This is a genomic window from Ruegeria sp. BG3, from assembly GCF_056538485.1.
On sequence record NZ_JBQFTE010000003.1, the window covers coordinates 1 to 230,686 of the forward strand.

194 protein-coding genes and 2 pseudogenes (1 of these 196 cut by a window edge) are annotated in these 230,686 nt (G+C 59.0%); 116 read left to right on the top strand and 80 right to left on the bottom strand.

Going from position 1 to position 230,686, the window contains the following annotated elements:
* From ACR0AI_RS06035 to pedF, 4 genes and pseudogenes are all read right to left on the bottom strand, one after another.
* A pseudogene (locus ACR0AI_RS06035) lies at positions 1–97 on the bottom strand ((2Fe-2S)-binding protein); the annotation flags it as partial.
* 27 nt (positions 98–124) lie between these two features.
* Entirely contained in the window at positions 125–664 is a 540-nt protein-coding gene (locus ACR0AI_RS06040) for an SRPBCC family protein (RefSeq protein WP_480672393.1), read from the bottom strand.
* A 69-nt stretch (positions 665–733) separates the two neighbouring features.
* On the bottom strand, positions 734–1,630 hold the full coding sequence (locus ACR0AI_RS06045; RefSeq protein WP_480672395.1) for a substrate-binding periplasmic protein: 897 nt from the start codon (positions 1,628–1,630) through the stop codon (positions 734–736).
* 18 nt (positions 1,631–1,648) lie between these two features.
* Positions 1,649–2,329 (bottom strand): cytochrome c-550 PedF, encoded by a 681-nt coding sequence (pedF, locus tag ACR0AI_RS06050; protein WP_170549083.1) that lies wholly within the window; start codon positions 2,327–2,329, stop codon positions 1,649–1,651.
* Between the two features lie 157 nt (positions 2,330–2,486).
* Here pedF and ACR0AI_RS06055 point away from each other — a divergent pair, with 157 nt between their 5' ends.
* The 7 genes from ACR0AI_RS06055 (at position 2,487) to ACR0AI_RS06085 (ending at position 7,730) form a co-directional block, all read left to right on the top strand.
* The gene (locus ACR0AI_RS06055) at positions 2,487–3,653 is read left to right on the top strand and encodes an ABC transporter substrate-binding protein (RefSeq protein ID WP_480672397.1); all 1,167 of its coding nucleotides are present in this window, start codon (positions 2,487–2,489) and stop codon (positions 3,651–3,653) included.
* Between the two features lie 5 nt (positions 3,654–3,658).
* A complete protein-coding gene (locus ACR0AI_RS06060) occupies positions 3,659–4,621 on the top strand; it encodes a YVTN family beta-propeller repeat protein (protein WP_152460706.1) in 963 nt (320 codons plus the stop codon).
* Between the two features lie 22 nt (positions 4,622–4,643).
* Positions 4,644–5,093 (top strand): cupredoxin domain-containing protein, encoded by a 450-nt coding sequence (locus ACR0AI_RS06065; protein WP_480672399.1) that lies wholly within the window; start codon positions 4,644–4,646, stop codon positions 5,091–5,093.
* Complete coding sequence (locus tag ACR0AI_RS06070) at positions 5,090–5,809, top strand: ABC transporter ATP-binding protein (RefSeq protein WP_480672401.1); 720 nt, start codon at positions 5,090–5,092, stop codon at positions 5,807–5,809. The genes ACR0AI_RS06065 and ACR0AI_RS06070 overlap by 4 nt, the downstream gene beginning before the upstream one ends.
* Positions 5,806–6,597: an ABC transporter permease gene (locus tag ACR0AI_RS06075; protein WP_480672403.1), complete on the top strand. Its 792-nt coding sequence runs from the start codon at positions 5,806–5,808 to the stop codon at positions 6,595–6,597. The genes ACR0AI_RS06070 and ACR0AI_RS06075 overlap by 4 nt, the downstream gene beginning before the upstream one ends.
* Positions 6,598–6,672: 75 nt before the next feature.
* Entirely contained in the window at positions 6,673–7,212 is a 540-nt protein-coding gene (locus ACR0AI_RS06080) for an SEL1-like repeat protein (RefSeq protein WP_480672405.1), read from the top strand.
* A gap of 122 nt (positions 7,213–7,334) precedes the next feature.
* Positions 7,335–7,730, top strand: a complete 396-nt coding sequence (locus tag ACR0AI_RS06085; RefSeq protein WP_480672407.1) for a c-type cytochrome — start codon at positions 7,335–7,337, stop codon at positions 7,728–7,730.
* On the opposite strand, the gene ACR0AI_RS06090 is transcribed toward ACR0AI_RS06085, so the two are convergent.
* Positions 7,731–8,285: a hypothetical protein gene (locus ACR0AI_RS06090; protein ID WP_480672409.1), complete on the bottom strand. Its 555-nt coding sequence runs from the start codon at positions 8,283–8,285 to the stop codon at positions 7,731–7,733.
* A gap of 176 nt (positions 8,286–8,461) precedes the next feature.
* Between ACR0AI_RS06090 and ACR0AI_RS06095 the strand changes: the two genes are divergently transcribed.
* The 6 genes from ACR0AI_RS06095 to ACR0AI_RS06120 all read left to right on the top strand — a co-directional run bounded on the left by ACR0AI_RS06095 (position 8,462) and on the right by ACR0AI_RS06120 (position 17,302).
* Entirely contained in the window at positions 8,462–10,228 is a 1,767-nt protein-coding gene (locus ACR0AI_RS06095) for a PQQ-dependent methanol/ethanol family dehydrogenase (protein WP_480672411.1), read from the top strand.
* Between the two features lie 140 nt (positions 10,229–10,368).
* Entirely contained in the window at positions 10,369–11,046 is a 678-nt protein-coding gene (locus tag ACR0AI_RS06100) for a response regulator (protein WP_170378656.1), read from the top strand.
* A gap of 52 nt (positions 11,047–11,098) precedes the next feature.
* On the top strand, positions 11,099–12,268 hold the full coding sequence (locus tag ACR0AI_RS06105; protein WP_480672413.1) for an FIST N-terminal domain-containing protein: 1,170 nt from the start codon (positions 11,099–11,101) through the stop codon (positions 12,266–12,268).
* A gap of 3 nt (positions 12,269–12,271) precedes the next feature.
* Positions 12,272–14,479, top strand: coding sequence for a hybrid sensor histidine kinase/response regulator (locus ACR0AI_RS06110; protein ID WP_480672415.1), 2,208 nt, complete (start codon positions 12,272–12,274; stop codon positions 14,477–14,479).
* 267 nt (positions 14,480–14,746) lie between these two features.
* Positions 14,747–16,342, top strand: a complete 1,596-nt coding sequence (locus tag ACR0AI_RS06115; protein WP_480672417.1) for a FumA C-terminus/TtdB family hydratase beta subunit — start codon at positions 14,747–14,749, stop codon at positions 16,340–16,342.
* A gap of 15 nt (positions 16,343–16,357) precedes the next feature.
* Positions 16,358–17,302 carry a LysR family transcriptional regulator gene (locus tag ACR0AI_RS06120; RefSeq protein WP_480672419.1) on the top strand — a complete coding sequence of 315 codons (945 nt, stop codon included), beginning with the start codon at positions 16,358–16,360 and terminating at the stop codon, positions 17,300–17,302.
* On the opposite strand, the gene ACR0AI_RS06125 is transcribed toward ACR0AI_RS06120, so the two are convergent.
* From ACR0AI_RS06125 to glmS, 5 genes are read right to left on the bottom strand one after another with little or no spacing between them, the layout of a single operon-like run.
* Positions 17,277–18,128, bottom strand: a complete 852-nt coding sequence (locus tag ACR0AI_RS06125) for an HpcH/HpaI aldolase/citrate lyase family protein (protein ID WP_480672421.1) — start codon at positions 18,126–18,128, stop codon at positions 17,277–17,279. The two genes, ACR0AI_RS06120 and ACR0AI_RS06125, sit on opposite strands and share 26 nt — an antisense overlap.
* Positions 18,125–19,282, bottom strand: a complete 1,158-nt coding sequence (locus ACR0AI_RS06130) for a CaiB/BaiF CoA transferase family protein (protein ID WP_480672423.1) — start codon at positions 19,280–19,282, stop codon at positions 18,125–18,127. The genes ACR0AI_RS06125 and ACR0AI_RS06130 overlap by 4 nt, the downstream gene beginning before the upstream one ends.
* Positions 19,279–20,526, bottom strand: a complete 1,248-nt coding sequence (locus ACR0AI_RS06135; RefSeq protein WP_480672425.1) for a methylaspartate ammonia-lyase — start codon at positions 20,524–20,526, stop codon at positions 19,279–19,281. The genes ACR0AI_RS06130 and ACR0AI_RS06135 overlap by 4 nt, the downstream gene beginning before the upstream one ends.
* 15 nt (positions 20,527–20,541) lie before the next feature.
* Positions 20,542–22,008 (bottom strand): methylaspartate mutase subunit E, encoded by a 1,467-nt coding sequence (locus ACR0AI_RS06140; protein WP_480672427.1) that lies wholly within the window; start codon positions 22,006–22,008, stop codon positions 20,542–20,544.
* Between the two features lie 17 nt (positions 22,009–22,025).
* Entirely contained in the window at positions 22,026–22,517 is a 492-nt protein-coding gene (gene glmS, locus ACR0AI_RS06145) for a methylaspartate mutase subunit S (protein WP_480672429.1), read from the bottom strand.
* A gap of 256 nt (positions 22,518–22,773) precedes the next feature.
* On the opposite strand from glmS, the gene ACR0AI_RS06150 reads away from it, so the two are divergent.
* The 5 genes from ACR0AI_RS06150 to ACR0AI_RS06170 are packed head-to-tail and all read left to right on the top strand — an operon-like array spanning position 22,774 to position 28,312.
* On the top strand, positions 22,774–24,024 hold the full coding sequence (locus ACR0AI_RS06150; protein ID WP_480672431.1) for a sarcosine oxidase subunit beta family protein: 1,251 nt from the start codon (positions 22,774–22,776) through the stop codon (positions 24,022–24,024).
* Positions 24,025–24,035: 11 nt separating this feature from the next.
* Complete coding sequence (locus ACR0AI_RS06155) at positions 24,036–24,521, top strand: pyridoxamine 5'-phosphate oxidase family protein (protein ID WP_170378636.1); 486 nt, start codon at positions 24,036–24,038, stop codon at positions 24,519–24,521.
* Positions 24,515–24,805 (top strand): sarcosine oxidase subunit delta, encoded by a 291-nt coding sequence (locus tag ACR0AI_RS06160; protein WP_480672433.1) that lies wholly within the window; start codon positions 24,515–24,517, stop codon positions 24,803–24,805. The genes ACR0AI_RS06155 and ACR0AI_RS06160 overlap by 7 nt, the downstream gene beginning before the upstream one ends.
* The gene (locus ACR0AI_RS06165; protein WP_480672435.1) at positions 24,802–27,756 is read left to right on the top strand and encodes a sarcosine oxidase subunit alpha family protein; all 2,955 of its coding nucleotides are present in this window, start codon (positions 24,802–24,804) and stop codon (positions 27,754–27,756) included. The genes ACR0AI_RS06160 and ACR0AI_RS06165 overlap by 4 nt, the downstream gene beginning before the upstream one ends.
* Complete coding sequence (locus ACR0AI_RS06170) at positions 27,749–28,312, top strand: sarcosine oxidase subunit gamma (protein ID WP_480672437.1); 564 nt, start codon at positions 27,749–27,751, stop codon at positions 28,310–28,312. Before ACR0AI_RS06165 ends, ACR0AI_RS06170 begins: the two co-directional genes overlap by 8 nt.
* Before the next feature lie 2 nt (positions 28,313–28,314).
* Here ACR0AI_RS06170 and ACR0AI_RS06175 read toward each other — a convergent pair whose 3' ends face one another.
* Positions 28,315–29,322, bottom strand: coding sequence for a GlxA family transcriptional regulator (locus ACR0AI_RS06175; protein WP_480672439.1), 1,008 nt, complete (start codon positions 29,320–29,322; stop codon positions 28,315–28,317).
* The gene (locus ACR0AI_RS06180) at positions 29,319–30,215 is read right to left on the bottom strand and encodes a LysR family transcriptional regulator (RefSeq protein WP_480672441.1); all 897 of its coding nucleotides are present in this window, start codon (positions 30,213–30,215) and stop codon (positions 29,319–29,321) included. Before ACR0AI_RS06180 ends, ACR0AI_RS06175 begins: the two co-directional genes overlap by 4 nt.
* A gap of 107 nt (positions 30,216–30,322) precedes the next feature.
* Here ACR0AI_RS06180 and ACR0AI_RS06185 point away from each other — a divergent pair, with 107 nt between their 5' ends.
* From ACR0AI_RS06185 to ACR0AI_RS06210, 6 genes are all read left to right on the top strand, one after another.
* The gene (locus tag ACR0AI_RS06185) at positions 30,323–31,771 is read left to right on the top strand and encodes an aldehyde dehydrogenase family protein (RefSeq protein ID WP_480672443.1); all 1,449 of its coding nucleotides are present in this window, start codon (positions 30,323–30,325) and stop codon (positions 31,769–31,771) included.
* Complete coding sequence (locus tag ACR0AI_RS06190; protein ID WP_480672445.1) at positions 31,771–32,745, top strand: membrane dipeptidase; 975 nt, start codon at positions 31,771–31,773, stop codon at positions 32,743–32,745. Before ACR0AI_RS06185 ends, ACR0AI_RS06190 begins: the two co-directional genes overlap by 1 nt.
* Before the next feature lie 75 nt (positions 32,746–32,820).
* The gene (locus ACR0AI_RS06195; protein WP_480672447.1) at positions 32,821–34,368 is read left to right on the top strand and encodes a BCCT family transporter; all 1,548 of its coding nucleotides are present in this window, start codon (positions 32,821–32,823) and stop codon (positions 34,366–34,368) included.
* 95 nt (positions 34,369–34,463) lie between these two features.
* Positions 34,464–36,155: a hypothetical protein gene (locus ACR0AI_RS06200; RefSeq protein ID WP_480672449.1), complete on the top strand. Its 1,692-nt coding sequence runs from the start codon at positions 34,464–34,466 to the stop codon at positions 36,153–36,155.
* Positions 36,152–36,802, top strand: coding sequence for a DUF3726 domain-containing protein (locus ACR0AI_RS06205; protein ID WP_480672451.1), 651 nt, complete (start codon positions 36,152–36,154; stop codon positions 36,800–36,802). Before ACR0AI_RS06200 ends, ACR0AI_RS06205 begins: the two co-directional genes overlap by 4 nt.
* Positions 36,803–36,852: 50 nt before the next feature.
* Entirely contained in the window at positions 36,853–37,860 is a 1,008-nt protein-coding gene (locus ACR0AI_RS06210; RefSeq protein ID WP_480672453.1) for an Ldh family oxidoreductase, read from the top strand.
* Positions 37,861–38,015: 155 nt separating this feature from the next.
* Here ACR0AI_RS06210 and ACR0AI_RS06215 read toward each other — a convergent pair whose 3' ends face one another.
* The 8 genes from ACR0AI_RS06215 to ACR0AI_RS06250 form a co-directional block, all read right to left on the bottom strand.
* A complete protein-coding gene (locus ACR0AI_RS06215) occupies positions 38,016–40,058 on the bottom strand; it encodes an oxidoreductase (protein WP_480672455.1) in 2,043 nt (680 codons plus the stop codon).
* An 88-nt stretch (positions 40,059–40,146) separates the two neighbouring features.
* On the bottom strand, positions 40,147–40,986 hold the full coding sequence (locus ACR0AI_RS06220) for an NAD-dependent epimerase/dehydratase family protein (protein WP_480672457.1): 840 nt from the start codon (positions 40,984–40,986) through the stop codon (positions 40,147–40,149).
* Positions 40,983–42,197: a pyridoxal phosphate-dependent aminotransferase gene (locus tag ACR0AI_RS06225; protein ID WP_480672459.1), complete on the bottom strand. Its 1,215-nt coding sequence runs from the start codon at positions 42,195–42,197 to the stop codon at positions 40,983–40,985. Before ACR0AI_RS06225 ends, ACR0AI_RS06220 begins: the two co-directional genes overlap by 4 nt.
* Complete coding sequence (locus tag ACR0AI_RS06230; RefSeq protein ID WP_480672461.1) at positions 42,194–42,967, bottom strand: HpcH/HpaI aldolase family protein; 774 nt, start codon at positions 42,965–42,967, stop codon at positions 42,194–42,196. Before ACR0AI_RS06230 ends, ACR0AI_RS06225 begins: the two co-directional genes overlap by 4 nt.
* Positions 42,967–44,178, bottom strand: a complete 1,212-nt coding sequence (locus tag ACR0AI_RS06235; protein ID WP_480672463.1) for an NAD(P)/FAD-dependent oxidoreductase — start codon at positions 44,176–44,178, stop codon at positions 42,967–42,969. Before ACR0AI_RS06235 ends, ACR0AI_RS06230 begins: the two co-directional genes overlap by 1 nt.
* A complete protein-coding gene (locus ACR0AI_RS06240) occupies positions 44,175–45,884 on the bottom strand; it encodes a hydantoinase B/oxoprolinase family protein (RefSeq protein WP_480672465.1) in 1,710 nt (569 codons plus the stop codon). Before ACR0AI_RS06240 ends, ACR0AI_RS06235 begins: the two co-directional genes overlap by 4 nt.
* Positions 45,884–47,968 carry a hydantoinase/oxoprolinase family protein gene (locus tag ACR0AI_RS06245; RefSeq protein WP_480672467.1) on the bottom strand — a complete coding sequence of 695 codons (2,085 nt, stop codon included), beginning with the start codon at positions 47,966–47,968 and terminating at the stop codon, positions 45,884–45,886. Before ACR0AI_RS06245 ends, ACR0AI_RS06240 begins: the two co-directional genes overlap by 1 nt.
* A 99-nt stretch (positions 47,969–48,067) precedes the next feature.
* A complete protein-coding gene (locus ACR0AI_RS06250) occupies positions 48,068–48,970 on the bottom strand; it encodes a LysR family transcriptional regulator (RefSeq protein ID WP_480672469.1) in 903 nt (300 codons plus the stop codon).
* Positions 48,971–49,135: 165 nt separating this feature from the next.
* Here ACR0AI_RS06250 and ACR0AI_RS06255 point away from each other — a divergent pair, with 165 nt between their 5' ends.
* The 12 genes from ACR0AI_RS06255 (at position 49,136) to glnT (ending at position 61,805) form a co-directional block, all read left to right on the top strand.
* The gene (locus ACR0AI_RS06255; protein ID WP_480672471.1) at positions 49,136–49,894 is read left to right on the top strand and encodes an NAD(P)-binding domain-containing protein; all 759 of its coding nucleotides are present in this window, start codon (positions 49,136–49,138) and stop codon (positions 49,892–49,894) included.
* Between the two features lie 182 nt (positions 49,895–50,076).
* Positions 50,077–51,111, top strand: a complete 1,035-nt coding sequence (locus tag ACR0AI_RS06260; protein WP_480672473.1) for a hydroxymethylglutaryl-CoA reductase — start codon at positions 50,077–50,079, stop codon at positions 51,109–51,111.
* The gene (gene fni, locus ACR0AI_RS06265; RefSeq protein WP_480672475.1) at positions 51,108–52,178 is read left to right on the top strand and encodes a type 2 isopentenyl-diphosphate Delta-isomerase; all 1,071 of its coding nucleotides are present in this window, start codon (positions 51,108–51,110) and stop codon (positions 52,176–52,178) included. Before ACR0AI_RS06260 ends, fni begins: the two co-directional genes overlap by 4 nt.
* Entirely contained in the window at positions 52,172–53,338 is a 1,167-nt protein-coding gene (locus tag ACR0AI_RS06270) for a hydroxymethylglutaryl-CoA synthase (protein WP_480672477.1), read from the top strand. Before fni ends, ACR0AI_RS06270 begins: the two co-directional genes overlap by 7 nt.
* Positions 53,322–54,452 carry a mevalonate kinase family protein gene (locus tag ACR0AI_RS06275; RefSeq protein WP_480672479.1) on the top strand — a complete coding sequence of 377 codons (1,131 nt, stop codon included), beginning with the start codon at positions 53,322–53,324 and terminating at the stop codon, positions 54,450–54,452. The genes ACR0AI_RS06270 and ACR0AI_RS06275 overlap by 17 nt, the downstream gene beginning before the upstream one ends.
* Positions 54,449–55,351 carry a mevalonate kinase family protein gene (locus ACR0AI_RS06280; RefSeq protein WP_480672481.1) on the top strand — a complete coding sequence of 301 codons (903 nt, stop codon included), beginning with the start codon at positions 54,449–54,451 and terminating at the stop codon, positions 55,349–55,351. Before ACR0AI_RS06275 ends, ACR0AI_RS06280 begins: the two co-directional genes overlap by 4 nt.
* Positions 55,344–56,348 (top strand): diphosphomevalonate decarboxylase, encoded by a 1,005-nt coding sequence (gene mvaD / locus ACR0AI_RS06285; protein WP_480672483.1) that lies wholly within the window; start codon positions 55,344–55,346, stop codon positions 56,346–56,348. The genes ACR0AI_RS06280 and mvaD overlap by 8 nt, the downstream gene beginning before the upstream one ends.
* Positions 56,349–56,605: 257 nt before the next feature.
* Positions 56,606–57,232, top strand: a complete 627-nt coding sequence (locus ACR0AI_RS06290) for a helix-turn-helix domain-containing protein (protein WP_170639778.1) — start codon at positions 56,606–56,608, stop codon at positions 57,230–57,232.
* Between the two features lie 206 nt (positions 57,233–57,438).
* Positions 57,439–58,362 carry a class II glutamine amidotransferase gene (locus ACR0AI_RS06295; protein ID WP_480672485.1) on the top strand — a complete coding sequence of 308 codons (924 nt, stop codon included), beginning with the start codon at positions 57,439–57,441 and terminating at the stop codon, positions 58,360–58,362.
* 1 nt (position 58,363) lies between these two features.
* The gene (locus tag ACR0AI_RS06300; protein ID WP_480672487.1) at positions 58,364–59,047 is read left to right on the top strand and encodes a protein GlxC; all 684 of its coding nucleotides are present in this window, start codon (positions 58,364–58,366) and stop codon (positions 59,045–59,047) included.
* Between the two features lie 20 nt (positions 59,048–59,067).
* A complete protein-coding gene (locus tag ACR0AI_RS06305; RefSeq protein WP_480672868.1) occupies positions 59,068–60,396 on the top strand; it encodes an FMN-binding glutamate synthase family protein in 1,329 nt (442 codons plus the stop codon).
* An 80-nt stretch (positions 60,397–60,476) separates the two neighbouring features.
* Positions 60,477–61,805 (top strand): type III glutamate--ammonia ligase, encoded by a 1,329-nt coding sequence (gene glnT / locus ACR0AI_RS06310; protein ID WP_480672489.1) that lies wholly within the window; start codon positions 60,477–60,479, stop codon positions 61,803–61,805.
* 140 nt (positions 61,806–61,945) lie between these two features.
* Here glnT and ACR0AI_RS06315 read toward each other — a convergent pair whose 3' ends face one another.
* The 14 genes from ACR0AI_RS06315 to ACR0AI_RS06380 form a co-directional block, all read right to left on the bottom strand.
* A complete protein-coding gene (locus tag ACR0AI_RS06315) occupies positions 61,946–64,585 on the bottom strand; it encodes a molybdopterin-dependent oxidoreductase (RefSeq protein ID WP_480672491.1) in 2,640 nt (879 codons plus the stop codon).
* Positions 64,585–64,917: a nitrite reductase small subunit NirD gene (gene nirD / locus ACR0AI_RS06320; protein WP_480672493.1), complete on the bottom strand. Its 333-nt coding sequence runs from the start codon at positions 64,915–64,917 to the stop codon at positions 64,585–64,587. Before nirD ends, ACR0AI_RS06315 begins: the two co-directional genes overlap by 1 nt.
* A complete protein-coding gene (gene nirB, locus ACR0AI_RS06325) occupies positions 64,914–67,349 on the bottom strand; it encodes a nitrite reductase large subunit NirB (RefSeq protein ID WP_480672495.1) in 2,436 nt (811 codons plus the stop codon). The genes nirD and nirB overlap by 4 nt, the downstream gene beginning before the upstream one ends.
* Before the next feature lie 4 nt (positions 67,350–67,353).
* A complete protein-coding gene (locus ACR0AI_RS06330; RefSeq protein WP_480672497.1) occupies positions 67,354–69,033 on the bottom strand; it encodes an ABC transporter ATP-binding protein in 1,680 nt (559 codons plus the stop codon).
* A gap of 5 nt (positions 69,034–69,038) precedes the next feature.
* Entirely contained in the window at positions 69,039–70,121 is a 1,083-nt protein-coding gene (locus tag ACR0AI_RS06335; RefSeq protein ID WP_480672499.1) for an ABC transporter permease, read from the bottom strand.
* A gap of 72 nt (positions 70,122–70,193) precedes the next feature.
* Positions 70,194–71,558 (bottom strand): CmpA/NrtA family ABC transporter substrate-binding protein, encoded by a 1,365-nt coding sequence (locus ACR0AI_RS06340; protein WP_480672870.1) that lies wholly within the window; start codon positions 71,556–71,558, stop codon positions 70,194–70,196.
* A 270-nt stretch (positions 71,559–71,828) separates the two neighbouring features.
* Positions 71,829–72,998 (bottom strand): ABC transporter substrate-binding protein, encoded by a 1,170-nt coding sequence (locus ACR0AI_RS06345; protein WP_480672501.1) that lies wholly within the window; start codon positions 72,996–72,998, stop codon positions 71,829–71,831.
* Positions 72,995–73,579 carry an ANTAR domain-containing response regulator gene (locus ACR0AI_RS06350; RefSeq protein WP_480672503.1) on the bottom strand — a complete coding sequence of 195 codons (585 nt, stop codon included), beginning with the start codon at positions 73,577–73,579 and terminating at the stop codon, positions 72,995–72,997. Before ACR0AI_RS06350 ends, ACR0AI_RS06345 begins: the two co-directional genes overlap by 4 nt.
* A gap of 148 nt (positions 73,580–73,727) precedes the next feature.
* Positions 73,728–74,660 (bottom strand): hypothetical protein, encoded by a 933-nt coding sequence (locus ACR0AI_RS06355; protein ID WP_480672505.1) that lies wholly within the window; start codon positions 74,658–74,660, stop codon positions 73,728–73,730.
* A gap of 6 nt (positions 74,661–74,666) precedes the next feature.
* Positions 74,667–75,980: a TRAP transporter large permease gene (locus ACR0AI_RS06360; RefSeq protein ID WP_480672507.1), complete on the bottom strand. Its 1,314-nt coding sequence runs from the start codon at positions 75,978–75,980 to the stop codon at positions 74,667–74,669.
* 4 nt (positions 75,981–75,984) lie between these two features.
* Positions 75,985–76,509: a TRAP transporter small permease gene (locus ACR0AI_RS06365; RefSeq protein ID WP_419738744.1), complete on the bottom strand. Its 525-nt coding sequence runs from the start codon at positions 76,507–76,509 to the stop codon at positions 75,985–75,987.
* A gap of 79 nt (positions 76,510–76,588) precedes the next feature.
* Positions 76,589–77,569 (bottom strand): TRAP transporter substrate-binding protein, encoded by a 981-nt coding sequence (locus ACR0AI_RS06370; RefSeq protein WP_480672509.1) that lies wholly within the window; start codon positions 77,567–77,569, stop codon positions 76,589–76,591.
* A 50-nt stretch (positions 77,570–77,619) separates the two neighbouring features.
* Positions 77,620–78,870, bottom strand: coding sequence for an NAD(P)/FAD-dependent oxidoreductase (locus ACR0AI_RS06375; RefSeq protein WP_480672511.1), 1,251 nt, complete (start codon positions 78,868–78,870; stop codon positions 77,620–77,622).
* Positions 78,867–80,000: an enolase C-terminal domain-like protein gene (locus tag ACR0AI_RS06380; RefSeq protein ID WP_480672513.1), complete on the bottom strand. Its 1,134-nt coding sequence runs from the start codon at positions 79,998–80,000 to the stop codon at positions 78,867–78,869. Before ACR0AI_RS06380 ends, ACR0AI_RS06375 begins: the two co-directional genes overlap by 4 nt.
* A 91-nt stretch (positions 80,001–80,091) precedes the next feature.
* Between ACR0AI_RS06380 and ACR0AI_RS06385 the strand changes: the two genes are divergently transcribed.
* The 10 genes from ACR0AI_RS06385 to ACR0AI_RS06430 all read left to right on the top strand — a co-directional run bounded on the left by ACR0AI_RS06385 (position 80,092) and on the right by ACR0AI_RS06430 (position 89,537).
* Complete coding sequence (locus tag ACR0AI_RS06385) at positions 80,092–81,018, top strand: LysR family transcriptional regulator (protein WP_480672515.1); 927 nt, start codon at positions 80,092–80,094, stop codon at positions 81,016–81,018.
* A gap of 73 nt (positions 81,019–81,091) precedes the next feature.
* Positions 81,092–81,802 carry an aspartate/glutamate racemase family protein gene (locus ACR0AI_RS06390; protein WP_480672872.1) on the top strand — a complete coding sequence of 237 codons (711 nt, stop codon included), beginning with the start codon at positions 81,092–81,094 and terminating at the stop codon, positions 81,800–81,802.
* A 172-nt stretch (positions 81,803–81,974) separates the two neighbouring features.
* Positions 81,975–83,714, top strand: coding sequence for an ABC transporter substrate-binding protein (locus ACR0AI_RS06395; RefSeq protein ID WP_170378557.1), 1,740 nt, complete (start codon positions 81,975–81,977; stop codon positions 83,712–83,714).
* A gap of 86 nt (positions 83,715–83,800) precedes the next feature.
* On the top strand, positions 83,801–84,850 hold the full coding sequence (locus tag ACR0AI_RS06400) for an ABC transporter ATP-binding protein (RefSeq protein WP_480672517.1): 1,050 nt from the start codon (positions 83,801–83,803) through the stop codon (positions 84,848–84,850).
* Between the two features lies 1 nt (position 84,851).
* Positions 84,852–85,925, top strand: coding sequence for an ABC transporter ATP-binding protein (locus tag ACR0AI_RS06405; protein ID WP_480538876.1), 1,074 nt, complete (start codon positions 84,852–84,854; stop codon positions 85,923–85,925).
* A complete protein-coding gene (locus tag ACR0AI_RS06410; RefSeq protein WP_085807799.1) occupies positions 85,925–86,788 on the top strand; it encodes a carbohydrate ABC transporter permease in 864 nt (287 codons plus the stop codon). Before ACR0AI_RS06405 ends, ACR0AI_RS06410 begins: the two co-directional genes overlap by 1 nt.
* Positions 86,785–87,582 (top strand): carbohydrate ABC transporter permease, encoded by a 798-nt coding sequence (locus ACR0AI_RS06415; protein ID WP_170378551.1) that lies wholly within the window; start codon positions 86,785–86,787, stop codon positions 87,580–87,582. The genes ACR0AI_RS06410 and ACR0AI_RS06415 overlap by 4 nt, the downstream gene beginning before the upstream one ends.
* 8 nt (positions 87,583–87,590) lie before the next feature.
* Positions 87,591–87,992, top strand: a complete 402-nt coding sequence (locus tag ACR0AI_RS06420; RefSeq protein ID WP_480672519.1) for a DUF2160 domain-containing protein — start codon at positions 87,591–87,593, stop codon at positions 87,990–87,992.
* Between the two features lie 65 nt (positions 87,993–88,057).
* Entirely contained in the window at positions 88,058–88,453 is a 396-nt protein-coding gene (locus ACR0AI_RS06425; protein WP_170378547.1) for a BlaI/MecI/CopY family transcriptional regulator, read from the top strand.
* Positions 88,440–89,537, top strand: a complete 1,098-nt coding sequence (locus tag ACR0AI_RS06430; RefSeq protein ID WP_480672521.1) for a M56 family metallopeptidase — start codon at positions 88,440–88,442, stop codon at positions 89,535–89,537. Before ACR0AI_RS06425 ends, ACR0AI_RS06430 begins: the two co-directional genes overlap by 14 nt.
* A gap of 15 nt (positions 89,538–89,552) precedes the next feature.
* Here the strand turns inward: ACR0AI_RS06430 and urtE are convergent, their stop codons facing one another.
* The 5 genes from urtE to urtA form a co-directional block, all read right to left on the bottom strand.
* Entirely contained in the window at positions 89,553–90,248 is a 696-nt protein-coding gene (gene urtE / locus ACR0AI_RS06435; RefSeq protein ID WP_480672523.1) for an urea ABC transporter ATP-binding subunit UrtE, read from the bottom strand.
* Positions 90,249–90,251: 3 nt separating this feature from the next.
* Positions 90,252–90,992, bottom strand: a complete 741-nt coding sequence (gene urtD / locus ACR0AI_RS06440) for an urea ABC transporter ATP-binding protein UrtD (protein ID WP_480672525.1) — start codon at positions 90,990–90,992, stop codon at positions 90,252–90,254.
* Positions 90,989–92,218: an urea ABC transporter permease subunit UrtC gene (urtC, locus tag ACR0AI_RS06445; protein WP_480672527.1), complete on the bottom strand. Its 1,230-nt coding sequence runs from the start codon at positions 92,216–92,218 to the stop codon at positions 90,989–90,991. Before urtC ends, urtD begins: the two co-directional genes overlap by 4 nt.
* Positions 92,219–92,221: 3 nt before the next feature.
* A complete protein-coding gene (gene urtB, locus ACR0AI_RS06450) occupies positions 92,222–94,174 on the bottom strand; it encodes an urea ABC transporter permease subunit UrtB (RefSeq protein WP_480672529.1) in 1,953 nt (650 codons plus the stop codon).
* 61 nt (positions 94,175–94,235) lie between these two features.
* Positions 94,236–95,516 (bottom strand): urea ABC transporter substrate-binding protein, encoded by a 1,281-nt coding sequence (urtA, locus tag ACR0AI_RS06455; protein WP_480672531.1) that lies wholly within the window; start codon positions 95,514–95,516, stop codon positions 94,236–94,238.
* A 443-nt stretch (positions 95,517–95,959) separates the two neighbouring features.
* Here urtA and ACR0AI_RS06460 point away from each other — a divergent pair, with 443 nt between their 5' ends.
* The 8 genes from ACR0AI_RS06460 to ureG are packed head-to-tail and all read left to right on the top strand — an operon-like array spanning position 95,960 to position 101,001.
* Positions 95,960–96,733 carry an urease accessory protein UreD gene (locus tag ACR0AI_RS06460; RefSeq protein WP_480672533.1) on the top strand — a complete coding sequence of 258 codons (774 nt, stop codon included), beginning with the start codon at positions 95,960–95,962 and terminating at the stop codon, positions 96,731–96,733.
* A 1-nt stretch (position 96,734) separates the two neighbouring features.
* Positions 96,735–97,037, top strand: coding sequence for an urease subunit gamma (locus tag ACR0AI_RS06465; RefSeq protein ID WP_170378531.1), 303 nt, complete (start codon positions 96,735–96,737; stop codon positions 97,035–97,037).
* A 15-nt stretch (positions 97,038–97,052) separates the two neighbouring features.
* Positions 97,053–97,214, top strand: a complete 162-nt coding sequence (locus ACR0AI_RS06470; RefSeq protein ID WP_480672535.1) for a peptidase M23 — start codon at positions 97,053–97,055, stop codon at positions 97,212–97,214.
* Positions 97,211–97,516 (top strand): urease subunit beta, encoded by a 306-nt coding sequence (locus tag ACR0AI_RS06475; RefSeq protein WP_425084511.1) that lies wholly within the window; start codon positions 97,211–97,213, stop codon positions 97,514–97,516. Before ACR0AI_RS06470 ends, ACR0AI_RS06475 begins: the two co-directional genes overlap by 4 nt.
* Positions 97,516–99,276 carry an urease subunit alpha gene (gene ureC / locus ACR0AI_RS06480; RefSeq protein ID WP_480672537.1) on the top strand — a complete coding sequence of 587 codons (1,761 nt, stop codon included), beginning with the start codon at positions 97,516–97,518 and terminating at the stop codon, positions 99,274–99,276. Before ACR0AI_RS06475 ends, ureC begins: the two co-directional genes overlap by 1 nt.
* Before the next feature lie 18 nt (positions 99,277–99,294).
* Positions 99,295–99,747, top strand: coding sequence for an urease accessory protein UreE (gene ureE / locus ACR0AI_RS06485; RefSeq protein WP_170378524.1), 453 nt, complete (start codon positions 99,295–99,297; stop codon positions 99,745–99,747).
* The gene (locus ACR0AI_RS06490; RefSeq protein WP_480672539.1) at positions 99,731–100,384 is read left to right on the top strand and encodes an urease accessory protein UreF; all 654 of its coding nucleotides are present in this window, start codon (positions 99,731–99,733) and stop codon (positions 100,382–100,384) included. The genes ureE and ACR0AI_RS06490 overlap by 17 nt, the downstream gene beginning before the upstream one ends.
* On the top strand, positions 100,381–101,001 hold the full coding sequence (gene ureG, locus ACR0AI_RS06495; RefSeq protein WP_480672541.1) for an urease accessory protein UreG: 621 nt from the start codon (positions 100,381–100,383) through the stop codon (positions 100,999–101,001). The genes ACR0AI_RS06490 and ureG overlap by 4 nt, the downstream gene beginning before the upstream one ends.
* A gap of 83 nt (positions 101,002–101,084) precedes the next feature.
* On the opposite strand, the gene ACR0AI_RS06500 is transcribed toward ureG, so the two are convergent.
* Positions 101,085–102,119, bottom strand: coding sequence for an NADP-dependent oxidoreductase (locus ACR0AI_RS06500; RefSeq protein WP_480672543.1), 1,035 nt, complete (start codon positions 102,117–102,119; stop codon positions 101,085–101,087).
* 473 nt (positions 102,120–102,592) lie between these two features.
* On the opposite strand from ACR0AI_RS06500, the gene ACR0AI_RS06505 reads away from it, so the two are divergent.
* Entirely contained in the window at positions 102,593–103,642 is a 1,050-nt protein-coding gene (locus tag ACR0AI_RS06505; protein WP_480672874.1) for a TauD/TfdA family dioxygenase, read from the top strand.
* A 45-nt stretch (positions 103,643–103,687) separates the two neighbouring features.
* Here the strand turns inward: ACR0AI_RS06505 and ACR0AI_RS06510 are convergent, their stop codons facing one another.
* A complete protein-coding gene (locus ACR0AI_RS06510; protein WP_480672546.1) occupies positions 103,688–104,605 on the bottom strand; it encodes a GlxA family transcriptional regulator in 918 nt (305 codons plus the stop codon).
* Between the two features lie 99 nt (positions 104,606–104,704).
* Between ACR0AI_RS06510 and ACR0AI_RS06515 the strand changes: the two genes are divergently transcribed.
* The 7 genes from ACR0AI_RS06515 to ACR0AI_RS06545 all read left to right on the top strand — a co-directional run bounded on the left by ACR0AI_RS06515 (position 104,705) and on the right by ACR0AI_RS06545 (position 113,362).
* A complete protein-coding gene (locus tag ACR0AI_RS06515) occupies positions 104,705–105,865 on the top strand; it encodes an acyl-CoA dehydrogenase family protein (RefSeq protein WP_480672548.1) in 1,161 nt (386 codons plus the stop codon).
* A gap of 2 nt (positions 105,866–105,867) precedes the next feature.
* Entirely contained in the window at positions 105,868–107,883 is a 2,016-nt protein-coding gene (locus ACR0AI_RS06520) for an acetate--CoA ligase family protein (RefSeq protein WP_480672550.1), read from the top strand.
* Positions 107,884–107,886: 3 nt separating this feature from the next.
* The gene (locus ACR0AI_RS06525; protein ID WP_170689069.1) at positions 107,887–108,666 is read left to right on the top strand and encodes a carnitinyl-CoA dehydratase; all 780 of its coding nucleotides are present in this window, start codon (positions 107,887–107,889) and stop codon (positions 108,664–108,666) included.
* 340 nt (positions 108,667–109,006) lie between these two features.
* A complete protein-coding gene (locus tag ACR0AI_RS06530; RefSeq protein WP_480672552.1) occupies positions 109,007–109,933 on the top strand; it encodes a choline ABC transporter substrate-binding protein in 927 nt (308 codons plus the stop codon).
* 86 nt (positions 109,934–110,019) lie between these two features.
* Positions 110,020–110,850 carry a choline ABC transporter permease subunit gene (gene choW, locus ACR0AI_RS06535; protein WP_170378502.1) on the top strand — a complete coding sequence of 277 codons (831 nt, stop codon included), beginning with the start codon at positions 110,020–110,022 and terminating at the stop codon, positions 110,848–110,850.
* A 3-nt stretch (positions 110,851–110,853) separates the two neighbouring features.
* Positions 110,854–111,879, top strand: a complete 1,026-nt coding sequence (gene choV, locus ACR0AI_RS06540; RefSeq protein WP_170639741.1) for a choline ABC transporter ATP-binding protein — start codon at positions 110,854–110,856, stop codon at positions 111,877–111,879.
* A gap of 127 nt (positions 111,880–112,006) precedes the next feature.
* On the top strand, positions 112,007–113,362 hold the full coding sequence (locus tag ACR0AI_RS06545; RefSeq protein WP_480672554.1) for an MmgE/PrpD family protein: 1,356 nt from the start codon (positions 112,007–112,009) through the stop codon (positions 113,360–113,362).
* 4 nt (positions 113,363–113,366) lie between these two features.
* On the opposite strand, the gene ACR0AI_RS06550 is transcribed toward ACR0AI_RS06545, so the two are convergent.
* The 9 genes from ACR0AI_RS06550 to ACR0AI_RS06590 all read right to left on the bottom strand — a co-directional run bounded on the left by ACR0AI_RS06550 (position 113,367) and on the right by ACR0AI_RS06590 (position 122,672).
* The gene (locus ACR0AI_RS06550) at positions 113,367–114,104 is read right to left on the bottom strand and encodes a maleate cis-trans isomerase family protein (protein ID WP_480672556.1); all 738 of its coding nucleotides are present in this window, start codon (positions 114,102–114,104) and stop codon (positions 113,367–113,369) included.
* Complete coding sequence (locus ACR0AI_RS06555; protein ID WP_480672558.1) at positions 114,101–115,168, bottom strand: pyridoxal phosphate-dependent aminotransferase; 1,068 nt, start codon at positions 115,166–115,168, stop codon at positions 114,101–114,103. The genes ACR0AI_RS06550 and ACR0AI_RS06555 overlap by 4 nt, the downstream gene beginning before the upstream one ends.
* Positions 115,165–116,805, bottom strand: a complete 1,641-nt coding sequence (locus ACR0AI_RS06560; RefSeq protein WP_480672560.1) for a hydantoinase B/oxoprolinase family protein — start codon at positions 116,803–116,805, stop codon at positions 115,165–115,167. Before ACR0AI_RS06560 ends, ACR0AI_RS06555 begins: the two co-directional genes overlap by 4 nt.
* On the bottom strand, positions 116,802–118,898 hold the full coding sequence (locus tag ACR0AI_RS06565; protein ID WP_480672562.1) for a hydantoinase/oxoprolinase family protein: 2,097 nt from the start codon (positions 118,896–118,898) through the stop codon (positions 116,802–116,804). Before ACR0AI_RS06565 ends, ACR0AI_RS06560 begins: the two co-directional genes overlap by 4 nt.
* Before the next feature lie 221 nt (positions 118,899–119,119).
* Positions 119,120–119,524 carry a hypothetical protein gene (locus tag ACR0AI_RS06570; protein ID WP_480672564.1) on the bottom strand — a complete coding sequence of 135 codons (405 nt, stop codon included), beginning with the start codon at positions 119,522–119,524 and terminating at the stop codon, positions 119,120–119,122.
* Between the two features lie 11 nt (positions 119,525–119,535).
* Positions 119,536–120,237: a hypothetical protein gene (locus tag ACR0AI_RS06575; protein ID WP_480672566.1), complete on the bottom strand. Its 702-nt coding sequence runs from the start codon at positions 120,235–120,237 to the stop codon at positions 119,536–119,538.
* Complete coding sequence (locus tag ACR0AI_RS06580; protein ID WP_480672569.1) at positions 120,207–121,760, bottom strand: caspase family protein; 1,554 nt, start codon at positions 121,758–121,760, stop codon at positions 120,207–120,209. The genes ACR0AI_RS06575 and ACR0AI_RS06580 overlap by 31 nt, the downstream gene beginning before the upstream one ends.
* Positions 121,761–121,809: 49 nt before the next feature.
* Complete coding sequence (locus tag ACR0AI_RS06585; RefSeq protein ID WP_480672571.1) at positions 121,810–122,322, bottom strand: RES family NAD+ phosphorylase; 513 nt, start codon at positions 122,320–122,322, stop codon at positions 121,810–121,812.
* Positions 122,322–122,672 (bottom strand): MbcA/ParS/Xre antitoxin family protein, encoded by a 351-nt coding sequence (locus ACR0AI_RS06590; protein WP_480672573.1) that lies wholly within the window; start codon positions 122,670–122,672, stop codon positions 122,322–122,324. Before ACR0AI_RS06590 ends, ACR0AI_RS06585 begins: the two co-directional genes overlap by 1 nt.
* A gap of 230 nt (positions 122,673–122,902) precedes the next feature.
* Between ACR0AI_RS06590 and ACR0AI_RS06595 the strand changes: the two genes are divergently transcribed.
* From ACR0AI_RS06595 to ACR0AI_RS06615, 5 genes are read left to right on the top strand one after another with little or no spacing between them, the layout of a single operon-like run.
* Positions 122,903–123,337: a hypothetical protein gene (locus tag ACR0AI_RS06595; RefSeq protein WP_480672575.1), complete on the top strand. Its 435-nt coding sequence runs from the start codon at positions 122,903–122,905 to the stop codon at positions 123,335–123,337.
* Positions 123,334–123,999 (top strand): MotA/TolQ/ExbB proton channel family protein, encoded by a 666-nt coding sequence (locus ACR0AI_RS06600; protein WP_480672577.1) that lies wholly within the window; start codon positions 123,334–123,336, stop codon positions 123,997–123,999. Before ACR0AI_RS06595 ends, ACR0AI_RS06600 begins: the two co-directional genes overlap by 4 nt.
* Before the next feature lie 31 nt (positions 124,000–124,030).
* Complete coding sequence (locus ACR0AI_RS06605; protein WP_480672579.1) at positions 124,031–124,357, top strand: biopolymer transporter ExbD; 327 nt, start codon at positions 124,031–124,033, stop codon at positions 124,355–124,357.
* A 4-nt stretch (positions 124,358–124,361) separates the two neighbouring features.
* The gene (locus tag ACR0AI_RS06610) at positions 124,362–124,739 is read left to right on the top strand and encodes an ExbD/TolR family protein (RefSeq protein ID WP_170639730.1); all 378 of its coding nucleotides are present in this window, start codon (positions 124,362–124,364) and stop codon (positions 124,737–124,739) included.
* Positions 124,736–125,848, top strand: a complete 1,113-nt coding sequence (locus ACR0AI_RS06615; protein WP_480672581.1) for an energy transducer TonB — start codon at positions 124,736–124,738, stop codon at positions 125,846–125,848. Before ACR0AI_RS06610 ends, ACR0AI_RS06615 begins: the two co-directional genes overlap by 4 nt.
* 2 nt (positions 125,849–125,850) lie before the next feature.
* On the opposite strand, the gene ACR0AI_RS06620 is transcribed toward ACR0AI_RS06615, so the two are convergent.
* Entirely contained in the window at positions 125,851–128,034 is a 2,184-nt protein-coding gene (locus ACR0AI_RS06620) for a Tex family protein (RefSeq protein ID WP_480672584.1), read from the bottom strand.
* A gap of 155 nt (positions 128,035–128,189) precedes the next feature.
* Complete coding sequence (locus ACR0AI_RS06625; protein ID WP_480672586.1) at positions 128,190–129,362, bottom strand: zinc ABC transporter substrate-binding protein; 1,173 nt, start codon at positions 129,360–129,362, stop codon at positions 128,190–128,192.
* Between the two features lie 57 nt (positions 129,363–129,419).
* Between ACR0AI_RS06625 and ACR0AI_RS06630 the strand changes: the two genes are divergently transcribed.
* From ACR0AI_RS06630 to ACR0AI_RS06640, 3 genes are read left to right on the top strand one after another with little or no spacing between them, the layout of a single operon-like run.
* The gene (locus tag ACR0AI_RS06630) at positions 129,420–129,932 is read left to right on the top strand and encodes a transcriptional repressor (protein WP_480672588.1); all 513 of its coding nucleotides are present in this window, start codon (positions 129,420–129,422) and stop codon (positions 129,930–129,932) included.
* A 2-nt stretch (positions 129,933–129,934) separates the two neighbouring features.
* Entirely contained in the window at positions 129,935–130,675 is a 741-nt protein-coding gene (locus ACR0AI_RS06635; protein ID WP_480672590.1) for a metal ABC transporter ATP-binding protein, read from the top strand.
* Complete coding sequence (locus ACR0AI_RS06640; RefSeq protein WP_170643304.1) at positions 130,675–131,469, top strand: iron chelate uptake ABC transporter family permease subunit; 795 nt, start codon at positions 130,675–130,677, stop codon at positions 131,467–131,469. Before ACR0AI_RS06635 ends, ACR0AI_RS06640 begins: the two co-directional genes overlap by 1 nt.
* A 6-nt stretch (positions 131,470–131,475) precedes the next feature.
* Here ACR0AI_RS06640 and ACR0AI_RS06645 read toward each other — a convergent pair whose 3' ends face one another.
* From ACR0AI_RS06645 to ACR0AI_RS06655, 3 genes are read right to left on the bottom strand one after another with little or no spacing between them, the layout of a single operon-like run.
* Complete coding sequence (locus ACR0AI_RS06645) at positions 131,476–132,804, bottom strand: HlyD family type I secretion periplasmic adaptor subunit (protein ID WP_480672592.1); 1,329 nt, start codon at positions 132,802–132,804, stop codon at positions 131,476–131,478.
* Positions 132,805–132,806: 2 nt separating this feature from the next.
* Positions 132,807–134,897 carry an ABC transporter transmembrane domain-containing protein gene (locus ACR0AI_RS06650; protein ID WP_480672594.1) on the bottom strand — a complete coding sequence of 697 codons (2,091 nt, stop codon included), beginning with the start codon at positions 134,895–134,897 and terminating at the stop codon, positions 132,807–132,809.
* On the bottom strand, positions 134,894–136,600 hold the full coding sequence (locus ACR0AI_RS06655; RefSeq protein ID WP_480672596.1) for an ABC transporter transmembrane domain-containing protein: 1,707 nt from the start codon (positions 136,598–136,600) through the stop codon (positions 134,894–134,896). Before ACR0AI_RS06655 ends, ACR0AI_RS06650 begins: the two co-directional genes overlap by 4 nt.
* Before the next feature lie 243 nt (positions 136,601–136,843).
* Here ACR0AI_RS06655 and ACR0AI_RS06660 point away from each other — a divergent pair, with 243 nt between their 5' ends.
* Positions 136,844–140,332 carry a PA14 domain-containing protein gene (locus tag ACR0AI_RS06660; RefSeq protein ID WP_480672598.1) on the top strand — a complete coding sequence of 1,163 codons (3,489 nt, stop codon included), beginning with the start codon at positions 136,844–136,846 and terminating at the stop codon, positions 140,330–140,332.
* Between the two features lie 12 nt (positions 140,333–140,344).
* On the opposite strand, the gene ACR0AI_RS06665 is transcribed toward ACR0AI_RS06660, so the two are convergent.
* From ACR0AI_RS06665 to ACR0AI_RS06685, 5 genes are read right to left on the bottom strand one after another with little or no spacing between them, the layout of a single operon-like run.
* Complete coding sequence (locus ACR0AI_RS06665; RefSeq protein WP_480672600.1) at positions 140,345–141,697, bottom strand: DUF4384 domain-containing protein; 1,353 nt, start codon at positions 141,695–141,697, stop codon at positions 140,345–140,347.
* Positions 141,694–142,104 carry an ExbD/TolR family protein gene (locus ACR0AI_RS06670; RefSeq protein WP_480672602.1) on the bottom strand — a complete coding sequence of 137 codons (411 nt, stop codon included), beginning with the start codon at positions 142,102–142,104 and terminating at the stop codon, positions 141,694–141,696. The genes ACR0AI_RS06665 and ACR0AI_RS06670 overlap by 4 nt, the downstream gene beginning before the upstream one ends.
* Complete coding sequence (locus ACR0AI_RS06675; protein WP_480701279.1) at positions 142,101–142,529, bottom strand: ExbD/TolR family protein; 429 nt, start codon at positions 142,527–142,529, stop codon at positions 142,101–142,103. The genes ACR0AI_RS06670 and ACR0AI_RS06675 overlap by 4 nt, the downstream gene beginning before the upstream one ends.
* A gap of 10 nt (positions 142,530–142,539) precedes the next feature.
* On the bottom strand, positions 142,540–143,160 hold the full coding sequence (locus ACR0AI_RS06680) for a MotA/TolQ/ExbB proton channel family protein (RefSeq protein ID WP_480672606.1): 621 nt from the start codon (positions 143,158–143,160) through the stop codon (positions 142,540–142,542).
* Between the two features lie 3 nt (positions 143,161–143,163).
* Positions 143,164–143,580 carry a hypothetical protein gene (locus ACR0AI_RS06685; protein WP_480672608.1) on the bottom strand — a complete coding sequence of 139 codons (417 nt, stop codon included), beginning with the start codon at positions 143,578–143,580 and terminating at the stop codon, positions 143,164–143,166.
* Between the two features lie 367 nt (positions 143,581–143,947).
* Between ACR0AI_RS06685 and tssA the strand changes: the two genes are divergently transcribed.
* The 23 genes and pseudogenes from tssA (at position 143,948) to ACR0AI_RS06800 (ending at position 175,327) form a co-directional block, all read left to right on the top strand.
* Positions 143,948–144,994 (top strand): type VI secretion system protein TssA, encoded by a 1,047-nt coding sequence (gene tssA, locus ACR0AI_RS06690; protein WP_480672610.1) that lies wholly within the window; start codon positions 143,948–143,950, stop codon positions 144,992–144,994.
* Positions 144,995–145,061: 67 nt separating this feature from the next.
* Entirely contained in the window at positions 145,062–145,577 is a 516-nt protein-coding gene (gene tssB, locus ACR0AI_RS06695) for a type VI secretion system contractile sheath small subunit (protein WP_170378441.1), read from the top strand.
* Positions 145,578–145,580: 3 nt separating this feature from the next.
* Entirely contained in the window at positions 145,581–147,077 is a 1,497-nt protein-coding gene (gene tssC, locus ACR0AI_RS06700; protein WP_480566653.1) for a type VI secretion system contractile sheath large subunit, read from the top strand.
* A 96-nt stretch (positions 147,078–147,173) separates the two neighbouring features.
* The gene (locus ACR0AI_RS06705) at positions 147,174–147,668 is read left to right on the top strand and encodes an Hcp family type VI secretion system effector (protein ID WP_170378430.1); all 495 of its coding nucleotides are present in this window, start codon (positions 147,174–147,176) and stop codon (positions 147,666–147,668) included.
* Between the two features lie 81 nt (positions 147,669–147,749).
* Positions 147,750–148,571, top strand: a complete 822-nt coding sequence (locus tag ACR0AI_RS06710) for a type VI secretion system accessory protein TagJ (protein ID WP_480672613.1) — start codon at positions 147,750–147,752, stop codon at positions 148,569–148,571.
* Entirely contained in the window at positions 148,564–149,058 is a 495-nt protein-coding gene (tssE, locus tag ACR0AI_RS06715) for a type VI secretion system baseplate subunit TssE (protein WP_170378426.1), read from the top strand. The genes ACR0AI_RS06710 and tssE overlap by 8 nt, the downstream gene beginning before the upstream one ends.
* A 5-nt stretch (positions 149,059–149,063) precedes the next feature.
* Positions 149,064–150,941, top strand: coding sequence for a type VI secretion system baseplate subunit TssF (tssF, locus tag ACR0AI_RS06720; RefSeq protein WP_480672615.1), 1,878 nt, complete (start codon positions 149,064–149,066; stop codon positions 150,939–150,941).
* Positions 150,905–151,975 (top strand): type VI secretion system baseplate subunit TssG, encoded by a 1,071-nt coding sequence (gene tssG / locus ACR0AI_RS06725; RefSeq protein WP_480672617.1) that lies wholly within the window; start codon positions 150,905–150,907, stop codon positions 151,973–151,975. The genes tssF and tssG overlap by 37 nt, the downstream gene beginning before the upstream one ends.
* Before the next feature lie 2 nt (positions 151,976–151,977).
* Positions 151,978–154,695 carry a type VI secretion system ATPase TssH gene (tssH, locus tag ACR0AI_RS06730; RefSeq protein ID WP_480672619.1) on the top strand — a complete coding sequence of 906 codons (2,718 nt, stop codon included), beginning with the start codon at positions 151,978–151,980 and terminating at the stop codon, positions 154,693–154,695.
* A gap of 41 nt (positions 154,696–154,736) precedes the next feature.
* Positions 154,737–156,293, top strand: a complete 1,557-nt coding sequence (locus ACR0AI_RS06735; RefSeq protein WP_480672621.1) for a hypothetical protein — start codon at positions 154,737–154,739, stop codon at positions 156,291–156,293.
* 87 nt (positions 156,294–156,380) lie between these two features.
* Positions 156,381–157,598, top strand: coding sequence for a hypothetical protein (locus ACR0AI_RS06740; protein ID WP_480672623.1), 1,218 nt, complete (start codon positions 156,381–156,383; stop codon positions 157,596–157,598).
* A gap of 57 nt (positions 157,599–157,655) precedes the next feature.
* Positions 157,656–158,513, top strand: coding sequence for an ion transporter (locus ACR0AI_RS06745; protein WP_480672876.1), 858 nt, complete (start codon positions 157,656–157,658; stop codon positions 158,511–158,513).
* Positions 158,506–159,006, top strand: a pseudogene (gene tssB / locus ACR0AI_RS06750) (type VI secretion system contractile sheath small subunit); the annotation flags it as partial. The gene ACR0AI_RS06745 and the pseudogene tssB (ACR0AI_RS06750), both read left to right, overlap by 8 nt.
* A 30-nt stretch (positions 159,007–159,036) precedes the next feature.
* Positions 159,037–162,927, top strand: coding sequence for a type VI secretion system contractile sheath domain-containing protein (locus ACR0AI_RS06755; protein ID WP_480672878.1), 3,891 nt, complete (start codon positions 159,037–159,039; stop codon positions 162,925–162,927).
* 34 nt (positions 162,928–162,961) lie between these two features.
* Complete coding sequence (locus ACR0AI_RS06760; RefSeq protein ID WP_480672625.1) at positions 162,962–165,064, top strand: type VI secretion system Vgr family protein; 2,103 nt, start codon at positions 162,962–162,964, stop codon at positions 165,062–165,064.
* Positions 165,065–165,076: 12 nt separating this feature from the next.
* Positions 165,077–165,688, top strand: a complete 612-nt coding sequence (locus ACR0AI_RS06765) for a DUF6931 family protein (protein ID WP_480672627.1) — start codon at positions 165,077–165,079, stop codon at positions 165,686–165,688.
* Positions 165,689–165,790: 102 nt separating this feature from the next.
* Positions 165,791–166,000, top strand: a complete 210-nt coding sequence (locus ACR0AI_RS06770; protein WP_480672880.1) for a PAAR domain-containing protein — start codon at positions 165,791–165,793, stop codon at positions 165,998–166,000.
* 10 nt (positions 166,001–166,010) lie between these two features.
* Positions 166,011–167,438: a type VI secretion system-associated FHA domain protein TagH gene (tagH, locus tag ACR0AI_RS06775; protein WP_480672629.1), complete on the top strand. Its 1,428-nt coding sequence runs from the start codon at positions 166,011–166,013 to the stop codon at positions 167,436–167,438.
* Between the two features lie 39 nt (positions 167,439–167,477).
* Positions 167,478–168,818, top strand: a complete 1,341-nt coding sequence (tssK, locus tag ACR0AI_RS06780) for a type VI secretion system baseplate subunit TssK (protein WP_170378397.1) — start codon at positions 167,478–167,480, stop codon at positions 168,816–168,818.
* A gap of 98 nt (positions 168,819–168,916) precedes the next feature.
* Entirely contained in the window at positions 168,917–170,353 is a 1,437-nt protein-coding gene (icmH, locus tag ACR0AI_RS06785) for a type IVB secretion system protein IcmH/DotU (protein WP_480672631.1), read from the top strand.
* Complete coding sequence (tssM, locus tag ACR0AI_RS06790) at positions 170,353–173,922, top strand: type VI secretion system membrane subunit TssM (protein ID WP_480672633.1); 3,570 nt, start codon at positions 170,353–170,355, stop codon at positions 173,920–173,922. Before icmH ends, tssM begins: the two co-directional genes overlap by 1 nt.
* Positions 173,922–174,608 (top strand): type VI secretion system-associated protein TagF, encoded by a 687-nt coding sequence (gene tagF / locus ACR0AI_RS06795; RefSeq protein WP_480672635.1) that lies wholly within the window; start codon positions 173,922–173,924, stop codon positions 174,606–174,608. Before tssM ends, tagF begins: the two co-directional genes overlap by 1 nt.
* Positions 174,605–175,327, top strand: a complete 723-nt coding sequence (locus ACR0AI_RS06800) for a PP2C family protein-serine/threonine phosphatase (RefSeq protein ID WP_480672637.1) — start codon at positions 174,605–174,607, stop codon at positions 175,325–175,327. Before tagF ends, ACR0AI_RS06800 begins: the two co-directional genes overlap by 4 nt.
* Before the next feature lie 2 nt (positions 175,328–175,329).
* On the opposite strand, the gene ACR0AI_RS06805 is transcribed toward ACR0AI_RS06800, so the two are convergent.
* The 3 genes from ACR0AI_RS06805 to ACR0AI_RS06815 all read right to left on the bottom strand — a co-directional run bounded on the left by ACR0AI_RS06805 (position 175,330) and on the right by ACR0AI_RS06815 (position 179,384).
* Positions 175,330–176,478 carry a hypothetical protein gene (locus tag ACR0AI_RS06805; protein WP_480672639.1) on the bottom strand — a complete coding sequence of 383 codons (1,149 nt, stop codon included), beginning with the start codon at positions 176,476–176,478 and terminating at the stop codon, positions 175,330–175,332.
* A 107-nt stretch (positions 176,479–176,585) separates the two neighbouring features.
* On the bottom strand, positions 176,586–178,778 hold the full coding sequence (locus ACR0AI_RS06810) for a serine/threonine protein kinase (protein ID WP_480672641.1): 2,193 nt from the start codon (positions 178,776–178,778) through the stop codon (positions 176,586–176,588).
* A 33-nt stretch (positions 178,779–178,811) separates the two neighbouring features.
* Positions 178,812–179,384: an OmpA family protein gene (locus tag ACR0AI_RS06815; RefSeq protein WP_170549474.1), complete on the bottom strand. Its 573-nt coding sequence runs from the start codon at positions 179,382–179,384 to the stop codon at positions 178,812–178,814.
* 168 nt (positions 179,385–179,552) lie between these two features.
* On the opposite strand from ACR0AI_RS06815, the gene ACR0AI_RS06820 reads away from it, so the two are divergent.
* From ACR0AI_RS06820 to ACR0AI_RS06835, 4 genes are all read left to right on the top strand, one after another.
* Positions 179,553–180,392: a M15 family metallopeptidase gene (locus ACR0AI_RS06820; protein WP_480672644.1), complete on the top strand. Its 840-nt coding sequence runs from the start codon at positions 179,553–179,555 to the stop codon at positions 180,390–180,392.
* 192 nt (positions 180,393–180,584) lie between these two features.
* On the top strand, positions 180,585–182,300 hold the full coding sequence (locus ACR0AI_RS06825; protein WP_480672646.1) for a ShlB/FhaC/HecB family hemolysin secretion/activation protein: 1,716 nt from the start codon (positions 180,585–180,587) through the stop codon (positions 182,298–182,300).
* Complete coding sequence (locus tag ACR0AI_RS06830; RefSeq protein WP_480672648.1) at positions 182,245–185,886, top strand: two-partner secretion domain-containing protein; 3,642 nt, start codon at positions 182,245–182,247, stop codon at positions 185,884–185,886. Before ACR0AI_RS06825 ends, ACR0AI_RS06830 begins: the two co-directional genes overlap by 56 nt.
* A gap of 21 nt (positions 185,887–185,907) precedes the next feature.
* Complete coding sequence (locus ACR0AI_RS06835) at positions 185,908–187,839, top strand: caspase family protein (protein ID WP_480672650.1); 1,932 nt, start codon at positions 185,908–185,910, stop codon at positions 187,837–187,839.
* Between the two features lie 2 nt (positions 187,840–187,841).
* Here ACR0AI_RS06835 and ACR0AI_RS06840 read toward each other — a convergent pair whose 3' ends face one another.
* Positions 187,842–188,897, bottom strand: coding sequence for an OmpA family protein (locus ACR0AI_RS06840; protein WP_170666634.1), 1,056 nt, complete (start codon positions 188,895–188,897; stop codon positions 187,842–187,844).
* A gap of 121 nt (positions 188,898–189,018) precedes the next feature.
* On the opposite strand from ACR0AI_RS06840, the gene ACR0AI_RS06845 reads away from it, so the two are divergent.
* Entirely contained in the window at positions 189,019–190,524 is a 1,506-nt protein-coding gene (locus ACR0AI_RS06845; RefSeq protein ID WP_480672653.1) for a caspase family protein, read from the top strand.
* 139 nt (positions 190,525–190,663) lie between these two features.
* Entirely contained in the window at positions 190,664–191,743 is a 1,080-nt protein-coding gene (locus ACR0AI_RS06850) for a helix-turn-helix domain-containing protein (RefSeq protein ID WP_480672655.1), read from the top strand.
* Here the strand turns inward: ACR0AI_RS06850 and ACR0AI_RS06855 are convergent.
* Positions 191,707–192,606, bottom strand: a complete 900-nt coding sequence (locus ACR0AI_RS06855; RefSeq protein ID WP_480672657.1) for a LysR family transcriptional regulator — start codon at positions 192,604–192,606, stop codon at positions 191,707–191,709. The genes ACR0AI_RS06850 and ACR0AI_RS06855 overlap by 37 nt on opposite strands.
* A 103-nt stretch (positions 192,607–192,709) precedes the next feature.
* Between ACR0AI_RS06855 and ACR0AI_RS06860 the strand changes: the two genes are divergently transcribed.
* On the top strand, positions 192,710–193,570 hold the full coding sequence (locus tag ACR0AI_RS06860; RefSeq protein ID WP_480672659.1) for a phytanoyl-CoA dioxygenase family protein: 861 nt from the start codon (positions 192,710–192,712) through the stop codon (positions 193,568–193,570).
* Positions 193,571–193,579: 9 nt separating this feature from the next.
* On the opposite strand, the gene ACR0AI_RS06865 is transcribed toward ACR0AI_RS06860, so the two are convergent.
* Positions 193,580–194,884 carry a UDP-glucose dehydrogenase family protein gene (locus tag ACR0AI_RS06865; protein ID WP_480672661.1) on the bottom strand — a complete coding sequence of 435 codons (1,305 nt, stop codon included), beginning with the start codon at positions 194,882–194,884 and terminating at the stop codon, positions 193,580–193,582.
* Positions 194,885–195,042: 158 nt separating this feature from the next.
* On the opposite strand from ACR0AI_RS06865, the gene gmd reads away from it, so the two are divergent.
* Both gmd and fcl read left to right on the top strand, forming a co-directional pair.
* Positions 195,043–196,167: a GDP-mannose 4,6-dehydratase gene (gmd, locus tag ACR0AI_RS06870; protein WP_480672663.1), complete on the top strand. Its 1,125-nt coding sequence runs from the start codon at positions 195,043–195,045 to the stop codon at positions 196,165–196,167.
* A 10-nt stretch (positions 196,168–196,177) separates the two neighbouring features.
* Positions 196,178–197,155, top strand: coding sequence for a GDP-L-fucose synthase (gene fcl / locus ACR0AI_RS06875; RefSeq protein WP_480672665.1), 978 nt, complete (start codon positions 196,178–196,180; stop codon positions 197,153–197,155).
* Between the two features lie 35 nt (positions 197,156–197,190).
* On the opposite strand, the gene ACR0AI_RS06880 is transcribed toward fcl, so the two are convergent.
* The 4 genes from ACR0AI_RS06880 to ACR0AI_RS06895 form a co-directional block, all read right to left on the bottom strand.
* Complete coding sequence (locus ACR0AI_RS06880) at positions 197,191–198,261, bottom strand: DUF2793 domain-containing protein (protein ID WP_480672667.1); 1,071 nt, start codon at positions 198,259–198,261, stop codon at positions 197,191–197,193.
* Positions 198,262–198,412: 151 nt separating this feature from the next.
* Positions 198,413–199,843, bottom strand: coding sequence for a mannose-1-phosphate guanylyltransferase/mannose-6-phosphate isomerase (locus ACR0AI_RS06885; protein WP_480672669.1), 1,431 nt, complete (start codon positions 199,841–199,843; stop codon positions 198,413–198,415).
* Positions 199,844–199,883: 40 nt separating this feature from the next.
* A complete protein-coding gene (gene galU, locus ACR0AI_RS06890) occupies positions 199,884–200,777 on the bottom strand; it encodes a UTP--glucose-1-phosphate uridylyltransferase GalU (RefSeq protein ID WP_480672671.1) in 894 nt (297 codons plus the stop codon).
* A gap of 404 nt (positions 200,778–201,181) precedes the next feature.
* On the bottom strand, positions 201,182–202,417 hold the full coding sequence (locus ACR0AI_RS06895) for a lytic murein transglycosylase (RefSeq protein ID WP_480672673.1): 1,236 nt from the start codon (positions 202,415–202,417) through the stop codon (positions 201,182–201,184).
* A gap of 153 nt (positions 202,418–202,570) precedes the next feature.
* Here ACR0AI_RS06895 and ACR0AI_RS06900 point away from each other — a divergent pair, with 153 nt between their 5' ends.
* From ACR0AI_RS06900 to ACR0AI_RS06915, 4 genes are read left to right on the top strand one after another with little or no spacing between them, the layout of a single operon-like run.
* Positions 202,571–203,530 carry a cytochrome ubiquinol oxidase subunit II family protein gene (locus ACR0AI_RS06900; protein WP_480672675.1) on the top strand — a complete coding sequence of 320 codons (960 nt, stop codon included), beginning with the start codon at positions 202,571–202,573 and terminating at the stop codon, positions 203,528–203,530.
* Positions 203,527–205,614 (top strand): cbb3-type cytochrome c oxidase subunit I, encoded by a 2,088-nt coding sequence (locus tag ACR0AI_RS06905; protein WP_480672677.1) that lies wholly within the window; start codon positions 203,527–203,529, stop codon positions 205,612–205,614. The genes ACR0AI_RS06900 and ACR0AI_RS06905 overlap by 4 nt, the downstream gene beginning before the upstream one ends.
* Positions 205,611–206,243, top strand: a complete 633-nt coding sequence (locus ACR0AI_RS06910) for a cytochrome c oxidase subunit 3 (protein ID WP_480672679.1) — start codon at positions 205,611–205,613, stop codon at positions 206,241–206,243. The genes ACR0AI_RS06905 and ACR0AI_RS06910 overlap by 4 nt, the downstream gene beginning before the upstream one ends.
* Positions 206,236–206,562 (top strand): cytochrome o ubiquinol oxidase subunit IV, encoded by a 327-nt coding sequence (locus ACR0AI_RS06915; RefSeq protein ID WP_480672681.1) that lies wholly within the window; start codon positions 206,236–206,238, stop codon positions 206,560–206,562. Before ACR0AI_RS06910 ends, ACR0AI_RS06915 begins: the two co-directional genes overlap by 8 nt.
* An 8-nt stretch (positions 206,563–206,570) precedes the next feature.
* Here the strand turns inward: ACR0AI_RS06915 and ACR0AI_RS06920 are convergent, their stop codons facing one another.
* A complete protein-coding gene (locus ACR0AI_RS06920; RefSeq protein WP_480672683.1) occupies positions 206,571–206,933 on the bottom strand; it encodes a fluoride efflux transporter FluC in 363 nt (120 codons plus the stop codon).
* The gene (locus ACR0AI_RS06925) at positions 206,930–207,343 is read right to left on the bottom strand and encodes a fluoride efflux transporter FluC (protein ID WP_480672685.1); all 414 of its coding nucleotides are present in this window, start codon (positions 207,341–207,343) and stop codon (positions 206,930–206,932) included. Before ACR0AI_RS06925 ends, ACR0AI_RS06920 begins: the two co-directional genes overlap by 4 nt.
* Positions 207,344–207,564: 221 nt before the next feature.
* Between ACR0AI_RS06925 and ACR0AI_RS06930 the strand changes: the two genes are divergently transcribed.
* Positions 207,565–209,145: an FMN-binding glutamate synthase family protein gene (locus tag ACR0AI_RS06930; protein ID WP_480672687.1), complete on the top strand. Its 1,581-nt coding sequence runs from the start codon at positions 207,565–207,567 to the stop codon at positions 209,143–209,145.
* A 3-nt stretch (positions 209,146–209,148) separates the two neighbouring features.
* Here ACR0AI_RS06930 and ACR0AI_RS06935 read toward each other — a convergent pair whose 3' ends face one another.
* The 4 genes from ACR0AI_RS06935 to ACR0AI_RS06950 are packed head-to-tail and all read right to left on the bottom strand — an operon-like array spanning position 209,149 to position 213,064.
* The gene (locus tag ACR0AI_RS06935) at positions 209,149–209,805 is read right to left on the bottom strand and encodes an ABC-type transport auxiliary lipoprotein family protein (RefSeq protein ID WP_170378328.1); all 657 of its coding nucleotides are present in this window, start codon (positions 209,803–209,805) and stop codon (positions 209,149–209,151) included.
* Complete coding sequence (locus tag ACR0AI_RS06940; RefSeq protein WP_480672689.1) at positions 209,802–211,118, bottom strand: MlaD family protein; 1,317 nt, start codon at positions 211,116–211,118, stop codon at positions 209,802–209,804. The genes ACR0AI_RS06935 and ACR0AI_RS06940 overlap by 4 nt, the downstream gene beginning before the upstream one ends.
* A 13-nt stretch (positions 211,119–211,131) precedes the next feature.
* Positions 211,132–211,938: an ABC transporter ATP-binding protein gene (locus ACR0AI_RS06945; protein WP_170639677.1), complete on the bottom strand. Its 807-nt coding sequence runs from the start codon at positions 211,936–211,938 to the stop codon at positions 211,132–211,134.
* Between the two features lies 1 nt (position 211,939).
* Positions 211,940–213,064, bottom strand: coding sequence for an ABC transporter permease (locus ACR0AI_RS06950; protein WP_480672691.1), 1,125 nt, complete (start codon positions 213,062–213,064; stop codon positions 211,940–211,942).
* Between the two features lie 253 nt (positions 213,065–213,317).
* On the opposite strand from ACR0AI_RS06950, the gene ACR0AI_RS06955 reads away from it, so the two are divergent.
* From ACR0AI_RS06955 to ACR0AI_RS06965, 3 genes are all read left to right on the top strand, one after another.
* Positions 213,318–215,183 carry a PAS-domain containing protein gene (locus ACR0AI_RS06955; RefSeq protein WP_480672882.1) on the top strand — a complete coding sequence of 622 codons (1,866 nt, stop codon included), beginning with the start codon at positions 213,318–213,320 and terminating at the stop codon, positions 215,181–215,183.
* The gene (locus ACR0AI_RS06960; protein WP_480672693.1) at positions 215,183–215,884 is read left to right on the top strand and encodes a response regulator transcription factor; all 702 of its coding nucleotides are present in this window, start codon (positions 215,183–215,185) and stop codon (positions 215,882–215,884) included. Before ACR0AI_RS06955 ends, ACR0AI_RS06960 begins: the two co-directional genes overlap by 1 nt.
* Positions 215,885–216,017: 133 nt before the next feature.
* A complete protein-coding gene (locus ACR0AI_RS06965) occupies positions 216,018–217,832 on the top strand; it encodes an ABC transporter ATP-binding protein (RefSeq protein WP_480672695.1) in 1,815 nt (604 codons plus the stop codon).
* Positions 217,833–217,892: 60 nt separating this feature from the next.
* Here the strand turns inward: ACR0AI_RS06965 and ACR0AI_RS06970 are convergent, their stop codons facing one another.
* The 4 genes from ACR0AI_RS06970 to ACR0AI_RS06985 form a co-directional block, all read right to left on the bottom strand.
* Positions 217,893–219,203, bottom strand: a complete 1,311-nt coding sequence (locus ACR0AI_RS06970; protein WP_480672697.1) for an HlyD family type I secretion periplasmic adaptor subunit — start codon at positions 219,201–219,203, stop codon at positions 217,893–217,895.
* A complete protein-coding gene (locus tag ACR0AI_RS06975; protein WP_480701281.1) occupies positions 219,187–221,334 on the bottom strand; it encodes a type I secretion system permease/ATPase in 2,148 nt (715 codons plus the stop codon). The genes ACR0AI_RS06970 and ACR0AI_RS06975 overlap by 17 nt, the downstream gene beginning before the upstream one ends.
* Before the next feature lie 104 nt (positions 221,335–221,438).
* On the bottom strand, positions 221,439–222,275 hold the full coding sequence (locus ACR0AI_RS06980) for a SapC family protein (protein ID WP_480672701.1): 837 nt from the start codon (positions 222,273–222,275) through the stop codon (positions 221,439–221,441).
* A gap of 38 nt (positions 222,276–222,313) precedes the next feature.
* Positions 222,314–226,123 carry a beta strand repeat-containing protein gene (locus ACR0AI_RS06985; RefSeq protein WP_480672703.1) on the bottom strand — a complete coding sequence of 1,270 codons (3,810 nt, stop codon included), beginning with the start codon at positions 226,121–226,123 and terminating at the stop codon, positions 222,314–222,316.
* Between the two features lie 228 nt (positions 226,124–226,351).
* On the opposite strand from ACR0AI_RS06985, the gene ACR0AI_RS06990 reads away from it, so the two are divergent.
* The 5 genes from ACR0AI_RS06990 to ACR0AI_RS07010 form a co-directional block, all read left to right on the top strand.
* Positions 226,352–228,400, top strand: a complete 2,049-nt coding sequence (locus ACR0AI_RS06990; protein ID WP_480672705.1) for a dockerin type I domain-containing protein — start codon at positions 226,352–226,354, stop codon at positions 228,398–228,400.
* Positions 228,401–228,641: 241 nt separating this feature from the next.
* Positions 228,642–229,232 (top strand): TetR/AcrR family transcriptional regulator, encoded by a 591-nt coding sequence (locus ACR0AI_RS06995; RefSeq protein ID WP_480701283.1) that lies wholly within the window; start codon positions 228,642–228,644, stop codon positions 229,230–229,232.
* Positions 229,229–229,492: a hypothetical protein gene (locus ACR0AI_RS07000; protein ID WP_480672709.1), complete on the top strand. Its 264-nt coding sequence runs from the start codon at positions 229,229–229,231 to the stop codon at positions 229,490–229,492. The genes ACR0AI_RS06995 and ACR0AI_RS07000 overlap by 4 nt, the downstream gene beginning before the upstream one ends.
* A gap of 9 nt (positions 229,493–229,501) precedes the next feature.
* Positions 229,502–230,653 (top strand): aromatic ring-hydroxylating oxygenase subunit alpha, encoded by a 1,152-nt coding sequence (locus ACR0AI_RS07005; protein ID WP_480672711.1) that lies wholly within the window; start codon positions 229,502–229,504, stop codon positions 230,651–230,653.
* 18 nt (positions 230,654–230,671) lie between these two features.
* Positions 230,672–230,686, top strand: the 5' end (the start) of a protein-coding gene (locus ACR0AI_RS07010) for a hypothetical protein (RefSeq protein WP_480672713.1). The gene runs 459 nt beyond the window's last position; the window shows 15 of its 474 coding nt (coding positions 1–15); its start codon is at positions 230,672–230,674; the stop codon falls past the right edge of the window.

The following is a 230,686-nucleotide window of genomic DNA, read 5'->3' on the forward strand; positions in this document are numbered from 1 at the left end:
TCAAAGACAAATGATCCCGCAAAAAACCAGACAATAACGTCCGACCCTCAACTTCACCGCTCACAGACATGCCATTCACAGTCAGCGATATTTTCATCACATTTTCCTCCCTTATATCCGTAGCTCAACCGCCCAATACGCGCTTGAGCCAGCCTTTCTTTTCGGTTGCCTCTTCCGCTTGTTGTTCGGGTTCAGCTGCCGCTTCGCTGGTGGGGGCCTCTGGCTCGACCTCGACCGCACTTTGGAAATTCTGAAAGAACTGATCCGCCATTTTCTTGGCGAAACCGTCCACGACGCGACCACCCAGTTGGGCCAGCTTGCCGCCCACGCGCGCGTCCACGTTGTAGGTCAGCAAGGTGCCTTCGGGGGCGTCGGACAGCGTGACATCTGCTGCGCCCTTGGCAAAACCGGCAGCGCCGCCCTTGCCTTCGCCCGACAGTTTCAGGCTTTCCCCGGACACCATGTCGGACAGGGTCACTTTCCCTTTGAACGTGGCTTTGACGGGGCCGACTTTCTGCACCACGGTGGCGTCGAACCCGTCCTCGGCGGTGCCGGTCATCTCCTGGCAGCCGGGGACGCATTCGCGCAGGACATCTGCCGACAGCAAGGCATTCCAGACCTCGGATCGTGGCGCGGCTATTGTGCGGCTGTCATGTAACTCCATGTCACTCCTCCAGAGTTTTTTCCAACCTAGGGCGTCGGGGCCGCAAAGCATATGCGACCTTGGGCGTAGTCAGCGCAGTTCGGGAGGGGTGTGCGTCAGCCCATAATCCTCGAAGATTTTGGCGATGCGGCCATCCTGAAGAGCTGCATAGATCGCATCATCGACCGCATAGCTGAGGCCGCGATAGGCAAAATGAACGGCCACGCCGCTGGTCCAGGTGCTGACGGCAAAGCCGGGCAGCGGAGGGGTGTGGATATCCAGATCCGGGGTCAGCCCGGCCTCTAGCTGGGCGCGGGGACCCATTGCGGCCATCGTTTCTCCTGCGGCCAGCGCCTCCATCGCTTGATCTGCGGTTGGGAACCGGCTGACATTCTGCGACAGTTGTCCGCCGGGAAAAGACGACAGGTAGAAATCGGCAATCGAATCGTTTTCGACCGCGACGGTGTCAAAACGGAAATAGGCCGGAACTGGGGGGTCTTCGGGATAGGCATCGCGGCGAAAGGCGATGGCGATTTCCTCGTCGTGATACTGACCGGTGAACACCACCTGTTCAACGCGGCAGGCGAATTCGCTGTCATAGGGAATGTGCAGCATGACATTGGCCACGCGCCCGTTGATCAGCGGGCCCTTCCAAATCCAGTTTCGCAGATCGGCCTCTAGGTTTTCTCCCGCCGCGACCAGATTGAACCGGGGCTCGACCCCCAGATCCTGTGCGATCAACTTGCCGATTTCGATGTCCACGCCCTGAATCTTGCCGTCTTTCTCAAAAGACCAGGGCGCGAAATCTTCGTAGGCCGCGAACTCGATGTAGCCGCGCTCCACAATGGTATCGAGGTCAGCGCCCACGATGTCGCGGCTGGCATTCTGGGGTTTGGGTTGGGGCACATGGTCTTCACACCTGGCCAGAGCCGACCCGGCGGACAGGGCGGTGACCAACAGGGAGAAAATGAAATGGCGTCCGATCATGTGCCCCAGTCTGCCGTTCTATTGCGCGGCAGACAATCCGATAGTCAGCTGCTCCGCCGCTTGTGCGAAATCCGGGGCCTCGCCCGAGATCAGCACCGCAGCCCGCAGCGCCACCGAGTCAGCCACAGGCGCGCCCGAGCCGGTTTCGATTGTGCCCGCGATCTCGGTCAGTTCGGATTGCAGGGCGGCAGTGTCTCCATCCGCGCCCTCGGCCATGGCAGCAAGCTCGTCGCGGATTTCCTTCAACCGGTCCGAGTGATCGTCCAACGCGCCGTCATCGGGGCGGGTCTCGATGTAGGTACGAATGGCCCAAGCGGCCTTTTGGCCCAACAGATCACCAAAGGCAGGCATCTTGGTGATACCGTTCTGGGTATAGCCCTCGCGGAAGCGTTCGATATACCACTCATCGCCGTATTCTTCGGCCTCGAGATAGCGCAGGTCAGGGGCCAGGCCGCCCGATACGACGCCCAGACCGTGGCAGCGTGCGCAGTTCTGGTTATAGCCGGAATCGCCGATTTCAATTGCAGCCTGCCAGACCTCTTCGCCCTGATCGCGATAGGGGTTCTCGATCAGCCATTCCTCGCTCACGTCGGGAAGGGCATCCGTATTTACCGGCTGGGGCGCGACATCTCCATGTGCCAGCGCCATTCCCGCTGTCACCGTAGCCGCAAGCGCCGCGCTGTAAAAACCAAGACGCATCTCATCCTCCTATTGAAGCTTTCCTCGGTCATAGCGCAGGCAAAATCATCGCGACATTCGACCTTGGTTGCAGATGGGCAAAATCTGCGACTAAGGTCGAATGGCTTTCCCATTTTCGACCGGCTTTTACTTTTAGGGCCGGGGAGGAGGCGCAGACATGTTCAGATTTTCTTTTGTTCTTGCAGCCTTGGCGCTGGCATCTGGCGCTGCGCAGGCCGAGGTCGCGATTTCAGTGACCTATCTGCAGCAAGAGGTCGAGCGTCCTCCGGTGCTGTCCAACCTCGACCCGATTCCTGAAGACCTGGGCATGGCAGGGGCTGAGCTGGGTTTGGCCGACAACCTGACAACGGCCAAGTTTCTGGGGCACAAATATGATTTGACGGTGACCACGGTCCCCGAGGGCGGAGACTGGGCGCAAGCCGCGCGGCAGGCCTTGGCAAATAGCCCCTTCGTCATTCTGGACGCGCCTGCGCAAGCGCAGCTTGAGGTCGCCGATCTGCCCGAGGCGGCGGGTGCGGTGCTGTTTAACGCCTCGGCTCCTGATCTGTCGCTGCGCGAAGCCGAGTGCCGTGCCAACCTGTTGCACACCTTGCCGTCAGACGTGATGCGCACTGACGCTCTGGCGCAGTTCCTCGTCAAACGCCGGTGGGACGAGATCGTGCTGATCGCGGGCGAGCATCCGGGGGATCAGGCCTTTGCCGAGGCGCTGAAACGGTCGCTGCAAAAGTTCCGGTTGGAGTTGCAAGCAGAAAAGACATGGGTGTTCGATGCCGACCTGCGGCGCAACGCAGCGCAAGAGGTGCCGCTGTTTACTCAGGACTTCGGCGACTATGACGTGTTGCTTGTCGCCGATGAGCTGGACGATTTCGGCCGCTATATCCCCTTCAACACGTGGGAACCGCGCCCCGTTTCCGGGTCAGAGGGGTTGCAGCCCGTCACTTGGTCGCGCGTGGTTGAACAATGGGGCGCCGTGCAGATGCAGAACCGTTTTGCCGATCAGGCAGGGCGGGCGATGCGCCCCAAGGATTACGCCGCCTGGGCGGCCTATCGGGCCTTGGGCGAGGCGGTGACGCGTACACAATCAGATGATCCGGCGGTTCTGCGCGACTATATCCTGTCGGATGATTTTGAACTGGCGGGCTTCAAAGGCCGCGCGATGAATTTCCGCGCTTGGAACGGCCAATTGCGGCAGCCCATCCCTCTGGTCACGGACCGCGCCGTGGTGGCGATGGCCCCGCTCGAGGGGTTTCTGCATCAACGCACCGAACTTGACACGCTGGGCATTGATGAAGCCGAAAGCCAGTGTCAGGCATTTAAGGAGTAACAGCGATGAGACTAGCAGCACTTTTGGCAGCGACCGCGCTCTGCGCTCCGGCCACTGCGGATGAAATCTGGATCAGCAATGAAAAGGACGACACGCTCAGCGTGATCGACATCGAAACGCTTGAGGTGATCCGCACGATCGAGACCGGCGAACGCCCACGCGGGATCACGTTTTCCAAGGATTACTCGGTTCTCTATATCTGCGCGTCCGACAGTGACTCGGTTCAGGTGATGGACCCCGAAACGGGCGAGATTTTGCACGACCTGCCCTCGGGCGAGGACCCGGAGCAGTTCGTGCTGCACCCCAATGACAAGCACCTCTACATCGCCAACGAGGATGACGCGATCACCACAGTGGTGGATACGGAATCGCGCACGGTGATTGCTCAGATCGACGTGGGGATCGAACCCGAAGGGATGGCCGTGTCGCCCGATGGCAAGATCGCCATCACCACGTCCGAGACCACCAATATGGCCCATTGGATCGACACCGAGACGCAAGAGCTGTTCGCCAACACTCTCGTCGATTCCCGCCCGCGCCATGCCGAATTCCTGAAGGACGGGACCGAGCTGTGGGTCAGCTCGGAAATCGGCGGCACCATCACCGTGTTCGACGTGGAAACCCAGACCGAAAAGGCCAAGATCGAGTTCGAGGTCGAAGGCGTCCACCCCGACCGGGTGCAACCCGTGGGGTTTGAGTTGTCCAACGGGGATGAGACCGCCTTTGTCGCGCTGGGACCGTCGAACCATGTGGCGGCTGTGAATGCCGAAACCTATGAGGTTGAGGATTACATCCTCGTGGGCCGTCGCGTCTGGCACATGGATTTCAACGCCGACAAGTCGCTGCTGTTCACCACCAACGGCGTGTCTGGCGATGTGACCGTGATTGATGTGGCCAAGCGCGAACCGATCAAGACGATCAAGGTTGGGCGTTTCCCCTGGGGCGCGGCCTTCCGTCCGACCAACTGACACGATTGAGGAGACCCAAGAGATGAAGCGACTGATATGCGTGGCCGTGATGTTGGCTATGGCTTTGCCTGCTGCGGCTTTGGCCGACGATGATGATGACGACGGCTTTGGTCTGGCCGGAATTCTGTCGGCCAAGAACAAGGAAGACCTGCCTCCGATCACGCTCTCTGCTGGTGTGCCCTTGGCCGAGGCCCCATGGGAGCTGAAATCCGGCACCTACTATGAGTTCGAAATTCAAGGCGACGGCAGTCAGGAACTGGCTTTGGTCGGGCCTGAGTTCTTCCGCGCGATCTGGGTGGATGAAATCGTGGTTGAGGGGTTGGAAATCCGGCCTTTGGGCGTCGATTCCGTTGAGTTCGACGAGGCGGGCGAGATGGAAATAGGCTTTGTCGCGATCAAGCCGGGCAGCTACTATCTGAAAGTGCCGGGCAGCACCGGCGAAACGCAGCGGCTGGAGATTACCATTAAGTGACAGGGCTTTCGGTCCGCAATGTCAGCTACGCCTATGGCGACAAACGCGCCCTTGATGACGTGAGCTTTCACGTCCCGCAGGGCGCGTTTTGCGCGTTGCTGGGGCCTAATGGCGCGGGGAAATCGACGCTGTTTTCCTTGTTGACCCGCCTGTTCACCACCGCGCAGGGGGTGATTGAGGTGGCGGGGTTCGATATCTCGAAACAGCCCCGCCAGGCCTTGGCGCAGATCGGGGTCGTGTTTCAGCAGCCGACGCTGGATCTGGACCTCACTGTTCATCGCAACCTCAGCTACTTCGCCGCTTTGCATGGCCTGTCAGGTCGCACAGCCGAGAGCCGCATCGCCGCCGCTTTGGAACGTCTGGATATGGCCGAGCGCGCAGGCGAACGCACCCGCGATCTGAATGGCGGCCATCGCAGACGGCTGGAGATCGCGCGTTGCCTGATCCATGCGCCCTCGGTCCTGTTGCTGGACGAACCGACAGTGGGGCTGGACGCAGCAGCCCGCAGCGCCATCACCCAACATGTGCATGATCTGTCGGCACAGGATGGGCTGACCGTGTTGTGGGCCACCCATCTGACCGATGAGATCACCCCCGACGATCAGCTTGCCATTCTGCATCGAGGCAAGATGCTGAAACAAGGCACCTGCCGCGACATCACCGGCGACCAACCCCTGCAACAGGTGTTTCTGTCGATGACCGGAGCCTCCGCATGACGGGCGCGCTGATCGCCCTGCGCGCGATCCTGATCCGCGAGGCGCTGCGCTTTGTCCGACAGCGCAGCCGGTTCATCGCCGCTTTGGTACGCCCACTGGTCTGGCTGATCGTCTTCGCCGCCGGGTTCCGCGCGGCCTTGGGCCTGTCAATCACGCCGCCCTATCAGACCTATATCACCTATGAGATCTACATCGTGCCGGGCCTGTGCGGCATGATCATGCTGTTCAACGGCATGCAAAGCTCCCTCAGCCTTGTCTATGACCGCGAGATGGGGTCGATGCGGTTGCTGCTGACCAGCCCTCTGCCGCGATGGTGGTTGTTGTTCTGCCGCCTGCTGGCCAGCACCACGATCTCGATCCTGCAGGTCTATACGTTTCTGGCGGTGGCGGCGATCTACGGGATTGATATGCCTTTGTACGGATATCTATACGTCTTTCCCGCGCTGATCATTGCCGGGCTAATGCTGGGGGCGCTGGGTCTGGCTTTGTCCTCGGCCATCAAACAGCTTGAGAATTTTGCGGGGGTGATGAACTTTGTCATCTTCCCGATGTTCTTCCTATCCTCGGCGCTCTATCCGCTTTGGAAGATGGCCGAAAGCTCAGCCCTGTTGCGCGATATCTGCGCGCTCAACCCCTTTACCCATGCGGTCGAACTGATCCGCTTTGCGCTCTATGGTCAGTTCAACGGCCCGGCCCTTGGCTGGACCATCCTTGCCGGACTGGCCTTTCTGGGCCTTGCGCTGTGGGGCTATGACCCGGCCCGCGGGATCAAACGCCCCGGTCGCTAAGCCATCTACGACCATGGCAGAGGTGAAATGTGCCCCCCGATACGCTAAGATACCTTTCAAACGGAGGGTTCTTTCATGATCCGTATCGCAATTGCATTACTGTTTCTAGGCACAGCTGCCTCGGCCCAGACGATCGAGGATGAGTACGGCACGCTCAACCCGCAGGACACGGGATTTGGTCGCGTCATGAGCAATATTGACAATGGCGTCACCGATATGACGACCTGCGCGACCGGCTATTATATCACCAAGTCCGGCCGGCACGAGATGGCGCGCAAGCTGTTCGAAAGCTGCGCCAATGCCGGGTATACCGGCGCGATGACATGGATGGGGCAGTTGGACAATAACGGGCTGGGCGGAGACTACGATCCCGATGCCGCCGCCGCTTGGGACAAACGCGCCGCTGATCTGGGCGATCCGGTGGGCAAGTTCAACTACGGCCTCAACCTGCTGCGCGGCCATGGGGTGGCGCAAGACCCCGAACTGGGCCGCGCCTATGTGGATGAAGCCGCAAGTGACGGCTTGAAGATCGCCAAACGTCTGCAAGACTCTGGCTATGATCCGAATGAGGTCACACCGGACGCGGATGAGTGGAAATACGCGCCGATGTTCTGAAAAAACCTGATTTTCTGCGTTTTCTACGACCAAAGGATGAGGCCGCGCCTGGTTTCTTGATATGCGTCAAGCTTGGGGTCCCAGGTGCGGGCTTATACTCCGACAAACGTTCGGAGGATCAAATGAAACACATCATCTTGTCCCTTGGCCTTGCTGCCAGTGCTGTTTCAGCCGCACCTGCATATGCCCAATCCACCTTTGACCGCGTCAAGGTCGAGGCGGGGGAAACACTTTTCCTATCGGAATGCCGCCGCTGTCACGCGCCGGGCGCGACCGACCCCAGCTATGGCCCTCAGCTGGACGGTGTCGTCGGGCGTAGGGCGGGCAAGGTCGATGGCTATGAGTATTCTGAGGCTCTGGCTGGATCAGGCATCGTCTGGACACCCGCCGCATTGCGCGCATGGATGGAAGACAATGACGGGTTCATGCCCGGCACAAAAATGCGTCATGTCGGGATCGAGGACCGGACGGTGCAGGACTTCATTCTGGCCTATCTGAGCAGCATCTCAGACCAGTGATTAGTCGATCACGACCTGCGGTAGCCAGTGACTGTCGGGATCGGCCTCGTGGATGTCTGCCTCAGATACGGGCCTCAGATCTCCGTCTTCGGGTGGGGCCGATAAGATGCCCATGTCCATTTCATGCAACTGTCCGATCAGGCGGTCGCCATCGCGCTGCAGGCGGTAGTAGACCCCGTTCCACATATCAATGCCATATTCGGTGGCGCCCTTGTGGATAAACAGCAGGTCGTATTCCAGATCGGTCAGATCATCGTCCGAGACCTCGCGCCGCAGAGCATAAGGGTAGGGGACATGGCACCAGTGTTTGTCCGCCCCCTCAAGACAGCGAAACGGGCGCATGGACAGGAAATGGTCTGCAAAGGGGCCCGCGCTCAGGTCGATTTGATAGGCTGTGGCGTCGCCCTTGGGTTCGAAAGTCACGTTTCCGATCAACAGCTTGTTGCCTTTTCCGTCGACCAGAGAAATTGTCTTTTGCCCGGACAGCGGATCGGCCAGCGCTGGCTGCGCGTAGATCAAAACCGCAGGGATAAACCAAGTGAAAAGCCGCCGCATCATCGCCTCGCGCATCAAAAAAGATGGCTCAAACTAGTTGAAATCGGGTGATAGCGCCCTACGACCAATGTGCAATTCCAACACCGGTGCCTGCCTGCGAATAATACTCTCGCCAACAATCCCGACGCGTCGGAGATTCGGCGTGGAGGAAAGACATAAGTCTAGGGAGGATACCGATGAACCGGTTTATCATGGCCGCCGCTGCGAGCATTGTCGCAACCGGCGCAGCCTATGCAGAAGTTACCGAAGACGATCTGGCCAATGACCAAACGATCACCACTCAGGTTGTGACCAATGGTATGGGGCGGCATTTGCAGCGCTACAGCCCGCTGGACATGCTGAATAAGGACAACGTCAAAAACCTGCTTCCGGCCTGGGCCTTCAGTCTTGGTGGAGAAAAGCAGCGCGGGCAGGAAACTCAGCCGCTGATCTATGACGGGATGATGTATATCACCGGGTCTTATTCACGCCTCTATGCGATTGATCTGGAGACCGGCAAAGAGGTCTGGCAATACGATGCCCGCCTTCCCGAAGGCATTCTGCCCTGCTGTGACGTGGTCAACCGGGGTGCTGCCATCTATGGCGACAAGGTCATTTTCGGCACGCTGGACGCACGGATCGTAGCGCTGAACAAAGACACGGGCGACGTGGTCTGGCGCGACAAGATTGCTGACTACAAGGCGGGCTATTCCTACACGGCGGCGCCGTTGATTGTTGATGGCCTGGTCATCACCGGCAACTCGGGCGGTGAGTTCGGTATCGTCGGCGCGGTTCAGGCCCGGGACGTCAATACCGGCGATCTGGTTTGGGAACGCCCCGTGATCGAAGGCCACATGGGCACGCTGAACGGCGAAGAAAGCACCATGACTGGTGAGCTGAACGCGACCTGGCCCGGTGACATGTGGAAAACCGGCGGCGGCGCGACCTGGCTGGGCGGCTCTTACGATGCTGACACCGATACGCTGGTCTTCGGCGCAGGCAATCCGGCCCCGTGGAACAGCTGGCTGCGCAATGCGGGCACCCCCACCGAAGGCAACAAGGGCGACAACCTTTATGCCGCCAGCCGCATCGGGATCGACCCCAAGACCGGCGAGATCAAGTGGCATTTCCAGACCACCCCGCGTGAAGGCTGGGACTATGACGGTGTGAACGAAGTGGTCGCTTATACCGACCGCGAGGGCAACCCGCGCTACGCCACTGCCGACCGGAACGGGTACTTCTATGTTCTGAACCGTGAGGATGGTGGGTTCGTCTCGGCGACACCTTTCGTCAAGGATATCACATGGGCCGACGGAATTGATGAGACCGGCCGTCCGATCTTTGTCGAAAACAACCGTCCCGGTGATCCGGCCGCTGCGGCCGATGGCAACAAGGGAGAGGTCATCTTTGCCTCGCCGTCCTTCCTGGGCGGCAAGAACTGGATGCCAATGTCGTTCTCGCAGAACACCGGCAATTTCTATGTGCCTTCGAACGAATGGGGCATGGATATCTGGAACGAGCCGATCACCTACAAGAAAGGTGCCGCCTATCTGGGCGCGGGCTTTACCATCAAGCCGAACTACGAAGATCACATCGGCTCGCTCAAGGCCATAGACCCCGATACCGGTGAGTGGAAGTGGGAATATAAGAACGACGCCCCGCTGTGGTCGGGCGTGATGACCACGGCTGGCGGCTTGGTGTTCTTTGGCACCCCCGAGGGCGAGTTCATCGCGCTCGATGACGAAACCGGAGAAAAACTGTGGTCGTTCCAGACCGGCTCCGGTATCGTCGGTCAGCCTGTGACCTGGGAACAGGATGGCGAGCAATATGTCTCGATCATCTCCGGCTGGGGCGGTGCGGTTCCGCTGTGGGGCGGTGAAGTGGCCAAGAAGGTCAACTACCTGAACCAGGGCGGTACCTTGTGGACATTCCGCCTGCCGAAAGAATTGGCCTCGGCGAACTGAGGCGGGTTCTGATCCCAAAGATCGCGCGTTCGGCATCCGGGCGCGCGTTTTCTTTGGTCTACGACCTTCCGCCAGTAGGCGTTTGCCAAAGGTGTTGCTAGACTCAGAGCAAAGAGAGTTTCAATGCAAAGGCGACCTTGATGCTTGCAGAACCCGCCAGACAGACCGACTTTGAGAATGTTCTGATTGTCGACGATCATCCGTTGTTCTGCGACGCCTTGTCGATGACCCTGCGCAGCGTGGCCGAGATCGGCGAAATTCACACCGCAGACCGTTTGGAAAACGCTATGGAACTGGTGGCCAAAGGGCTGAAACCGGATGCGGTGATGCTGGACCTGAACCTGCCGGATGTGGATGGCCTGGATGGTCTGGTGCGCTTGAAATCCGCGGCGGATGCGCCGGTGATTGTTGTGTCCTCGCTGACCGACAACCGTGTGATCAGCCAGGTGATCAAGGCAGGAGCATCGGGATATGTGCCCAAGCACAGCCAGCGCGATGTGTTCCGCACCGCGTTCGAGACGGTGCATGCGGGGGGAATCTTTGTCCCCGATGGCTGCGTTCTGATCGAAGATGAGGAAGAGGATGAACATAGCGATGCGGTCAATCGGCTTGCCGCGTTGACCAATCAACAGGGCCGCATCCTGCAACTGATCTGCGAGGGCAAGTTGAACAAGCAGATCGCTTATGACCTGTCGATTGCCGAAACCACGGTTAAGGCGCATGTCACTGCAATCATGCGGAAACTTGGCGTTCAAAGCCGCACTCAGGCGGTTCTGATTGCCAAGAAAGCATCCTTTGCCAGCGTATTGCAAGAATAGGGTCAGATACTCTAACCTCTCAACAATCGTCGGGCTTTAGGGAGGAGTCGCGATGAACCAAGCATTCGGATGGGCCAGCGCCCCGTCCGTCAGGCCAGGCATCGTAAAGACGGCATTTGCGGAACGCAGCGCCGACAACGCAGTCAGGGATCTGTCCAGGTCGTTGGGGGATGACCCCATGGCGCTGATCATTCTGTTTGTCAGCCCCAATGCCGATGCCGCGGCGGTGATCGCCGACGGTGAACAGGAATTTGCGCCCACGATGGTGGTCGGATGCACCACCGCGGGAGAGCTTGCCGAAGGTGGCTATAACGAGGATCAGATCGTCGCGCTTGCCTTGCCGCGCTCACATTTTGAAACGCGTACAATATTGGTGCCGGATCTGGATGATTTCTGTGCGCAAGACATCATTGCCGAAATGATCCATAACCGAACGGCAATGACGCGCAGCTTTCCCGCTTGGGAAAACGAATTCACATTCCTGATGATCGACGGGCTGTCCACGAAAGAAGACGAACTGACATCCGAGTTGGCGATGGGGTTGGGGCCGGTGCCTTTGTTCGGTGGGTCAGCTGGCGACGGGACTGAGTTCGGCCACACCTATGTTCTGCATGGATCACAGGCGCTGGAGAACGCAGCCATTTTGGTGCAAGTGCGAACCTCTTGCCCGATCAAGGTGTTCAAGACCGATCACCTTGTTCCGGCCGCGCAGCGTATGGTCGTGACAAAAGCCGACCCGGCCAACCGTATCGTTCAGGAAATAAACGCGGAACCCGCAGCGCGGGAATATGCGCGCATCCTTGGCAAAGACCCCGAACAGCTGACCCCCTTTACCTTCGCGGCTCATCCGGTCGTCGTCCAGATCGGAGGTCAACATCATGTACGGGCCATTCAACAGGTTGCGGGTAATGGCGATCTGGTGTTCTTTTCGGCCATTGATGAGGGGCTGGTTCTGACCCTAGCCGAACCGCGCGACATGACGGTGCATCTGCAGGAAGAGATCGCGGCGCTGAACGAAAAGCAAAAGCCCGACACGATCCTGGCCTGCGACTGTATCCTGCGGAGGCTCGAGGCGCAGGAGAAACAGAAAACGCACGAAATCTCGCGCATTCTGTCGGACAATCATGTGGTCGGATTCTCGACCTATGGTGAGCAGTTCAACTCGATCCACGTCAATCAGACGATGACCGGGGTGGCGATCTACCCGCCCAGGGACGACTAGCGGATGATCGAGCATCTGACCGACCCGCTGGATCCGATCGAACGCCAGAATGAAAAACTGCTGAAGATCGTCGAGGCGCTGATGCGTCGGGTCGAGGAATCTACCGATGCCTCGGGTGCTGCTTATGCGCAATTCCAGCGCGCCGCCGTGTTGGAACAAGAGATCCGCACCCGCACGGATGATCTGGAGCGCGCTCTGGACCTTCTGAACGCGTCCAACGCGCAATTGGCCAAGGCCAATGAGGAAACCGAAGCTGCTCGGTCCGATTTGGCGAACGCGATCGAGGCGGTGCAGGATGGCTTTGCCTTGTTTGGGCGCGATGAAAAACTGGTGCTTTGCAACAGTCGCTTTGGGTTGCATATGCCCGATATCCAAGGTCGGCTGAAGCCAGGTCTGCGCTTTACAGAATATGTCGATCTCGTGAGCCGGTCGAGCTCTCTGCTGCTGCCGGAAGGGGTTGCACCTGTGGACTGGGCCGAGCTTCGATTGACGCGTCATGCGGATGACCATGTGGTGTTCAATGTGGGCCTGAGCGGCAATCGCTGGATGCAGGTCTCGGAGCATCGCACGAAGGACGCAGGCACAGTTATCCTGCAGACGGATGTGACCGATATCATGCGGGTCGAGCGGCTAGAACGCGACCGCATTCTGGATGACAAATCTCGCCTGATCCGCGCCACACTGGAACATATCGATCAGGGCGTTTGTATCTTCGACAACAAGCACCGTTTAATTGGTTGGAACAACCGGGCCAGTGAGCTGCTGGCGATCCCGGTTGGGCAATTCCAAATGGGCACGCAATTTGAAACGCTCTATGATCGGCTAGGTTCGAACATGAGTTTCCAACCGGGGATGAGCTGGGGTGATTTGTCCGACTGGACCAAGCGGGCCACCTCTCGGCGGCCCTTGCGGTTTCAGTTACATCGGGGGCGGTCGAAAATCCTGTCTGTCTTTGCGCAGGAAATGCCCGACAAGGGCTATGTGATTTCTTTTACCGATGTAACGGCGGAACGAAAATCGGCGCAAGCGCTTCAGGACGCCAAGGAATTGCTGGAAAAGCGGGTTGAAGCGCGCACCGTTGAACTGGCCGACGCGCTGGGCGAGGCGGAACGGGCCAATGCGTCAAAGTCCCGCTTTGTTGCCGCTGCAAGTCATGATCTGTTGCAACCTTTGTCCGCCGCCAAGCTTTATGTGGCTTCGCTGAAAAACGGGTTGGATCAGTCGGAAACGCATGATGTGGCCACAAAGGCGGAAAGTGCGCTCAATAGCGTGGAGCATATCCTTGAGGCTCTACTGGATATTTCGAAATTGGATTCCGGCAGCGCGACAGTCCACCTCTCGACCGTGTCGGTTGGCGATATGTTCAAGCAGATGGAGGACGCTTTCCGCCCGGTTGCACATGCCAAAGGATTGGAGTTGCGCGTGGTGCCGACCAGCGCCCTTGTAGCCAGTGATGCCAGCTACTTGCGCCGCATCCTTCAGAACCTGCTTTCCAACGCAATCCGCTATACCGATACTGGCAAGGTTCTGGTCGGGGTGAAGCGGCGTAAAACTCGCGTGTCGATCGAGGTTCTGGATACCGGAATAGGCATCGCCGCCGATCAGCGCGACATGGTTTTTCAGGAATTCAAGCGGGTGCAATCCGACGCGAGCGCCGCCGAAGGCATGGGCCTTGGTCTCGCCATCGTCGAGCGCGCCTGCGGGTTGCTCAACCACCCGATTCATCTGCGCTCCGAGTTGGGAAAAGGTACGGTGTTTTCCGTCGAAATTCCTGTGGTGCAGGACCAAGGGCAGTTCAGCGAAGGCCGTCCCGCTGCCGCCGACAGGAAAACGGGTCAACTGGCTGACATGATCGTTCTGCTGATTGAAAATGATGCAAATCTCAGAAATGCGCTGACGCTGACGCTCGAGTCCTGGGGCGTTCACGTGCTGGAGTGTGGCAGTGAGGATCAGGCCGTGGACCTGCTGCGCGAGATCGGTATCACACCCGATGCGATCGTCGCGGACTACCAGCTGGATAATGGAAAAACCGGGACTGAGGCAGTGCGTCGGATCAAAGCGGAATTCAGCGATGTGCCCGCCTGCATCATCTCGGCCAACCGGTCTCCTGAAACAGCGGAAGAGTGCCAGTCGAATGGGCTGGAGTTAATCCACAAGCCCATTGATGCCAAAGAGCTTAGACACCAATTGGTCAGCTTGATTTCGCGTTGATCCTTGCACGGGTCCGCGGGCGGACCGTGGCCGCTGGATCCTGGCGTTGATGTTGCTCAAGATCGACCCGCGCGGAACGCAGACAGTTGAGTCACCGAATGCTGAGCCGGTTCGAATATGGGGAGTGATGCGTTGCGTGGTGTGAATTGGCGGCTGTTGAAATCGAGTACTATGGTGCGATTCTCTTTTGGTAATTTTTGGTGAATAAAATGGCATTTACATTAAGAACTATTGATTGTTTTTGTGGACCTGACTAGGGTGCGCGCCATGACCCAGACAACGAAAACATTCGGCACAACGTGCTATCGCAATCTCGGCAATGAAGGGTTGGAAACCGCCCGGTTCGATGGTGAAACGTTCCTGCGGGTCTCGTCCGAGGCGGTCAGCAATTTGACCTCAACCGCCTTTGCAGATGTCTCGCATCTGTTGCGCCCCAGCCATCTTGCCCAGCTACGCGAGATACTCGATGACACGGATGCTTCGGCCAACGATCACTACGTGGCGCTGGAACTGCTGAAGAACGCAGTGATCTCGGCCGAGCGAGAATTCCCGAGCTGTCAGGACACTGGAACGGCGATCATTCACGGTAAGAAAGGCCAGAACGTTCTGGTCCAGGGCGATCTGCATGCGGCGGTCGAGCAGGGGGTCAAGGACACCTGGGAAACGCGCAACCTGCGCTTCTCGCAAATGGCCCCGCTCAGCATGTTTCGCGAACGGAATACTGGCACCAACCTGCCTGCGCAGATCGACATTGAGGCGCTCAGCGGGGAGGCTCTGGAGTTTCTGTTCATGGCCAAAGGGGGCGGCTCAGCCAACAAGACCTTTTTGTATCAGGAAACAAGGCGACTGCTGGAGCCCGAGCGGATACTGGCGTTTTTTGATCAGAAGATACGGACCTTGGGCACAACGGCTTGCCCGCCATACCATCTGGCGATTGTCATTGGGGGGCTGTCGGCTGAACACTGTCTGACAACGGTCAAGAAAGCCTCGGCCAAGGAATTGGATGATCTACCCACAACCGGTAGCCCCGATGGGCGTGCCTTTCGCGATCTGGAGCTTGAGGCGCAGATATTGGAGCTGACCCGCAACATGTCGCTGGGTGCCCAGTTCGGTGGGAAATACTTCTGTCATGACGTGCGCGTCATTCGCCTGCCACGCCACGGAGGAAGCCTGCCGGTTGGCATGGGTGTTAGCTGCTCGGCGGATCGCCAGATCAAGGGGCGGATCGACCGGGATGGGATCTGGGTCGAGCAGTTGGAACACGATCCGGCTCGGTTTCTGCCCGCGCAGGATGTCGCGGCGCAATCCGCAACTCGGATCAACCTGGACCAGCCGATGGATGATATCTGTGCTGAATTGTCCAAGCTGTCCGTCTCCAGCCCGGTTTTGCTGTCCGGCACCATGATTGTCGCGCGCGATCTGGTGCATGCCGAATTGGCCCGGATGATCCGAAAGGGTCAGGAGCTGCCGGACTACATCCGCGATCACCCGGTCTACTACGCGGGCCCGGCCAAGACGCCCGAAGGGTATACCTCAGGCTCGTTCGGGCCAACCACAGCCGCGCGGATGGACCCCTATGTGCCGGAACTGCAGGCGCTGGGCGCGTCCCGCGTGATGATTGCCAAAGGCAATCGTGCGCCCTCGGTCGTGCAAAGCTGCAAGGAGCATGGTGGGTTCTTCCTGGGCTCGGTCGGTGGGGCGGCGGCAGTTTTGGGCAAGGACGTCATCAAGAACATCGAAACGCTGGATTTTCCCAACTTCGGGATGGAGGCCGTCTTTCGCATAAAAGTCGTGGATTTCCCGGCGTTTGTGATTATTGACGATAAGGGAGGAGACTTCTTTACCCGCAAACCCGCCTTCTAGCGCACAGGAGCCGCAATGCCGCCGACCTCGGACAAGATTACCCTGCGCCAGTTGCAGATATTTCTGGTGGCGATCGAGACGCGCAGCTTTGTGCGCGCGGCTGAGCGCCTGTCGCTGACCCCGCCTGCGGTGTCGATGCAGATGAGCCGGTTGAGCGAGGAATTCGGCGCGCCGCTGTTCGAGAAATCCGGCCGTTCGGTGATCCCGACTGAGGTTGCCACCGCTTTGGTGCCCTATGCCGAACGCATGACCGAAACGCTGGCCGAGGCGGTAGATGTTGTGCAGATCATGCAGGGCAAGCTAGACCACCGGGTTCGGGTGGCCATGGTGACCACTGCGCGCAATTTCGGCCCACATCTGCTAGCGCAGTTTCAGCAGGAACACCCGGAATGCGATCTACAGTTCAAAATCGCCAACCGGCGCAGTGTGATCGAGATGCTGGATACAGATCAAATCGACCTTGCGCTCATGGGTCGCCCGCCGCGCCGGATAGAGACAACGGCGCATCAATTCGCGAAACATCCCTATGTTTTGATCGGCCACCCGGATCATCCGCTGGTGCGCACCAGACGCATCCGACGCTCGGACTTGCCGCACCATCAGTTCATCGTCCGCGAACGGGGGTCGGGCACGCGCATGGTGCATGAGTTCTTTTTCTCGGACTCTGGCCTGCCGCAGCCCAAGGCGCAGGAAATGGACAGTAATGCCAATATCAAACAGGCGGTCATGGCGAATATGGGGCTGGCCTTCATCTCGGCTCATACGATCGCGCTGGAGGCGATGGCCGGAAAGCTCAAGATCCTGAATGTCGAAGGCATGCCGGAATATCGCGATTGGTTCGTTCTGCATATGCGCAACAAACCGCTGCGTCCGGCGGCGCGGTCCTTTCGGGATTTCGTGGATCAGAAAGGCCCGGCCTTCATGGAGGATTTCTTCAAAGACGCCGGGATTGCAACATAGAGTGCGCCCGCGCCACGATGGGCGGGTCGATCATTTTGCCATCCAGCATGACGGCACCCAGCCCCTGCTGAGTGGCCCGATCAAACGCCTCGACCACGCGGGTCGCCTGTTCGATCTCGGAGACGCTGGGGGTGAAGACCGCGTTGACGATTTCGACCTGTCGCGGATGGATGCACAGGACAGCGTCGAAACCAATCGCGCGCCCAAGGTCGACGCAGGCGCGGAAACTGTCCATATCGTGGATCTCGGCAATGCTGCCCGGTAGGCCGATGGCCTGCAGGCCACCCGCTTTGGCCGCATGGATCAAGGACTGGGCCGGGCCCTTCAGCGCCTCGACCGAGGGCGCATGACCGCAATCGGTCGAGAAATCCTCGGTCCCGAATGCAAGCGCGGTCAGCCGAGGGGTTGCTTTTGCGATGCTCGCGGCGTTCATCAGCCCTTGGGCTGTTTCGATCAACGCAATCAGCTTGATCTGGCTCTCGGGAAGTTTGGCCTGCCGCTCCAGCATCGACAGATGGTCCGCCACCAGGTGCAGGTGATCCGCTCCGATGACCTTGGGCAGCATGATAGCGTCGACGCCGGGCAGGATGGCTGCCTCAAGATCGCGGACGCATTCGCCCAGATCGGCATTGACCCGTATCACAACCGGCACGGCGCGGGCGCTCAGCGAGGAAACCGCCTCTGCCAACCCGTCCCGCGCGGCCTGTTTGCGGTCGCGCGGCACGCTGTCCTCAAGGTCCAGCAGGATCGCATCCGCGCCCCGTTCATGCGCGCGTGCAATAAGCTCGGGCCGGTGCGTCGGAGTGAACAGGTAGGACCGGATCATGCGGCAGCGGTTTCGGCGAATTCGGACCGGATGGTATCGGTATGTTCGCCAAGCGCTGGCACACGGCCGAAGCGCGGTGTTTCCGGGTCAAAGCTGTGGCGCACGGGGGCGGCGACCAGATGCGCCTCATCCCCGTTTTCCAGCGTGACCGGCGTACGGCGCAGCTGCGGGTGTTCGGCAAAGGTGCTGACCGAGTTTACGGCACCATAGGCGATGGCTGCCGCGAACAACTTGCCTTCCAGCTCGGCGCGGCTGTGAAGGGCAAAGAACCCGGCGACGATGGCGTCCAGTTCGGCACGGTTGGCAACCCGTTGGGCGGCGTCACAGAACCGGGGATCGGTGGCCAACTCGGGCTGCCCGATCACGTCGGCACAGAGGCGTTTCCACTCGCGTTCGTTCTGGATCGAGATCGCCAGAACCTCATCGTCTTTGGTGGTGAACCCACCATAAGGCGCGATGGACGGGTGATGCAGACCAACCGGCTGAGGCGCTTTGCCTGCATAAACCGTATGCATCAAAGGCACGGTCATCCAATCCGCTGCAGTGTCGAACAGGGACAGCTTCACCGCGCTGCCTTTGCCGCTGGTGCTGCGCGCGATCAGAGCCTTCTGTATGCCGATGATCGCGTTCATGCTGGCACCGATATCGCAGACCGAAACGCCAATCCGACCGGGATGTCCGGGCGCTCCGTTGACCGAGACCAGCCCGCTTTCGCATTGCACCAGAAAGTCATAGGCCTTCATGTCGCTATACCGTCCATCCTCGCCATATCCGCTGATATCGCAGGTGATCAGGCGCGGGTTGCGTTTGCGCAGGACATCCTCACCAAACCCGGCGCGGGCAATGGCACCGGGGGCGAGGTTCTGGATGAAAACATCCGCCTCGTCCAGAATACGGTGCAGCAGAGCGGCGTCCTCGGGGTTCTTGATGTCCAGACACAGGCTTTCCTTACCATGATTGGCCCAGACGAAATAGGACGCCGAGCCTTTGACTGCGCCGTCGTACTTGCGGGCGAAATCGCCGGTGTCACGCTCAATCTTGATGACGCGCGCGCCGCCCTGGGCAAAGTGGCACGACGCGAGGGGGGCAGCGACGGCCTGTTCCAGAGATACGACCAGCAGGCCTTCGTAGGGTTTGAGGAGGGTATCGGTCATGCGGCAGCTCGTGTGTTCAAAAGCGCAAGGGTGCGGTGCATTTCGTTGGCGACGATGGTCATGCCTTCGTCAAAGCCCATGCCGGGTTTGACCAGTACGCGGTCGGGTCTTGTGGCCATGGCGGCGTGCAGACAGGCGCGGGCCGAGATATCGGTCTCATTACAGGTGCCGCCCTGATACGCCGCGACACCATTGGCTTTGCAGTAGAGCACCGCGTCGACCGTATTGTGCAGCGATCCCAGATCGGGGGTCTTGATCTGAACCATGTCACAGCAATCGGCATCGACGAAATCGACCACGTCCTGATAGGTGTTGCACCATTCGTCGGCCACAATTCTGACGTTGCTGCCGAGGGCCTGTAGCGAGGTGCGAATATCGCGCAGCAAGGTGATCTGCCCGTGTTTGGACCCTGCATCGGCAGGCCCTTCGATATACAGATCGAATGGGGCGGCGCGTTGTTCCAGCGTTGCCAGATAGTTGGCAATCTTCGCCGTGTCGTTGTCAAAGATCATGCCCACCGTGCCGTAGACATCGATATGCAGCACTGGATGATAGCTCTCATCCGTGCGCAGAGCTTGAATGCGACGCGACAGCCATGTGACGTATTCAGCTAGTTTCCCGCCTGTCTGGCCCAGTTTCTGGGGGATGTTGTTGATCAGGCCATGGGGCAGGGCGTCGACCTGTTTCAGCACCATCTTGTCCACAGCCTCATAGCGGTTGTCGCCGCTTTGCCCGAACAGGCGCAGAGGGGCTGCGATGGCCTCAAGCCCCCATTCGTCGCAGATCACCTCAAACTTCATCTTGCCCGAGGCAATCGAGGCCGCAGACAACAGCGCCTGCGACAGGCCATAGCGCACGGCAGTGTGCAGAGGCTGGCCGTCGACGACAAGCTTGTCGAAGAATTCCGCGCTTTTACGGAAGCTACGTACGTCATGGCCGATCAACTGCGGCGTCAGATGTTCCTGTAGGAACGGAATGACGGAGGAGGCCAGAAACAGCGGATCGCGCCCGGCGGCACCGGAGTACTGCACGGCCGCGCAGTCGCCCTCAGCGATCTGGCCGTTTTCCAGCTCCAGCAGGATCGAGACGCTTTCCCCATATTGCCGGACGCGGGCAAAGCCGTCGGTCAGGGCCTGCCCGTAATAGACGAACCCGTCCTGCTTGGCCCCCTGTTTGATCGCTGCCTGATCGTCGAAATAGTACGAGGCCAGCCCTGGCGCGAAAACAACGTTCTTGATCTTCATGACAGTCTCTGTGCGTTAGGCGGCAACTGAAGGCCGACCGATGAGTTTACTGGCCGAGATGGCGCGGACGTCGTCGACGACCATGTCAAAGGACACCTCGCGCCCCTCAGACCGGGCGCGTTCTGCGATGCGGTCCCGGTGGAATGCCATGACGTCCTTGGGCAGCGGTACATTTCCGGTTTCGAAAATCCGCAGCGCGCCGTGGTTGTCTCGTACCGGAGTCAGTTTGCCCGCGTTTCCGATGGCGGGGGCGAAGGGGATATCCATGACGCCGCTCTCAAAGGCCAGAACGGCTCCGCGAGCGATGTCGCCCTTGCCCAGTTTCAGAACGGCGCGCATGACGGCGTGAACCTCGGCCTCGATCACCTCGACCTCGGTCAGGACTTCGTTGCCGTCATTGCGGTTCTGATCGGCGATCATGTTGACCATCTGACGGGTCGCCTTGAGCCCGGCCTGGTTCGCCTCAAGCGAGGGGATGCCGCTGGCCTCATGCGGGGTCTTCACGATGATCTTGGTGGCCCGCGCCTGTTTCGCGGCCAGCGCACCCAGACAGATCACGGCGGTGGCCTTGGCCTCATCCTCGGGGAAGCCGCCCATCCACTGATGGAACACGGTGGTGAGATGGTAATCGTCATAGCCCGCGTTCTGGAAATAGTGGTGCCCCAGCCGCCGCAGCGACCGCAGCGCGGCGACGTCCTGCACCAGATTGCCCGCCTGACCATAGCCCAGCGTGATACAGCGCACGCCCTGCTCCAGCGCCAGAAGGCCCTCGATGATGGCGACCACATGAGACACGAAAGGCGGTACCAGCGTCCCGGTCAGAGGGCCAAATGGTTCTCGGTTAATACGGATGCCATGTTCTTCGAACCGGCCCACCAGGCGGTCGCAATATTGCCAATGGCGGATCGACTGCTCTAGCGGAATGTTCTTTGCATAGGGGATGTTATAGGAAATCCCGCCACCCTCGTAGGACGAAAAGCCCGAGCTGAGCGTGACCTCAGCCAGCAGGCGTGCATCCGGTGTGCCGTGCCGCACCTGAATGGGTTTTGAGACTGCGTCGACCAGCCGTGTACAGCCGTCCACACCGTGATTGACCGCTGGGAACCCGTTCAGCAGCGAAGTGCCCGCCGCGCGGGACCGGTCGATGCCATTCTGCGCCTCATCATAGCGGTTGTGACGGGTGTAGGCGTCGATGGTTGTAGGCAACACGTCGCAATAGGGGGCCAGCCCCTCCATCAGTGCGGTGTGTTCGCGCAACAGCGCAACGCCCGCACGGGGTTGCAGCAGAGTCTTGCCGGTTTCATCCGCATCCGCCAAGGCGACTGAGAACCGCTTCTCCGAGGGCAGCGCGTGCTGACGGGCAATGCCTGCCTCAAAATCCACCTCGGCACCGGTGTGCCAGGATTGAAGAACGTCCTCACGTTCGGCGTCGAAAACGGAATCGGGTAGCTTGGAATTCGTTATTTCTGGCGCGCCGGTCATGTCACCATCTGTCTTTGCTAAATTGCGGCCCAATCGGCGAACCCAGATGCGAAAGCGCCCGAGTTGTGGCCGATGTTCGGAAGGCGGTTCATGTCGATGTCGTCTTTCAGCAGCGCCACGACCTCGTCGATATTGGCGGAGGCCGGGAAGACGCGGTCATAGCCCATCTCTTTGAAACGGGTGACGACGGTCGAGAAATCCTGTTTGCCGATCACGAGGTTGCCACCGACATAGAGCAGGATGTTGCCGATCCCTGCAGCCTCGCACCGGTCGCGTAGGCCCTTGCAGTCGATCTCACCGTGCCCGTAGATGGATGAGACCAGGATCGCATCGGCTTTTTCAGCAAGGGCCGCAGCAACGAACTCAGCTTGGCTGACCATGACGCCGAGGTTTACGACCTCGATCCCGGCCCGGGTCAGCAGGCTGTCGAGGATCTTGTTGCCTACGGCGTGGCAATCCGCACCGATCACTCCCAAAGCAACTTTATGCGTGGTGCTGGCGTCGAACATGTCTCGCTCCTCCTGTGTCGCGCTTTGGGGTGTCGTAGCCGTGATTCTCAAAACGGTAAAGAATAATGACGAACAATGAAAAAAAGATAAGGAGAACTTACTTAAAGCACTTCGGGCCGCTGGTAGAGCTTGAAACGCCAAAACGGCGGCTCTCTGATGGCATCTGTCGCATCTGAGATAGCTTCTGTCCGAAATCGACACTGAAAATGTGGGCAACCCGGGTGCATAAAGTAAGCTGCAACGAATAGGAGCCTACATGCGATTCTCGGCGCTGCGACTTTTCAAAGAGGCCCTAACCGGCCACAAGGGCTGGGGTCCGCAATGGCGCGACCCAGAGCCTGCGGATGCTTATGACTATGTGATCGTGGGCGGTGGTGGCCACGGATTGGCCACAGCCTACTATCTGGCCAAGGAATTCGGTGCCGCGCGTATCGCGGTACTGGAAAAGGGCTGGATCGGTGGCGGCAATGTGGGCCGGAACACGACGATCATCCGCTCAAACTACCTGCTGGACGGGAATGAGCCATTCTACGAGTTCTCGCTGAAGCTGTGGGAAAACCTCGAACAGGACTTCAACTATAACGCCATGGTCAGCCAGCGCGGTATTCTGAACCTGGTCCACACCGATGCACAACGGGATGCGGCGCGGCGGCGGGGCAATGCGATGATCCTGAACGGATCAGACGCCGAGCTGCTGGATACCGAAGGCGTCCGCGCCATGTACCCGTTCCTGAATTTTGATGACGCCCGGTTCCCGATCAAAGGTGGCCTGCTACACCGTCGCGGCGGCACCGTGCGCCACGACGCGGTGGCGTGGGGATACGCACGCGGCGCGGACATGCGCGGCGTGGATATCATTCAGAATTGTGAAGTGACGGGTTTCCGCATTGAAAACGGCAAGGTTCTTGGTGTCGAGACCACCCGTGGCTTCATTGGGGCCAAAAAGGTGGGTGTTTCTGTCGCGGGCAGTTCCAGCCGCGTGATGGAGATGGCAGGGATGCGCCTGCCGATCGAAAGCCACGTGTTGCAGGCCTTCGTCTCCGAGGGTCTGAAGCCATTCATCGACGGTGTCATCACCTATGGTGCAGGGCACTTCTACTGCAGCCAGTCCGACAAGGGCGGTCTGGTCTTCGGTGGCGACATCGACATGTACAACACTTACGCCCAACGCGGGAACCTGCCCGTGGTTGAGGACGTGATCGAAAGCGGTATGGCGCTGATCCCGGCACTTGGGCGTGCGCGCCTGCTACGCAGTTGGGGCGGGATCATGGATATGTCGATGGACGGCTCACCGTTTATCGACAAGACGCATATAGACGGGCTCTATTTCAATGGCGGATGGTGTTACGGGGGGTTCAAGGCAACGCCGGCCTCTGGCTATTGCTTTGCGCATCTTCTGAAAACCGACCGTCCGCATGAAACCGCTACGGCCTACCGGCTGGATCGGTTCATGACCGGTCACATGATCGACGAAAAAGGGCAGGGCGCCCAGCCGAACCTGCACTGAGGACCATCGCTATGATCAACAAGTTTGCACGCGATCTGATCGAAAACTGGCATCTTGGCTTTGTCGCCACAGCGGATGCCGAAGGGAACCCGAATGTCTCGCCCAAGGGTGCGTTTGTGACCCATGATGATACCAAGATCAGCTTTGCAGAAATGCGGTCTCCGGACACTCTGGCCAATATTGCGGTGCGTCCGCAGGTTGAGGTTAACTTCATCGACATCCTGACCCGTCGGGGCGTCCTGATCCAGGGTGAGGCCAGCTATGTACCGCGCGACGATACGCGCTACCCGTCGTTGCGCCCAGCCTATACCAACCGCTGGCCCGAGCTTGAGCCGATGTTTTCGGGTTTCGTGGTCATCAAGGTAACGGCGTGCAAGCCTCTGGCCACGCCCGCTTATGACATGGGCGTCACCAGCGAAGAGCTGCGCGCCAAGTGGATGCAGCGCGTTCGCGACATCAATATCATTCACAAAGGGTCGGAGGTCGAAGCATGCTGATCAATCACCCCCTGCTTGGCCCGCGCGACGCGCAGGAGTTCACCTATCTGGGCGATGCATCGCTGATCAATCGTCCTGACTGGCAGGCCGAGGACGCGGTGCAAGCGTTTCACGACTACCTCTACCTGCGTGACAACCCGGCGGGCGAGCATCGCGAGCTTTGGTATCACGAACAGGGCGACCGGTCGTGGCTGGTGGTCACGCGCAACACGCTGACCCACGAAATCCTGAAGGTCGAACTGGCCCGTGACGCGGCCAAAGCGGCAGGGAAGGCTGCACAATGACACAGAGCAATCGACTGAATGGCGGGCTGATCAACCGCGACACCAGCCTCAGCTTCACCTTCGATGGCAAGTCCTATCGGGGCTATGAGGGCGACACGCTGGCTTCGGCCTTGTTGGCCAATGGCGTGCGCCTGATGGGCCGGTCGTTCAAATACCATCGCCCGCGCGGCCCCCTAACCGCGGGCAGCGAAGAGCCGAACGCCCTCGTCGAACTACGCTCTGGTGGGCGGCAGGAGCCGAACACCCGCGCCACCGTGGCCGAGTTGTACGACGGGCTGAGCGCCAATTCCCAGAACCGCTGGCCGTCGCTGGAACGCGATTTCATGGCGATCAATGACCGGTTCTCGAACTTCCTGACCGCGGGGTTTTACTACAAGACCTTCATGTGGCCCAAGGCGTTCTGGGAAAAGCTGTATGAGCCGATCATTCGCAAGGCCGCCGGTCTGGGTAGCCTGACGGGTGAGGATGATCCCGATCTTTACGACAAGGGCTTCCTACATTGCGATCTGCTGATCATCGGCGCGGGTCCGACTGGTCTGGCGGCGGCGCTGACCGCAGGACGTGCGGGCGCTCAGGTCATTTTGGCGGATGAAGACTTCCGCATGGGTGGGCGTCTGATTGCTGAGGCTGGCGCTTTGGCCGATATCTCTGGCGCGGACTGGGTCGATCAGGCTCTGGCCGAGCTGGCGTCGATGAACAACGTACGGGTGATGCCGCGTACAACCGTCTTCGGGGCCTACGACCACGGTATTTATGGTGCGGTCGAACGCAACGCGGATCACCAGATCGCGCCCGAAGCAGACAAACCCCGCCAGACCCTGTGGCGCATCTACTCCAAGCGCGCGCTGATCGCGACCGGGGCCATCGAACGTCCCATCGCGTTTGAAAATAACGACCGGCCCGGCATCCTTCTGGCCGGAGCGGTTCGGTCCTACGCCAACCGCTGGGCCGCGACGCCTGCGCAATCGGTTGTGGTTTTTGCCAACAATGACGACGCGCACCAGACAGCACGCGATCTGATGGCGCAGGGTATTAAGGTCCCGGCCATTGTTGATACACGCGCGGATGCTGCGGATGTGGAGGGCACCGAGGTTCTGAAAGGGGCCGAGATCATCAATACCTCGGGTCGCTTGGGTCTGACCTCGGTGCAGGTGCGCACCGAGAAAGGCTATACAACGGATCTCTACTGCGAGGCGTTGGCGATGTCCGGCGGCTGGAACCCCAACCTGGGCCTGACCTGCCATCAGCGCGGTCGCCCGGTCTGGAACGCGGATATCCACGCCTTTGTTCCAGGCGAAGGCCTACCCGTCGGTCAGATCGTGGCAGGCGCGGCCAAGGGAGAGATGACCACCGACGCGGCGCTGCAAGGTGGCGCGGCGGCAGCGGTATCCGCTCTGGGCGATCTCGGCATCACGGCATCCCCCGCTGATCTGCCCGCTGCAGCCGATGCGCCGGTCTCGATCAGCCCGTTCTGGCACGTCAAAGGCGCAAAGCGCGCATGGCTGGATTACCAGAACGACGTGACCGTCAAAGACGTCAAGCTGGCACACCAAGAGAACTTCACCTCGGTCGAGCATCTCAAGCGCTATACCACGCTGGGCATGGCAACCGATCAGGGCAAGACCTCGAACGTGGGTGCCTTGGCGGCTATGGCCGAGCTGACCGGCAAGTCCATTCAGGACACCGGCACAACCATCTTCCGCCCGCCTTATACGCCGGTGGCGATGGGTGCTTTCGGTGGCCGTGCGGTGGGCAAAGATTTCCACCCGACCCGCCTGACGCCCAGCCACAAATGGGCCGAGGAACAGGGTGCTGTGTTTGTCGAGGTTGGCAATTGGCTGCGCGCCCAATGGTTCCCGCGCAAGGGTGAAACCCATTGGCGCCAATCGGTGGACCGCGAGGTGCTGCAGACAAGAAACTCGGTCGGTGTGTGCGATGTGACGACACTGGGCAAGATCGACGTGCAGGGCGCGGATGCTGCGGCTTTCCTGAACATGGTCTACTCTAACGCGTTCGCCAAACTGCCCGTGGGCAAGGTGCGCTATGGCCTGATGCTGCGCGAGGATGGCATTGCCTATGACGACGGTACCGCCGCGCGGTTTGCCGAGGACCATTTCGTCGTGACCACCACCACCGCCAACGCGGTTCTGGTCTATCGCAATATGGAATTCGTCCGCCAATGCCTGTGCCCGGATATGGACGTGCAGCTGATCTCGACCACCGAGGCCTGGGCGCAATATGCCGTGGCCGGTCCCAACAGCCGTAAACTTCTGCAAAAGATCGTGGACCCTGAGTTTGACATCTCGAACGAGGCGTTCCCCTTCATGGGCTGCGGTGAGATCACCGTCTGCGGTGGCCTGCGGGCCCGGCTGTTCCGGATCTCGTTCTCGGGCGAGTTGGCCTATGAAATCGCGGTGCCCACGCGCTATGGCGACGGGCTGATGCGCGCGCTGATGGAGGCGGGCGAAGAGTTCGACGTGGTGCCCTACGGCACTGAGGCTTTGGGCGTCATGCGGATCGAAAAGGGTCATTCAACCGGCAACGAGCTGAACGGCACGACCACAGCACTGAACCTTGGCATGGCGCGCATGGTCAGCGCTAAAAAGGACTGCATCGGCAACGTTCTAAGCCGTCGGGAGGGGCTGAACACTCCGGACGCATTGGCTCTGGTGGGGCTGAAACCAGTGGACGCGAACGAGACCGTTACGGCGGGCGGACATCTGATGAACGCCACTGGCCCGGTCGATGCGGCCCATGATCAGGGCTATGTCACCTCGGCTGCTTATTCGCCAATTCTGGAAAGTTCTATCGGGCTCGGTTTTGTCAAAGGTGGCTTTGACCGGATGGGTGAAAAACTGCGTCTGGTGAACCCGCTGGAAGGCCAAGAGGTCCTGGTAGAAATCGTCAGCGCTCATTTCGTGGACCCGGAAGGGGAGAAGCTTCGTGCATAAACTGAAACCCATCACTCCGCTGGGCGGCGACACGCCGCGTATCGATACGATCGGTTCGATCACTATCACAGAGGTCGTGGATCAGGCGCTGGCGTCCGTCGCGGCCCGCAACGATCAGGCCGGTGCCGTGCAAAAGGCACTAGCCGACAAGATCGGCCTAAACTTGCCCGAGGTTGGGCAATCCGCACAGGCCGCCCCTTATGCCGCGCTCTGGATGGGGCCCGAGCAATGGATGGTCATGGCGCCCCATGACAGTCACGAATTGCTTGCCGCGGAGTTGAAGCAGATCGTCGGTGACACCGCATCGGTATCCGAGCAAACGGATGGCTGGTGCCGTTTCGACGTACAGGGCGCGGCCCTATGCGATCTGTTCGAACGGCTCAGCAACGCGCCGGTCCGCACGATGGGGTCGGGCGCAGCGATCCGTACAACGGCGGAGCATCTAGGTGTCTTCCTGTGGCGCGTGGCCGAGGATCACATGGCTGTTCTTGGCCCGCGCTCTTCGGCGGCATCGCTGCATCACGGCCTGTTGGCCGCCGCGAAATCCATCGCTTGACCCTAGCCCGAGGGCAGCACATCGTCGCTGCCCACCCGCATTGAGTTCTTGGCACGCCGGTCACTGATCGGCGTGACTCCAAACGTCTCACGATAGTGCCGCATGAAGGCACCCGGCGTGGAATAGCCCACCATATAGGCGACCTCGGCAATCGGGTCGTTCGTATAAAGTACCAATTGCCGCGCCTGATTCATCCGCATCCGCCGGTAGTAGGTCAACGGGCTGTGCCCCGTGGCCTTTTTAAAGCTCCGCTCCAGTGATCGCGCAGAAAGGCCCACGGCATCGGCAACTTCGCTGATCTGGATGGGGTTTTCGATATGTTCCGCAAAATGCTGAATGGCCTTTGCAACCTGTTTTGGCAAAAGGTCCTGACTTTGCGCGGTTGAGATTGCGGGCACCTTTTGCGTAACGGTCCCGCTGCGAATGAAGGGATGCTGGAACCAGCAGGCGACCTCGGCCATGACATCACCGCCCAAGCGTTTTTCGATCAAGGCCAGCATGTGATCGAACACGGCAGACGCGCCAGAGATTGTGCTAAAGGCGCCTTCTTCGCAGATCACCGTGCCGTGGATGGGGATTTCGGGAAATTCGGCCTGAAACGCGGCCTCGTAACACCAATGCACCGACAGAGGGTTGTCACCGGTCAGCCGTGTGCGGGCAAGGGGAAAGATACCGCCGCTGATTGCGCCGATACGGGTCTTGTTCCGCATCAGACGCTGAAGCGCTGCATTCGCCTTGGAGGGGGTGTCGAACACACTGTTCGGGCTTGAGGCAAACAGCAGATGCGTCAGGGATTGGGCGTCGGCCAGGGTGTAGTCGGGGAAAAAGGTGACCCCAGCTGAGGATTGGATCGGTTGGTCTTGCTCCGCAATGACATGCCAGCTGAACGCCTCCTGCCCCGAGATCTCATTCGCCGCGCGCAGCGGTTCGATACAGGATGTCAGACATGCCATCGGGAACCCTGGAAAGATCAGGATGCCCAGCGAAATTTTCTCGACCTGATCTTTCATGAGCGTTGCTCTTTCACTAGGTCCTCGACAGTTTCGAGGATGTCATTTTCCAGTCTCCGGGCAGCGGGCGACAGCGCAGAATCAGCCTTGCGTATCAGGTGAATTTGCCGTTTAGCGGTCCTATCCGCCAGAGGGCGGAACACCAGATCGGATTGCCCGGCCGAAATTGCCGCCATCTCAGGCAGAAGTGTGACCCCGATCCCGGCCCGGACCATGCCCAGAATAGAGGTGATGTTATGTGCCGAAAACCGAGAGCCCGCGTGCAGTTTTTCCGCCTCGGGCCCGGGGATGCTTTCGGACAGGCTGTTGGCGATCAGCTGCTCATTCTCAAGCGCGTCCCAGTCGATGGGGCCCATTTCACTGGCTAGTGGGTGGTCCGGGGTCAGCAGCACGCCGAACCTGTCGGTCAGCAAAAGCTGACTGTGCAGGCCCGACCCGTTCCCGCGCAGTGTCGCGATGCCGATATCAATGCGCCCCCGCGACAGCTCGTGCAGGACGGACTTGGAATCCATGTCGCGCAGTTCTACCCTCACTTTCTCGTAAGCCTTGGTATTTCTGGAAAAAACGCGTGGTATGATCGTGCCTGCCACCGATGGAACCGTGGCAATTCTGACATGTCCCATACTGGCATCGGCAAAGTTTTCGATGGCCCGAACCGTATTGTCGAAGTGCTGCAATTCCAGCTGCGATTGCTCGAACACGAACTCACCCAACGCTGTCAGCTTGTTCTTGCGGTCCGTCTCAAACAGAGGTTCGCCCAGATGTGTCTCAAACTGCTTGAGCATCATCGACACCGCCGACGGGGTGCGTTTCAGGACAACGGCCGCGTCCGTCAGGTTACCGGTGCGAGCGACCGCGACAAAGCCGCGAAGCATTTCGATCTTGAGTGTCATGTTGGAAGCTTCAATCTTGCTGAAGTAAACTTCAATAATTTTAGTTTGATTGATTGTCAAAAAAGAGTCCATACCCGCTCAGCAAATTCTCTATGGGGCAAACGGCTATGGCTGACATTCAAAAGAACCTGATCGCTGGTGAGTGGGTCACCGGTGAAGGTGAGATCGAAAACCGCAACCCATCGGACCTGAGCGATCTGGTCGGCATGTTTGCACAGGCCAGCGCGGATCAGCTTGAGGCAACATTGGATCAGGCGCGTGCCGCTCAGCGTGAGTGGGCCGCCTATGGGCTGGAGCGCAAGCAGGCTGTTCTTAACGCGATCGGCAATGAGCTGATGGCCCGCGCCGAGGAACTGGGCACGCTGCTGAGCCGCGAAGAAGGCAAGCCGCTGGCCGAAGGCAAAGGCGAAGTGTTCCGCGCCGGTCAGTTCTTTACCTACTACGCCGCCGAATGCCTGCGTCAAATCGGTGAGAACGCCGATTCCGTGCGCCCCGACATCGAGGTGGACGTTCGCCGTGAGGCCGTTGGCGTTGTGGCCATCATCAGCCCGTGGAACTTCCCCACCGCAACCGCGTCGTGGAAGATCGCTCCGGCTCTGTGCTATGGCAACGCGGTTGTTTGGAAGCCCGCCAACATCACCCCGGCCTCTGCTGTGGCACTGACCGAGATCATCAACCGCCAGGACGTCCCCAAAGGTCTTTTCAGCCTGGTCATGGGCTCGGGCCGCTCCATTGGTCAACGTCTGGTGGAAAGCCCCAAGGTCAACGCGATTTCCTTTACCGGGTCGGTTCCGGTCGGTAAAGGTATCGCCGCTGCCGCCATCCAGAACCTGACCAAGGTCCAGATGGAAATGGGCTCGAAGAACGCTCTGGCCGTTATGGACGATGCCGATCTGGATCTGGCGGTAACGCTGGCTCTGGGCGGTGCGTTCGGTGGCACAGGTCAGAAATGCACGGCGTCCTCGCGTCTCGTGGTCCACTCTGCCATTCATGACGCCTTTGTCGAAAAGCTCGTTGCGGGTGCGCAAGCGATGAAAGTGGGCCACGCGCTGGAAGAGGGCGTTCAGATGGGCCCCGTCGTCAGCCAGCAGCAGTTGAGCGAAAACCTGGCCTATGTCGATCTGGGCAAGTCCGAGGGCGCGGAACTGGCCTGTGGCGGTGCGCGTCTCGAGATGCCGCATGACGGGTACTACATGTCGCCCGGCGTGTTCCTGAACACCACCAACGACATGCGCATCAACCGCGAGGAAATGTTCGCGCCGCTGACCAGCGTCATCAAGGTTGGCAGCTATGACGAAGCGCTGAGCGTGGTCAACGACACCAACTTTGGCCTGACTTCGGGCATCGTGACCAAGTCGCTGGCCCGCGCCACGCACTTCCGCCGCAACGCGCGCACCGGTGTTGTCACCGTGAACCTGCCCACCGCAGGCACCGACTATCACGTGCCCTTCGGTGGTCGTGGTGACAGCTCGTACGGTCCGCGTGAGCAGGGCAAGGCCGCGGCCGAATTCTACACCACGGTCAAAACCGCCTATATCAGCGCAGGCCCCGTCTGATGCTGATCGATTGCCTGCAATATGTGAACTGGTCGGAAAAGGTTTTCCGCCAGTTGCGCGAGGGGGGCGTGGACGCGATCCACGTCACCATCGCCTATCATGAGAACTTTCGTGAAACGGTTTTGAACTTCGAACAGTGGAACCGCTGGTTCGAACAATACCCGGACTTGATCATTAAAGGGCAGTGGGCCAGCGACATCGACAAAGCGCGGGAAACCGGCCGGACAGCGGTGTTCTTCGGGTTCCAGAACCCAAGCCCGATGGAAGACGATATCGGCCTGATCGAGATCCTGCACACGCTGGGCGCGCGGTTCATGCAGCTGACCTATAACAACCAGTCGTTGCTGGCGACCGGCTGCTATGAGGCCGAGGATTCAGGCATCACCCGCATGGGCAAACAGGTCATCAAAGAGATGAACCGTGTGGGCCTTGTTGTCGACATGAGCCACTCGGCCGACCGCTCGACCATTGAGGCGGCTGAGATCTCGGAACGTCCCATCGCCATCACCCACGCGAACCCCTATGACTGGTCGCCCGCCCTGCGCAACAAGCGAGACGCGGTGATCCGAGCGGTGACGGAAAACGGCGGCATGCTGGGTTTCTCGGTCTACCCGCACCACCTGAAAGACAAGTCCGACTGCACGCTGGAAAGCTTTTGCGAGATGATCGCACGCACGGCGGACAAATACGGAGCGCAGCATCTGGGTATCGGCACCGACCTGTGTCAGGACCAGCCCGACAGTATCGTGGAATGGATGCGCGTCGGTCGCTGGACCAAGGAAATCGACTATGGCGAAGGCTCAGCCTCGGCCCCCGGTTTCCCGCCCATGCCGGGTTGGTTCAATGACAACCGTGACTTCGGCAACATCCGGGCAGGCCTACATGCCACCGGCATGAATGACGATGAGGTTGACGGGATCATGGGAGGCAACTGGTACCGCTTTTTTGACGAGAACTTCAAACCGCTCGCCTGATGCAGGTCAGCTAAACGACGAAGCTATGGCCGCATTCCTGATAGAAACGGCCTGACTAATGTTAACGGAGGAGAGATGTCTGAGGCATCTTTGAACACTGCCCCTGTACAGGAAAACCGCGTGAACAAACCGCTGTTCCTGATCTCTGGCGGTTTTATCGCGCTGTTCTGCATCGCGGCACTGGTCGATCTGGACGCCCTTTCTGGCGCCGTGGATTGGGGTTTCAATGTCGCGGCCACCTATTTTGGCCTTTACTGGCAGGTGCTGCTGCTCGCCACCTTCCTGATCGGCCTGCTGCTGTGCGTACTGCCCGGTGGGCGCGCCATCATGGGCGGCCTGGCCGCGCCCGAGTTCACCACCTTCCAGTGGGGCTCAATGGTCATGTGTACACTGCTGGCCGGTGGCGGCGTGTTCTGGGCGGCGGGTGAGCCGATTGCCCATTTCCTGTACCCCGCGCCGCTTTACGGTGGTGAAGGGGCAACGGCCGAGGCCGTCAACCCGGCCATTGCCCAGAGCTTCATGCATTGGGGTTTCCTCGCATGGGCCATTCTGGGGTCGCTGACCACGGTCATGCTGATGCACTACCACTATGAAAATGGCCTGCCGCTGGCGCCGCGCACGCTGTTGTACCCGGTCTTCGGGGACAAGGCGATCAACGGGCCGATTGGCCTGATTGCGGATGCGTCCTCGATCATCGCCGTGGTTGCGGGCACGGTTGGTCCGATCGGCTTCCTGGGTCTTCAGGTCAGCTATGGTCTGGCTGATTTGTTCGGCTTTTCAGATACGTTTGCTCTGCAAGCGACCGTGATTGCCGGGCTGGCAGCGATCTACACGATCTCGGCTATGACGGGTCTGTCGCGTGGTATTCAGGTTCTGTCCAAGGTCAACGTGATCCTGGCGGCCTTCCTGCTGTTGTTTGTTCTGATCGCAGGGCCGACCGGGTTCATCTTTGGCTCGTTCTTCTCGGGCTTTGGCACCTACGTGAGCAACTTCTTCCAGATGGCACTCTATCGGGGTGAGGCCGGTCTGTTCGGCGAACCTGGCTGGCTGGGCTGGTGGACCGTGTTCTTCTGGGGCTGGTTCATGGGCTATGGCCCACTGATGGCCATGTTCATCGCTCGGGTGTCGCGTGGTCGTTCGATCCGCTCGATCATCATCATGCTGTCGATCATCGCGCCGATCGTGACCAACTTTTGGTTCACCATCATCGGTGGCACCGGCGTCGCCATGGAGCTTGAGAACCCCGGCACAATCGCCACCGCGTTCGAAGGATTCAACCTGCCTGCCGCCCTGCTGGCGATCACCAACAACCTGCCGATGGGCTTCGTGATCTCGATCCTGTTCCTGATCCTGACGACCATTTTTGTTGCTACCACCGGCGACTCGATGAGCTATGTCATTTCTGCGACCATGAGCAACGAGAACAACCCACCCGCAGCGCTGCGCGTGTTCTGGGGCATCGCGATGGGCCTTATGGCCATCATCCTGATCTCCGTTGGATCGGGCGGTGTGTCCAAGCTGCAGAGCTTTATCGTGGTGACCGCTGTTCCGGTGTCTCTGATCTTGCTACCGTCGCTTTGGGATGCGCTGCGCATCACGCTGGCGAAGGGCAAAGAGAGCTAAGCGATCCATGGCTGGGCCGGACCATCCGGCCTGCCAAAACGCCTGAAGGTTTCAGGAGAAGACCAGATTAGTACCACCTGAGGAGGCACAACCGAATGACAGACGTTTCCCGTCGTGATCCGAATATGGTGATGCGCCTTGCCCGTCTTGGCTCCATGCATCAGTCGCGCCTTTCGTTCATGCGTATCCTGACGCGACGACTGGCTCGGGAAAACTGGCGGTTTGAAAAAACTGCGTTCGAGATTGACAGCATCGGCGTTGGCCATGCCGTCTATACCGCGCATGGGCCTGAGCGGTCCTACTCCCTGATCGCGTATGCCCATGATCTGCCGCCCGAAAAACGCTCGGACCGGGTGATCGCCGAGGCCTGGGATGCCACCTTCACCCTGTTTGACGGTGTGCCCTCCGACGCCGATATCGAGCGTCTTTCGCACAATATTCCCGTTCAGGAAGCTGGGCGCGTGACCGGGTCTGAACTGTCAGTTTCCCGCGCCAACCGCTCCGTGCGTTTGTGGGAGCATGTGGTGAGCGAATTGGCCGAAGGCCGCCAGCCCTCGACCGATAAGATTGACGCCGTGGGCTACCTGATGCGGACCACTGCGGTTTACGGATCCGGCAAGCTGGGCGCTGCGGATCGCGAAATGATTGCCGACCGTCCGGAATTCCGTGCTCCGTTCCAGGTTGAGATGCTGTCGGTCTACCTGACCCGCTGGTTCGTGACCGATCTGGTGCAATATATGGCTGATACTCGCGCCGCAGCCAACGGTGCGCAGGCCGCGAAGCTGGATGCCGGGATCGCGCGTTCGATGGGGATTGGAAACTCAACCGGTCTGGGGATGGCGCCGTTTTTGCTGAACCACCCGGTGCTGTTCAACAACTGGATGGCGGCACGGGAAGGCGCAATTCAGGTCGTGCGTGGTGTTGAAAAGGCCAGCGATGCGGAAATTACGATGTTCCGTGATGTGCTGCTGCGCAATATGCAGATCGTCGAGACCTGGCAGTCCGAACACCCGATCCAGATCGAGAAACTCGCCGCCCTGCGGGCCGATATCGCTAAGCTGCAGGACTATCTCTCCAGTGCGGATCTTGGCGCGGATCACCCATGGGATGCGCTTTATACCTGGGCCGAGCAGTCGCTGACCCTTGAGGGTCAAGAGTGGATTGCCTCGCTGATGCTGGAACCCTATGGGGCATTGGTTGATGCCTTTGCCGAAGGTATGGCGGCGGATAACACCGCCACGTTCCGCATCGCCGGAGCGATGAAGATTGGCGACCTGCGGGCGCTTCTCAAGGATATATACGGCTGGGCCATTGAGACCGATTGGGCCACCCCCGCCAGCAAGGCGCGCGCCTGGTATGTCTCGGAAGAAAAGCTGGAGCCGCGTCTGGGCGAACGCTTCGAAGAGCCGATCGAAGAATACGAGCAACCTTTGGCCCCCGGTCGGGATGCAGCGCAGCTTTTTCAAGCGCTGGCCCATTGGTCGGATGATGCACAGGTCGCCGATTTCCTGTTGCGCCACCCCGAACACCGCCACGTGCTGCGCCGTGTTCAGATCGTGGGGCGCGCGCCCTATGCCGAGATCCGCGATAACACGATCTCGGACCGGGTGCTGCCCATCGACATGCTGCGCTGCAAACTGTCCTTCTTCGGGGCGACCAAGTTCGATCCCCGTTCGGATCGCTGGGTGCGGATCTGCATGTATGGCAACGCGCCCCTGCCGCATGAACTGACATCTGAGAACGCCGATTTTTGGGTCTTCCCGGAACGTGAAGGGGCCGCTGCATGAGCCACTCTCTGAACGAAATTGAGGCTATGAGCAAACGCGCCGCGCGCGGTGCGGGCCTGTCCTGGGGTCTGGCCGAAGAGGCCGCCAAGGGAACGCGCTGGCTGGCTGCGTTTGGGTTTTCAGGCGCCGAATTGCTGGCCGACTTGTTGGAGATGAACGACCGCATCCCGTCGATTGACGTCTCACCTGTCTCGCTGAGCGCAGAGATCTGGCATGCTCCTACCCGTCGGATGAGCCCGCTGATCGCCGGGGCCTCGCTCAGCGACTGCGCGGTGCGTTTGATGGATCGCGGCTCGATCACCATGGAGAATGTCAGCCTGCCCTTGCTGGCCGTTCCTTTCATGGGAGGGGCTGCGCTGCGTTTGGGTGTACCGGTTGCGGCCGAATGGCAGGGCGCGCGTCTGGCAACGGATGGGCGGCAGATCTGTGTGCAAGCCACGCCCGAGGCGCTTGAGGCCCGCCACGCGGACAAGATGGTCTTCAGCGCGCCGGCCGAGATGACAGGCCGCCGCGAGCCGGTCCTGCGCGCCGAGGTGTCCGACGTTGACTGGAACAGGCTCGGCGCCTTTGCCCACCGCACATTCGCACCCGCGACCGAAGAAAGCCGCTTGCGCGGTGCTGGCGCGGGCCTCAGCGACAACGACTGAAACTTCGCCCCTTGCGAAAAGGGGTACATTGATACGAACGGAAAAGAAGAATGACCGCCACCGAAACCCTGAGTCTGGCCGAGATCGAAGATCTGGCCTTCCGCGCTCTTGTCAAAGCCGGGACATCCGAGGAAAATGCGCGCCCTCTTGCCGTTGCGACAGCAATGACCGAAGCGGATGGCGTCGCCTCGCACGGGTTGGCCTATATCCCGATCTATGCGCAGCACGTGGAATGCGGCAAGGTTGACGGAGCCGCCAAGCCTATCGTTGCCCAGCCGCGCCCTGCAGTCGTCACAGTGGACGCGGTCACCGGGTTCGCCCACAGCGCGATTGATCTGGGGTTCGAAAAGCTGATCCCGCTGGCGCGCGAGCAAGGTGTTGCGGTTCTGGCCATCAACAACTCGTATAACTGCGGTGTTCTGGGGGTGCATACCCAGCGTCTGGCGCAGGCAGGCCTGATGGGGATCGGGTTCACCAACGCGCCGGCCTCGATCGCGCCGTCGGGTGGGGCAAAGCCGGTTATCGGTACCAACCCGTTCTCGATTTCGGCCCCTGATGCGGATGGAAACGCAGCGCTTCTGATCGACCAGTCCGCCAGCACCATTGCCAAAAGCGAAGTCATGAAACACGCCCGCGAAGGTAAACCCGTGCCCGAAGGTTGGGTTTTGGACGCCGACGGCCAGCCCACCACAGACCCTGAGGCCGGTCTGAAAGGCTCCATGGTGCCATCGGGCGGCTACAAAGGCGTGGGCATCGCCCTGACGGTCGAGCTGATGGCCGCTGCGATGACCGGCGCAACGCTGGGTTCTGTCGCCAGCCCGTTCTCGGGCACCGCGGGTGGCCCGCCGAAAACTGGACAGTTCTTCATCGCGATTGACCCGCAGGCGACCTCGGGCGGGGCATTCCACGAGAAGCTGGGCGAGCTGATTGCCTCGTTCCGCGACCAACATGGCGCGCGCCTGCCGGGCGACGGCCGCCGCACCTGCCGCGAGCGGGCAGCAACCGAAGGTGTTGCCGTAAACGCAGCGCTGCTGGAAAAAGTGCGCGCGCTTCTGTGAAGTGACATCGCATCAGAAGTAGGCTTAAGGTGCCAATCCTTGAGGGACTGGAAGACGTCATCGCTCACCGAGAAATGGAATTTGATCCGAGCGTGCTGTGAAAGAAGCATGCTCGAAGATCGACTGTTTACGTCATTGGTCCAGAAAGCCCCCTGTCAAAGGTCTTTCAACAGACGAAGGGCATCGTAAATCGCCGCGTGCGTGTTGCGCGCGGCGACGGCGTCTCCGATGCGGAACAGCTGGAACCGGCCCTCGGGGTTGGCAACACGGTTTTGCGGCTGGCCGGTGATCAGCGCCTCGTGGTCGACCTGTCCCAGATTCGACGACAGGGGCTTGAGGTCGAAATACAGATCGGCATTCGGCAATGTGCCATAGTTTAGAATGATCTGGTCATAGGGCCGGTCCTGCACTTTCGCGCTGTAATCCGATCCAATCTCGGCGATCAGGCGGTTTCCATCCCGCCGCACGCCTTTAAGGCGGCGCGCCACGGTTACGGTCACGTCCTTGTCTTGCAGGTTGGTCAGATACGGCGTGAGGTTCAGCCCCATCACATCGGGGGCAAAGCTGCGGTCAGGGGTCATGATTTCGACCTGCGCGGTGTCTGCCGCAATATCGGCGGCCTGCAGCCCAGCGTGATCGCCAGCCTCGTCAAAGATCAACACATCGCCCGAGGCTTTCACGTCACCCGACAGAATGTCCCACGAGGTGATGACATGGGGCAGATCCTCCATCCGCTCATACAGCCGCATCTGAGGCAGCCCGCCGGTCGCCACGATGACCAGATCCGGGTTCAGCGCGGTGACGTCCTCGGCCTCGGCCCAGGTGTTGAAGTGAAAACTCACATCCCGCGCGGCGCATTGAGCCATGCGCCAGTCGATAATCCCGATCATCTCGCGCCGCCTTTGGGACTGCGCGGTCAGACGTATCTGCCCACCGGGGTCCGAGGCGGCCTCGAACACCGTCACGTCATGACCGCGGGCGGCAGCAACCCGCGCGGCCTCCAGCCCGCCGGGGCCAGTGCCGATGACCACAACCTTGCGCGGGGTCTCGGCCACGGGGATCAGATGCGGCATCGTCAGCTCGCGCCCGGTTGCGGCATTGTGGATGCACAGCGCCTCGCCACCTTCGTAAATACGATCGAGGCAGTAGGTGGCACCGACGCAGGGCCGGATATCATCCTCGCGCCCTTCAATGATCTTTTGCACCAGATGCGGGTCGGCCATATGGGCGCGCGTCATGCCCACCATGTCCAGACGTCCTTCGGCCACGGCGTGGCGGGCGGTGGCAACATCCGGAATGCGGGCGGCGTGGAAGGTGGGCAGGCCGATCTCGGCCCGCATCCGGCCCGCGAAATCCAGGTGCGGCGCAGAGGGCGACCCCTGCAGCGGGATCACTTTTGACAGTGCGGCATCACTGTCAATCCGACCGCGCGTCACGTTGAGGAAATCGACCAGCCCTTCATCCCTGAGAAGACGCGCGATGCGGAAACCTTCTTCCTCACTCACGCCGCCAGGGGTGGTTTCGTCCATCGAGAACCGAACGCCCAGAAGGAACTCATCACCCACCTTTTCGCGCATGCGGGCCAGAACCTCTCGCGCGAAACGCGTGCGGCTTTCCAGCGTTTGCGGACCAAATGGCCCCTCAAGTTCGTTCGTTAGTGGTGACCAGAACTGGTCGGGCAGGTGGCCGTAGCACTCGATTTCCAGTCCATCCATGCCGCCTGCCTTCATGCGTTCGGCCGCATCGGCATATTCCTGAATGACCCGCGCGATGTCCCAATCCTCCATGAGTTTGGGATTGTAGCGATGCGCGGTTTCGTGATGATGCGTCGGTGCGACCGAGGGCAGCCAATCCCCTTTGCTCCAACCGGTACGGCGGCCCAGATGGGTCAGCTGGATCATCACTGCGCAGCCGTGATCGTGTAGCTCGTCCGTGAGGTTTTTGATCCAAGGCACCACCTCGTCACGATAAGCCAAAACGTTGTTGAACGCCGGAGGGCTGTCTTTAGACACACAGGCCGATCCGGCCGTCATCGCCAGCGCAACACCGGCCTTGGCGCGTTCCGCATGATATGCGCGGTAGCGATCCTTGGGCATACCGTCTTCGGGATAGGCGGGTTCATGACTTGTGGTCATGATCCGGTTGCGCAGGGTGAGGTGTTTCAACTGGTATGGGTGCAGAAGTGGATCGTTGCTCATTGCGATGCTCCCACGGCAACTGGTGTATTCAGAGAAAAAGGACCGGTTCGATTAGGACATAAAGAGACTTGGAAGACGGCACTAATGGTTACTCCTTCGCCGTATCGTCTGCGTTCAGGTTCAGATGCGCCATACCACTGCTGCCCAGATCAACGGCTGCAAATGGGCCACCGTGGTGGATGTTGGCGGGATCAAGTGGGTCAAGCGGGCCGTCTTTGGCAAAGATCTCATCGGCGAATTGCTCGGCATTGTCCCTGGGCCGGAAACCCAGATGCCGCGCCTTGGAGTTGTCGACGGGCGCGCGGTCATTGTCGGACACGCCATAGACGATGCTTAAACCGGTGACCGGGGTCTTGATCGCCTGTTCCACCATATGGATCAGATCATCATAGCTGAGCCACGTTCCCACCGCGCGACTGTTCGTGACCTGCGCGCAGGACAGAATGCGCAGGCAAACAGCCTCGAGCCCGCGCTTGTCCCAGTAAAGCGATGCGAGGTCTTCGGCGAAGCATTTGGCAAGCCCATAGAACGTGTCTGGTCTGTGTGGCGCGTCGATGCTGATGAAATCGGTCTTTTTGTGCATGCCGACTGCATGGATCGACGAGGCATAGACCACCCGCCGCAGGTTGTTGCGATGGGCGGCCTCCCACACGGTATAGGCGCCGTAGAAATTCGGGCCCCACAGCACATCCATCGGGGCCTCATCCGCGATGGCGCCGAAATGAACCACCATATCCGCGCCTTCCAGCAGCTCTGTCATGGCTGCAAGATCGGCAAGGTCGGCCTTCACGTAGCTTTCGTTCTGCGCGAGCTTGGGCACGCTGTCGGCGATGTCCGAGGAGACCAGTTCGTCGCATAGTTTCGACAGCGGTCCACGCAAGTATGATCCAAGCCGCCCCGCTGCGCCGGTGAGGACTAGTTTCTTCATGGGCGAACTCCTTTCAGATTGGCAACGGCATCGGAGATGCGGTTCAGGGCCGTGTTCAGAACGTCTTCGGACGCGGCAGTCGAGATGCGGAAAAAGGGCGACAGCTCGTAGGCGCTGCCCGGAACAGCCGCCACACCAGCCGCGCTGAGAAGATAGGCGGTCACATCTGCATCCGAGGTCAGGGTTGCGCCGTCGGGCGTCGTGGCCCCGATCAGGCCATCGCAGCCGATCAGACCGTAGAACGCTCCGCCCGGCGGGTCGAGCGTCAGGCCGGGAATGTCGCGGATGCGTTCGACCACAAGGTCGCGACGAGCCTCGAACGCGGCACAGAAACGGCGCACCTCATCCTGCGGTCCGTTCAAAGCAGCCGCCGCTGCGGCCTGTGCGATCGAGCAAGCGCCTGAGGAAATCTGGCTTTGTACCTTGGTCATTGCTGCGATCAGCTCTTTCGGGCCTGCGCCATAGCCGATGCGCCACCCGGTCATTGCATAGGCCTTGGAGACCCCGTTTACCGTCAGCGTTCGATCTTTTAGCGTCGGGCACAGGGCGGCGAAAGACCGGAAGACGCGATTGTCGAACAGAATGTGTTCGTAGATCTCATCAGACAGGATCAGGATACGGTCGTATTGTTCCAGTACCGCGCATAGGGCCGCAATCTCAGCGTCCGAATAGACTGCGCCCGAGGGGTTCGACGGTTGGTTCAGCAGCAGCCAGCGAGTTTTGGGTGTGATCGCGTCGGCCAGCCTGTCGGGGGTCAGGCGGAAACCGTCCTCAGTCGGGCATTCGATGGTCACAGGCGTACCGCCGAGGATCAGCACAATGTCCTTGTACTGCCCAAAGTAAGGCGCGCAGAGGACAACTTCGTCGCCCGGCTCCAGCGTCGCCATGAAGGCGTTGAACAGCACCTGCTTGGCCCCGTTCGACACGATAACTTCATCGGGGGCGTAAGTCAGATCGTTCTCGCGCTGCAACTTTTCGACAACAGCCTGCCGCATGGTCAGGGTGCCGTTCGTGGGTGGGTATTTGGTCTCGCCCGCCAGAGCAGCCTGATGCGCGGCTTCCTTGATGTGGTCGGGTGTGTCGAAATCGGGCTCTCCGAGGCCCAGATCAATGACATCCTCACCCCGCGTGCGGGCCTCTTTCGCGGCCTGGCTGACCCAAGCCGAGGCCGAGGGTTTCACGGATGCAAGGCGCGAGGCGGCAAAGCTCATTTCAGGTGATCTTTCGTCTGGGCCAGAGTCGCGTCTGCCGCGCGCGCCAGAAGGCCGGTATCAATGGCATTGGCAACGAAGGTGAACCCTTCATTCAACAGCTCGGCCGCAAAGGCCGGGTCGGTGACCAGGGTGCCAACGGGAACCCCGCGTGCGATCAGTTTCTGCGCGGCTTTTCTGATCTCGGACCAGACCTCGGGATGCATGGTATTGCCGACATGCCCAAGATCGGCGGCGATATCCGCCGGACCGAAGAAGATGCCGCTGACACCATCGACAGTGCCGATGGCTTCGACCTGTTCCAAGGCGGCGCGGGATTCCACTTGCAGCAGAACCGTCAGCTCGTCTTCGCAGCGCGTCACATAGTCCTTGATCCGCCCAAAACCCGTTGCGCGGCTTGCGCCTGCCATCCCACGAACCCCGCGCGGGGGATAGCGCGTGGCCGCGACCGCGCGTTCTGCTTCTTCCACGGATTGGATCATTGGAAACAGAAGCCCCGGTGCGCCGAGGTCAAGCAGGCGTTTGACCACCACCGCGTCATTCCATTCGACGCGGACAAGTGCGGTGGTCTGATACGCCTCAAAGGCCTGCAGCTGCGACAACACGCTGTGATAGTCGTTCGCGCTGTGCTCCATGTCGATCAGCGCCCAGTCATAGCCTGCTGTGGCTATGACTTCGGCTGCAGTGTTACTGCACAGGCTGACCCACACACCAACTTGTATGTCGCCATTTGCGATTGCATGGGTGAAACGGTTGGGTGTTAGCTCCATCAGATCACTGCCTTTTCGATGATTGGTTGTCCTGCCGGGATACGTTCGTAGTTGAAGGGCGTCAGATCAAGCGCGCGGTATTCGCCATAGGTCAGCCACTCGGCCGTGCCACGCCCCATCGCCGGAGATTGCTGCAACCCGTGGCCCGAGAAACCGTTCAGGAAGATGAAGTTCGACAGCTCGGTATGCGGACCCATGATTGCATTGTGATCGAAGGTGTTCATCGCATAGTGACCTGCCCATTCGCTTTGAAGCTTGATTGCTTCAAATTGCGGGATACGGGTGGCGAGGACGGGCCAGACGTGGTTTTCCCAGAAGGCGTGGTCCATGTTGAAATCATCGAAATCCACCGCCGGGTCGATGTCGGAATGCCCACCGCATTGATACGTGCCGCCTCCGACCTCGCGCACATGAACGCCCGAAGGGTCAATGGTCAGCGGAAGGTCGCGGTCCAGTGGCTGTTCGGCCTTGAAAATCCAGGAATAGCGTTTGCGAGGTTCAACCGGCACGTCTATCCCAGCCATCTGCGCGGTTCTGGCCGCCCGAGGGCCGGATGCGTTGACCACCTGTCCGCACGCAATAACTTCGCCCGAGGCGAGTGTGACGCTTTTGACCTTGGTGCCTGAGGCGTTTCGGGTGATCTCGACGACTTCGTTCTGGATCCATTCGACTCCACGCTCGCGGCTTTGCCGCCGCCACCAGTGATCGAGGGCCGCGCCGTCGAAATAGCCTTCGTCAACCAGATTGATCGAGCCCAGAACGATGTCATCGACATTGTAGAACGGATAGGCCGCCTTGATCTCATCCGCGTTCATCAGCTGCGTTGCCGCACCTGCCGCCAACTGCACCTTCTGGTTCTCGCGCAGCACGTCGGCAAAGCCTTCGTTGTCGGCCAGATACATGTAGCCAAAGGAATGGATCGAAAGCTCCGGTACCCGGTCGTCTCCGCCCATATAGCCGCGCAGTTTCTTCACGAAGTCGGCGGCAAACTGGCTGATCTGCACGTTCAGCTCGGCTGAGAATTGCTGCCGGATACAGGAATTCGTATGCCCGGTCGAACATGAGGCGAAGGTCATGTCGCGTTCGATCACCAGAACCGAGCCATTGAAATCGGTATTGTCCGACAGGAACCAAGCGGTCGAGGCCCCCATGATCGCACCGCCTATGATCACCACGTCATAGCTTTGCCGGGCCGGGCTTTGGTTGCTCATTCGTATTCTCCTTTTGCAACGGCACGGTGGATCTGAGAGATCTCGGATGCCGTCAAGCCATAGTCGCGCGATGCTGTTTCGTCTGAAATATAGCCGAGCGCCAGATCACGCTTCACCATCCGTTTTGACCGTTCCGACGGGTCACCGTAGCCAGCACCGCCGGGGAACGCCATCACGACTTTGCGCCCGTGTGGTACAAACTGTTTACCTTTGACCCGCATGTCGGATCCGTCGTCCTGGGCAATGGTTGTTGGTGCCCCATTTCCTCCGCCACGGCGACCGCGCGCAGGGTGCTGGCTGCGGTCGAACATGGCCTGAATGTCGAACTCGTGCCCCTCTTGCGCGCCGACCTCCATATACTGACCCAGCCCGCCGCGCGTTTTCCCGGCACCTCCGCTGTCGGGTCGCAGTTCTTTGCGCCAGATGATGACGGGGCCTGCGTGTTCGGTGGCTTCAATCGGCATGGTCATGACGCCCGAAGGGAAGGCGGTGGCGTTCATCCCATCATGTTCCGGCCGCGCGCCGGACCCGCCCGAGTTGAAGGTCAGCACTTCGGACCGGCGGGCGCCTTTAGGGGCCGGAGCATCGGTCCGGGGGCGCAGGCTAACCTGAAAGTTGCACAGACAGCCCGCACCTTCGGCGGGGACAAGGCCGGGAACAATCTTGTCGAACGCGTCATAGACCGCATCGGGCACGAAATGGCCCACGATATGGCGCAGCGCGACCGGAGCCGGGTGCAGTGCATTCACGATGGTGTTCTCAGGTGCGGTGACCTCAAACGGGGCCAATGATGCCGCGTTATTAGGGATCTCGGGCGCAATCGCGACCTTGAGCGCGTAGCAGGCATAGGCCTTGGTATAGACCAGCGGGCAATTGATCCCCTTCTTGTCCACCCCCGAAGTGCCGGAGAAATCGGTCACGATCCTGTCGCCTTCGACGCTGATCCTGACCTTCAACGTGATCGGAGTATCAAACCCGTCCATCGTCATTTCACCCTCAGCGGTTTTCTGAGGTAGGGCAGCGATACGCTCCAGCGTCGCTCGGCGGGAGTTGTCGAGGATGAACGCGGCGATCCCATCGAGGGTTTCGAGGTCGAACTCCTCCATCATGTCGATCAGGCGGCGATGGCCGATCTCGTTACAGGTGGTCAGAGCGTAGATGTCTCCGATAAGCTGATCCGGCTCGCGCACATTGCCGCGAATGAGGCGCACCAGCGTTTCATCCACATCGCCACGGTCGGCAAACTTCATGATCGGGATGTACAGCCCTTCCTCATAGACGCTTTGAGCATCCGCCCCGAAGCCGCGCCCGCCGATATCCACGATATGCGCGGTACAGGCAAAGAACCCGACCAATGCGCCCTTGCGAAAGGATGGGGTGACCATAGTGATGTCATGTAGGTGGCCTGTACCCTCCCACGGGTCATTGGTGATGTAGACGTCGCCTTCATGCATGTTCTGCCGGCCAATTCGGCGAATGAAATGTGCAACCGCATCTGCCATCGCGTTCACATGGCCCGGCGTACCGGTCACAGCCTGCGCCAGCATGTTCCCGTGCGTGTCGTAGACCCCCGCCGACAGGTCCCCGGCCTCGCGGACCGAGGTTGAGAACGCCGTCCGAACCAACGCCTGCGCCTGTTCCTCAACAACCGAGATCAGACGGTTCCACATGACCTGATAGGTGACTTTGGACTGCTCGTTGCTCATCACGCGGCTCCTTTTGTCACAACGTCGATACAGCCATCGGGCTGGCGGATGGCGTCCCGACTGGCGGGGACAACGATGGTTGTTTCATCCTCGGTTACGATTGCGGGCCCTTGGGCGCGCTGCCCCGTCTGCATGCTTGCGCGGTCGACAGTATCAGCGTCTAGATAGCGACCGGATGCAGCGTCAAAGACCTGTCGCGTGCCGTCGGACATGGCCGGGCCTGTTGCGCCCGTGACGGCAATCGGCGCGACCTCTTCGGGCGGGGTGCTTGCGTTTACGGACCAGACGGTGATCTCGATATCCATGCCCGCGACCGGGCGGCCAAAAAGCTTGGTATAGCCTTCCTCGAACCGGGCCTGATAGGCGGCCGCGTCGGGGTTCATCGCCTGATCTTCGGTCAGCTCGATCGGGATTTCCCAGCCCTGACCGGAATAGCGCATATAGGCTTTGAAATCGGTCCGGATCGGGCTGGTCGCATCGCAGGTTCGCACAAAGCCCGTTGTTTCGTCCCTCAGATCGGACAAGAGCTGCCTGATCCGTCCCGCGTCGAAATCGCTGAGCTTCATATAGACCGAGCGGTTGGCCTCGAAACTGAAAGGCGCGCGCAGGAAGCCGATGGCCGAGCCGACCCCGGCCCCCGGCGGGACCAGCAGGCGTTCGACCCCAAGCTTTTCGCAAAGACGCCCAGCGTGCAGAGGGGCCGCGCCCCCAAAAGCGATCATGGTGTATTCGCTCAGGTCCTCGCCATTCTCGACGGCGTGAACACGTGCGGCGTTGGCCATGTTTTCGTCCACCACCTCAGCCACGCCAAAGGCGGATTCAATCGGGTCCATGTCCAGCGTACTGCCAACGTACTCGGTCAGCGCGGATCTGGAGTCGTCCGGGTGCAAAACGATCGAGCCACCGGCGAAATTGCTCGGGTCCAGCTTGCCGAGAACCAGATCAGCGTCCGTCACACCGGGGCGCGTGCCACCGCGTCCGTAGCAGGCCGGGCCGGGCTCGGACCCCGCGCTTTCCGGACCCACGCGGATCTGGCGCATCCCGTCCACATGAGCCAGGCTGCCGCCGCCCGCGCCGATCTCTACCATGTCGATCACCGGGATCGAAATCGGCATGCCCGAGCCTTTCTTGAACCGATAGGTCCGCGCGACCTCAAACACGCGGCTGGTTTTGGGGGTCTGGTTCTTGATCAGGCAGATCTTGGCCGTGGTGCCACCCATGTCAAAGCTTAGCACTTTGTCCAACCCGTAGCGTGCCGCGATATGGGCCGCGAAAACCGCACCTCCAGCGGGGCCGCTTTCGACCAGCCGCACCGGGAAATCGGCCGCATTCTGGATTGAGATGATGCCGCCACCCGAATGCATCAGGAAGATCCGGCATTTGACGCCTTGCGCGCGCAATTGATCCTCGAGCCTGCCCAGGTATGAGGCCATCAGTGGCTTGATATAGGCGTTGGCAACCACCGTGTTGAACCGTTCATACTCGCGCATCTGAGGCGAAACCTCGGACGAGATCGAGACCGAAACGTCAGGCAGTTTCTCGGCCAGAACCTCACGCACCAGATGCTCATGGGCCGGGTTGAGGTAGGAGTGGATCAACCCTACCGCCACCGATTCAAACCCAGCTTGCGCAATCTTGTCCACCACCGCTTCGACATCGGCGCGGGTCAGATCGACCAGAACCTCGCCGCGCGCATCGACGCGGCCGGGAACGGTAAAGCGCATGTGGCGTGGCAGCAGCGGGTCAGGCAGTTTGAGGTTCAGGTCGTACTGCTCAAACCGGCTTTCGGTGCGCATTTCGATCACATCGCGGAACCCTTCCGTTGTGATCAGCGCCGTTTTCGCCCCCCGGCGTTCGATCAGAGCGTTGGTCGCAAGCGTGGTGCCGTGGATGATCTGGTCAATCTGACCCGGAGTGATCCCGGCCTTAGCGCAAACCTGCTGCATCCCGTCGATGATTGCGTTTTCCGGTGCGGCATAGGTTGTCAGCACTTTGGTTGAAAACGTCTGTCCATCCTTTTCCAGAACGACATCGGTAAAGGTGCCGCCGATATCAACGCCCAATCGGATAGAGTGTGAGGTCATGCCCGTGCCCGTTTGAAAGAGTACCCATCAAACGCGACTAAAACCCAGCTCGGGACGAAAAATCAAATTGCTTTAATTTCTACTCCTGATCAAATTTATTTATCGTTCGTGTGGCCTGAGCTGCGCGGCGATTTCCGCCGCATGTTCCACAAAACGTGCGGCCCGCGCCCGGTCGTAGCGGGCGAAAAACCGCAGCGGTTCGGCTGTCCAGTCGGAGTCGAGTTCCAACAACGCACCTGAGACGATCTCGCGCTGGACCAGAGGGCGCGGCAGCAACGCGATCCCGAGACCCTCTGAGACCATCGGAACGCAGGCTGACAAAGCGTTCGAATGCACGATTTTCTGCGCGTCTAGCCCGCGGTCCTGCGCCATCGCGTGCAAGCTGTGCCCTGCAATTGTGTGGCGAGCATGGGTCAGAACGGAGAATGCAAAAAACCGGTCGACGCTGCGCCCGTCGGGTAAGGCTGAGGCGAGTGTCGCGTTGGCCACCCACACATAGTCTTCGCCGGTCAGTTCCCTTGTCCCGTCCAAGTCTGTTTTGAACGGGCCGTTCTGCACCGCAAGATCAAGCTGCCCCTCCAGCAGCTTTTCATCGATCGTGCCGGACAGGTCCACCACAAGCTCGACGCTCAGATTGGGATAGTGTCGTTTGAGGCTCCGCAGAAAGTCCTGCAGCCATGTGCAGGCGACCAATTCGGTGACGCCAAGACGCAACCGCTCCTGAATCAGATCTTGTCGGTCGGCCTCTTCCAGCAAAGCTTCGGTCGCGCGGAGAACCGTTCTGGTTTTTTCCAACAGCGCCTCTCCCTTCGCTGTCAGACGCACGGAGCCTGCATCGCGATACAATAGCTTTGTGCCCAACGCCTCTTCCAGCGTGGCGATGCGTGACGAGATATTGGGCTGTGTCGTCGCAAGCGCGTTGGCCGCGGCGCGGAAGGTTCCCATATCGACTACGAAGGTGAAGGCTTCGAGCTGTTTGAGAGTGATTTGGTTCTTTATCATTCAAGCTTTTGAGCATCAGGGAAACTGATCGTCAATCGTTCAGGGCAAGAACCCGTCCGTTCCGTCCGTTTGATGTCTGGTCGGTGGAGAATTGGTTTGCGTGCGGTGGCGAATAGAGCGATCAACGGGGCGACTCGACCACTTGCCGGAAAACAGGAGGCAAACATGAGGCTTGGCTATCTTGGGTTTGGAACCATTGCGCGGGCCTGCGCCGAAGGTTTGGTCAGCGATGGGTATGACATTGTTATCAGCGAAAGAAGCCGGGCCAACTCATCCGAGCTGTCGGCTCGCTTCGACAATGTGACCGTGGCTAACAATCAGGGTGTCTTGGATGCCAGTGACGTGGTCTTTGTCGGATCGACCGCCGAACAGGCCGAGGCGATGCTGTCAGAGCTGCAGTTTCGCGAAGGCCAGCGGGTGATCTCGTTCATGGTTGGTATCTCGCCGCAACAAGTTCAGGCCCTCGTTGCACCGGCCACGTTCGAGACGCTGATGATCCCGTTCCCGTCCATTGCCTCGGGCGGATCTCCGGTTCTGGTCTTTCCTGCGTCGCCAACGATTGAGGCCCTCTATGGTGGTTCGAACACCGTTATCACCATGAAGTCCGAGAGTGATTTCAACGAGTTTCTGGCCGCTCAGGCCCTGCTATCGGTTGTAGCGAAATCGCTGGCTGTCGGGATTGACTGGCTGGGCCGCAAAACCGGCAGTGCCCGTGAGGCTGAGAAATTCCTGCGTCTGTTGATCGGAGGGTCGATCATGGCCGCGCCGATGGAGACCGAGAACGCGATGGCCGATCTTGTCGAATCCCTAAACACGCCGGGCGGGCTGAACCAGCAATTGCGAGAGTACATGGCCGATCGCAACACCTATGACGATTTGGTCCAAGGGATCGAGGTCCTGTCGTCCCGCCTGTCCGAGGGCTGATTGTAGCTACTGTAAGCGAGCGCGACGACATCATGTCGCCGATGCGGGATGAGTTTACCCGTTGGGATTGCCGCGATGGCCGTTATGTTTGGCTTTCGCGGTTTGACATTGGCCCTTTGGTCTGGTGATACCCCTCATCGGATCAGATGCTTTTGTCGACCGAAACTGAAAAGGGTAACCAGGTGCGCGCCAAATCTACGTTCGTGACCCCGCTTCCAACCCAATGGGTCGGGCCGATTCTGTTCAGGGGGGATCTGGTGTCCGGTGAGGTCAGCGTCCCACTGGCGACATTCGAGACGCCCTTATGGCCCTCCACCGCGCGCGGTGCGGGTGTTTCAAGGCACGCAGGCGGCATTCAGGTCACCCTGGTTGATGAGCGGATGACGCGCTCCATCGCCGTGCGTGCGCAGGACGCGGCCTCGGCGCATCAAGCCTGGCAACGGATCGAGGCGCAGACGGACAAGGTGGCTGAGATCATCTACTCGACCAGCCGCTTTGCCCGCCTGATCAAGCTGAATCGCCAGATCGCTGGGAACTTGCTGTTTATTCGTATTGAGTGTTCCACCGGGGATGCCTCGGGTCACAATATGGTGACCAAGGCGGCCGAGGCGGTGCTGAATTGGGTCTTGGATGACCAGCCGCATTTGGCCTACGCGTCGATCTCGGGCAACTTGTGTACCGACAAAAAGGCATCCGCTGCGAACGGGCTTTTGGGGCGGGGCAAATACGTCATTGCCGAAGTGGAAATTCCGGGTCGACTGCTGCGGCGCATGTTGCGCACCACGCCCGAGCAGATAGTCACGCTCAATCTCGAAAAGAACCTGATTGGCGGCAATCTTGCGGGATCTCTGCGCAGCGCCAATGCGCATTTCGCAAACATTCTGCTGGCCTTCTATCTGGCAACGGGACAGGACGCCGCGAATATCATTGAGGGCAGCCAAGGTATCGTTCATTGCGAGGCGCGCGGTGAAGACCTGTATTTCTCATGCACCTTGCCGAACCTGATCGTCGGTTCGGTCGGGGCGGGAAAAGGCAATGAACAGGTCGAAGAAAGCCTGCGCGTGATGGGGTGCAAAGAGGAACGCGAGGCGGGTGAAAACGCCCGTCGGCTGGCTGGCATCTGTGCCGGTGCTGTGCTGTGCGGTGAGCTGTCTTTGATGGCCGCGCAAACCAATCCCGGAGAGCTGGTGCGCACCCATATGGAACTGGAACGATGACCAAGCCCAAACCAGCCGACCGCAGTGTGGCCGGGCGAAAGCTGGACCATCTGCGCGCCGTTCTGGAGGACCCCGATGTCGAACGCGGGCGCAGCGGGTTTGACGCGATCTCTTTGACCCATCGCGCCCTGCCTGAGCTGGATCTGGATGCGGTCGACACCGGTGCCCAATTCCTAGGCAAGCCGCTCAGCTTTCCGCTGCTGATTTCGTCGATGACGGGCGGAACCGGGGACGAGATCGCAAGGATCAATCGCAACCTTGCTGAGGCGGCCGAGGCGACCGGGGTGGCGATGTCCGTCGGCTCGCAGCGTGTGTTATTCGCGGATCCTACCTCGAGGGGTAGTTTTCAACTGCGTGATGCCGCGCCAAGAATACCGTTGATCGGCAATATCGGCGCTGTGCAGTTGAACGCAGGGCTAGATACAGACCACTGCCTTCAGGCCGTTCAGGCGCTTGAAGCCGACGGGCTGTATCTGCACCTCAATCCGTTGCAAGAGGCCGTGCAGGTCGAAGGGGATCGCGACTTTTCCAACCTGTCTGGCAAGATCTCTGATCTCGTTTCGAACATGCCGGTGCCCGTGCTGATCAAAGAGGTTGGTGCCGGGCTGTCCGGCCCTGATGTCGAGCTGGCCTATGACGCCGGTATACGCCATTTCGACGTGGCTGGTCGTGGGGGTACGTCCTGGAGCAGGATCGAATATCACCGCCGTGCGGACGAGAAGGACGATCTGGGGTTGGTTTTTCAGGATTGGGGCCTGACGACGGTCGAAAGTCTGCTTGAAACTCGGGACGTCTTGGTCAAAAAGACCGATCCAACAACACTCATCGCCAGCGGCGGTTTACGAGACGGTGTGGACATGGCCAAATCTATCATTCTGGGCGCAGATCTGTGCGGAATGGCCGCGCCGTTTTTGGCCGCAGCGCAGGAGTCCCGCGAGCAGGTCATCCGGCAAATCGAAAAGTTACGTCGCGAATTTCAGACGGCGATGTTTCTTTTGGGCTGCGCCGATGTATCTCAGCTGAAGGCAAATGTCTCACTGATCCGATCAAGGTCAAAGTTTTGGTAATCTCTACTGGTATCAGCGCGATGAGCTTTTTTACGCCTCATCGCTATATTTCGCTGGACACTCTGGCCCAGCATCACGGCATCGATCCTGCCAAGTTCTCACGCGGGATCGGACAGGAAAAGATCGCCATGCCGGGGCATGACGAAGACGTTGTGACCATGGCCGCCGAGGCCGCGAAGCCGATCATTGATCAATTCGGAGCAGACGGGATCGACACCATCCTGTTTGCGACGGAAACAGGGATCGACCAGTCGAAATCGGCGGGTATCTATGTGCAGCGGCTTCTGGGGCTGCCTACGAACCTGCGCAATGTGGAACTGAAGCAGGCCTGCTATTCTGCCACCGCCGCCCTGCAAATGGCCTGTGCCCATGTGGCACGCAAGCCGGATCGAAAAGTGCTCGTGATCGCCTCGGATATCGCGCGCTATGATTTGGACAGCTCGGGGGAGGCGACGCAAGGGGCCTCAGCCGTTGCGATGCTGGTCACGGCTGACCCGACGCTGTTGGAGATCGGAACAGTCTCGGGCCTGTTTACCGAAGACATCATGGATTTCTGGCGCCCCAACCACCGGCGCACACCCTTGGTTGACGGTAAATACTCGGCGCTGCGCTATCTCGGGGCGCTGGTGGAGTCCTGGCGTGACTATCAGGCAAATGGCGGCTTGCCGTACGATGGGTTTGCGCAGTTCTGCTATCATCTGCCATTCTCGCGTATGGGCGAGAAGGCGCATCTGCGTCTGGCGAAAGAGGCAAAAGCCGAGGCCAATATGCAGGCCGCCCTGCCGGGGATGATCTACAACCGTCAGGTCGGGAACAGCTATACCGCGTCGATGTACCTTTCGATCCTGTCCACGCTGGAGAACAGTGAAAGCGATCTGACGGGTAAGTCCTTAGGGCTGTTTTCCTATGGGTCCGGCGCATCGGGCGAGTTCTTTGACGCCAAGGTGGTTGAAGGCTACCAAGACCATCTGTTTGCCCCTCGCCACCGGAAAATTCTGGAGGACCGGACCGCCGTCTCATATGATGAATATGTTGCCCTCTGGCACGCGAGGAATGGCGAGGACGGGACAGATACGCCCATGCCCGACGAGGCTAAAGGGCGCTACAGACTGGCAAGCATTGACGACAACAAGCGCATCTACGTTGACCGCACCGCATGAAAAAGTCTGGGCCCACGCGCCCGGAAAGCTGATCCTGTCCGGGGAGCATTCGGTTCTGTACGGCATGCCCGCGCTGGCAATGGCCGTGGCCCGCTATACCGAAGTGTCGTTTCAGCCTCTAGGTTTGGGTGAAGGCTTGAAGACCGCGTTCGAGAACCTGTCTTCGGGCGAATACTACCCTCTGAAATTGTTGTCTCAGTTCAAATCGTCACTGGATCAACGCTTTGATAAATTCGCGCGCGGTGAGTTGGATGTCCACAAGATCCTCACACGTCCCGATGATCTGGCGGTCTATACTCTGGCCTCACTGTTACATGACAACCTCGCAACGCCCGGGTCCACGATCCCCGGCATTGGTGCGATGAACAGCAAACTGGCGCCCGGACAGCTGGCCAGTCGGTCAGAGCTGCCGATTGGTGCGGGTATGGGCTCGTCTGCGGCCATCGTCGCGGCAACAACGGTGTTGTTTGAAAACCTGTTGGAGCGGCCCAAAACGCTTGAAGAAAGATATGAACGGGTCCGGTTTTGCGAGCGTCTCAAACATGGGCGCGCGGGGCCTATTGATGCCGCGTCAGTCGTCCGAGGTGGCCTTGTTCGTGCAGGCGAAACCGGTATCGCGGCGCCGGAATTATCTACGGATCATGGTTTGCTGACGGGTAAGGGGTGGTATTGGATCCAGCACGGCCGGCCCGAAAGCAGCACAGGCGAATGTGTTAGTGCGGTTAAAGCCGAACACGCGCAGAACGACGCTCTCTGGCAGCGCTTTGGCGATTGTACGACCGCTTTTTTGACTGCGATTGCCTCGGGGAATGACCCGGACGATGCGATTTCCGAAAACCAGCGATTGCTGGAGATGATCGGTGTCGTGCCTGACCTCTGCCAAGCGTTCATAAGAGAGATCGAAGGCATTGGCGGCGCGGCCAAAATCTGCGGTGCGGGGTCTGTGCGCGGTGATTCCGGTGGGGTGGTTCTGGTGCATATGGAGGACCACGGCAAAATGGCCGATTTCATGTCGGACTATCCTCAGATGCAATGGTCCGCGTTGCGTCTGGCCTCGACAGGTGCAGCGTTGGGCAAGGCCCCTGGAGACAGCACAGACGGGGCCAACTCGTGATACGGGCCAGCGCACCGGGATCGGTCATGATGACCGGAGAACATGCAGTCGTTTATGGCTCTAGAGCCATCGTGGCCGCCATTGAACAAAGACTAACGGTGACGCTGCGACGACGTACCGATCAATTGGTGCGTCTTTCCTCTGACATTGCCGAAACGCAAACGGTAGACTTGGATCAGGTTCAAGCTGCAGGGCCCTACAAGTTTGTCCTTGCTGCAATCGCAATGCACAGGGATGCGATTGACGCAGGGATGGATATCTCGATCTCGTCGGAGATTGACCCGACGCTTGGGATGGGGTCGTCCGCCGCCGTGACCATCGTCGCTCTGGGGGTCGTTCTGACCGTCACGGGTCAGCCGCTGCACGGTATTCACTCCAAGGCCTACCAGATCATTCAGGACATTCAGGGCCGCGGCAGTGGCGCCGATTTGGCCGCCAGTTTGCAAGGCGGTATGTTGGCCTATCGCGCCCCGCCAAATCCAGAGATGGTGGCACTGCCTCACCCTCCGACGATCAGCCTGCGATACTGCGGCTACAAGACCCCCACTTCGGTTGTCTTGCAAAAGGTTGCGGAGCGGATGATCGGAAGAGAAGCCAAGTTCAAATCACTCTATGCGGATATGGGCGGCTTGGCCGATCACGCCATCAGCGCCGCGAAGGACTGCGATTGGGGGGCGTTTGCAGACGCCCTGACACGCTATCAAACCCGGATGGAGAATTTGGGTGTGAGCGACGAAACTTTGGAGCGGATCATCAATTCGGCCCGACAGGCCGAAGGTGTCATGGCGGCCAAGATATCAGGCTCCGGCTTGGGCGATTGCGTTCTGGCCCTAGGAGCGCCGCCTGACGGGTTCACTCCGGTGAAACTGGCCAGCGAAGGACTGATCATACATGACTGACGCCGTTCAGACCCTCATTGACCAAGCGATGCGAGACGCGGACGAGGCTCGAAGCTTCAGCGCCTATGCCCCAAGCAACATCGCGTTGTCGAAATACTGGGGCAAACGGGACAGAGCGTTGAATCTGCCGCTCAACAGTTCCTTGTCGATCTCGTTGGCGGAGTGGGGGTCCCACACAACTGTCGAGCCATCCCAGAGCGGGTCGGATCAGGTCTTGCTGGACGGTCAGCCTCTGCCGCCGACCTCGGAGTTCGCGTGCAAGGCGCTTGCGTTTGCGGATTTGTTTCGCGGCGGCCGCGATGTTCCGCTGATGATCTCGACCAGAAACACAATCCCGACGGCGGCCGGGCTGGCATCTTCCGCCTCAGGCTTTGCTGCGTTGACCCGCGCGCTATGCGGCAGTTTCGGGTTGGACCTGCAAACACAGGACATGAGTCTGATCGCCCGATTGGGCAGTGGTAGCGCAACCCGTTCGCTCTGGCACGGCTTTGTGCGCTGGAACAAGGGCGAGCGCGATGACGGCGGCGATAGCCACGGCGTGCCGCTTGACCTTGTATGGCCGGATTTCCGCATTGCGATCGTCGAGGTGGACACAGGCCCGAAACTGCACTCGTCCCGCGATGGAATGAACCACACGGTCGATACCAGCCCTCTATTTTCCAGCTGGCCCGAGATGGCCGAGCGGGACTGCAAGACCATCGAGCAAGCGGTCATTGAGAGAGACTTTGAAACCCTGGGCCAAACGGCCGAGGCGAATGCGTTGGCCATGCACGCGACCATGCAAGCCGCGCGTCCCGCGCTGACCTACCTTTCACATCAAAGCTGGGTGATCCTGCATCGTTTGTGGCAGGCCCGCAAAGATGGACTTGCCGCCTATGCGACGATGGATGCGGGGGCAAATATCAAACTGGTTTTCCTGAAAGAAGCCGAGGCAGATGTTCTTAAGGCATTTCCTGGCGCCCGCGTGATCTCCCCGTTCGATTGGCTAAACGCATAGAAGCCACGACACAAGATTGAGCGGTCGCCGCTGCCGAACGTGTCACGTTTTTGGAGGTGACTGCGCGCGATCCAATGCACGCTCATCAGGCGTTGGAGGTTGGCAATGCCCTCAACTCTTCCTGCCCTTTGGCGGGCAATAGACTTTCGCCAAAGGCTTCGCTATCCAACTTGCAGGCTCAGCGCCTTGCCGAACAGGCTCAAACACTTGTAGCAAGGGCAGTGGATATGACGGCCAACCCAAACGACAGAGCCTCTATGATGAAACTCACGCAGGATCCTCATTCGATCCGGTCTGGTGACCGGGAAAAGGTTCTGGAAGTGGCCATCGGTCGCGAGGTTCGGGCCTTTCGCAAGCAACAGAACACAACTGTTGCCGAGCTGGCGCAGGTAACCGGCCTTTCGATCGGGATGTTATCCAAGATCGAAAACGGAAACACGTCGCCTTCGCTGACCACGCTGCAACTGCTGGCCGATGCGCTGTCAGTTCCGCTGACCAGCTTTTTTCGCCGGTTTGAAGAGCGTCGCGACGCTGTCCACACCAAGGCCGGTGAAGGCGTCGAGTTAGAGCGCGAAGGCACACGGGCGCATCACCAATACAACCTTCTCGGCCATCTAGGCGCCAATGGTTCGGGCGTGATTGTTGAGCCTTATCTGATCACTCTGACCGCGGAGTCGGATGTTTTTCCAACATTTCAGCATGGCGGGATTGAAACGATCTATATGCTGGAGGGTGAGGTGGACTATCGCCATGGTGATCAGGTTTATCCGTTGAAACCCGGTGATACTCTGTTCTTCGACGCGGATGCGCCGCATGGACCGGAGCGACTGGTCAGCCTGCCGGCACGGTATCTGTCGGTGATAAGCTACCCTCAGACAAGCTGATCCGCCTTTTGTCAGAGTGCTGATAATCAATTGGCTAGGCCTACAGCTATGTTGGCCGGGCTCTCTTGCCGTGGCTTGTAAGGGAGCGCTCAGAAATTGGGCAAAATTTGCCTGTAAGGAAAAAACATTTCCTATAGTTATTGAGGACCCGATGTTTTGTTGCTAGCGTAGACGCGCAACGAAACACGCAAGGAGAGCTGTCTGCCATGTGCGGAATTGTCGGACTATTCCTTAAAGACCAGTCACTGTCGCCCAAGCTGGGTGAGATGCTGACGGATATGCTGATCACCATGACCGACCGTGGACCAGACAGCGCTGGTATCGCGATCTATGGCGAACCATCTCAGGGCACTACAAAAGTCACCGTTCAGTCTGCAAACCCCGAACAGGACTTCGCCGGTCTGGCGGATGAGCTGGGTCAACGCCTGAACACGTCCGTGACCCAGACGATCAACGACACACATGCGGTGCTGGATATCCCCGGCGATCAGTTCGAGGCCGCGCGCGCTGCGCTTGCCGAAATCCGCCCCTCGGTCCGGATCATGAGCCGCGGAGAAAGCCTTGAGATCTACAAGGAGGTCGGTCTGCCCAAAGATGTTGCCGCTCGTTTTGAGCTGAGCGGCATGACCGGAACGCATGGGATCGGCCACACGCGAATGGCCACTGAATCAGCGGTGACCACGATGGGTGCGCACCCGTTCAACACCGGGGATGATCAGTGTCTGGTGCACAACGGATCGCTGTCCAATCATAACTCATTGCGGCGCAAGCTGCGCCGTGAGGGCGTGCACATCCAAACCGAGAACGACACCGAGGTCGGCGCCGCCTATCTGACGTGGAAAATGATGAATGGCGCGTCTCTGGGCGAGGCGCTGGAAAGCAGCCTTGAGGATCTGGACGGGTTCTTCACCTTTGTCGTTGGCACCAAGGACGGGTTCGGCGTTGTCCGTGACCCGATAGCCTGCAAACCGGCGGTCATGGCGGAAACCGATCAATATGTGGCCTTCGGCAGCGAATACCGCGCCTTGGTGAACCTGCCCGGCATTGAAGATGCCCGCGTGTGGGAGCCGGAGCCGGCGACGGTCTACTTCTGGTCCCACACAGACACTCCCAACAAAAGGGCCGCGTAAGATGCAGACCTATGATCTTGAGGCCGACGGCCTGCGCGGGTTGAACGCCGCCCTGCAGGACCAGAGCAAAGAGACCAACCAGACCAACTGGCAGGTGGTGAACCCCAAGGGCAGCCACGCCATCGCGGTCGGGCTGGACGCGCCGATCGAGGTGACGGTGAAGGGCTCGACCGGCTACTACTGTGCGGGCATGAACCAACAGGCCACTGTGCGGGTCGAAGGCTCGGTGGGGCCGGGCGTGGCCGAGAACATGATGTCGGGTCAGGTGATCGTCGACGGCGATGCCAGCCAGTACGCTGGGGCCACGGGTCATGGTGGATTGTTGGTGATCAAGGGCAATGCCAGCTCGCGCTGCGGGATCTCGATGAAGGGGATCGACATCGTGGTGCATGGCAATATCGGCCATATGTCGGCCTTCATGGCGCAGGCGGGTAATCTGGTGGTCTGCGGCGATGCGGGCGATGCGCTGGGGGATTCCCTCTACGAGGCGCGTCTGTTCGTGCGCGGCTCGGTCAAGAGCCTTGGCGCGGACTGTGTCGAGAAAGAGATGCGCCCCGAACATCTTGAGATCCTGAAGGACCTGCTGGACCGCGCAGGCAGCGACGCCAAACCGGAAGAGTTCAAACGCTATGGCTCGGCGCGTAAGCTGTATAACTTCGACGTCGATAACTCGGCCGCTTACTAAGGATGAAGGGTATGAAAGATATGGACGATCAGACCCCGCGCACCGTGCCGATCCAGTCGGCGAACTTTTCCAACCCGATCAACGCCGAGATACGCCGCGCGGCGGCCACCGGTATCTACGACATCCGAGGCGGTGGGGCCAAACGCAAGGTGCCGCATTTCGATGACCTGCTGTTTCTGGGGGCGAGCGTTAGCCGCTATCCGCTGGAGGGGTATCGCGAGCGCTGTGACACCTCGGTGACGCTGGGCACGCGTTTTGCCAAGAACCCGATCCAGCTGGATATCCCGATCACCATCGCAGGGATGAGCTTTGGTGCGCTCTCCGGCCCCGCGAAAGAGGCCTTGGGCCGCGGCGCATCAGCGGCGGGTACTTCGACCACGACTGGCGATGGCGGCATGACGCCTGAAGAACGCGGTCATTCCAGCAAACTTGTCTATCAGTATCTGCCCTCGCGCTATGGCATGAACCCCAACGACCTGCGCAAGGCTGACGCGATCGAGATCGTGGTGGGGCAGGGGGCCAAACCCGGCGGAGGCGGCATGCTTCTGGGTCAGAAGATCAGCGACCGCGTGGCCGAAATGCGGACCTTGCCCAAGGGGATCGACCAGCGCTCGGCCTGCCGACATCCGGACTGGACCGGGCCGGATGATCTTGAGATCAAGATCCTCGAACTGCGTGAAATCACCAACTGGCAGGTGCCAATCTACGTCAAGGTCGGCGCGACGCGGCCTTACTATGACACCGCACTGGCGGTAAAAGCCGGAGCCGATGTGGTTGTCATGGACGGCATGCAGGGCGGCACGGCGGCCACACAGGATGTGTTCATCGAACATGTGGGCATTCCGACGCTGGCCTGTATCCGACCCGCAGTGCAGGCGTTGCAGGATCTGGGTGTGCATCGCGAGGTGCAGCTGGTGATCTCGGGCGGCATTCGCACCGGGGCGGATGTGGCCAAGGCGATGGCACTCGGCGCGGATGCGGTGGCAATTGGCACGGCGGCTCTGGTTGCGCTTGGCGATAACGACCCGAAATGGGAAGCTGAGTATCAGAAGCTGGGCACCACAACCGGGGCCTATGACGACTGGCACGAGGGGAAAGACCCCGCGGGTATCACCACTCAGGACCCCGAGCTTGCCGCGCGTCTTGACCCGGTCGATGCCGGGCGACGGCTGCGCAACTACCTGAAGGTCATGACGCTTGAGGCGCAGACCATCGCGCGGGCCTGCGGCCACAATCACTTGCACAATCTCGAACCCGAGGACTTGTGTGCCCTGACGATGGAGGCGGCTGCGATGGCAAAAGTGCCCCTGGCAGGCACCGACTGGTATCCGGGCAAGGCCGGGTTCTGATCTGACATTCGAAAGGCGCGGCCCACGGGGCTGCGCCTTTCTTCTATTGGGATTGATAAACAGGGAAAGGAAGGCCGACCATGACGACAGATCTGGCAGCTTTCGCCAAGGAAAAAGGCGTCAAATATTTCATGATTTCGTTCACCGACCTGTTCGGTGGACAGCGGGCCAAATTGGTTCCTGCACAAGCCATTGCCGACATGCAGGAAGAGGGCGCCGGTTTTGCCGGCTTCGCCACGTGGCTGGATATGACCCCCGCGCATCCCGACATGCTGGCCGTACCGGACCCGTCCTCGGTGATCCAGCTGCCCTGGAAGCCCGAGGTCGCCTGGGTCGCAGGCAATTGTGTGATGGAGGGGCAGGATGTGGCCCAGGCCCCACGCAACGTGCTACGCCGCCTGATCGACGAAGCCGCCGAGATGGGCCTGCATGTCAAAACCGGCATCGAGGCCGAATTCTTCCTGCTGACCCCCGATGGCGAACAGATCAGCGATCCGTTCGATACCGCCGAAAAGCCCTGTTATGACCAGCAGGCCGTGATGCGCCGCTATGACGTGGTGCGCGAGATATGCGATTACATGTTGGAACTAGGTTGGGGCCCGTATCAGAACGATCACGAGGACGCCAATGGCCAGTTCGAGATGAACTGGGAATTCGATGATGTTCTCAGAACTGCCGACAAGCATTCCTTCTTCAAGTTCATGACCAAATCCGTGGCCGAGAAGCACGGGCTGCGCGCGACTTTTATGCCCAAGCCGGTCGAGGGCCTGACGGGCAATGGCTGCCATGCCCATATCTCGGTCTGGGACGCGCCGGGCGCGGATGCGAAGACCAATGTTTTTGCTGGCGAAGGCGACGGCCCGACCGGAGAGGTTGGTCTGGGCGAGCAGGGCAAATACTTCCTCGGCGGCATCATGAAACATGCCAGCGCGCTGGCGGCGATCACCAACCCGACGGTGAACAGCTACAAGCGTATCAACGCACCGCGCACCATGTCAGGGGCCACATGGGCGCCCAACACCGTTACATGGACCGGTAACAACCGCACCCATATGGTGCGCGTCCCCGGCCCGGGTCGGTTCGAACTGCGCCTGCCCGATGGGGCGGCGAACCCATATCTGCTGCAGGCGGTGATCATCGCCGCCGGATTGTCGGGCATTCGCAACAAGGCAGATCCGGGGCCGCGCTATGACATCGACATGTATGCCGAAGGTCACACGGTCACCGACGCGCCCAAATTGCCGCTGAACATGCTCGACGGCCTGCGCGAATATGACAAGGACGCCGAACTGAAAGAGATGATGGGGCAGGAGTTCTCCAGCGCTTTCCTGAAGATGAAGCATCAGGAGTGGAACTCGTTTGTGTCACACTTCTCGAACTGGGAAAAACAGCATACTCTCGATATCTGAGAGCGAAAAAGAGGCCGCAGCGAGTGCTGCGGCCTCGGTCTTTTCGGCCATGGCGTAAGCGCGAAGGACCATGCGCCAAACATGCCGACCTGCGTGCCCGGAATTGGGCGGCATCTGAGGACCCAGAATAGATCCCGCGCCTAAAGTTCGACGTTCTGCAATACCGGAACCGAATGCTTGGCAAGCAATCCTGACAGTTCCGGGCGGCATGAACCACAGTTAGTACCCGCCTGCAAGAGCCTGCCGATTTCATCGACGTCACCGATGTTCTGGGAACCGATGGCCCGGACGATCGTATTAAGTCCGACCCCGAAACAAGAGCAGACGATCGGCCCGCCATCCTCAACACCGTTTGCGGATCGTCCGGACAGGAGTAGATGAGGTTCGGCATCGGGCAGGGTTGCAAGATACTCCCTCATCAAGGTCACAGGTTCCCGAGAGACATAGAGAACGGCAAGAACGCGCGGACCGTCTGACAGTGCTATCCTGAACGACCCCCGCTTGGGATCTTCGACCGATGTGGACAGGGCATCTGGTAGTTGGAACCAGTCTCGGGCCGTTTTCTCCCAGTCGGAGGGCATCTCATAGCCCGCCAGCTCTGTTCTGTAGCCGTTTACGGTTTTCGCCGTTGCCCGATACTCTGCCGCCGGTGACGGAGGTGTCGCGGAGACTGCAAAACCGTACCAGCCGGCCTTCATGGGTTGCAGGGACACGGCAGCGGCTTTGCTTTCGGGTTGGCCTGACACAGGATCTGTGACGCCGGGTATCAATGCATCGACACGGGCCGAGGGGGCCGTTTCGCCTGTCCAGTGGATCGGCGCGAACACCTGTCCGGGCGCGACGGCATCGGATGTATTTAGTCGGAAGATACACGCGCCCACCGCGCTTTTGACCTCGACCAAGCTGTCGGGCTCTAGCCCGAGACGATCGGCATCCTTGGGGTGAACCTTAATAAAGGGCTCAGCAAGATGCGACGACAGGCGTGGTGACAGGCCAGTGCGGGTCATGGTGTGCCATTGGTCCCGCGTACGCCCGGTGTTCAGAAGGAACGGGTAGCGGTCCGAGGCCTTCGCCTCGGGCGGTATGTGGCTGACCGGGATCAGGCGGGCTTTGCCGTCAGGGTGGAAGAACTGCCCGTCGCCAAAGAACCTCCCTCCAGTGCCGTCAGGCGTCACCGGCCAGCGGGTTGGTTGCAGCTCGGCATAGTCGTCGTCCGACAAGTCAGCATATCCAGAGATGTCGAAATCGCGCCCAAAGGGTTTGGCCACCAATGACAGGGCAGCGTATTCGCGGAAAATCTGCGCAGGCGAGGTATAATTGAACGCCTCTTGCCACCCCATACGGCGGCCCACCTCCGCGAGGATGTCCCAATCGGCCCGCGCATTGCCCGGAGGAGTCAGGACGGCGCGCTGGCGGCTGATCGTGCGGTCCGAGTTGGTAACGGTGCCGCTTTTCTCGGCCCATCCAGCTGCGGGCAACACCACATCTGCGACGCGGGCGGTGTCTGTGTATTCGGTCAGGTCGCTGACAACCGTGAAGGGGCAGACTTTGATGGCGGCCTGCACCCGGTCGGCCTCGGGCATGGTGACGGCGGGGTTGGTATGGATCACCCAAAGGGCTTTGATCTGCCCCTTCTCAATCTCTCGAAACAGGTCGACGGCTTTCAGCCCCGGTTTCTTGGGCATATTTGGTGCGGCCCAGAACTTCTGAACCGCCGTGCGGTGGCTTTCGTTTTCGATGTCCAGATGACAGGCGAGCATGTTGGCTAGCCCGCCGACCTCTCTCCCGCCCATGGCGTTCGGCTGCCCGGTGACAGAAAACGGCCCCATGCCGGGTCGACCGATCCGGCCCGCGGCCAGATGGCAATTCAGGATCGCGTTGACCTTGTCCGTCCCGCTTGACGACTGATTGACACCCTGGCTGAAGATCGTGACCACGCGCTCGGTCCCGATCCACATGTCAAAGAAGGCGTCGAGGTCTTGCTGGTCCAGACCAGTCGCCGCCGGGTTTTCCTTTTGCGCGGCAGCCAATGCGTCCGTGAACCCTGTCGTATGGCTCAGAAAACCCGCGTCGACCTGTCCGATTTCGTGAATGCGGCCAAGCAGATGGTTGAACACAGCCACGTCGCTGCCCGGTGCCAGAGGCAGGTGCAGATCCGCCTGATCGCAACTTGCCGTTCTGAGCGGGTCGATCACGACGATCCGGGTCCCCCGCGCCTGACGTGCCGCCATGAGCCGTTGATAGAGAACCGGATGGCACCACGCGAGGTTTGAGCCGACCAAAACGACCAGATCGGCCTGATCCAGATCCTCATAGGTTCCGGGCACGGTATCTGTGCCAAAAGCGCGTTTGTGCCCGGCCACGGTGGATGCCATGCAGAGCCGCGAATTGGTGTCGATATTCGCCGATCCGATGAACCCCTTCATCAGCTTGTTGGCGACGTAATAATCCTCGGTCAGTAACTGCCCCGAGACGTAGAAGGCAACACTGTCCGGCCCGTGCGCCTTGATCGCCGCCGAGAACCGATCCGCGACCAGTTGAAGGGCGTCATCCCACCCGACATCCTGACCAAATGCGCGCGGGTTTCGCAGCCGGTGGTCGAGGCCGACGGTCTCACCCAAAGCCAAACCCTTGGAACAGAGCCGACCATAATTGGCCGGGTGGTCCGGGTCACCGCGTACGGCCAGCCCTCCGGCCCCGTCGGGTCGCAGCAGGACGCCACAGCCGACCCCACAATAGGCGCAGGTCGAGCGGACCTCGGGCAGGCCAGTGCCGTCCATCAGGCGGCGCTCCGGTGAGAGACTGTGCTGGCATCCAACAAGATACGCCCGCCTTCGAGACGCACCGGATAGGTGGCGATCTGCCCCTCGTCAGCGCCCTGCGCCTGGCCCGTGTTCAGGTCGAAGACCCAGTTGTGCAGAGGGCATGTAACCGATTGCCCATGCACGATCCCCTCGGACAGCGGCCCGCCTTTGTGGGGGCAGGTGTTGGTGGCGGCGAAGACCTCGGCCTCGGCGGTGCGGAAGACCGCGATACAGCCGATATGCGTTTTCACCAAACGCGCGCCGCGCAGTGGGATGTCGTCGATATGTCCGATGTCGATCCAGCTCATTCCGCGGCCTCCAGTGTGAAATCTGCAATCGGCGCGTAGGTTTGCGCTTTTTCTTTGACGTGTTCCGCCCAGGGGTCCTTGCGGTAGATGCTTTGGGACAGTTCGAACCGTTCGACCAGAGCGGCACGGTTCTCCCGGTCGTCCACGACCTGAGCCTTGACCCAGTCCATGCCCACCTTGCCCAGCCATTTATACAAGCGGTCCAGATACTTGCCGCCTTCGCGATAGGCCTGAGTGACGGCCATCACGACTTGAATCGCTTCGTCTTCGGTGGGAACCTGACAGAGCAATTCGGTCTCTTTGACGTCCATACCTGCGGCCCCGCCGATGCTGATCTGGTACCCTGAGTCCACGCAGACAACACCGATATCCTTGCAAGTCGCCTCGGCGCAGTTGCGCGGGCACCCCGACACCGCCAATTTCAACTTGTGCGGGGTCCACGACCCCCACAGGATTTTCTCAAGCTTGATACCCAGACCTGTGCTGTCTTGCGTGCCGAACCGGCAATGATCAGTGCCGACACAGGTTTTGACGGTACGCAGCCCTTTGGAATAGGCATGCCCCGAGACCAGACCGGCCTGATTCAGATCCGACCAGATGGCTGGCAGATCCTCACCCTTTACGCCCAGAAGGTCGATACGCTGGCCGCCAGTAACCTTGACCGTTGGTACATCGTATTTGTCGGCTGCATCGGCGATGGCGCGCAATTCGTCGGGGGTGGTGATGCCTCCCCACATACGCGGGACTACGCTGAAAGTGCCGTCCTTTTGGATGTTGGCGTGCTTACGTTCGTTGACGAAGCGGCTTTGCGGGTCGTCTTGATATTCCAGAGGCCAGTCGGCCAGCAGGTAATAATTGATCGCCGGACGGCAGACATGGCAGCCATTTGGCGTTGTCCAGCTTAGTTCTTGCCAAACGGCGGCCTGGCTTTTTAGTTCCTGCCCCTTGATAAGACGGCGCACATCTTCATGGGTCAGATCGGTGCAACCGCAGATCGGTTGCGCCGTTGGCATTTGGAACTCATCGCCCAGAGTGACTTGCAACACCTGTTCGACCAGTCCTGTGCATGTCCCGCAGGATGCGCTGGCCTTGGTGCTTGCACGCACGGCCCCCAGATCGCTGGCACCTGCGTTGATCGCCTCAACAATTTTACCTTTGCATACGCCGTTGCAGCCGCAAATTTCCGCCTCAGGCGGCAATGCTGCAACGGCTGAAAGAGGGTCCGCGGTGTCGCCCCCCTGATAGGCAGGCCCAAAGATCAGCGTCTCTCGCATCTCTTCGATGCTGGTGCCATCCTTGATCAGGCCAAAGAACCAGCTGCCATCGGCGGTGTCGCCATACATGACCGCGCCGACCAGACGATCCGCTTCGATCACCAGCCGCTTGTAGACCCCGCGCGAGGGGTCGCGGAACACGATGTCCTCGCGCCCCGGCCCATCCGCAAAATCCCCCGCGCTGAACAGATCGCAGCCAGTGACCTTCAACTTGGTCGAGAGGGTTTTCTGAACAAACGCAGCTTCTTCACCCAGCAGAGCCTGAGCGGCGACTTTCGCCTGATCATAGAGCGGCGCGACGAGGCCAAAGACCGCCCCGTCATGTTCTACGCATTCACCCACGGCGTAGACATCCGGGTCTGAGGTCAGCATCTGGTCGTCCACATGGATACCGCGCCCTGTGGCCAGACCAGCCTCATGCGCCAGCGCCGTGTTCGGGCGGATCCCCACGGCCATGACCAGCAGGTCACATGGCAATTCGGTCCCGTCGTCCAGAAGCAGCGCGCGGACGTTGCCATCTTGTCCGAGGATTTCCTTGGAGTTCGCCTGCAGGCAGATCTTAATGCCTTTGTCTTCCAGCGATTTCTTCAGCAGATAGCCTGCGGCTTCGTCAAGTTGCCGTTCCATCAGGTGGCCCATGATGTGAACGACGGTCACGTCGACCCCATGCGCGGCCATACCCGCGGCGGCCTCAAGCCCCAGCAGACCTCCGCCGATGATGACAACCTTGTTGCCCGAGCCCATGCCCATCATCCGCTGGGTGTCTTCGAGGTCGCGATAGGCGATCACGCCGTCCAGATCATGACCGGGTAGCGGGATGATGAACGGATTTGACCCTGTCGCAATCACCAGCTTGTCGTAGGGCACATGTCCGTTGACGCCCTCGACCACCTTCATTTCACGGTCGATCTTGGCCACCTGCTCGCCAAAGCGGCAGGAGATGCCGCGCTCGGCATACCAAGCGTCGTCATGGGTGACGATCTCTTCATAGGTTTTCTCGCCCGACAGAACCGGGCTGAGCATGATGCGGTTGTAGTTCCCGCGCGGCTCGGCGTTGAACAGGGTGATGTCGAACGCATCCGGCGCGGCATCGGTCAGGTGTTCCAGCACCCGACCCGAGGCCATCCCTGCGCCAATGACAACAAGTCTTTGCTTCATAGTTTCACTCCGCTGCAATCGCCTTGGGGGCGGGTGTTTTGGGCTTGGCGCCGTGTTCGTATTCTTCGAGGAAATCGAGGACCTCCTGCCGGTAGGCGTAGTAATCCGGGTGCTCCAAGAGGGCCTTGCGCGTGCGCGGGCGCGGCAGATCGACCTTGGTGATCTTGCCGATGGTCGCTTGCGGGCCGTTGGTCATCATCACAACGCGGTCGGCCAACAGGATCGCTTCATCCACGTCGTGGGTCACACAGATTGCGGTGACTTTGGTGCGGGACCAGACCTCCATCAGGACTTCCTGCAATTCCCAGCGTGTGAGGCTGTCGAGCATCCCGAAGGGTTCGTCCAGCAGCAGCAGCTTGGGGGACAGGGCGAAGGCGCGGGCGATGCCGACGCGTTGCTTCATACCGTTCGAGAGATCCGAGGCAGATTTGTCCATCGCGTCGGCCAGTCCGACACGTTCCAGATAGTACTCCACCACGTCCTGCCGCTCGGCCATGCTGGCCTTGGGATAGACCTTGTCGACGCCGATCGCGACGTTTTCTCTGGCGCTGAGCCATGGGAACAGGTTGGGCGATTGGAACACTACGGCGCGTTCGGGATCGGCGCCTTCGACGTGACGGCCGTCCAGCTTAATCGCACCTTTCGAGATGTCGTTTAGCCCTGCCGCCATGGTTAAAACCGTGGACTTGCCACAACCCGAATGGCCGATCAGAGAGATGAACTCACCCTTGTCGATCTTCAGGTCGAAATCCTCAACGACTGTCAGGGGGCCTTTGGGCGTCGGATACACCTTGTGCAGCTGCGAGAAGTCGAGGAAACGGTTTTCGATCATCCCCTTTTGCGCCTCGGCCACTGCCGTTGGAACGCCGTGGATCGGGGTGACATCCGGCAGGATGCGCGAGCCTTCGACCTTGGCCTCGATCCCCACATCCATCAGGTACTTGGTGACGTCGGCGCGGAGGCGTTTGAAGGTCTCATCGTTGTTCATCGCCCCGCGTTCGCGTGGACGTGGGATCGACACGCGGAATTCCTGCCCCAGCGTGCCATCTGGGTTCAGGGCAATGATGCGGTCGGCTAGAATGATCGCCTCATCCACGTCATTGGTGATCAGCACACAGGTCTTCTTGTCGGCCTCCCAGATGTGTTCGATCTCATCCGCCAGATTGGCGCGGGTCAGCGCATCCAGCGCCGACAAAGGCTCATCCAGCAGCAAAACCTCGGGGTTCATCGACAAAGCGCGCGCCACGTTGACTCGCTGGCGCATACCGCCCGATAACTCCGCCGGGCGACGCGTCGCGGCATGGCTGAGACCCACCATCTTCACATAATGCGCGACTTTCTCTGCTTTCTCGGCCTTGCTGAGTCCAGGAAAGACCGTATCCACCGCCAGCCCCACATTGCCGCTGACCGTCAGCCAGGGCATCAGAGAGTAGTTCTGGAAGATCACGCCACGCTCAGGACCCGGCCCCTTGATCGGGGTACCTTTGAACGTAACCTCACCCTTGGTTGGCGTATCCAGACCGGCCATCAGGTTGATCAGGGTCGTCTTGCCGGTGCCCGAGAAGCCGAGGATCACCAGAAACTCACCCTCTTGCACGTCAAGGTCGATGCCTTTCAGCACATCGGTGCGTGCGGTGCCTTCACCGAAGGATTTCGAGGCGTTCTTGAAGCTCAGAATGCTCATCTCGATCACCGGTTATTCGTGAAGGTAAACAGGGATTGCAGCGCGTACATCACCCGGTCCAGCAGGAAACCGATGATGCCGATGGTGAAGACCGCAACCATGATCTTGGCGAGCGAGCTGGACGACCCGTTCTGGAACTCATCCCAGACGAACTTGCCCAAACCGGGGTTCTGCGCCAGCATTTCCGCGGCGATCAGAACCATCCAGCCGACGCCCAGCGACAGGCGCAGGCCTGTGAAGATCAGCGGCAGGGCAGAGGGCAGCACCAGTTTGGTGATCTTGGTATAGGTGTTCATTTTCAACACCTTGGAGACATTCACCAGGTCCTTGTCGATCGAGGCTACACCCAGCGATGTATTGATCAGCGTGGGCCACAGCGAACAGAGTGTCACGGTGATGGCCGAGATCAGGAAAGACTTGGCGAACCAGCCATCATTTGTGACATAAACAGCCGAGACGATCATTGTGACGATCGGCAGCCAGGCTAGCGGAGACACCGGTTTGAAAATCTGGATCAGCGGGTTGAGCGCGGCATTGGCTGTCGGAGACAGGCCAGCGGCAATGCCAAGCGGAACGGCGACCACTGTGGCGATCAGAAAGCCGAAGAACACCGTTTTGATTGAGGTCCAGATTTGCTGGTAGTAGGATGGCGCCCCGGTAAAGGCGACTTCCTTCACCTTTTCGGGCTGTCCGGCATCAATGAACTTCTGATTGCGCTTCTCGACCATGGCTTCGAATTTGGCGCGCTTGGCGGCCTTGGCCTGTGCGTCTTCGTTCAGGCTGACCATCTCGCTCCAGACTTGCGCGGGTCCGGGGACCGCACCAAGCGAGGTCTGTACCTTGGGGGCCAGTGTGGCCCAGAGCAGCAGGAAGGCACAGATCGACAGCAGGGGAACGATCAACAACCGCCAAATCTCGGTCATCTGGGCGCGTGGGTTGTCTCCGGCGGCAGCCTTCAGGACGGGCGTGGCCCAACTGAGGCCCAACACTTGGAACCACTTGTCGGCTGCGTTGATGCGGGTGAAAAGGCGGGCGCGACGTTCCTCTCGGGCGGCGTCTGCCTTGAATTCGGGATCGACCGTTGTCATCTGATGTGTCCTTGCGATGGCGGGGCACTTTGGGGCCGCGCCCGACGAGGGCCGGGCGCGGTGTTTGGGGAATTAGCCTTGTACGTCGGAACCGACGATCTTCTGCTCGCCCTTCAGACCGATGGAGAGGCTTTCGAGATAGGCGTTGGGGGTGCGGCCGTCATAGGCGATACCGTCGATGATATCCTCGGCCGGCGTCGGTGCTTTGTAACCGTCGCTGTCCCACGGGAAATCAGCCTCGTTCGCCAGCCCTTCGTCGACCAGCAAGCGCGCGGCCTCAAGGTAGATCTCGGGCTTGTAGACCGACTTGGCGACTTCGTCATACCAGCTGTCGGGCTTGGCCTCGGCGATCTGACCCCAGCGGCGCATCTGGGTCAGGTACCAAACCGCGTCCGAGTAGAACGGGTAGGTCGCATTGTAGCGGAAGAACACGTTGAAATCGGGAACTTCGCGTTTGTCGCCTTTTTCATATTCGAACGTTCCGGTCATCGAGTTGGCAATGACGTCATAGTCCGCGCCGACATATTCCGGACGGCTTAGGATCTCGACCGCCTCGGGGCGGTTGGCGTTGTCGTTCTCATCCAGCCACTGTGCCGCGCGGATCAGCGCTTTGGTCACGGCCAGAGTGGTGTTTGGATACTCTTCGGCGAATTCGGCTGTGATGCCGAAGACCTTTTCTGGGTTGTTCTTCCAAAGTTCATAGTCGGTGATAACCGGAACACCGATGCCCTTGAACACGGCCTGTTGGTTCCAAGGCTCGCCCACGCAATAGCCGTAGATAGTGCCGGCCTCCAACGTGGCGGGCATTTGCGGCGGAGGCGTCACGGACAGGAAGACATCCGCGCCAATCTGACCAGTCACGTTTTCGGGGCTGTAATACCCCGGATGCAGACCACCAGCGGCTAGCCAGTAGCGTAGCTCGTAGTTATGGGTCGAAACTGGGAAGACCATGCCCATGTTGAACGGCTTGCCTTCGGACTTGTATTTCTCAACGACCGGTGCCAAGGCCTCAGCACTGATCGGGTGCTGCGGGCGACCGTCATCCATCTTTGGGATATTGGGCTTCATTTCTTCCCAAATCTCGTTCGAGACGGTGATGCCATTGCCGTTCAGGTCCATCGAGAAAGGCGTGATGATATGGGCTTCGGTCCCGTATCCGATGGTCGCCGCCAAAGGCTGACCCGCCAGCATATGCGCGCCGTCCAGCTGCCCGCCGATCACGCCGTCCAGCAGCACTTTCCAGTTGGCTTGCGCTTCCAACGTCACGAACAGACCCTCTTCGAGGAAGTAGCCCTGTTCGTAGGCGACGGCCAACGGGGCCATATCCGTCAGTTTGATAAAGCCAAAGGTCAGCTCGTCTTTTTCCAGTTCCAGCTCGGCCAATGCCGGAGAGACAAGCGCGGTAGACGCAATAAGGCCCAGAAGTAGCTTTTTCATCTCGATCCCTTTCGGTTCAGCCCAATCGCTTTGGGCAAACAAAAAAGCCGCCGACACACACCGCCGGGAGGATTGGCGGGTGGTCGAGCGGCTCTGCTCTTGGTGGATGCCCATTTCGGCGGGCGAATTCTTACGGTGGGCGTCGTTGCCTGCCGTTGACCCGATTAAGCCTTGTCGGGTTTGGGTCGTCATCCTTTTTTGGCATTTCAGAGGTACTTTTTCTGCAATGCAGCACTGTCGAATGCTGCGCTGCAAAAAAATTAGGCAATCTTAACCGGTCGGCTCGAAAATGCGCCGGTCGAAAAAGACATTAGGGGGTAGAATCAGGCTGCCATGAGTTGAGGCCACAGCAGTCGAGGTAGGCAGCGCGCCCTCCAGCTTTTCCGAGGCGCCTGGTGATTCCACGCCCAGCCCTTGCAGTTCACGACGATAAAGATCGCTGCGAAAGACCTTGGCGGCCTGACGCTCAGCGGTTGTGACATCCAGCCCGTTTCGCAGAGCCAATTGATGCGCAATCCATTTCGCCTGGCTGCGCCATGGGAAGGTGGCGGCCCCATCAAAGAACTCGACGAACCCCTCAAGATGGCGCTGTTCGCCGCGGGCAGAGATCGTAAACTCTCCCATCAGGGCGCGGTCGATCAGTTCGGGCGAGACGTTGAGATAGGATTTGCGGGACAGCATCTCGGACGCGGTTGTGCGGCTGTCTTCACTTGATAGCCAACGCCCGGCGCGCCAGACGGCCCGCATCAGACTGCCGAGCAGATGCGGCTCGGTCTCGGCCCAGTCGTTGCGCACGGCCAGCACCTTTTCCGGCGCGCAGGTCCAGATCGCCTGGCCCGGTAGAAGTAGGGTACCGACATTGTCGTCGACCGCGAAGGATCCCCAGGGCTCACCCACGCAGAAGGCGTCGATTTCTCCTCCTGCGAGCGCCTGCGCCATCAATGGCGGTGGTACAGTGCGGATTTCCACCTTTTTCGAGGCCAGCGGTGTTCCCGCCACCCAGTAGCGAAGCAGTTCGACATGCATCGAGAAAGGGAATGGGACGCCAAAGACAAGAACGTCTCCGGCGGCTTTGGCCAATGCCGCGCCGGCTTTGGCGGCATCGGCAAAGTCAAAGCCATATCCCTGATGTGCCAACCGTCCGGCCAATTGCGTTCCAACACCAATCACGGTTCCGTTCATCGACAACACCGACACGGCCGATAAGGGGGTTGCGATACCGCCAAGTCCCAATGCCATCGCCACGGGGACCGGAGACAGCAGATGCGCAGCATCGACATGTCCAAAGGCCAGCATGTCGCGCAGGGACGACCAGGATGGGGCAGGGCGCAGATCCAGCGAAACGCCCTCGGCATGGTCGAACCCCATTTCGCGCGCGACAATTAATGGGGCGGCATCGACCAGCGGCATGTAGGCCACGGGAAGGGTGACGGTCCTCATGACAACAACCCCGAGGCCGTAACCAGCGCCTCGGCAACCTCGGCCACCCTGCGGTTCTGGTTCATCGCGGTTTTGCGGAGCAGGGCATAGGCCTCATCCTCGGGCACGCCTTTGGCTTTCATCAACAAGCCTTTGGCGCGGTCGATCACCTTGCGTTCTTCCAATGCGCGGCGAGTTTCAGCCAGTTCCGTCCGCATCTGGCGCAGGACCTGAAACCGAGCGATGGCCGTGTCTATCACCGGCTTGATACGCTCGGCCTGAAGGCCGTCGACCACATAGGCCGAGACACCCGCCTCAACAGCGGCTTTCGCCAACCCTCCGGCTGCGCCGGACACAAACATGGCGACGGGACGCTCCAAGGGACCTGAAGCAACGGTCAATTCCTCGAGCATGTCGCGCGACGGATTGTCGATATCAATCAGAACGATATCGGGGCTGTGGGTGGCAATCTTCCGCGCCAGTCCCGAGGCGTTTCCGATCACGAACACATCGACATTGCCGGACTCCTTCAGCGCATCCACGATGGCAAAGGCCCGGTCTTGGTTTTGTTCTACGACAACAATTGTCAGGTTCTGGCTCATACGGAGTCAGTTGGGCGCGCCGCATGGGGTTGGCAACAGATCGATTGCTGCGCTTGCAAAGGGACCACAAGTGTAGATCAATTTTTGGGCGAACAACGTCTGAGTGCGTATTCTTCAGGCAATCACAGGGCGCAGCTATTGGGATTGTCTAGGGGTCAGATGCATTCGTTCGATACAGTCGCCGCATCAGAGTTGGGGTCAGGTACATCGGAATCTGGTAGGCCCCGATAAAGACCATGATTGGGGCGATGACCTCGGGCGGCAACGCGACAAAGAACAGGGCAATATTGCGATTGCCTGCGATCAAGGAAACGGCCGTCGCTTGTGCTGGTGGGCTCCGCCTGCGCAATAGGCTGGACATCACGGCCTGAGCGCCAAAGTTGATCACGCAGGCAAAAGCGACCCAGAACAGCGCGATGCCGGGGGCCTCCAGGGCTGTTGCGCTGAGCGACGGCATCAGGCCAATCACAAAGACCGCCAGGGTGATCGCGCCCAACCCTTCAAGATTGCTGAGCGTGGACGCGGACGGGTTTCGAAGGACAGTCAGGCGCAGGACGATCGCAGCGGAGGCCGCAACGGCGATGGACAAGAACAAGCGGGCCGAAGCACCGGTGACGGCGCGAATATCCTCCAGCTCTGGCATGAGCCAGAAGACGGGCAGAGCCGTCAGGGGCAAAAGCGCGGTTCCCACCACCACAAGCCGCACTGCGTGTTCTGCCGGGTGTCCCATCATCAGGCACATGTTCGGGCTGCCGGAAATCGAGGGCGCTGCGGCGACGATGAGCAGCGACAGGAAGATCGGCGAACTCATCCAGCCGGCCGTGTATCCAATGGCCAGAAGCGTCAGCGGCACCGCAAGTTGCAGTGCTGCAATCGTGCGGATCACGCTGCGCAGGTCTGACAGCGAGCCAATGAGTGTTTTTGGCTCCATCCTTAGGACGGTCACGAACAGAAGCACCATGACGAGCGGCGGCAACAGCGGGCGCATCGGCTCGGCGAGGCTGGGCAAGAGCAGACCGGCAACCAGCCCCGCGACCAGTACAATGGGGCCGTTGCGGGCCGCCAGATGTAGCGGGTTCAAGTGGCGCTACCCGCCGGGGCTCTGACGTAGGTTATCAGGCAACCAGGTGGCCAGCTCAGGGAACCAGATCAGAACAAATACCATCAGCACCATGATCAGGAACATCGGAATGGCGGCGCGGGCGATATAGCTCATCTCGTGGTTGGTCATGCCCTGCATCACGAAAAGGTTAAACCCGATGGGCGGCGTGATCTGGGCCATCTCTACGACAACGACGATGAAGATGCCGAACCAGATCAGATCAATCCCCGCATCGCGGATCATCGGTTCGACCACGGCCATGGTCAGTACGACCGACGAGATGCCGTCCAGAAAACACCCCAGTATGATGTAGAAGACCAGCAGCACCATCAGCAGCTCGAACCGTGTCAGTTCCCACCCGGCAATGAGGTCGGCGAGGCCTCGAGGCAGGCCGGTGAAGCCCATCGACAACGACAGGAAGGCCGCGCCTGAAAGGATCAAGGCAATCATCGCGCTGGTGCGCGTTGCGCCCATCAAGCTTTCGGTGAAGGTCTTCCAGTTGAGCGAGCCTTGACCGGCGGCCAACAACAGCCCTCCGATCACGCCAAAGGCGGCGGCTTCGGTTGCAGTGGCATAGCCCAGATACATCGAGCCAATCACCACCGTGATCAACAGGATCACCGGCAACAGGAAGCGAGAGTTGTGGATTTTCTCGCGAAAGCTCAGCTTGGCTTCGACATTGGGCTGCCAGTCCTTACCCAGTTTCGAATAGATCGCGACATAGCCCATGAACATCGCGGCCAGAACGAGGCCGGGCAGGATGCCGGCAAAGAACAGTTTGGTGATGGATTCATTGATGGTGACACCATAGACGATCAGCGTCAGCGAGGGTGGGATCATCAGGCCCAATGTTGCGGCTCCGGTCAGGGTGCCGATGATCATACGCTCTGGGTAGTTGCGCTTGCGCAGTTCCGGGATCGACATCTTGCCCACAGTGGTCAGTGTGGCCGCAGATGAGCCGGACACTGCAGCGAAGACCGTGCAGCCGACGATATTGGTATGCACCAACCCGCCGGGCAGAGGGGCCATCCACGGCGAAAGCCCTTTGAACATATCCTCGGATAATCGCGTTCGGTACAGGATTTCCCCCATCCAGATGAACATCGGCAGCGCGGTCAGGGTCCAGGACGAGGACGCGGACCAGATCGTGGTGATCATGACGTCGCCGACGGGGCGGGTTGTGAACAACTCCATCCCGACCCAGGCGACGCCCATCAGGGCAAGGCCGACCCAAACGCCAGTGCCCAGCAGGGTGAAGAGGACGAAGATGAACAGGATGATGATCGAAAGGTTTTCCATACGCTCATTCCCCCTGGCTTTGGTCGGCCAGATCGGGGGTGATGCGGTGATCCCCCTTGAACAGCACGTGGAGCAGGTGGTCGGTTAGTGCGATAGCGAGGATCACGGCGCCGATCAGCATGGCGGATTGCGGAATCCACAGGGCGGTTCTGTCCTGCCCCTGACTGACATCGTTGAATTTCCAGCTCCAATAGACAAAGCGGTAGGCGTACCAGCAGAAATACCACATGACCGCTGTGCCGATGGCGAAACACCAGATTTCCAGAACACGCCTGAATCCGTCCGGCACGGCGTTCAACAGAATGGAAACGCGGATATGACTGCCTCGGTTCAGCGCGTTGGCAAAGGCCAGAAAGGACGCGGCCGCCATGGCGTAGCCAGCATAGTCGGGCGCGCCGGGAAAGACCTCTCCGGTCCAGCGGGCCAGCATCTGCACCACGATCAGCAGCAAAATGGCGATCAGGCTCAGCGCAGCCAGAACGCCTGCGGCCTGATAAATGAAATCCAGAACGGACCGAAGCCCACGCATAACCGCCATACTGTCCCCGCTTGGTTTGCTTTTTTTGAGATGGTGCGGGCGGCAGAAGGACCTGCCGCCCTTTTTGGCGCTATTGCTGCGCGGCGTTGAACGCATCGACGATGGCTTTGCCCTCGTCGCCTGCCGCCTCAAGCCATTCGTTGGTCATGGTGACGCCGATTTCTTTCAGCTCGCCCACCATCTGGTCAGAGGCCGGGCCAACGGTCATGCCACCATCGCGCAGACCCTGCAGAGTAAAGCCGGTGTATTCCTTGGCACGCCAATTACCGGCATATTCGGCCAGTTCCGCGCAGGCTTTGATGACGTTCTTGTTGGCGTCAGACACGCCTGACCAGACGTCCGAATTGACCATCACGTAGTTGCGCGGAAGCCAGGCGTCAACTTCGTAGAAATAGTTCAGGCTTTCCCAGACCTTGCGGTCATAGCCGGTCGACCCGGAGGACACCATCGAGTCCGCCACGCCCGTTGCAAAGGCCTGGCTGATCTCTGCGGCTTCAATCGTCACGGGCAGCATGCCCGTCAGCTCGGCCAGACGCGAGGTAGCGTTGTTGTAGGACCGGAACTTGATGCCTTTCATATCGGCGACCGAGTTCACCTCATCCTTGAAGTACAGCCCTTGCGGCGGCCAAGGCACGGCATAGAGCAGCGTCAGGTTTTGCTCGGCCAGCAGGTTCTCGATCGAGGGCTTGGCCGCTTCCCACAGTTTGGTGCTGTCGTCGAAGGACGTGGCAAGGAAGGGGATCGAATCGAAGCCGAACAGCGCGTTTTCATTCTGGTGGCCAGACAACAGGCGCTCGCCAATCGGGGCCTGCCCGGTTTGGATTGCGCGCTTGATATCGGCACCTTTGAACAGCGAACCCGAGGGGTGGGTCACGATCTCGATCTCGCCGCCGGTTCCGGTTGTTACACATTTGGCGAATTCAGCACCCGTGGCCGAGTGGAAGTTCGAGGCCGAATAGGCCATCGGCATGTCCCATTTCTCGGCCATGGCGGGGGCGGCCGCGGCGGCGGTCAATGCGGTTGCCGCGAGAAGGCTAGTGAGTTTCTTCATGATAGTCTCCCTATTGTTATGCGTTGGATTGGCTTTTTGAGCCGAATTATTCATGTTGCGAACCGTGCTGGCGCGTAGACGCTGGTATCTGTGTTTGGCGTGCGCCCTGCGATCATCTGAGCCAGCAAACGGCCGGTTTTTGGGCCGCCGGTCAGGCCGATATGGTGGTGGCCGAAGCCCATATAGGCTCCGGAGATACCGGGAACCTCACCGATGATCGGGATCGAGTCCGCAGGGGCCGGTCGGTGCCCCATCCATTCAATTTCCTCCTTCCATGTCACGCCAGGCAAGGCTGCGCGGGCGTTCTTGCGTAGCAATTCAAATGGCGCGCGTGAGGGCGGAGCGTCCAGCCCGCCAAATTCGACAATACCCGCCAACCGTATGCGCCCATCCATCGGTGTGGCAACAAATTTACCAGAGGCCACCATGACCGGGCTGCGGGGCATGGCCGATGGCGCGACCAGTTCAAGATGGTAGCCACGTTCACTTTCCAGCGGGACCGAGATGCCCAGCCGTTTGGCCACAGGCCCGGACCAGACGCCCGCGCTGACGATGGCCGTGTCGCAGGAGATGGTCTCGCCGCCCGCGCGCACGCCGGTGACTTTGCCTGCGTCTCGGATGACATCCTCAACCTCGGCGCGCAGAATGCGCCCGCCATTGGCCTCGACATGGGCGGCAAGGTCTTTCACATAGCGGCCCGGATCTCTGATATGGCCGTGATCCGCCAGCCGGGTCGCAAATGAGATGTCGCGACTGAAGACCGGATCATAGTCATGAAAGGCCTGCCCTTCGAGCTCATCCCAGTGAAACCCATGCTTGCGCCGGATGCCCCACCCAAAGGCGTCCCCTTCGAAATGAGCCCGGTCGCGGTAAAGGAACAGATAGTCCGACGGGACCAGCCATTTCTCCGCCCCGGTCCCTTCAGCCAAGGCCTTGTGGTCGTTCAAACTGTCGCCAATGATCGGGTTCAGGGCGGCGGCGATCCGGTCTACCTCGTCGGCTTTTGCGTGGCTCAGGTAGCGGGTCAGCCAAGGCACAAGCTTTGGGAAATATCCCCATTTCATGAACAGCGGCTCGGATGGGCTGAACAGCATACGGGGGGCTTTGCGCAGCAGGCCTGGCACTGTCACCGGAACGATTGAGCAGGAGGCAAGCACCCCGCCATTGCCATGAGATGTCCCCTCGGCAGGCCCCGCTTTATCAATCAGGATAACATCATGCCCATCCCGCTGTAGCCAGACAGCGGCCGAGACGCCGACAATCCCGGCACCAATGATGGCAATGGTCTTCTTGTCGCTCATGCTGCCCCCGATTTCGCAACCGCATAGTGGTTGAGCTTGGCCAGATCCGGCATCCCGCCAAGTCCGGGGGCGTCTGGCACGATGACTTGACCGTCCCGCACCTCGAAAGGGAATTCCAGGATATCTTCTGTCAGAAAATAGCTGGCCTGATAGAACTCACAGCCCAATGTGATCTCGGGCGTTGCGGCGATCATGTGGGTTCCAGCGAGATGGGCCAGGCCTGCTTCGAACATGTCGCCGCCATAGGCGCTCAGCCCATGGGTGGCGGCAATGCGGGCGACCGTCTGGCCTCGTGTCAGACCGCCAGACTTCATGATCTTGACCGAGACGCCATCGCAAATCCCCTCACGTGCGGCGCGCTCCATGTCCTCGGGGCCAAAAACACTTTCATCGGCCAGCAGTGGGACGTCGATCATCTGCTTCAGCTGCGCCATCATGCCAAAGTGCTGCGCCCGAACGGGTTGTTCGATGAAGTCGGTTTGAAACTGGGCCACGTCGCGCACCTGCGCCGGGGCGTCCTCGATGCTCAGCCCCTGATTGTAGTCGACGCGGACGGCCATTTCGGGGTGGTTCTGAGCCAGATATTCAAGCCGCATAATATCGAACGCATGATCCTTGAACCCTGTCTTGAGTTTCACGATCCGAACGCCGTCATCGCGCAACCGCGCCAACAGGTCGATATCCTGCGCGAAGTCAGGATTGGCGATGGAGCAACTCAGCGGGATCGCGTCACGGCACTTGCCGCCCAACAAGGCCCAAACCGGTAGGGCGGAGACGCGGCCAGTCAGGTCCAGCAGTGCGGCCTCCAAAGCGGCCTTGGCCTCGGTACAATGGGCGACGGCGTGGGCGGCATGGGCCATGATCGCGGCCCGGTCGGACAGGCGCGCGCCTAAAACCAGCGGGCGCAGATAGCGGTCCAGCGCTGCAAACGTGGCCTCGGGCGTGCCGGTAAACACCGACCAGGGCGAGGCCTCACCAAACCCTTGCGTGCCGTCCTCAGCGGTCAGTCTGAGGATGACGACCTCGCACGCGCCCTCGACCGAGCCGATGCCGTGATCCCGACGGGATGTCACCGGCAGCGCAAGGTGCCACAGATCATAGCCCGTAATTTTCTGTTGTAGATCAGACATCCCACCTCCGGTCAGGACGCAGCCTGCCTTGACCAGAATATCATTTCAAATACTATATATTGCTTATACTATCAGAAAAAATGATGAACCAATGTCTCTCAGATTTCGTCAGTTGCAGGCTTTTCACGCGATCATGGAGACAGGGACGGTCACCGGCGCCGCGTCAGTGCTTGGCATTTCACAGCCGGGCATCAGCAACCTTCTGTCTCAGCTAGAGCGCGAGGCGCGTTTGCCCTTGTTCGAACGCACCAAAGGACGCTTGCTGCCCACGCCCGAGGCCGAGCTTCTCTATCGTGAGGTCGATACCGTGGTGCGCGGGTTGGATCACGTGGCGCAGGCCGTAACGGATTTGCAGAACAAACACCCCGGTCAGTTGCAAGTCGCCGCCCCGCATATGCTGTCATTCGGCTTCATGCCCCGCGAGATTGCGCGCTTCTCGCAATCCCGTCCCAATCTGTCGGTCAGCTTTCAATCGCAATACTCGTCGAAAATTCAGGAATGGGTGACGTCAGGCCTGTTCGAGATCGGCATCGTCGAGATGCCCATTCTGCATGACACCCTGAACGCCAAGGTTTTTCGGTTTGAAACGCTGGCGACGTTTCCCGAAAACAGCCCTCTGGCCGCGCATGAGGTCTTGACCCCTGAACTGCTTGAAAAGGAGCCGTTCATTGTGATGGGGCCGGAGCATCAGACCCATCGTAGGACCCGCGAGGTGTTCCAAAATGCCGGGTGCGACTGGCGGACCAAGATCCACACGCATTTGTCGGAAAACCTGCTCAGCTTCGTCAAGGAGGGCATGGGCGTAGCCCTAATCGACCCGTTTACCGTGTCGTTCGATGGCGAGGACGGCTATCAAACCCGGCCGTTTCAACCGCCCGTGATGCTGGATCTTGCGGTCATCACCGCCAAAGGCCGCCCGCTCTCCGCCATCGGGCAGGCGTTTCTGGCGCAGTTGATGACCTCGATTGAGACCTTCGCCGAGGGCGTGGTACCAGACGAACGGCAGGCGATTGGATAACGCGGTTGGCAACCAGCATGAGGATGTGAAACTGTCGGGCGGAATCGACGCTCTGAACGCAGGAGGAGGGCAGATGATCGCACAGGGAGGGAAATCCATCTACGGGGCGTCGGTGGGTATCTTGATGCTCGATGCGCGGTTTCCACGCATTCCGGGCGACATGGGGAATGCGACGACCTGGCCGTTCCCCGTGCTCTATCGGATCGTGCGCGATGCCTCGCCTGACCTTGTTGTGCGGCGCGGCGCCGAGGGCATGTTGAGCGCGTTTATCGATGCGGCCCGTGACCTTGTTTGCGATGGCGCGGACGGCATCACCACGAATTGCGGTTTTCTGTCCCTGTTCCAGCAAGAATTGTCCGAGGCCGTTCCGGTTCCGGTCGTAACCTCCTCGTTGATGCAGGTTGAGATGGTCAATCGCACCCTGCCGGCCGGAAAGCGTGCTGGGGCCCTGACCATCTCGGCCTCGACCCTGACGGATGACCACTTGCGGAAAGCGCAGGTGCCCGAAGGAACGCCGATCGGAACGACGGAAGGGGGGCAGGAATTCACGCGCGCGATTCTGGGAAACGAGGAAGCGCTGGATGTCGAGAAGGCGCGCGCTGACAATGTCGAGGCGGCTCTGCGGCTGCAAAAAAACCATCCTGAGCTGGGCGCAATCGTTCTGGAATGCACCAATATGTGCCCCTATGCTGCCGATATCCAAAGCGCCACGGGGTTGCCTGTTTTCTCGATTGTCAGCTTTGTGACCTGGTTCCAATCCGGTCTTTTGCCGCAAAGGTTCTGAAAAAGCGGTGCGGCGCTCAATTGGAAAAATTAAATAATAACAATGCATAAGGCGGAATTTTTCTGCCCTCACATCAATTACTAAAAATTTAGTTTGACAGATGCGCGGTAAATCGCTGATGTTGGTTGCCATCCGGTTCGCGCCGGAATCCATAGTTTTTGGGAGGAAACAGATGCGGAGACATCTACTTTCCGCAGTGGCGGCGGCTGCCGTCATTGCGGGGCACGGTCCCGTTTGGGCCGACGAAGCCGCAGCACAACGTTGGATCGACGACGAATTCCAGCCATCGACTCTGTCGAAAGACGAACAGATGGGCGAGATGAAGTGGTTCATCGAAGCTGCACAGCCTTATGCGGGCATGGAAATCAACGTTCTGTCAGAAGGCATTCCAACGCACTCGTATGAATCCGAGGTGCTGACCAAGGCGTTCGAAGAGATCACCGGGATCAAGGTCAACCACCAGATCCTTGGCGAGGGCGAAGTGGTTCAGGCGGTTCAGACCCAGCTGCAGACGGGCCGGAACCTCTATGACGGCTACGTTAACGACAGCGACCTGATCGGGACGCACTCTCGCCTGCAATTGGCCTATCCGCTGACCGACATGATGGCGGGCGACTGGGCGGCGACGACCTCGCCGACGCTGGATCTGGATGACTTTATGGGCATTCAATTCACCACCGGTCCGGATGGCAAGCTGTATCAGCTGCCTGACCAGCAGTTCGCGAACCTCTACTGGTTCCGCAAAGACTGGTTCGACGACGAGGCCAACAAGGCCGCCTTCAAAGAGAAGTATGGCTATGACCTTGGCGTTCCGGTCAATTGGTCCGCTTACGAAGACATTGCCGAATTCTTCACCAACGACGTGAAAGAGATCGACGGTGTGACAATCTACGGTCACATGGACTACGGCAAACGCGCGCCTGACCTTGGCTGGCGTATGACCGACGCGTGGCTGTCGATGGCCGGTGCCGGTGACGTAGGTGAGCCGAACGGTATCCCCGTTGACGAATGGGGCATCCGCATGGAAGCGGGCACCTGTAACCCTGTCGGGGCCTCCGTCTCGCGCGGTGGTGCGGCCAACGGTCCGGCTGCGGTCTACGCGATCCGCAAGTGGGATGAGTGGCTGCGGGCATACGCTCCTCCGGGTGCGGCGTCCTATGACTTCTACCAGTCGCTGCCAGCGCTTAGCCAAGGCAATGTAGCCCAGCAGATCTTCTGGTACACCGCCTTTACCGCTGACATGGTGAAGCCGAAGTCCGAAGGCAACAACACCGTGGACGACGAAGGCACGCCGCTGTGGCGGATGGCGCCCAGCCCGCACGGCCCCTATTGGGAAGAAGGCCAGAAGGTCGGCTACCAAGACGTGGGCTCCTGGACGTTCCTTAAATCGACCCCCGAGGATCGTGCCCAGGCGGCTTGGCTCTATGCTCAGTTCGTGACGTCGAAGACTGTTGACGTGAAGAAGTCCCATGTGGGTCTGACCTTCATCCGCGACAGCTCGGTCAACCACGAGTCGTTCACCGAACGCGCACCCAAGCTGGGTGGTCTGGTCGAGTTCTACCGCTCGCCTGACCGCGTGGCATGGTCGCCAACTGGCATCAACGTGCCGGACTATCCGAAGCTGGCCCAGATCTGGTGGCAGCAGATCGGTGACGTGAACTCGGGCGCCTTCACCCCGCAAGAGGCGATGGATCGCCTGGCTGAGGAAATGGACATCACCATGGCCCGTATGCAGGCCGCGGATGAAAGTGCCGGTGTCTACGGTGGCTGCGGCCCACGTCTGAACGAGCCGCAGGATCCTGCCTTCTGGCTGGAGAAAGAGGGCTCGCCCAAGGCCAAGCTTGAGAACGAAAAGCCGCAAGGCCAGACCGTCAACTATGACGAACTGGTTCAGCGCTGGCAGTCTCAGTAAGCGATTGAAACCGGGGGTGCCGATTGCGGCATCCCCATCCCAAGACCAAGACAGCGCATCGCGCTGCGGGATCGGAATTCACGGACATGATCGAACTTAAAGACGCGACCAAACGGGTCGGGAACGTCATCCATATCAAACCCACATCCCTGACGCTGCAGACCGGCCATTTCAATGTGTTGCTGGGCGCGACGGGATCGGGCAAGACCTCTCTGATCAAGATGATGGCCGGGCTGGACCCGATCGCATCGGGCAAGGTCTTCATGGATGGGCAGGATGTGACAAAGCTGAACACGCAGAAGCGGCAGATCAGCCTGGTCCACCAGTTCTTCGTGAACTACCCGCATATGACCGTTTTCGACAACATCGCCTCGCCCCTGCGCGTGGCAGGCATGGCGAAATCCGAAATCCAAGGCCGCGTGGAAGAGGCTGCCGATCTGCTTCAACTGCGCCCGATGCTACATCGCCGCCCGCACGAACTGTCTGGTGGTCAGCAACAACGCACCGCCTTGGCCCGCGCGATTGCGAAAGAAAGCCGCGCCGTGTTCCTGGATGAGCCGCTGGCCAACCTCGACTACAAGCTGCGCGAAGAACTGCGTGAGCAGTTGCCGGATTTGTTCGCCGGGCGCGGCGCGGTGGTGGTTTATGCCACCTCAGAACCCGAAGAGGCGCTGTTGCTAGGTGGTCATACCGCGCTGATGGAAGACGGGTATGTGACGCAGTTCGGCCCAACGGCTGATATCTACCGAAATCCCGAAAATCTGGCTGCAGCACGCGTATTCTCGGACCCGCCGATCAACGTCGCCCGCATCACGGTTTCCGGCGCACAAGCGCAGCTTGCCGGAGGAGGTGGCTGGGCGGTACAGAACATGGCCGATGGCGAATACATGGTGGCTGTGCGCCCTCATCGCGTCACACCGATCCGGACATCTGAGGCTGACGTTGAACTGACAGGCCGCGTGATCGTGACCGAACTGTCGGGATCGGACTCCAGCGCGCATTTCCGGCATGGCGCGGACGACTGGGTGTCTTTGGCGGCAGGGGTTCACCCCTATCAGGTCGGTGAGGATCACAGTTTCTACATGAACCCGGCGCATTGCCGGTATTTCGGCCAAGACGGCCAAAGGGTGGCCTGACATGGCACAGATCAAGCTTTCCAATCTGCGACACAGCTACATGCCCACGCCGAAAGGCCCCGAGGACTATGCGCTGAAAGAAGTCGATGTCACGTGGCGCGACGGCGGAGCTTATGCGCTGCTGGGGCCGTCTGGCTGCGGCAAGTCCACTCTGCTGAATATCATCTCGGGACTGCTGACACCGTCTGAGGGTCAGATTCTGTTTGACGGTCAAGATGTTACGGCCCTGCCACCCGATCAGCGCAACATTGCGCAGGTGTTCCAGTTTCCGGTGATCTACGACACGATGACCGTGGGCGAAAACCTGGCCTTTCCCCTGAAAAACCGAGGCGTCGACCCCGCCAAAATCAAGCGGCGCGTCGATGAGATCGCCGAGATGCTGGACGTCACGGACATGCTGAACACCCGCGCCAGCGGCCTCAGCCCGGACAACAAGCAGAAGATCTCGATGGGGCGCGGGCTGGTGCGCGATGATGTGAACGCAGTGATGTTTGACGAACCGCTCACTGTGATTGACCCGCATCTGAAATGGAAGCTGCGCTCGAAGCTGAAAGAGCTGCACCAGAAAGTGCAGGCAACAATGATCTACGTGACCCACGACCAGACCGAGGCGCTGACCTTCGCGGATGAGGTGGTCGTGATGCAAGACGGCGAGGTCGTTCAGATCGGTACCCCTGTTGAGCTGTTCGAGCGCCCGCAGCACACCTTCGTTGGCCACTTCATCGGCTCCCCCGGCATGAATGTTCTGCCCTGCGAGGCCAAAGGCGACCGGGCCGTATTCGAGGGACATGAAGTGGTGCTAGAAGGCCCTACTCATGGCGACGGAGGACGCACCGATCTGGGTATCCGCCCGGAATATGTGGGCTTCGGCGATACCGGCATTCCGGCGCATGTCACCAAAGTGTCCGATATCGGCCGCCACTATGTGGTCAGTGCGATGGTCGGCAACACGGCCCTCAAGGCCGTGACCGAACACTCTGTGCCTGAACCGGGCTCACAGGTCTTCCTTCAATTCAAACCAGAACAATCCCGCGTTTACCGCGACGGCTGGATCGCAACCGAGGAGCGCAGCTGATGAGAACAGAAAACCAAAAAGCCTGGTTCTTTGTCCTGCCGGTGTTGGCACTGGTCGCGTTCAACGCGCTGGTGCCGATGATGACGGTGGTCAACTACTCGGTGCAGGAAACCTTCGGCAACAACCAGTTCTTCTGGGAGGGGCTTGGCTGGTTCGAGCAAATCCTGCGCTCAGATCGCTTCCAGGCCGCGCTGGGACGGCAGTTCCTGTTTACCTTCCTGATCCTTCTTATCGAAGTGCCTTTGGGCATCATCGTCGCCCTGTCGATGCCGCGCAAAGGGTTCTGGGTGCCGGTTTGTCTGGTCCTGATGGCCCTGCCGATGCTGATTCCGTGGAACGTGGTTGGTTCGATGTGGAACATCTTCACGCTGCCCAAGATCGGCCTGCTGGGCTACTTCCTGAATGATGTTCTGGGCATCAACTATGATATGACGCAACAGCCCCTTTCGGCTTGGATCACCGTCGTTGTCATGGATGTCTGGCACTGGACATCGCTGGTTGTGCTGCTGTGCTATGCGGGCCTCGTGTCGATCCCGGACGCGTACTATCAGGCCGCGAAGATCGACGGTGCCAGCCCTTGGTCGGTGTTCCGCTATATCCAACTGCCCAAGATGAAAACCGTTCTGACCATCGCCGTTCTGCTGCGCTTCATGGACAGTTTCAACATCTATACCGAGCCCTTCGTTCTGACCGGGGGTGGCCCGGGCAACTCAACAACCTTGCTATCGATCGACCTTGTGAAGATCGCGCTGGGACAGTTCGACCTTGGCCCTGCAGCTGCGATGAGCCTGATCTACTTCGCCATCACGTTGCTGGTCAGCTGGGTCTTCTACACTCTGATGACAAAGGATGACGCGCAATGAAGAAGCGGTCTCTTATCCCGATCCTCTATATCGCGTTTCTGATGCTGCCGATCTATTGGCTGGTGGCGATGTCCTTCAAGACCACGAACGAGATCCTGTCGGGCTTTTCTCTGTTCCCTCAGACCTTCACGCTGGAGAACTACACCACCATCCTCACCGATCCGACGTGGTACTGGGGTTACATAAACTCGATCATCTATGTGACGATCAACACGGTGCTGTCGGTCTGTGTGGCCTTGCCGGCGGCCTATGCGTTCTCGCGTTACCGCTTTCTGGGCGATAAGCAGCTGTTCTTCTGGTTGCTGACCAACCGGATGGCTCCGGCGGCGGTGTTCGCGCTGCCGTTCTTCCAGCTCTATTCCTCGATCGGGCTGTTTGACACCCATTTGGCCGTGGCTTTGGCGCATACGCTGTTCAACGTGCCGCTGGCGGTATGGATTTTGGAAGGGTTCATGCGGGGTATCCCGAAAGAGCTGGACGAGACAGCCTATGTCGACGGCTATTCCTTCCCGCGTTTCTTCGTGACGATCTTCCTGCCCAACATCAAAGCAGGCGTGGGCGTGGCGGCGTTCTTCTGCTTCATGTTCTCGTGGGTCGAGATGCTGCTGGCCAAGACGCTTACGGCGGTTGAGGCCAAGCCCATCGCCGCCGTGATGACCCGCACTGCATCCAGCGCGGGGTATGAGTTGGGCCTGCTGGCCGCCGCCGGAACCCTGACCATCATTCCCGGCGCCATCGTCATCTGGTTTGTCCGCAACTACATCGCGCGTGGTTTCGCGATGGGACGTGTATGAGGTTCGATATGCGCAAACTTCTTATCATCCTTCCCTTCTGGCCCACTTCGGTATTTGCCCAGCAGGCGGGTTGGGGCAGCGTTGGCCAGCAAGAGGAAAAAGGCTTTTCATGGACCGATCCGCTTTGGCCGGATTTCTGGATGGCATGGACGCCGGCTACGCTGGCTTTGTTCATCGGCATCTTCTCGGCCATTGCACTGATCGGTGTGCTGGAAGGATTCAAATTCCGCGATGGCATTGAACGCAAGGGCGTGCTGGGTCTGACCACAACGCTGGGTGACCGCTTGTTCATCACGCTGCTTGGCTCGGCCTATATATTTCTGGCCTGGCTCGGTTTCGTGGGCCAACCGGTCTGGACACCGCTGTTTCTGTCCATCGGTTGGGGTTTCTTCGTTTTCTGGAAAGTTTAGGCTTTGACAAAACACGAAAGGATGCTTGTCTGACAGGCACACCAAACATGACGACACCAAGAGCGATGCGAAAGAAAAAGACGACAAATCTGCTGACCGAGGTTGAACTGGAGTTCATGAACGAGCTTTGGGCCCTAGGGGAAGGCTCGGTGCGTGATGTATTGGACCGCCTGCCACCGGAACGGAATCTGGCCTATACTTCAGGTGCAACGATCCTGCGTATTCTCGACGAAAAAGGTTTTGTCGAAAGCCGCAAGGACGGAAAAACCCTGATCTACAGCCCGCTTCTGGACAAGGATCGGTACCAGGCCCGCTCGCTTCAGAACCTCTCGCGGACGTTGTTTGACAACACACCAGCCTCGCTGGTTGCGCGCTTGGTGGATGATGCGGGTCTGAGCGAGGCGGATCTTGAGGATATTCGGGCATTGGTAGAAAGGAGACTGCAAAATGACAGCGGTTAAGCCGGTTCTCGATGCCTATCTCGAACTGAATTTTGTTCTGATCCTATCGGTCGTGTTGTGGTTCGTAGCCCGATTTGTCCTGTCGCGAACCTCGATGCGACTGTCCTTTTCCGATCAGTTTCGCCTGCTCAGGGCGCTGGTGCTTTGCCTGATGCTCAGCCCGGTGTTGGCCTTTGGGGTGACGCATCTGTTCGAACTTGTCTGGCCAGGTCAACCGATGGCCATCGGCGACGTGGCTGTTGCGGCCTATCTGAGGGGTGAGATCGCGCTGCCTGCAACCCAGTTTGAGACGCTGCTGAACACGCGCCAACGCTGGGTCGAGGCGGCATTGGATGGTAGCTCAGTCTGGGCCATTGCCGCACTTGCGGCTTTGGCATTGGTCTCGGCCACGCTGGTTATCCGCGTGATCTGGGCTGCGTTGCAAATTCGTCAGACGGTCTTGGACAGTTTCCTGTGGAAACGTTCAGCCAAAGTGGATGTCCGTCTGTCGGATCACATCAAAGTTCCCTTTGCCGTGCGGGGCCTGCGCCGTCGTCACGTAATCCTGCCCAGCAATCTGCTGAACGATCGCCACGAATTGCGGTTCGCGATTGCCCATGAGTTCCAGCATGTCCGCAGCGGCGACGTTGAATGGGAACTGGTGCTGGAGTTTCTGCGCCCGCTGTTCTTCTGGAATCCGGCCTATCACATCCTGCGCTATCAGTTTGAGCGGCTGCGCGAGCTTGGCTGCGATCAGGCCATTGTTGCCAGACGTAGACTGGATACGGTGGACTATGCAAAATGCCTGCTGGACTATTGCGCCCGCACAGTCTCGCACGAGCGTCCGCAGGTCCTGAATGTTGCGCTGGTCAATGGGAACAAGGCCAAGCGGGTGCTGAGACAGCGCGTGATCGCTTTGGCGGATGGACCCAAAGGGGGGCATCCGCTGCATGCCATGGTCCTGTCTTTCAGCCTGATCTTTGCGATCGTCCTGGCTTGGGGCTCGGCCAGTTTGCGCGAGACCGACGGTTGGAGCCAAGACCGGCTTATGCTTTCGACCGTGGTCAACCTTGAGCGGCTGGAACGTCGCAACAGCGGTAACTGACAAGCGACGTCTCGGTCAGACCGAGACGCCTTGAAGAACTTGATCCCGTGACACATCCTGCTTGTGGCCTTCCAGCAGGATTTCACCCCGACGCAGGACGACAAACCGGTCGGCGAGGTCGTAGGCAAAGTCGAAATACTGCTCGACCAGCAGGATCGCCATCTGGCCCTGATCGCGCAGGTGGCGGATCACTTCGCCGATCTGCTGGATGATGTTGGGCTGAATGCCCTCGGTAGGTTCGTCCAGCAGCAAGAGCCGGGGTTTCGTGATCAACGCTCGGGCAATGGCTAGCTGTTGTTGCTGGCCGCCGGACAGATCTCCTCCGCGCCGATGCTGCATCTGGGCCAGAACCGGGAACAGATCAAAGATCTCATCCGGCACGAAATGTTCAGCCGCGGGAAGGCAGGCGAACCCGGTTTCAAGATTCTCGCGCACGGTCAGAAGCGGAAAAATCTCGCGCCCTTGCGGGACATAGGCGACACCTTTCCAGGCCATCTGATGCGCGGGCAGCGGGCCAAGATCTTCGCCATCCAGTGTCAGCGACCCGCCAGAGCGGGGATGGGTGCCCGAGATCGCCTTGATCAGGCTTGTCTTGCCGACCCCATTGGTGCCCATCACGCAGGTCACCTCACCCCTCTCGGCCTCCATCGAGATACCGTTAAGGATTTGTGAATGGCCGTAATGCAGGGTCAGATCGTTCAGTTTCAGCATCGCTCAACGCCCCAGATAGACGTCGATGACGTCCTGATTTGATGTCACATGGTCCAGAGACCCTTCGGCCAGAACCGATCCTTCATGCAGGACGGTGACCTTGCAGTTCAGGCGGCGGACGAACTCCATATCATGTTCGACGACCACCACGGCGCGGGTCTTGGCGGCTTGAACTAGAAGGTCGGTCGTGTGCTCGCGCTCCTGCGGGGTCATCCCGGCGGCAGGCTCGTCAACCAGCAGAAGGCGCGGTTCCTGCGCCAGCAACATCCCTATCTCGAGCCATTGCTTCTGCCCGTGGCTCAGCTCACCGGATTTGCGGTCAAGCTCGTCCTTCAGGCCGATCTCATCGGCCAGTTCTATGACTTTTTCCAGATCGTCTGATGAGGGCCGATAAAATAGGACACCCAGCCAACCGCGCTTGTTTTTGAGGGCCATCAGCAGGTTTTCTCTGACGCTTTGGTCCTCGAACACGGTGGGTTTCTGGAATTTCCGGCCAACCCCGGCTTGCGCGATTTTCGCCTCGCTCATCCGCAGTAGTGAGACGGATTTCTCGCCCCAGATCACGCGACCTTCGTCTGGTCGTGTCTTGCCAGTGACGATGTCCATGAAGGTCGTCTTTCCAGCCCCGTTCGGGCCGATCACGGCACGCAGTTCGGCCTCGCCGATCTGGAAAGAGAGATTGTTGATGGCGCGGAACCCGTCGAAGGTAACCGAAACGCCGCTGACCTCTAGCAGAGTGCTCATTCCGTTGCCTCCTTTTCGCGCAGGGCGCTGTCGTCGGGTCCAAGCGGCGCACCATGGCGCTGCGGTGCACGGCGGTTGGTCCAGAGGTCGAACAGCCCTCCGATACCCTTTGGTGCCAACAGGGTTACCAGCACGAAGGAGACGCCCAGCAGCACCTGCCACCAGTCAACCCATTTGATAGTGTAGAACCCCAGCGGGATATCCGGGGCCTGTCCGCCGGTGAACCATGTGCTGAGCAGGCTGACGAAAGCCGCCCCGATGACTGCGCCATACAGACGACCCCGCCCACCAATGGCGACCCAAACGGCCAGATAGATCGAAGCGATCGGGGCCATCTCTTCGGGGTTGATGATCCCAGCTTGAGGGTAGTAGAGCGCGCCCGCGATGGCGGCGATACAGGCGGTCAGGGTGAAGACGGCCAGTTTGTAGACCTCGACAGAATAGCCAAGGAACCGCACTCGCGCCTCGTTGTCGCGAATGCCACGGATGACGGAGCCGAACTTGCCCGACACGACCCACGCCGCGAGAATATAGCCCAAGCCAAGTGCCAGCGCCGAGGCCCAAAGGAACCAGATCGACACCACGTCCTGCGAGGCTGTGACACCGGGCAGGTTCTGCAAGCCGGACAGGCCGTTATTGCCGCGCAATCCGCTGTCGTTCTGGAACAGGTAGAGGGCCAACGCCAGCGTCATGGCTTGGGTCAGGATCGACAGGTAAACACCCGTCACCCGGCTGCGGAAGGCCAGCCAGCCGAAGATCAGCGCCAGAAGTCCGGGCACCAAAACGACCAGTATCAGTTGCAAGGTCAGGCTATGTGAAAAGGCCCAAATTAGCGGGAAGTCCGAAGATCCGACCACGCCAAAAATCTGCGTTCCGATAGCGTCCACGACCTCGGACGGGGTAGGGGGGATTTCGGCTTGCGACAGGGACTCGACCACGATCAGGCGGGTGCGTTCGTACATCAGCCACATGCCGATCATGTAGCCTCCTAGTCCGAAGAAGGCGAAATGCCCCAGCGAGAGGATGCCGGTAAAGCCCCAGACCAGATCCATTGCCACGGCGATCAGGCACAGGCAAAGGGTCTTGCCCAGCGTCTTGACGAAACTGGTTGAGATCGCGCCGATCCCGAATCCTTCGGACAGGACGGTCACGCCCAATGTGAACAGGGACAGGATGGCCAGAAAGACCAGTACGGAGGGGTTCTTGGCGACAAAGCTGTGTTCCATGGCTCAATCCCCCGCCGCGCGGCCTTTGAGGGCGATGATGCCCCTGGGCCGGAACTGGATGAAAATGATGATGAAGATGATCATGTAGGTTTGTGCCGCGAGGGTGTTCGACGGGTTCATCCACTCGATCCCCTTCTGCAAAAAGCCGATCATGCCCGCGCCCGCGAGCGCGCCCCAAATGTTGCCAACACCGCCGACAACCACGGTCATGAAGCTCTGTACGATATAGTCGCTGCCCAGATCCGAGGTCACCTTGGCGAACAGACCAATCGCAACCCCGGCGATTCCTGCGATGCCGGAACCAAGACCGAAAGTCAGCATATTCACGCGCCCCGGATTGATTCCCATCGACCCCGCCATGCGTGGGTTCTGTGTCACCGCGCGCATCTCAAGCCCCAGTCGAGTGCGCTTCATGATGTAGAGAAACAGTCCCAGAAAGATCATCGCCAGCACGAAGATCGCGATGCGGATATAGCTGATCGAGACCACATCGTTCAGCACCCACGCCCCGTCCAGCCAGCCGGGCGCGGTTAGCGGTCGGGCCTGCGTGCCGAAGATGTTCTTGGCCAGCTGTTGCAGCGCAATCGAGATGCCGAAAGTCGCCAGCAGCGTTTCCAGCGGGCGGGCGTAGAGCCAGCGGATCACCAGCCGCTCCATCGCGACGCCCATGGCGAAGGTGACGGCAAAGGCCATCGGGATGGCGACGATGATTGAGAGCGTATGGTCGGGGATGAACTGCTGCACCACGTAGCCGGTATAGGCGCCCATCATGATGAACTCACCATGGGCCATGTTGATCACACCCATCACGCCGAAGGTGATGGCCAGTCCGATGGCGGCGAGGAAATAGATCGACGCCAGTGAGATCGCATCCAGCGTCAGGTCGAGGGTCTGGTTCAAACCGACCTTCAGCTCGATCTGTTCCAGCGCCTTTTCGGCTGCGGATGTGATTTCGGGTGAGGGTTCGGCATAGGTCTCAAAGAAGACATGCGTTTCCAACGCAGAATCGATGTCGGCCTCGGTGATCAAAGCCGGAACGAGGCCGGCTTCTGCCAGAGCAGTGTAAGCCTGAGCGCGCGAGGTGTCCGAGTTCAATTGCGCAACAGGTATGTCCCCCACACGTCCACCGTCGATATTGGCGGCCAGTGCTGCGCGTATGTCATCGGGCGACGTGCGCGGTGCGGCAAGGTCATTGGCGACCAACAGATCATATGCCTCATCCCGCGACAGGGTTTCTGATCCAGGGTCTAGAATAGTGGCGATATTCGCATCAGAAGGCAGATCAGTGCCCGCATGTCGCTTCGTCACGACCAAAGGATTCAGGGCCGCGCGGACGTCCACACCCAGATCGTCGGACATCTCTTCAATCGCAGCAACACGCGCTGCGGTATCCTCATCGTAGCCGATGGTCAGCAATCGCTCGAGGCGTTTCTTCTGCGCTTTCAGATCGGCATCGGGCTCGTCCTCAATCGAGGCGCGCAGCGGCTCCAGCAGAGCGCCTTCGGGATCGCGTTGGATCGACGTCAAAGCGGCCAGACGTTTCGCACGATCCGGGTCGGTCAGTTGGAACTGGACCAGAGCCGTTCCAATCATCGCGCGGATGCCGCTGTTGGGTTTCAACTGTTTCAGATCGGATTTTTGATACGTGCCAACGACTTCTCCGGTGTCGAAATCGGTCAGCTCATACGTCCGCCCCTCAGCCTTTTTCCCGGCAAAGAACAGACCGTCCGACTTGCGCATCCACACGTCTTTGGCGGCCCATGTCTCAAGCATCACCTGCGCTTGCGGTAGGCCGCTGCTAGCAATCGCATCAATTGCAGGCCCAATCGTTTTGCGTGAGCTTTTGGCGATGATCTCCTGATGTTCTTGCAGGATCGGTTGCAAACCGGTCTCTTGCGCATTGGCCGTCAGGCAGGCGCACAGAATTGCGAGGCCCGCAAGGAATAGTCTTAACATGTGGTGAAACCCGAGGCGTCGTTAGGGCAAGGCGGGCGATGAAACCCGCCTTGCGAGAAGTTTAGTAGTTCGACAGGGTCTGAACGCAGGTCTTGGTCTCGGTGTTGTACATACCGCAACCCAGCTCTTTCCAATCCGAGATCAGAACTGCCGATTCTGGCAGGAAGTCAGTCCATGCATCACCTGGAACGACGTCTGTTTCGCTGATGATATCGAACTGACCGTCTTCCTGAATCTCACCGATCAGAACCGGCTTAGCCAGGTGGTGGTTGGGCAGCATCACGGCAGTGCCACCGGTCAGGTTCGGGAACTCCTGCCCGTACATCGCGGCGCGCACGGCGTCGACCTCGGTCGAGCCCGCCTCGGTCGCGGCGTTTACCCACATGTTGAAGCCAATGTAATGCGCCTCCATCGGGTCATTGGTCACGCGGTCTTCACCCATGGTTGCTTTCCACGTATCAACGAATTCGGCGTTCACGTCGGTATCTGCCGACTGGAAATAGTTCCACGCGGCCAGGTGACCGACCAGGTTGGTGGTATCCAGACCCGAGAGTTCTTCCTCACCGACCGAGAAGGCTACGACCGGGATGTCATCCGCCGAAACGCCCGCAGCCGCCAGCTCTTTGTAGAAGCCAATATTTGCGTCTCCATTGATGGTCGAGATCACGCCGACTTTCTTACCATCTGCACCCAGCGCGACAACGTCCGCCACGATCTTGGACCAGTCAGAATGACCAAAGGGGGTGTAGTTGACGAAGATATCTTCGTCTGCGATGCCTTTACCCTTCAGGTAGCTTTCCAGAATATTGTTGGTGGTCCTGGGGTAGACATAGTCTGTGCCGAGCAGAGCGAATTTCTCGACCCCCAGTTCCTCCAGAAAATAGTCGGTCGCAGGGATTGCCTGCTGGTTTGGTGCGGCACCGGTGTAGAATACGTTTTTCGAGGATTCTTCGCCCTCATACTGAACCGGATAGAACAGCAGGCCGTTCAGTTCTTCGATGACCGGCAGAACCGATTTCCGGCTGACCGAGGTCCAGTTGCCGAAGATCACGTCCACCTCATGCACGGTCAGAAGCTCGCGCGCTTTTTCAGCAAATAGCGGCCAGTCCGAGGCCGGGTCGACTACAACCGCCTCAAGCTGCTTGCCCAGCAGGCCGCCCTTGGCGTTTTGCTGGTCGATCAGCATCAGCATCGTGTCTTTCAGCGTGGTTTCCGAGATTGCCATCGTGCCGGACAGCGAATGCAGCACGCCAACCTTGATCGTGTCTTCAGCCGACAATGCAGCGGTGGCCATGGCAGCAAATACCAGTGATCCGGCGAGCGTGGATTTGAGCGATTTCATGTAATCCTCCTGGGCGGGGCCGGGAGAGAGGGCTTGCACAAAGGCGCGTTTCTCTTCTACCTGATCCCCGCAACTGTTGTTGCGTTATCGTGTGGCGGTTGTGTCCGAGGTCCAATTCGCGCAGCCGTCACACACCCTTCGAGGCGTTTCCCCCGACGAGCACCCATACGGTTTCTGCATCGCGGCAATCTTGGCAACCTGTCGGTCAGGTAAATGCAAAAATCAGCCGCATCTGATTAATTTTTAATCCATTGCCCGACTGTGTGCACAAAATTTGGTCACCTGCATCGGTTTTGTGTTCGATTGCGACGCCCAAGAATGGTTTTCCGCCATCCGAGACCCGAAACACGGGGCATGAACTGACGCCTCGGGGGTGCCCAATTACGAAACTTGCCCAAATAACACCCATTGCGGACAAAACCCCGCCTCGCGCCAAGGGGGCCGTGTCGATCAGCACCAAACCGTTGGGCATGCGGTCGGTTCTGGACGTATTCCGTCAATCCGGTTCTTTTAAATGCTTGTTTCCGCGCGCAGAATCGCACGCGTTGGATGCGGTTCTGCTGAACACAGCCGGTGGCGTCACCGGTGGGGATGCGTTTCGGTTCACCGGAACAGCGGATGAAGGCACCACGCTGACGATGACGACGCAGGCGTGTGAGCGTGCCTACAAAGCGCAGCCTGGCCCCTATGGACAGGTCGTCAATCACCTAACCGTCGCGCCCGGTGCTCGCATGAACTGGCTGCCGCAAGAGACAATCCTGTTCAACGGCAGTGCTCTGGATCGTCGACTATTGGTCGAAATGGAGCCGGACGCGACTTTGCTGATGGTCGAGCCTTTAGTCTTTGGGCGCGCGGCGATGGGCGAAACCCTGACGGATATCCGTTTGCGGGACCGGATCGAAATTCGGCGCGGTGGAGCTCCTCTGTTCTTGGATACAATGCGATTTTCCGGCGACCTGCACGCCCATCTCGCGAAGCCCCATATCGCAGACGGGGCGGGTGCAATGGCGCTGGTCGTCTTTGCCTGCAGTTCGGCCGAAGGGCAGTTGGACACGGTGCGCCAGATGTTGCCCGAAACGGCAGGTGCAACGCTGATACATGGTGATCTGCTGGTGATCCGGATGCTGGCCGAAAACAGCTTTGCCATGCGCCGTGCGCTGATGCCGGTTCTGCGGCAGCTCAACAACAACACTCTTCCCCGATGCTGGATGATCTGAGATGAACCTGACCCCCCGCGAAAAAGACAAACTGATGGTCGCCATGGCCGCCGAAGTTGCCCGCAAACGCCTTGCCCGAGGGGTCAGGCTGAACCATCCCGAGGCCATCGCTCTGATCACCGACGCTGTGGTCGAAGGTGCGCGCGACGGTCGCTCGGTGGCCGACATGATGCAGGCCGGAGCCGAAGTGATCACCCGGGATCAATGCATGGAGGGCGTGCCCGAGATGATCCACGAGGTTCAGGTCGAAGCTACCTTTCCCGACGGCACCAAGCTTGTGACCGTCCACAACCCCATTCGCTAACAAAGGAACCAAGACATGACCCGTATGCTTTTCCCCGCCCTGATCGTTGCTGGCCCTGCCGCCGCCCACACCGATACGCATATCCATGCGCACGGCACTGACTATGCGACCCTTGGCCTTGGTCTGGCGGTAGTCGCACTGGCCGCGATTGCACTGATGGTAAAGTTGAACAAATGATCCCCGGAGAGCTGTTCCCGGCCGAGGGTGAAATCACCCTGAACGCAAGCGCAGAGGCGATCACCCTGATGGTCGCCAATACTGGTGACCGCCCGGTTCAGGTCGGCTCGCACTATCATTTCGCCGAAACCAACCCGGCGCTCGACTTCGACCGCGCTGCGGCACACGGGTTGCGGCTGGATATTGCGCCGGGCACCGCTGTTCGGTTCGAGCCCGGTCAAGCGCGAGAGGTTTCGCTGATCCCGATCGGAGGCGCGCGCAAAGTCTATGGGTTCAATCAAAAGGTCATGGGGTCGCTCTGATGCCAGTAACAATCAAACGTTCTGCCTATGCCGCCATGTTCGGCCCCACCACCGGCGACAAGCTGCGGTTGGCCGATACCGATCTGGTAGTCGAGGTCGAACGCGACCTAACTGCCGAACGTGCAGGCGCTGCCGCGACTGGGGGAACCGGCGACAATGCGCTGCTCTACGGCGAAGAGGTCAAGTTCGGCGGCGGCAAGGTGATCCGCGATGGGATGGGGCAGTCTCAGGCCACGCGGGCCGAGGGGGCCGTGGACACGGTCATCACCAATGCGCTGATCGTAGACCACTCGGGCATCTACAAGGCGGATGTGGGTCTGAAAGACGGGCGTATCGCCAAGATCGGCAAGGCCGGGAACCCCGATACCCAACCTGGCGTAGACATCATCATCGGTCCCGGCACCGAGGCCATTGCGGGCGAGGGGCGAATCCTGACTGCAGGGGGCTTCGACAGCCATATCCACTTTATCTGCCCTCAGCAGATCGAAGATGCGCTGCATTCCGGCCTGACCACTATGTTGGGAGGCGGGACGGGCCCTGCGCATGGCACTCTGGCCACCACCTGCACACCGGGCCCATGGCACATAGGACGGATGTTGCAAGCCGCCGACGCGTTTCCAATGAACTTGGCCTTTGCGGGTAAAGGCAATGCCTCTCTGCCTGCGGCGCTGGAGGAGCAGGTCAACGCAGGTGCCTGCGCTCTGAAATTGCATGAGGATTGGGGCACGACCCCCGCCGCCATCGATTGCTGCCTCTCGGTGGCCGACGCGATGGATGTGCAAGTCATGATCCATACCGACACGCTGAACGAATCCGGTTTTGTCGAGAACACCGTGGGCGCAATGAAAGGCCGCACGATCCACGCCTTTCACACCGAAGGCGCAGGCGGTGGCCACGCCCCCGATATCATCAAGATCTGCGGCGAAAACCACGTTTTGCCGTCTTCGACCAACCCCACGCGCCCCTTCACCGTGAACACGGTCGAAGAGCATCTGGATATGCTGATGGTGTGCCACCACCTCGACAAATCCATCCCCGAGGACGTGGCCTTTGCCGAAAGCCGCATCCGGCGTGAGACGATCGCGGCCGAGGACATCCTCCACGACATGGGCGCGTTCAGCATCATTGCCTCGGACAGTCAGGCCATGGGCCGGGTCGGAGAAGTTCTGATCCGTACATGGCAGACCGCCGACAAGATGAAGAAGCAACGCGGCCGCCTGCCCGAGGAAACAGGTGACAATGACAACTTGCGCGTACGTCGCTACATCGCGAAATACACCATCAACCCGGCGATTGCGCATGGCCTGAGCCATCAGATCGGCAGTATTGAGGAAGGCAAACGCGCCGATCTGGTCCTGTGGAACCCGGCTTTCTTCGGGGTGAAGCCCGAGATGGTCTTGTTGGGTGGCACCATCGCCTGTGCGCAGATGGGCGACCCGAATGCCTCGATCCCTACGCCGCAACCGGTCTATAGCCGCCCCATGTTCGGAGCTTACGGCCGGTCGGTTGAAAACTCGGCGATCACATTTGTCTCGGAGGCCGCGCAAGCGAGCGGGATCGGTGATACACTGGGACTGGCGAAACAAACCGTCGCCGTGCGCAACACGCGCGATATCGGCAAGCAGGATTTGCTGCTGAATGATGCAACGCCCCAGATCGAGGTTGACCCGGAAACCTATGAGGTCCGAGCGGATGGGGAGCTGCTCACCTGTCAACCCGCCGAAGTGTTGCCGATGGCGCAGCGCTATTTCATGTTCTGATTTGAAAAGGAGGCCACGATGACCACTGCGATCAAAACCGCCCGTATCTATCACGATCACCACCACGATCCGGCGCATGCTCAGGTCTCGCTGGACTATGACGGGCGTTTCCTGCGCCGCAAAATGCTAGCCACCGATGATGGTGAGTCCTTTTTGGTCGATCTGGCGCACACGAAATCCCTCGACCATGGTGGGGTTCTGGTGCTGGAGGATGGGCGCGAGATTGAAATCATCGCCGCACCGGAAGAGTTGCTGGAAATCAGCGGGGACAATCTGCTGCACCTTGCGTGGCATATCGGCAATCGCCACACGCCCTGTCAGATCGAAGCCGACCGGCTCCTGATACAACGCGATCATGTCATTCGCGATATGCTTTTGAAACTGGGCGCAGAAATCCAAGAGGTCGTTGAACCCTTCACCCCCGAAGGTGGCGCATATGGTCATGGCAGGACACATGGCCACGCCCACTAATTCCGATATCCTGACCTTGGTGCAGTGGTTGTCTCCGGCCTATCCGGTTGGCGGCTTCGCATATTCTCATGGGTTGGAGGCCGCGATTGAACTTGGTTCGGTTACCTGCCCTCAGGATGCGGGCGCCTGGGTGTCGGACGTATTAGAGCATGGCTCTGGCTGGAACGACGCGCTTTTTCTGGGGGCGGCTTACGCCGCCGAAACCCCGGTCGACGTGACCGACATCGACGCCACAGCCCGCGCGTTCAGCGCCTCAACCGAGCGGCTAATGGAAACCAGTTTGCTCGGGCAGGCGTTTGGAGCCGTGACCGGGGATGTCTGGGGCTTGGACTTGCAGCGCCTGACCTATCCGGTGGCTGTAGGGCGTGCGGCACGATTGCAGAATTTGCCGTTGCCATTGGTTTCTGAGATGTTCCTGCAGGCATTCCTGAGCAATCTGGTCGCCTGCGCAACGCGCCTTGTGCCCTTGGGGCAGACCGATGCGCAGCGGCTGATACGGGACCTGACGCCCCTCTGCACAACGATTGCCGCAAAAGCGCAGGACGCAGGTCTGGAGGATCTGAGTTCGACGGCGTTCCTCGCGGATATCGCGGCAATGAAGCATGAAACACAGTATTCAAGGATTTTCCGAACATGAGCAGTACGAACGGCCCCCTCCGTGTCGGCATCGGAGGCCCCGTCGGCGCGGGCAAAACCACCCTGACCGCCGCGCTTTCTGAAGCGCTACGTGATTTCTGCTCGGTGGGCGTGATCACCAACGACATCTACACGCAGGAGGACGCCGAGGCGCTGATGCGGATGCAGATCCTGCCTCAGGACCGGATCATCGGCGTTGAAACCGGCGGTTGCCCGCATACCGCGATCCGAGAGGACGCCTCGATCAACCTTGCGGCCGTGGCCGAGATGCAGTCGCGCCACCCCGAGATTGACATCGTGCTGATCGAAAGCGGTGGCGACAACCTGTCGGCGACGTTCAGCCCGGAATTGGCGGATGTGACGCTCTATGTGATTGATGTGGCTGCGGGTGAGGAAATCCCGCGCAAGGGGGGGCCCGCGATCACGAAATCGGATCTGTTGATCATCAATAAAACCGACCTCGCCCCGCATGTGGGCGCGTCGCTAGAGGTGATGCAGGCAGACGCCACGCGTATGCGCAAAGGTCGGCCGTTCTTGTTCGCCTCACTGCGTCAACGGCAGGGCGTGCCCGAAATCGTCAGCGCATTGGCTGCAATTGGTGGGCTTGAGACGCCTTGAAGGAGAACAGTCGCCGCTGCTCGGTGCGGCGACTGTCGTTTCTAATTCGGAATGGGGTGCCAACTAGAGGTTGACCAGGGCCATCACGCCCCGACATTCACCACCATCTTGCCGAAATTCTCACCGCGCAGCAGCTGGTTGAGTGCTTCGGGCGCGGCCTCTAGCCCCTCGACCATGTGCTCGCGATATTTGACCGATCCGTCCTGAATCCAACCGGTCATATCCCGGACGAACTCCTTGTAGAGCGAGGCCGGGAAGCTGTCGAAGATGATGAACCCCTGAGCCTTCACCTTCATCCGTAGCAGCGTGCCCATGATCGCAGGCCCCATATCCGGGCCGTCCGGCAAGCCAGGCAGGTTGTACCACGAGACGACGCCGCAGATCGGGATGCGCGCAAAAGCGTTCAACAGGGGCAGGACGCCGTAAAGCACCTTGCCGCCAACATTTTCGAAGTAGACATCAATCCCATCCGGGCAGGCGGCCCGTAGCTGATCAGCAAAGTCGGCGGCTTTGTGGTCGATACAGGCGTCGAAGCCCAGATTTTCGACGACATGCGCGCATTTCTCGGCCCCGCCCGCAACGCCCACGACCCGGCACCCTTTGATCTTGGCGATCTGCCCCACGGTTGCTCCGACCGGGCCGGATGCGGCGGCAACGACCACAGTTTCTCCGGGCTTGGGCTCGCCGATCTGTAGCAACCCGGCATAAGCGGTGTAGCCGGGCATACCCAGAATACCCAACGCCCAGGACGGGTTTTGTGGCGCTTTGCCCATGTTTATGACTTCGGTCCCGTCCGAGATCGCGTAGTCCTGCCAGCCACTGCCCGACAGCACGTAGTCACCCGCTTCGAACCCGTCGAGGTTCGAGGTCACAACCTGTCCCACAACCTGTCCGGTCATGACCCCGCCAATCGCCACTGGCTCGGCGTAGGACTTTGCGTCATTCATCCGCCCGCGCATATACGGGTCCAGCGACAGGTAGCAGGTACGGATCAGCATCTCTCCTGCACCAGCAGTAGGGATATCCGTTGTCTCAAGCCGCAGCGTATTGTCATCGGGTTCCCCCTTGGGGCGTTCGTTCAGAACGATGCGGCGGTTTGTGTCTGCGGTTTGGGGCATGGTCTTGTCTCTCTGCTGAGTCTGGTTTGTCGCGCCGGCACGTCACAAGCGTCCGGGCGTCGAATTTTGTCACACCGTTCTGTATTTCGGGCGGCGCGTCAATCTTTTCACACCTTTGTGCCGCAGGGTTTGCTCAGCAAAACAGCAGGGTTGAAGATTGCCGTAGGTTCTACATTTTCCGGCGCGTTTTCCGTTTGACTGCGACGCAAAACAATTTAAGCCTTCGCAAAGAGATAGCCCCCCAAAGCAGACCTTCGCATGCCATCCAGCTTAGAAATACCAGCGACGTTGGGCCGCCGACCCGGGCATCCCTACAGGAAGGCCTATGATTGGTGGCCGCCCCCATCCCAGCGCTGAGATTGAACCCGAATTTCAACTCAACGCGAAAGACTAACATGACAACTCAAACTCTCTCGAAACCGGTTCAGGTTGAACTGGCCGAAACACATGTGCGTATCACTTGGCCCGACCATATGACCGGGGATTTTCCATTCATCTGGCTACGCGAAAATGACCCCGCTGGGTTCCACCCACAGACGCAGGAGCGCCTGACCGACCTCACCGCCATCGCGCTGGATATCAAACCCGAGCAGGCCTTCCGGTCCGACAACAATCTGCATGTTGTCTGGGCCGAGGATCAGGCGCCCACAATCTTTGATCTGGACTGGCTGCGCGATCGTCGTCCGGGCCAGCCGGCTTTTGATCCGGCCGATACCGGTTTTGTCACATGGCGGGCCGAACTTTCGCCCGCCGGTATCCCGCGTGCGAACGTCGATGGAGTGCTGACACAGGACAGCGCTTTGAAGGACTGGCTGATCGCCGCGCGTCAATACGGGCTGAGCATCGTGGACCATCTGGCCGATACCACCGAAGCTGGCATGGACGTCGCGCGCCGGATCGGCTTTTTGCGCGAGACCAATTTTGGACTGACCTTCGAGGTCAAATCCAAACCCAACCCGAATAACCTAGCCTACACGCCGGTTGCGCTGCCGCTGCACACCGATCTCACCAATCAGGAACTGCCCCCGGGATTCCAATTCCTGCACTGTCTCGCCAATGAGGCCGAGGGCGGTGAGTCGCTGTTCTGCGATGGCTATGCGGTGGCAGAGGATCTGAAACTGGAAGATCCCGATGCCTTTGACGCCCTGTGCGACATCTCGATCCCGTTCCGGTTCCATGATGGTGAAACGGACATCCGCTCGCGTAAACGGGTCATCACCTGCGATGAAAACGGCGACGTGATCGAGATCTGCTTCAACGCGCATCTGGCGGATTTCCTTGATATCGAGCCCGCTCTCATGGCGCGCTACTACCGCGCCTATCAGAAGTTCATGGCGATGACGCGCGACCCCAAATACCTGCTTCAGCTCAAGCTGAAGGGGGGCGAAATGGTGGTCTTTGATAACCGCCGCGTGCTGCATGGGCGTTCGGCCTTCGATCCCAATACAGGCCACCGTCACCTGCACGGCTGCTACGTGGACCGTGGTGAATTCGAAAGTCGTCTGCGCGTTCTGTCGCGTTAAGCGACTGACATAAGAGCAGCGCCGTCTTGGGGCGGCGCTGTCCCTCTACACCCTGTTGCGGAAAGCCGAGGGGGTCTGCCCGAACTCGGCCTTGAAAGCACGGGTCATCGCGCTGGCGTTCTCGTAGCCCGACCGGCTGGCGATTTCGGCGATGGATTGCTCGGTCTCTTCGGTTAGCCTGCGCGCAAGGTTCAGACGCAACCGACGATAGAGCGCTTGCGGTGTGGTTTTCAGGTCCGCTTGAACGCGCATTTCCAGCCGTTTCTGAGTGCACCCCGTTTTGCGTGCAACCTGTGTGATCGAAAGCGGTGTTTCCAGGTTTGCCTGCATGATGGCCAACGCACGGTTGACCAACGTGTCTTCGGTTTGCATCGGTAAGGCATAGTGGTCGCTTCGACCGCGGCTCATAAACAGATGGGCGACCTCCATCGACAACAGTGGGCCGTGATCCTTGCGGATAAGTGCCAGGGCAAGATCAAACGCCGCCATTGCTCCGGAACAGGTCAGACGAGGGCCGTCAACGACGTAGCGCTCTTGCACGACGTCCACGGCGGGAAAGGCTTCTTCAAATCGGGAAAGCTCATCCCAGTGAATCGTCGCGCGGTGCCCATCCAGTAACCCGGCCTGCGCCATCAACCAGCTGCCGGTATCCAGCCCGGCCACCTGTGCGTGCCTTTTTGCAGCCGCCAACAGGGCGCGCAGGGTTTTGGGCGTGCCTAATTGCAAGAACCCGTAGGAGGGCATCACGACGAGAACATCCCCTCGCTGGTCGGTCAGGGCGGCATCCGGCGTCACCGCGAGCCCGCTGGAGCTGTGGACGGGGTCTCCGTCAACGGAACAGAACCGCCACTCGTACAATGACTGCCGGGACAGAGTGTTGGCCGCCCGCAGAGGCTCGACCATGTTGGCGAGGCAGTGGTTCGAGAACCCATCGAACAGCAGAATGTTAAATCTGTGACTCAAAATACTACCAACTTTGCATGATATGCGGCGAAAATTGCATGCCGTGACCATGAGGAATCTCGTTTCCTGCGTCAATCACCTATCCAAGGATATCGCGCCATGCAGTTTGGTCTGACCGAAGAACAGGACATGATCGTCTCGACAGTCCGTAGCTTTGTCGAAAACGAAATCTACCCGCATGAGGCCGAGGTCGAACGCACTGGTCAGGTGCCGCATGAGCTGGGCGAAGAGATCAAACAGAAATGCATCGATCTGGGATTTTATGCATGCAACTTCCCAGAAGAGGTCGGCGGCGCAGGCCTTTCGCATCTCGACTTTACGCTGGTCGAGCGCGAGCTGGGTCGTGGATCGATGGCTCTGACCCATTTCTTCGGTCGTCCGCAGAACATTCTGATGGCCTGCAATGACGAACAACGTGAACGTTATTTGCTGCCTGCTGTGCGCGGCGAAAGGATGGATGCGCTTGCGATGACCGAACCCGATGCGGGGTCGGACGTGCGCGGGATGAAGTGTCAGGCTGTGAAGGATGGCGGCGATTGGTTCATCAACGGCTCCAAACACTTTATTTCGGGCGCGGAACACGCGGATTTCTTCATCGTCTTCATTGCGACCGGTTTGGATGAAACACCAAAAGGGCCCAAGAAGCGGATCACAACCTTCCTGGTGGATCGCGGAACGCCCGGGTTTGAGGTGCGCGAGGGGTATAACTCGGTCAGTCACAAGGGCTACAAGAACTACATCCTCTACTTCGACAATTGCCGCCTGCCGGACGCGCAGGTTCTGGGCGAGGTCGATGGTGGTTTCGCAGTCATGAACGAGTGGCTCTATGCGACCCGTCTGACGGTTGCGGCCTTCTCGGTTGGTCGGGCGCGGCGATGTTTCAACTATGCACTGAACTACGCCGCCGAGCGCAAACAGTTCGGTCAGCCCATCGGCAAATTCCAGGGCATTGGGTTCCAGATCGCCGACATGATCACCGAGATTGATGCCGCAGACTGGCTGACCTTGTCGGCTGCGTGGCGCTTGGACGAAAACCTGCCTTCGAACCGCGAAATCGCCTCGGCCAAGCTATATGCTTCGGAAATGCTGGCGCGGGTCACCGACGCGACTTTGCAAATCTATGGCGGTATGGGTCTGATGGATGACTTCCCGATCGAGCGTTTCTGGCGCGACGCGCGGGTTGAGCGGATCTGGGATGGCACCAGCGAAATCCAGCGCCACATCATCAGCCGCGATCTTCTGCGTCCGTTGGGCGCCTGAAGATGACGAAAGACCTCACCCGGCTTTTGCGCCCGAACTCCATCGCCGTGATCGGCGGTGGTGCTTGGTGTCAGCAGGTCATTCTGCAATCTGAACGAATGGGCTATGCGGGTCAGATCTGGCCTGTTCATCCCAAAGCGACCGAGATCGCTGGCCATAGGGCCTATGCCAGTCTCGAAGATCTGCCGGCATCGCCTGATGCCGTTTTCATCGGCATCAACCGCCATGCCACGATTGAGGCGGTTCGCACCCTTTCCGCCACTGGTGCAGGCGGTGCAGTGTGTTTTGCGTCAGGCTTTTCCGAGGCCGTGGCCGAGGATGACACAGGGGGCGATCTGCAGGCACAACTGGTCTCAGCTGCAGGCGACATGCCCATTTTGGGACCCAATTGCTATGGTTTCATCAACGCGTTGGACGGGGCTTTGCTGTGGCCCGACCAGCACGGGGCCAAGCCGGTCGACTCTGGCGTTGCGATCCTGACGCAAAGTTCGAATATCTCGATCAACCTGACCATGCAGAAACGTGCGTTGCCCATCGCCTATATGGTGACCTGTGGGAACATGGCGCAGACCAGCCAGGCGCAGATCGCCTCGGCCTTGCTGGACGATCCGCGTGTGACTGCCGTTGGCTTGCATATCGAAGGTTTCAAAGACATCCGCGAATGGGAAGCGTTGGCCCAGAAGGCCCACTCCAAAGGTATCCCTCTTGTGGCGCTCAAGGTCGGCGCGTCCGAGCAGGCTCAGGCCGCAACGGTGTCGCATACCGCCTCTCTGGCCGGAAGCGACGCGGGTGCGCAGGCCCTGTTGGAGCGTCTCGGCATTCCACGCTTGTCGGCCTTGCCCGATTTTCTGGAAACATTGAAGCTGCTGCATTGCTATGGCCCGCTTTCGGGCAGCAACATAGCCTCGATCAGCTGTTCCGGGGGTGAGGCGAGCCTGATCGCAGACATGGCCGTTGGGACCGGGTTGACCTTCCCGCGCCTAAGCGGCGGTCAGGAAGCCCACCTGCGCGAAGCACTCGGACCGATGGTGGCGCTGAATAACCCGCTGGACTACCACACTTATATCTGGCGCGATGAAGCGGCGATGGCACAGGCTTGGGCTGGGATGACGGGCGACGACATCGATCTGACGTTCTCGATCCTCGACTATCCGACCACGGATGCGAGCGACTGGGTCTACGCCTCTCGTGCGGCGATGAAAGTGCGCGCGGAAACTGGCGCGCGATTTGCCGTTGCCGCGACATTGCCCGAGTTGATACCCGAAGATGTAGCGCAAGAGCTTATGGACGGCGGCGTGGTGCCCTTCATGGGGCTGCGCGAAGCTCTTGCCGCAACCGAAGCGGCAGGCCAGATCACAGCCCCTTCGGACAAACCGGTCACATTGCCCGGAACGGCTGAGGCCAAAAGGACACTCACCGAAGGCGAGTCCAAACGCGTTCTGGCCGAGTTTGGATTGCGTATCCCGCAGAACCGCACAGTCACAGGTGCCGACCAGGCGCGCGCTGCCAGTCAGGACATGGACGCGCCCTTTGCGGTCAAGGGCGTGGGGCTGGCACATAAGTCGGAACACGCGGCCGTGCGATTGGGTGTTCTTGCCGAAGACGTGGCCGATGTCGCCGCAGATATCGGCACCCCTGAAATCCTGATCGAAGAGATGATCACCGGAACAGTGGCCGAGCTACTTGTGGGCGTGGTGCGCGATCCAGCGCATGGGTTTGTCCTGACTCTGGGCGCGGGCGGTGTGCTGACCGAAGTGCTGCGCGATACCGCATCCCTGCTGGTGCCCAGTTCTGCTGATGACATCCGCAACGCCTTGGGTAAATTGAAGATTGCACCGCTTCTGACGGGCTATCGCGGTCAACCAGCGGCTGATATGGATGCCATCGTGGCCGCTGTTGAGGCCGTTCAGGCCTATGTCATGCAAAACGCCGACACGCTTGGCGAGGTCGAAATTAACCCGCTCCTCTGCGCGCCCGACAAGGCGGTGGCCGTGGATGCCCTCATCAGAAAGGCCTGAGATATGGACCCGATCAAAACCCGCCGTGATGGCGCGATTCTTGAGGTCACATTGGACCGGCCCAAAGCCAATGCCATTGATCTGGCGACCAGCCGCATCATGGGCGACGTCTTTGCCGAGTTCCGCGACGACCCGGACCTGCGCGTTGCGATCCTGACAGGTGCGGGAGAGAAGTTCTTTTGCCCCGGATGGGACTTGAAAGCCGCAGCTGATGGCGATGCGGTCGACGGGGACTATGGCGTTGGCGGCTTTGGTGGCTTGCAGGAATTGCGCGACATGAACAAACCCGTCATCGCAGCTGTAAACGGCATTGCCTGCGGGGGAGGGCTGGAGCTTGCGCTGTCCGCCGACATGATCCTCGCCGCAGACCATGCGAGTTTTGCCCTGCCGGAAATCCGCTCGGGCACCGTGGCGGATGCGGCCAGCGTCAAACTGCCCAAGCGCATCCCGTATCACATCGCGATGGAGCTGCTGCTCACGGGCCGTTGGTTCGACGCTGAAGAGGCCAATCGTTGGGGATTGGTGAATGAGATCGTGGCCGCGGATCAGCTAATGGACCGCGCGTGGGAACTCGCCCGCTTGTTGGCTTCTGGCCCGCCGCTGGTCTATGCCGCGATCAAAGAGGTCGTGCGTGATGCCGAAGACAGCAAGTTCCAGGACGCCATGAACCGTATTACCAAACGGCAGCTGCGTACCGTCGATACTCTCTATGCCAGTGAGGACCAGCTGGAAGGCGCGCGCGCGTTTGCGGAAAAGCGTGATCCTGTGTGGAAAGGCAAGTAAGCAAATTTGGGGTCTGAACCCTCTCGGCGGCTCCTTCTTTCGATGGGGCCGTAACACTTTATCAGCTGCGCCCAAGGGTTCCTTGGGCCGCCTGCTAACGGATTGCATTCGCGTGTCATATTAAACTAGGACATGCCAGCCCAACGGGGCAACAGCACTTCAAACCTGCGCCACAACCCGAACGCAGCCAAACCGAAATCCATGCCACGCAATCCGTGAATTGTTCAGCGCGCGACAGAAACTGTTGCCTGAATCTGGCTGCATGTGAACAATTAGACTTGACTATGTGTCATTTATTTTTCCTAACTAACCAGTCAATCAAAAAAACAGGGAGGCTCCAGTGAAAGCCCTAACAACCATTTCAACCCTTGCCATTCTGGCATCTGCCGGGGCGGCATTGGCCAATTGCGACGAGGTCGTATTCTCGGATGTCGGCTGGACCGATATCACGGCGACCACTGCCGCAACGAAAACGATTCTTGACGCTCTGGGCTATGATACCGAGATCAAGATCCTTTCCGTTCCAGTGACTTACACTTCGATGGCTGAAGGCGATATCGACGTGTTCCTGGGCAACTGGATGCCGACCATGGAAGGCGATATCGCGCCGTATCGCGAGGCGGGAACGGTTGAAACAGTGCGCGCGAACCTGGAAGGCGCCAAGTACACGCTGGCCGTCAACGCTGCAGCCGCCGAGCTGGGCATCAAGGATTTCGCTGATATTTCAACACACTCCGATGCTCTGGACGGCAAAATCTTCGGAATCGAGCCGGGCAATGACGGCAACCGTCTGATTCAATCCATGATCGATGGCGATTCGTTTGGCCTCTCTGGTTTCGAAGTCGCTGAAAGCTCCGAGCAAGGCATGCTGGCGCAGGTGGACCGCGCCTCGCGCAAGGGCGATCCGATCGTGTTCCTGGGTTGGGAACCCCATCCAATGAACGCCAATTTCGAGATGTCCTACCTGACGGGTGGCGATGAGTTCTTTGGCCCCAACTTCGGCGGCGCGACCGTGTTCACCAACACCCGCAAAGGCTATGCAGAAGAATGCCCGAATGTTGGCGCGCTGCTGAACAACCTGGAATTCTCGCTGGCGATGGAAAACGAGATCATGGCCGCGATTCTGGATGGTGGCGAAGACCCGGCAGATGCAGCCAGCGCATGGCTGAAAGCCAACCCGGATGCCTATACCCCATGGCTGGACGGTGTCACGACCCGTGACGGTGGTGACGCAGTCGCCGCAGTAAGCGCAGCACTGGGTCAATAACCTTAAACGCCCTTCGCCGCGTGTCTGTGGCGGAGGGCTTTTTTGTGGCCTGATCTCAGGCCCGGAATACTCTGAAAGGCAGACAGATGGATTGGCTGACCGACAACAAGATACCCGTCGGCAAGACGGCCCGAGCGGTTTTTGAATGGCTCCAAGAGATAGGGGAGCCATTTTTCGATTGGTTGTCCTGGGTTCTAGAGGCGCTGATTGATGGCATATTGTGGGTGTTGCAAACGCCGCATCCTTTGATCGTTGTGGGCGTCTTCGTGGGCATCACGTGGCTGTTGCAGCGCAATTGGAAGGTTTGCCTGTTTGTGGCGCTGGGGTTTCTGTTCATTCTCAATCAGGGATATTGGGAAGAAACGACGGAAAGCCTGACTCTGGTTCTATCCTCCTGTCTGGTCTGTATGGCGATTGGCGTGCCTATTGGCATCGCGGCGGCGCATAGGCCCAAGCTTTACGTGGCGATGCGGCCGGTGCTGGACCTGATGCAAACCCTGCCGACCTTCGTCTACCTGATCCCCGCGATCGTATTCTTTGGTATTGGCATGGTGCCGGGCCTGATCGCAACCGTGATCTTCGTGTTGCCCGCTCCGATCCGCCTGACCCATCTGGGTGTGTCCTCGACTCCGACCCCGCTACTTGAAGCGGCCGAGGCCTTTGGCGCGACCAAATCCCAGACCCTGTGGAAGGTCGAACTGCCTTACGCGCTGCCGCAGATTATGACCGGCCTAAACCAGACCATCATGCTGTCGCTGTCGATGGTTGTTATCGCCGCTCTGGTCGGTGCTGATGGCTTGGGTGTTCCAGTCGTACGGGCGCTCAATCAGGTGAACACGGCCCTTGGTTTCGAGTCTGGCTTTGTCATCGTTGTTGTGGCGATCATCCTCGATCGCGTCCTTAGAGTGGAGCATTGATCCATGACCGCAGTTGAATTTGACAATGTTTCAATCGCGTTCGGCAACGACCCCAAGAGCGCGTTGCCCTTCATGGACGAAGGCAAAGACCGTGCGACGGTCAAAGAAGCCTGTGGTCAGGTGCTGGGCGTCCACAATTGCTCGCTGACCGTGCATGAGGGTGAAACGCTGGTGCTGATGGGGCTTTCCGGTTCCGGCAAATCCACGTTGCTGCGGGCGGTGAACGGGTTGAACCCGGTGATCCGCGGTGCGGTTCGGGTCTCGGACGGGTCGGAGATGGTGGATGTCACCAACGCCGACGCCCGTACCCTGCGCCGGATGCGGCAGAACCACATTGCGATGGTGTTCCAGCAGTTCGGACTGCTGCCGTGGCGCACAGTGCGCGAAAACGTCTGGCTGGGGCTGGAGCTGTCGGGCATGTCCCGTACTGAGAGGTTGCAGCGCACCGATGAGCAGCTTGCTCTGGTTGGTCTGTCCGACTGGGCGGATCGTAAGGTCGGAGAGCTGTCGGGCGGTATGCAACAACGCGTCGGTCTGGCCCGCGCCTTTTCCACCCAGGCGCCGATCCTGTTGATGGATGAGCCGTTCTCGGCCCTCGATCCGCTGATCCGGACCAAGCTGCAGGATGAACTGCTGCGGCTTCAGGAAAAGCTGAAACGCACGATCATCTTCGTGTCCCATGACCTTGATGAGGCCTTCAAGATCGGCAACCGTATCGCCATCATGGAGGGCGGTCGCATCGTACAATGCGGCACCCCGTCCGAGATCTACTCAAAACCGGAGGACGAGTATGTGGCCGATTTCGTTGCGCATATGAACCCACTGGGCGTTCTGCGCGCGCGGGACGTGATGGAGCCTGCAACCGGTACGCCGGACCGTTCTATCGACGCGGATACGGATATTCGCGATGTCATTCAGGGCTTCGACCAGAACAACGCACCGGTTGGCGTGACCGAGAACGGGGCGATCATCGGTCAGGTCACAAAAGACCGCGTGTTGAACAAGCTGGTTGATCCGATGGGGCAGTAGCCCTCTGACCTTCAACATGGGGCGGTCCGGCACTGCGGCGCCGGACCGCCCGTTCTCAATTGTTTTCGTGCCATCCCAATCGAAACCTCCTAACCTGCCTCGAGAGGTGTTGAGCTAGGAGTAGGCCGTGACAGATACCCTCCAAAGAGTTGCTGATTTCACCCTTGGTATAACACCCGAGGATATCCCCGATGCGACGCTGAACGCCGCAGCATTGATGCTGCTCGACACGCTGGGCATTACGATAGCGTCGGGTCCTATGGCGGCAGGGTCAATCGCCCGAGAAACCGCTTTTGCGCTCTACGGCGCAGGTGATCCGGCGCTCAGCGCGCGGATGTTGTTTGATGGCCGCCGGGTCAGTGCCGCCGGTTGCGCCTATGCCGCCGCAACACAGACCGACAATCTGGATGGGCATGACGGCTACAACCCGACCAAAGGGCATATCGGTGTCGCTGTCGTGCCGACGCTATGCGCGCTGGCGGAAACGGTTCCGGATTTCTCGGGCCCCGAAGCTCTGACCGCTGTCACCATCGGATATGAGGTCGCCGGGCGCGCGGGGATTTCTCTGCATGATACGGTCAGCGACTATCACACTTCGGGGGCGTGGAACGCCTTGGGTGTCGTCGCTGTCGCTGCTCGGATGCGTGGGTTGGGAGTGGACCAATTGCGGCAGGCTATGGGCATCGCCGAATATCACGGCCCTCGCAGCCAAATGATGCGCGAGATCGCCAACCCCACTATGCTGCATGATGGATCGGGCTGGGGGGCTTTGGTTGGTGTGTCTTCGGCCGTTTTGGCCGAGAAAGGCTTTACCGGCGCGCCCGCAATAACAATCGAAGCCGAAGAGGTCACGAGCCACTGGCAGGACCTTGGCCAGTTTTGGCAGATGCAGCATCAATATGTGAAACCCTACCCAATCTGCCGTTGGGCGCACGCCGCGATCGACGCTGTCCGGCAGCTAGTGCGCGACCACGGCCTGAGCCATGAAGACATCGCCTCGGTCCAGGTTAATACGTTCCGCGAGAGCGCTTGTTTGTTTCAGGGCATGCCCGACGACACCTCAAAGGCGCAGTATTCGCTGCCATTCGCGGTGGCAGTGATGATGGCCTATGGGCGGATCGGGGTCGAGCATATCTTGGGTGCGGGTCTGTCTGATCCTTTGGTGGCGTCTTTGTTGGAACGTATTTCCGTTGATGAAGACGAGCGCCATTCGGCTCGGTTCCCAGAGTGTCGCATCGCCGATGTTACGATCCGCTTGCACGACGGGCGGGTGCTGGAAACTGGCGACGTCCATGCGCGCGGCGGCCCCGAAGCCCCTATGGATCAAGCCGAAGTGGTCGCAAAATTCATGGAGTTCGCGATGCCGTCGCTCGGCGAAACAAGGGCCTCCGCCATACGTGACGCCGTCCTGGGATTGAGAGATTCGGTATCGGCTTTCTCGGATCTTGGCGCGGTGATCTATGACGCCCCGTCCGGGGCCTAGTCCCTCAAATACAGTTGAACAATCGCCCCGGGAGCCCCTTATGCTGTGGTAGCCCGAGCTCGCGCAGCAAGCAGAACATCATCGCCTGATTGGATGTGATAACGGGTTTGCCCAGCGCGGATTCAACCCGCTCGATGGCCTCGACGGACCGCATATCGGTGCAACTTAGAACGATCGCCTCGGCCTGCGGATCGTCGGCCTGGCAGGCGAGGTCGAAAACTTCGTTCGGGGTCAATTCTCCCTGACCGTAATTACCCAGTTCCCGGCCCACATCGGCGCATTTGACCGTTTCGATCTCATTTTGGGCCATGAACGCGATGGCCTGCGTATTGATCTCGCCCAGATAGGGCGACGAAAAGCCGACTTTGCGGGCCCCCAACGCCTGAATGCCTGCGATCAGAGCACTGGCCGCTGTGACTGATTTGGCATTGGCACCGGATTTGATCTGTTCGGCCAACTCGGCGTCGAAGGATGGGCCATGAGTCAGCGTGGCCGAAGTGCAGCCGTAGAGAACGATGTCGGGCCGCACGCCGGAGATCATCCGCAAATCATGGCTGATATCCGATGCGCCTAAACCGGCCATCTGATCTGAGCCGGGGATTTCGTCCACGTCATATCCACCCATGCGCTGGAAATGCAGCGTGGTATTGGGCGGGCGCATCAACGCCAGATCCGGCTCTAGGTTTGTGTTGGTGAACGGCACCAGAACGCCGATCTTGGCGGCGGTTCGGGTCTCGGTCATGTTAGCACTCCTTTTAGCACGTCGCGGGCGCGGTTCATCACGTCTGGTTTGCAAATCGTGGCGCGGAGGCAATCGCCTAGGCCATAGCCGCCCATCCCGCGCATCAAAAGGTTTTCGGCGCGCAAGGCAGCATCGACCCGTTGCGCTTGGTTGACTGACGCAAAACGCAGCAAGGCGAAATTTGTGTGGCTTTGCGGGACGGTTAACCCCATAGCACGACAATCTTCGATGAACGCATCACGGATTTCGGCAGTTTTTGCCACAACCTTTCGCATATGCGCCTGATCTCGCATCGCCGCAGCGGCGGCTGTCTGCGAGGGGATCGAGACATTGTTTGGGTTCAAAAGCTTGCGCAGTTCTGCTCCAATCTCGGGCGGAGCATAGGCCCAGCCGACCCGAGCGCCCGCCAGCCCATAGGCTTTGGAAAACGTCCGGGTGACGACCGTATCGCCGCGCTGAATCATAGCGAATATCTCTGCCGGATCATGTTCGGCATCCGAGAACTCGGCGTAGGCTTGATCGACGACCAGCAGAACGTTCTTGGGAAGGTTGATCCGCAGGCGCAGAATTTCCGTGTTCGGGATCACCGTCCCGGTCGGATTGCCGGGATTGCAGACGAAGACGATGCGCGTTTCTGGAGTGACTGCGCTCAGAATGTCATCCACCGAAACAGTTAGGTCGACCTCGCGCGCTTTGACATAATCCGCCTGCACCTGCGCGGCTGCCGAGGCGACAAACGCGTAACCGTAGTCTGTACCCAGCACGCGGTCCCCTTGCTCGGCATAGGCGCGGATCAGGCAACCGATCAGCTCCATTGACCCTGCCCCGCATAGGATATTGACGGGGTCCAACTTGTGGACTTCGGCTATCGCTGCGCGGAGGTCCGGCCATTCCGGATCAGGATAGAGCGGCATATCTGCCATCGCGACCTGTCCGGCGGCAATGGCGGCAGGGCTGGCGGGAAAGGCGCTTTCGTTCTGGGCCAGTGAAATCGTCTGAGGACCGCCAAGATCGGCCAGCGCATAGGCGGCCAGGGCACCAACATGAGGGACGGGCCGGATCATGAGCCACCTCCGTATGCTTTGGCCCCTTCGGCGCTGACCAAGCCGCGCTTGAGATCCAGTGCCAGCGCATCCGGTTCTCTGTCTGTCGGATCGCCGAAGCCACCGCCTCCAGGGGTTTCAAAGATAAGGTAATCGCCGTCTTCCACCCTCAGCTCGCCCTTGCCGGGGATGTCAGTGTCGTTGTCGCTGAACCGGATGCGCCCGAGCGCTCCGGGTTGGCCGCCCATCCGGCCAAGCGCGGGGAATTTTAGCCGCTCGACCGAGAGGAAAACGATGAAGGGCGCGCCGTTGGCAGAGGTCATCTCGATCCGTTGCCCCAACCCGCCACGGAATTTTCCCGCACCGCCCGAGTCAGGCCGAAGCTCGCGCCGCCAGATCGTGACGGGGGCGACGCTTTCGGTGATCTCCACCTGACTGCCAAACACGCCCGAAGGGTAGGCCGTTGCCGACAACCCGTCCGCATGAGGCCGCGCGCCCGTGCCGCCGTTATGCACAGGCTCCACCGCGAATTCGCGTCCTCCGTCACGGGCCACCTCAGGAGCGTGGCGCATGGGCAGGTCGAACATGCAGGATGCGCCCTCGGCCGGGACCTGATCAGGCAGGGCTTGATGCAGGCAGCCCAGAACCAAATCAGGGGTCACCTGACCCAATGTGTGCCGCATCGCGACGGGCACGGGGCGCTGCGCATTCAGGATGCAGCCCTTGGGACCATCGACGGTAAACGGCTCCAGTGAGCCTGCATTGTTGGGAATGTCCGACCCGACAATGCAGCGCAGGGCAAAAACGGTATAGGCGGTGGCATAGTTCAGGGGCACGTTGATGCCCTTGCGCGAACATCCGGATGTGCCGGTGAAATCCACATGCATCCCATCGGCGCTGACGGTCAGGGTGGCGTGCAGTTCCAGTTCATTCTCATAGCCATCCATCTGCAGGACGTTCTTATAGATGCCAGCAGGCACAGCGGCGATGGCGGACAGAGTGCCCCGGCGCGAGGTCTCGATGATGTAGGCCCCCAGTGCGTCCAGATCGTCTATGTCGAATTCCTCCATCATCGACACCAACCGGTTCACCCCAGCCTCGCAGCAGGCGATCAGGGCGTAGATATCGCCCTCATTCGCCACCGGTTCACGACTGTTGGCGCGGATGATGTCCAGCAGCAGGGCGTTCGGCGTGCCTTCCTCGACCAGTTTGCAGGGCGGGATCAGCAGGCCCTCGTCGTATATGTCCGAGCCCTCAGGCCCCATTCCAAGCCCGCCCAGGTCAACCAGATGCGAGGTGCAGGAGGTGAAGCCGACGACCTTGCCATCCTTGAACGCAGGCATCATCAGCAGGAAGTCGTTCAAGTGACCCGAGGCGAGCCATGGATCGTTCGTCATATAGATGTCGCCGGGTTTCATCGTTTGAACCGGGAAGGCGGCGCGCAGATGCTGAACGGCTTCGGCCATGGTGTTGATATGGCCCGGCGTCCCGGTCACGGCCTGCGCCAGCATCCGGCCGTTTGCGTCGAAAATCCCGGCAGAAATGTCGCCGCATTCGCGCACGATCGGGCTAAAGGCGGCGCGGATCAGGGTTTGGCCCTGTTCCTCGACAACCGCCAGCAGCCGGTTCCACATCACTTGTAGTCGGGCAGGGGTCATTGCGTGCCTCCTTTCTGGTTCCGGATCAGGACGAGGTTTCCGATGGCATCCACATGGGCCGAAAAATCGGCTGAGACGAGCGTCGTCGTCTGTGGTTCATGGATCAGCGCGGGGCCGCAGATGTGGTCGCCGGGCTTGAGACTAGCGCGGGCCACAAAACCAGCCTGTTTCATCTGCCCGTCTACATCACAAATGATTGGTCGGTTTTCTGAAGGTGTCATCGTGGTCAGCGCCGGGGTGGAAAGCAGTTCGGGAACGGCAGCGTCCGGTGTCGCAACCTGCACAGCCCAGTTCAAAATCTCGATCTGCATGCCCGGCACGGGGCGCGAGAATTGCTTGCGGTATTCCGTTTCAAACGCCTCGGTCAGCGGGGCGAGGTCTTCGATAGTAAGTGTTCGATTGGGCAGCGAAATCTCAATCTCGTGCCCTTGACCGTTATAGCGCATGAAGGCCGATCGTCGGATTTCGGTTGGTGAATCTCCCGCACCTTGGGCGACGACGGCGCTGGCCTCGGCGATCATATCGTCAAAAAGGCCGTTGATCGCCGTAAAATCCAACGTACCCAGTAGAGAATAGTACGAGCGTACGATCTCAAACGACACGGGTGCAAACAGGAAACCCACCGCCGAGCCAACACCGGGATTTGGAGGCACCACGATCCGGCTTACACCCGCAGATCGGGCCACACGGCTGGCATGGAGAGGGCCGTTGCCGCCAAAAGCGATCATGGCGCGTGGTCCGAGGTCTTTGCCTGATTCCACCGCATGCATCCGCCCAGCGCTCGCCATGCTTTCATCCACGATGCGACTAACCCCGTCAGCGGCCCCTGTCGCGTCGGTTTCAAGCGCCGTGCCGATTACGCTTTGCAACGCGCCGTTTGACGCCTCAGGGTCAATCTTGATGAACCCTTCGGCAAATGTGTCGGGCACGATGTAGCCCAGAGTGATGTCACTGTCGGTCACAGTCGGCTCGGTTCCGCCGCGCCCAAAAGCCACCGGGCCGGGCTCCGAGCCTGCCGATTTTGGCCCCACCGTCAGACGGCCCAGCCGGTCCACCCCGGCGATGGAACCTCCGCCGGCGCCGATTTCGATCATCTCGATCACGGGGATACGTACCGGCATACCAGAGCCTTTGATGAAGCGCGCGGCCCGCGCGATCTCGAACTGGCGCGAGGTTTGGGGTCGGGCATGGTCGATGAGGCAGAGCTTGGCGGTCGTGCCACCCATGTCGAAGGACAAAACCTGATCCAACCCGGCCCGAGCAGCGATACGCGCGGCTAGAACAGCCCCTCCGGCAGGGCCACTTTCGACCAGCCGGATCGGGAAACGCATGGCCGTTTGGACAGTACACATGCCCCCACCTGCGGTCATCATAAGGATCGGGCAGGTGACCCCTTCTGTTTCGAACTTTTCGACGAAGCGGGTCAGATAGGTCTCCATCAGCGGTTGGATATAGGCGTTGGCAACCGTGGTGCAGAGCCGGTCAAACTCGCGCGCCTCGGGGCTGACTTCGGATGAGATCGATACGGTCAGATCGGGGCGTCGTTCGGCAAGAGCATCGCGCAGCCGACATTCATTCATGGAGTTCGCGTAGGAATGCATGAGGCAGATCGCAACCGCATCCGCCCCGCTGGCGTCGATTTCAGCCACAAGCGCGTCAATAGCGCCTTCTTCCAGTTCGATCAGAACCTCACCGGTCGCGGACATTCGCTCGCGAACGGTCAGAGAGCGTTCACGCGGGACAAGAAGATCGGGCTTTTCTAGGTTGATATCGTATTGCGCATAGCGCCGTTCGTAGGCGATTTCGAGGATATCGCGGAAGCCTTCAGTCGCGACGGTTGCCACGGTGGCCCCGCGCCGCTCGATCAGAGCGTTGGTGGCCAGTGTGGTGCCGTGGATGAAGCCGGTCACTTCGGCCAGTGACCGCCCCGCGCTTTCCATGACGCGCAGCGCCCCTTCCATCGCGCCTTCGGCCGGATTTTGGTGCGTGGTCAGGGTTTTGGTCGAGGCTAATATCGTCTCATCGCCTGAAACGAGGACGGTATCGGTAAACGTGCCGCCAATATCTATGGCGAGGCGCAGAGCAGTTGTCATGGAGGGGTCCGTTGTCGTCTGTAACAGTTAGGGCATGGTGCCCGTTCGGCTTGTTACCGACGCGGTGTCACCAAGTTGCAGCCGGTGGCCCGGCGATCCATACGAGTTGGGATGCACTGACAAGTCATGAGGAAGTGTCGGGCGGTTTTTACGTCACTGCTAGCGCATTTGCGACATCCCGGCATTCCAACGACTTAAAAACCTGAACTTAGCTGCAGGGCTTATCCCGACAGCCGCGCCAAATCTGCACTTAGCACGCGGGCCTCGGAGATACTGCGCTGCAAGGCCTGCAATTGCGCTTCGGCTGTTGTGCCCTGGGGCTTTGCGTTCAGCACCCTGTCGATTCTGGCCGCTGTGGCGGGATCTCCGCCGCCGATGGCATCGCGCTGTTGCAGGATTTTCAGCTTCAGCTGTGCCAATTCCGATTCCGAGGACCTGATCTGCGCCGCCAATGCGTCGTTGCGGGCCTGAGCGGTTGCCACATCGCCCTCGGCGGCTTCGATCCGATCATCATAGGCTCCGGTCGCAATGCCGGATACACCGGCGAAGAACCCTCCGTCCGCCGGGTCAGTCGTGGTCTGGCAAGCGGCCAACAGAAGGCAAGGCAGAGCGATACGTGTGATCATGGTCTGCCCTGTCACAGTGACGACGCCAGATCGCTAGCGATCCCGCGCATCTGCGAAATCTGGTTGGACAGCGCTTGCAGATCACCGTCAATGGGCGAGGTGGTTTGGCGGCGCTTGATCGTCAGGCTGCGCGCCTCAGCAAATTCCGCCTGCCGTTTGGTTGCCCCGTCAATGGCCAGTTCCATCTGTTTAAGATTGCCATTGGCCTCGGTCAGTTCTCGTTGCAACTCGGCCTGATCAACGGTTCCCGCTGCGGCGCGAGCGTTCAGTGCGTCCAACTCAGCCTTTTGAGCCACCAGAACTTCGTTCATCACGTTCAACGTGGTCTGCATTTCGGCGGCGTTCCGGTCCAGATCGGATTTGATCTGACGCAGCCGTCTTTCGCGCCCGGCATAGCTGCGCTGCACATAGGCCACATAGGTGCCTGCCAGAGCGCCAGCACCCAGTCCGAGGGCGACACCTGTGCCTACGTCGTCAGAACCGCCCAGCCCAAAGCCGATCGCGCCCCCCGCTACACCACCTGCAATCGCCCCTTGCAGGATCGTCTTTTGCAGGGCTGCCGCCTGCTTTGCCAGATCGGCCTCGGCCTGGCTCGATCCAGCACCTACGGATCTCAGCGTTTCAGGCTCGCTGCTGCCGCCGCAGGCGGACAGAGCCAACGATGCCACTAACACGGCGGCGATCAGCCGGGTGGAATTAGATCTGCCAGCCATTGATAACTCCCTTTTTTACTATCTTCTGCCTGCGCCACATGGCGCAGAAACAATGCGGCATCCTCGCTCAAGCGCGCATGTGCTTGCCCGAGGTTACGCGAAGTCACCGCAGCGTCAAAGAAATCTGCGCCTGGCTCGGATGGAAAGAACACCACGGCGCGGGTCAAAAGTTCATCATAATAACTGCGGCTTTGATCCAGCCGCCTTAGAATGACACCGCGTGAGCGATAGATGTCGTAGATATCATTGCGGGCCTGTTGCAGTACCGGCAGCGCGGCAGGGTCCGAGCGGGCGATCTCTTCGATCTGACCCAAGGCATTTTCAGCAACGGCCAGAGTGCGTTCGACACTGCGCAGTGCAACAATATCGGTACGCAAGCTCTGCAATGTCGTGGCGGCCAGAAAGACCGAGACTTCGGCGGCGTCTTCAAACAGACGCTCTGGTGTTGCGGTTTCCTGCAGCGGCAAGCGACGGCGATACTGATCGAGGGCCGGTTCCAGGTTGCGGCTTGGCCCATCTGGCATCAGCCCAAGGGTGGAAAGGGCCGCGGCCAGCTTATCGGGTTCCGCGGCAGCCAGCGTTGCACTGATCGGCGCGGCTGGGGCGGTTGCGGTGTTCCTCAACAGCTCAATCCGGTCGCGCGCGAAAGCGGCGAACAGGCCATCGGGATAGGTCTGCAGATAGTCCTTGAAGTCGGCTTGATCGCTGCTTGCCGAAATGCTCCGCCAATGGGTCATATCGGCCTCAAAAGCGTCCGTGGGACTGGCCGAGGGCAAACCCGGCGCAAAACTATGTTCATCCAGCACGGATTCTTCGACCCATGGGATCTGACGACCTTCAGTGTCCAGAACCACTTGTTGACGCACCCGACCGAGCATTAGCCGCACATCCAGATCAGGCGTTGCAATATGATCCAGCAGGCTCGAGGTGAAGACACTGTTGTCGCCCAGCCCGTCATACGCCACGTTACCCGGGTCAGTGGCATAAGCGATCAGCAAACCTGCACCGCCTCGGATGCGGACGAGGCCCTGTTCGACCATCCCTCTCTCCGAGAACGGGTTGTTGCGGCAGGCGTCCAGCAGAAGGATGCCGACATCCGGCCCCGCCTTGGCAAGCACATCGCGCACGCGGTCGATGGTGATCGAACTTCGGCTGAGGGCGGTTAGGTCATTCCCTGAAAACTCGGTGCCGATCAGGTGGTTCTGACCGCCGATCTGAACCCCGTGACCGGCGTAAAAGAAGACAGCCATTTCAGCGCCTTGCGCCGCTTGCCCAAAGGCATGGACGGCCCGATCCATCGAGGCTGCGTTCTGGTCGGTAGCCTCGGTCACGGCAAAGCCAAGCTCTCGCAGCGCTGCGCCTAAGGCCTCAACATCGTTGACTGGGTTGCGCAAGGCCATATCCGGGGCGCGGTAGTCGGAATTGCCGATCAACAAGGCCACACGATCAGCCGCCCGGGCCGAGCCTGTCGCCAGAACCAGACAGGACATTATGCAAACCAGCAAAAATCGGAACCGACTCATACCGTCACCTTAGCGCATGGGTTTTGGACTGCACAGACAGATTGGAGCTCTATAGCCTACCCAGTCGATCCTCATCGTCCACAACGGTCAGCCGCGTATCCGGCCCGCTCCACCGCCAGAGGACGAGGTTGAGGTTTGTCGGAGTTGTCCCTGGTGCGAAGCTGCGCACCAGCAAACCGACAAAACTGTCCTTGATCAATTGCGCGGCCAGATCTTGCGTCGGGACGGCGCGACGATCCAGCATGGCCGATCGCCAACCGGGATCGGCCAGTACGGGCGCGGTCATTCCGTATTGGGCCAAGGCGGCTGCGTCTCTTGCGTCGAAGATTGGGCCCAGATCCGCGTGGTAAGAAACCAGTATCGTCGGCTGCAAATCCCCGACCTGATTGGCCTCACGCAGGGCCGTGGCCGGATCCAGCGCCGTGTAGAGCGCAGGTGCTCCCTTAGCGTTAAACCGACCACCATATTTCTCGGCCCCGCGACCCGACAGGGGCTCGCGCGCGTAGACCGGGTTTAATGCGCGAAAAAGCGGCCCGCAATACCGGCCCCCGTCAAGCGGCATCAGGCATAGACGCCGGCATCGACGGCATCAATGTATTCCAACACCTGCTGGGCCTTGCCCTCCTGGACCAGCTGCATGGCTGTTCGTCCGTCAAAGCCGGGCAGGGGTTCCGAGCGATACCAGGCATAGGCGATCAGATTCGAGCCAAAGCGCGGTTGCACTTTGTTGAGAACTTCGACCAGTTCGCGCAGGCGACGTTGGGTCTTGTCGGATTGAATGCGCGTGCGGCGTTGCAGGGCATCCTTGCCCAACCCCACGGTCAAGGCGACCTCTTCGGCGGATGTACGCAGAGCCGCCGCGATTTTCCGAGGCTCAAACAGCCCGCCTTCGGCGAATTGAGCGATCTGCATGCTACCCTCCAATTCTGTCAATTTGACAGTATATAGCGTCACTATCGCTGATTTTCAAGGATGTATGCCTTGTCACTGCCTCTCAAACCTCACCAACCCCTTGGCAGACGACATGATCCTCACCAACTTGGGACCACCCGTTGATTGACGACAGCCCGAGCGGCCCTTTTACCTGTTAGCAGCCTCGGGTATGAGGTCTCAAATGGCAAGAAAACAGCAGGAGCCCATCCATGTCGTTTCATCGCACCGCTTTTGCGGCATTGTTCGCGGCCGTGTTGCCAGCCGTCAGTTGGGCGCAATCAGAAAGCGCACCGTCTGAGGCGCTGTCCGTCGAATTGAACACAGCGCAGAATGTGGGTAATGCCTGCCGTCTGACGTTTTTGGTGCAGAACGGAACTGGAGTGTCAATCGACAAGGCAGTGTTCGAGACAGTGATTTTTGACACTGAAGGCGGCGTTGTCAGCCTGTCCCTGTTCGATTTCCGAGATCTTCCGGCGGATCGCCCGCGCGTGCGGCAGTTTGATCTGCCGGGAAGGGATTGCGCGCAGGTGGGCCGCGCCTTGATCAACGGTGCAAATACCTGCGTGGTCGACGGTGCGGATAGCACTATCTGTCGCGATACGCTCAGCCTCAACAGCCGGGTCAAAGTGGAGCTTTTGGGATGAACTTCTTGGGCACTTTGCGTGAAATTCTGGCGCTTGGCGGGCCGGTTGTTGGCATCTTGATCGTGATGTCGGTTCTGACTCTCTCGGTCACGCTGTATAAATTGTGGCAGTTCGCGGCTTGTGGTGTTGGTCGCCACAAGGTCCTGTCCGAAGCTCTGGCTGCCTGGGATGCAGGAGATCGCGCAGCGGCGCGCGCGCGGCTGAACGACAGCAGCAGCTATCTGGCGCCGATCGTCGGGGCCGCGATGGATGGGGTGGACGTCCCCGGCGTGGATGACCGTCTAGATGCCGAGGCGGGTCTGGCCCTTGCCGGGTTGGAGCGCGGCTTTCGCCTGTTGGATACGGTGGCGCAGCTTGCCCCGCTGCTTGGCTTGTTCGGAACAGTGCTCGGCATGATCAACGCGTTTCAAAGCCTGCAAACCGCCGGATCGTCGGTCGACCCGTCCTTGCTGGCCGGTGGGATCTGGGTGGCCCTTGTGACAACCGCTGTGGGCCTGGCGGTGGCGATGCCGACCTCGATGGTTCTGTCCTGGTTGGAAAGCCGCACATCGCGTGAGCGGGTGTTTGCAGACAAAGCGCTGCGGACCATTCTGGTGCCCGGTCACGCGCTGCAGACAACGGCCGGGGCACAGACCCCGCGCGCCGCCCCAGAACATGCGTAACACGGCGCCCTTCGTCAGACGCCCCTTGTCGATGACGCCGTTGATCGACGTCATATTCCTGTTGCTGCTGTTTTTCATGCTCTCTTCCACCTTCTCGCGATTTGCCGAGATTGAGTTGACCCAAGCCGCTGCCGGCAGTGGCGGGGGCACGGCACCGACGGACAGAGTGTTCTTGCAGCTTGGTCCGGACCGGTTGGTTCTGAACGGGGCCTCGATCACGTTGGCTGATCTGCTGACGCAAGTTGAAACCGGGCAGGTTCTGATCAGCCTCGACGCTGATACCTCGGCCCAACGTCTTGTCGATGTATTGGTCCCTCTGCGAGGTCGGGACGGGTTGACCGTCACGGTGTTGGAGTAGGCCGATGATCCGCCAGACATCCCAGCGCCGCAGACGCGACTCCACGATCCCGCTGATCAATGTGGTGTTCCTGATGCTGGTCTTCTTCCTGATCGCCGGCACCGTGGCCCCCCCTTTGGACCCTGATCTTGAGCTGGTCGACACCGCAGAACTGGAGGGGCGTGAGCCGCCGGACGCGCTGGTCCTGCATGCAGACGGATCGCTCAGCTTTCGCGGGCAGGCCACGGATGCGGAAACCTACATGGCGGATCATGAAGGCGAAGAGGTCCGCATCGTGCCAGACCGCGCGGCCTCGGGCCCGCGTCTGATCGAGGTGACAGGCGCGTTGCGGCGAGCAGGGGCGAAATCGGTCTTTCTGGTCACCCAGCAGGCGATCGAATGATCCGAACCTCGGCCATCATCGCCGCTGTGGCCGTTCTGGTTTCGCTCTTGGTGCATATTCTGGGGCTGAGCATGACGACAGCCAGCCTGACCCATTCGCCAAGTGTTGTGGGCGATGAGGAAGATGCGGTTACCCTCGGCACGGCCTTTGAGGATTTGGCCGAGCAGGTGCCCGAACCGATTGAGCCAGAAGAAGCGGAGGTGCCCGAACCGCCGGTCGAAACCTCGCCCGAGCCTGAAGAGGCGGAGATTCCCACAAGCGAAGCTCTGGTTGCTTCGCCCGATCCGCAAGAGCAGACTTTCGCGCCCGACACCGGCGCCTCCAATGGCGGTCAGGCCGAGGTGCCAGAGCCGGAGGTGACCGAATCCGTTGACCAGTCCGAGACGCAAACGGCAGCAAGTGATGAGGTCGACGCAACGCCCTTGGCCGAGCCATCTGATGTCGTCGAAATCCCGCAAGCCAGTGCCGCAGAGCCGGTTGAGCCGGTCGAAACGCCAGAGGCCGAGCAACTGGCCGCGTTGCCGCCCGTCGAGGTTGCGCCTGTGCCGCTGGAACAAGAGGCTGTTGAGCCAGAAATCGCGGTGGAGCCTTTACCGGAAGAAGCCGAACCTGTGGAGGACAGCGAAGGCACCGAGCAGGCGGTGGCAACTTCTCTTCGACCGCGTTTGCCCAATCGGACGCCCTCGGACGAGGTTCAACCTGCGCTGCCTGGTGCGCGCAATTTCGACAACCTGAAATTCCCAGAACAAACCATTGAATCCCCACTGGCGGCTTATCAGCGCGAAGGGATTGACGCATTCACCCGCAATGACCGTGGCAACCAGTCCGGCGGGCGAGGGCCGGGCAATTCCACCACGACCAACTATGCCGGACAAGTTCTGGTGCATCTTAACCGCGCGCCTCAGGTCTACGCACCGGTTCGCGGCTATGCGCAGGTGTTCTTTCAGATCGACCCGGATGGCTCATTGGCCTGGGTCGAGGTCATCACCAGCTCGGGCTCAGACCAGGTGGATCGGGCTGCGAAGGAGCAGGTCAGGGGGGCCGCACCGTTCCCGCCGCCGCCCGGTGGTGTCAGTCGCAAACTATCCTTTTACTACCAGAATGGCTGAGCCTAGCGCTGTCCGCGCCGTTGCTGCGTCCCGCCATCTTTGCGCATGGTCAGGCCAATCCGTTTGCGGGGGACGTCAACCTCGACAACGCGCACCTTCACAACCTGGCCGGTTTTGACCACCTCATGCGGGTCTTTGACAAACCGATCCGCCAATTGACTGACATGGACCAACCCGTCCTGGTGAACGCCGATATCCACGAAGGCCCCGAAGGCGGCCACATTGGTCACCGTCCCCTCCAGCAGCATGCCGGGTTTGAGGTCGGTGATCTCCTCAATGCCGTCCCGGAACGACGCTGTGACAAAACTGGGTCGCGGGTCACGACCCGGTTTTTCAAGCTCGGCAAAGATATCGCGCACGGTGGGCAGGCCAAAGGTCTCATTGGCGAATTGTTCAGCCCGCAAGCCCTTCAGCGCCCCGTCATGTCCCATGATCTGCCGGATATCCCGGCCGCAGGCAGCGACCACGCGGCGGGCGACGTCATAAGCTTCGGGGTGAACCGATGAGGCATCCAGCGGCTCCTCTCCTTCCCGGATGCGTAGAAATCCTGCGCATTGTTCAAAGGCGCGTGGGCCAAGGCGGTCGACCTTCAGCAAGTCTTTGCGAGACTGGAACGCGCCATTGTGATCGCGGTGCTGCACGATGGCCTCGGCCAAACCGGGGCCAAGGCCCGACACATGCGACAGCAGCGGGGCCGAGGCGGTGTTCAGGTCGACACCGACGGCGTTCACCACATCCTCGATCACCGAAGCCAGCGATTGCGACAAGCGATGCTGGTCCACGTCATGCTGGTATTGCCCAACGCCGATGGATTTCGGTTCGATCTTCACCAACTCGGCCAATGGGTCTTGCAAACGGCGCGCGATTGAGACCGCGCCGCGCAGGGATACGTCCAGATCCGGGAACTCTCGCGCCGCCAGTTCCGACGCGGAATAGACCGAGGCCCCGGCCTCAGATACGACTGTTTTGGTGGGGGTTTTGACCGACTTGGGCAGCAGGCTGAGTGTGTCGGCGACCATTCGTTCGGTTTCACGGCTAGCAGTTCCGTTGCCGATGGCGATCAGCTCGATCTGATGGGCCGAGATCAGGTTCAAGATCGCCGCCTGCGCCCCACCCAGATCGTTTTTCGGCTGAAACGGATAGAGCGTGTCTGTCGCAACGACTTTCCCGGTTGCATCCACCACGGCGGCCTTGACGCCGGTTCGAATGCCGGGATCCAGACCCAACGTGGGACGTGCGCCCGCCGGGGCCGCAAACAGAACATCCTTGAGGTTGCGCGAGAACACCTGAATCGCCTCATCCTGCGCCCGGCTGCGCAGGTCGGCCATCAGCTCAACCATCATCGACAGGGACAGCTTGACCCTCCAGGTCCAGCCCGCAACCTTGCGCAACCAATTGTCGCCAAGGCCATCGCCGCGAGTTTGTAGATGCGAGGCAACAATCGCCTCAGCCCGCGCCGCGCCCGCCTCGGGCTCAGGGGCGATATCCAGCGTGACGATCCCCTCTTTCGAAGCCCGCAGCATGGCCAGCGCCCGGTGTGAGGGGGCAGTCGCCCAAAGCTCGGAATGGTCAAAGTAGTCGCTGAACTTCGCGCCTTCCTTTTCTTTGCCCTCAACGAGTTTCGAAGACAAAAGCGCCTCTTGCTGCATGAAATTGCGAAGCTCACCCAGCAGAAGGGCGTTTTCCGTCAGCCGCTCGGTCACGATGTCACGGGCGCCGTTCAAGGCGTCCTTGGTCGTTTCGACAGCCTCGGACAGATAGCCCTGAGCAAGGACTTCGGGGTCGGCATTGCGGTCGGCCAGAATAGCGTCAGCCAGTGGCTCCAGCCCGTTTTCGCGGGCGATCATCGCCTTGGTGCGTCGCTTGGGTTTGTAGGGCAGGTAGATATCTTCCAGCTGCGCCTTGGTCTCGGCCCCGGCGATGGATTTTGCCAGATCGTCCGACAATTTGCCCTGATCCTTGATCGACGTCAGGATCGTCTGCCGCCGCGCCTCCAGCTCTCGCAGATAGGTCAGCCGGTCCGAGAGGGTTCGTAGCTGTGTATCGTCCAGCCCGCCTGTCGCCTCTTTGCGATAGCGGGCCACGAAGGGCACGGTCGCGCCTTCGTCCAGTAACCGAACGGCGGCTGAAACCTGATCCGTGCGCGCGTTGATTTCGGTGGCGATTGTGCGGGCGATACGGTCCAAGGGGGCCTCCTGATACTGGGTCGGAAGGACTTCTTAGACAGCGTTTCGGAAGAGGGGAAGAGGGTCAGCGCATTGGGGCAAGATTTCCTGAAACTGTCTGCCCCTTTGCTTGAGTTCGATGCCCGGCCGTTGATCCGGCCGGGCGTTGACTTGCCCTAGAGGCACTCTGCCAATGTGTTCGCCATATTGCGCAGAAGCTGAGGATAGAGCGCCGCGCCGGGCTCAAGTTCGGCGCCAAGCGGGTCGATCACGGCGGTTTTGGCCTCGGACCCTTCCATCACGGTTGCGATCAGGCCGGGGTTGAACTGCGGCTCGGACAGAACGCAATCAATCCCTTCCTCTTTGATGCGTCCCTGAATTTCCGCAATGCGTGCAGGGCTTGGATCGGATGCATCGCCGATCGAGATTGCACCCGACGCCGGGAAGTCGAAGTCATTTTCAAAATACTGATAGGCGTCGTGGAACACAATGAAGTTGCCTTCTTTGACAGGTGCCAGCGTTTCTGCGATCTCGGCTGACAGGGCTTCCATTTCGGCGCGCGCAGCGGCTGCGTTTTCAAAGTACTTGCCCGCATTTTCAGGGTCAGCAGCCGAGAGTTGAGCAGCAATCACATTCAGCCATGTGCTGGCATTTGCAGGCGACAACCAGGCATGCGGGTCGTGGTCGCCATGCGCGTGACCTTCGTGGTCGTCATGATCATCATGGTCTGCGTGCTCTTCATGGCCATGGTCGTCATGCGCGTGCTCATCTTCTTTGTCATGGTCGTGATCATCGTGACCATGTTCATCCTTGTGATCGTCGTGATCATCATGGGCGTGTTCGTCTTTGTGGTCGTCGTGATCGTCATGCGCGTGTTCGTCTTTGTGATCGTCATGATCATCATGCGCATGTTCGTCTTTGTGATCATCGCCATGATCTTCATGACCGTGATCGTCATGATCCTCGTCATCGCCGTGATCATGCGCTTCGAACAGCGCGTCCTCACGGAAGTCCAGCAGAGTGGTTCCGTCCGCCTCCAGCAACGATGTAACAGTCGCGCCGCCAGCGAGCGTTTCGACAGCGTTTTCCATCCACGGCGTCAGATCTTCGCCAATCCAGAAGACCAAATCCGCCTCTTGCAGAGCTGCCGCCTCGGACGGGCGCAGGTTGTATTCATGCGGCGAGGCGCCCGGCTGAACGATCAGGCTGGGTTCGCCCACGCCGTCCATCACACGGGCCACAAGCGAATGCACTGGGGCAATGTCAACGGCAACATTCGGGACGTCGGCCATGGCTGTTCCGCCCAGCAATGTTGCGGTGATCGAAATGGAAAGGAGGTTTCTGGACATCGGACCCTCTGTGTGATTTTATAACATTTAGACGTGGCATATAAGATATAAGATAACATGACAAGTCAGAGGCAACAGAACTCGACCAGCGAAGCTGCGCCGGTGGGTTTTCACGATCATGACCACGTGTCCTGCGTGGAAACCGGCCTTGCCATAGCCGAGGCAAAGTGCAGCGCCGAGGGGCTGCGCCTGACGCCTGTGCGCCACAAGGTGCTGGAAATGCTGTTGCAGGAACACCGGGCACTTGGCGCCTATGCCATCCTTGATCGCCTGAGGGACGAGGGCTTTGGCTCACAGCCGCCCGTGGCCTATCGCGCTTTGGATTTTCTGGTCGAAAACGGGTTTGTCCATAAGATCGAACGCCTGAACGCTTTTGTAGCCTGCGCCCATCCGGGGGCGACGCATTCACCTGTCTTCATGATCTGCCGTGGCTGTGACGCGGTGGCTGAGGCATCCTCGGCCGTCGATAGCGGGGCCCTTGGCGATGCCGCCCGCGCCGTGGGTTTTGAAATCGAACGTACTGTAGTAGAAGCCGAAGGTCTCTGCTCTGACTGCACCGAAAAGGCCTAGCAATGTCCCTTGTCACCGTTGAAGACCTGAGCGTGAGCTACGGGGCCAATACCGTGCTGCGCCATGTCCATATGATCATCGAACCCGGTGAGATCGTGACAATTGTCGGGCCGAACGGGTCCGGCAAAACAAGCCTGTTGCGCGCCATTATCGGGGCGACCAAACCTGCCAAAGGGCACATTACGCGCAAAAAGGGCCTGCGGATCGGATACGTGCCGCAGAAGTTGCATATCGATCCGACGCTGCCCATTTCAGTCGAGCGCTTCATGCGCCTGACCAATCACGTCAGCCGCGCCCGCTGTGCCGAGGCGCTTGAAGAAGCCGGCGTTCCAGATCTGTTGAAGCGGCAGATGACACAATTGTCCGGTGGGCAGTTTCAGCGCGTGCTGTTGGCGCGTGCCTTGATCAACCACCCGGACATCCTTTTGCTGGACGAAGCGACACAGGGTTTGGATCAACCGGGTTCAGCGGCCTTTTACCGGCAGATTGAAACCGTGCGCCGCGAGACCGGCTGCGCCATTTTGATGATCAGCCACGAGTTGCATGTGGTCATGAGTGCCTCGGACAGGGTGATCTGCCTAAACGGTCATGTCTGCTGCGAAGGCTCGCCGGCTGTTGTGGCTTCAGCCCCTGAATATCGCGCCTTGTTTGGGACAGGGACCGGAGGAGCGCTGGCGCTGTACCGACATGACCACGATCATCATCACGACCACGATCATAGCTCTCAGGACGCTGCAGAATAATGCTGGATGACTTTATGACCCGCGCGACATTGGCCGGGATTGGTGTGGCTTTTGCGGCGGCTCCGCTGGGATGTTTCGTGGTCTGGCGCCGAATGGCCTATTTCGGCGATGCAACCGCGCATGCGGCCATTCTGGGCGTTGCGCTGTCGCTGACCTTCCAGATGTCTATTTTCGCGGGCGCATTGGCCGTAGCTCTGCTGATGGCGTTGACGGTTACTTTGCTGTCCGGGCGGGGATACGCGATGGACACACTATTGGGCGTTCTGGCCCATTCTGCACTGGCCTTTGGCCTCGTCGCAGTGTCATTCCTTTCAGGTGTTCGCATTGACCTGATGGCCTATCTTTTCGGCGATATTCTGGCCGTTTCGCGCACGGACCTCGCCGTGATCTGGGGCGGTGCGGCATTGGTCGTTGCCCTCATCGGCTGGCGTTGGTCGCAGCTATTGACCGCGACCCTGAACGAAGAGCTGGCCTATGCCAGCGGCTACGATCCCAAGCGCGAGCAGTTGATCCTGACCCTGTCTCTGGCGGTGACCGTCGCGGTGGCAATCAAGGTCGTGGGCGTTCTTCTGATCGCAGCCTTGCTGATCATTCCGGCCGCTGCTGCGCGCAGCCTCGCCCGGTCGCCCGAATCCATGGCCTTGATCGCAGCGGCCATCGGAGCGGTTTCCGCCGTAGCCGGTTTGCGGGCGGCTTACGTGTTCGACACGCCTGCAGGGCCGTCAATTGTATGCGTCGCGGCGATACTGTTTGCCTGTTTCAGCCTGTTGGGATGGAAAGGTCACAAGCGCTAGAGCGCCTTACCTTTCATTGAAGGCCCGCTCCAGCGTCAGTTGGACCGGTTTCAATAGATAGCTGAGAAGTGTCTGCTCACCCGTTGTCATCTCGGCCACAACGGTCATACCCGCTTGCAGCGGACGGTTGAGCGCACCTATGCCGATTGTCGAGCCGGCTAGGATGAAGGAGGCCCGGAAATAGGTCTCGCCCGTTTGTTCGTCTGTCATGGGCAGGGGGTGTACCGATTGCAACCGCGCCTCGACCTTGCCAAAGCGGCGTGCATCGAATGTATCGACGCTGATCGCCACCGGGTGTTCCAGAGCCACATGCCCCACCTCGGAATTGTGAATGCGCGCCTCGACCATCAAGGTCTGCCGGGTCGGAAGCAGTTCATAGAGCGTTTCGCCGGGGGCAATAACCTCACCGGGATTGGGTGAGGCAACCGACTGGATCACGCCACGCACCGGAGCGATCAGGCGCAGGTCGGCAAGCCTGGCCTCTAAGAGTTTCTGCGCGGTCTGCAACTGATGATGTTCATGTTCCAGCGCGTTGATGCGGGTCAGCACGTCCTCTCTCAGGGTTAGGCCCCCTTCCGCGAGGGCCGCTTTTGCAAGGGTCAAAGCGTTGCGCGCCTCGGCAACGCGCACACGGGCGTCTTCGGCAGCGGCGCGCATGGCGTCGACTTCGTCTTCTTCTTCCAGAAAATCGCTTAGAGACTTAAGACCCTGCGACTGCAGCTTCGCGTAGCGATCCAGAACCTGCTCTTTTTTTGTGACCCTTTGGCGCGCGAACGCTGCGGCGTCTTCAAGAATCTGCAAGGTCTTGGTTTGCTGCTCAATCGAAACACGCTGAACCTTCTGGCTTTCTAGGAATAGCTCAATACGGGCCGCAGCCGTCGTAAGACCAGAATTCCTAAGCGTTTGTACCTGTGCGGACCTGTGCGGCGTATCGCCTTCAAGCATGGCAAGCACGGCCCTTGCATTTCCTAAATCCCGCGCGACCGAAAAGGCTTGCGCGGACAAGACCTCCATCTCTTGTGTTAGCTCTGGGTGGTGCAATTCAACCAGAACATCACCAATTTCTACAGTTTGACCGTCCTGAACATGGACTGAACGGACAATCCCGCCTTCCATGGTTTCGATCTGAACATAGTGGCCCAGGGGAACGATGGTGCCCGGCGCGCGTGTAATCTGTGGCACCTCGGTGCGCCATGACAAAGCGATCAGGCTGGCAAGAAAGCCGGTGATAGCAAGCGCGAGGAATGCTGCGAACCGAGGCGCGCGGGCACGCTTTAGTCGAGCGCTGCGATCCAGCGGCCCTTCTCGGTATGTAGACTTTTTTCGGAAAACCATCGTCAAGCTCCAAGCGTTTTCAGAGCGGCCAACATCTTCTTGCGCCCGACATCTCCGGTGTCGTTCACAGCTACCTGACCTGCGTTGAGATAGATGAAGCGATCGGCAATTTTCAAAAAGGAACGATCTGCTGTCGCAATGATCACCGTGTGGACCCCAGCCTGATCCTTGACCCAGGTTTTGAATGCTTGACGGCGGGTGTCGTTTAACCCGTTTGTCGGCTCAGAGAACAGGTAGACCGAGGCTGGTCGTGCCATGCTGCGTGCAAGGGTGAGAGATTTCAAAATCTCATCTGGCATTTGCGAAAGGGCCTCATCAGAAAGGCGCGTCTTTACACCGTTTGCCAGAGTGTTGTGCCCTTGTCGTAAGCCCATCTTATCCAGCGAGGCTTGAATTTCCATGTTGGAAATGGACGGCGCAGCCAGCCGGAAATTCTGCGCAACAGTGCCATAGAAAAGTGATTTCTCGTAGGTGGCGTAGGTGACCGATTTACGCAGCTCATCCCGCGCGATTTGGCGGATGTCGATCCCGTCATGTTCGATCGTTCCGCCAATCGGAGCCGCCAAACCGTCGATCAGATCCAGGACAGCCGTCCGCGCGGCGGTGTCACTGCTCAGGACAATTACGACTTCGCCCTGACTAAATGTCAGGCTGACTTGCGACAGGATCGGAGGGCGAAGTGGATCGGGGCGATGTGTCACCGAGGAAAACGAGATGGAACCGTTCAGCGCTTTCTGGTGGGACCAGCCGAGGCCAAGTTCCATCTCTTGCGGCAGGGACAGCACCCGGTCCGCTTGCTCGCGGCTGGCCTGGAAAGACATAAGCTGCGGAAATCCGGAATACAGCGCCTGAAGTGGTCCAAAGATCTTTGACACCAACGCGATTGAGGCGATCAGAGCTCCAAAACTCAATTCCCCGGAAATGGCGGCATGGGCGCACAAAATAATTGCACCGGTTGTGGCCAAGGCCGCAAGCGTTTGCCCCAATGACTGCGCAAGTGCTCGGAGCTGCCGAGCGCGCTTTTTGCTTTCCTCACTGGTTTCGATCAAGGGCATGCAACGTTGGAGCCAAGGCGTTTGCATGCCGAGATTTGCGAAGGTGCCTTGATGGCCGATTGCGTCTTGTACTGCCAGCTGGCTGAGTGCGGCGTCCTGTGTGGCTTTCTTGTCGAGCTGTTTTTGACGTGGGATCGTGATCAATCCCACTATTGCCAAAGCCACTGCCAAGCCAAGTGTCCAAAGCCCGACGCTTGGCGCAAGATAGAGTAGAACGGCGAGGAACAATAAGGCAAAGGGCAGGTCCAGAAGCATGGTGATCATCTGCCCGGTAAACATCTCTCGCAGGGCCTCGAACTGGCGGAACCGGGACAGGTGCTGGTTGACGTCCGAGCTTTGGATTTGGCCCAGTGGCAGGGACATCAGTTTTCGGAACAAGGCGGTCATCAGCGCTTGTTCGCCGCGCCAGCCAATAAATGTCAGCGCGCGCGTGCGTATGTGGCGAAAACCCATGTCTGTTGCCGCGATGACGGCGACCCCAACGGCCAGTGACAGCAGCATATCAACAGATCCCGAGGGGATGATCCGGTCGTAAACAGCCATTATCAGCAGCGGAGCAAAAAGGCCCAGGATGTTGCTGAGCATGGAGACAAACAAAAGACCCGGCAGAATCGGGCGGAGGTCGCGAAAGGCCTGTGATACGGTGATCTGCGTTTTCGCGGAGTGGTCATAGGCAAAACGATCGATCCGAAACAGGCTGCACCGGTGACGTGGAAGCTTTTGAAACCGTGAATTTTCCGCCTTTACGTCATCAACCAGTACATGCGCGCCTTTGCTGTTAAGCGCGAGGAAGGCTGGCCCATGATCGGGTACGACCAAGGCAGGACAGTCCGAGGCCGCGATCTCGTGCATCCGACACCTGATCTGCGCGAATGGTATTCCGAGATTATCCAGGGTTTGTGCAATGTCCCTCGGCTGCAAGCGTTGAGAAAAGTGCGGAAACGCTTCGATCAGGCTGTCTCGGTCATGTTTCCAACCACTTGCCTGCAGGAGCGACTGGAAAAGCTGAGTGGTGTTTTCAATCGACAAAGTGGTCATGCGGCACCTCTTTTCATGCGGCACACTTCATCAGTGTCTCGATGAGCATCCTCTTGCCATTGAAGCAGATCGGAGGTCCGGATGTTGCCCAGCTGGGCGGATTGATCCGTCAGCTGGTGCAACCGTGGGTCGGGGCTTGCGATCACCAGAGTGGGGGGCGGCGAAAGCGTTTTCAAACAGGTTGCCAAGGCCTGACGCTCAGGTGCGTCCAGAACAGACGAGGGTTCATTCATCAGTAACATCCGAGGGCGTAAAGCAAGGGCTCGGGTCAGCGCGATCAGTTGTCGGTTGACCGGATCGCTTTCAAAACTCGACCCCTTGCCCAGCTGGGTATTGTAGCCTTCTGGCAGCCGGTGAATACGCCGCTCCAAACCAAGCTCGGAGGCAATCTGTTTGGCACGTTCAACCGTTTCGGTGCCGCCAAACGCGGCTAGATTGTCCAGCAAGGTTGCTGATAAGATCGCAGGGTCGCGCTCCAGCGCTACTATCCCGCCCCGACCGACAGGGGCGGATAGTTCAGTTGTTGCAGCCTCATCTATCAGGCACGAGCCGGCATTGGGCTCTTGGTTGCCCAGAATGGTCGCAAATAGGGCATCGACTATCCAACTTTCTTCGGCTTCTATCAGTATCCCAGTGCCGGGCGGCACGTGAAAACTCACTGGGCGATTAACGGCCTCTTTGTTTTGTGGGTGCGACAGGCATAGCGTTTCAACCCGTAGATCACCTTTCATTTTTTTATGGCCGATCCAGCTTGGCGGTTGCTGAGAGATACTGTCCATTTCGCGCAGTTTCCGCCGGGACAACGCGACGCTTTCTGACTGAACCCATATCGCCATGATCTTGGTTAAAGGCTGAATGATACGACCATTCAGAAGCATACAGGCCGCCAATTCGGCAATCCCGATCATGTTCTGAATGACGAGATAAGCCCCCAGTAACCCCATTGCGGCAACCATGATCTGCCCGAAAACAGCGCCAAAACTCTGCGCAAAACCCGAAAACAGGATCAGTTTGCGGCTGACCTCTACGGTCTGGTCCTCCAACAACTCAAACCTTCGGGCCATCTGAGGCTCCATCCGGTTGGCTTTGACCGTGGACAGGTTGGACAGAAGGGCCGTGAGGAACGCATAGCGACGCGAATCCAGAGCCTTGCGACGCTCGAACAGGGACCATTGCAGGTGTTTCATTAATCCCGCAAACAGTAAAACGATACAGAACGCGGCAACCGGGACCAGAACCAACCACCCTCCGATCAAGCCGATCATGAGGGCGAACAGGATGGTAAATGGCAGATCAATGGCGCGCGTTTGGCTCTGACCTGATTGGTGTTCTCGCAGTTGGCTGATCGCCATGTAGCGGTCAAAATAGGTGCCGGCGGTGTCTTGGGAGAAGTGGATCGGGTTTGCGTTCAAAACCTGTTCAAGGAATCGGCGCTGGCGGGTGACAGCACTCTCTTCGGCCCCGGTTGTCAACAGAACAGAACGCGCCCAACGCAACAAAAACTCAAGCCCAGCCCCGATCACCAGTGCCCAGGTCAGGATGCGCAACGTCTCGGTCGACTGAAAGGGGATGATGCGGTCGAAGATCAGCAGAATGGTGATTGGCATGAGAAGGGACAAGATGTTCAGCGAAAGCGACGCCGCCAGCAGAGGAATACCCATCCGCAGCCTTGTTCTGCGCTTGACCGACCTGTTCGCTTTCATGTGTTAACGCCCGTTCATTTGCCCCCTAGGTCTGGGGTCGCGGCGTTTAAGAACGAGTAAACATCAGGTCACAGGATGCGCTGAGTTTAGAAAAAATTGCATGTATTTCAGTAACTTTTGAGAAATCTCCACGTGCTACTGGTTTTTGGGAATCGTCAGTAGGTAAATCGGGGTTTTGCGATGAAAAAGCCGGACATCAATCTGAATTTTCAAGCGAATTCAGCGAAGTCTGAGCAAAGCGAAATGCAGGATATTGCAGAAAATCTTTCACGGGCACCTGCAATTTCGGCTGAGGACCCGACCAGAAGTACTCTGCATACCGGCGAACAGGCGCAAGGGGTGCTGGATGAAGCTCAGACCAGTGGCGGAGCACCTTCGGCGGGCGTCAATTTCGGTGAGAGAACGGTGGTTGAAGAAGGTGTTGAAACAGGCATAGCAAGCGTACCGCAAAGCGTTGTCGCACGGGCTGGGTCGCCCTTAAATACAAGCCCATCTGGCGAAAGTGGGCAATCGGATCACCAAGAGAGTGTCTCCTCTGCTGAAACAACTGTCGGACCGCTTCCTACTGCCGATATATCGGCTGAATTTCCGGACGCTACGCCTGAGGTCGAGCCGAACGAGCCCACCCTTCCGACAATTCCTGCGGTCTCGCCCCCTCAGCCACAGCAAGAACAAAACCAAGCCCCCAAGGATGTCATGCTCGACGGCTCAAGCCTATCAGAGGACGATGAAGGTGCGGTGGTCGGGACCATTACGGTGTTTGATCCGGATTCGGATGGGCCGCATCAGTTTGAGGTGTCTGACCCTCGGTTCGAAATCCTCGACGGTCAGTTGCGGTTGAAACCCGGTGTTGCGCTCGACCATGAAGACGCAGGCAGTGTTGAGGTGGATGTCACCGTCACGGATGAGGGCGGTTTAAGCTTGACTGAACGTTTCACAATCGACGTTGCGGATGTGAACGAAGGCCCGGAAACAGTGTCGTTGGACGGTACGACAGTGGCTGAAAACGCGATAGGGGCAGCGGTGGGAAATATTTCCGTCGTGGACCCTGATCGGAATGACGCCCATAGGTATGAGATCTCGGATGAACGCTTTGAAGCCTCGGGCGGGCAATTGCGCTTGCGACCGGGTATCTCGTTGGACCACGAGGGCGAAGATCACATTGAAATCAGTATCAAGGCGACCGACGCCGGAGGCTTGAGCGTCACCGAAACATTCTCGATATCGGTTCAGGATATCAACGAAGCGCCGATTGATCTGACTGTTCAAAACGGAACAGAAAACCTGATCCGGAACGGCAGTTTTGAGGAATTCGAGCTTGCGCAGGGCCGGTGGAGGGGGTTTGACGATGATCAAACCGGTGCCTGGACCGATGCCAACGGGATCGAGATCTGGGACCGCCTGGGAGGGCTTCAGGCCTCGGACGGGGATCAGGTGATGGAGATGGACCATGGTTGGGACATGGATAGCATCTCTCAGGTCGTGCAGACGCAGGAGGGGCAGCTCTATGATCTGGGCCTCGACCTGCGCGAACGCCTTGCGAATGGCACCGATACGGTTGAGGTGTTTTGGAACGACACACTGGTTGCAGAACTGGATCCCAAATCGTCGGATTGGGAGACGTTCCAACTGCAGGTTGTCGGTACAGGGCAAGACAAGCTGGAACTGCGTGAGACCGAAGGCCAAAACGATTCCTATGGCGCGTTGGTCGACAATATCACTCTGACCGAAGTACAGCTGACCGTGGCTGAACATGTCGCGGGCGCCGTGATTGGTCAGGTCCGGTTCGATGATCCCGATCATGGTGATACGCACCGGGTCGAGGTCTCGGATGACAGGTTCGAAGTGATTGGGGGGCAGCTACGTCTGAAACCGGATGTGGCGCTTGATCGCAGTGCGGCTGAGGCCTTGACGGTTGATGTGACGGTCGTCGACGAAGGTGGGCTAAGCACGACCGAGACATTTTCGATCTCTGTTGCAGACAGGCCCGATATGTCGATCAGCCTTGGGTTTCACGCTAAGTATTTCGATGTCGATCACCGACTTCAGCGACTTGAAGATGTGAACTGGGATTCCCCCGCTACACATCAGGAGGTCACGACAGAGATCAACTACGAAGTCAGTCGTGGGTCTTTTTGGGAAGATGGGTCGCGAAATACTTTCGGCGTCGAGATCACCGGGACGGTACGGGTGTCTGAGGGCGGGACATTCACCTTCCATCTCGGTGCGGACGAAGGTGCGGTGCTTTTGGTTGATGGTGTGCAGGTCATCAACGAGGACGATTCACATGGATATCAAACACGGTCGGGCCAGATTGATCTGGAGCCCGGAGCGCACGCTATAGAAGTTCGTTATTTTGAAGGTTCGGGCCAAGCAGGCTTGAAACTGGAATGGGATGGCCCCGGCCTTGACGGTCGACAGCTTGTTTCGGCCCCGGATGTCGCTCAGGCGCAGGTCGTGGCGGGGACTCCGCTCGCTTTCGATATTGACACGACAGCTTTGGAAATTGGCGACGATACCTTGTTTTCCCTGGACGGATTGCCACCGGGAACGCGGGTTGAAGTGGACGGTCAGACCTATGCTGCCGGTCCAGACGGCACGCTGGAAATGGAAGGTTGGCAGGGGGACTTGCTGATCATACAGCCTCCATTCGATTTCTCGGGCCCTATTGATGTGGCGGTACGTTCCTCTACACCAACCGAATTCGGTGGTAGCCAAGACGCTGTCCAGACAGTGTCGTTCGAGGTTCATCCGGCGCAGGTTTTTGCCCCGACTGCGCAAGTGAGTGGTGGATTTCAGGCCAGCTTTTTCGATTTGGAACATAGGCTTTCGAAATTGGACGACATTGATTGGAACGCCGACCCGACACATCAGGAAATCGTGTCTGAAATTCACTACAAAAACAGCGCTGACTCGTTCTGGGAAGGGGGGTCAAAAGACACCTTCGGTGCCCGCTTGGAGGGGCGTATTTCGGTCGAAGAAGGCGGCACATACACCTTCTTTGCCGGAGGGGATGATGGAGTCGTATTGTTGGTCAATGGTATCGAGGTGATCGAGAATGATGGGCTGCACGCCTACAAGACCCGAGCCGGTCAGATCGAACTCGACCCCGGCACCCACGAAATTGAGGTCAGGTATTTCGAGAACTACGGGCATGCAGGGCTAAAACTGGAATGGGAAGGCCCTGATACCAAGGGTCGCGCCTTGGTGCAGGCGGACCCGGAACTGGCGATTGAAGAAAACGGGACGTTGGCGGTTGGAATTGACCTGATGGGTGCCAGCGATCAGGCGGATGTGGCAATTGCGGGGTTGCCAGCCAACAGCCTAATCGTCGGTGCTGAGGCGGCGGTGATGTCGGATGGAGGGCCGGTTGATGTGAGCGGCTGGGATATCGGTTATCTTGAAATCTCGCCGCCCCCGGGGTTTGAGGGCGCAATTGATGGCCAGATCGTGATCTCGGATACCGGCTTTAACGGCGCGCCGGTGACATCGACAACCGCGTTTTCGATGGATGTTGGTGATGTTGATGCGCTTACGAAACTCGATGCGCCGGATGAATTCGCGTTCTTCGCGAGTGCCTCGCACAACGGGGATGTAGCATCTTGGGATGCTGATTCACCCGATGCCGCGCAGGATGACTCTGACGATGTTCTAAATGAAGACGTGATCTCGCCATCGCACGCCGAGATTACGAGTATCGAGACGGAGGCCTTTGAAAGGGTCGATTGGTAGCCCGCGGCTGACCTATTCGGACGTGGTTATGAAAAAATAGACCCATTCGCCTTTGAATTCCGGGTCCTTGGCGCGGGCGTCGGCGACTCGATCTTTGAGGAATTCAAGGTAAGGTCCCGCTGGTTCGATCAGGGGTCTTTCATCTTCAAATAGGGGGGTCGACGCCGCAAAGGCCACCGCGATTTCTTGTCCGTACGGAGGGCCGATGGTGATGAAAAGGCCGGGGTCGCCTTTTTCCTCAGCGCCAATTTTGAATGCAGATTTGGCGAGTGTTCTGGCAAGCGGGACCGATGAGTTTGGACTGAGGTGTATGACCTGACCGTCGGCGTCGAAATAGTCGACATAGATATAGGCGTCGTAGTCGGCTCCGGTCAGATCAAGGACCAGTTGCTGACCCGAGGCGTAGCGAAACTCACGCGTGTGAATATCATCGCCCACCAGCAGGGGGTTGGTGATCTGGTCGGTGGATTGCGGCAATCCCACATCGACAATCCCGCTGAGCGCGCCGCATTGGGGTCGGGGAAGGATCAGCAGATTGTCAGTGACCTGAATATTGGCCCCCATCTGCGCCTGAAGCGCCGACAGGACAGGCCCGCGAAGGCCGTTTTCTGGGATATGACCGATCAGTTCGAGGGTGTTTGTTTCTGGGCGGAACTGCACCTGAAGGCGTGAGCAGGGTACCTTGGCCAGTAGGCCGTCTATGCCATCACGCAGGTCTTCAGCCGCCTGACCCGAATCTTCGGGGCGCGTGAAACTTTGAAAGGCGGCGAGGCTTACGGGATCAATCGGGGAATCGCCGGTTGCCGAAAACACATCAGCCGCCTTGGCCCTTGGGACATCCGGTTGGGTTTGGGTCAAAGCGACAGGCTGCGTCTGCACGGCCTGAGCGGCATCGAAGTACGGCTGTGTCAACGCCACTGAATCCAACTGCGTCTGGTTGGATGACACTGTGGTCGTCGGCAACTCGGCCGAGGCCAGAGTCACCGCAACCGCCTGTTCGGCAACGACAGACTGCGGCTTGTCTGGAACGGCCGCCAGAGCCTGCGTTTGGCTGGCCACCTGATCGCTGGCCGCGAGGCTTAGGGCGTTCGCGGCAATCTCTGGGGCCGAGGATTGCGGAATAGCGCCCTGCGCTAATCGAGCGCCGCTTGTTTCTTCGGCTGAGGTTGCCTCAGCATCCGGCTGCGCTTGCGCCGCGGTGCTTTGTTTGACCTGATGGGCCGAAAGCTGCATCCGTGTTTCCGGTACGGGCTGCTCGATCACGGGTTCAGGCTCCGTAGACCAAAGCAGAACAACCGTAGCCACTGCGTGAATGGCGAGCGAACAGAACAGCGCAACGCCCCATATCAACGGAGTGCGCGTCACCGGACCGGACCCGGAGGTGTAACGACCAGCACCACATCCCGCGCGCCCATCGCCTCAAACGTGGCGATCAAGGGCAAGACCTCGCGCAGGGCGGTATCTTGATGGGCGTTTATCCGCAGCAGCAGGTCCGGCTGTTCGGACAGCGCGGCCTCCACCGATAGCGCGATTTGATCCGCTGGAAGTTCTGTTCCGTCGAGGGCCAATTGGCCATCAGCGCTGACCGACAGGGTCAATCCACCAGCTGGCATATCCGCTCCGGATTGCGAAACCGGCGGTGTCACGTCGAATGGCGCAGTGGCGTCCATGCGTCCGATAAGCATGAAGAAGACCAGTAGGAAAAAGACGACATCTATCAGGGCGATGATGGTTTCGGGGTGGTGGCGTGGGGCAGGGCGGGTGATCCTCATGGGCGCGCCTCCAGCCGGACGACGCGCATGTTGGTCACGCCTGCGCGGGTGACGACGTCCATGACGGTGACCAGCGCCTGCATGCGAGCGCTGCCGGTTGGTAGAACGATCACCGGAGTTGCCGGTGCCTGGGCTATTCTATCGGACAACAGTGCCTCAAGGTCTGCTGAGGTCAGCGTCTGCCCTCGGAAATAGGGCGCTCCGTCGCCTCCAATACGGATCACCACGGCGCTGGCGGGTTCACCCGAGATGCCGGAGGATGCTGGGCGGTCCGATTGAGCGAAGGCCGGGATCATGTCGAGGTTCAGATAGGTCGAGGTCACCATGAAGAACACCAGCAAGATAAGCATAACGTCGATCATCGGCACCAGCGAGATCAGGGGCCGCATCGGTCTGCGTCTGTTCAGGCTAAGCTCAGAGGACATGTGTGATCCCTTAGTGCGTGCCGCGTTCCTCGATCACCATCAACTGCCCAACCGCGTTCTCAATCGCCTGAGCGCCCGCTTCTGCGCGGCCCGATAGCAGCGATGCCCCGACAGCGGCGGGGATGGCGACCAACAGACCGGCGGCTGTGGTCAGCAAGGCCTGCCAGATCCCGCCCGCTAGGACCGAGGCATTTGCCGCGCCTTGCGCCAGTTCCAACTCCTGAAACGACTGGATCATACCGGTCACAGTCCCCAACAGGCCGAGCAGGGGCGAGATCATCGCGATCAGCTCCAGCACGCGAATCCATGTGTTCATGGCTGCGAATTCCTGATTGCCGCGACGTGTGAGTTCGGCCATCAAGGCGGGCCCCTTGAACCCATCGTTCAGCGCCTGCATGGCATAGGCGCAGACGCGATCGGCTGGAGATTTCCCTGCAGCGACGGCTGCCTGCGCCGCCTGCCTGTCGCCCTTGGACCACTGCACCAGTGCTGTGTCCCTTGCGTCTCCGCCGGACCGAACAGGGGCCAATTGCATCCCCTTGATGACGATCAAAGTGACCGAAAGCAGCGACAACGCGCCAAGAATTGCGATGATTGGGCCTCCTGCGCCCAGTGTCTCAAGCCCGAACATGATCTATTGCGCCAGATTGGCTGAGGTTTTGCTGCCCAGCGCGAGCAGTGGGAAGCAATCCAGAGGTTCGGCGTTCTGAGGCTTGCAGGCCGGCAGGTCATGCAGCAGCACCTCTGAGATATTGGAGCATTCAATCTCAGGGATTTCGAACAGTTTCAGCACGGTGCGTTGAACGGGTAGGGGTGCCGCGTCGATAGACAGCAGCCGGTCGATCACGCCATTGCCGTCGAGTATGGCCAGCGACATCTCGAATTCTTCGAAACTATTGTCGGTCTGGTTGCGAAACAGGAAGAACGCTCGGCATCCGCCGTTATCGGCGGGTTCGAATTTGTTTAACTCGATTCCAAGGCGGCCCTCATCAGCCTGCGCGGTTGCGGTCATCAGTGTCAATGCAATTGCGCCGAAAAGCGATTTTCTCATCTTCCTACCTCTGCTGCCGGTCGTTGAACCCACATCCGATGTCTTGCGTCGCGGGTCTTAGCACTGAACATTGCAGAAACAGGGCGCATGCGGGAAGATATTTTTGCAATGGGTCACGTTCGCGATGGAATGATGAACTTGCCCTAGCGTAAACAAACGGTACGGCGGGTCGGGAAAATGTGTATATTGATCTCAACCTGGTCTGCGCATTGCGACCGATTAACCACACAAGCCGCAGAGGAAACTGGAAGTGTTTGCGAGTTTCGCCATCATGTGAACTAATTCATACACAAGATTGCAGGCGCTGATGTAAGCGATTCAACAAGAACAACAAGCTGCGATCGAACAGGACGGTATTGGGAATAAAATGGACCTTTCATCTTATCTGGAGCCCAGAGACGACGAACCCCCCAGCGGAGAAAATCTGGAATATGATCCGGCCTTTACGGACCTTGAGATCGCGGCTCAGCCGGGCGAAGAGCGTCAGATGGGCGATGAGGTCGTCGCGGCCGAAGAACAGGACTGGCGCGATGTCGAGGAAAAGGCGTTGGCCGTCATGGATAAAAGCCATGACATTCGCGCCGCGATCTATTTGGCCGAGGCGGTTTTGCACACCAAGGGTCTGCCCGCCTTTGCCTCGGCCGTGGGCTATGTGAAATCTCTGCTGGAAGACAATTGGGAGACCTGCCACCCAGAGCTGGATGAAGATGACGGCGATGCCACGATGCGCATCAATGCGGTGCGCGGTCTGGCCTCGTCTGATCGGATGGTACGCGCCTTGCGTCGGACCGCTTTGACGGACAGCCGTATGTTCGGTCGGATGACCCTGCGCCATCTGGACGTCGCCGAGGGTCGCATCAACATGCCCGCAGATTTGGACGACGCACCGGATGCAACCGGTGTTGCGGCCGCGTTCAAGGATACCGATGACGAGGTGTTGGAGGCCAATGCCGATGCGGCGTCCACGGCTCTGGACGATGTCGAAGCAATCGACGCTGTTTTCAGCGACAAAACTCCCGGCGAAGGTCCAGATCTGACGCCTCTGTCTGATGCGTTGAAAAGCATCAAGCAGGCGTTGGCCAGCTATGCCGATGTGGGTGAGGCCGATGAAGACGATTCCGGCGACGATGACAGCCCAAGCGGCCCATCGGGTGCCCCGGCCGCGCCGATGGCGTCGGGTGGTGGCGGCGGTGGGGCGATCAACTCGCCCGAGGATGTCACCCGGATGCTCGAACGCATCATGGACTACTACGAGCGATGCGAACCTTCCAGCCCACTGCCCATTCTGCTGGAACGCGCCAAACGCCTTGTTAATGCCGATTTTCTGACGATTATCGAAGACATGGCAAAAGAGGGTCTGGACGAGGTGCGCCAGATCGGCGGCATAAAAGAAGACGACGATGACGATTATTGATCCGTTTGGGCGCAAGCTGAACACCGGATTGAAAAGAAATACTGATGGATGAATCGAGGAGCATCAGATGGCTGACAGTTCACAAAAATTTATAGCCCGGAACAGGGCTCCGAGGGTTCAGATCGAATATGATGTTGAACTCTATGGTGCCGAAAAGAAGGTCCAGCTGCCCTTTGTCATGGGCGTCATGAGCGACCTTGCCGGGAAATCCGAGGTCGAGCAGCCCGCCGTGGCCGACCGCAAGTTCCTGGAAATTGACGTCGACAATTTCGACGACCGGATGAAGTCGATGGCGCCGCGTGCGGCCTTCACCGTGCCGAACACCTTGACGGGTGAGGGCAATCTGGCCGTCGATATCACGTTCGAAAGCATGGATGATTTCAGCCCCGCCGCGATTGCAGCAAAGGTTGAGCCGCTCAAGGAGCTGCTGGATGCGCGCACCCAGCTGTCCAACTTGATGACATATATGGATGGTAAAACCGGGGCCGAGGATCTGATTTCGAAGATCATGCAGGACCCGTCGCTGCTTAAGACACTGGCAGCCCAGCCCAAACCCGGCGCTGACGCTGCCGAGGAGGAGTAAAAGATGGCCGAAGAAGAAGCCAAGGTAGAAGCCGCCGAAGGCGCAACCGCGTTTGGGTCCTCGGAATTCGAGGCTCTGCTGACGAAAGAGTTCCGCCCCAAGTCGGATCAGGCGAAAACCGCCGTTGAAAGCGCGGTCAAGACGCTGGCCGAACAGGCGCTGGCCAATACCGGCCTGATCTCGGACGACGCGTTGCGCTCGATCGAAGGGATCATTGCTGAGATCGACAAGAAACTGACCGAACAGGTCAACCTGATCCTGCACCACGAAGATTTCCAACAAATGGAAAGCGCGTGGCGTGGTCTGCATTATCTGGTGAACAACACCGAAACCGACGAGATGTTGAAAATCCGCGTGATGAACATCTCGAAGAAGGACATGCACAAGACCCTGCGCAAGTTCAAAGGAACTGCATGGGATCAGTCGCCGATCTTCAAGAAGCTCTATGAAGAAGAGTTCGGTCAGTTTGGTGGTGAGCCCTATGGCTCGCTGGTGGCGGACTATCACTTCGACCACAGCCCGCAGGATATCGAGCTGCTCGGCGAGATGTCCAAGATCGCCGCTGCCGCGCATGCGCCTCTGATCACCGGGGCCAAGCCCAGCCTGTTCCAGATGGACAGCTGGTCTGAATTGGCAAACCCGCGTGATCTGACCAAAATCTTCCAGACGCCGGAATATGCCGCATGGCGTAGCCTTCGCGAAAGCGAAGATTCCAAATATGTCGGTCTGGCAATGCCGCGCTTCTTGGGTCGTTTGCCCTATGGCTCGAAAACCGAACCGGTCGAAGAATTCGCGTTCGAAGAAGACACCACCGGTGCCAACAGCGACAGCTACAGCTGGGTCAACGCGGCCTATGGTATGGCCGTGAACATCAACCGCTCCTTCAAGGAATATGGCTGGTGTTCGCGCATTCGCGGCGTGGAAAGCGGCGGCACGGTCGAGGGCCTGCCCGCGCATACCTTCCCAACCGACGATGGCGGCGTGGACATGAAGTGCCCGACCGAGATCGCGATTTCGGACCGTCGCGAGGCGGAACTGGCCAAGAACGGCATGATGCCTCTGATCCACCGCAAGAATAGCGATTCGGCGACCTTCATCGGCGCGCAATCGCTGCACAAGCCGGCGGAATATGATGATGCGGATGCAACCGCGAACGCCAACCTGGCTGCGCGCTTGCCCTATCTGTTCGCGACCTGCCGATTCGCGCATTACCTGAAATGCATGGTGCGTGACAAAGTTGGCTCGTTCAAAAGCCGTCAGGATATGGAATCCTGGTTGCAGGGCTGGATCAACCAATACGTGGACTTCAACGCCGATATCTCGGCCGAAGCGGAAAAAGCACGTAAGCCTTTGGCCTCGGCCGAGGTGGTTGTGGAAGATGTCGAAGGCAATCCGGGCTATTACACGTCCAAATTCTTCCTGCGCCCGCACTATCAGCTGGAAGGCCTGTCGGTCTCTCTGCGTCTCGTATCGAAACTTCCGTCCGAAAAAGCTGGATAAAGGTCAAAAAAATTGGCGGCATGTGATGTGTTTCACTGCCGCCGCTACGACCCTCCGGTAAACCGGGTTTAGAAACTAGAAAAGAGGAAGGCTAAAATGGAAAACGTATTTGTACAGATGGACTTCCCGGGCGAAGCACGGGAAAAACAGCACAAAGATTGGATCGCGGTTAAGTCGATTTCGTGGGAGGTTGAGCGGACGCTGGACATGTCCGACATGGGCACCACACAGCGCGGTTATGCCAACGCGAATTTCGGCAAAGTGACCCTGAACACCGAGCTCAGCAAAGCGTCTGCCAAGATCATGACTTATGTTGCGTCGGGCAAGTCGAACTCGGAAATGCTCATCCATATGTGCCGGTCTGGCGATGACGAAAAGAAAGGCATGGAGCCTTATCTGATCATCAAGCTGCGTGACGCAATCGTGGACAGCTACTCGGTCGATGGTGGCGAAGACTCGATCCCGTCGGAAACCTGGACCGTCGCGTATCGTGGCATCTCGGTTAAGTACAAGATTGCCGACTTCAAAACCGGCAAGCTCAGCGACTGCAACGAGTTCCTGTGGAATCTGGAAACTGGCGACGTCAGCTAAGGTTTCAAACGACTACGGGTCCCGGTGGCATATGCCACCGGGGCTTTTGCACTTTTTCCATCCTGACTGCGCGAGGGTTACATGACGCCGGAAGAGCATCTTAAATCAGGCGATCTGGCGGCCACATTGGCCACTCTGCAAGATAAAGTCCGTGCCAATCCCGCAGACGCCAAGCTGCGGATTTTTCTGTTTCAGCTGCTCTGTGTAATGGGCGACTGGAAACGCGCGATCACCCAGTTGAAACTGAGCGCGGAGATGGATGAAGCGGCCACGATGATGGCCAAAACCTACCGCGAGGCCATCATTTGCGAAGTCTATCGCGAAAAAGTCTTTGCCGGGGAAAAGACCCCGATGATTTTTGGTGAGCCAGAAGAGTGGCTGGCACATCTGATCGAGGCACAGAAACTGACAGCTGGCGGACATTTCGACCAGGCCGCCGAACTGCGCGCAAAAGCATTTGACGCTGCGCCCGCGACATCCGGTACGGTGAATGGCGAAGCGTTCGGATGGATCGCCGACGCCGATATGCGGCTGGGGCCGGTCCTCGAAGTGATCGTGAACGGCCGCTATTTCTGGCTGCCGTTTTCTCAGATCGTGCGGATCGACATCGAACTGCCCAGCGACCTGCGGGACGCAGTCTGGACGGCCTGCACGCTGACGGTTGCCAGCGGAGGGGAACTCGCTGCCCTGATCCCAACACGCTATGCCGGTTCGACCGAGCAGGGCGATGATGCTGCCCGTCTGGCACGGGCGACCACTTGGGTCGATGCCGGCGGTGAAACCTTTGTCGGGCTGGGCCAACGTTTGCTGACAACAGACAAGTCCGACATCGCGCTTCTGGATATTCGCGAACTGGTTCTGGACGTGGCGGCCGGTGCCGGGGAAACGGCGGGAGATGGCTGAGAAGACCCTTGCCGAACGCCTACAACCCTCGCTTCTGGATCGGTTGACGGATGACGCGCCGGATCAGTTGAAAGAGGGACGGGATTCCCGTGTGATCGACGTTGGGCGTCTGCGCGAGATTATCCAGCGCGATCTGTCCATGCTGCTGAACACTACCGATCAATCCGATCTGATTGATGAGGATGTCTATCCTTATGCCTCCAAGTCGGTCCTGAACTACGGCATCCGCCAGACCTCAGGCTCGTTCTCAACCTTGCGTCAGGCCCAGCGAATTCAGAAGTCCATTGCCGATTCTATCGAAGTGTTTGAGCCTCGGATCGTGAAAGGCTCGGTCGCGGTCGAATTGCGCTCGGAAAAGCAATCGGGCGAGATGCATGTGGACTATGACATCCGCGCGGTGATGTGGGCACAACCCATGCCTCTGGAATTGTATCTGCGCAGCCGGGTCGATGTGACCACCGGCGAAGTCTCGATCGAGCGGAGCTAGGCGCGATGGATACACGGCTTCTGAAACACTACGAAACCGAACTGGCTTTCCTACGCGAAATGGGGGCCGAGTTTGCCAATGCCTACCCCAAGATCGCCTCGCGCCTGGGAATGGAAGGGATCGAGGTTGTCGACCCTTATGTCGAACGTCTGCTGGAAGGCAGCGCATTTCTGGCGGCTCGGGTTCAGCTGGAACTGGACATGCAGTTCCCGACCTTCACCTCGAACCTGCTCGAGATTGTCTATCCCCATTACCTGGCCCCGACACCGTCGATGATGGTGGCGCAGATGGAGCCCGACATCGGCAACGCGGCGCTGAAAGAAGGCTACCCAATCCCGCGCGGCACCACTTTGCGCGCGCGCCTGGCCGAGGGCGAACAAACTGCGTGTGAGTTCACCACCTCTTCTGACCTGACCCTCTGGCCGATTGAAATCACCGAAGCCGAGTACATTGACGGCCGGGGAGAGCTGGTGGCTGCCGGGGTGGCGCGCGACACCGACGCGCGCGCCGGTATTCGCCTGCGTTTGAACCGCACCGACGATGAGCCGATGGCCGAGCTGGGAATGGACAGCCTTGTGCTGCACCTGGATACCCAAAGTGGCAAGGCCTGGGCGCTGCATGAGTTGCTGGCCACCCAATGTGTTGGGCTGACGGGGCGTTCGACGGACCGCCGCGCGGATTGGACCACCCGGCTGACGACTGCCGATGTCGTACCCAAAGGGTTTGAGGCAGATGAGGCCCTGTTGCCAACCCCGCGCCAGTCCTTCGACGGCTATCGCTTGCTGCAGGAATACTTTGCGATGCCGGAGCGGTTTCTGTTTGTGGAACTGACCGGCCTGAGACCCGCGCTTGAGAAATCGGCGGGCACGGATGTGGATATCTACATTCTGTTGCAGGACGGGATGCGCGATGTCGCCCCCGCCGTGACCCCTGCGGCCTTTGCCCTGAACGCGGTGCCTGCGGTAAACCTGTTCCACCGACGCTGCGACCGGGTGCATATCACCCAGATGGACACGCAGCATCACGTGGTGCCCAACCGTACAGCGGGTCTCGACTATGAGATTTTTGGGATTGAACGTGTCATCGGGATTCAATCGGATGAAGAGGGGGATATTCCTTTCCGCCCTTTCTATAGCGACACTGACCTGACGGCTGCGGGCGACAATCACTCGGCTTATTACACAATCAAACGCCGGATGCGGCAGCGCAATGAAAAGGAACGGTTGCGGGGCGTGCGGACCTCGTATCTGGGGTCCGAGGTCTACCTGACATTGGTTGACCGGGCGCAGGCGCCCTATCCCGGATCGTTGGAGCAATTGGCGGTCGAGGCGCTGTGTTCCAACCGCGATTTGCCCCTCTTGCTGGCCGCAGGCGGAGATGACGTCTTTCACCTGCCGGATGGTGGTCCGGTAAAGACAATCCGGACGCCGGTGACACCGACGCGCCCGCATGCGACCTTGGCGCAGGGTGATGCTGCGTGGAAGCTGATCAGCCATCTCAGCCTCAATTATCTGTCCATTGCGGGCGACGGGAAAGAAGGCGGGGCGGGCGCTTTGCGCGAGTTGCTCGGCATCTATGCACCGCTCGGCAACCGCGTGACCGAGAAACAGCTTGAGGGTGTGGTCTCAGTCTCCAGCCGCCCCATCGTGCGGCGGATGAGCGACGAAGTCCTCAGCACGGCGGTGCGCGGGTTAGAGATCACGCTGGGCTTTGACGAAAGCTTCTACGAAGGCACCAGCGTCTATGTGCTGGGCGCGGTTCTCGAGCGGTTCTTCCGCAAATACACCACGATCAACAGCTTTACGGAAACCGTGCTGAAAACCGAACGACGAGGAGAGATTGCCAGATGGCGACCAGCGGCCGGACTGGGCAGGATCATCTGAGCCTGCTTGCCGCGCTGGCGGCTGATCCTGAAAGGCATCATGTCTTTCAGGCGTTACGGGTGATCGAAGCGCACTATGCGGATGCACCGCGTCTTGGTGAATCGCGCCGCCCGCGCGAGGATCGCGTGCGTTTGGGGCAGGACGTCTCACTGGCCTTTCCGCCCAACACGCTGACGCGGTTTGAACCGGCGACAGACGGCGCACCGGGCAAGCTTAACAATCTGTTCTTTGGCTTTTTTGGCCCGCAAGGCCCTCTGCCCCTGCACCTGACGGAGTTCGCCCGCGACCGGCAGCGCAACCACCGTGACCCGACCTTTGTGGCCTTTGCCGATATGCTGACTCACCGGATGATGAGTCTGCTCTATCGTGCCTGGGCCGCAGCGGAACCGGCGCCCAGTTTTGACCGAGGCGATGATCCGTTTGAACAGCGCGTGGCGGCTTTGGCCGGGTTCAAGGGTGCGGATTATAGCGACCGCGATGCGATGCCGGACATGCTGCGCCGTTTCTTTGCGGGGCATCTCGGGTCAGGGACGAAAACGGTCGAAGGCCTGATCGCGATCCTGTCGGACTATTTCGGGGTCGAAGCGCACGTGCAGCAATTCGTTGGCTCTTGGTTAGAGCTGGAGCCGGACGACACATGGCAGCTCGGCTCGCCCGCGCGTTTGGGGCAATCGACCAGCATCGGCAACCGCGTCTGGTCGCGCGCGGCCAAGTTCCGTATTCGCATCGGGCCTCTGTCGCTGAAAGACTACAAACGCCTGCTGCCCGGCGGCGTTTCTCAGGACCGGATGGAAGCGATCATCCGCACCTATGTCGGTGACACCTTGGATTGGGAGGTCAATCTGGTGCTGGCCGGTGATGAGGTGCCGCGCGCCTCGCTGGGTGGAACGACTCAGCTGGGTCATACCAGCTGGATAAGAACCCGCGATGATCCTGAACAGAACCGCCCGGATGCGGACGATCTGATCCTGTATCCCGGATATATATCACAAGAATTCGGGGCCGAAGAACTGGCCCACAACGAGAGGTATTGAAGATGACGGAAATCAGCCGCGTATCGCTGTTCGGTAAGTTGAACAAGCTGGGCTATCAGGCCATCGAAGGGGCCACCGTGTTCTGCAAGATGCGGGGCAATCCGTATGTTGAAATTCAGCATTGGCTGCATCAGATTCTGAACGGCCAGGACAGCGACATTCACCGCATCATCCAGCATTACGATCTGGATCCGGGCAAGATTGCATCGGAACTGACGCGCAGCCTGGACATGCTGCCGCGCGGGGCGTCCTCAATCTCGGACCTTTCCGATCATCTGATGGACGCGATGGAGCGCGGCTGGGTCTGGGGCTCGCTGTTGTATTCCGACAGCAAGGTGCGCACCGGGTATCTGATTTTGGGCATGCTCAAGACGCCCGCGCTGCGCAATATTCTGGCCAGCATGTCGCCGGAACTGGCCAAGATCGGCGCCGATGATCTGGCCGACAGCTTTGGCGAAGCCACAGATGGCTCACCCGAGGATACGCTGGGTGCACAGGACGGTTCGAACGTGGGTGGCGGAGCGGAACCCGGTGAGGCCAGCGGCGCGATGGCCCCCGGCGCGATGGGCAAGGGTGAGGCGTTGGAGCAGTTCTGCACCGACCTGACCGAACAGGCCCGAAATGGCGAGATCGACCCCATCGTGGGTCGCGATGAAGAAATCCGTCAGATCGTCGATGTGCTGATGCGCCGCCGCCAGAACAACCCGATCCTGACCGGTGAGGCGGGTGTTGGTAAAACCGCCGTGGTCGAAGGGTTTGCCCTACGCATTGCGCGCGGTGACGTGCCGCCTGCGTTGAAAGATGTGCGCTTGTTGGTGCTGGATGTGGGCTTGCTGCAGGCCGGTGCGTCCATGAAGGGTGAGTTTGAAAACCGCCTGCGTCAGGTGATTGATGAGGTTCAGGCCAGCCCGACGCCGATTGTGATGTTCGTCGATGAGACTCATACCTTGGTTGGGGCAGGTGGCGCTGCCGGAACGGGCGACGCGGCCAACCTGCTGAAACCTGCGCTGGCGCGTGGCACGCTGCGCACGATCGGCGCGACCACATGGGCCGAGTACAAAAAATACATCGAGAAAGACCCGGCTCTGACCCGTCGTTTCCAAGTCGTGCATGTGGAAGAGCCCGATATCCCAAAAGCGGTTCTTATGATGCGGGGCATCGCCTCGATGCTGGAAAAACACCACCGCGTGCAAGTGCTGGACGAGGGGATCGAAGCGGCAGTGACGCTGTCCGCGCGCTATATCCCGGCGCGGCAACTGCCGGATAAATCGGTCAGCCTGCTGGATACGGCGTGTGCGCGGGTCGCGGTGTCTCAGCACGCGGTTCCGGCTGAGGTGGATGACAGCCAGCGCCGGATTGAGGCTCTGACCACCGAATTGGAAATCATCGAACGGGACGAGACCGCAGGCTATGACGTCGCCGACCGGCGCGAGGCCGTGAATGCCGCGAAAGAGGCGGAAGAGGCGCGGTTGGCCGAACTCAACGGGCGTTGGGAGGCTGAAAAGAAAGTGGTCGAAGAAATCCTCGACCTGCGGGCCAAACTCCGTGCTGGCGGGCAGGAGGTCGAAGGCACCGGCACAGCCGAAGGCGAAGCCGCGACCGAAGAGGCTCCAGACGCACAGCCCATCGACCGTGAGGCTCTGCTGGCCGAGCTGAAAGCCAAGAACGCTGAGTTGGAAGAAGTGCAGGGCGACAGCCCGCTGATCCTGCCCATCGTGGATCATCAGGCGGTGGCCAGCGTGGTTGGTGACTGGACCGGTATCCCCGTGGGCCGCATGGTCAAGGATGAGATCGAGACGATCCTGAACCTCGAAACCCGTCTGGCTCAACGTGTGATCGGTCAGGATCATGCGATGAAAATGATCGCCAAGCGCGTTCAGACCAGCCGCGCGGGGCTGGATAATCCGAACAAACCTATCGGTGTCTTCATGCTGGCAGGCACCAGCGGCGTCGGCAAAACCGAGACCGCTCTGGCCTTGGCCGAGGTGCTTTATGGCGGTGAACAGAACGTCATCACCATCAACATGTCTGAATACCAGGAGGCGCATACCGTCAGCAGCCTGAAAGGTGCGCCTCCGGGCTATGTCGGCTATGGCGAAGGTGGCGTTTTGACCGAAGCGGTGCGGCGCAAGCCGTACTCCGTCGTGCTGCTGGATGAGGTCGAAAAAGCTCATCCGGACGTGCACGAGATATTCTTTCAGGTCTTTGACAAGGGCGTCATGGAGGATGGCGAAGGCCGCGTGATCGATTTCAAGAACACGCTGATCCTGCTGACGTCGAATGTCGGCACCGAGATGATCATGGATATGTGCGCGGACCCGGATCTGATGCCCGATCCCGAAGGTATGGCTAAGGCGCTGCGCGATCCGCTGCTGAAGGTATTCCCGCCAGCGCTGTTGGGTCGTTTGGTGACGATTCCCTATTATCCGCTCAGCCCCGAGATGCTAGGCGAGATTACAAAGCTACAACTTGGGCGAATCAAAAAGCGCGTCGAATCTGCTCATGGTGTACCATTCGAATACACCGACGCCGTGGTGGACGAGATCGTCAATCGTTGTCAGGAGCTGGACAGCGGTGGTCGTATGATCGACGCGATCGTGACCAATACAATGCTGCCGGATATATCGGCAGAATTCCTAAAAAGAATGATGGAGGGCGAAGAAGTTTCCAAAGTCGTGATCGACGTCACAGACGGGGACTTCACTTACGGGTTTGATTGAGCGCAACGCATGATGCGTCTGACCGAGAAAGGGGACACTTTATGAAGGCGACTATGACACCGGAACTGGATCAGAAATGGTGGTCCAAGAACAAACCGAAGCTGATGAAGAAAACCGGCCTGGGCGATGCTTTGAAAGCATACCAGGTCGCCGAAGATCAGATGGATTGGGACAAGACTTTGAAAGCCTTGTCCAACGTCAAGCGCAAGGTGGCCGAGGCTGTGAAGCTAGCAGGCAGCAAGCACTCGGATACTGTGACGGTCCTGAAAAAGTACCCCAAGATCATCGACAAGAAAGAAAAGGAACTCGAGGAAAAGAAAAAGGACGCAGCGGCTCGGGCCAAGTCGGCCTCGACCGATGCGCCCAAGCAGAAACTGGGTAAGTCGGTTGTCATCTGGAAGAAGGATCTGGGCACCGAGATTACCAAGAAATACAAGCCCGACTGGCTGAAAGAGCTGAAGGGCTATGCGTTCCAGTTGAAGCTGAACGATGATCTTCTGGATGTTCTGGAAGATGAGGGCGACTATGTCACGCCGCAGCAGATGGTGGATGACGCCAATGCAGTGACCGACAAGCTGGTTGCCTTGATCGCCAAAGAGCTGATGGCGACGGATGCGGCGATCAAGAAGGCCAGCGACGCAAAGAAACGCGCGGCGTTGATCAAAGGGTTCGACGACAAGCTCGCGACCATCATGAACGGTGCTAAAAAGCACTATGAGTCGATCCCGGCCAAGCGCTGGCAGGCCTTTGTGAAGCGCAAGCAGCAGTACAAGGACTATAAGGTTAAAACCGGCTTTGACATCACGCTTGGCGTGTTGGGTGTCGTCGGTGGGGCCGCGGGTGTGGCCGGTGCGGCCGCAACAGGCGGCGCGTCGCTGGCCTTGGGGATCGTCTCGCTGGTGCGGGGCGTTGCGCAACTGGCTGATAAGATCAAGGACGCCGCGCAAGAGGCCGAGAAGGTCGAAAAGAACCTTAAAGGCGATCTCGATACGCTGCTCGCGCGGTACCGCAATGCAGAAGGCGAAGCCAAAAAGCAGGTTCAAGGGGGTGCCGAGGTCGGTGCCTCAGTCCTCAAGGGCATCTTGGGCACCGATACGCCGTTCCTGGCCACTCTGCCGAAATGCGACAAGAACTATGGTCTGTGGCAAAACAAAGTCGCCGGGCTTGAAGTTGGTGGGCGCAAACTGTCTCAGGCGATCATGAAGGGCCTGCAGGAATGCGACAAGCTTGAGAAAGCCATGAAACAGGCTGACGCGAAGAAGGCCGGTAAGTATCTGGACAAGCTCAAGAAAGCCCGTGCCTCGTTGCAGAAGGGTTTGGATGGGTGTTCGGATATGATGAAGCGGGTCTCGGACGCGGATAAGAACGCGCCGAACCTCAAGAAGATGCTGGATGCGCTGAATTCGACCAACCCGAAATATGCTCAGATCTTCGACAAGGTATTCCCGGTTGTCGTCAACCTGACGCTGGCGGGTGCAAATGCCGGGGTTGGCTTCAAGGAAGCGTCCAGCACGCTCGACACGGTCAACACGGCGCTTGGGCTGTTCAACGACATTGCCTCGGAAGGCAAGGATCAGCTGGAAGAAGCGATCGGCTAAGCGGCGGGGCGGCGCCAGCCGTTAGGATGCACGCGGCGCTGACCCTACATCGCAAAAACACTACGGAACAAAGGGCACGGTTTTAAAATGGCAAAACAGACAGTTACATCGCACAAGTTTTACGTGGTCGATCTGATACGGTCGAAACCGAAACTTCAGTATATCGAGATCCCCAGCTACCGCGTTGACGTCAAATTCGACGTGACGGCGAAGGGTCCGGTACCGTCGACCACGCTGAAACGTCTTGAAGCGGCCGGCATGAAAGAGCTGGAGCGGTATGAGACGGTTATCAGTCAGGAGGCGGTAAAGCTCGACAAGAAAGTTGCTGAGCTGATGAAGACGCCGGGTCAGAAATCTCAGGCAGACGCCGAGAAGATGATCCAGGCCACCAACCAGATGATCAAGAACGCGCTGCGGTCCGCCGAAGGCGCGGCTCAGGTTGCGATCGAAAAGCAGATCAAGGTTGAGGCGAATAAGGACAAGTTGCTGAAAGAAGCGCGGGTCAAGACCACGCTGAAGGTGACAGCTGGTGTGATCAAGATCGGCACGGCTGTCACGCGGCTGGTTGCAACCTCGGGCGCGGATGTCATGGCCTACAAGACCATCGTTAAGCAGGTGTATGAGCTTGGCAAAGAAGTTCAGCAGCAGTTGAAGGGTGAAGAGAAGCTGCGCAAAGACCTGTATGGTGCAATTCAGAAGTATATCACGTTGCGGGGTACGTCCATCATGCAGGCGGCGGAACGGCAGGGGATCACAGATACTTCGGGTATTTCGGTAAAGAAACCGGTGGAAGCGATCCAGAAGCTGACCGCCAAGGCGGTGGCCATGGGCGAAGAAGTGACCAAGGGTCGCGACGCCAAAAAGATCGCAAAGGAAATCGCGGATTTTGCGATCAAAGGATACCAATCCTACCAAAAGGACTCGAACAAGAAGCGTGCGCTTTATCGCGAGCATACGACCAAAACGCGCCACAAGGTCGATGATCTGGGCAAGGCCGCCGACAAGCTGATGAAGGCTGCGAAGTCGCAGAAAACCCTGAAAGAGGGCGTCAAGCTGGGGGCCGAATGCATGGCCGTCAAGCGTGAAGCCAGCGCTATGGCCGCCAAGCTCGAGGAACGTCAGAAGTTCCTGGCCGAGATGGAGACCCTGATGGAAGGCAACGGCCTGAAAGTGGATGATACGACCATTGTCGACAAGCTGAAGAAGCTGGATAAGATGACGGTCCTGAAAGAAACCAAGACGATGCTGACCTCGGTCAAAGGGGTATATACCCTAGTGAACGAAATCAGCGACGTTGTTGGTTAAACAAACAAAATCCTGGGCGCGGTTCTCTGCGCCCGACACCCAAAGCAACAGGAGGTGTTGGTGGAATCCGGTATCGAGAAGAGCGAAACGCTCCGCGACACCGTGCGCGAGTTTGTCGAGCGTAAGGCTGTGACCAACACCATCCTTGGTGTGATCATCTTCAATGCGATCACGCTGGGGCTATCAACCTCTCCTTCGGTTCAGTCGAGTATCGGCCCGGCCCTGGTTTTGATCGATAAGATCGTGCTGGGCATTTTCGTGGCCGAGCTGTTGTTGAAATTCTATGCCTACCGGCTGAGTTTCTTCAACAACGCCTGGAATATCTTTGACCTTGTTGTTGTGACGCTCGGTTTGCTGCCCAACCGCGATGGGCTGTCTGCGCTGCGTGGGTTGCGGGTCATCCGGGCGATGCGTTTGCTATCGGTCATCCCGCAGATGCGGGCGGTGGTTCAGGCCTTGCTCGACGCGCTGCCGGGTATGGGCGCGGTGATCATCATGATCTCAATCGTGTTCTACGTTTTCGCTGTCATGGCGACGCTGATGTACGGTCCGGATTTCCCGGAATGGTTTGGCTCTTTGGGCAAGTCGCTCTATTCCCTGTTCCAGATCATGACCCTGGAAAGCTGGTCGATGGGCATCGTCCGCCCGGTGATGGAGGTTCATCCCACCGCCTGGATCTTCTTCGTGCCTTTCATTGTCATCACCGCCTTTTCGGTTCTGAACCTGTTCATCGGTCTGCTGGTCAACACCATGCAATCCGCGGTGGAGGACGAGTCGGTCGAAGAGTTCTCGCACCTGCGCGAATTGGTTCGCAGCGAGACCGACATCGTGGACGATCACGTCAAGGAACTGTTGGTCGAGGTGCGCGCCCTCAGGCGTGAAGTGGCCGAGTTGAAAGGTCAGGCCGATGGCTGACAGCTCTCAGAAATTCATCGCCCGCAATCGGGCTCCGCGCGTTCAGATTGAATATGATGTGGAGCTCTACGGTGCCGAGAAGAAGGTTCAACTGCCCTTTGTCATGGGCGTGATGAGCGATCTCTCCGGCAAGTCCACGGTCGAAACGCCCGCAGTCTCGGATCGCAAATTCCTTGAGATTGATGTCGACAATTTCGACGACCGAATGAAGGCCATGGCCCCGCGCGTTGAATTTGCCGTGCCCAACACGCTGACGGGCGAGGGTAATCTGGCCGTCGATCTGACATTTGAGAAGATGGCCGATTTCACCCCGGCCCAGATCGCGTCAAAAATCGAACCTCTGCGCAAACTGCTAGAGGCCCGTACGCAATTGTCGACCTTGATGGCCTATATGGATGGGAAAACCGGGGCCGAGACGCTGATCGAAAAAGTGCTGGCCGATCCGGCCCTTCTGGGCGCGCTTGCGGGCAGTTCGCTTCCCGAACAGGACAATGAGGCGACGCTGGACGCCTTGCGGGATATGATGCCCGAGGATGCTCCCGCCGACAATTCGGTCGACGACGCGCTTGCGTCTTTGCCTGAGGTTGAGACCGCCGAGAAACAGGATCAATCGGCTGACATCTTGTCCAATCTGGCGGCTGACGCTCCGGAGGATGCGCCGGAAGATACAGCCGTTGCTGATGCCCTGTCCTCTCTGCCGAGCTCGGTTGAAACCGAAGAGCCTGTAGATGACAGCGCGGATGTCTTGTCGAGTCTGGCCGCTTCCGCGCCCGAGGAAACGGTTCAGGACACCTCTCTCTCGGACGCTTTGACTTCGCTGCCTGAAACCGAGATTGCCGAAGAAGATGACACGTCAGGCGATATTCTGGCGGAATTGGCGGACGCTGCACCGGCGGATGAGGTTGAAGACACCGCCGCAGATGACATCCTGTCCAGCCTGCCAGATGTCGAACTTACGGCGGAAGAGGTCGCATCGGATGATATCCTGTCTGATCTGGCCAGCACTGAACCTGATGATGAGCCCGAGGATACGTCGGTCGCGGATGCTCTGTCTTCTGTTCCAGAGGTCGAGCTGCCCGACGTGTCGGAAGACTCGGCGGATGTTCTTGCCGATCTTGCCGATTCCGCGCCCGAGGCGGCTGAGGCTGAGGCTGAGGATGTGACCTCAGATATTCTGTCTGACATCAGCGATTTGGACACGGAAGAAGTCGAAGACAGCTCTGTGTCCGATGCCCTCGCGTCTCTGCCAGAAACTGATGCCGCGGATGAGGTTGATGGGTCCGATGACATCCTGTCAGAGCTTGCAGATGCCGCGCTGGACGTTGAGGTCAAAGAGGATGCGCTCGGCGATGTGCTCGCCTCAGTACCCGAGGTTGAAGCTGCGTCTGAGACGGATCTGAGCGATGATATCCTCTCGGATCTGGCCGATCTGGAACTGGAGGAGACGGAAGAGGACGGCGCACTGGTCGCGGCGCTTTCATCGCTTCCGGATGCCGCTGAAGAGGCCGAAGAAGATCATTCAGACATTTTGTCCGACCTCGCCGACGCTGCCCCTGAGGAGGTGGATGAGGACGTAGATCTGGACGGTCTGCTTGATGATCTCGCGGAGAAGGCTCCCGAAGAAACTGACGAGCCTGCGGCGGATGACATTCTCGCCTCGGTGCCCGCGCTGGACAGCACGGATGACGTCGATCCGTTGGAGGACACCCTAGGTGATCTGGCCGGTGACGATCAGCCAGATCCAGAGGCAGATGCGTCCGACCTGGATGATTTGCTTGCCGATCTGGCAGATTCTGCTGACGAGGCACAGCCGGAGGAGGATGTTCTGGATGACATCCTCGGGGATTTGGTGGAACCCGAAGCTGATGAGGTCGACGAAGCCGACGTAGAAAACGTTCTTGCAGATTTGGCAGAAGAGCCTAACGGCGATCTGAATGATCTTTTGAATGACCTCGGGTCGGATGAGGATACATCTGCACCGACGGATGAAGCGGCCGATGACCTGGAAGATCTGCTGGGTGATCTCGAAGAGACGTCAGATGATGCGTCTGACGATCTGGATGCGCTTCTGGGTGATTTGGAGTCCGAGCCGGACAGCGGCGCCGCTTCAGACGATTTGGATGCCTTGCTGGGTGATCATGAAGGCGACGATGAGACGGAAGATGCGGATACAGATGATGTCGATGCGCTTCTGGCGGACCTTGGCGACGATGTAGAGGATGAAGATACCGGCGCGGACGATCTTGACGCCTTGCTGGGTGATCTTGAAGGCGGTGATGAGACCGAAGACGTGGATACTGATGATCTGGATGCGCTTCTGGCAGACCTTGGCGACGATGTTGAGGATGAAGATGCCGACCGGGATGATCTGGACGCCTTGCTGAACGACCTAGGGTCGGACGAGGACAGCCCGGCTGAGGAGGGTTCAGAAGATGATCTGGACGCTCTGCTGGCGGATCTTGGCGAAGATGAAACTGGTTCTGACGACCTTGATGATCTGTTGAACGATTTGGGCGCAGATGAGGATAATGAGGCATCCTCTGACGAAACGACAGATGATTTGGATGCCTTGCTGGGCGATCTAGACCTGGACGACGAGGGCGAATCTGATGATCTGGACGCTCTGCTCGGTGACCTTGATGGGGATGACGCGTCAGGCGAAACAGCCGGTCTGGACGACGAGCCGCAATTGGCATTCGGCCGCATGAGCGCAGATCGACCTGACCCGGAACGGCTGAAACGCACCCGGTTCCGGATCGCGCTCTTTGGCGATTTCTCTGGACGAGCGGCGCGTGGGCAGATCGAGACCGGCGACGCCCTAGCCGCACGTAAGCCGATCATTCTGGATCCCGATACGGTCGAAGAGGTGATCGAGGGGTTCGCAACCGATCTCGTTCTGCCGATTGGCAAGGATGGGGCCGGGATCGAAGTGAAGCTGAAAGAGCTGGACGATCTGCATCCCGACGAACTTTATGAAAAGGTTGAACTGTTCGATGGCCTCTCGGGTCTGAAAAGCCAGCTGAGCGCGGGTGGGACTGCAGATCACGCCGCCAAACAGCTGATTGGTTGGGGGGAAGAGTTCGGGCAGGCGGTTGTGCCGCCACGCAAATCCTCGAGCGGTAACACGGTTCGTGCTGACCTTAAACTCAGCGATTTTCAGAGACTAATCGGCGATACATCGGGTGAACTGGCGCAGGCCTCGCCGGTCGATGACCTTCTGAAACGCGTGGTCGGCCCGCATATCCGCAAACTGCCCAGCCCCGATGTGCAGGCGATGCAAAAGGCCGTGGATGAGGCGCTGAGCGCAGCCATGCGCATGGTTCTGCATCACCCGGAATTCCAATCCGTCGAAGCGCAGTGGCGCAGCCTCGATCTGATTGCGCGTAGTGTCGAGGATGACGATACGCTCGACGTGGTTTTGTATGACGTCTCGGCCGAAGAAATTGCGGCGGATCTGGCTGCCGAGGAAGATCTGGCGAAAACCGGTCTGGTTCGGTTGCTGACCGAAGAGCCCCTAGACGAAGAAAACGGGCGCGGCGGGTATTCGGCGCTGATCGGGCTTTATACCTTTGAGGAAACACCGCCCCATGCGGAACTGTTGGGCCGTATTGGCCGCGTCGCTGCCCATGTGGATGCGCCGTTCATCAGTGCGATCACCCCGGCCTATCTGGATGTGAAGCCCGAGGACCGCCACCCGCTTGTGGTCGAAGCGTGGGATACTCTGCGCGCGATGCCTGAAGCCGGGCATGTCGGCCTGGCCTCTCCCCGGTTCCTGCTGCGGCGGCCTTACGGCGCCAAGTCCGAGCCGATCTATGAGTTCGATTTTGAGGAATTCACTGAGTCTGAAGGCCTGCGCGGCATGCTTTGGGCCAATCCGGCGGTTCTGGTGACGATCTTGTTGGCGCGGTCCTTCAAGCAAAATGGCAAGGCGATGAATTTGGGCTCAGTCATGAGCCTGGGTGGCATTCCTTTCCATTTCGTCAATGACCGCTACGGCGATCAGGTGGCGCTACCGTGCACCGAACGCAATATCACGCTGGCCAAGCATGAACATTCGGTCCAGCGCGGCTACATGCCGGTGCTGTCGGTCAAAGGCCGCGATGAAATCCGGCTGGGCTCGTTGAACTCGGTTGCCGGGCAGGAGATTCTGGGCCCGTGGTCCGGTATGCCCGCGCCTGCTCCGTCGCCGGATGTGCCTGCTGCACCTGAGGCTGATGACGATGACGATCTGGACTTGGATCTGGATCTTGATACAGGCGACGACGATGATTTCGACCTCGATCTGGGCCTCGGAGATGATGACAGCGGCGACCTTGATGATCTGCTGGCGTCATTTGGCGACGATGATGACGGTGACGATAGTGATGATGACGATATGGACCCCGAACTTGCTGCACTGCTGAACGATTTGTGACGGCGCGGTGAACGAGAATTGGAAGGAACGGTAAATGGCTGAGAGTCTGCAAAGTAAAGAGTGGCCGCTTCGGATAACGGGGTCGTATAGCTATGGTGAGGATGATCTTGTCATCAGGCGGGCCGTCGTCTCGGAAGAGCTGGGAAAACTGACCGAAATTCAGGTCGAATTCCTGTCGGAAAAAACGACGATTGCGTTGGACAAGCTGCTGGGCAAGGTGATGACCATCCATCTGGCCGCTGACGGAGCCGAGCGTAAATTCACTGGCACCATCGTGAGGGTGGAGCGGCTGGCCCTGCGCGATGGCTATGTGCAGTTTCTGGCCGAATTGCGCCCATGGTTCTGGCTGCTGACGCAGACCACTGACAGTCGCATCTTTCAGGAAATGACCGCCGTGCAGATTATCGAAAAGATTTTCGGTGAATACGGGCTCACGGATTTCAGGAAAAGCCTGCGCGCCACTTACCAGCAGCGCGAATATTGCGTGCAATATCGCGAAACAGATTTCGATTTTATCTCGCGGCTGATGCAGGAGGAGGGCATCTACTACTATTTCGACTACACAAATGCCAAAGACAAGAATGAGACGCTGGTCATGTGCGACGGACCAAACGCGCATACGCCGATTGCCGGTGACGCAAAGGTCGAATTCCGAGGCGGGGATGACTACACCCAACGTCTTGATGACTCGGTCACCGAATGGGCCGCGTCCGAGACGATCCGGCCTGGGGTGGTCTCGCTGGGCGATTTTGATTTCGAGAAGCCCAAAGCGTCACTAGATGCGCGGGCCAAAACGCCGACCGGCGCAAAGCACGGGTTCAAGGACAAGCTAGAACTTTATGATATTCCAGGTCACTACAAGGAAACCGGGCCGGGCAATACGCTGGCCAAGGTGCGGATGACGGCCGAGGATGCTCTGTTCGACCGGCGGCGCGGGCGGGCCTCGGTCCGGGCGCTGGAAACCGGGCGCAAGTTCACGCTGAAGGATCATCCAGACAAGGCGGAGAACGCGGAATACCTGATCACCAAGGCGCGGTATTATCTTCAGACCACCGAAGGTTATGGATTTGCCAAGAATGACAAGGATCTGGACACCGGAGCGCTGGAGTTTCCGGAGGACAGCAATGAGATGTTCATGGTCGAGTTTGACGCCCAGCCCGGCAAAACCGAATTCAAATCGCTGCGCACCATCCCGTGGCCCGAAATCTCGGGTCTGCACACAGCCATTGTGACCGGCAAGGCTGGTGAGGAAATCTGGACCGACAAATACGGTCGCATCAAGGTTCAGTTCCATTGGGACCGCGAAGGCAAGAAGGACGAAAAGACCACCTGCTGGGTGCGGGTTGTCACCCCTTGGTCGGGTAAGAACTGGGGTATGGTCAGCATCCCTCGGATCGGGCAGGAAGTTGTGATCCAGTTCGAAGAGGGTGATCCCGATCGGCCGATCTGCACGGGCATGCTCTACAATGCCGACACGATGCCGCCCTATGCCTTGCCTGCAAACCAGACGCAAACCGGGATCAAGACGCGGTCCTCGAAACAGGGCAGCGCCGAGACGTTCAACGAGCTGATGTTCGAGGACAAGAAAGACGCTGAACTCGTGCGCTTTCAGGCGCAGAAGGATCACGAGAAGCTGGTCAAGAATATGTCCACGATTACCATTGGCTATGACAAGCTGGACAAGGGTGGCAATGGCGGCGACGGCTGCCTCAGCCAAGTGGTCAAGAAGAACGTGGATGAGACGATCAAGGAAGGCGATCATACCTTCACCATCGAGAAAGGTAACCAGACGGTCAGCATCAAGACTGACCAGACCGAGACCATCGAGGGCAAATCCACCCGTACAGTGACGGGCAATCACGCCGAGACGATCAAGGAAGGCGACAAATCCACGACGGTCAAGATGGGTGACATTCAGGTGGATGCCAAAATGGGCAAGATCACAATGACCGCAATGAAGTCGATCGAATTGAAGGTTGGTGGCTCTTCGATCAAACTGGACCCGACAAGCGTTACGATCAAGAGCACGATGATCAAAGTCCAGGCCAATGCCAAGCTGGATGCAAAAAGCCCGATGACGACGGTCAATGGCGATGCCATGCTGACCCTCAAGGGCGGCCTGACAATGATCAACTAAGGGGGCAACGCGATGACAGACCGTTTTTCCGGAATGACCAAAACGCCCCAGATGCCCGCTGCGCGCATGCTGGCCGATGCCAATGCCCGTCTGAGCGTCAAGCTTGAGGCCCCGGCCAGTGCGCCTTTGGATGTGGTGTTGACTGAATTGGAAGAGAAAGGCGCGGTGATCGATATCCTGCGCCTTCTGGGGGTGGCCTTACCTGCCCGAGAGCGTGTGTGGTGGTCCTGTCTGGCCGCGCGCGACTATATCGGTGAGGCCCCGGACAACAATACACCCGCACTGGCGGCGTCCGAGGAATGGGTGTTTCGCCCTACGCCCGAGAATCGGGAAAAGGCCGAAGCTACAATCGAGGTGGCCGAACCGGATGATGAGACGATAAACTGCGCCATGGGGGTTCTCTATGCGGAGGGGACCCTGGGAACCGGTGATCTGGCGACCATGCCCGCGCCGCCCGGCGCGGCCGAGATTTTGGCCTTCGCTATGAATATTGTTGCAATGGACAACCACGAAGAGGATTTTGACGCCTACGTGCAGTTGCTGATTGACCGCGGGGTCGATATTGCTCGGGGTGGGAATGGTAAGCTGGACCGCAAGGAAGACGGTTTGGAGACAGAGGAGTAGGACATGGGATTTCCACAAGCCCGCGTCACAGATATGCATTTGTGCACGTTGCCGGCCCCGCCGCCAGCGCCACCGCCGCCAGCGCCAGTTCCTATGCCGATCATGCCGCCCTGCTGCCCCACGGTTCTGGTGTCAAAACTGCCTGCGGCACGTTTAACGGATCTGGCCACGCCCGCTTTCCCGCATCCGATTGTGAAAGGGTCAGCGACAGTGTTGATCAGCAAGCTTCCGGCAGCGCGGGTTACAGATAATTGCGCCTGTGGTGGCCTAATTATACCACCGTGCTGCCCCACCGTACTGGTCGGAGGATGAAGACAAACGAATGACGGTCACTTTGAAATTCCAATCCACCGGCGTGGTGCCGGGCGACGGGCGCCCGGTCTCGATGCAGGGGGGCTCTTTGACCGTGGGGCGTGGGCCGGCCAATGATTTGGTTCTGCCTGACCCTGAAAAGACGTTGAGCAAAAGCCACTTTGTGATCGAAGATCACAATGGAAACGTTGTGATTGTTGATCTGTCGACGAACGGAACTTTTCTGAATTACTCGAAAATCCCTTTGGGCCGGACACCGACGCCGCTCAACAATGGCGACGTGCTTGCTGCGGGCGGGTATGAAATGGTTGTTGAAATCGGGGCGGACTTGCCCAGTTTCGAAGAATCGATCCCCCAGCCTGCGCAACAGGCTGGGGTGTCTCCGGGTATGTCTCAGAACGCGCCGGATCCGATGGCATTGTTGGACGATGCCGCTCCGGGCGGAGATTTTCTGGATGACCTTTTGGGCGGTGACGCCAAAGGGCCCGGGCAGATTTCCACGCCCGACCCAATGGATGAACTGCTACCGCCCTTGGAGGATGACGATCCGTTCTTTGCAAAGCCCAAGGATGTGCATGCGGATATGGGCGCAAGCGATGCGATGCATAACCCGTCGGCCAGCGATGCGTTTACGGCGCCGTCTGCAGGGGGCGCCAACCTAATCCCCGATGACTGGGACGATGATCTGCTGTCGCCTGCGGGCGGCTCGAGCTCGGACCCGTTTGCCGCGCCTGAACCGGCGCGTCCGGAACCCACCGCGCCGCCTCCGATCAAGCCAAAGCCGGGCGGCCAGGCCGAGGTGGCTCCGCCCCCTGAACCGGTTGAGGCAGAGAAACCTGTTCCGACCGGCGGTGGCGATCAATCCGCTGCCCGTGCCTTGCTAGAGGCGTTGGAGGTTGACGATCTGCGCATCGACGACGCCGATCTGCCTGCCACGATGGGCCGCATGGGCCGTGTGTTACGGGTGATGATCACCGGCTTGCGGGAAATCCTGATGACCCGCACCTCGATCAAGTCCGAGTTCCGTATCGAACAGACCATGATCAATGCGGGCGGCAACAACCCGTTGAAGTTCTCGATCAGCCCGGAACAGGCGATTGAGGCCTTGGTCAAACCGCGTGTCAAAGGCTACCTTGCCTCGGAAGAGGCGACTGAACAGGCGTTGAACGACATCAAGGCCCATGAGGTTGCGATGGTCACCGGCATGGAGGCCGCGCTCAAAGGCGTTCTGGCCCGGTTGGACCCCGAGGTGCTGGCGGGAAAAATTGAAGGTTCCGGCAAACTTGGGTCACTTTTTAAAGGTAAAAAGGCCCAATACTGGGAAGTGTACGAGAAGATGTATGCCGATATCTCGGATCAGGCAGAGAATGACTTTCACGATCTCTTCAGCCGGGAATTCGCACGCGCGTATAAAGAACAGCTGGAAAAGCTGAAGTAACGCCCCTTCGCGGGCGGTAAGAACAAGGGAGGGCAGCCATTGTCCTGGGACAGCAAGGTGCTTTGGACCGAAGGGTTGTTTCTGCAGCCCCATCACTTCCAGCAGGCGGATCGGTATACCGAGGCGCTGGTGGCTGGTCTCGCACGCCGGGTCACGCCTTATGCGTGGGGTGTCAGTGCGTTAGAGATCGATGATGAAGTGCTCAAGGTCGGTCAGTTTGCCTTGAAATCCTGCTCGGGGCTGACGCCGGACGGACAGGTATTTCGCGTGCCTCAGGCCGAAGATCACCCGCCCGCTCTGGAAGTGCCCGAGACGATCAAGGATTGTGTCGTCTACCTGACGGTTCCCCAACGGCGGCAGGGTGCCTCAGAGGTGGATCTGAGCGGGGCCGAACAATCGGTCAGCCGTCTGCGCCCGGCCGAGCAGGAAATCACCGATGTGATGAGCCAGCAGAAAAAGCCTGTCACGTTGGGTGTGGGCAAACTACGCTTGCAGTTCGCGCTGGAAGTGGATGATTTGGCGGATAAATTAGCGATCCCGATTGCCAAGATCATCGAAGTGCGTCCGGACAAAGAGATCATTTTGGATCGCGGTTTCATCCCATCTGTGCTGGACGTGCGCGCCGCCGCTGCGCTGGCCGGTTTCATGAATGAGCTTGAGGGGATGCTGTCGCACCGCATGCAGGCCTTAGCAGGGCGTCTTTCGGATGGCGGGCCAGCCAAAGGGGCTGCCGAGATTTCGGACTTCCTGCTGTTGATGACCATCAACCGCAACCTGCCTTTGGTGCGCCATTTCGCTAATATCGAGAACGTGCATCCCGAACATGTCTACCGTGTCTGTGCCGCGCTCGCCGGTGAGCTGGCGACCTTCATGAGCACCGAGAAAGAGGCCGTGCAGTTCCCGGCCTATCAGCATGACGACCTGACCGCCTCGTTCGCGCCGGTCATTCGGACCTTGCGACAGTATCTGAGTTCCGTGTTGGAGCAGACAGCGGTCTCGATCCCGCTGGAGGCGCGGAAATATGGTATCAGCGTGGGCGTGATCGCCGACCGCAAGCTGATCGGCAATGCCGGTTTCGTGCTGGCCGTGAACGCAGATATCCCAGCCGAGGACGTGCGTCGCCACTTCGCCGGGCAGGCCAAAACCGGCCCGGTTGAGGAAATCCGTCAGTTGGTGAACTCAGCGCTTCCCGGTATCACGCTGCGCCCGTTGCCCGTCGCTCCGCGGCAGATCCCTTATCACTCCGGTGTCGTCTATTTCGAACTGGACGCCGCCAGCCCATACTGGGGCAAGATGACCACCTCGGGTGGGATCGCGGTTCATGTGTCGGGGCAATATCCGGGGCTTGAGATGGAGCTGTGGGCGATCCGCAATCAATAAGAGTGAACGTGATCACTGGCGGCGCCAAAACAATTTGATAGGGCTTGATATGTGGGTCACACTCGTGACGCGGAAGCCTTAGGGGAACAGGTCAAAGAATGTCCGACAAAGATCCATTTGCCGAACCGGACGACACCGACAAGACGGTCATTCGCCCCAATCCCGGTGGGCGACGTCAGGCGGGTGGCATGCCGCAACAGCCGGCTCCGCAGCAACCGGCCGGATATCCCGATCCGATGCAGGTGCCACAGCCCGAGCCCATGGCACAACCGGCGCAGGGCGGCGCGGGATACGGGGTGCCTCAACCCCAGACGCCTCAATCCCGGCCTGCCTCGGGCGGGGAAGAGGTCGCCACTACCGGTATGAACCGGCTGAACGCCTGCGCTGCATCGCTGTTTTCGTTGATCAGCCGTATTCGCAACCGTGCGCAGCATATGGATCCGGACAAGCTGCGCCAAAGCGTTGTGGCCGAGGTGCGCGCGTTTGAAAATGCCGCTTTGCAGGCAGGCATTGCGGCGCAGACCGTCAAGATCGCACGCTATGCTTTGTGTGCGACTTTGGACGACGTTGTTTTGAATACACCGTGGGGTGGCCAATCCAGTTGGGCGACCCAGTCGCTCGTCGGCACCTTCCACCGAGAGACCGTCGGCGGTGATCGCTTCTATGACCTGCTGGCACGTCTCGAACAGGACCCCGCCAACAATATTGAGCTGCTGGAATTCGTCTACATGTGCCTTTCGCTTGGGTTCGAGGGGCGTTTGCGCGTCGAACAGGGCGGCGCGGACAAGCATATGCAGATCCGTCAGGGTCTGGCGCGGATCATTCGCGCACAGCGTGGTGACGTGGAACGGGACCTCGCCCCGCATTGGGAAGGGGTCGATAAACCCTACCGCGCCCTCAGCCTTTGGAAGCCGGTCTGGATCGCTGTTGGCGTGACCGCTCTGCTGCTACTGATCGAATTTGGCGGGTTGTCTTATCTGCTGTCCAACAAGACGGAAAACCTTGTGGGACAAATGTCGGTGATTGATGCTGGCCGGGTGACAGAGCTGCAGCGCCGCGCCCCGCCGCCTCCTCCGCCACCGCCGCAAGCTCAGCCGCAGGTCGAAAAGGTCGTTGCTTTCCTGCAGCCCGAGATCGACGAAGGGCTGGTTGAGGTCTTTGAGAAGGGCAACACGCTGATTATCCGGATCAAGGGATCGGGCATGTTCGGGTCGGGTTCGGATCACCTACAGGACAAATTCAAGGAGCCGGTGCGCCGCGTGGCTGTGGCGTTGGACGGCGAACCCGGAGGGGTCATCGTGACTGGGCACTCAGACAATGTGCCGATCCGCTCATCGCGCTTCCCGTCCAACCTCGCTTTGTCTCTGGCACGGGCCAAATCGGTGATGAACCAGATGGCGGGTGAGATTTCCGATCCCGACCGCCTAAGTGCCGAAGGCCGTGCCGATAGCGAACCGATTGCCGACAACTCGACCCGCGAAGGTCGGGCGACGAACCGCCGGATTGAAGTCCTGCTGGTTCAGGAGGAGAACTGATGATCCGCCGCGTTCTAAGATATGTTTTCATGTCGATCTATACCGTGCTGTTCTTCACGGCGACGGTTCTGGCCGGATGTCTGTATTACTTCGGCCCGTGGATCGGCTCGGATGAGTGGCGGCCGCTGGACGGGGTCGGGACGCGCCTGATCTGGTGCGGGGTGATCTATCTGGTCTTTTTCCTGATAGGTCTGACCATTTTCCTGTTGCGCCGACGTCGCGAAAAGAAGCTGACGGAGGAGATCACTGAATCCGTCGCCGATGGCGGCGACATGATCGATAGCGAGATTTCCGAGCTTCGCGGCAAACTGAAAACCGCGATGGCGGCTTTGCGCAAGTCAAAGAACGGGCGGCGCCATCTGAATGAGCTGCCCTGGTACGTCATGATCGGCCCTCCGGGGGCTGGCAAAACGACGGCGATTGTGAACTCGGGCCTGAACTTCCCCTTGGCCGATGAGCTGGGCAAGACCGCGATTGGCGGTGTCGGCGGTACGCGGAACTGTGACTGGTGGTTCACCGAGAACGCCGTTCTGATCGACACGGCCGGGCGTTACACGACGCAGGAAAGCGATGCCGAGGTCGACAATGCGGCTTGGATCGGGTTCCTGAACCTGCTCAAGAAATACCGCAAAAGGCAGCCGATCAATGGTGCGATGATTGCGATTTCGCTGTCTGATCTTTCCTTGCAGGATGAGGTCACGCAAAAGGAACACGCAAAGGCCGTCCGCCGCAGGCTGGAAGAGCTGCGTGAAAAATTGGGCGTGCGGTTCCCGGTTTATATCCTGTTCACCAAGGCCGACCTGATCGCAGGTTTTGCCGAATTCCACGACAATCTGGGCAAAGAAGATCGCGAGCAGGTTTGGGGCTTTACACTGCCATTGGACAAATCGCGCAGCGAACAGTCGCCGGTCGCGGCTTTTGACGAGGAATTCGCCCTGCTTCTGGGTCGTCTGAATTCGCAGTCGTTGGAGCGGATGCAGACCGAGACAGACCCGCAGCGCCGCGCGCTGATTGCAGGGTTCCCGATGCAGGTCGCCTCGGTTCGCAAAGTGGCGCATGAGTTCCTGACCGAGGTGTTTCAGGACAGCCGTTATCAGCACCGCCACATGTTGCGTGGGGTCTATTTCACCTCTGGCACGCAAGAAGGCACGCCTATTGACCGTCTGATGCTGGGCATGGCGCGGACCTTTGGGATTGGCCGTCAGGCCATCGGCTCGGGGCAGGGGTCGGGTCGGTCCTATTTCCTGACGCGCCTGTTCGATCAGGTGATCTTCCGCGAGGCTGGGCTGGTCAGCGCCGATGACAAGGTGGAAAAGCGCTACAAGATCACCAAATGGGCCTCGATTGCCGCGACTATTATTGCCGCCGTCACGGTCGGAGCCTTGCTGGTGCGCAGCTTCATGGGCAATACCGATCTGATCGCCGAGGCGCAGGAGGGTGTGTCCGCTTATCAAGCCGCCGCTGCGACTTTGCCGCCCAGCCCCGTTGGAGACACCGATCTGGTTCCGGTCGTGCAAGCGCTCAACACGCTGCGCGATCTGCCGGCCAACCCGACTCTATCGGATCCTGAGCCTGAAACACGTTTGACCTACGGCCTCTATCAGGGCGACGTGATCGGCACACAGGCGGCGCAAACCTACCGCGCCGCGTTGAACCAACGCCTGTTGCCGCGTCTTCTTCTGCGTCTGGAAGAGCAGATGAGCGCCAATATCAACAACCCCGATGTGCTCTATGAGGCGCTTAAGGTCTATCTGATGCTGGGCCTACAGGGGCCGATGAACCAGGATTTGGTCAAGGAATGGATGAACATTGATTGGAGCGTGTCCTTCCCCGGCCCATCGCGTGAGGAATTCCGTGCGGATCTGAACGATCACCTCGACGCCATGCTGAGCCAGCCGATGCAAGAGATCGCCCTGAATGGTCCAATGGTGGATCAGATTCAGGGTATCCTGTCGGAACTCCCACTGGCGCAGCGTGTCTATAACGGCATCGTCTCCAGCCCCGCGGCCACAGCGCTGCCGGAGTGGCGCATCACCGAAGTGGGCGGCCCCGCTGTTGGTCGCGTTCTGGTGCGGTCCTCCGGGAAACCTCTGAACGACGGGATTGAAGGTATTTTCACCTATGATGGCTTCAATAACGTCTTCCTTGGTGAGGCGATTGGCGTCGCCAAACGCGTGCAGAAGGAAAGCTGGGTTCTGGGACCCCGAGGTGAGGCTGAACAGACCGAGCAGGCTCTTGCTGCCCTCAGCCGTGATGTTCTGGACCTCTATTACAACGACTACATCGCGCGCTATGATGCGATGCTGGGCGATATCGACATCGTGCCGATGGAAAGCCTCAGCCACGCGGTTGAGGTCACGAATGTGCTGTCAGGCCCGACTTCGCCTATCGTGAATGTCCTGAATTCGATCTCGGATGAGACGAAATTGACCGAAAACCGGTCAATTCTATCGGGTAATGATGCGATCAGCGAAGGCGTTTCCGGCGCTGCGGCGATTGAGTTGCAGTCGGCTACCTCAGCCCAAACGCAGATCTTGTTGGAAGCCTTGGCCAAAACCAGTGGTGTCAATGCCGGCGAACCCGTGCAAGCGCCGGGGCAGTATGTCGAGGATCGCTTCGATTGGTTGCATCAGCTGGTTGAACGGCAAGAGGGGCAACCTTCGCAGCTGGACATGCTGATGGGGTCGCTTACGAGCGTGTATCAGGAGCTGAACAAAATGTCGTTCAGCGGAGTCTCGGGTGGCGAAACCGGGCAGGCTCTGCAGCAGTTCCAGCAAGAGGCCGCCCGTATTCCCGGTCCGATGGAACGCTGGGCCCTGCAGATCATCGATGGCTCGTCCGGGATCACCTCGGATAGCACCCGCTCGTCCATCAACGCACGGTGGCAATCGACGGTTCTGCCATTCTGCGAGCAGGTTGTCGGGGATCGCTATCCGTTCAACCGCCGCTCGGGTGCGGATGTTGCGATGGGTGACTTTGGCAAGTTGTTCGGTCCGCAAGGTCTGATCGACTCGTTCTTCAACGAAAACCTCGCCAAACATGTGGATATGCGCACGCGGCCATGGTCGTGGAAATCCGGGGTTAATGCGACCGATCTGGGCATCAGCCAGGCGGTTCTGACACAGTTCCAGAACGCCGCCGAGATCAAAGAGGCGTTCTTTGCCGCAGGTCCGCAACCGCAAATCCAGTTCCAGATCATGCCCGAGGCGCTGGACCCAAAGGCCAAAGGCGTCAAGCTTGAGATTGATGGTCAAGTGCTGGAGTTCAAACACCGCGGTGGGCTGCCCTCACCCCTCGCTGTGACATGGCCGGGCTCGGTTGGGCTGGCGCGCGTCAGCTTTGAGCCGGAAAAGCGCAATATTGAAAGCGTTCTGTCCAAGGACGGCCCCTGGGCTTGGTTCCGCCTGCTGGACGCGGCCGAGGTAAGGCGCACCAATGTGTCTGACCGCAAGAAGGTGATCTTCAATGTCGGTGGGCGCATCGCAATCTTTCAGTTGCAGTCAGGTTCGGTCATCAACCCCTTCGCTTTGCCCGCGCTGCAGAAATTCAGCTGCCCCAAGTCGTTCTGATGCAGACTGGCGGGTTTGGTGTATTCGGCAAGATGCCCTCGGTCGGAGACTTCTTCCGACTTGGGGTGTCGCAGGCGTTTGTACAGCCGTGGGATGAGTGGATTCAGCGCAGCATGTTGGCTGCGTCAGAAGCTTTGGGTGAGGCATGGGATTCCCACTACATGTCTGCTCCGATCTGGCGGTTTTGCCTGTCTCCGGGGCTGGCTGGCCCGCAAAAGATGCTGGGGGTTCTGATGCCTTCGGTGGATCGGGTCGGAAGGCGGTTTCCTTTGACCTTGGTTGCCGAGGTCTCGAACGAAGGGTCTGCTGCGTTGGCGCATTTCCGGGCAGCTGAGGTCTACCGACAGCTTGAAGACTTGGCGCTTGCCGCGCTCGAGGATGACATGACCCGCGACAAACTGGCCGAGGGTTTGGCCACTTTGCCAGCTCCAACGCAGCAGCCGACAGCGCCTGTGCGTGCACATGGCAACACGATGGTTCTGACCCGCGGGGAAGTCTCCGACAGCTTGTTGCCTGATCTGGCGGCGGGCTTGATGTCGCAAAGATATCTCACCCCAAGCGTTTGGAGCACTGAAATCGGCGGCGTCCCCCGAATGATGATCTGTGAAGGTTTACCGGATGGGGCAAACATGCAAGGCTTGTTCAACCTACACGCCGCATTGTGGACCGAGGCACGACCAATATGAATTCAAGTCACCGCGTTCGGTACAGCGCACGCAGCCATGTGGGCCTAAGGCGTAAGGTCAACGAAGACGCGGTACTGGCGCTGCCCGAAGAAAGCCTCTGGTTGGTAGCTGACGGGATGGGCGGGCATGACGCGGGAGACTATGCCAGCCGATTGGTCGCAGACATGGTTGCCGCAATCCCGCCCGGTTTGGCTCCGGCTGATCGGTTGACCGCATTGCGGGACGCAATCCAGCGCGCCCATGCCGTGATCCGGCAAGAGGCAGATGCCCGAGGTGGCGGCACGATTGGTACGACGGTTGCGTGCATGATGTTGGCCAATGGGCACTTTGTCGGGCTTTGGGCTGGGGACAGCCGAATTTATCTACTGCGTGAGGGCAAGATCCAGATGCTTAGCACCGATCACTCGGTCGTGGCGGATCTGGTTCTGGCCGGACAGATGAGCTGGGACGAGGCAGAGCAGCACCCTCAATCCAATGCGATCACGCGGGCCGTGGGCGTTGGGGATGTTCTCGAACTGGACAAGATTCGGGGCGAGGTTCAGTCCGGCGACCGTTTTCTGATCTGCTCAGACGGTCTAAGCAAATACGCGACCTTCCCGATGCTGGAGAAAGCGCTATCGGATATGCCGATCGAGACGGTCTCGGATCAGTTGATACAGGTCGCGTTGGATGGCGGCGGGGCCGACAATATCACCGTGGTGGTGGTCGATATTCTGTAGCTTTAGAATACCGAAGGTAGAGTCGGCACGGGTGGCGGCGAAGGTAGTTGCATGCCTGAAAGACTGTCGCGAATTGACCCGATGTCGAAATTGCAGGTATCGCAGGGGCCGAACGGTACGCCCGGCAAGGATTTTCCAAGTTTCGCCAAGGACTGCAGCGTCGGCAGAACGGGCACTGCTGGCGGCTGAACGCTCATGGACATGGCCAGATTTACAGCTCCGCTTTGGGCGGCTTGGGCACCTTGGGTAATATCTTCAATTTCGGGCAGCGCATCCAATTGCATTTGCAGCGCCTGCATCTCTAGCGGAACAGGCACGTTCAACCGCGCTATATAGCTGAGCATGGCGTCGATCCGCGCAATTCCGCCCGGTGTCAGGGCGTCAGAACCGAATGCTTCCTCAATTGTGGCAAGGTCTTGCAGCTGGTCGGCCAGTTCCTGCAACTCGTCCAGCGAGACGGGAAGATTGGGCACGGGCACCGTTGCAAGACCCGCCAACTGGTTCATAAGGGCCGACATCATGTTAGGGTCGGATATTGGAGGCAACCCGAGCGTTTCCGGGGCCGAGGCAGCGGGCGCAAGCAGCGCCAACTGCTTTGCCAGATCGACCTTCGGCAAGGGCAATGCGAAAGGCGGCATTGTAATCCGCGGTAGCGACGCAGCGAGATTCAAAGCCGCTGAGCAGGTCCCGCGTGACCCTCCTGCATCACCCACCTGCATTTCGGCCTCATAGGAATAGTCCAACCCGGCCAAAGCCATAGGGCAGACTCCCTGAGCGCGCAGGGCCAAGGTCATTCTGGCCGCCAGTACGATGTTCTGAAACTGTGGGCTGCTCATCTTCGGCATGGCCTGCGCTTGTGGCAGAACCGTTGCGGCGAGGCTCAGGACAGCCTGCTGAATCTCAGCCAGCAGCGCGCGGGGATTAGCCAGCGGAAACCCGGACACCGCCAGACTCATCATCATCGATATCGCTCCGCCCCCATCACCGGGCAGGATCGCAGGCAAGGCGATATTCGGGGCTTTCGCGTTCATCGTCGCGTTGAGGTACATGTCCGGCGTCATCGCCGGAAGCATCGCGTTCAGTTTCAGATCGGCCCTGGCCTGGCCGCTGGTCGTTCCCTGCAAACCTAGAAGCGTCAATAGCTTCATCATCTGTGGTGGCACAGCCTGCACTGACAGGTTCGCAGTCGTCGGAAGACTGGGCAACGTCGCAACATTGGCTTGGCAGAAACAGGGCATGGTTTTACGTCAACCCAACTCTATTGTTCCAAGGTCGTCAGAATACGACTGTCCAAGGACAGGATCTGCGTCTCGACGTTTCTGTCCTGCTCACGGAGCGCCTCCGCGTAACCCGCAGCCGACTCAGCCGTCGGTCGTATAGTGCTGAACAGTTGATTGTCAGTATGCAGAACGATCACCTTGCTTTTCCCCAGCGCGGTGTCATCGACCTGAAAGGCGATGCCGCCATTGTCCTGGCTTTCATCAATCGAATAGGCCACACGGACAGAAACCGGCCCGGATTCTCCGTCGCGCAGAGAGGCAATATCGTTGTCTTGGCGGGTGACGTTGGGCAACAGATGGAACACATTGCCGGACACATCCAAGACCGAGACGGATAGAAACCCATCCTTAACATCATCGGGCAGGTCGACATCGATGACCGGGTTTTGCCCGACAATAAAGTCTCCGGTCGGATTGGGCGCGTTGCCTTGCTCTCCGTTGAAGAACGCAATCGAGATATCGCTGGTGGGTGCCGAGGGAAGGAAGTTCTCGATCAGACACAGGGTCGGGTTCAGCAGCGTGACCTGCTCAAGATCGATAGGGCGTGAACCCGCGAGGGCTGTCAGCGCAGTGTCCAACCCGACCAAACTGTCCCTTGACGCCAGCGTTCCGCCGACTTTGATCGGCGTTTCGGGGCCGTAGCCCGTGCTGGGCGCGTCGATCAGTTTCAACGCGCCGCAATCGGCCAGACCCGACAGGATGGGTCGGACCTCATCCGCGGACAGGAACAGCGACTCCAGCTCGATATCTGCGGTGCCTTGCAGCCCAGCGGGTAGACCGGCGGAGTAAAGTTGCTCTAGCTCGGCATGCAGGGCCTGATCGGTGGTTTGTCCGGTCAGTCGGGCCTCATTGCCTTCGACCACGAAACGCCACTCATCCAGATCCATGGCGGCGTCGATGACGCCAGTCACCGCTGTTCCCCAGGTGTCGGAAATGTCGCCCGAGGCCAATGTGAGATCAACGTCGCCCCCTTCGGATGTGATCTCGCCGGTCATGGCGTCCCGCACGGTCTCGGACGGAACAAAGCCAACGGCACGCGGAGCCTGACCGGGGCGTTTATCAGCCACCAGAGTATAGGGCGATACGGTCGGGTATTGCGGCGCAAGGAAGCTGTCAAACAGCCCGCCGAAATAGCCGCCGGCACCAATGCCAACGACCGCAAGCACGCCAACTGCGGCAACTAAGCCTCCGCGCGAGGATTTGGCAGGCTCAGCCTTGGCAGGGGTGGCCTTGGGTTTCGGGTCCGGCGTCGTAACCGGGGCGACAGATGGCGCAGCAGCTGGGGCCGCGCGCGGGGCGATCACGGTCGCATCGTCCAGATTGTCTTGGGGCGCAGCCGATCCGTTCCGGGCTGCAGCCAAGGCGCGAAGAACATCTCCGGCGCTCTGGTACCGATCGTCCGGGTTCGGAGCCGTCATCTTGTCGAGGATCGACTTCAGCGGTTCCGGCACGTCCTGAGTGTTCAGCGGCTCTTTCTTGTTTTCGACCACTTCCAACAGGTTGCGCCCGGCATCGGCCTTTTGCCCCCGAAAATTGGCCAGCAGCAAGGCACCCAATGAATAGATGTCGGTGCGCTGATCGGTTTTGCCGGAAAGCTGCTCGGGCGCGGCATAGGCGTATTTCCCGGCAAACTCTCCGCCCACTATGGTCTCGGCCCCGGGGTTCGTATCCTTGGCGATGCCGAAGTCAATAATCACGGCCTGGGCCGGGTCGCCATCGCGCAGAATGATATTGTCGGGGCTCAGATCGCGGTGGACGATATTGCGGGCATGGGCGGCCTCTAGCCCCTCGCACACCCTTTTACAAACTGTCAGCACATCGCTTGCCGGCATAGGCCCGGTTTTGAGCTTCTGGTCGAGGCCTGGCCCGTCCACATAGTCCATCACCAGATAGACATGCCCGTCGGCGGTTCGGTTGTTTTCAGAATAGCGAACAACCGCGTCGTGGCGGATGTCGCGGATTTCTTCCTCGCGGGTCAGCAGGACCAGATAGTCATCATTGCTGGAAAACTCCGCTTTCAGAACTTTCAAAGCGGCAAGCCGCCCCGAAATCTCGGAGCGGGCTCGATAGACGTCAGAAGTACCGCCCCGCCCAAGTATCGCTTCGATCCGATAAGTATTGTTCACCAGATCGCCCGGCTGAAACAGGTCGCCTGCGCGGGAGTCCGTCATGCTGTCCTCGGTTTAGTTAGAGTGGTGGTGTAATCAGCCGAGGGCCTGGAATTCAACGCGACGGTTTTCGTCGGCGCGCGGATTGTCCTTGTTCAGAGGTTCAGCCTCGCCAACGCCCAGTACTTCGAGCCGCTGTTCCGAGATACCGCAATCGCCGACGAGGAAGCGCTTGACCTCTTTGGCGCGCAGCAGCGACAGGTTCTGGTTGTATTCAGCCGAGCCTGCACTGTCGGTATGACCGATGATCTGGAAGACGTTCACATCCACGTTCTTCATGGCCTGACACAGCGACGAAAGCTTTGGCTTTTCATCCTCGCGCAGCGCGGCCGACGCGAAATCGAAACGGATTTGGATATTGACCTGATCCTCGCTTGCGACCGGCTGGTATTCGGTCGGTGCGGCAGCGACAGTGGTTTCAGCTTCGGCCTCAGCCGTTTCGCCGGAATTCGACGGCACGATGACAAGACCGCGCGTCTTTTGCTTGTTGAACGCGTCGGTGATTTCGTCTGCCGTCAACTCGCCTGACTGCGCCAGAGCAAACTGAGCGGTACACAGGACGGCAAATGCCGAGGCCCCGATGAACTTCCATGATGCAAATGCGGACATAACCCTAACCTTTCCGTGTTTGAGGGGGAGATTAGCCCCCCACCAGACGACCGACAATGAAGAATGTCACACAAGCGCTCGACATTTTTAGGGCAATGGCGTGACATCATGCGCCCAGCCTTTTAAGTTCATCTTATAAGGTGGCAGAATACAGGAAACATCAGGCAAATGCGCATCGTTCCGGCGATCATTCTGGGAGTGGCCATCATACTGGCTCCGATCATCTGGTACGTCTTTCCTTTGGTCGTCCCACTTGACGAGAATTTCGAAGGTCCCGCCATCGACTCAGGCGCCCGGATCGAGATTGAGATGCTCAGCCAGCAGCTGGATGATATGCGCGAACAGGTCGAACGGCTTTCGCTTGAGGTGTCACGCACCCAGAATGGTGCCGGGGTCGTCCCGCAAGACAATTCGGCGGCGGATGACTATGGGTTTGACCGCTCGTCGCCCAATGAGATCATTGACGCTTATGCGCAGGTCGTCCTGATCGCCAACCGCAACAAGGTGAACCGGGAGTTGGACTTGGCCGGGTCGTCGTTTTTGCGCGAAACATTCGGCCTGCCGCGTGAGGACTTGACGGATGAATGCCAGTCGATGACCAATCCTCGCCTTGAAGAGCTATTGGTGCTGGAAGAAGTCGGGCCGGTTCGGGTGCGGATGTTAAAACCTGCGGTTGAATCGCTTCGCACGGTTTTCGAGAACATTCAGCGTACTGACCCCGACCTTTACGCGCGTATCAATACGGCCGGGTCATTGTGTGTGCGTCGTATTCGCGGGGCGACGTCTTCGGCTTCGGCCCATGCTTACGGTCTTGCGGTCGATCTGAATATCGACGGAGTTCTGGATACGCTGGGCGACGGAAAAACCCAGTTGGGCCTGACCATTCTGGCCGATTTCTTCCGCGAGGAAGGCTGGGTCTGGGGTGCTGCCTGGGGCCGTGAGGACTCGATGCATTTCGAGGTCAGCCGCAACAAGATCGAAGAGTGGCTTGAGGCCGGGCTGCTCTGACCGCGCTTCTTATGCGGTTTGTGAAGTCTGTCACAGACGTGATGGGCAACAAGGTAAATAAAGCGTTATCTATTCCAAAGGGGGCTGCGGAATGATCAGAACGACCTTGCCATGGTCCCTTGGATGGGATTTTCTTGATACGTTTCTGGCTCATTGGTTCGGGCCGGTGTGGGTAAAGGGTGTTTGTCTGACATGACGCGGATCTGTCGTTTTTTGGTTTTGGCTTCCTGCGTCGTGATCGCGTCGACTGTTTTCTCCAAAGTGGCGCAGGCGCAGAGCGCGTCGAACCTCGCCCCATCCACCTTTCAGCCTCAGAACCAACGCAGCACCGGGCCTGTGACCGTAGCGCGCGATCCGGGCGCGCCGGTGCCCGAAGGCGCAGACAGGCTGTTTGTGACCGTTGGCCAGGTGCGGATCGAAGATGGTCTGCCCCAGATGGAAGCGGCAAATGCGGCTTTCATTGAGCGCCTGACCGGCAAGCGCGTGGCTGTGTCCGAGATTTTTGCCGCCACCAACCGATTGGAAAGCGCTTATACCAATGCTGGTTTTGTCCTGAGCCGGGTGGTCCTGCCGCAGCAGACCCTGCGAGATGGGGGTACGTTACGCATCGTCGTGATCGATGGGTTCATCGAACGCATTGATGCCGAGAAAGTGCCTCAGCAGGCGCGTGAGCGGGTGGTGATGATCACCAAACCTCTAATCGGCAAACGGGGCATCAAACTGCAACAGATCGAACGTGCGCTTTTGCTGGCCGGGGATACGTTTGGCGTGCGGCTGGCCTCGACCCTGTCGGCGGGCGATGCGCGGGGCGGTACCATTCTGACGCTGGATGGTGAGTTCAAAGAAATCACCGGCTCTTACGGCTTTGACAATACACTTTCGGATGAGCTTGGCCCGGGCAACCTGAACCTGGGCCTTGAGGTCAACGGCGCGCTGGAGATGGGGGAGACCTTCTATTTCCGCGTCGGCGGTTCACCCAAACGGTTCTTCTCAAGCGATGCGCAGTACCGGATTGCGGCAGCGGGGACGGTTTTTCCGATCGGTTACGATGGGATGACATTCAACGCCGAATACACCCTGAGTGAGGCGCAGCCGGATGCGGAACTGGTGCCAAACACCAGTAAATTCGAACGCTTTTCCCTGCGGCTTTATTATCCTTGGGTGCGCACGCGGCGTCACAATCTGTCGTCGCAACTGATCCTGGACCGGATCAGCGACTCGCAGGATTTGATTGCCAGCTCAGGGTCGCTACCGGTTTACGACGACGATCTCAGTGTCTTGCGGGCCACACTGGATGCAAGCTGGACCTATGACAATGGCGCGTTTCTGTCTGCCGGGGCTGTTCTGTCGCGCGGGCTGGATGCATTCGGTGCCAGTACCTCGGTCGGGGCGGGGGATACCCCTTTGTCACGGCAAGGTGCCAGCGCGCAATTCACCAAGCTTGTGCTGTCGGCGCAGTATCAGCGCCCGTTGAATGCCAATTGGTCCGTGAGCGTGAATGGCCGGATTCAATCCAGCTTTGGCGATCCGCTGGTCACGTCGGAACAGTTCAGTGTTGCCAGCTCCAGCGAGCTATCGACCTTCGACGCGGGCGACCTGCGCGGAGATGACGGCTGGGTCGCTCGGGCCGAGCTTGGCCGGTCACAACAGACGCAAGTGGCCGGCTTTCCGATCCTTTTCAAGCCCTATGTTTTTGGGGCTTACGGCGTGTTAGGTTTAGAACAACCCACTGTTCTGGAACAAGGCACAACCCGGGCATATGCCTACGGTTTGGGCTTTGATGTGTTTACGATTGAGGACTCGACCTATCGGTCCGGGTCAGTACGAGTGGAATATGGGAGGGGGGAACGTGATGACCTCGGGGAAGATGGAAACCGGTTCAGCATCACTGCCAGCCGCCGCTTCTGATGGTAGCGCAGCCATGACAGTCTCACGCCGCATTCTTCTGTCGGCCTCGGCCGTGCTGTGGGGCACGACCGCGCTGGCGCAATCCCTACCGACCGGAGGGACGGTGGCTGCGGGTGATGTCGCGATCAGCCAACCCAACGGCAATCAGTTGAACATCACGCAGGGGTCGAATGCGGCCATCGTGAATTGGAACGGGTTTTCGATTGGCTCCGGCTCGACCGTGAATATCAATCAGCCGGGCGCGAAAAGCGTAATCCTGAACCGGGTCACCGGGAATACGACCAGTCAGATCCATGGTCAGCTGAACGCCAACGGTCAGGTGCATCTGGTCAACCCGAACGGCATTTTCATCGGCCCGAACGGCCATGTAAACACCGGCGGGTTCGTTGCCTCAACCCTGAGCATCTCGGACGATGACTTTCTGAACGGCCGCTATCACTATAACGGCAACGGGGCCTCCGCCGGGGTCGAGAATGCGGGCACGATTCAGGTTGTGCCCGGTGGCTATGCGGCCCTGATCGGAGGCAAAGTGTCAAACTCGGGTGTGATCCGTGTGCCAATGGGCAAAGTGGGACTTGGCGCAGGTGAGCAAGTAACGCTCGACGTTTCCGGTGATGGGTTTCTACAGGTTGCAGTTCCCTCGAACAGCGATGACGCCGCGATGGAGGCTCTGGTCACCAATTCGGGCCGCATCGAGGCGGATGGCGGTGTCGTTCACCTCAAGGCCGCGAGCGCCCGTGATGCGGCGCGCCGGGTCGTGAATATGTCTGGAGTGATCGAGGCACGCTCGGTCGGTGGTGTGTCCGGAGCAGTTGTTCTGGGCGGCAGCGGCGGGGCCGTACAGGTGACGGGCCGCATTGATACCTCGGCGCGGGTTACGTTGGTCGAGGCCTCTCCGCGTCCTGTGGCCCGCGATCAGAACGGTGGGTCGATCACGATTACCGGTGAAGCTATCGAACTGGCCGGAGCGGCCCTGAGCGCTGACGGTGCAGGAGCAGGACGGGGTGGAGAGATCCGTGTTGGCGGTGACCTGCAAGGGGGCGGCGATCTGCAACGGGCCAGCACCACGCTGGTCGACAGCGCAACGGTAATCAGCGCCAATGGCGGAGATCAGGGTAATGGCGGCCTGATCATCGTCTGGTCGGACGACTATACATCTTTCTCGGGCTTCAACTCGGCCCGTGGGGGCGATCTGGCCGGTGATGGTGGTTTCGTCGAAGTGTCGGGCAAGCTGGCCCTGAATTACGATGGCCTGACCGATACACGGGCACCGTTTGGCGCATATGGCACGCTGCTGCTAGACCCCACGAACATCACCGTTTCTGATACAGCGACAGGTCCGGGTTCAGTCACTCCGGGTACAATTGAATCGAACCTTGGTTTCGGCAACGTCACTCTGACGACCGCGGGAAGCGGCACTCTCCAACCGAACGGAGACCCGATCGACCTTGGGGGCGACGATTCCCAGGTTGGCACAATCACCGTCGACGATCCGATCACGTGGGGCAACGGCTCTCGGTTAACGCTGCTTGCCAATGATTCGATCACAATCAACGCTGCGATCACCGCGACAAGCGGCGAGTTAGAACTGAACGCCGCCACAACGATTGGTACCGGCGCTGGGGGTACAATCAACGTCGACACCTTTACGCTTACGAATGGTGCCTGGTCACAGGTAAGTTCGACGCTCCCGAGTTTCTCGGCGGGAACGCTCGATATTGCGTCCGGCGCAACATTCACCCGTGCGCTCGGTGGCACTGGCGCCGCCGGTTCGCCATTTCTGCTGACGGATGTGTTTGGCCTTCAAGGCATTTCGGACGGCAACAACTACGCCTTGGCTAATCCTATCAGTGCCGCGCCACTCAGTTCGTTCGATCCAATCGACTTTGCGGGTGGCACACTTGAAGGCAACGGCTTTTCGATAAACGGCCTCACCATTTCGACCAGTTCGTTCGGCGGACTGTTCAACAATCTTGACGGCAACGTTCAAAACCTGCGCATCAACGGGGCCAGCGTTTCCTCTGGGGGCGGTGGTATCTTAGCGGGCACAAACGGCGGCACAATTTCTGGCGTTTCGGTATCCGGAAGCTTTTCCAGCAGTGACGAACAGGCTGGAGGTCTTGTTGGTTTCAACGATGGCACAATCATCGACAGTTTCTCGACAGCCAGTGTGACCGTCGCCACGACCGAGGCCAACCTAGTAGTCGCGGGCGGTTTGGTCGGCGAAAACAACGGAACCATCACTCGGTCTCACGCTACAGGAACCGTCAGTGGTTCTACGGCTGGTGATTTTTCCGTTGGTGGTCTGGTGGGTGACAACAACGGCCTTGTTCAGGATTCCTATGCAACCGGAAGTGTCTCAGGCACCAACCAGAGTTCAGCGCCCGGAGACTCAGCGACGCTCGGAGGCCTCGTGGGCTTCAACAATGGCGGCACAGTTGCCCGAAGCTATTCAACGGGCGGTGCCAGTTTTTCAGGCCCGAATACACCCACACTTGGTGGGCTAGTCGGTTCAAACTCTGGATCTGTTTCAGGTTCCTTCTGGAACACCGATACCTCCGGTCTGGCCACCAGCGCCGGGGGCACGGCACTCACCACCGCACAGCTTCAGGATACGGTTGGGTTCTTTAACCTTGCGTCGGCTCAAGGGTGGGACTTTACCAACACGTGGGCGCCTGGAGCGAGCGGGTCAGAAGGCGGGACAAACCCACTGCACTACACGACCTCACCGGTCCTGTTCGTGGTACCTGACACGCTTCTCATCCCCGAAGGTGAGGCTGAAACGACGACCGGCACGGGTACAATTTCTGGTGGCCCGTCTGTCTTTCGGTTCGGGCCGTCGGGTGACTCGCTGGACACGTCCCCGATCTTTGAGACTTTGACGTTTGCCAGCACCGAGAACGGGACCACGACTTATACCGTGGATACCAGCTCACTCCTGAGTATCTCGGAGGTGTTCTATACCGTTTCCGCGCTACCAGGCACGGCAATCATCGGGAACACGGTCATTCCGACCCCGCCGACCCCAACTATTGAGATTACCCCGACTGTGGATACGACCATCACTGGCGGCGGAGGTGGCGGCGGTGGTACCACGACCACAACGACAACCGAAGCAGAAGCGGCGCTTGGTACGGTCGAGAATGCGTCGCAGGATTTTGACGAGGTCATCTCTTCCTGTGCGGAACAGGGCAATAATGTCAGCGCCTATCTGGCCTGTATTGCCGATGCGATGGACGAATATGCCTCGGACCTCGATGCGATCGTGCAGGGTTTGCCGCCGGGTCTGGAATCGGTGGGCGATATCATCCGTGGCGCAAGTGCCGGTATTCGTGCAGCGGGCGAGGATGCGAACCGTCGTCTGGCACTTGCCACCACCGCTGAGGAGCGGGAGACGATCCGCCGCGAGGCCGTGCAGGAAGCGCGCCGTCAGATCCGTCAGGCGCAGCGTGAAATTCGCAAGGCGATCACATTGATACGAGCAACCGACCCCGAGCTTGTCAGTATCCAGAACCAGCAGGTAGATACAATCGTGGCAGCTGTTGGTCAGGCCGAGATTGGCCTGTCGCGCGCCATCGGTCTTTAACCCCATGGAGGCTCTGCGCCCATGTTCCTGATCCGTCTTTGTGCGGCCATGCTTTTGACCCTGTTCAGCGCGCTCGCGGCGCTGGCCGACAAACGCGTGGCGCTGATCATTGGGAACTCGGACTACCAGACGGTCGGGGCGCTCGACAATCCGATCAACGATGCCTCGGATCTGGCCATCGCGCTTGAGGGGCTGGGGTTCGACGTGTTCCTGGGCACCGATCTGACACGGAATGAGATGCTGTCTCTGGCTGAATCCTATGGCGCGACGGCTGCGGATTCTGATGTCTCGCTGCTGTTTTATGCAGGCCACGGGTTTCAGGTGGACGGGCGCAACTATCTGGTTCCGGTCGATGCTAATCTGACCAGTGCCGCGGATATTCCGGAGCAGACCGTGGCTATGGAGGAGTTTGTCTCACGGATGGAGCGGTCCGACGGCATTCGATTGGTGTTTCTGGACGCGTGCCGCGACAACCCGTTCGAAGATGGTGTGCTGAGCGTTGACGAAGGGCTGGCCCGTGTCGGCAGCGCCGCCGATTTCCTATTCGCATACGCCACGCAGCCCGACAACGTGGCCTTCGACGGCACCGGGCGGAACAGTTTTTTCACCGAAGCACTTCTAAGCCATATTTACACGCCGGGACAGGATATCTCGGACCTGCTGATCTCGGTTCGCAAGGATGTTCTGGCTGCGACCGGCGGGCGGCAGATTCCGTGGGACAACTCCTCGCTGACGCAGCAATTCCGGTTTGACAACAGCCCGGTCACAGCATCCGAAGAGACATTGTTGTGGCAGGTGGCGGCCAATGCGCAGGATGCCTCTCTGATGCAGCTCTATATCGACCGCTACCCACAGGGCGCGCATGCCACTGAGGTTTTTGCGTTTCTGGATGAGGCCGGGCAGGGCGGCACCCAGACCCGCGCGCTGAGCGTCGAAGACCAGGACGAACAGGCCGAGCGTCTTTGGAAGCTGGCTCAACGCAGCCGGATGCGGCCTCTGCTAGAATTCTACCTAGAGCAATACCCCGATGGCAGCCATGCCGCACAGGCGCAGCGGCTAATCGCCTCGATCCCGCGGCCCGAGGACAGCACGCCGGGCGGCATTTGTGAGCGGCTCGCGACCCATCCCCGCGACCGGACGGCCAGCATCACGGGCGTTCCTTTCAGCCGGTTGCAGGAAAACGCGCTGACGGCCATTCAGGCGTGTAGCGCGGCTGCGGCGCAGTCGCCGGATCTGTCTCACTACGTGGCGCTGTTGGCGCGGGCGACGATTGCTGCGGGGGATGTGGAGCGTGCCGTGACCCTCTACAAACAGGCTGCTGCCGAAGGGGATTTGCGGGCGATGGTGTCCTTGGCGCAACTGCACGAAAGCGGCACCGGCGTCCCTCAGGACATGGGCACAGCGCTGGACCTGTACGAGCGCGCGGCGGCAGGGGGCAGCGCCGATGCCATGATAAACCTCGCCGTTACGCTGTTTGAAGGTCAGATCGTTCCTAAAGATGACGCGCGCGCTGTCGCACTTTTACAGCAGGCCGCCGAGGGTGGGTCGGCCAAGGCGACCTTCAATCTTGGTGTGCTGGCGCAAGATGGTGCCGCCGGTGAGCCCGAACAGGCATTGGGCTACTTCCAGAAAGCGGCGCGCGATGGCGAATATCAGGGCTATCTGGCGGCAGCGATCCTTCTGGATGAAGGGCGCGGCGTGCCTCGTGATCCGTTGGAGGCCGCGCGGATGCTTCTGCGCGGAGCGGCTGAGGATAACGGAGCGATCCTGGACCAGCTGTCCCTCGCCTCAGACCAATGGTCGCGCGACACCTTGATGGAGGTTCAACGGCTGCTGCAAAAGGCAGGCTATTACAACAGCACCATCGATGGCGTGCCGGGGCCGAATTTCATATCAGCCCTGCGGCAATGGCGCAGTGGTGGGTTCGACCCGATCATTCTGGCTGAGAACTGAGCCTAGTTGACCGGCACAAACTCAATCCGCCGATTGCGGCGTTTGCCGTCTGCGGTGTCATTCGACACAACCGGGCGGCTTTCGCCATAACCAACCGTCAATAGACGTTCGGGCGCGATCCCCTGATCGACCAAATAGGTGTTGACCGCCTGCGCACGACGTTCGCTGAGAACACGGTTGGCCTCATCCGAGCCATCGCTGTCCGTGTGTCCGCCGATCTCGATCTTCAGGTCCGGGCAACGGTCGACAATGTCATGCAGATTGCTCAGCAGCGGAATCGAGTCATTGGTCAGCCGCGCACTGCCCGAGTTAAAGTAGATATTGCCGGTGCGCGACAGGATCTCCATCCGACCTTCGCAGGCCTCACGATCCAGATCACCCTTTGTCTCTAGCGCGGCAGCCCCCGGCGTGGCCGAGGCGACCTCAAGCTGAGGCGGCGTGCCGGGTTGGGCGCGGTCGAACACGAACCCGAAGCTGACAAAACCGAACGGCAGAATATCAACACCGGCGGCCTCTTCGAGCTTGCCGCGCCCTTCCTCAAGGTTGAAGTCGGGCAGGGCAATCGCAATCGGCGTCGTATTGGCCACAGCCACGCGGTCATTGTCGACCAAAGTGATAGCCACCTGCGCCACGCTGTCCTTTTTCACCCCATGCAGGGACAGGCTATAGGGCAGGTCGATGATCTTGTGCCGGGTCTGGTGCAGATCAACCAGCTGCTCGGGCGGCAATTGGGCGGTGATCACAGCCTCGGGGAAGTTGAAGGTTTCAAAAAACAGGAACCGCATGCGCACGTTCCGCAGGTCAATCTTGGTATCAACGCTGTCCATCTGAACCCGGATATCAGCGCCACCTTCGGGGCTGATCACGCCCGTCAGGGTTGCAAAGCCGCTGTTTTCGGCAATCGCGTTCTTCTTGACCGAAAGAAACTGCAGTTCCGAGGCTTCGGCGTCCAGTTTCCAGCCATGCTCAAAAGGATCGGCGCTTTGACCCCACGCCGTGTTTGCAAACACCAGTGCTGTCATCGCAAACGCATTTCGCACCAAGTTTAAACGCGGCATGTGTGAACCTCTTCCTAGTCTTGATACTATAATTGGGATATTTCAGGCCACGGCCATAAGAAAGCCAAAAAATAATATCAGAGTGTTTCCGGGCTGAGTGGTGCCCAAGGGGTCACGGACCATGAGACCAGAAAAAGGCAAAGAACCAAAGGTGCAACGCGTATTCAGAACCCTTTTTGCGATGATCGCAATGCTCTGGACCAGTTCGGCCTGGGCCGAGCCGCGAATCGCGCTGGTGGTTGGAAATTCCGACTATGGTTCGGTCTCGGCCCTAGACAATCCAATCAACGATGCGCGGCTGATGGCGGAAAAGCTCACTGTGCTCGGGTTCGAGGTGCGTCACCTGTCCGACAGCACCCAGATCGAAATGAAGCGCGCCATTGCCCAGTTCGGACGCGATCTGCGCAAGGGCGGCGAAACCGCCGTGGGCCTGTTTTACTACGCGGGTCACGGGGTTCAGTCTTTCGGTTCGAACTACTTGCTGCCCGTGGACGTGTCGCTGTCCGATCCGGCCGATCTGGATCTTATGGCGGTTGAGGCTCGTTCGGTCCTGCATCAAATGGCCTCGGCCAACAACAAAACGAATATCGTCATTCTGGACGCCTGCCGGAACAACCCGTTCGAGGATCTGGCAGATATGGATGACAACGGTCTGGCCGAGATGAAAGCCCCGACCGGCACTTTTCTCGCCTATGCCACCGATCCCGGCGGCGTTGCGTTGGATGGCGAAACCGGCAACAGCCCGTTCACGCTGAGCCTTGCGCAACATATCGACACGCCCGGCATGGCGATCGAGCAATTGTTCAAGAAGGTGCGCGTGGATGTTCTCAGCGAAACGCGGGGGCTGCAAACGCCTTGGGATACCTCGTCCTTGACGCAGGATTTCGCCTTTGCACGTGCGAATGAAACACTGATCGCGAAACCGGAGCAAACCGAAGAAGAACAGTGGCAGGAAGCCGTGAACAGCCGTGACCCGGTGAAGATCATGCTGTTTCAGCGGGCCTATCCAGACAGTGTTCATGCATCGCAGGCCAATGATCTGCTGCAGACGATTTTGGCCGAGTCCTTTGGAACTCTGCCCACGCCCACGCCATCGCAAGAGGCCCCGGAAGCGACCGAGACGGACCGTCTGATGTACGAATTGGCGCAGGTGGACGATTCGATCCATTCCTATGAGGTTTACCTGCACAGCTTCCCAAGCGGTGCCTTTGCGGATCAGGCGGTCGAACGACTGGCGGCCCTGCAGTTGGAAAGCGAGACCGTGACTCGCAAGGCGGAACCCAATGTCGAAGCGCCCGAGGCGCAGAATTCGGGCAGCATCGACGCCGGAGCAGCGGTCACCATGAAATCCATCCTAACGTTCGGCAACACCCATGTCCGGGGCAAGTCGATCGAGGAACTGGTCGCAGGCTCACCTCAGTTCCCGCCGATTGACGGGTTGCCGGATGAATTGTGGAAAGATCAGAATTGTTCGAGTTGCCACCAGTGGACGCATGAGGCCCTGTGCGATCAGGCTCAGACCTATGTCAAACGTCCAGCGGCAGGCAACGTGGCCAAGCAGCATCCGTTTGGCGGTGGTTTGAAGGTCAACCTACGCCGGTGGGCGATGGGCGGCTGTCAGGGATAAGTCTGCCCTAAAGTCTAGATCAGCGACCGGGCGTGGTAGCGCGGCCCTTTGGGCGGAATTTCTAATGCAAGTTGGGAAAGCTAGTCATCCAAATGGAAAACCTCTTGTGAGTGGTCGGAAATAGCCAAACAATACGGGAATGAAGCCTAAACCTGTCACATCCGACCCCGATGATGAGGCCGAAGATCTCGGGCCGCGCAGCATCTATGATGGCGACCCGGAGGATGAGGATGATCTATGGTTTCTCCCGCCTGAGGAAGACGCGCCACAGGATGATTTCCTGACACCTGGCCCTCGGGCAGATCAACGGCAGCTTTTCGATCCCAGAAAGTGGCAGGCCGCGCAATCCGGGTTGTCATCCGAACTTGCGGATCTGGCGGTGACCTTCGGCGCATTGGATGAGCGGCTGCGGGCAGGGCCGGACGGGTGGACCCATCGTCTGGCCTTGATGGATGTTTCCGATCTGGGCTGGTGGACGGGTGACCGGATCAGTGTCGAACGCTTGGCGCTTTGGACAAGTCTGCGGATCGGCGCGACCGGTGATGATGTGCAGTCCCTCTATCGGGCAGGGTGGGCGGTGCGCCGCCTGTCATCAGGTGCGGCACCTTCCCATGACGGGTGGGAGGCCGGGTTGACCGCCTTTCTGGACCGGATAGCGCAAGGGATCGAAGAGGTTCCGGAGGCGATTGCAGACCTGTCGGACGTGATGCGCAGCGTCGAGGCGCTGCACCCCGTCACTCAGGCCGCGATAGCCTTTCATGCGTGGCGTGCAGTCTCTCAAGGACCCGGTCAGGATACGGAAGCGGCCGTCATTGCCGCGCGTCATGCGGCCTCGATGGGGCGGGGCGGGGCGCTTTTCATGCCGCTGGCCCTGTCCGGGCCGGGCGCGCTGCGTGGAGTCGGATCGCCCGACGAAAAACTGTCCGCCTGGATTCGCGGGGCCGGACAGGCCGCACTTGCAGCCTTGTTGCATCTGGACCGGATCAACGCGTGGGAGGCGCGGGCGAAGGAGGCAACAGCCGACCTCAGCGGCCGAACGCCGCCTTTGTTGATCGACGCGCTGCGGGCATGGCCCATGGTATCTGCCCCTCTTGCCGAAGAACTGACCCAGGCCTCGCGCGCTGCAGTACAACGCAACATTGACCGTTTCACCCGCCGCGGTTTGATCCGCGAAGTCACGGGTCAGGGGCGATATCGCGTTTGGACGGCGGCGCTATAGTCTAGCAGCCAGTCGCGAAACAGGCGGGCCGACCGGCGCAAATCGGTACGCGAGGGATAGATCAGGTGATAGGCTTCCTGCCCGCTGACCTGCAGGTCGGGCAGGCAAGGCACCAGTCCTGAGCCCTCCATGATACGGTCGGATGCGGGCGCGCGAGCCAATGCGATCCCAAGCCCGCTGGCGGACAGCTCGGCCGCCATAATCGAGTTGTCGGCAAAGAAGAACCGGGCCTGGCCAGTTGGCAAACGCAGCGCTTCGAACCAAAAGAGCCAGCTGGCACGGTGGGTGGATACTTCGATCAGGGTGAATTGCAGTAGGTCCTGCGGGGTACGGATCTGTGCAGCAACCTCAGGCGGAGCGACGGGAAACAGAACCTCCTGCAACAGTTCATCTCCTTCAGTGCCAAACAGCGCGGGATTGCCAAACACGATCTGTAGATCTGTGAACTGATTGATGAAATCCGAATTCGCATTGCCGGTGGTCAGCGAAAGACTGATCTGAGGCTGCACGGTCTGGAATGCGGGGAGGCCTTTAGCTAAAACACCATGGGCAAACAACAAAACCGACTGAACGTATAACCTCTGTTCCCGCGTCTCACCGAACAGGCCAGTGGTGGCTGTCTCCAGCATCAGCAGCGATTGCTGGACCGAGGGCAGATAGGCACGCCCCGCTTCCGTCAACGTGACGGCATGGGCATGGCGGTGAAACAGCGGCGTGCCCAGCCGGGTCTCAAGCGCCTTGACCTGTTGGCTGACGGCGGCTGGCGACATGTTCAGCTGCGATGCTGCACGGGAAAAGCTCTCCGTGCGTGCGGCTGCTTCGAACACGCGTAGCCAGTTGAGGGATGGGATGCGAGGCAACATGTAGCGCAGGCTAAGCTAGACTTATCCTGACAGGCAAGAGGTTTGGTTTTGACCTGTCTCTCCTCGCGGATACCCTTTGCGCACACGGCAAATAGGTGACCCAATGGCGACGACTTTAACGCATCAACAATCCAACCAGTATTGGGAGGATGGCTATCTCTTTCCCCTCTCCGTCTTTTCCGAAGTCGAGGCTGCCGGTTTCCGAGCTGAGCTGGAGCAGATTGAGAACGACTGGCTGGATGCGGATCTGCCCTTGCCTTTGAACACCTACAAAAGGGTAAATGCACATCTGGTCATGCCACTGGCGACGCGGATCGCGCAGGATCCTCGCGTTCTGGACGTGGTCGAGGGCGTTCTGGGTCCTGATATCATGATCTGGTCGGCCGAGTTTTTCATCAAGGAGGCCAACACCGCGCAAACGGTTGGTATGCATCAGGACCTAACCTATTGGGGCATGGGCGAAACGCCGGATCAGGTCACGGCCTGGATCGCTCTGTCCCCGGCGACGGTAAGTAGCGGGTGTATGGATTTCGTGCGCGCCAGCCATAAGAACCCGATCTTGCCGCATACCGATACATATTCGGAAACGAACCTGTTGTCCCGCGGGCAAGAGGTGGCCGTCGAGGTTGCCGAGACCGACAAGACCCATATCGAGCTCGCGCCCGGTCAGATGTCGCTGCATCACGGGCTGACGATCCACGGTTCAGGGCAGAACCAGTCCGAGGACCGGCGGATCGGACTGGCCATCCGCTATCTCAGCCCAGGCGCGCAACAATTGGTGGCGGACCGAGACTATGCGCTGCTAGCTAGGGGTTCGGACAAACACAGCAATTTCGTGCCGGTTCAAGCACCTACAGAATTGTTCTCATCCGATGCATTGGCAACATATGAGAAAGTGCGAAGGGATCAGAGCAAAGCACTGGCGGAAGGGGCAGACGCGTCGGTTCCGCTTTATGCAGGTTGAGGTGGGCGGTTAACGCCCGACCCCCACATAGGTTTCAAAACCTGCTTTTTCGACACTGTCCTGAGAGTAGACGTTGCGCAGATCCACCATGCGCGGAGTCTTCATCGCTCCGCCAAGTTCGCTTAGGTTCAGGGCACGGAACTCGTTCCATTCGGTCAGAAGAACAACGACGTCGGCATCCTTGGCCGCCGCGTATGGGTCATCGCACCAATCCACGCCGGGCAGCAGCGCCTCGCCTTCAGCTCGGCCTTGCGGGTCGACCACGCGTACTTTGGCCCCACCGCCGATCAGGGCCGGAATAATGGTCAGGGATGGGGCGTCGCGCATATCGTCGGTGTTGGGTTTAAACGTCACCCCCAGCACCGTCACGGTCTTGCGGTTGAAACTGTCGTCGCAAGCGTCGCGGATCTTGTCGATCATGCGCTTTTTCACACCGTCATTGACGCGGATCACGGCCTCGGTGATCTGCATCGGATGCGCGTGTTCCTGCCCGATCCGGGCCAGAGCGGCGGTATCCTTTGGAAAGCAAGAGCCGCCATAACCGGGCCCCGCATGTAGGAATTTATTGCCGATCCGACCATCCAGCCCAATCCCGCGCGACACCTCTTTGACGTCGGCGCCCACCTTCTCGCACAGACCAGCGATCTCGTTAATGAAGGTGATCTTGGTCGCCAGGAAGGCGTTGGCGGCGTATTTGATCATCTCGGCGCTTTCCAGATCGGTGGTCAGGATCGGAAAGTCTCGCAGATAAAGCGGGCGGTAGATTTCGGCCATCACCTCAGCAGCGCGGTCGTTTTCCACACCCACAACAACCCGGTCAGGGCGCATGAAATCGTCGATCGCAGCTCCTTCGCGCAGGAATTCCGGGTTCGAGGCCACATCGAACTGCGCGTTCGGATTTGCGGCAGTGACGACCTGCTGCACCTTGCGGTTGGTGCCGACGGGTACGGTGGATTTTGTCACAATCACAGCATAGTCGGTCAGCGCATTGGCGATCTCTTCGGCTGCAGCCATGACATAGGTCAGATCCGCGTGATTGTCCCCGCGTCGCGTCGGTGTGCCGACGGCGATGAAAACCGCCTCCGCCCCGTTTACGGCGTCTTGCAGGTTGGTCGTAAAACTAAGCCGTCCGGCGGCCACGTTCTTAGCCATCAGAGCGTCCAGCCCCGGCTCATAAATCGGAACCTCACCGGCTTGCAGCATCTGGATCTTCTGCTCGGACTTGTCGACACAGATGACATCATGGCCGAAATCCGAAAAACACACCCCTGACACCAAACCCACATAGCCGGTGCCGATCATCGCAATACGCAAGCTCGAATTCCTCTTTTAGTCTCGGCCGAAATGCGCCTGCACAATCAAAGAAATTGTCGTCAGGTGCAATGCCAGATTGTCGCCTTGGGTTGCATTCCATACGGTCTTGCTGTTTTTGAGGCGTCAAACAGACGCATTTGTGGAAACGAGGCACAGTTATGACCAAAACGGCATTGATCACCGGTATTACCGGCCAGGACGGATCGTATCTGGCCGAGTTCTTGTTGGAAAAAGGCTATGAGGTGCATGGAATCAAGCGGCGTGCCTCTTCGTTCAACACGCAGCGGATCGACCATATCTATCAGGACCCGCACGAGCCGAACCCCAAGCTACATCTGCACTATGGTGATCTGAGCGACACGTCCAATCTGACGCGTATTATCCAGCAGGTTCAGCCTGATGAGGTCTATAACCTTGGGGCCCAATCGCATGTGGCGGTCAGCTTTGAATCCCCCGAATACACAGCGGATGTGGACGCGATTGGGACGCTGCGCCTGCTCGAGGCGATCCGGTTTCTGGGACTGGAGGAGAAGTGCCGCTTCTACCAGGCCTCCACGTCCGAGCTTTATGGGCTGGTGCAGGAAACGCCCCAGCGTGAGACCACGCCGTTCCACCCGCGCTCGCCCTATGCTGTGGCCAAGCTTTATTCCTACTGGATTACGGTGAACTATCGTGAGGCCTACGGGATGTATGCCTGCAACGGCATCCTGTTCAATCACGAAAGCCCGCGCCGGGGCGAGACCTTCGTGACCCGTAAGATCACGCGCGGTCTGGCGAATATCGCTCAGGGTCTCGAAGATTGCCTGCATATGGGCAATATCGGCAGCCTGCGGGACTGGGGCCATGCAAAGGATTACGTCCGTATGCAGTGGCTCATGCTGCAACAGGACGCGCCCGAAGACTTCGTGATTGCGACTGGGGTGCAATATTCCGTGCGCCAGTTCATCGAATGGTCCGCCGCCGAACTGGGCGTGACTCTGGAATTCACTGGTGAAGGCGTTGATGAGGTTGCGACCGTCAAGGCGGTAGAGGGCGACAACGCTCCGGCGCTGAAGCCTGGGGATGTGGTGATGCGGATCAACCCCCGCTATTTCCGCCCAGCAGAGGTGGAGACCCTGCTGGGTGATCCGTCCAAAGCCAAGCAGAAACTGGGCTGGGTGCCCGAGTTGACGGTGCAGGACATGTGCGAAGAGATGGTGCGCGAAGACCTCAAGACAGCGCAGCGCCATGCGTTGCTGAAGCAACACGGCTATGAGATGCCCGTGAGCTTGGAAAACGGCTGAGGACCCTAGCATGTGCAAAATCTACGTAGCAGGGCACCGCGGCATGGTTGGGGGTGCCATCCTGCGCAAATTGCAGGACCGGCAGGCCGCAGGCGAGGCCCTGAGCCTCATCACCCGCACGCATTCCGAACTGGATTTGACCGATCAAGCTGCGGTACGCGCCTTCATGCAGGCCGAGAAGCCCGATGTGGTCGTCCTGGCTGCGGCCAAGGTGGGGGGTATTCATGCCAACAATACCTACCCAGCTGATTTTATTTACAAAAACCTGATGATTGAGTGCAACGTGATCCATCAGGCGTTTGAGGCTGGTGTCAAACACCTACTACAACTTGGAAGCTCGTGCATCTACCCGCGTGCGGCGCAACAGCCGATGCGTGAAGACGCCCTATTGACGGGTATTCTTGAACCCACCAACGAACCCTATGCGGTGGCCAAGATCGCCGGGATCAAGCTGTGCGAAAGCTATAACCGGCAGCACGGGGTGGACTATCGCTCGGTCATGCCGACCAACCTCTATGGCCCGGGGGACAATTTTCATCCCGAAAACAGCCATGTGCTGCCCGCCCTGATCCGCCGTTTCCACGAAGCGCAGCGGGATGGTGTGGATGAGGTGGTGATCTGGGGCACCGGGAAACCCCGCCGTGAGTTCCTGCACGTGGATGACATGGCCGAAGCGTCTTTGTTCGTGCTGGACCTGCCACGTGACGTTTACGAGGCGAACACGCAGCCGATGCTCAGCCATATCAACGTCGGGTGCGGGTCTGACATCTCGATTGCCGAGCTTGCGGCGCTGGTGGCGCAGGTCACGGGCTTCACCGGGCGGATCACGCAGGATATCTCAAAGCCCGACGGGACCCTGCGCAAGTTAATGGATGTGTCACGTCTGGCGGATATGGGATGGACGGCCTCGATCGGGCTTGAGGACGGTATTCGCGAAACTTACGCTTGGTTTCTTGAACAGTCTCAGGGCGATCTTCGCGCGAAATAGAGGCCCGAACCCCAACGTCCAGGCTCCATTTTAGCTCAGAACCAACGTCCAATCGCGGTCAGAGACGGCGCGCGGGCTGTTGCATCTGATGTGGTGGAAAGAACCTTGCAAACGACCTGGCTGGTCGAAGGTTCGTCGGCCCCCAAGAACCGACCCGTACCGCCGCCGCTGCCACTGACAGACGGGGCCGCTGCAAAAGCGACCGGGAAGGTCCACGTCTCGGTCGTGCTGGCAAACAAAGCGCCGTCACTGCTGGTGCAACCTGTGGCGGTCAGGGTCGTGGTGCAAATCTGAGTGCCATCGGCGAATCGGACATAGTCGCCCGTTGCGGTGCTGCCGCGTTCGATCACCGCACCTGTCGGAGCGCCTGCGTTTTCAGTAACCGATCCCAACAGATTGCCCGGCCCATAGCCATAGTCGGCCCGCATTAAACGTCCAGCCGTGATATCCGTCGGACTATTTTGAACGGCGGCGCCGCTGGCGATACCCGTGGCGGGATCAAGGCGCAGCGCATCTGTCCAACTGCCGCCGTCCGGCGACACCTTGATCGAGAATCCGGTGCTGCCGGAAAGGCCCATCTCGGCGTGGCCCGTCCAGTTGGATTGAAACAGCAGCGACGCGGTTTCGCCAGAGGCGGACTTGTTGATCTTCAGCTGATGGCCTCCGCCCTCATGGCTCAGCAGCGTTGCGGGGCCACGAACGGATAGGCGGTTGGTGCTGTCGTAGCCGGTGGCAACGCCTATACCGGGCAAGTTCGTGGTTTCGACCGGAGGGGTGATCCACCCGCTACCGTCCCACAATTTCACCTGTCCGTCGGCCTGATCCCAGGCACGCCAGCCTGTCCGCGGGGTCAGGAAATACCAAGCAGTATCAATCCAGGCGGCCACTTCACCTGCGTGACCGTCCCAATCTCCGGTCGGGTTCGCGCCCAGCCCATGAATCTCACCCTGTTCCGGGGCGGCGGGTGGATTTGTGCTGCTGGTCGACACGACGCTCAGCTGCACCACGAGGTCCAACTGGCGCAGGGCCTCGTTATGGGTGACGTGCTTCTGAGCCTGAGACGGCTGCAGAAACGGCAGGTTCAATCGGGGTGAGGTCTGAGACACGGGCGTCCTCCTTAGGCTGTCGGTCCGACATTTCGTTGCGCGCCACCCTGCCGCAGGACGCGTGAATTCTGTCTGACCGAAGCGAACGCCCGGAGGTGTTTCTGTTTACCTTTTCACCTGAATCTCGTGCAAGAAACTGAATTCAAACAGTTTAACTGCGTGAGTAGATGTCCTCATAGCGGATGATGTCATCCTCACCCAGATACGTGCCTGTCTGGACCTCGATCAGCACCATGGGCACCTTGCCGGGATTTTCCATGCGATGGACCGCACCCAAAGGAATGTAGACAGACTGGTTTTCGGACACCAGACGCTCTTCTTCGTCGATTGTGACCTTGGCAGTGCCCTCCACCACGATCCAGTGTTCGGACCGGTGGTGATGCGACTGCAGGCTGAGCGCCGCGCCTGGGTGGACGTGGATGCGCTTGACCTGAAACCGGTCGCCGATCACCAGGCTTTCGAACCAGCCCCAAGGGCGATGGTCCACAGGCAGGGATTCGGCCTGTTTCGCACCTTTGACCTTCAGCGCGGTCACGGCCTTTTTGACATCTTGCGCCTTGTCCATGCTGGCGACCAGAACCGCGTCGGGCATGGCAACGGCAATCACGTCTTGCAAGCCCAGCGCCACAACCTCCTGCGCCGGAGATTCCGAGCGGACCAGCACGTTTTGACAGTCAATCGCCGTGACTTCGCCGGATGTCGCGACGCCATCTGCGTCGGGATGGGTCAACTCTTGCACCGCGGACCAACTGCCTACATCCGACCATCCGGCCGCATAGGGTACAACGCTCAGGTTGTCCGCTTTCTCCATCACGGCATAGTCGATCGAGATATCTTCGACCTCAGACCAAGCCTCGGCATCCAGTCTGAGGAAGCCAAGGTCACTCTTGGCGTTTTCGACAGCGTTTTTGACAGGGCTCAAAAGGGCAGGCGCGTGTTGTTCGAACGCCGCGATGATGTCCCGAACAGCGAACAGGAAGATGCCCGAGTTCCACAGATAGCTGCCATCGGCCAGCATGGATTGAGCGGTTTCGAGATCGGGCTTTTCAACGAACCGATCCAGAGGGACCGCGTGGGTCTCGGGAGTTTGGCTCAGTTTCAGGTAACCATAGCCGGTTTCCGGTCGATCCGGAGTGATGCCGAAGGTCAGCAGATCACCACGCTCGGCAATTGCGCGCAGACCCTCGGTGACCGCGTCGTGAAATGCGCTGGAATCGGGGACTACGTGGTCAGACGGAGCCACCAGCATCACCGCATCCGGGTCGATTTCATTCAGGAACAAAGCTGCGGCCAGAACGGCGGGCGCGGTGTTACGTCCTTCGGGTTCGATCAGAACCGGGCCGGGGTCTATGCCGATCTCGGTCAATTGCTCCGGCACGACGAAGCGAAACGCCTCATTTGTGAGGACGACAGGTTTGGCGTAAGGCGCGGCTTCAGGCCCACGCATTCTGAGGGCGCAATCCTGCAACAGGCTGTTTTCGCCCAGCAAAGGCACAAACTGCTTGGGATAGCTTTTCCGCGAGAGCGGCCACAAACGGGTTCCAGACCCCCCGCACAGAATTACTGGGTATACGGTTGTCATGATCGCGCAGCGTCTTTCATTTCTGTGTCTTATCGCCCGTTTACTGGGCCGCTTTCTCTGCCGTGACAAGGTCGTGCAGATAGGCGCTCAGGTCATCGCGCAGATCATCACGGGCCAAGGCAAATGCAACCGTCGCCTGCAGGAATCCAGCTTTCGATCCGCAGTCGAAGCGTTGACCGTCAAATTTGTAGCCAAAGACAGGAACACCGTTGCGGATATCTTCGGCAATGGCGTCGGTCAGCTGGATTTCTCCGCCGCTGCCCTTCTTTTTTTGGTTCAGATTGTACAGAACTGACGGCCCAAGCACATAGCGTCCTATGACTGCGAGGTTTGAGGGCGCATCCTCAGGCTTGGGCTTTTCGACCATGCCGCGTGTGCGCACGACCGTGCCCACATTGTCGCCCACATCCAACACCCCGTAAGAGCTGGTTTTTTCTGGCGGAACCTCCATCGCGGCAACCATATTGCCGCCGGTTTCCTCATACGCTTCGATCATCTGCTGCAAACAAGGCTTGTCGGCGGCGATGACGTCATCGGGCAGCATGACGGCGAAAGGCTCGTCCCCGATCAGACGGCGCGCGCACCAGACCGCGTGGCCAAGCCCAAGCGCCTTGTGCTGGCGGATATAGGCGATGGCGCCGCTTTCCATGTTTGTCGCATTGAGCGTATCCAGCAGCTTGTCCTTGCCTTTGGCTTTCAGCTCTTGTTCCAGAACGAGGTTATGGTCGAAATAATCCTCAAGCGCGGATTTCCCGCGGGACGTGACAAATATGAACTCGGTGATCCCGGCTGCGCGGGCTTCGTCGATGGCGTATTGGACCAGAGGGCGGTCAACCAGCGTCATGATCTCTTTCGGAACGGATTTCGTCGCGGGCAAAAAGCGTGTTCCAAGTCCTGCTACGGGGAAAATCGCCTTGGTGACCTTGCGTGTCATAGTGCCTCTCAATCTAGTTGCCCCTTATGGTCGAAACCGGTCGGGTTATTCCTCTTAGGCTTTGGGGCCGGATCATTCAATATTACCCGAAGGGCCTGAGCTTAAATCGGTCAGATCGTGCCATGGCGGGAACAGCAAGTCAAAAGACAGTTATGTCGCCAGTTTCTGGTTTCTGGGGCTGTTATCTCAAGCCTGGAGGCCGCTTAGTTGAAGCACTCCAGTATCGCGTTCTGGGCGATGTATCCATAACGGGTTGATTCTAAACAGCCGCGCCAAGCCTGTGCGACATCTCCGGTCAATAGAAAGGCCGTGCATCAAGCCAATTTAGGCGAGTCCATCAATTGAACGGCAATCGGCAACGATAGCCAAATAAGAAGAGCATTGTTGATTTTGACTGGGGCTGGCTACTGACCAAGTTCAGAGACAAGTGCACGGTCAGGGAAACACGTCTCGGCCCGACCTTGCGTTTTCTGCCAGCGCCCGATTGAGCGTCGTGTTTTGAAACCTGGCAGCCCATCTGCACCGCCGACATCATGGCCAAGGCGTTCCAACCCTCTTTGCATCGCTGCAATTTCTGATCGGTATAGCGGGTCAACGCGACCCCAGCGCGCTGTGAAGTCTCCGACGCCGAATGCAATCCGATCCCCGACATGACCCACGAACAGGGCGTATAGATCGCTCTTGTTGTATTCTTTCAGGACGTAGAAATTCTGGGTCACCAAAAACGCAGGCCCGGTTCGACCTGCGGGCATCATTAGGAACCCTTGGGCGGGCAGTTCATGCGCTGGAAACGGACGGCCCGATGTTCGCGTGATCCCCATCAAGGCCCATTCCTCGATCTTGCGACCCTGATCAGGACCCTCCAGAGCGCAGCTGACTGTATCAGGCACAAAAACCTCAAACCCCCAATCACGGCCCGAAATCCAGCCATGCTTCGACAGGTAGTTGGCGATCGAGGCGATCGTGTCCTCTTCGGATTGCCAGATATCTGCGCTGGCATCGCCATCTCCGTCCACGGCGTAAGTCAGAAAACTCGACGGCATGAATTGCGGCTGCCCCAGCGCTCCGGCCCAGCTGCTTTTCATCTCACGACCGTTCAAATGCCCTGCTTCCGCGATTTGCAAAGCGGCCAGCAACTCGGCTGTGAAATATTGCGAGCGGGTGCTCATGAACCCCTTTGTCGCTAGGACCTGAAACGCGTTGTGAGGGATAGCCACTTGGCCATAGCCGCTTTCACGTCCCCAGATGGCGAGGATAATGCGGGCTGGAACGCCGGTTTCGGCCTCGATACGGGCAAGCACCGCCGCATGCCGTTTGGCCATTTTGCGCCCCTGAGCAGTCGCGCCTTGCAAAGAGCCTGCTTTGAAATAGCGCGCTGGCGCTCCGAATTCGGCCTGGGATTGTGGTTGTGATGACCGCGGCGGGCTGCCCGGAGGTACCAGATCGGGAAGATCCCATTTCAATGCCACGCCGGACAGCGCACGCGTCATGGTCTGGCGCGAAACGCCTTTGGCACGGGCTTGCGGCCACACCGTTTCCTGCAACCAGTTTTGAAACTGACGCTCAACCTTGGCGCGATCTTGCGCGTTGGCCGCCAGGGGCTGGATGGTAAGGCAAAAAATCAAAATGAGAATACGCATCGTAGCCAAGCTGTGTCCCGACGATGCCTGCAAGTCAACCGAAACCAGAGCTCCATTGGTGTCAGCTTGATGGCCACGATCAAAAGCCTTGAGAAATCTCTTGCCTTTGTCGATAGTTGCACTGAAACGGGATGCGAAAGAGGACAGTCGCCTATGACCAAGGTCAGAACGGCCCTCATATCGGTGACGACGCTGATGGTCCTTCTGGTGGTGTTGTCGGCCGGGACAGCAGGCGCCAGTGACAGCTTCATGGACCCTCAAGGGCCAATCGCGGCGGTGCAAAAGGCACATCTTTTGCGGGCAACGTGGTTGATTTTGATCGCAGTTGTGCCTGTTCTTGTTCTGGTTCCGCTTATTGCGATGCGATATCGCCGTCGGAAGGGTGGCACAGCTGCTTACAGGCCAGATTGGGACTTCTCGCCCCGGCTCGAGATGGTGATGTGGGGCGTTCCGGTGGTGATCGTCACGATTTTGTCGGTTTATCTGTGGAAAGCGACCCATCGCCTGGACCCTTACGCGGCTCCCTTTGGGGATGAACCTGCCGTTCAGGTTCAGGTCGTGGGCCTCGATTGGAAATGGTTGTTCATCTATCCCGACCTAGGGATCGCTACCGTGGGTGAGATGGGTATTCCCGTCAAACAGCAGATCGCTCTGACCCTGACAACGGACACCGTCATGCAGTCCTTTATGATCCCTGCCTTGGCCGGGCAGATTTACGCGATGCCGGGAATGACCACTCAGCTGCATCTGGTCGCAGATCAACCCGAAGAGATGCAGGGCGAGAATACGCAATATAACGGGCGCGGTTTCACGAAACAGAAGTTCGAAACGCTTGCCATGTCGGCTGAGGATTTTGACGCTTGGGTCGAAACTGTGCGCCAAAACGGCATCGTGTTGGATGAGGCAACGTATAAGACTGTCGCCATGCGTTCGGACCGGGATGAGGTGCAGCAGGCCCTCGGAACCTCAGATATGCCCCAAAATGCTTTGTACTTCCGCTTGGATGACGGCGATTTGTTTCATTCCATTCTGCATCGCTATCACTCTGGCCAAGCACTGCCGCACGATCAGCAACCGGGCACGACATCATACGGGCAGGGGGTCGGCCAATGACTTCAGACACCGGTTTCTTTGGTCGCCTCAGTTGGGACGCGTTTCCCATTGCCGGGCTGATCCAGGACCCCAACGCAAATGAGATCGTCGCCAATGCCGCCGCCGCCGTGGTCATAGTCGGAGCGGCTGCCGTTGTCTTTCTGCTGACGTGGTTTCGGCTGTGGGGGCCGCTGTGGCGCGACTGGCTGACCAGCGCTGACCACAAGAAAATCGGCATCATGTATATCGTCTTTGCCATCGTCATGCTGGCCCGCGGTGTGCTGGAAGGCGTTGTCATGCGCGCTCAGCAGGCGGCTGGGCCGGGCGACGGTTTCCTTGAGGCCGAGCATTTCGCCGAACTCTTCAGCACGCACGGCACGATCATGATTTTCTTTGTTGCTGTGCCCTTTGTCTTTGGCATCGCGAACTACGTCATCCCGTTGATGATCGGCGCGCGGGACGTCGCCTTTCCGGTGATGAACCAGATCAGCCTGGGGCTGACGGTCTCGGCCGGCATGATGCTGATGGTGTCGCTGGTGGTCGGAGAATTCTCGACCGGGGGATGGACCGCTTATCCGCCCTATACCGGGGCCGCGTTCAACCCTGGTGTAGGGCCCGATTACTGGATCTGGGCCATCGTCGTGTCGGGAATCGGAACGACACTGACCGGGATCAACTTTGCCGTCACAATCTACAAGCTGCGGGCTCCCGGAATGACCTTCATGCGGCTGCCGATGTATTGCTGGACGATAATCTGCAGCTCGATCCTGATCGTCTTTGCGATGCCGCCGCTCGGGGTCGCGGCCTTGTTGCTGGCCGCTGATCGGTATTTGGATTTTCATTTCTTCACCAACGACCTCGGCGGCAATATGATGAACTATGCCAACCTGTTCTGGCTGTTCGGCCACCCTGAGGTCTACCTGCTGGTCCTGCCCGCCTATGGTATCTATTCCGAGGTCTTTGCGACTTTCTCGGCCAAGCGCATCTATGGCTATACCTCGCTGGTGATTGCCACCATGTCGATTGCGGTCCTGTCCTTCACCGTCTGGCTGCATCACTTCTTCACAATGGGCCAAAGCGCGCTGATCAATGCCGTGTTCGGTATCGCGACCATGCTGATCGCCATCCCTACCGGCGTGAAGGTCTATGACTGGATGGCCACCCTCTGGCGGGGTCGTATCCGGTTCTCGGTCCCGATGCTTTATGGGCTGGCTTTTCTGATGCTGTTTGTCATTGGCGGCCTTAGCGGAGTAATCTTGGCCAACCCAACGGTTGACTATCAGGTCCACAACACCCTGTTTCTAGTGGCGCACTTCCACAATGTTCTGCTGCCCGGCGTACTGTTTGGCTTGCTCGCGGCGTATAACTACTGGTTCCCCAAGGCGTTTGGGTTTCGTCTAAATGAAGGGTGGGGCAGGGTGACGGTTGCGCTCTGGACCGTTGGATTCATGCTGACCTTCCTGCCGCTCTACTTTGTCGGCCTGATGGGCATGCCGCGCCGGTCGTTCAGTTGGGAGGACCCGAGCTTTCACCCCTATATGATTGTCGCGGTGGTCGGAGCATTGATTATCACAGCTGCGCTGCTATCGGTTCTGGTCCAGCTCTGGGTCAGCATCCGCGACCGCGACAAAACCCGCGTTCCTGTGGGCGACCCATGGGATGGCCGCTCGTTGGAGTGGTCGATCCCAGCACCGCCACCGCCCTATAATTTTGCCATCATACCGGTGGTGACCACGCGGGATGACTTCGCCACGGCCAAAGAGCGCGGTGCGGCCTATCCGACGCCGGACGCCTATGAGGATATCGATATGCCGCGCAATACCGGGATCGGGTTCATCCTCTGCGTGACCAGCGGTATCTGGATGTTTGCGCTGGTCTGGTGGATCTGGTGGCTGGCAGCGCTGATGACGGTTGCGATGATCCTGGCCTTCATCATCTGGACCTTCGACACCAGCACCGAAATCACCATCCCCGCCGAGGAGGTCCGCAAGGAACACGAAGCCTGGCTCGCACTGGTTCACAGCGCAACCGCCGTGGATCGCGACCACGAGACGGCGACCGAAAACCGAGGCCTTGCCCGACCCGATATGGAGGCGGTGACATGAAACGCGCCCCAACCCACAGCTATCCCGGCATCAACCTCGGTGAACGCCACGCCAGTGCCCACAAAGCGTCCGAAGTCGTCACCTTCGGCTTCTGGGTCTTCCTGATGAGCGATCTGGTCTATTTCGGCCTGATGTTCGCGATCTACATCACGATGATCGACGCGCAGGCGGGTGGTCCCGGCCCGCACGAGCTGTTCGACCTCAAAAGCATCTTCGCGCAGACCATGATCCTGTTGACTAGCAGCCTGACCGTCGGGTTGGCCATGCTGGCTCTGAAATACAACCTGCCAAGGTCAAGGATCATTCTGTGGTTCGGAGTAACGCTGTTCCTGGGCCTCAGCTTCCTTGTTTTAGAGATCCGAGACTTCATGGCGATGGTGGAGAAGGGCGGTATTCCGCAACGCAGCGGCTTCCTGTCGGCCTTCTATGGGCTGGTGCCGTTGCACGGGCTGCATGTGGCAGCGGGCTGTGTGTGGTTGATTGTTTTAGGCATTCAACTGCGCGTCATGGGCATGACCGATCTGGTCATCTCACGCGTCGTGCGCCTTGCGTTGTTCTGGCACTTTCTCGACCTGATCTGGATCGGCATCATCACAATCGTCTATTTCGGAGGTCTGACCTATGGATAAACGCTCCGAGATGCACCGGCGCGAGCGGCGGCGCTATGTCATTGGCTACGGAGGCTCGCTGCTTTTGACGCTTGTGATGTTCGGCGTTGCACAGGTGTTCGGCATTGAAACGACCGGCGTGTATCTGACCATCGGTCTGTTGGGTCTGGCGCAGCTGATCTTTCAACTGGTCTATTTCCTGCACATTGACCGACGGCGCAGCAGCCGCGAGGATCTGGATCTGATCCTGTTTTCGACCCTTGTTCTGTTGATTATCATTCTCGGAACGGTCTGGATCTTGGGCAATCTTGCGGTCCGAATGCATATGCACGCAATGTAGCCGGCACGTCAGCGTGTGATGACGAGACCCAACCACAACGCGCCCCAACACATCACAAGGCTGACGACGATATTGCCTGCGGCCAGAGCCAGCGTCTGCTGGCGCCGCAATTCTAGCGATTGATAGGCGAAGCTGGAAAACGTGGTGAAGCCACCGCAAAAGCCGAAAACCAGCCGCTTTTCCTCCTCGCCCATGTCTACAGGGCCTCCCAGATAGCCCAGCCACAGCCCAAGCAACAGGCTGCCAAGCACATTCACAATCAAAGTTGAGAGGGGGAGGTCGTGCGTGACCCGTAACGCTACCCAATGTCGAAGAACAGCGCCCAAACCACCGCCCAAGCCAAACAGAGCATGCAGGTACAGATCCGTCATGCGGACCCCCGGCCTGCATGAAAACGCCGCCCGAGGGCCTCACCAGCGATGGCGGCACCCAGGCCAACTGCAATCTCCAACCCGGCCGCAGTCGCTGCTGCCCCAAGCGTGTTTGCAGCCAACCGTTCAAGCTCGGCCACAAAGGAGGAGAACGTGGACAGACCACCACAAAACCCGACGGCTCCGAGGTGCAAAACATGCGCGTGAACCCGATGCCGGATGGAATAGAGCCAGCCGAGGACAAAGCAGGCGAAAACGTTGATCCCGAACGTTGAAGTCAGGATGGACGCGCCCAGGATATCCACCGAGAAAACTTCTCGGACCACAGAACCCAGAGCGCCGCCGACAAAGACCGCCAGAAACATCAAAACGCGGCCTTTTGTACTTGATCGAGAGGTCTGCGTGTTCACTCTGCCTGTCCTTTGTGCCGACCGGTCAGGCGTCACGCCCCAAAAACACCAGATCGATCAAACTCGTAACGCGATTTCACAAACGCGTCTCCTTTGATTGCAAACTGTCTGAGGGCTTGCAATCAAAAGCCAAGCTGTTTCACTTTGATTTAGCATTTTCGGTTTTGATCTGAATGGATTTTACGCCGCACTCCAAAACGACCCACCCAAGGAGATCAGGAATGGTTGTACGCAGGCTTTACTATTTTCTCAGCTTCGTCTGTTTGCCTCTGGTTCTGCTTTTGGGCTTTGTCTGGCACCCGGCGCATTGGCTTCTGATCATACTGATCCCTTACGCGGTGATCGGAATGTACGACATTCTGACCACCAAACATAACGTGCTGAACAACTATCCCGTGCTGGGTCATTTTCGGTACATGCTGGAGTTCGTCAGTCCCGAAATCCGACAGTATTTCGTGGAAACCAACGAAAGCGGTCGTCCCTACAACCGGATCGTTCGTAGCCTGATTTACTCTCGCGCCAAGGGTCAGGTCGATACGCAGGCCTTTGGTACGCAATACGACATCACGACCGTAGGCTATCACCGCGCCAATCATTCGCTGGCCCCCAAACACGTGGATGAAAGCGAAGAACGCATCATGCTGGGCGGGCCGCAATGTGAAAAACCGTATAGCGCGTCGCGTCTGAATGTCTCGGCCATGAGTTTCGGGGCGCTGAGCGCCAACGCCATTCGGGCCTTAAATGGTGGGGCAAAAGATGGCGGTTTCGCTCATAACACCGGTGAGGGCGGGTTATCTCCGCATCATTTGGCCGAAGGCGGTGACATTATCTGGCAGATTGGCACCGGCTATTTCGGTTGTCGGACCCCCGACGGAGGGTTCGACAAAGACAAGTTCGCAGAAAAGGCCACTAAGGACGTGGTCAAAGCGATCGAGATCAAGCTGTCTCAGGGGGCTAAACCCTCGCATGGCGGGGTACTGCCCGCGGCCAAGGTCGACAAAGAGATTGCTGAGATCCGAGGCGTGCCAGAGCATCAGGACGTCATTTCTCCGCCGGTTCATTCGGCTTTTGGCGGCCCGAGCGAGCTGCTCGAGTTCGTCCAGCATCTGCGCGAGATGTCAGGCGGAAAACCGGTTGGCTTCAAACTGTGCATCGGTAACCCGTCCGAATTCATGGCGATCTGCAAGGCAATGTTGGAGACCGGGATCCTGCCCGATTTCATCACCATTGACGGCTCCGAAGGGGGCACAGGGGCCGCTCCGGTTGAGTTCACGAACCGTCTTGGAATGCCGCTGAACGAGGCGTTGATTTTCGTGAACAACTGTCTGAAGGGCGTCGGCTTGCGCGACAAAATCCGCATCATCTGTTCGGGCAAAGTGGCTACAGGCTACGACCTGGTCGAAAAATTCGCTCTGGGGGCTGATATGTGCAACGCCGCGCGTGCCATGATGTTTGCGGTCGGCTGTATTCAGGCGCTGCATTGCAACACCAACCGCTGTCCATCCGGTGTGGCGACCCAAGACCCGATCCGGGGAAGGGCGGTAAACGTGCCGCAAAAACGAAAGCGAGTACATCGCTACCACGATGCCACCTTGGAGAGCTTTCGCGAACTGCTGGGCGCGATGGGAAAATCAACCGTAGCCGAGCTTCACCCCCGTGACATCCTACGCCGCACCGCCGACGAGCGGGAGCATTCCTACGCGCAAATGCACACAATCCTTGAAGAAGGCGCATTGCTGTCGGACACTATTCCCGCCGAATTCGCCGACGATTGGAACCGTGCGTCAGCCCAGCATTTCTAGGGTCTACTGCAACGACGGTCGGGGATTGTTGGCCGCGTGAGAGTGGATTTTACGTACGCTCCACTCCACGGCATCGCGCATGGTCTTGCCGAGCGCGATGTCAAAGGCCTCAACCAGATCAGGAGTCTGATCACTGGCCGAGACGACATATTCGCGGAATGAGCTTGAGGCGATGATTTTGTCTTCAAACTCGTCGATGATCTTGATGTTCATCCGCACCTCGACCCGTACCGACGTGGAATCCTCAGTTTCCGATACGACAAGACCCTGAAATTCACGCAAGTCCGGTTGAATGACATAGTCCGCGCGCAGTCCGACCGTAGATCGACCCACCGCAGCAACCTTGCCCGAGTTCTCAAAGCTCTCGACCATCAGCGCCTGCACGATCAGCGGCGCGCGATCGACCCAGCGCGCTTGCGGCAGGTATTGCACCTGAAGCGCAGTGGGCTGAATGGCGATCTGGTCAGTGTTTACGGCGGCCGTCGCCGTCGGCTCTTGCACAACGATCTGCTTTTGGACCCGGGGCAGCGAAGAAGAAAACGTGCTTTTGGGTGTCAGCAGATACAGGTTGTTGGGTTTTGAGGCCTGTCGCAGCGTACCAAGACCGGCGCAGGCCCCCAGCAACGTCAAAGACAGGGTCAGAAACAGGGTCCTAATCATTGACGGAACTCCGATGCTTGGGTGCCCAGCAGGAACCGTGCTGGGTCGCGTTCTATTCTGTCAGCCAAGCGGTCGAGGGAAATGACCAGCCGCTGCGCCTCTTCGACGAAACGGACGAATTGAGGCAGGCCAACGCGCAGGAAATTCGACACCTGACGGCTGTTGTCTTGTACGATCTTGTCGACCGTTCCCAGCAGCTCCTTCGCTGAATTCGAGGCGCTGAGGACATCGTCCGAGATCTCGTCGATTTTGTTGGTGATGTTCGAGACGGTCTCGGTCACCTGATTGGCAGCTTTGCGGATGTCTTCAGCCACAGGAGCCACGTCTTCGTCTATCACCCGGTTTGCTGTGTCAAAGGCACGCTCAGCCGAGGCCAATACGCCTTTGGTCGATTCCATCGCGGTGGTGATTGACGCCAGCGTGGTGTTGGCATTCGCTACAGTTTCGGTAATCACAGCCAGCGAGACACTGGCCTCATTCGACAACCGCGTCAGGTTCTCGGCCAGTTCCGAGCCGCGCTGAATAAAGGGCTTGATGTCTTCGGCCATGACGCTGTTCGCCGTCGTCAGGGTTGTTTTGGCTTCATCCAACGCGCCTGTCGCCGAGTCCGCCGCCGTTTTGACTGATTGCAGCGTCTCGTTTCCGGTTTGAAGCGTGGTTTCAGCCGCAGCGATCAGCGGGTCGAGACGTTTGGTGAACTCACCGATATCCTTGGCCGCATTGCCGATATTGCCGGAAACGGTTTCAAAATCCGACATCGTCTTGTCCAGACGCCCGGTGGCGGACGCAAGGTTTTCGAGAATATCCGAGACGGCCTTGCGGTTCTTTTCATCGACGACCGAGTTCAGCTCTTGCAACAGTGTGATGGCTTCATCCAAAACCTTCGGCGCGCCTTCGAACAGAGATTGGATCGTACTCCGTTTGCTTTTGATCACGCTGTTTTGCGGAAGACGGGCGGCGGTGGTCGATCCTCCGGTCAGTTCGACATAGCCGACGCCGGTGACACCAAGCGACTGCAATTGGGCGATCGTGTCTTCTGTGACGGGGATATCCGCATCGACCTCAATCCTCACCCGTACTTTCGAGGGGTCGTCATCATCCAGATTTAGTGAGATCACCTGTCCAACCGGAAGGCCGTTGAAACTGACCCCTCCTGCGGCCGACAGGCCGGATACATTGTCGAACAACACGTCATAGTAGGCGTATTGGCGGGTCACCTCGAACTTGGCGAGCCATAGGAAAAAGCCAAAAGCCCCCAATAGTGCTGCAAGGGTAAATGCGCCGATTAGAATATAGTTCGCTCGGGTTTCCATCGCCTTACCTGCCTTACCCCTTCTGCTGCGCCGCGCGGGCGCGGGGGCCTGTGAAGTATTCCTGAACCCAAGGATGGTCGACCTTGGTCATCTCTTCTATTGGACCTTCAACCAGTACGCGTTTTTCTGCAAGTACCGCGATGCGGTCGCAGATCGCATACAGACTGTCCAAATCATGGGTGACCATGAAAACCGTCAGGCCCAATGCCTGCTGCAACTCCCGGATCAACTCATCATAGGCGGCGGCACCGATTGGGTCCAAGCCCGCGGTGGGCTCATCTAGAAACACGATCTCGGGGTCCATGGCCAAGGCGCGAGCCAGCGCGGCCCGTTTGCGCATCCCGCCCGAAAGTTCGGATGGAAACTTGCCGCAACTCAGCTGTGGAAGGCCCACTAGGCTGATCTTCAATGCGCCTAGAGATTCCATCAGTTTTTCGCTCAGGCCCGTATGTTCGCGAAGAGGGGCCATGACGTTCTGCAAAACGGTGAGCGAGGAAAACAGCGCACCATCCTGAAACGCCACGCCCCAGTGGCGTTCGATACGGCGGCGGTCTTCCTCGGGTCCATTCAGGACATCTACGCCTAGTACCTCGATGCTGCCTGCCGCTGGCGTGTTCAGCCCCACAATCGTGCGCAGTAGTACCGATTTACCGGTGCCCGAGCCGCCAACGATGCCCAAGACCTCACCCCGCCAGACATCGAGATCCAGATTGTCGTGGACAACCTGCGGCCCGAACTGATTGCGCAGCCCGCGCACGCGGATCACCGCCTCGCGTTGCGCATCTGCCTGAGTGGTCTGATGTTGCACCGTGCCGTCCATGTCAGATCCCAATCTCAGAGAAGAAGATCGAAAACAGGGCGTCGATGGCGATCACCATAAAGATCGACTGCACGACCGAAGCCGTGGTGCGCTGACCCACGCTCTGGGCCGAGCCTTTGACCTGCATGGCCTGCCAGCAGGCGATCACGCCGATGACCAGCGCGAAGAAGGGCGCTTTGATCAGCCCAACTGCCAATTGCCAGACATCCGTGCTTTCGTTCAAACGTGTAACGAACATGCCGGGGCTGATGCCAAGGTCGATCCAGCTCATCAATCCGCCGCCAAACAGGCCTGCCAGATCAGCAACAAAGCCCAGGATCGGGAGCATGATCAACAGGGCCACAACACGCGGCACCACCAAAACCTCGATCGGGTCCAGACCCAGCGTGCGCATGGCGTCTATTTCCTCCTGCACCTTCATCGACCCGATTGACGCGGTAAAGGCCGACCCCGACCGACCGGCAACAATAATAGCGGTCAGAAGGATCCCAAGCTCTCGCAGTACCGAGATCGAGATCAGCTCGACCACAAAAATCTCGGCCCCGAATTGTTTCAACTGCGTGGCCCCCTGAAAGGCCAGAACAACGCCGATTAGAAACCCCATCAACGCCACGATAGGCAGGGCTTTGAACCCGGTTTCCTCCATATGCGTAAACAGGGCAGCCCGGCGCAGACGCCAGGGCATGACCAGCGTGCGCCCAAGCCGATGCAGTGTCAGGCCCAGGAACCCAAGGATCGAGAGCGTGTCCTTCCACGCTCCAACTGTTTTCTGACCAACGCTGGCGACCCAATCCACGGCATTGCGGGGCGGGGCCAGCTTTCCGGGATGGTCGGGGATGTTCTGCGATACGGTCTCGATCAGTGCGGCGTGGGCCGGTTGAACCCCCCGGAACTCTAGCTGAGCGCCAGCCGTCGTGAACCGCTTGGCAAGATCCGCAACCAGCCACGCGCCGCTTGTATCCAATGCTTCCACATCCGATAGATCCAGCGTGACATGCCCGCCCGCTGGTTGAACGTTTGCAAAAGGCCCCTCGACCGGAGCAAGCGATTGCGTCAGCATTTCGCCTGCAATACGGATCCGGGTGCCATCGCTTTCGCGTTCGGCGGAAATGGTTGGGCTGCTCATACCTGTATGTGATGCAAAAAAAGCCTGAATCTGCAATGGTTGTATGCCTTTGTCGGCGGATTTACAAATCCAGCATTGCGCCGCTGCGACACGTGCAGCTTGCACGCCACGGTTGTTCGACGCGGACCTGCTTGCCGATTGTGGGACAAAATAACCGGCCGGGCGTTCGCCTCTACACCAAGTCTAAATCTGATGCTACGGATAGGCCGCAGGGAGGGCGATCTTGACCGTTAGCGAAAAGCGCATCAAAGCGATGACGACTGCCGGGCTGAATTTGATCGGTCAGGCACTGTCGATCTACGACAACAAACTGCGTCTGGTTCTCAGCAATCGACGTTTTCAAGAGATGTTCGGCCTTCCCGACGACCTCGTGCAACCCGGCGCGTTGTTTCGTGACACGATTCACTTCCTCGTCACCCGCGGAGAATACGGGCCCGAGGGCGATGTAGATGAAATGGTGCAGCAGCGCGTCGAGCAAGCCATGGCGTTTGAGCCGCACTATATGGAGCGTGTCCGCCCGAACGGGCAGGTTGTGGCTGTTGAGGGATCGCCTCTGCCGCAGGGTGGTTGGGTCGCCGTGTACACCGATATCACAGGCACGAAACGCGCTGAAAACCTGCTGCGCGCCCGATCCGAGGAGCTTTCGGACCAGTTGCTCAGCCACACTGAGGAGCTTTCGGCCACCAACCGTAAGCTTGCCGCCACCATCGCCGCGTTAGAGGAGGCCAAGCGCGAACTGACCGAGATCGAAGCCCGCACGCGCATGACGACCGAGATGATGCCCGCCCATATCGCGCATCTCGATGTCGATGGGCGCTACGATTACTCCAACCGGCGGCTCAGCTCGGTGTTGCCGGGTCGCCCATCTGATATTCTGGGGCTGCATATCTCCGACGCGCTTGGCCTACACGCCTTTTCACGAGTCGAGCCGCATCTGTCAAAAGCCTATGGCGGCGAAACCTCCGTTTTCGAGTTCACGGAAGAACAGGATTCCCGCCGCATTCGTGTGTCCTTTACCCCGGATGGGGAAGGTGGCGTTTACATCATGTCCGTGGACATCACCGAGGAAACCCAAACCCGCGTTGCGTTGCAACAAACGCGCCGCCGCGAGATGGCCGCGCAGATGACCAGCGGGCTGGCGCATGATTTTTCGAACTTGCTGACCATCATCCTGGGGATGCAGGGACGACTGGACAAGATGAACCTGCCCGATGAAGCGCATGAGTTGATTGCGGCGACACGCCAAACAGCGCAGCGCGGCGGCCAGCTTTTGAACCGGCTCGCGGATATGACCGGGAACCGGACACCGCAGCCCAAAGCGACGGATATGCAGCAATTGCTTGAGGATCTGCGCATTCTCGCCTCACCTTCTCTGCCGCGCGGGGTGGGGCTGTCGGTGGTCAACACGCTGCCGGATCAGGCCCTGATGCTGGACCCGGGGATGGTGCAGGATGCACTACTGAATCTGGTTCTGAACGCCCGCGATGCTTGCGGCAACAACGGTCAGATCACCATCAGCGCCCATGCGATTGGCGCGATTTGGGTTGAGATCACGGTCTCTGATACCGGGCCGGGGTTCTCGTCCGAGGCGCTGGACAAAGCCCTCAATCCGTTTTTCACCACCAAGGGCAGCGATGGGTCCGGACTTGGTTTGCCGATGGTCTATGACACGGTGAAACTGGCCGGAGGGGACCTGAGCCTGAAGAACACGCCTTCGGGTGCGTCGGTGGTATTGCGGCTTCCCTACCGTCCTGCGCCCCCCATGCGCGGCGGGCTGGTTCTTCTGGTCGAAGACAATCAGGACTTGCGCCTCCAGTTTCGTGACATGCTGATCGACTTTGGGTTTTCGGTCATCGAGGCAACCTCGGTCGACGAGGCATTGACGCTGGTGAGCGAACTGGACGACATCGTTCTGGTCCTGTCCGATATCCGATTGGAGGGGGAGGCAACCGGGCTGGACCTGATGGAGTGTCTCAAACCCCGGCTGCCATTTATTTTGATGACGTCGCTGCCATCGACTGATCCTGTGCTGAAACGCGCAATCGGTCGGGTACCCGTCTTGCACAAACCGTTCACTCCCAAACAACTTTCGGCTTTGATCCGAACCGAGGCTGCGTGATGACCCAACCGTTGGTGACCATTCTCGACGATGAGCCCGAGATCCGCCGTATTCTGACGGAGACCCTTCAAGACGCAGGTTTTCGAACCCAGAGCTTTTCACGAGCCCGCGAATTCGAGGCCGCGTTAAACCGAGTGACGCCCGATGTCTGCCTGGTCGATCTGTCCCTGCCAGATACGGATGGTCTGGCGCTGGTGCATCGGCTGGCGCTAGAACAGGGCGCCGCCGTCATCATCATTTCAGGACGTGCACAGGTGCAAGACCGGGTCACCGGGCTAGAGCTTGGCGCCGACGACTATATCACCAAACCTTTCGACCCCGCCGAGGTCGTTGCGCGCGTGCGGGCGCGTTTGCGGGCGCCGAAGGGGCAGGTGGCGCATTCGGAGACGGCCAGTTTCAACGGTTGGGTCGCGCATTTTGACCGATATGTTCTCGAGGATCAAAACGGCGCAGAAACCGCGTTCAGCCATGCAGAAGGTGAAGTGCTGCGTCTGTTTCTTGAAAGCCCAAAACGTCTGATTAGTCGCGCCCAAATGCAGGAGACACTGGGCGGCGCGGCTGGCGAGAGCTTTGATCGTGCGATGGATGTGCGTATTTCCCGCCTCAGAACCAAGTTGGGTGAAGATCCCAAAAACCCGCGATTGATCAAAACGATCTATGGCGCGGGCTATATTTTCCTGGGCGATGTGGTCTGGCATTGAAGGTCCCGATACGCGCATTTGACCCTGCTTCAAGGATATCTGCACGGGTGGGCTAGAAACTCGGGCTTGTCCTGATTAACTAAAGCGACCTCGACGACCGAGGGGCAGAGGTATAAGACACCGCTGTTTAACTGTGCGGTTGCCCGATAAGGGCGGCTACACCGACGATCTGGAGTGTGAAATGATCGGCAAGGCCTGGGCAAAATGGCGATCGGGCTATATCGGTCGGCTTGTCGTGGAAAGCCTGCGCAAGCAAGGGTGGATGTACGGCATCGCGATGGGTGCGATGGTAGTCGTTGCCGCCACGACCGCCGGTACGGCTTGGATGATGGAAAACATCGTCGATGCCATGACCACCCCAGAAATGAGATCGCAAGCACATTGGATCGCACTTGTCGTCGTCGGGCTGTTCGGCGCCAAAGCGTTCGCTTCCTATATTCAGTCGATTTTTCTGGCGCGCGCGGGGAACCGAATTATCGCGGTCCAACAAGAGCGCTTATACAATCGGTTATTGCAGCGCGGTATCGGGTATTTTGCCGAGATTGAATCTTCCAACCTGTTGATGAGGGTCACCGCAGGGGCGGGGGCCGCCAGGAACCTGGTAAATATCATCGTGACCAGTTTCGTGCGCGACGCGCTAACGCTTGTCGGTCTGATTATTGTCATGATCTATCAGCAACCGCTGCTGTCCGTGCTGTTTTTCGTCGTTGGTCCGGTTGCGTTGATCAGTGTGCGCTATCTGTTGAAGAATGTACGGCGAATAATGCAGGCAGAGTTGAAATACCTTTCAGAGATCATTCAGGTCCTGCAGGAAACTTCGAACGGGATCAAAGTTATCAAGGTGTTCAGCCTTGAAAACCGCATGACTGACAGGATGAACACTGCGATAAAGCGCGTCGAGAAACGCTCAAACGACATCGCTTCTTTGCAGGCCATTGCCAGTCCGTTGATGGAGTTTCTAGCTGGTTTGGCCATTGCCGGTATTTTGGTTGTCAGCACTTTGGGGATCGGTGGGTCTGAGCCTCCGACGGCGGGTCAGCTGATGTCGTTTATCACGGCACTGTTGATGGCTTATGAACCTGCCAAACGCTTGTCAAAAATGCGGGTTTCGATCGAGACCTGCATGGTACCAATTGGTATGATGTTTGAGCTTCTGGATGAGCAGGACTCGATGCAGGAGCATTCAGAACCCAAAGAGATGGTCAAAGGTCCGGGCGAAATCCGCTTGCGAGATGTGACTTTTGGGTATCAGGGTGCATTGCCCGTGATCAAAGATATGGATGTAAAATTCGAGGCTGGAAAAACCACGGCTCTCGTGGGCCAATCCGGCGGAGGAAAATCCACGATTTTTGGCCTGATCATGCGGTTTTATGACCCAAATGAAGGCTACGTTGAGATTGATGGTCAGGATCTGACCGAGGTCAGCTTTGCATCGCTGCGCCGGAAAATATCCTATGTCGGGCAGGACACGTTCCTGTTCTCGACCACCGTCATGGACAATTTGCGCTATGTCGCGCCTGATGCGACCGATGAAGAAATTGTTGCTGCGGCACGCGCAGCACATGCTCATGATTTCATCAGTCAACTGCCTGAGGGCTATGACACTCAAGTTGGTGAAAACGGAGCTTTCTTGTCTGGAGGTCAGAAACAGCGGATCGCAATTGCCCGGGCAATTTTGCGCAAAGCGGAAATCCTTCTGCTGGATGAAGCCACAAGTGCGCTCGACGCAGAATCCGAAACTCTTGTCAAAGAGGCGTTGGACAAGCTGACGGAAGGGGTAACGACAATCGTAATCGCCCACCGGCTATCGACCGTTCTGGAAGCGGACAACATCATGGTCGTTCAGGATGGTCAAATCGTCGAGCATGGGACCTTGAATGTGTTGCTGGAAGAAAACGGTGCATTCAAACGTCTGTTTGACCAACAATTCAAAAAACCGAACTCCTGATCACAACTGGTTTTCTTGCCACTTCAAGGGGTCGAGTTTGATGCACCGACTAAGCCTACATTACTCCCGCAGCGCTTGGTCCTTAATTTTCACGACTGGTTGGATCAAATAGTCCAGAACGGTTTTGCGCCCAGCCAGAATATCGACCTCGGCAATCATGCCGGGTATGATTTCAACCGCGATCCCCGAGGCGTCGAGCATCGTGCCATTCGTGCGGATCTCGATGACAAAGACCTCTTCGTCGTTGCCTTCGGACCGGGTGATTGTATCTGCGCCAATTCGAACAATTTCCCCGTCCAACCCGCCATAGCGGGCAAAATCATAGGCGGTGATTTTAACTTTGACGGGCTGTCCAGCATGTAAAAACGCGATATCTTGCGGCCGAACATAGGCCTCGACCAGCAAACTGTCATCCAAAGGGACGATCTCGACCAGTTCCTCTCCGGTACGGGCAAGACCACCAAGAGTGGTGCGGTGGATGCGGTTGACAATGCCGCGCGCCGGGGATTGAACCTTTGCTCGAGACGCCCGATCCTGCAGAGCTGGCAGCATTGGTTCCAGGGTGGAAAGTTCAGCGGTCGCGAGGGCGAGGTCGGTCAGAGCATTGCTCCGAAATCTACTGCGCGCCGCTCGGATTCGGTCATCAATCTCTTCCAGACCAGTTTTTAGTCGGCTGGTCGCAGCTGCGGCTCTGACCCGGCGACCTTTCCATTCTGCCTCACTGCGCCTAAGCGCTAAAAGCGTGGTCGCGGGCTCCATTTTGCTGGCGACCAGAGGTGCCATCATCGCCCGTTCTTCAGCCAGAACGCTCAGCGTTTCTTCTGCCGTAACCTGATCCACCAATCCTTCTTCGTATTCCCGGTGGCGTTGTTGTTGCTGTCGCAGCAAGATATCAATTTCCGCCTGCAATTCGGCTTGCCGACCCTGGTACAAAGCCGTTTCAGATTGAACTACATCCGGTGCGCCTGTGACGAGCGTAGCGTCAAACTGAAGGTCCCGGCCCTTGATCTCGGAGTTTAGCCGCTGGATCCGAGCCATCAGTCCAAATGCGCGTTGTTGTTCCTGATTCAACTGGCTGTCGATTTGCGTTGTGTCAAATTCCATCAACAAGGTGCCAGCTTGAACCACTTGGCCTTCCCGCACGTGTAATGCCTTCAAAACGCCTGGCTCGGTTGCTTCGATGATCTGGATGTCTCCAGATGGCACGATCCGGCCATCTACTCGGGTTACGTCGTCCAACTCGGTCAGATAGGCCCAAAGCCCGGCTGTGAGGAGGCATGTGAGAATTGCCATTAGCAGTAGAGAATTCCGCAAAGGCGAGGCTCCGCGCGTCGCGCGTGCCAATGAGGCAAGATCATGATGCTGCGACATTCAGGTGCCTCCTGTTTTGGCTTGCATGTTGTGACAGAAGGCTTTTTGACCCGTCTTTCGCGATTTGGCCGTCGTCAATGACAATAACGCGGTCCACAAGCTCCAAGAGGCTAGGACGGTGCGTGACGATCACCATCGTCGTGTCCGCGGTCGCCTGTTTGAGGCGGGTCAGAATGCGCGCTTCGGTTTGAACATCCATGGCGCTTGTCGGCTCATCCAGCAGCAGAACCGATGGTTTGCCAATCAGCGCCCGCGCCAAAGCAATCGCTTGTCTTTGCCCACCAGAAAGCCCTTCGCCCCTTTCCGCAAGCTGTTGATTATAGCCTGCTGGATGACGCGCTACAAAATCCTCAACTCCGGCAATTTGCCCGGCTTCAATCACTTCCGCGTCGCTTGGTCTGATGGTGCCACTGGCGATGTTTTCGCGGATAGAACCGGAAAACAGCCAAACATCCTGTAGAACAGAGCTGACACCTCGTCTTAGATCGCCTGGGTCAATTTGCCGAATATCTAACCCATCCAGCTTGACCGAGCCAACACGCGGCGCATAAAGCCCCAGCAAGAGACGCGCGATTGTGCTTTTGCCCGAGCCAATTTGGCCAAGAATTGCGACTTTCTCACCCGGGTTGATGGTGAAGGAAACACCTTTCAACGTATCTTCGGATTGATCCGGATATGCGAAATGGACGTTGCTAAACGAGATCGCGCCCTTGAAGCGTGAACGTCCGATCCAGGTTCTGCCTTCCGGTCGCTCACTGTCTGCCCGCATAATCTGGTTGAGGTTTCGAAAAGCGCTGCGCGCCTGATTGTATCGCGTTAAGGTTTGCGCCAATTGCCCCAAGGGTGCCAAGGCGCGACCCGTCAACATGACAGCGGCGATCAGGGCACCCATGCTGGCTTGTCCTTCTGTGACCAGGAACACGCCATAGAAAACGATCAGGACCTGCGCGGTCTGTTGCGTGAGGCCGGTCAGATTCAGTGCGAATTGTGTAATCGCTCGACTGCGAACTCCGTGGTTCGATTGTCTTTCTATCGCGCTTTCCCAACGAGCACGCATCTGACGATCCGCAGAGGTTGTTTTTATTGTCTCGAGGCCAGATACGGCCTCAACAAGAACCGATTGCTTGGATTGACCATCCTTGAATTGCCGTTCGGCCAACCACGATAGCATGGGTTGGGCGAGCAATCCGGTCAACAGCACGATGGGTACCGCCATCGCAGGAACTATGGCCAATGGTCCACCCACCAGATAGATCACGAAGACAAACAGAGCGATGAAGGGTAGGTCGACGATCGCAACCAATGTTGCGGAGGTAAAAAACTCGCGTAGAGTCTCGAACTCGCGAACTGTATTTGCCATTGCGCCGGTCGATTCGGTGCGAGATTTCATCTGAATATCGAGTAATCTGCCAAAAATGCGCCGTCCCATCAGCTGATCAGCCTTTTGACCGGCCTGATCAATGAATCCTGCTCTTAGAATCTTGAGTAGGAAATCGAAGCCAAGGGCGAGGCCCACGCCTATGGTCAGTGCAATCAGAGATTCCGTTGCTTCATTTGGAAGAACACGGTCATAGACGACCATGATGAAGATAGAAGTTGAAAGCCCTAGAAGATTGGCGAGCGCTGCTGCGAGAATGACCTGGAAATAGGTCCATCGACTGGCCGCCAAAGCAGACCAGAACCAATGTCCAGACCTTTGGGTCTCACTGTTATTAGTGATATCTTGATGGTCTCGACGAAATAGAATTGCGTAGCCGGTATACGCTTTTTCCAACTGTCTCTGTGGAATTGCTCCGGTTCCCGGCCCGATGCAAGGGTCGTACACCAATAGCATGCGGTCGTCGCTGCGCCCATGAAAGACAACGGATCGTCCCCCCTCCAGCAACAGTATGGCTGGTGACAAATCGTCATCCAATTTGCTTAGCAAGCGCGCGCCAAACCCTGCCTGAAGACCGCTTTGGCGGGCAAGCGCCATTGCATCACTTATCGAGAGGCCGTTTTCCAAATCTGACTGCGCGGCAAAGAGAGACGCCTTCGTTATTGGGCGTTCAAGTGTCTCACCCACATGCAGCATACATGTTTCGAGTTCTGTCAAACGTGATCTGTCCGGTTGGGTTTCGTGCTGCGTCATGAATCAGTTTCTCTCCGGCAAGTTAGGGCAGCGATGAAATGCTGTGTGTCTGCTGCTTGGATCTATTTTCGGATTTGGTCGCTCCGCATGGCGACAAGGGGCCACTAGACATAAGCTTGAATCTCCAAATTCGGGCCCCAAGAGGTTTCATTCGTTCGCGCATTGGCCAACGCAGATAAGAAGCCTTCGGCATTGGCCTTCCGCTCAACATCCTCTGAACCCGCATTATGTGCCATTCGTGATTGTGCTTGGGTCAACCAAGCCACATGAGACAGTGAGACTTGATGCGCGTGGACTAGCCGCAGAGCGCCGCAAGCCGTTAGTTTGGCCAGCTGCTTATTCGTCAAACTGGTCAAGCGATCGGGCGAGATAGCCCAATAGCCCTTTGGCAAAATGCTGCCTTCGTGTTGAGTGAGTGGGTCCAACACGTTCATATCAGCTAGCACATCGCAAATGGTCTTTGTGGTTTGTGCGGACGAAATTCGACTTTGGAAGAACGTTATTACGGCTTCAAGGTTGGAAGAAAGCGCTCCTGTGTCGTGAAAAAAGGCCTCATCTCTGGGGTCATCACTGATCAAGCCAAGGGTCTCGTCGACAAGCAACTGGAATTGAGCGTCCTTGACCTGCCTATATCCTGGTATTGGTTTGGCATCGAAAGGCGGGCACCTCATCGCTGAGGGCAAGTAGGGTGCTAGCCATATGCCTGTATCAGACACAAACTGGTTTTCGGTCTCTTCTGTCATCGAAAACAATGCGACCGGCTCTACCCCGCCCTCCGTTTTGCGAAACACAAGCGGGAAAGCAGCCGCGATTGGGAAGATTTCAGCCTCGACAACTGAACACTCAGTCACATGCCTCGTATGATCGAAAGAGGTGAAGCGTTTCCAGAACCTATTCCCATATCTTTGGAATGTGAGCGGTTTGAGGTGGGTGCTTGTCATGGCGGCCTTCCAAATTCCCGGCTGGTCCTCGAAAAGGATCAGGCTGAGGCACCTGTGGGATCGGTGTGGAGGATATTGTCTGCGCTCAGGCTGCTCAGATCATTCAGACCATCGAACACTGCGAGCGTATCGACAGTGACGTCGTTTGATGCAGAGAAGTTAGCCTTAACAAGCTTGGCGTCGATTCCATCGGTCGTCAGGGCATATATCTCGTCTCCGGCTTGCGCGCCGACTAGGCTCTCCAATGCAGTTTCAATGGTGCTGGCCGCGAGGTCGCCGAGGATTGTCGTCAGACCGATGAAGCCTGTATCTGTTCCCAGATTGTCACCTTGGCTCACGAATTCCACGTCCACTCCCGTGCCTCGCAACGTGGCGACGTCGAGGCCCTGGAACATCAGGGCATCTGCGACGTCCGTTGCAGTTCCGATGTTGAACCCCGTGATGATATCCGTGCCATTGGCCGCCGGGTCTGCTTCGAACACAACGATGTCTCGGCCAGCCTTCGTCAGGTCAATCATATCGTCACCAACACCACCCCTTATAATCGTATCCACATTGCTTGCGTTTATGGCATCGCCAGTGGTCGTCCCTGATTGGTAGACAGAGTCGCCTCCGTTTGGCGTGACGATCTTCAGCTCAAAGGGTTGATTGATATCCTGAATGTCGACGGAAAACTGCACCAGAGGCGCCGAAATGTCTGAAAAACTCAGCGTTGCTCCGGCGAAGTTGACGAAACTGGGGTTGGCTGCGTTCACGGCAAGAGGCAATTGCCCGTTGAATATGATAGAGCCGCTGTCAAAGGTGACGTGAGCGGGGTCGAACTCCAATCGCATGTCGACAAATAACCCGCTCGACAGATCGCGGTCGGCTTCCGAATAAACCGCGAACTGGACGGTTGAGCTGCTTCTGCCGACTTCCGAGATGACATAGGCTGCGGGCGTATGAGCTGTGGCGTCAGCATTGACCGGAAGGGGATCAGGCCCTCCGGACACTGTTGCTTCTGCCGAGAAACTCAGATTCGTCCCGGCCGTCGTGCCGGCAAAAGCGGAGGCTGGGATAGGCGCAGACCATGTGCCATTTGCGGCGACAGTCGCGGTGCCAACGGATGTACTGCCCAACAGGATATCTACTGTCTGCCCAGAGACCAGACCGACCGAAGAGCCGCTGACTGTAATCCCGGAACTTTGCGCATCGGCAAGAGAGATCGCCCCATTGGTTCCAATCGAATCGAGGCTCAAGGATGGTCGGAAATCGGTTGAGAAGGATCCTGTTGCCGCGTTGGAGGTATTGCCTGCAGCGTCTTCAACCGATGCCGAGATCTGGAAGCTAGCGCTGTCTGCCAAGGCTGTGAGATCGCTGGTTGGAATATCCGCACTCCAACTTCCGTTCATTGCGGTGGCTGTATAGGTTTCGCCGTCCAAGTTGATGGTTACAGTGTCTCCGTTGTCGGCCGTTGTTGTGCCTGAAACCGTCAGGTCCTGCCCACGTTCCACGACATCCAGTACTGATCCGATGGACAGTGGATCGAGGGTAATGCTGGGTGCCGCAAAATCAGTTATGAAGCCCATTGTGGTCTGGGACGTATTTCCAGCTGCATCAGCCACGGTCGCGGTGATGGTATAGCTTTCCTGATCCTGAAGCCCCAAAAGATCGGACGCATTTGTCACCAATGTCCAATTGCCACCAGTGACGGTTGTCGTCTCGCTGATGTCAACCGTGCCGTCGGCGCGGGCGATCGTGATAGACACGACAGCCCCAACGCCTGCATCGCTTGTGCCCGAAATGGTCAGATCTGTTGCCCGCTCGGTGGCGTTCATGATCGAGCCGTCCGAAACACCCGTGATCGCTATGGTTGGAGCAGTGAAATCTGTATCGAAGCTGCCTGTCGCCCGAACAGCCGGGTTTTCGGCGATGTCCGAGACATCTGCCGTCACGGCAATTGTTGCTCCGTCTGCCAAGAGTGCCAGATCAGCGGCTGGTACGGTAACGGTCCACGACCCGCCCGAAGCCTCGGCGGTGTAGGTGAGCCCATTCATCCCAACGGTTACGGTTTGATCGTCTTCAGCTGAGGTGGAACCCGAAATGGTCAGGTCGGTTCCGCGCTCCGCCGCATTCATGACAGCACCGTCCGAGAAGCTGTCGATGGTCACCGTCGGAGCGCTGACATCCTTGGTCAATTGCGCCGTTGCTTGGGGCGCAGCCAGCCCGTCCGCGTCAGACACATTGGCTGTTATCGTAAAATCGCCGCCATCGGACAGAGATGCTAGATCGGCGGTCGGTACGGTAACGCTCCAAGAGCCACCAGAGACGAGGTCCGTATAGGTCTGGCCGTTCAGCGTGACGGAAACCTTCTGGTTGTCGCCAACATTTCCGGTTGTGCCTGAAATGGCAAGGTTTGAACCGGCCTCGGCAGCGTTCAGGATATCACCTACGGACAAGGGCGAAATGGCAATGGATGGGCCTGAGAGGTCGACGGGCACCGTGGCCGTCACGGTGGTCGCCGGGTTGCCAGCCGCATCCGCGAGCGTAACACTGATTTCTGCCGGAGTGCCCGTCGTCAACCCGGCAAGATCCGCGTTGGGAATAGTGACAGACCAATTGCCGCCCAGTGTCGTGCCGGTAAAGGACTGCCCATCCAATACAAGCGTTACAGTTTGGTTGTCCTCAGCCGAGGTCGCCCCGGTCACGGTCAGATCGCCGGTTACATCAATAAGGTCAATGGACCCTCCGCCGACCGGATCGAGCGTGAGGGTTGGAGCCGTGAAGTCCGTATCGAAGCTGTTGCTGGCTTGAACGGCCGTGTTGCCAGCGCGATCCGAAACGTCCGCTGTCACGCTGATGGTTGCCCCATCCGACAAGGCTGCCAGATCGGCGGCTGGAACGGTTGCCGACCATTGGCCGTTGGACACCGTTCCGGTGTAAGTCTGACCATTCAGAGTGACGCTCACCGACTGCCCGTTTTCTGCGTCTGTCGCACCACCTACGACAAGATCTGTTCCCTGCTGGGCGGCGTTCATGACGGCGCCATCCGAGAAACTGTCAATGCTTAGTGTTGGTGGGATGGTGTCTACGACCACGGTTGCCGTCGATACGGAGATCTCGTCCCCAAAGGTATCAAGCATACGAACGGTCACTGTGGACTGGCCTTGGGCCAGGGCGCTCGCCTCGGGCGCTGTGAGGGTGACGGTCCAGTTCCCTTCGGAATCCGGTGTCACGGTCTTGGTCACGGAGCCGATCGTAACCTCGACCGAGGTCGCATCGTCCGGCGCAGTTGCGTTGGTCAGAGTGTTGTTGAGGGAGGTGGCCTGCAACTCTGCCAAATTCAGCGTCGGGAAGTTTGGCGTAGGGGCTGGATCGTCCCCGCCGCCTCCGCCGCCGCCACCTGCCGCCGCAGCACCGGCGAGACCGATACCCGCCGCCGCGGCACCCATGCCGCCCAGACCACCTGCTGCTGAGGCGGCTCCGGCCTCGGCGACGGCGCTGAATTCGACGATCTGCGAAACCATCGCCTCGGCGATCATGATCGAGCCGCTTTCAAGGACCTGAACATGTTCAGCCGCAACTACCATCGTGCGCCCATCGAGCATTTTCAGAAGGACATCCCCGTTGTCCATCAGCTTGGCGGATTTCACACCCGGGATCGTATCCGCGAATTGGAAAGCATAGAGTTCCTCAACCGTCGCCTGCGCAAAAGCCGGAAGGGCCAGCAAGGTCGACACCAAACCGCCCGCAATGCCGCGCCCGGATAGTTTGCGCAGATTGCGTTCGATCCACGAGCGCTTGTGGCGATCGCGGTCTGCCCCTGAAAGATCGGCTGGCGTATCAGTATGGCGCTCAGGTGTCTTCATCGTCTTGCCCCTCAGATTTGGTGTCCGCGATCCTGGGAAGGCCGTCCCCGACATGACGCTTTCTTCATCTGTCTTGCCTTCCGGTTGCCACCGCGGGCGAACCTGGAAAAATTGAGTTAAACTGAAGCCGAACTCCTCGTTTTCACCACATTCCCGCTTTTGTTTCGGTCTGGGCATCAGATCATCCTCAGGTCACTGCCAGGGGTGGCATTGGGGGTGATCAAGGTGATGCTTCAATTCGAAACTGTGGTTGCAACGGGAAGCCCGGCGCTCGATTCAGGTATCGGCGATACGGCTTTAAAAACGTTTAACGGGGATACATATCTCTATTCCGTCACCGGTCCGTTCGGTGGCGTTGCCGCTTGGCGCCTCACGGAAGGGGCTGGGCCGCAGCTTGTAGATACGGTCTATCATAGCGGTCCGATCCTGTATCAGGTGGGGCGGACGGGTGTGCCAATCACCTTGGGCGCTGAAGACCAACTGGCCCTTGATATCAACAATGCAACGGGTTTGGTGGGGTACACGCTCAACGCGGATGGCACCTTTGGCGATCTGCAGGAAACCGGAGCGCTCGTCGGTGGCGGAGACATCTCGGCGATGGCGCAACTGGACGTCGGAGGGCAAAGCTATCTGACCCTTGCGCATGAAGATACCGATCAGATCGGCAGCTATGAGATCAACCCAGACGGCACGCTTTCGGTCGTGTCGCTGCTCTCTGGCCAAGCCGATTCGATGCATGCTGCGACGGTCGGGTCTGAGCAATTCGTGATCACCGCGAACGCTGCAAATAGTGAAATTGCCGTGTTTGATGTTTCCGCAAGCGATGGCAGCCTCAGCGCTCTGGACAACAGTGCCGCTGTTTCAACGATGGGAATCTCTACGCCCACGGCGATTGAAGTGGTCGAGGCCTATGGGCAATCCTGGGTCATCGTGGCGGGGTCGGGCAGCAATTCCCTCAGCGTGATGGGATTGCGCAGCGATGGTCGGTTGATCCCCAAGGATCATGTTCTTGATACGTTGAATACCCGGTTTGAATCCGTGCAGGACCTGTCGGTGATCGAGGTGAATGGTCGTGCGTTCATCGTGGCAGGCGGGTCCGACGATGGGGTCAGCCTGTTCACGCTGACCCCGAATGGAAAGCTGGTCTATCTGGATAGCTTTGCCGACACGCTGGATAGCGGGTTGGGGAATGTCCAGACCCTCAGCCTCGCCCATATCGGTGATGAGCTTCAGGTGCTTGCAACCTCGCAGCAGGATCCCGGACTGACGCAGCTGAGCGTTTCTTTGGCAAATCTCGGTGCCGTCCTGGACGGTAGCGGGCCGGTTATGGGCACGGCGCAGGACGATATGCTCAGCGCGGGGGTGCTGGATGCCCAACTGTCTGGCGGGGAGGGAGATGACATCCTCATTGCAGGGAGTGGTGAGACGACGCTGACAGGCGGGGCAGGAGCCGATATCTTCGTCATGCAATATGGTAGTGACCCCACGACGATCACGGATTTCGAAGCTGGTACCGATCGGCTGGACATGTTCGACTATCTACTGCTGCGCACCCCCGATCAATTGACCTTTACTGCCACATCCCAAGGGGCCGACATCCAGTATCTGAATGAGGTCGTCCACGTGATTTCCTCAACCGGCACGCCGTTGACGAAAGAAGAAGTTTTTGGCTCCGGGTTTGGCGAGCCAGATCACATCCCCGTGGATTTCGGCACCTTCGGCGGGTTGGAGCCTGCAAGCTCGGACGGTATTCAGGGCCGCGTGAGCGTCGATTCTGAGGCCGCCAATCCGGGCCTTGCAGATGCTGAGGTCAAGTTCACTCCGACCGGAGGCGGCCCCGTCACCGCAACCACGGATGAGACCGGACGCTTCGATCTGAACGTTCCGAACGGGACGTTGGTCGGAGAGCTGGAGGTCGTCAAAACCTATTCAACGGCGAGCGGACGGGTCAACGCCTTGGATGCGTTGCAGGTTCTGCGCATCTCGGTTGGTTTGGATCCGACATGGGGCCCGGCGGCCCCAGAAAACCTGATTGCCGCTGATATCACCCAGGATGGAGCCGTCAACGCACTGGACGCGCTCTCCATCTTGCAGGCGGCGGTCGGACAAAGCTCTCCATATCCGGCCAAGTGGGTTTTTCTAGACGCGGATGCCGACCTCTCGGGGATAACGCGAAATGCGGTGAATTATGACACTCAGATGGATGTCACTGTCCAAGACGGTTCGTTTGCGGTGGATATGACCTCTATTCTTTTGGGAAACATCGAGTCGTTGTGACGGTGTTTTGTGGGCATTTTGCCCGGACCGAACACTCTTCCCCGAACCGGTTTGCGGTCCTGTTGAAAAAGTTGAGGGGCGGACTGTCGCGCTTGCGAACGCAGAGGATGGTGGCTGGCCCCTCAATCTAGCCACTCCGAAACACAGTTTCTTTTCACACGCTGGTCTCAAAGTAGATTGTCATAGTTGACAAACAATCTTCAATCATTATTTGTCATAAATGACAATCTACGGGGCCGCAATGCCAAGACCATCTCTGAAAGACCAACGATCTCAGGAAATCCTGGATGCGTACCTCACATGTGTGGCGCGGTTCGGCCTTGACGGCGCGACCCAGGAACGGATCGCAGAGGAAGCTGGCGTCAAGCGCCCACTGCTGCGCCACTATCTTGGCAACAAGGACGAAATGATTGCCGCACTTGCCGAGTACACCCTTGAAGGCTTTGCTATGTCACTGGACGGCCTGCGACACGCCCTGCCAGATAGAGCAACGCCAACCGATCTTGTGAACGCTCTTTTTGCCGAAAACAGCGGAACTGATCCGCGGTTGATGTTGGCGTATCAGGCGCTGGTGACAGTTGTTCCGGATCGCCCCGAATTGCGGCAGGATCTTATGGACAGCCTAAGTGCTTTCTTTGACGTGGTTGAGGATGTCCTGAAGCGCGCCGCCCCTAACGCGCCGGATGCAAGCATTCGTGCCGTGACTCAGGGTATTTCCGCAATCTTTGTCAGCATGGATGCCCTGTCGCCACTCGAGCCGCCCAAAGTCTGGCGCGCGGAGTTGAAACTGGCGGCGTCTTTGCTGGCCTCTACGCTGGAGGTCGAGCGATGAGCTACGCCAGAACCGCGAACTATATCGCTCTGCCTGTCCTGTTGGCTGCCGCGGTCTTGGGTTACTACTGGGTCTGGGGGCTGCTTTTCTTGTGGTGGACCATTCCGACCATCCTGAATGGCCAGGCTTTTCTGGTGTTCGAGATCAACCGAGACGACGATCCAGTTCTTTTCTGGGCCATAGTCTGCCTTTGGGCTTTGTCGGGACTGATGATGCTCGCCGCCAGCCTTTTTCCGCAATACGCCCATCTGATGACCTGAGGGATAAAGATGACCAAAATGTATCATCACCTGCCTGTCAAAGCCTATACCTCGCAGGATTGGTTCGACCGTGAACAACAACAAATCTTCTCACGCACCTGGCGTTTTGCGGGACTGGTTGAGGATATCGAAGGCCCCGGGCAATATCTGTCGGTGCAGGCAAGTTTGAACAACCTGTTTGTCGTCATGGGGCGCGATCACCGGCTGCGGGCCTTTCACAATATTTGCCGCCACCGCGGGACACAGCTGATCCGCGCAGTCGGCAAAACGCAAAAGGCGCTGACGTGTCCTTACCACGATTGGACCTATGATCTGGAAGGAAATCTAATCTCCGTCCCCGATGAGGCGTCGGAATTTCCCGGTGGTGTCGATAAATCCTGCCTTGGCCTCAAACCGGCCAGCGTAGACGTCTGGCGCGGTATGTTGTTCGTTCATCCCGATCCGAACGCGCCCACGCTTGCGGAATGGTTCGGCGAGGTCGATCCATTCCTTGGTCCGCACAAACCTGAGGAGCTGGTAGAGTACAGCGAAGGCCGAAACACCTATGAGATCAAGGCCAATTGGAAGATCGTTGTCGAGAATTACATCGACGTCTATCACCTGAGCCACCTGCATTCGAATACATTGCATATGTATGATCATGCCAAGGCAGAATACGGGTGGAAGGGGCCGCACTATCATTTTTGGGAGCCGCCTTCAGCGGAGTATGCCAAGGATCACGAGACGAATTTGCCGATGCCGCGCGCGATCCCAAAACCGCATGTTGGCGCCTGGGTTCCGATGCTCTTTCCCGGCATTGGTATCGGGGCCAGTGAGGAAAGCTGGAACCTGTTTATCATAACGCCACTGGCGCCGGACCTGACCCGCATCGAAAACCGCACGAAGCTGGCCAATGCATCTGATTGGGCGTTTCAGAAACAGCAGTGGAAAAGCTGGGGCTTTTGGAAGGACTTTGGCGGTGCGAAGTACCAAGGGGCCGATGTCGCAGGCGAAGACGATCCGATGGCATCCGGAGACTTCACGACCGAGGATATCTATGCCTGCGAACAACAGCAGAAGTCACTGAAAAGCCCTTACTTGGAAATCGGCCCGGCCGGTATTGGTGAAAGTCCGATTACCCAGCACCAGAAAGCCGTTTTGGAGTTCATGAAGGCTGATTGAACAATGCGGAGATGGATTATGACACCCGTTCAA

Coding starts and splice junctions, on each gene's coding strand:
- ACR0AI_RS06040 (WP_480672393.1), bottom strand. CDS start 664: ATGGAGTTACATGACAGCCGCACAATAGCCGCGCCACGATCCGAGGTC.
- ACR0AI_RS06045 (WP_480672395.1), bottom strand. CDS start 1,630: ATGATCGGACGCCATTTCATTTTCTCCCTGTTGGTCACCGCCCTGTCC.
- pedF (WP_170549083.1), bottom strand. CDS start 2,329: ATGCGTCTTGGTTTTTACAGCGCGGCGCTTGCGGCTACGGTGACAGCG.
- ACR0AI_RS06055 (WP_480672397.1), top strand. CDS start 2,487: ATGTTCAGATTTTCTTTTGTTCTTGCAGCCTTGGCGCTGGCATCTGGC.
- ACR0AI_RS06060 (WP_152460706.1), top strand. CDS start 3,659: ATGAGACTAGCAGCACTTTTGGCAGCGACCGCGCTCTGCGCTCCGGCC.
- ACR0AI_RS06065 (WP_480672399.1), top strand. CDS start 4,644: ATGAAGCGACTGATATGCGTGGCCGTGATGTTGGCTATGGCTTTGCCT.
- ACR0AI_RS06075 (WP_480672403.1), top strand. CDS start 5,806: ATGACGGGCGCGCTGATCGCCCTGCGCGCGATCCTGATCCGCGAGGCG.
- ACR0AI_RS06080 (WP_480672405.1), top strand. CDS start 6,673: ATGATCCGTATCGCAATTGCATTACTGTTTCTAGGCACAGCTGCCTCG.
- ACR0AI_RS06085 (WP_480672407.1), top strand. CDS start 7,335: ATGAAACACATCATCTTGTCCCTTGGCCTTGCTGCCAGTGCTGTTTCA.
- ACR0AI_RS06090 (WP_480672409.1), bottom strand. CDS start 8,285: ATGCGGCGGCTTTTCACTTGGTTTATCCCTGCGGTTTTGATCTACGCG.
- ACR0AI_RS06095 (WP_480672411.1), top strand. CDS start 8,462: ATGAACCGGTTTATCATGGCCGCCGCTGCGAGCATTGTCGCAACCGGC.
- ACR0AI_RS06100 (WP_170378656.1), top strand. CDS start 10,369: ATGCTTGCAGAACCCGCCAGACAGACCGACTTTGAGAATGTTCTGATT.
- ACR0AI_RS06105 (WP_480672413.1), top strand. CDS start 11,099: ATGAACCAAGCATTCGGATGGGCCAGCGCCCCGTCCGTCAGGCCAGGC.
- ACR0AI_RS06110 (WP_480672415.1), top strand. CDS start 12,272: ATGATCGAGCATCTGACCGACCCGCTGGATCCGATCGAACGCCAGAAT.
- ACR0AI_RS06115 (WP_480672417.1), top strand. CDS start 14,747: ATGACCCAGACAACGAAAACATTCGGCACAACGTGCTATCGCAATCTC.
- ACR0AI_RS06120 (WP_480672419.1), top strand. CDS start 16,358: ATGCCGCCGACCTCGGACAAGATTACCCTGCGCCAGTTGCAGATATTT.
- ACR0AI_RS06125 (WP_480672421.1), bottom strand. CDS start 18,128: ATGATCCGGTCCTACCTGTTCACTCCGACGCACCGGCCCGAGCTTATT.
- ACR0AI_RS06130 (WP_480672423.1), bottom strand. CDS start 19,282: ATGACCGATACCCTCCTCAAACCCTACGAAGGCCTGCTGGTCGTATCT.
- ACR0AI_RS06135 (WP_480672425.1), bottom strand. CDS start 20,526: ATGAAGATCAAGAACGTTGTTTTCGCGCCAGGGCTGGCCTCGTACTAT.
- ACR0AI_RS06140 (WP_480672427.1), bottom strand. CDS start 22,008: ATGACCGGCGCGCCAGAAATAACGAATTCCAAGCTACCCGATTCCGTT.
- glmS (WP_480672429.1), bottom strand. CDS start 22,517: ATGTTCGACGCCAGCACCACGCATAAAGTTGCTTTGGGAGTGATCGGT.
- ACR0AI_RS06150 (WP_480672431.1), top strand. CDS start 22,774: ATGCGATTCTCGGCGCTGCGACTTTTCAAAGAGGCCCTAACCGGCCAC.
- ACR0AI_RS06155 (WP_170378636.1), top strand. CDS start 24,036: ATGATCAACAAGTTTGCACGCGATCTGATCGAAAACTGGCATCTTGGC.
- ACR0AI_RS06160 (WP_480672433.1), top strand. CDS start 24,515: ATGCTGATCAATCACCCCCTGCTTGGCCCGCGCGACGCGCAGGAGTTC.
- ACR0AI_RS06165 (WP_480672435.1), top strand. CDS start 24,802: ATGACACAGAGCAATCGACTGAATGGCGGGCTGATCAACCGCGACACC.
- ACR0AI_RS06175 (WP_480672439.1), bottom strand. CDS start 29,322: ATGAAAGATCAGGTCGAGAAAATTTCGCTGGGCATCCTGATCTTTCCA.
- ACR0AI_RS06180 (WP_480672441.1), bottom strand. CDS start 30,215: ATGACACTCAAGATCGAAATGCTTCGCGGCTTTGTCGCGGTCGCTCGC.
- ACR0AI_RS06185 (WP_480672443.1), top strand. CDS start 30,323: ATGGCTGACATTCAAAAGAACCTGATCGCTGGTGAGTGGGTCACCGGT.
- ACR0AI_RS06190 (WP_480672445.1), top strand. CDS start 31,771: ATGCTGATCGATTGCCTGCAATATGTGAACTGGTCGGAAAAGGTTTTC.
- ACR0AI_RS06195 (WP_480672447.1), top strand. CDS start 32,821: ATGTCTGAGGCATCTTTGAACACTGCCCCTGTACAGGAAAACCGCGTG.
- ACR0AI_RS06200 (WP_480672449.1), top strand. CDS start 34,464: ATGACAGACGTTTCCCGTCGTGATCCGAATATGGTGATGCGCCTTGCC.
- ACR0AI_RS06205 (WP_480672451.1), top strand. CDS start 36,152: ATGAGCCACTCTCTGAACGAAATTGAGGCTATGAGCAAACGCGCCGCG.
- ACR0AI_RS06210 (WP_480672453.1), top strand. CDS start 36,853: ATGACCGCCACCGAAACCCTGAGTCTGGCCGAGATCGAAGATCTGGCC.
- ACR0AI_RS06215 (WP_480672455.1), bottom strand. CDS start 40,058: ATGAGCAACGATCCACTTCTGCACCCATACCAGTTGAAACACCTCACC.
- ACR0AI_RS06220 (WP_480672457.1), bottom strand. CDS start 40,986: ATGAAGAAACTAGTCCTCACCGGCGCAGCGGGGCGGCTTGGATCATAC.
- ACR0AI_RS06225 (WP_480672459.1), bottom strand. CDS start 42,197: ATGAGCTTTGCCGCCTCGCGCCTTGCATCCGTGAAACCCTCGGCCTCG.
- ACR0AI_RS06230 (WP_480672461.1), bottom strand. CDS start 42,967: ATGGAGCTAACACCCAACCGTTTCACCCATGCAATCGCAAATGGCGAC.
- ACR0AI_RS06235 (WP_480672463.1), bottom strand. CDS start 44,178: ATGAGCAACCAAAGCCCGGCCCGGCAAAGCTATGACGTGGTGATCATA.
- ACR0AI_RS06240 (WP_480672465.1), bottom strand. CDS start 45,884: ATGAGCAACGAGCAGTCCAAAGTCACCTATCAGGTCATGTGGAACCGT.
- ACR0AI_RS06245 (WP_480672467.1), bottom strand. CDS start 47,968: ATGACCTCACACTCTATCCGATTGGGCGTTGATATCGGCGGCACCTTT.
- ACR0AI_RS06250 (WP_480672469.1), bottom strand. CDS start 48,970: ATGATAAAGAACCAAATCACTCTCAAACAGCTCGAAGCCTTCACCTTC.
- ACR0AI_RS06255 (WP_480672471.1), top strand. CDS start 49,136: ATGAGGCTTGGCTATCTTGGGTTTGGAACCATTGCGCGGGCCTGCGCC.
- fni (WP_480672475.1), top strand. CDS start 51,108: ATGACCAAGCCCAAACCAGCCGACCGCAGTGTGGCCGGGCGAAAGCTG.
- mvaD (WP_480672483.1), top strand. CDS start 55,344: ATGACTGACGCCGTTCAGACCCTCATTGACCAAGCGATGCGAGACGCG.
- ACR0AI_RS06290 (WP_170639778.1), top strand. CDS start 56,606: ATGATGAAACTCACGCAGGATCCTCATTCGATCCGGTCTGGTGACCGG.
- ACR0AI_RS06295 (WP_480672485.1), top strand. CDS start 57,439: ATGTGCGGAATTGTCGGACTATTCCTTAAAGACCAGTCACTGTCGCCC.
- ACR0AI_RS06300 (WP_480672487.1), top strand. CDS start 58,364: ATGCAGACCTATGATCTTGAGGCCGACGGCCTGCGCGGGTTGAACGCC.
- ACR0AI_RS06305 (WP_480672868.1), top strand. CDS start 59,068: ATGGACGATCAGACCCCGCGCACCGTGCCGATCCAGTCGGCGAACTTT.
- glnT (WP_480672489.1), top strand. CDS start 60,477: ATGACGACAGATCTGGCAGCTTTCGCCAAGGAAAAAGGCGTCAAATAT.
- ACR0AI_RS06315 (WP_480672491.1), bottom strand. CDS start 64,585: ATGGACGGCACTGGCCTGCCCGAGGTCCGCTCGACCTGCGCCTATTGT.
- nirD (WP_480672493.1), bottom strand. CDS start 64,917: ATGAGCTGGATCGACATCGGACATATCGACGACATCCCACTGCGCGGC.
- nirB (WP_480672495.1), bottom strand. CDS start 67,349: ATGAAGCAAAGACTTGTTGTCATTGGCGCAGGGATGGCCTCGGGTCGG.
- ACR0AI_RS06330 (WP_480672497.1), bottom strand. CDS start 69,033: ATGAGCATTCTGAGCTTCAAGAACGCCTCGAAATCCTTCGGTGAAGGC.
- ACR0AI_RS06335 (WP_480672499.1), bottom strand. CDS start 70,121: ATGACAACGGTCGATCCCGAATTCAAGGCAGACGCCGCCCGAGAGGAA.
- ACR0AI_RS06340 (WP_480672870.1), bottom strand. CDS start 71,558: ATGAAAAAGCTACTTCTGGGCCTTATTGCGTCTACCGCGCTTGTCTCT.
- ACR0AI_RS06345 (WP_480672501.1), bottom strand. CDS start 72,998: ATGAGGACCGTCACCCTTCCCGTGGCCTACATGCCGCTGGTCGATGCC.
- ACR0AI_RS06350 (WP_480672503.1), bottom strand. CDS start 73,579: ATGAGCCAGAACCTGACAATTGTTGTCGTAGAACAAAACCAAGACCGG.
- ACR0AI_RS06360 (WP_480672507.1), bottom strand. CDS start 75,980: ATGGAAAACCTTTCGATCATCATCCTGTTCATCTTCGTCCTCTTCACC.
- ACR0AI_RS06365 (WP_419738744.1), bottom strand. CDS start 76,509: ATGCGTGGGCTTCGGTCCGTTCTGGATTTCATTTATCAGGCCGCAGGC.
- ACR0AI_RS06370 (WP_480672509.1), bottom strand. CDS start 77,569: ATGAAGAAACTCACTAGCCTTCTCGCGGCAACCGCATTGACCGCCGCC.
- ACR0AI_RS06375 (WP_480672511.1), bottom strand. CDS start 78,870: ATGAGCGACAAGAAGACCATTGCCATCATTGGTGCCGGGATTGTCGGC.
- ACR0AI_RS06380 (WP_480672513.1), bottom strand. CDS start 80,000: ATGTCTGATCTACAACAGAAAATTACGGGCTATGATCTGTGGCACCTT.
- ACR0AI_RS06385 (WP_480672515.1), top strand. CDS start 80,092: ATGTCTCTCAGATTTCGTCAGTTGCAGGCTTTTCACGCGATCATGGAG.
- ACR0AI_RS06390 (WP_480672872.1), top strand. CDS start 81,092: ATGATCGCACAGGGAGGGAAATCCATCTACGGGGCGTCGGTGGGTATC.
- ACR0AI_RS06395 (WP_170378557.1), top strand. CDS start 81,975: ATGCGGAGACATCTACTTTCCGCAGTGGCGGCGGCTGCCGTCATTGCG.
- ACR0AI_RS06400 (WP_480672517.1), top strand. CDS start 83,801: ATGATCGAACTTAAAGACGCGACCAAACGGGTCGGGAACGTCATCCAT.
- ACR0AI_RS06405 (WP_480538876.1), top strand. CDS start 84,852: ATGGCACAGATCAAGCTTTCCAATCTGCGACACAGCTACATGCCCACG.
- ACR0AI_RS06410 (WP_085807799.1), top strand. CDS start 85,925: ATGAGAACAGAAAACCAAAAAGCCTGGTTCTTTGTCCTGCCGGTGTTG.
- ACR0AI_RS06415 (WP_170378551.1), top strand. CDS start 86,785: ATGAAGAAGCGGTCTCTTATCCCGATCCTCTATATCGCGTTTCTGATG.
- ACR0AI_RS06420 (WP_480672519.1), top strand. CDS start 87,591: ATGCGCAAACTTCTTATCATCCTTCCCTTCTGGCCCACTTCGGTATTT.
- ACR0AI_RS06425 (WP_170378547.1), top strand. CDS start 88,058: ATGCGAAAGAAAAAGACGACAAATCTGCTGACCGAGGTTGAACTGGAG.
- ACR0AI_RS06430 (WP_480672521.1), top strand. CDS start 88,440: ATGACAGCGGTTAAGCCGGTTCTCGATGCCTATCTCGAACTGAATTTT.
- urtE (WP_480672523.1), bottom strand. CDS start 90,248: ATGCTGAAACTGAACGATCTGACCCTGCATTACGGCCATTCACAAATC.
- urtD (WP_480672525.1), bottom strand. CDS start 90,992: ATGAGCACTCTGCTAGAGGTCAGCGGCGTTTCGGTTACCTTCGACGGG.
- urtC (WP_480672527.1), bottom strand. CDS start 92,218: ATGGAACACAGCTTTGTCGCCAAGAACCCCTCCGTACTGGTCTTTCTG.
- urtB (WP_480672529.1), bottom strand. CDS start 94,174: ATGTTAAGACTATTCCTTGCGGGCCTCGCAATTCTGTGCGCCTGCCTG.
- urtA (WP_480672531.1), bottom strand. CDS start 95,516: ATGAAATCGCTCAAATCCACGCTCGCCGGATCACTGGTATTTGCTGCC.
- ACR0AI_RS06465 (WP_170378531.1), top strand. CDS start 96,735: ATGAACCTGACCCCCCGCGAAAAAGACAAACTGATGGTCGCCATGGCC.
- ACR0AI_RS06470 (WP_480672535.1), top strand. CDS start 97,053: ATGACCCGTATGCTTTTCCCCGCCCTGATCGTTGCTGGCCCTGCCGCC.
- ACR0AI_RS06475 (WP_425084511.1), top strand. CDS start 97,211: ATGATCCCCGGAGAGCTGTTCCCGGCCGAGGGTGAAATCACCCTGAAC.
- ureC (WP_480672537.1), top strand. CDS start 97,516: ATGCCAGTAACAATCAAACGTTCTGCCTATGCCGCCATGTTCGGCCCC.
- ureE (WP_170378524.1), top strand. CDS start 99,295: ATGACCACTGCGATCAAAACCGCCCGTATCTATCACGATCACCACCAC.
- ACR0AI_RS06490 (WP_480672539.1), top strand. CDS start 99,731: ATGGCCACGCCCACTAATTCCGATATCCTGACCTTGGTGCAGTGGTTG.
- ureG (WP_480672541.1), top strand. CDS start 100,381: ATGAGCAGTACGAACGGCCCCCTCCGTGTCGGCATCGGAGGCCCCGTC.
- ACR0AI_RS06500 (WP_480672543.1), bottom strand. CDS start 102,119: ATGCCCCAAACCGCAGACACAAACCGCCGCATCGTTCTGAACGAACGC.
- ACR0AI_RS06505 (WP_480672874.1), top strand. CDS start 102,593: ATGACCGGGGATTTTCCATTCATCTGGCTACGCGAAAATGACCCCGCT.
- ACR0AI_RS06515 (WP_480672548.1), top strand. CDS start 104,705: ATGCAGTTTGGTCTGACCGAAGAACAGGACATGATCGTCTCGACAGTC.
- ACR0AI_RS06520 (WP_480672550.1), top strand. CDS start 105,868: ATGACGAAAGACCTCACCCGGCTTTTGCGCCCGAACTCCATCGCCGTG.
- ACR0AI_RS06525 (WP_170689069.1), top strand. CDS start 107,887: ATGGACCCGATCAAAACCCGCCGTGATGGCGCGATTCTTGAGGTCACA.
- choW (WP_170378502.1), top strand. CDS start 110,020: ATGGATTGGCTGACCGACAACAAGATACCCGTCGGCAAGACGGCCCGA.
- choV (WP_170639741.1), top strand. CDS start 110,854: ATGACCGCAGTTGAATTTGACAATGTTTCAATCGCGTTCGGCAACGAC.
- ACR0AI_RS06550 (WP_480672556.1), bottom strand. CDS start 114,104: ATGACCGAGACCCGAACCGCCGCCAAGATCGGCGTTCTGGTGCCGTTC.
- ACR0AI_RS06555 (WP_480672558.1), bottom strand. CDS start 115,168: ATGATCCGGCCCGTCCCTCATGTTGGTGCCCTGGCCGCCTATGCGCTG.
- ACR0AI_RS06560 (WP_480672560.1), bottom strand. CDS start 116,805: ATGACCCCTGCCCGACTACAAGTGATGTGGAACCGGCTGCTGGCGGTT.
- ACR0AI_RS06565 (WP_480672562.1), bottom strand. CDS start 118,898: ATGACAACTGCTCTGCGCCTCGCCATAGATATTGGCGGCACGTTTACC.
- ACR0AI_RS06570 (WP_480672564.1), bottom strand. CDS start 119,524: ATGATCACACGTATCGCTCTGCCTTGCCTTCTGTTGGCCGCTTGCCAG.
- ACR0AI_RS06575 (WP_480672566.1), bottom strand. CDS start 120,237: ATGGCTGGCAGATCTAATTCCACCCGGCTGATCGCCGCCGTGTTAGTG.
- ACR0AI_RS06580 (WP_480672569.1), bottom strand. CDS start 121,760: ATGAGTCGGTTCCGATTTTTGCTGGTTTGCATAATGTCCTGTCTGGTT.
- ACR0AI_RS06585 (WP_480672571.1), bottom strand. CDS start 122,322: ATGCCGCTTGACGGGGGCCGGTATTGCGGGCCGCTTTTTCGCGCATTA.
- ACR0AI_RS06590 (WP_480672573.1), bottom strand. CDS start 122,672: ATGCAGATCGCTCAATTCGCCGAAGGCGGGCTGTTTGAGCCTCGGAAA.
- ACR0AI_RS06595 (WP_480672575.1), top strand. CDS start 122,903: ATGTCGTTTCATCGCACCGCTTTTGCGGCATTGTTCGCGGCCGTGTTG.
- ACR0AI_RS06600 (WP_480672577.1), top strand. CDS start 123,334: ATGAACTTCTTGGGCACTTTGCGTGAAATTCTGGCGCTTGGCGGGCCG.
- ACR0AI_RS06605 (WP_480672579.1), top strand. CDS start 124,031: ATGACGCCGTTGATCGACGTCATATTCCTGTTGCTGCTGTTTTTCATG.
- ACR0AI_RS06610 (WP_170639730.1), top strand. CDS start 124,362: ATGATCCGCCAGACATCCCAGCGCCGCAGACGCGACTCCACGATCCCG.
- ACR0AI_RS06615 (WP_480672581.1), top strand. CDS start 124,736: ATGATCCGAACCTCGGCCATCATCGCCGCTGTGGCCGTTCTGGTTTCG.
- ACR0AI_RS06625 (WP_480672586.1), bottom strand. CDS start 129,362: ATGTCCAGAAACCTCCTTTCCATTTCGATCACCGCAACATTGCTGGGC.
- ACR0AI_RS06630 (WP_480672588.1), top strand. CDS start 129,420: ATGACAAGTCAGAGGCAACAGAACTCGACCAGCGAAGCTGCGCCGGTG.
- ACR0AI_RS06635 (WP_480672590.1), top strand. CDS start 129,935: ATGTCCCTTGTCACCGTTGAAGACCTGAGCGTGAGCTACGGGGCCAAT.
- ACR0AI_RS06640 (WP_170643304.1), top strand. CDS start 130,675: ATGCTGGATGACTTTATGACCCGCGCGACATTGGCCGGGATTGGTGTG.
- ACR0AI_RS06645 (WP_480672592.1), bottom strand. CDS start 132,804: ATGGTTTTCCGAAAAAAGTCTACATACCGAGAAGGGCCGCTGGATCGC.
- ACR0AI_RS06650 (WP_480672594.1), bottom strand. CDS start 134,897: ATGACCACTTTGTCGATTGAAAACACCACTCAGCTTTTCCAGTCGCTC.
- ACR0AI_RS06655 (WP_480672596.1), bottom strand. CDS start 136,600: ATGAAAGCGAACAGGTCGGTCAAGCGCAGAACAAGGCTGCGGATGGGT.
- ACR0AI_RS06660 (WP_480672598.1), top strand. CDS start 136,844: ATGCAGGATATTGCAGAAAATCTTTCACGGGCACCTGCAATTTCGGCT.
- ACR0AI_RS06670 (WP_480672602.1), bottom strand. CDS start 142,104: ATGAGGATCACCCGCCCTGCCCCACGCCACCACCCCGAAACCATCATC.
- ACR0AI_RS06675 (WP_480701279.1), bottom strand. CDS start 142,529: ATGTCCTCTGAGCTTAGCCTGAACAGACGCAGACCGATGCGGCCCCTG.
- ACR0AI_RS06680 (WP_480672606.1), bottom strand. CDS start 143,160: ATGTTCGGGCTTGAGACACTGGGCGCAGGAGGCCCAATCATCGCAATT.
- ACR0AI_RS06685 (WP_480672608.1), bottom strand. CDS start 143,580: ATGAGAAAATCGCTTTTCGGCGCAATTGCATTGACACTGATGACCGCA.
- tssA (WP_480672610.1), top strand. CDS start 143,948: ATGGACCTTTCATCTTATCTGGAGCCCAGAGACGACGAACCCCCCAGC.
- tssB (WP_170378441.1), top strand. CDS start 145,062: ATGGCTGACAGTTCACAAAAATTTATAGCCCGGAACAGGGCTCCGAGG.
- tssC (WP_480566653.1), top strand. CDS start 145,581: ATGGCCGAAGAAGAAGCCAAGGTAGAAGCCGCCGAAGGCGCAACCGCG.
- ACR0AI_RS06705 (WP_170378430.1), top strand. CDS start 147,174: ATGGAAAACGTATTTGTACAGATGGACTTCCCGGGCGAAGCACGGGAA.
- ACR0AI_RS06710 (WP_480672613.1), top strand. CDS start 147,750: ATGACGCCGGAAGAGCATCTTAAATCAGGCGATCTGGCGGCCACATTG.
- tssE (WP_170378426.1), top strand. CDS start 148,564: ATGGCTGAGAAGACCCTTGCCGAACGCCTACAACCCTCGCTTCTGGAT.
- tssF (WP_480672615.1), top strand. CDS start 149,064: ATGGATACACGGCTTCTGAAACACTACGAAACCGAACTGGCTTTCCTA.
- tssG (WP_480672617.1), top strand. CDS start 150,905: ATGGCGACCAGCGGCCGGACTGGGCAGGATCATCTGAGCCTGCTTGCC.
- tssH (WP_480672619.1), top strand. CDS start 151,978: ATGACGGAAATCAGCCGCGTATCGCTGTTCGGTAAGTTGAACAAGCTG.
- ACR0AI_RS06735 (WP_480672621.1), top strand. CDS start 154,737: ATGAAGGCGACTATGACACCGGAACTGGATCAGAAATGGTGGTCCAAG.
- ACR0AI_RS06740 (WP_480672623.1), top strand. CDS start 156,381: ATGGCAAAACAGACAGTTACATCGCACAAGTTTTACGTGGTCGATCTG.
- ACR0AI_RS06755 (WP_480672878.1), top strand. CDS start 159,037: ATGCCCGAGGATGCTCCCGCCGACAATTCGGTCGACGACGCGCTTGCG.
- ACR0AI_RS06760 (WP_480672625.1), top strand. CDS start 162,962: ATGGCTGAGAGTCTGCAAAGTAAAGAGTGGCCGCTTCGGATAACGGGG.
- ACR0AI_RS06765 (WP_480672627.1), top strand. CDS start 165,077: ATGACAGACCGTTTTTCCGGAATGACCAAAACGCCCCAGATGCCCGCT.
- ACR0AI_RS06770 (WP_480672880.1), top strand. CDS start 165,791: ATGCCGCCCTGCTGCCCCACGGTTCTGGTGTCAAAACTGCCTGCGGCA.
- tagH (WP_480672629.1), top strand. CDS start 166,011: ATGACGGTCACTTTGAAATTCCAATCCACCGGCGTGGTGCCGGGCGAC.
- icmH (WP_480672631.1), top strand. CDS start 168,917: ATGTCCGACAAAGATCCATTTGCCGAACCGGACGACACCGACAAGACG.
- tssM (WP_480672633.1), top strand. CDS start 170,353: ATGATCCGCCGCGTTCTAAGATATGTTTTCATGTCGATCTATACCGTG.
- tagF (WP_480672635.1), top strand. CDS start 173,922: ATGCAGACTGGCGGGTTTGGTGTATTCGGCAAGATGCCCTCGGTCGGA.
- ACR0AI_RS06800 (WP_480672637.1), top strand. CDS start 174,605: ATGAATTCAAGTCACCGCGTTCGGTACAGCGCACGCAGCCATGTGGGC.
- ACR0AI_RS06805 (WP_480672639.1), bottom strand. CDS start 176,478: ATGATGAAGCTATTGACGCTTCTAGGTTTGCAGGGAACGACCAGCGGC.
- ACR0AI_RS06810 (WP_480672641.1), bottom strand. CDS start 178,778: ATGACGGACTCCCGCGCAGGCGACCTGTTTCAGCCGGGCGATCTGGTG.
- ACR0AI_RS06815 (WP_170549474.1), bottom strand. CDS start 179,384: ATGTCCGCATTTGCATCATGGAAGTTCATCGGGGCCTCGGCATTTGCC.
- ACR0AI_RS06820 (WP_480672644.1), top strand. CDS start 179,553: ATGCGCATCGTTCCGGCGATCATTCTGGGAGTGGCCATCATACTGGCT.
- ACR0AI_RS06825 (WP_480672646.1), top strand. CDS start 180,585: ATGACGCGGATCTGTCGTTTTTTGGTTTTGGCTTCCTGCGTCGTGATC.
- ACR0AI_RS06830 (WP_480672648.1), top strand. CDS start 182,245: ATGACCTCGGGGAAGATGGAAACCGGTTCAGCATCACTGCCAGCCGCC.
- ACR0AI_RS06835 (WP_480672650.1), top strand. CDS start 185,908: ATGTTCCTGATCCGTCTTTGTGCGGCCATGCTTTTGACCCTGTTCAGC.
- ACR0AI_RS06840 (WP_170666634.1), bottom strand. CDS start 188,897: ATGCCGCGTTTAAACTTGGTGCGAAATGCGTTTGCGATGACAGCACTG.
- ACR0AI_RS06845 (WP_480672653.1), top strand. CDS start 189,019: ATGAGACCAGAAAAAGGCAAAGAACCAAAGGTGCAACGCGTATTCAGA.
- ACR0AI_RS06850 (WP_480672655.1), top strand. CDS start 190,664: ATGAAGCCTAAACCTGTCACATCCGACCCCGATGATGAGGCCGAAGAT.
- ACR0AI_RS06855 (WP_480672657.1), bottom strand. CDS start 192,606: ATGTTGCCTCGCATCCCATCCCTCAACTGGCTACGCGTGTTCGAAGCA.
- ACR0AI_RS06860 (WP_480672659.1), top strand. CDS start 192,710: ATGGCGACGACTTTAACGCATCAACAATCCAACCAGTATTGGGAGGAT.
- gmd (WP_480672663.1), top strand. CDS start 195,043: ATGACCAAAACGGCATTGATCACCGGTATTACCGGCCAGGACGGATCG.
- fcl (WP_480672665.1), top strand. CDS start 196,178: ATGTGCAAAATCTACGTAGCAGGGCACCGCGGCATGGTTGGGGGTGCC.
- ACR0AI_RS06885 (WP_480672669.1), bottom strand. CDS start 199,843: ATGACAACCGTATACCCAGTAATTCTGTGCGGGGGGTCTGGAACCCGT.
- galU (WP_480672671.1), bottom strand. CDS start 200,777: ATGACACGCAAGGTCACCAAGGCGATTTTCCCCGTAGCAGGACTTGGA.
- ACR0AI_RS06895 (WP_480672673.1), bottom strand. CDS start 202,417: ATGCGTATTCTCATTTTGATTTTTTGCCTTACCATCCAGCCCCTGGCG.
- ACR0AI_RS06900 (WP_480672675.1), top strand. CDS start 202,571: ATGACCAAGGTCAGAACGGCCCTCATATCGGTGACGACGCTGATGGTC.
- ACR0AI_RS06905 (WP_480672677.1), top strand. CDS start 203,527: ATGACTTCAGACACCGGTTTCTTTGGTCGCCTCAGTTGGGACGCGTTT.
- ACR0AI_RS06910 (WP_480672679.1), top strand. CDS start 205,611: ATGAAACGCGCCCCAACCCACAGCTATCCCGGCATCAACCTCGGTGAA.
- ACR0AI_RS06915 (WP_480672681.1), top strand. CDS start 206,236: ATGGATAAACGCTCCGAGATGCACCGGCGCGAGCGGCGGCGCTATGTC.
- ACR0AI_RS06920 (WP_480672683.1), bottom strand. CDS start 206,933: ATGACGGATCTGTACCTGCATGCTCTGTTTGGCTTGGGCGGTGGTTTG.
- ACR0AI_RS06930 (WP_480672687.1), top strand. CDS start 207,565: ATGGTTGTACGCAGGCTTTACTATTTTCTCAGCTTCGTCTGTTTGCCT.
- ACR0AI_RS06935 (WP_170378328.1), bottom strand. CDS start 209,805: ATGATTAGGACCCTGTTTCTGACCCTGTCTTTGACGTTGCTGGGGGCC.
- ACR0AI_RS06940 (WP_480672689.1), bottom strand. CDS start 211,118: ATGGAAACCCGAGCGAACTATATTCTAATCGGCGCATTTACCCTTGCA.
- ACR0AI_RS06945 (WP_170639677.1), bottom strand. CDS start 211,938: ATGGACGGCACGGTGCAACATCAGACCACTCAGGCAGATGCGCAACGC.
- ACR0AI_RS06950 (WP_480672691.1), bottom strand. CDS start 213,064: ATGAGCAGCCCAACCATTTCCGCCGAACGCGAAAGCGATGGCACCCGG.
- ACR0AI_RS06955 (WP_480672882.1), top strand. CDS start 213,318: ATGACGACTGCCGGGCTGAATTTGATCGGTCAGGCACTGTCGATCTAC.
- ACR0AI_RS06960 (WP_480672693.1), top strand. CDS start 215,183: ATGACCCAACCGTTGGTGACCATTCTCGACGATGAGCCCGAGATCCGC.
- ACR0AI_RS06970 (WP_480672697.1), bottom strand. CDS start 219,203: ATGTCGCAGCATCATGATCTTGCCTCATTGGCACGCGCGACGCGCGGA.
- ACR0AI_RS06975 (WP_480701281.1), bottom strand. CDS start 221,334: ATGACGCAGCACGAAACCCAACCGGACAGATCACGTTTGACAGAACTC.
- ACR0AI_RS06980 (WP_480672701.1), bottom strand. CDS start 222,275: ATGACAAGCACCCACCTCAAACCGCTCACATTCCAAAGATATGGGAAT.
- ACR0AI_RS06985 (WP_480672703.1), bottom strand. CDS start 226,123: ATGAAGACACCTGAGCGCCATACTGATACGCCAGCCGATCTTTCAGGG.
- ACR0AI_RS06990 (WP_480672705.1), top strand. CDS start 226,352: ATGCTTCAATTCGAAACTGTGGTTGCAACGGGAAGCCCGGCGCTCGAT.
- ACR0AI_RS06995 (WP_480701283.1), top strand. CDS start 228,642: ATGCCAAGACCATCTCTGAAAGACCAACGATCTCAGGAAATCCTGGAT.
- ACR0AI_RS07000 (WP_480672709.1), top strand. CDS start 229,229: ATGAGCTACGCCAGAACCGCGAACTATATCGCTCTGCCTGTCCTGTTG.
- ACR0AI_RS07005 (WP_480672711.1), top strand. CDS start 229,502: ATGACCAAAATGTATCATCACCTGCCTGTCAAAGCCTATACCTCGCAG.